Source organism: Pseudomonas sp. BF-RE-22, from assembly GCF_019956155.1.
Taxonomy (GTDB): Bacteria; Pseudomonadota; Gammaproteobacteria; order Pseudomonadales; family Pseudomonadaceae; genus Aquipseudomonas; species Aquipseudomonas migulae.
Genome location: NZ_JAHBDD010000011.1, coordinates 1 through 225,003, shown reverse-complemented (window position 1 = coordinate 225,003; position 225,003 = coordinate 1). Strand labels below are relative to the sequence as shown.

Genomic DNA, 225,003 nt, shown 5'->3' with positions numbered 1-225,003 from the left:
TTCTCGGCTTTCAGCGCTTCGGCCACCTTGCCGGCCACCAGGTCGGCGTTGATGTTGTAAGACTCGCCGTTGGCACCGACGCCGATTGGCGCGATCACCGGGATGAAGTCGCCTTTGACCAGCAGGTTCAGCAAGTCGGTATTGATACCGACCACTTCACCGACGTGGCCGATGTCGATGATTTCCGGTTGGGTCATCTCCGGCGTCTGGCGGGTGACGGTCAGCTTTTTCGCACGAATCAGCTCGGCGTCTTTACCGGTCAGGCCGATGGCGCTGCCGCCATGACGGTTGATCAGGTTGACGATGTCTTTGTTGACCTGGCCGCCCAGGACCATTTCCACCACGTCCATGGTTGCCGCGTCGGTGACGCGCATGCCATCGACAAAGTGGCTCTCGATCGACAGTCGCTTGAGCAGATCGCCAATTTGCGGGCCGCCACCGTGAACCACCACCGGGTTAATCCCGACGGCTTTCATCAGCACGATGTCGCGGGCGAAGCCGGTTTTCAGCTCCTCGCTTTCCATCGCGTTGCCGCCGTATTTGATCACCAGCGTCTTGCCGACATAGCGGCGGATGTAAGGCAGCGCTTCGGACAGGACCTTGGCGGTGTTGGCGGCGGCTTCGCGTTCGAGGGTCATTCAGGGCTCCGGGTGAATCAGAACGGTAGTTGGAGATCAGGTGCAACACGCTTCAACTGGACTTTGAAAACGTCCTTGATGCGTTGCAATTCAGCCTCGTCATCGGCCTCGAAGCGCAGCACCAGCACCGGTGTGGTGTTGGAGGCGCGCACCAGGCCCCAGCCTTTGGCATAGTCGACTCGCACGCCGTCGATGGTGGTCAGGTCGGCGCCTTCGCCCCACTTCGCGTCGTGCAATGCATCAATGATGCTGAATTTGCTCTCTTCGGTCACATGGATATTGATTTCCGGCGTAGAAATATCATTCGGGAAGGTCGCAAACAGCTCTTCCGCAGTGGATTTTTCCTTGCTGAGGATTTCCAGCAGCCGTGCGGCGCTGTAAATGCCATCGTCGAAACCGAACCAGCGTTCCTTGAAGAAAATGTGCCCACTCATTTCGCCGGCCAACAGGGCGCCGGTTTGTTTCATTTTCTTTTTGATCAACGAATGACCGGTCTTCCACATTAGCGGACGACCGCCGTATTCCTTGATCAGCGGCGTCAGGCGACGGGTGCATTTGACGTCGAAGATGATTTCCGCGTCCGGATTGCGCGCCACCACGTCGCGGGCGAACAGCATCAGCAGGCGGTCCGGGTAGACGATGCTGCCGGTGTTGGTCACTACGCCAACGCGGTCGCCGTCGCCGTCGAAGGCCAGGCCGATGTCGGCGTTGGTTTCCTTGACCTTGGCGATCAGGTCGACAAGGTTTTCAGGCTTGCCCGGATCCGGGTGGTGGTTCGGGAAGTTGCCGTCGACTTCGCAGAACAGCGGGATGACTTCGCAGTTCAGCGCTTCGATCAATTGCGGGGCGATCACGCCGGCTGCGCCGTTGCCGCAGTCGACCACGACTTTGAGGCGGCGGGACAGTTTGATGTCCTGGACGATTTCGGTGTTGTAGCGGTCGAGGATCTCGACCTTGGTGATGCTGCCCTTGCCGCTGCTCAGGTTGTTGGTCTTGAGGCGGTCGTGCAGGGCCTGGATCTGTTCGTTGGCCAAGGTGTCACCAGCGATGACGATCTTGAAGCCGTTGTAGTTCGACGGGTTGTGGCTGCCGGTGAGCATTACGCCGGATTTGCCGGCCAGTACGTTGGCGGCGTAGTACAGCGCCGGCGTTGGCACCAGGCCGACGTCACTGACGTGGCAACCGGCCTCGGCCAGGCCTTTGATCAGTTGCTCGACCAGTTCCGGGCCGGACAGGCGACCGTCGCGGCCAACGGACACGTTCGGTTCGTCCTGGGCCAGGCTTTGGGCGCCAATGGCGCGACCGAGCCAGTAAGCGGTTTCAGCGTTCAAGAATTCCGGGACGGTGCCGCGAATGTCGTACGCGCGGAAAATGCTGTCAGGGAACTTGGGTGCGACTTGGGCTGGGTTGCTCATCTGTGGGAATGCTCCATCTCGAAAGTGGCTGGACCTGCGCGCGAAGAACGCTTCGGCGGGTTCGAACTGAAGGGTATGACGGCGTTTTTCGCAGAGAGTTCGTGGTGCGAAAAGGCCATGCCACCAACGCCAACCAGGATTTGGCCAGCCAATGCCTTGTTTTCCAGTGTTAAACCTTCCAGATGACGGCTATGCAATTTTCATTCTGAAAATGCAGAGCACCCTTCAGGCCGGGCAGGGCGCCCAGCCTGAAAACCAGAAATCAATGCTTGCCGGAATGCCCGAAACCGCCCGCACCGCGCTCGGTTTCAACGAACTCTTCGACCATCTCGAAGTGCGCTTGAACCACCGGCACCAGAACCAGCTGGGCCAAACGCTCGCCAACCACCATGTTGAAATCGGTCTGGCCGCGGTTCCAGCACGAAACCATCAACGGACCCTGGTAATCGGAGTCGATCAGGCCGACCAGGTTGCCCAGCACGATGCCGTGCTTATGGCCCAGGCCGGAGCGCGGCAGAATCAGCGCCGCCAGGCCAGGATCGCCAATGTAGACGGACAGGCCGGTCGGGATCAGCACGGTTTCACCCGGTTTGATCACGATGTCTTTTTCCAGCATGGCGCGCAGGTCGAGGCCGGCGGAGCCTGGGGTGGCGTATTGCGGCAGCGGGAATTCGGTACCGATGCGTGGGTCGAGGATCTTGGCTTGCAAAGCGTGCATGTAAATTAAACCTGGTTCAGACGTTCGGCGATAAAAGTGATCAGCTGGCGAGCAATCTTGCTCTTGCTGGTCTGGGCGAAAAGTGTGGCGTGGAGCTCACGGTCGATCACGCTGCAGGCGTTTTCTTCGCTGTTGAAGCCAATGCTCGGGTTGGCGACGTCGTTGGCGACGATCAAATCGAGGTTCTTGTCTTTCAACTTGCGCGCAGCGTAATCGAGCAGGTGTTCGGTTTCAGCGGCGAAACCGACACTGAATGGGCGGTCGGGGCGCGTGGCGATGGTGGCCAGAATGTCTGGGTTGCGGACCATTTGTAGTAGCAAGCCGTCGCCGTTCGTAGGGTCTTTCTTGAGTTTCTGTGGGGCGACGACTTCGGGGCGGTAGTCCGCGACTGCTGCCGAGGCGATGAACAGGTCGCAAGGGATCGCGGCTTCGCAAGCGGCGAGCATGTCGCGGGCGCTGACCACGTCGATGCGGGTGACGCGATCCGGCGTCGGCAGGTGCACCGGGCCGGTGATCAGGGTCACGCGGGCGCCTGCTTCAACGGCGGCTTCGGCCAGGGCAAAACCCATTTTGCCGGAGCTGTGGTTGGTGATGTAGCGCACCGGGTCGATGTTTTCCTGGGTCGGGCCGGCGGTGATCAGCACGTGTTTGCCGGTCAGCGCCTGACGCTGGAAGCAGTCCGCCGCGCACTGGGCGAGTTCGACGGCTTCGAGCATGCGGCCCAGGCCAACGTCACCACAGGCCTGGCTACCGGAGGCAGGGCCGAAGGCCTTGATGCTGCGGCTTTCGAGGGTTTGCAGGTTGGCCTGGGTCGCCGGGTCGCGCCACATGGCCTGGTTCATCGCCGGAGCGACGGCGACCACGGCGTCGGTGGCCAGCACCAGCGTGGTCAGCAGGTCGTCGGCGATGCCTTGGGCCAGACGGGCGATCAGGTCCGCGGTCGCCGGAGCGATCAGCACCATGTCGGCCCACTTGGCGAGTTCGATGTGGCCCATCGCCGCTTCGGCCGCCGGGTCCAGCAGGTCCAGGTGAACCGGGTGCCCGGACAGGGCCTGCATGGTCAGCGGAGTGATGAACTCGGCACCGCCACGGGTCATGACCACGCGCACTTCGGCGCCCTGATCGATCAGGCGGCGAACCAGATCGGCGCTCTTGTAGGCAGCAATACCGCCGCCGACGCCCAGAACGATGCGTTTCCGATACAGCCGCTGCATAGGTCTGCCTTTCATTTCGTTGATGACTGCGTAGCGATACCCCCTCCCCAGGAGTGAAATCGCCCACAAAAAAGATGGGCTACGATATCACAGCGACCGCTACGGAACAGCGGCGCCCACAGACAGGGAGGTGCTATGAGTATTCGCGATTGGCCGGTGGCCGAGCGGCCGCGGGAGAGGTTACTGGAGTTGGGTTCGGCGAGTCTTTCGGACGCTGAGCTGTTGGCGATTTTTTTACGGACCGGCGTGTCGGGTAAAAGCGCAGTGGATCTGGCGCGACATTTGTTGAGTCAATTTGGCAGCCTGCGCGCCTTGCTGGAGGCCGATCTAAAGGCATTCAGCGGACAGTTGGGGCTCGGGCCGGCAAAGTTTGCGCAGTTGCAGGCAGTGTTGGAAATGGCCCGTCGGCATCTGGCTGAGCGCTTGCGCCACAGCTCCGTGTTGGAGAATCCGCTGATGGTGCGTGATTACCTCAAGTCGATGCTGCGACATGAGCCTCATGAAGTATTTGGTTGTCTGTTTCTCGATTCGAAACATCGAGTGCTGGCGTTTGAATCACTGTTTCGCGGCTCTATCGACTGCACCAGCGTTTATCCGCGTCAGGTGGTCAAGCGCGCTTTGGCTCACAACGCCGCAGCTTTGATCCTTTGCCACAACCATCCCTCAGGCAATCCCGACCCTAGTCATGCCGACCGAAAGCTGACAAAGCGCCTGCAAGAGGCGCTGGACTTGATCGATGTGCGGATACTCGACCATTTCATCATCGGCGACGGTGATCCGCTGTCGATGGCTGAGTATGGGTGGATGTAACGGGACTCTGTAGGAGCCGGCTTGCTGGCGATCCGGACAACGCGGTGTGGCTGATTGACCGCGGTGATGCCATCGTCGGAACGCCGCCCGCAGCAAGCCGGCTCCTACAAGGGTTTGTGGTGTTACTTCAGGTTGACCTTGGAGTAGTCCTGGCGGCCAAACGGGCTCACCGCATACCCCTCGACTTCCTTGCGCATCAGCGCGAAGGCGGTCGGGTGGGCCAGCGGCAACCACAGCGCCTGCTGCTGGATCTGCGCCTGAGCCTGCTCATAGAGCTTGGTGCGTACACCTTGCTCGGAGGTGGTCTTGCCGGCACTGATCAGCTTGTCCAGGTCCTGGTTGCAGTAACGGGCGAAGTTGGTGCCGGACTTGACCGCCGCGCAGGAGAACTGCGGCGTCAGGAAGTTGTCCGGGTCGCCGTTGTCGCCAGCCCAGCCCATGAACAGCAGGTCGTGTTCGCCGGCCTTGGCGCGGCGGATCACTTCGCCCCATTCGATCACGCGTATCTCGGCCTGAATGCCGATTTCCGCCAGGTCCGACTGGAGCAGTTGCGCGCCGAGGCTTGGGTTGGGGTTTAGCAGGCTTCCGGACGGGCGGGTCCAGATCGTCGTCTGGAAACCGTCTTTCAGGCCGGCCTTGGCCATCAATGTCTTGGCTTTTTCAACGTCATGCGCGTAGCCCGGCAAGCCTTTGGCGTAGCTCCAGGTATTTGGCGGATACGGGCCGTTGGCGGCTTCGGCGGTGTCTTCGAACACGGCTTTGACGTAGTTGGCCTTGTCGAACGCGAGGTTGATCGCCTGGCGCACTTCAGGCTTGTCCAGTGGCGGATGCTGGCTGTTGATGGCAACGAACGCGGTCATGAACGCATCAGTCTTTTCGACTTTCAGTGTCGGCTCTTTCAGCGCGGCTTGTACGTCCAGCGGTTTCGGCGAGAGGGCGATCTGGCACTCGTTACGACGCAGTTTCTGCAACCGCACGTTGGCGTCCGGAGTGATGGCGAAGATCAACGGGTCCACCGAAGGCTTGCCACGGAAGTAATCCGGGTTGGCTTTGTAGCGGATCGTTGCGTCCTTCTGAAAACGCGTGAACACGAACGGGCCGCTGCCGATCGGCTGGCTGTTGAGCTTCTCCGGGGTGCCGGCTTTCAGCAACTGGTCCGCGTATTCGGCGGAGTAGATCGAGGCGAAGCCCATGCTCAGGGTCGGTAGGAACGTCGATTCCGGATGATCGAGGGTGAAACGCACGGTCAGTGGGTCCAGCGCGTCGATCTTCTTGATCAGCGCCGGCAATTGCATCGATTGCGCGTGCGGGAAGCCGCTCTGCGCCACTTTGTGCCAAGGGTTGGCCGGGTCGAGCATGCGCTCGAAGCTGAATTTCACGTCTTCGGCGGTCAGTTCGCGGGTCGGGCTGAAGTATTCGGTGCGGTGGAATTTCACCTGCGGGTGCAACTTGAACACGTAGGTCAGGCCATCCGGGCTGACTTCCCAACTGTCCGCGAGGCCTGCGACCACTTTGCCGCTGGCGGTATCGAAGTCCACCAGACGGTTCATCAGCACGTCGGCCGAGGCGTTGGTGGTGGTCAGCGAGTTGTATTGCACCACGTCGAACCCTTCCGGGCTGGCCTCGGTGCAGACGCTCAGGGCGGCGGCGTGGGCCAGCGGGCTCAGTAGAAGCGGGGCGAGCAACAGCGGTAGGGCAGCGAGGCGCATGGTCGGATTCCTTTACAGATCGAAGGCCCATCTGCAAGTGCAGTCTGGAAAAGGCTTACCCTAGAGGGCTCTTTTGTAAATGACTATCCCCTTTTTCATTTTAAGGGGACTATGTGCGATCGTTTTCGGTGAATGCCGGCCGAGAAAACCCCTGGATTGGCCGGTTGGCCGATTTTCTGCGACGAGCGGTCTTTATCGACGATAGCCTTTACCCAAGGCGCTCGCAGCCTGAAAAATGGGGTTTTTATCAAGTCGGTGCGCACGGAATGTTGTTGCACCTCAGTCTTTCTGGTATAAAGCAGCGCTCTTTTCTAGGGGCCCGGTTCCTTCACTGTAGGTGTAGCCGGTAAGACCTCTAAAGAAACGCGGCGCCTGGCGCCAAATGACTGAGAGATTAAGCGGCCAACCCATGCCGGGTTGGGCATGTGGTTTTAGAGGGCTGAGGCATGTCGAGAGTATGTCAAGTTACCGGTAAGGGTCCGGTGACTGGGAATAACATTTCCCACGCAAACAACAAAACCCGTCGTCGTTTCCTGCCGAACCTGCAGCATCACCGCTTCTGGGTTGAAGAAGAGAAACGTTTCGTGCGTCTGCGCGTATCTGCCAAAGGCATGCGTATCATCGACAAGCGTGGCATCACTGTCGTGCTGGCCGAAATCCGCGCCGCTGGCAAGATCTAAGGGAGCTAATCATGCGTGAATTGATTCGTTTGATTTCGAGCGCCGGTACTGGTCACTTCTACACTACCGACAAGAACAAGCGCACTACTCCGGACAAAATCGAGATCAAGAAATTTGATCCGGTTGTTCGCAAGCACGTGATCTACAAAGAAGGCAAAATCAAGTAATTGATTTTTCCCTCTTACGAAAAAGGCCCGTATCGCGAGATACGGGCCTTTTTTGTTGCCTGAAGGTTTTACGTTTCCTGTTAGGGCCCCTTCGCGGGCAAGTCGAATCGTCGCACCGCTCGCTCCTACAGGGCGGACGCAATCCACTGTAGGAGCGAGGCTTGCCCGCGAAGGGGCCGGCCCGAACAACGCAAATCTTCAGGCCTTCTGTTCAAACGCCACATAAATCTTGCGGCACGGCTCCAGCACTTCCCAGGTGCCACGAAAGCCCGCCGGGATCACGAAGCGATCACCCACGCGCAGCGTCTTGGCATTGCCGTCGAGGTCACGCAGCACGGACACACCCTGAACGATTTCGCAGTATTCGTGTTCGGTGAAGTTCACCGTCCACTGGCCGACGGCGCCTTCCCACACACCGGCATTCAACTGGCCGCAAGGGCTGTTGTAGTGGTTGTAAACGACTTGCTCGGGGTCGCCCTTCAAGATTTTCGCCGGGTCCGGCCTGTAGCGCTCGGGCTCGGTAGTGGCTTGGCTAAAATCGACGATATTCTGGATGCTCATTATTGTTATCCCCCGTGATTGCGGCGCGAGTGGCTGGAAAGATGGCTGGAAAGCCCAAAGTCTATGTTTATTAAAATGAACACCGCAAGGCCGTTTACCGACCTTATGTCAAATATATTGAAACAACCCCGGCCACTGGTTTAGGGTGACGGTTGCCTTCGGCCGAATTGCAGGCTGGCTGGGCAGAATTCCTGGGGACGTCCGCGAAGAACGCGGGGCGCTCGTATTCAATAAGAGGAGGACACTCGAATGACCACCCTGACTCGTGCCGATTGGGAACAACGGGCTCGCGATCTGAAGATCGAAGGCCGTGCCTACATCAATGGCGAATACACCGATGCCGTCTCCAGCGAGACCTTCGAGTGCATCAGTCCGGTCGATGGCCGTCTGCTGGGCAAGATTGCCAGCTGTGACGCCGCCGACGCCCAGCGCGCTGTTGAAAACGCTCGCGCCACGTTCAATTCCGGCGCCTGGTCGCGTTTGGCCCCGACCAAACGCAAAGCCACCATGATCCGTTTCGCCGGCCTGCTGAAACAGCACGCCGAAGAGCTGGCCCTGCTTGAAACCCTGGACATGGGCAAGCCAATCAGCGATTCCCTGTACATCGACGTTCCCGGCGCGGCGCAAGCCCTGAGCTGGAGCGGTGAGGCTATCGACAAGATCTACGACGAAGTCGCCGCGACCCCGCACGATCAGTTGGGTCTGGTCACTCGCGAGCCGGTTGGCGTTGTCGGCGCCATCGTGCCGTGGAACTTCCCGCTGATGATGGCCTGCTGGAAACTCGGCCCGGCGCTGTCCACCGGTAACTCGGTGATCCTCAAGCCATCCGAAAAATCACCGCTGACCGCCATCCGCATCGCGGCGCTGGCCGTTGAAGCCGGCATCCCGAAAGGCGTACTGAACGTGCTGCCGGGCTACGGTCACACGGTCGGCAAGGCCCTGGCCCTGCACAACGATGTCGACACGCTGGTGTTCACCGGTTCGACCAAGATCGCCAAGCAACTGCTGATCTACTCGGGCGAATCGAACATGAAGCGTGTCTGGCTCGAAGCTGGCGGCAAGAGCCCGAACATCGTGTTCGCCGATGCCCCGAACCTGCAGGAAGCTGCGGAAGCGGCTGCGGGCGCCATCGCCTTCAACCAGGGCGAAGTCTGCACCGCCGGTTCGCGTCTGCTGGTCGAGCGTTCGATCAAGGACCAGTTCCTGCCGCTGGTAATCGAGGCCTTGAAGGCCTGGAAGCCGGGCAACCCGCTGGACCCGGCGACCAACGTCGGCGCGCTGGTGGACACTCAGCAGATGAACACCGTGCTGTCCTACATCGAATCCGGCCACACCGACGGCGCCAAACTGGTTGCTGGCGGCAAGCGTACGCTGCAGGAAACCGGTGGCACCTACGTTGAGCCGACGATTTTCGACGGCGTCAGCAACGCGATGAAAATCGCCCAGGAAGAAATCTTTGGCCCGGTGCTGTCGGTCATTGCTTTCGATACCGCCGAAGAAGCCGTCGCGATTGCCAACGACACGCCTTACGGCCTGGCCGCAGCCGTGTGGACCAAGGACATCTCGAAGGCACACCTGACCGCCCGGGCCTTGCGTGCCGGTAGCGTGTGGGTCAACCAGTACGACGGTGGCGACATGACCGCACCGTTTGGCGGCTTCAAGCAGTCGGGTAACGGCCGTGACAAATCGCTGCACGCGTTCGACAAGTACACCGAGCTGAAGGCGACCTGGATCAAGTTGTAAGCCGTTAAAGGGAGGCAGCTGCAGAGCAGGCCTCCCGATCGACGCAGATCCCCTGTGGGAGCGAGCCTGCTCGCGATAGCGGTGTAACAGTCGACGAAAATGTTGAATGTTGCTCCGTCATCGCGAGCAGGCTCGCTCCCACAGTGTTTTGTGTTGCACAAAAAATATCCACAGGAGCGTGGAACATGCGTTGGGCGACTTATTTCGCCGTGTTGGCGTCTGTCTTGAGTGTCGGCCTGGCCCTGGGTGTCAGCATGCCGCTGGTGTCGTTTCGTCTGGAGGGCTGGGGTTACGGTTCGTTCGCCATCGGCGTAATGGCCGCGATGCCGGCGATTGGCGTATTGCTGGGGGCGAAGATCTCCAGCCATCTGGCGGCGCGGCTCGGCACGGCCAATCTGATGCGCTTGTGCCTGTGGGCCGGGGCGGCGTCCATCGGTTTGCTGGCGCTGTTGCCGAGTTATCCGGTGTGGCTGGTGCTGCGGCTGATGATCGGGGTGATCCTGACCCTTGTCTTTATCCTGGGTGAAAGCTGGATCAACCAGTTGGTGGTCGAGCAATGGCGCGGCCGGTTGGTGGCGCTGTATGGCAGTAGCTATGCGCTGAGTCAGCTGGCCGGGCCTTTGTTGTTGGGTGTTCTGGGTACCGAACACGATTATGGATTCTGGGTCGGGGTCGGTTTGCTGACGGCGGCACCGTTCCTGCTGCTCGGCCGCAGCGGTGCGCCGACCAGCGAAGCCTGCAGCGTGACTTTCAGCGACTTGTGGGGCTTTTGCCGAGGTCTGCCGGCGATTGCTTGGGGCGTGGCGCTGTTCGCGGCGTTCGAGGCGATGATCCTGACCTTGCTGCCGGTCTATTGCCTGCGCCAGGGCTTTACCACGGAAATCGCGTTGGCGATGGTCAGCACTGTGGTGGTGGGCGATGCCTTGCTGCAATTGCCGATAGGCGCACTGGCGGATCGCTTGTCGCGACGCACGTTGTTCACCGGTTGCGCTGTGGTGCTGATGATCTCGAGCCTGGCGATTCCATTGCTGATCGACACGTTGCTGATCTGGCCATTGTGGGTGCTGTTCGGCGCCAGTGCCGGGGGCTTGTTCACCTTGTCGCTGATCCTGATTGGCGAGCGTTATCGCGATGATGCGCTGGTGCGGGCCAATGCGCATATTGCGCAGCTATGGGGCATTGGTTGCCTGGTCGGGCCATTGGCGGCTGGCGCCGGTAGTCAGTGGATTAGCGGGCACGCATTGCCGTTGTTGATGGCGGCCGGTGCGTTCGGCCTGGTGATTTTGCTGTCGCGCCAAGGTGCGTTCGGCACGGTTGCAGAGCCTGCCTGACCCCAAACTGTAGGAGCGAGCCTGCTCGCGCCTACAGGGGTGTTTATTGTGGGTTAGAGCATCTTCTCCAGTCCCACGGCGGTGCTCATCCACCCATTGAAATGGCGCCACCAGCTTCCCGGTTCATCGGTCAATGTGTGCATTTTTCCGTCGTCTTCGGTCACCCAGACGATCTGATTGTTTTCCAGTTTCACCTCATAACTCAGAGGCGGCGCCATACCTTCCAGCGCCGCCTTGCGCACATAGACAGCGAGTTCGGGGCTGTCTACCAGCACCCCGACCTCGGTGTTCCACAGCAGCGAGCGCGGGTCGAAGTTGAACGAGCCGATGAAGGATTTCTGCTGGTCGAAAATCATCGCTTTGCTGTGCAGGCTCGAATCGGAACCCCGGTATGGCTTGCTGTAGAAAATATGCGGCCCGCTGCCGCCGCCTTCGCCGGGCTGGCGACGCAATTCGTACAACTTCACTCCATGTTCCAGCAGCGCCCGGCGATAGGGCGCGTAACCGCCGTGCACCGCCGGTACATCGGTGGCTTCCAGCGAGTTGGTCAGCAGGCTGACAGAGACCCCGGCATCGGCGCGACCGGTCAGGTAAACCAGCCCTGGCTGACCCGGTACGAAGTAAGCCGAGATCATGATCAGCTCTTTGCTGACCCCGTTAAGCTCTGGCGCCAGTTGCGTGGTCAGCAGCAATTGAGGATCGGGCTCGCCGTCTGACAAAACCTTGCTCGGTGCGTCCCACAACGCCTGGTTCCAGGCCCAGATCAGCTCCCGGCGCCAGATGTCCATGCGCGGGTTTGTGGTGTAAGTCATCAGCCGCTGATACAACGCGTGATTCTGTTTGCGCGTCTCTTCCAGTGATTCTTCCAGGCGCGTGCGGGTGTTTTGCAGGTCCTTTTGCGTCGGTCGGCTCGACAGGAATTCATCGATCGGCTTGCTCAGCGCACTGTTCCAATACTGGTCGAAGCTGTGGCCAAGCTGCTCTGCCACCGGCCCGACGCCGAGCATGTCGATGTCGGTGAAATTCAGGTTGGGCTCGGCATCGAAATACTCGTCCCCCAGGTTACGGCCGCCAACGATGGCGGCGCTGTTGTCCGCCAGCCACAGCTTGTTGTGCATGCGCCGGTGTTGCAGCGACAGATTGAACAGCCGCCCCATGGTCCGCGTCACGCCGGTGCTGCGGCCCAGGTGCAGCGGGTTGAACAGGCGGATCTGGATCTGCGGGTGCGCCGCCAGCGTGGCGATGATCCAGTCGAGGCCATCGCTGGTGGTGTCGTCGAGCAGGATTCTCACGCGTACGCCACGGTCGGCAGCCTTGAGCAGTTCGTCCACCAGCATCCGTGTGCTGATGCCGTCATGGACGATGTAGTACTGCAGGTCGAGGCTGCTTTGGGCGTTGCGGATCAGCTCGGCACGGGCCATGAACGCTTCGCCGCTATTGGACAGCAGACGAAAGCCGGACTTGCCCTCGTGGGGCGCGGCCTGGGCCTGGATTGATCGACCGAATGCCGAGTCGCTGGCGGGCAGCGCCTGGCTCGGTTCGCGTTGAACATCGAGACTGGCGCAACCGCCCAGGAGCGAGGCGAGTAGCAGCAGAGCGAGTAGGGGCTGTCTGACTCTCACGTGGGATCGGTCCGATTGGCGGCAGTTGTCGACATATGGACGCTGGATCTCGGCTAAAGGTCAGTCAGTGAAGTTCTCATTTTCCGCCAGCAGTTTGATTGCCGCCGCGCCGACCTTGCGCACCGCGTCTTCGATCTGTGGTGTTGGCTTGGCAGCGTAGTTCATCCGCAGGCAATTGCGGTATTTGCCCGAGGGCGAAAAGATGCTGCCGACGGCAATCTGTACGCCTTGGTCATGCAGGGCGCGGTTCAGTTTCAGGGTGTCGAAGCCATCGGGCAGTTCGACCCAGAGCATGAAGCTGCCTTGCGGCCGACTGGCGCGGGTGCCGGCGGGAAAATAGCGGCTGACCCAGTCGATCATGATGTCGCGATTGCGCTGGTATTGTGTGCGCACCCGCCGCAAATGAGGCTCGAAGTGACCGGCCTTGAGGAATTCGGCGATGGCAATCTGCGGTTGCGGCGCTGTGCTGCCGGTGCTGATGTATTTCATGTGCAGCACCCGCTCCAGATAGCGGCCCGGTGCAACCCAGCCGATGCGCAGGCCGGGTGCCAGCGTTTTGGAGAAGGAACTGCAGAGCAGGACGCGGCCGTCTTCGTCGAAGGATTTGATCGTGCGCGGTCGCGGGTAGTTGTAGGCCAGTTCGCCATACACATCGTCCTCGATGATCGCCACGTCGAACCGCTGTGCAAGCGTCAACAACGCGCGTTTACGCGATTCCGGCATGATGTAGCCCAACGGGTTGTTGCAGTTGGGGGTCAACTGTATGGCCTTGATCGGCCATTGCTCCAGGGCCAGTTCCAGCGCATCGAGGCTGATTCCGGTCAGCGGGTCGGTGGGGATTTCCAGGGCTTTCATGTTCAAGCCCTTGAGCGTCTGCATGGCGCCATGAAAGCTCGGCGAATCCACCGCGACGATGTCGCCCGGTTCGCAGATGGAGCGGATGCTGGTGGACAGCGCTTCGTGGCAGCCGGTGGTGATCACCAGGTCGTTGGCCGTCAGTTGGCAGCCGGAGTCGAGCATCAAGCGGGCGATTTGCTCACGCAGTTCGAGGGTGCCGTGGATGTTGTCGTAATACAGGCCGGGCATGTCCTGCCGTCGGCTGATGCGCGCGAGGTTGCGCAGCAACGGTTTCATGGTTGGCGTGGTGATGTCCGGCATGCCGCGACCCAATTGCACCACGTCTTTGCGTGGCACCGCACGGATCAGTTCCAGCACCTGGTCCCACTGCGAGATATCCACAGGACGTTGCGCCGGACGGCCAATCGCCGGCAGTTCCGGCAGGTCGCGGCTGGCCGGGACGAAATAGCCGGACTTGGGTTTCGGCATCGCCAGGCCGCTGTCTTCCAGCACCCGATAGGCCTGCTGCACCGTGCTCAGGCTGACCCCGTGTTCGACGCTCAATGCCCGCACCGACGGCAGCCGGTCGCCGGGGCGATAGAAGCCCTGTTCGATCCGCGTGCCGAGCAATTCGGCGAGGTTGACGTAAAGGGTCATGGCGCAGTCTCGGTGTGAGTGATTCGGTTGACCAGTACAGATCAGGCAAAAAATTGTAATTCAGAGGTTAAAACGCCAAATCTGTATGGAATTAATACAGGCTGGTTGAATCTGTAATGCTTTTCGCCGTCCGCGCATCATGAAAGCTCTGGCTACCCAAGTAAACAGGAGCAATCAAAATGAACGGCTTGAGCGATGTGCGGCTGACGTTACGCAGTCAGGAACTGGCGGCAGGGCAAATCAACGGTACGCGCGAGGCGTTGATGCGCAACGCACCGTCAGGCCTGAGTCGCTGGGGTCTGTTCTGGCATCGTCTGCACACGCGCAAGGCGTTGCTGGAACTGACGCCGGAGCAATTGCGGGATGTCGGGTTGAGCCGGGAACAGGCGCGGGATGAGGGGCTCAAGCCTTTCTGGCGGATCTGAGGTTTGTGGTGTTCATTAGATCCATTCGCGGGCAAGCCTCGCTCCTACAAGGGATACGCGTTCAACTGTAGGAGCGAGGCTTGCCCGCGAAGGCGTCATCACTGACGCCACAAATCCCTCAGACCAACTCTTTAAGCCGATGCCACAACATCCCCAACGCCAACAACGGCGAACGCAAATGCTTCCCGCCGGGGAAAGTAATGTGCGGCACTTTGGCAAACAGATCGAACCCGCCACCCTGCTGACCGCTGATCGCCTCGGCCAGCAACTTGCCCGCCAGATGCGTGGCATTCACGCCGTGACCTGAATAAGCCTGGGCGTAATACACGTTCGGCTGGTCCTTGAGCCGGCCGATCTGCGGCAATCGATTAGCGCCAATGCCGATCATCCCGCCCCACTGATAATCAATCCTCGCGCCGGCCAGTTGCGGGAACACCTCAAGCATCTTCGGTCGCATGTACGCAGCGATGTCCTTGGGGTCGCGACCTGAATAGTGGCACGCACCGCCAAACAGCAAGCGACGATCCGCCGAGAGCCGGTAGTAATCCAGCGCCACCCGCTGATCACATACGGCCATGTTCTGCGGCAGCAGTTCATGTGCCTGTTCTTCGCTCAAGGGTTCGGTGGCGATGATGTAGCTGCCGGCGGGCAACACCTTGCCGCTGAGTTCGGGGTTGAGTTGGTTGAGGTAGGCGTTGCAGCCCAGCACCAGGGTTTTTGCGCGAACCGATCCTTGAGCCGTATGGACCTTCACCTCCGGGCCGTAATCAATGCGGGTCACTGCCGATTGCTCAAACAGTCTGGCGCCCAGTTGCTGCGCGGCGGCGGCTTCGCCCAATGCCAGATTCAGTGGGTGCAAATGGCCCGAACCCATGTCGATCAGGCCGCCGACGTAGCGATTGGAACCCACCACGCTGTGCATCTCATGCGCTTGCAGCAATCGGGTTTCGTAGCGGTAGCCGAGGTCGCGCAGTTCTTCGGCGTCTTCGGCGAAACCTTCCAGGTCGCGGGGTTTGTTGGCGAGATCGCAGTAACCCCAGGTCAGGTCGCAAGGGATCTGAAAACGCTCGATGCGCTGTCGGACGATTTCCACGGCTTCCAGGCCCATGAGCTTCATCTGACGCACGCCGTCCGTGCCGATCACGTTGGCGAACTGATCGAGCCCATGACCGACGCCACGAATCAGTTGCCCACCATTACGGCCGCTGGCGCCCCAGCCAATCTTGTGCGCTTCGAGCAGCACCACGCTCAGGCCACGCTCTGCCAGCTCAAGCGCGGTGTTCAGCCCGGAAAACCCGCCGCCGACCACGCACACATTGGCTACCAGCTCGCCTTTCAACACCGGGTGATCGGGCTGCGGCAGGCTGCTGGCGGCGTAATAAGAGGCGGTGTGCTGAGCACGGGCATTCATGCGCATCATCCTGATTTTTGTGTTTAGTAAATTTGACGGAGCATAAGCCGGACCTTCCGGCGCGGGCAACACTGGTCGGTTGTGGCTGTCTGGATCGGCGCGTTTGCGTCAGAATCGCGCTCCAGTCCGCTTTGGGTCACCGTTTCGATGAGCTGCAACAGTCAGAAAATCCGCACGTTACGACAGCAGATCCCCTCGTTCGAGTGCGTGCCCGGCTGCCATGACTGCTGCGGGCCGGTGACCACCTCGCCGGAAGAAATGTCGCGCCTGCCGCGCAAGACCCGCGCCGAGCAGGATGCGGCGATGGATGAGCTCAACTGTGTGCACTTGGGGCTCAACGGCTGCACGGTGTATGACGAGCGACCGCTGATTTGCCGGTTGTTCGGCACCACCAAGACATTGCCGTGCCCGAATGGGCGGGGGCCGGTGGAGCTGATTCATCCGCGGGTGGAGAAGCAGATTCATGAGTACATGGCTTCTACCCGGCAGGTGCTCGTCTAAGTCGAGACCGAGTCGCCTGTAATCGCCAGCAGGCTAGCTCCCACATTGGAATGCATTTCAACTGTGGGAGCTAGCCTGCTAGCGATGGGGGCTGAACAGGCACCACAAAGTCTCAATCCGGAATCGGCAGACTCAAACTCTCCTTCACCTCTTCCATCACGATATAGCTCTTCGATTCGCGCACATGCGGCAGCTTGAGCAGGATGTCGCCCAGCAGCTTGCGATAAGAAGCCATCTCCGAGATCCGCGCCTTCACCAGGTAGTCGAAATCCCCTGACACCAAATGGCACTCCAGCACATGGGGCAGTTTCAGCACCGCGCGTCGGAACTCTTCGAAAGTATCGCCGGATTTGTAGTCGAGGCTGATCTCGACGAACACCAGCAGACTACCCTTGAGGTGCTGCGGGTTCAGCCGGGCGTTGTAGCCCATGATGATCCCTTCGCGCTCCAGGCGCCGGACCCGCTCGGTGCAGGGCGTGGTCGAGAGCCCGACCTTTTCCCCAAGCTCCGTGAAGGAGATACGCCCGTCCGCTTGCAGGATCCGCAGGATGTTGCGGTCGATCTTGTCCAGCTCACGTTTGGTCTGAGTGTTGGTACGCATAGGGGATGCGCCTCCGTGAAAAGCGTTTTTGCCGAGAATTGTCGCCAAATATAGGTGCTTATATAGTGAAATGCACTGGCTAATCTTTTTTAAACTGCCCACATCTACGGTCTGTACTACAAACGTCAGCGGCACGCCGCGATGAGGGATATGAAAATGCGCGTTATGGTCTTGGGTAGCGGCGTCATCGGTACCACCAGTGCTTATTATCTGGCGCGTGCCGGGTTCGAAGTGGTGGTGGTGGACCGTCAGCCGGCTGCGGCCATGGAGACCAGTTTCGCCAACGCCGGGCAGGTTTCGCCGGGTTATGCCTCGCCGTGGGCCGCGCCGGGTGTGCCGCTCAAGGCCATCAAGTGGCTGTTGCAGCGCCACGCACCGCTGGCGATCAAGGCCACTGCCGACATCGACCAATACCTGTGGATGGCGCAGATGCTGCGCAACTGTACTGCCAGCCGTTATGCGGTGAACAAGGAGCGCATGGTCCGTCTGTCCGAGTACAGCCGTGACTGCCTCGACGAACTGCGCGCCGAAACCGGCATTGCCTACGAAGGCCGCAGCCTCGGTACTACTCAATTGTTCCGCACCCAGGCTCAACTCGACGGCGCCGCGAAAGACATCGCCGTGCTGAAAGAGTCCGGCGTGCCGTTCGAACTGCTCGACCGTGCCGGCATTGCTCGCGTTGAGCCGGCGCTGGCCAGCGTGACCGATATCCTTGCCGGTGCCCTGCGCCTGCCGAACGACCAGACCGGCGATTGCCAGATGTTCACCAGTCGCCTGGCCGAAATGGCTGTGAAACTGGGTGTGGAATTCCGCTTCGGCCAAGACATTCAAAAGCTCGACTACGCCGGTGATCGCATCAACGGTGTGTGGATCGACGGCAAGCTGGAAACCGCTGACCGCTACGTATTGGCACTCGGCAGCTACTCGCCGCAACTGCTCAAGCCGCTGGGCATCAAGGCGCCGGTTTACCCGCTCAAGGGTTACTCCCTGACCGTGCCGATCACCAACCCGGCGATGGCCCCGACGTCGACCATTCTCGACGAGACCTACAAGGTCGCGATCACCCGTTTCGACAACCGCATCCGCGTCGGTGGCATGGCTGAAATCGCCGGTTTTGACCTGTCGCTGAACCCGCGTCGGCGCGAAACCCTGGAGATGATCGTCAACGACCTTTATCCTCAGGGCGGCGATCTGGCCCAGGCAAGTTTCTGGACCGGTCTGCGTCCGACCACGCCGGATGGCACGCCGATTGTGGGTGCAACGCCGTTCAGCAACCTGTTCCTGAACACCGGTCACGGCACCCTCGGCTGGACCATGGCGTGCGGCTCCGGTCGCTTGCTGGCCGACCTGATGGCGAAGAAAACGCCGCAGATCAGTGCAGAAGGCCTCGATATTTCCCGTTATGGCAGCAAAGTCCAGGAGCCCGCAAAACATGGCAATCCAGCGCCAGCTCACCAATGAGCGCATGAGTCAGATCGTCGCTCACAACGGTACGGTGTATTTGGCAGGGCAGGTCGGCGACGACCTGAACGCCGGGATTGAACAGCAGACTCGCGAAACCCTCGCCAATATCGAGTGTTTGCTGGATATGGCGGGTACCGACAAGCACCATTTGCTGTCGGTGACGATTTACCTGAAAGACATCGACGCGCACTTCGAAGGCATGAACGCAGTGTGGGACAAGTGGCTGCCAAAAGGCGTCGCACCGGCCCGTGCAACGGTTGAGTCGAAGCTGTGCGAACCGGAAATCCTGATCGAGCTGTCGGTTGTAGCCGCTCTGCCGTAAGCCTGTCAGAAAGATCCCTCTCCCGGTGCTGTTGGCGGTTCACGCTGTCAGCCAGCGCCGGTTTTTATTCCCATGACCGCCTAGAAGCCCTGCCGCCATGCGTCCAGCCCGTGCCCTGATCGACCTTCAAGCCCTGCGTCACAACTACCGGATCGCCCGTGAACTCACCGGGGCCAAGGCCCTCGCAGTGATCAAGGCGGATGCCTATGGCCATGGCGCGGTGCGTTGCGCCCAGGCGCTGGAAGCCGAGGCGGACGGGTTTGCCGTGGCGTGCATCGAAGAAGCGCTGGAACTGCGCGCTGCCGGCATTCGCGCGCCGGTGTTGTTGCTGGAAGGTTTTTTCGAAGCCGACGAGCTGGCGCTGATCGTCGAGCATGATTTCTGGTGCGTGGTGCATTCGCTGTGGCAGCTTGAAGCCATCGAAAAAGCCGCGCTGAGCAAGCCGATCACTGTCTGGCTCAAGCTTGATTCGGGCATGCACCGGGTCGGTCTGCATCCAAAGGATTACCAATCGGCCTATCAACGGCTGCTGGCCAGCGGCAAGGTCGCGAAAGTGGTGCTGATGAGCCACTTCGCCCGCGCCGATGAGCTGCACAGTCAAGCCAGTGCCGAGCAAGTGGCGGTGTTTGAAGCCGCCCGTCAGGGCTTGGCGGCCGAGGTCAGCCTGCGTAACTCACCGGCAGTGCTCGGTTGGCCGCAGATTCCGAGCGACTGGGTGCGTCCGGGCATCATGCTCTACGGCGCCACGCCTTTCGAAGAAGCCAACGCCGTGGCCTCGCGCCTGCAACCGGTGATGACCCTGGAATCGAAAGTGATTTGCGTGCAAGAGCTGCCGGCCGGTGAGCCGATCGGTTACGGCGCCAAATTCATCACCCAGAAGCCGATGCGCGTTGGCGTGGTGGCGATGGGTTATGCCGATGGCTATCCGCGTCATGCACCGACCGGTACGCCGGTGATGGTCGCCGGGCAGCTCAGCCAGTTGATCGGCCGGGTGTCGATGGACATGCTGTGCATCGATCTGACCGATGTACCGCAAGCCGGCCTCGGTTCGACCGTCGAGTTGTGGGGCAAAAACGTGCTCGCCAGCACCGTGGCGGAAGCCGCAGACACGATTCCCTATCAGATCTTCTGCAACCTGCGCCGGGTTCCGCTGCTCTATTCCGGGGCTTGACCCGAACCGCACGGACCGGAAGTCGCTTCGCCGAACAGGATTCAGGCCAAAGTGTTGTAAATACTGAACGCTGTCGCCATGATAACGCTCATATTCCTACAACCTGAATCCTGGAGGCGCAAGCTTGGACGTCGGTGAACGACTGCAATCCATCCGTAAGCTCAAAGGTCTTTCGCAGCGTGAACTCGCCAAACGCGCGGGCGTCACCAACAGCACCATTTCGATGATCGAGAAGAACAGCGTCAGCCCCTCGATCAGTTCGCTGCGCAAGGTTCTGGGCGGGATTCCCATGTCGATGGTCGAGTTCTTTTCCGAAGAGATCCTGCAGGAAAAACCGACTCAGATCGTCTACAAGGCTAACGAGCTGATCGATATTTCCGATGGCGCAGTGACCATGAAACTGGTCGGCCGGGCTCACCCGAGCCGCGCCATTGCCTTCCTCAATGAAATCTACCCGCCAGGCGCCGACACCGGTGACGAGATGCTCACCCATGAGGGCGAGGAAACCGGGATTCTGGTGGAAGGGCGTCTGGAACTGGTGGTCGGGCTGGAAACTTTTGTGCTCGAAGCCGGTGATAGCTACTACTTTGAAAGTACCAAGCCGCACCGTTTCCGTAATCCGTTCGACGCGCCGGCGCGACTAATCAGCGCAGCCACGCCAGCGAATTTCTAAGAGAAGAGGCGTCCTGCCAGCACGGCAGCGGCACCCAAAGGGTTTTTCCGCGGCGCAACAAGACCCCTTCGACTTTGGGGTTGTTTCAGTGCGGCGGGCTTACCGCTATACTTGCGCCCGCCTGCGAACCGTGGCCGTAGGCGTGACTAGCCACCATTGAGGGTGAACGCGTGAACCTAATTATGAAAATGCTGGCTGCACCAGCAACCGTATTGGCCCTTTGGGCTGTCAGCGCTCAAGCTGCGACGAATGACGATATTGCAAAACGCCTTGATCCAGTTGGCCAAGTTTGTGTTCAGGGTCAAGAGTGCAAGGGGATGGAAGTCGCTGCTGCTTCTGGCGGCGGTGGCGGTGCCAAGGCACCTAAAGACGTTATTGCAAAACATTGCAACGCTTGCCACGGCACCGGCCTGTTGGGCGCGCCGAAAATCGGCGACAAGGCTGCCTGGAAAGAACGCGCCGATCACCAGGGCGGTCTCGACGGCATCCTGGCCAAAGCCATTACCGGTATCAATGCGATGCCGCCTAAAGGCACCTGCGCCGACTGCTCCGACGACGAGCTGAAAGGCGCCATCAAAGAGATGTCCGGCCTGTAACACGCCCGCATCGTCAGCGAAAAAGCCGCCTCCGGGCGGCTTTTTTGTGCCCGTTGTTCACGGACCTGTAGGAGCCGGCTTGCTGGCGATCCAGACGCCACGGTTAACCTGGTAAACCGTGTGATCGTTCATCGCCAGCAAGCCGGCTCCTACAGGTGGTGGGCATAAAGCGATTTACCGCCCGAGGCTGTTCATTACAGCAAAGACCCGGCAAGCTCGGTCCAACCCCAATTCATGGAATGTAAGGGAGGATCAGATGGTGCAGCTGTGTTCTATCGAGCAAGCGGTCGATGAGGTGCTGGCGCGGTTGCCGGCGCATATCCACATGGGCCTGCCCCTCGGTCTGGGCAAACCCAACCACTTCGTCAACGCGCTGTATCAACGCGTTGCGCAATTGCCCGAGCGCAAGCTGACGATCTACACCGCGCTGTGCCTGGGCCGTCCTGCATTGGGCGACGGCTTGCAGAAGCGCTTCCTCGAACCCTTCATCGAACGGGTATTCGGCGATTATCCGGAGCTGGATTTCCTCGCGGGCCTGCGCAAGGACAACCTGCCGCCCAACATCCATATTCAACAGTTTTTCATGCAGCCCGGCAGCCTGCTTCATAGCGAATCCGCCCAGCAGGACTACGTGAGCAGCAACTACAGCCACGCCGCGCGGGACATCAACGCGGCAGGTTTGAACCTGGTCGCGCAACTGGTGGCCAGCCACTCCGAACACCCGGATCGCCTGAGCCTGAGCTGCAACCCGGACATCACCCTCGACCTGTTTCCAATGATCGCCAAGCGCAGGGCGGCGGGGGAGACAGTCCTGCTCGTGGGCCAGGTACACAACGACTTGCCGTACATGCCCGGTGACGCGGAAATCGGCATCGACACTTTCGACCTGCTGGTCGACGAGAAAGACAACACCACGCTGTTCTCGACGCCGAACATGCCGGTGGGTTTCCAGGACCATTTCATCGGCCTGCACGCCAGCGCGCTGGTCCGCGATGGCGGCACCTTGCAAATCGGCATCGGCGCCATGGGCGACGCGCTGACGGCGGCGTTGCTGGCGCGGCAGGCGGATAACGACGGATACAAGGCGTTGTTGGTCGACGTAAATCTCAGCCAGTGGGCGCAGTTGATAGACCGCGAAGGGGGTTTGGAACCGTTCGCCAAAGGCCTTTACGGTTGCAGCGAAATGTTCGTCAACGGCCTGCTGGTGCTGGTCGATGCCGGGATCGTGCGGCGCAAGGTCTACCCCGATGTGCCCACCCAACAACAGGCGAATGCCGGCACGCTGGATGAAGCGGCGCAAACCGACGGCATTTCGGTGCACGGCGGGTTCTTCCTGGGGCCGCGCAGTTTCTACGAGCGTCTTCGAGAGCTGCCCCAGAGCAAGCGGCTCGAATTCAACATGACCCGCATCAGCTACATCAACGAGCTGTACGGTCAGGAGGAACTCAAACGCTTGCAGCGCCTGGATGCGCGCTTCATCAACACCGTGTTCACCATGACGTTGCTTGGCGCCGGCGTGGCCGATCAGCTTGAAGACGGGCGGGTGCTGAGCGGCGTCGGCGGGCAATACAACTTCGTCGCCCAGGGCCATGCGCTGGAGGGCGCGCGTTCGATTCTGCTGCTGCGAAGCTGGCGCGAGTCGGGCGGGGAGGTCAGTTCCAACATCGTCTGGGAGTACGGCCATTGCACGATCCCGCGGCATCTGCGGGACATCGTGGTCACTGAATACGGTATCGCCGATTTGCGTGGCAAGACCGATGCGGCGGTGATCGAGGCGTTGCTGAACATCAGCGATTCACGGTTCCAGCCCGGCTTGATCGAGCAGGCGCAGAGTGCCGGGAAACTGCCGAAGAGTTTTCGTCTCGATCCGCGTTTTGCCGACAACCGACCAGAACGTTTACAGGCGATTCAGGCGCGGCATCCGCAGTTGTTTCCGGAGTATCCGCTGGGGAGTGATTTCACCGCGCATGAGCGGGATTTGTTGCGGGCGCTGAACTGGTTGAAGAGCAAGTTCAAGCTGACGGAGATTCTGGAGTTGGGCAAGGCGGCGCTGGATGCGCCGGAGCCGGCAGCGTTTCCCGAGCATCTGGAGCGTATGCAACTGACCAACCCGGAAGGGCTGAAAGAGGACCTGTTTCAGCGGCTGCTGCTCACCGGCCTCAAGGCCACCGCGCAATAACAGCCAACCCAAAACAACTGTGGGAGCCAGCCTGCTGGCGATGACGGTCTGTCAGGCATGAAGATTTTGACTGACACGACGCCATCGCCAGCAGGCTGGCTCCCACAGGGGAAATGCGGTGCTGCTGGTTATTCGATAAAGGTCACGACGCCGCCAGCCAGCGACTTAACGCGAGCCAGCGATTCAACGCGATAACCCTGCGCATCCAGTTCCGCACGTCCACCCTGGAACGACTTCTCGATCACGATACCCAGACCGGCCACGGTCGCGCCGGCCTGTTTGATGATCGAGATCAGCGCCTGGGACGCCTTACCGTTGGCCAAAAAGTCATCGATGATCAGCACGCGGTCGCTGCTGGTCAGGTGGCGCGGGGAGATCGCCACGGTGCTTTCGGTCTGCTTGGTGAACGAGTAAACGGTCGCCGACAGCAGGTTTTCGGTCAGGGTCAGGGACTGATGCTTGCGCGCGAAAATCACCGGTACGCCCAGGTTCAGTCCGGTCATGATCGCCGGAGCGATGCCCGAGGCTTCGATGGTGACGATCTTGGTGATGCCCGAGTCCTTGAAAAGCGCAGCGAACTCGTCGCCGATCAGTTTCATCAGCGCCGGGTCGATCTGGTGGTTCAAAAAGGCGTCGACCTTCAGGACCTGATCGGAAAGCACGATGCCTTGTTCGCGAATTTTCTGGTGCAGTGCTTCCATGAAGCGTTCCTCTACTGGCGCCATGTGCGCCTAGTTTGTGAAAAAGTGTCGGTTAAAAAGTGCTCAATTCTAGCGCTTTAACATCGCCCGTATATCGGCCAATGCGGTATTGCCGCGAACGGCTTTGACTTCTACCGGCGTGTCGTCGGTGCCTTCCCAGGCCAGGTCGTCCGGCGGCAGTTCATCGAGGAAGCGGCTGGGCGCGCAGTCGATGATCTCGCCGTACTGCTTGCGCTTGGCCGCGAAGGTGAAGGCCAGGGTCTGGCGTGCGCGGGTAATGCCAACGTAGGCCAGGCGGCGTTCTTCTTCGATGGTGTCGGCTTCGATGCTGGAGCGGTGCGGGAGGATTTCCTCTTCCATGCCCATGATGAACACGTAAGGGAATTCCAGGCCCTTGGAGGCATGCAGGGTCATCATCTGCACGCCTTCGGCGCCGTCTTCCTCTTCCTGCTGACGTTCCAGCATGTCGCGCAGGACGAGTTTGCCGATGGCGTCCTCGACGGTCATCTCGCCTTCTTCGTCTTTCTCCAGGGTGTTTTTCAACGCCTCGATCAGGAACCAGACGTTACCCATGCGGTAGTCGGCGGCCTTGTCGCTGGAGCTGTTGGTGCGCAGCCAGTTCTCGTAGTCGATGTCCATGACCATGCTGCGCAACGCCGAAATCGGGTCTTCGCCGGCGCACTGCTCGCGGACCTTGTCCATGAAACGCTTGAAGCGCGACAGGCGATCGGTGAAACGCGCATCCAGATGCTCGCCCAGGCCGATTTCGTCGGTGGCGGCGTACATCGAGATTTTGCGTTCGGTGGCGTAGTTGCCGAGCTTCTCAAGCGTCGTCGAACCGATCTCCCGGCGTGGCACGTTGATCACCCGCAGGAAGGCGTTGTCGTCGTCCGGGTTCACGATCAGGCGGAAGTAGGCCATCAGGTCCTTCACTTCCTGGCGTCCGAAAAAGCTGTTGCCGCCGGACAACCGATACGGAATCTGGTGGTGTTGCAGCTTCAGCTCGATCAGCTTGGCCTGATAGTTACCGCGATACAGGATCGCGAAATCGCTGTAGGGCCGGTCGGTGCGCAAGTGCAGCGTCAGCAATTCCACGGCCACGCGCTCGGCTTCGGCGTCTTCGTTGCGGCAGCGGATCACGCGGATCTCGTCGCCGTGACCCATCTCGCTCCACAGTTGCTTTTCGAATTCGTGCGGGTTGTTCGAGATCAGCACGTTGGCGCAGCGCAGGATGCGGCTGGTGGAGCGATAGTTCTGCTCCAGCATCACCACTTTCAGGGACGGGTAGTCGTCCTTGAGCAGCATCAGGTTTTCCGGGCGCGCGCCGCGCCAGGCGTAGATCGACTGGTCGTCATCGCCGACCACGGTGAACTGGTTGCGCGTGCCGATCAGCAACTTCACCAGCAAATACTGGCTGGCGTTGGTGTCCTGGTATTCGTCCACCAGCAGGTAGCGGACTTTGTTCTGCCACTTTTCGAGGATGTCGGCGTGTTCCTGGAACAGTTTCACCGGCAGCAGGATCAGGTCGTCGAAGTCCACCGCGTTGAACGCCTTGAGCGTGCGCTGGTAGTGGGTGTAGACGATGGCGGCGGTCTGTTCCTTGGGATTGCGCGAGTTTTCCAGGGCTTCGGCGGGCAGGATCAGGTCGTTTTTCCACGAGCCGATCATGTTCTTGATCTCGTCGACGCCGTCGTCGCCCGCGTATTCCTTCTGCATGATGTCGGTCATCAGGGCTTTGACGTCGGTCTCGTCGAAGATCGAGAAGCCCGGTTTGTAGCCCAGCCGCACGTGTTCCTTGCGGATGATGTTGAGGCCCAGGTTGTGGAAGGTGCACACCGTCAGGCCACGGCCTTCGCCGCCCTTGAGCAGGGTGCCGACCCGTTCCTTCATCTCGCGCGCGGCCTTGTTGGTAAAGGTCATGGCGACGATGTACTGGGCGCGGATGCCGCAGTTCTGGATCAGGTGCGCGATTTTGCGCGTGATCACACTGGTCTTGCCGGAGCCTGCACCGGCGAGCACCAAAAGAGGGCCGCCGACGTAGCTCACGGCTTCTTGCTGCCGGGGATTGAGTCGGGACATACGTAAATTCAGGAGTCAGTACGAAATGGGCCGGCATTTTAACAGGCTCAGCGAATTGTGCTGCTCTCTCCGACTTGTGACGCAACACGCTATCTATATTTGCCGGTTTTGTTACTTTCACGCAGGATGCGCAACGAATTTGCGACTAATGTTCGTAATTCCGGATACAAAGGCCTCGTTTGATAACTGATGTCGTTGGTCATTGGTTATCGGCACGGCATAATGCCCGCCGCCTACATCATTGCAGAGTCTAGGGAGCTAGCTTGTCTACGCCTGTCGAACCCTTGCGTTTGCTGCTATTGGCCGAAGAGCCAGCGTGGGCAGCGTTGTTGCGCGAGTGTCTGGCTCCGATGGGGAGCTCGGCCGTGCTCATCAGCGCTCCGAGCTGGGAGTCGGTCAGCGCTCTGTTTGATGACAACCGCAGCGCGGTGTTGTTGACGATCCCGGCCCTTCAGCCGGCGCCCGGCCGTTGCAGTTTGCCAACGGTGTTGCTGCTCGAACAGGAGCCGCTGTTGCCGCCCGATGGCGTGAGCGACTGGCTGGTGCGCGATCATCTCGACCCAGGCATGTTGCGCCGTTGCCTGCGCCATGTGCGCGAGCGCGGCGTGCTGGAAAACACCCTGCAACGCCTGGCCGAGCAAGACCCGCTGACCGGCATCGCCAACCGCCAGGGCTTCCAGACCTTGCTGGCCGCGCGACTGGCGGAAAACGACGGCCGTGGCCTGGCCCTCGGGCACCTTGACCTCGACAACTTCCGCCACGCCAACGACGCCCTCGGCCATCAGGCCGGCGACCGCTTGATCCTGCAAGTGGTCGCGCGCCTGAAAAGCCAGCTCGAGGCCGGCGATCAACTGGCGCGGCTGGGCAGCGATGAGTTCGCCCTGCTGATCGACACCCGCCGCGCGCCGCAACGCGCCGAATGGATGGCCGAACGCATCACCGAAGCGTTGGCCGAGCCCTATTGGGTCGACGGCGAAAGCCTGTTGATCGGTTCCAGCCTGGGCATCGCCCATGCCCGCGCCCAGGCCGGCGCCGATCCGTTGATGTGGCACGCGCACATCGCCATGCAGCAGGCCAAGAGCACTCAAGGCTGCACCTTTCACATCTTCAACGAACGCATCAACCGCAATGCCCGCAGCATGGCCGACCTCGAAAGCGAGCTGCGCCGGGCGTTGCGTCGCGATGAGCTGGAACTTCATTACCAGCCACGCCTGAACCTTGAAGACGGGCAGATCGTCGGCCTCGAAGCCCTGGTGCGCTGGCGCCATGCCGAGCGTGGGTTGTTGCCGCCGAGCGAGTTCGTGCCACTGGCCGAGCAAAGCGGTTTGATCGTGCCACTCGGTTACTGGGTGATTTCCCGCGCGTTGCGCGACATGCAGGCGTTGCGCGAGCTCGGTCTGCCGGCGCTGCACATGGCGATCAACCTGTCGTTCCGGCAGTTTCAGGACAGTCAGTTGCTGTCGACCCTGAGCCGGCTGATTGCCGAACGTGGCGTCGAAGCGCAGTGGCTGGAATTCGAACTGACCGAAACGGCGGTCATGCGCCGCAGCGATCTGGTGAAACAGACCATGGATGCCCTCGGGCGCCTGGGCGTGCGCTTCTCGCTCGACGACTTCGGCACCGGGTTCTCGTCCTTCGTGCACCTCAACAGCCTGCCGATTGCCTTGTTGAAGGTCGACAAGAGCTTTGTCGGCGGGATGGAAGGGCGTGAAGAGAATCGCAAACTGGTGCACGCGATGATCAATCTCGCGCACAACCTTAATCTGGAAGTGGTCGCCGAGGGCGTGGAAACGCCGGAGCAGCTGGATCTGTTGCGCGGGTTTGGTTGCGATCAGGTGCAGGGTTATCTGATCAGCAAGCCGTTGCCGTTGACGGAGCTGATTGAGTATTTGAGTTTTGGCAGCAGTCAGCAGCCGATGCTAGAGATCGTGAGCTAAAGACGAATCCCTGTAGGAGCGAGGCTTGCCCGCGAAGGCGTCGAGTCAGTCGACATTGTTGTTACTGACACGACGCCTTCGCGGGCAAGCCTCGCTCCTACAGGGTTAGGCGATCTCGAAACGCTGAGCTGACGACGGCTCACGCCGAATCATCCGCTTCATCTTCCACTCGAACGCCAGCGTCAGGCTCACCGCCGCGCACGCCAGGCCCAGCGCCAAGCCCCACCAGACACCCGTCGGTCCCCAGTTCAAATGGAACGCCATCCACCACGCGGCGGGCGCGCCAATCAGCCAATAGCAACCCAACCCGACCAGGAACGTGGTCTTGGCGTCCTTGAGCCCGCGAATGCAGCCCATGGCGATGGTTTGCGTGCCGTCGAACAGCTCGAACCACGCCGCCACCGCCAGCAGGCTCACCGCCAGTTCGATGACCGGGCGGAAGGCCGGGTCGTTGTGGTCCAGAAACAGGCCGATCAACTGATTCGGCAACAGCCAGAAGACCATCGCAAAACCGAGCATCGCCGCTGCGCCAAAGGCGATCCCGACCCGCCCGGCAAGCCGCGCGTCCAGCAACTGCCCGGCGCCGTAATGCTGGCCGATGCGCATGGTGATCGCATAGGAAAGCCCCGCCGGAATCATGAACGCCACCGAGACGATCTGCAGCGCGATCTGGTGCGCGCCCAATTGCGTACTGCCCATGGTGCCCATGCACAACGCGGCAAAGGCAAACAGCCCGACTTCCACTGCGTAGGTGCCGCCAATCGGCAGACCCAGGCGCCACAACTCCTTCAGGTACTGCCGGTTTGGCCGCGACAAGCCCTGGCGCAATGGATAGGCGTCGTACGCCGGGTGCCGCCGAATGTGCAGCGCCAACGCCACGGCCATCAGGTTGGCAACAATTGCCGTGACCAGACCGATGCCCACCAGGCCCATTTTCGGCAGGCCGAACATCCCGGTGATCAACGCATAATTGAGCACGAAGTTGGCCACCGTGCCGCCGAGGCTGATGACCATCACCGGCGTCGCCCGGCCAATCGCGCTGGTGAAACCGCGCAGGGCCATGAAGCTCAGGTAGCCGGGCAAGGCGAACGGCAAAATCAACAGGAACTGCCCGGCTGACTGGACGTTGGTTTCGGTCTGGCCAAACATCAGCAACACCGGTTTGAGGTTCCACAGCAGCAACCCGGCGACCAAAGCCATCAACCACGCCAGCCACAACCCGGCCTGGGTCAGCCGTGCCGCGCCAACGATATCGCCCGCGCCCTGACGGATCGCCACCAACGTGCCGACCGCCGCAATCACGCCGATGCAAAAGATCGACACAAACGAATAGGTCGCCGCGCCGAGTCCGCCGCCGGCCAATGCCTCGGGGCTCAGGCGCGCCATCATCAAGGTGTCGGTGAGGACCATCAGCATGTGCGCCAACTGCGAGGCAATCAACGGCCCCGCCAGCCGCAGGATGGCCCAGAGTTCAATACGTGCTGGATGCTGCATGGTCATCACGCCCGATTATCAAAGAGAACAGGAAAGCGTCGATTCTCGGCGCTCTGCGGGGTTTGCACAAAGGGATAAAAAGGATGGATGGCATGATTAAAACTCATCCTGGGGAGTTTCTGATAAGTTGACGAAATTGCGCCATAGGAGCTTTCCGCATGTCTCGTCGTCTTCCTCCCTTGTATGCCCTTCGTGCATTTGAAGCGGCGGCGCGGCATAGCTCGTTTACCCGTGCCGCTGAAGAGTTGTCGATTACGCAGAGTGCGGTCAGTCGGCATATTCGTACGCTTGAAGAGCATTTTGCCTGTCGGCTGTTTCATCGCAGCGGGCGCAATTTGCAATTGACCGAGTCGGCGCGCCTGATCCTGCCGGGCATTCGCGAAGGCTTCACCGCTCTTGAGCGGGCCTGCAATACCTTGCGCGCCGAAGATGACATCCTGCGCATGAAAGCACCGTCGACCCTGACCATGCGCTGGCTGCTGGCGCGGCTCAGCCGTTTCCGCCACCTGCAACCGGGCAACGAAGTGCAACTGACCAGCGCCTGGATGGACGTCGATTCAGTGGACTTCAACCATGAGCCGTTCGACTGCGCCGTGATCCTCAGCAACGGGCATTTTCCGCCGGACTGGGAGGCGAGTCTGCTGTTCCCGGAGGAGCTGATTCCGGTCGGTGCACCGAATCTTCTGAAGGACCAACCGTGGGACGTCGCGCGCCTGGCCCATGCCGAACTGCTGCACCCGACGCCGGACCGGCGTGACTGGCGCAACTGGCTGGAACGCATGGGGCTGACGGATCAGGTGTCGCTCAAGGGCGGGCAGGTGTTCGATACGCTGGAGCTGGGCATGATCGCCGCCGCCCGGGGGTATGGCGTGTCGATGGGCGATCTGCTGATGGTGGCCGAGGATGTGGCGCAGGGCCGTCTGAGTTTGCCGTGGCCGACCGCCGTCGCCAGTGGTGAGAACTATTACCTCGTCTGGCCGAAAACCCGCCCAGGAGGTGAACGTTTGCGCCGCCTCAGCGATTTTCTGCAAGGCGAAGTGCGGGCGATGAAATTGCCGGACGTCGAACACTTGTGCTGAATCGATAGAGCCCTTGAAATAGCGGCCTTGAGCCATATCCCGGCTATTTACTCAAGTATTCAGGTTTGCCGCCGAAAATCTGCAGATGGAACCTTCGTGCAGGTTCGACGTAATTCCCCATTATTAGAAATTTTGCTGAGTAGCCGATCAAGGAGGATCAGATCGCTCGGCCAGGAGCTGTCATGTCTCAACCTCGTGCCCGGATTGCCTCACAGCTTGGCCTTGCGCTCGCCATTATCCTGGCGATTGTCATCAGCGGCAGTACCCTGTTTGCCCTGCGTTCACTGGACACGGCCAACCTCGCCACCCGCGAAGAGCACCTGGCCAGTGAGGCGCGGTTGCTGGCCGACCAGTTGAGTACGTTTCACGGCACGTTGCGTGAAAGTACCCTGCGCCTTGCGGGGTTGTTCGAAAAGCGTTTCAGTGGCGGGCTGAGCGTGCACCCGGATGCGCCGGTGAACGTGGCGGGCACCCAGACTCCGGGCCTGCAACTGGGCGGCGAAGTGCTCAATAACAACTTCAAGGAAGTGGACGAGTTCAAGCAGATGACCGCCGGCGTCGCCACGGTGTTCGTGCGCAGCGGCGAGGACTTCATTCGGGTCAGTACCAACGTCACCAAACAGGATGGTAGTCGTGCCATTGGCACTGTTCTCGATCATGCGAACCCGGCTTACGCCCGTTTGATGGCGGGGCAGAGTTTCGTCGGACGGTCTTTGCTTTTTGAACGTTACTACATGTCGCAGTACACCCCGGTACGCGACAGCGGCGGCAAGGTCATTGCCGTGCTGTATGTCGGTTTCGACTACACCGACGCGCAGAAAGCCCAGTTCGAAAACCTCAAGCGATTCCGCATCGGCAAGACCGGTTCCCTGGCGTTGCTCGACGAGCAGAACAAATGGCTGGTACCGATCGCCGGCGTGGAAGCGCTGGATAAAGCCGTTCCAGCCATCACCGCCCTGGCGAAAACCCCGAGCGAGGGCGGTTTCTGGAGCGACACGTCCGAAGACTTCTACAGTGTTTCCGTGCCGTTCCAGGACGGCCCGTGGTCGGTCGTGGCGAGCATGCCGCAAGACGAAATCAGCGCGGTGACCTGGAGTGTCGGCATTCAACTGGCGATTGGCAGCCTGCTGGCGATGTTGATCGCGGTCGGCTCGGCAGTCTGGCTGCTGCGCAGCAAACTCGCGCCGCTGGGTGATCTGGTGCGTCAGGCCGAAGCCCTGGGGGCCGGCGACCTGAGCGTGCGTCTGGACGTGTCGAGCAACGACGAGATCGGTCAGCTGGCCCGTGCCTTCAATCAGATGAGTCAGGCGTTGTCGACGATGGTCGAGCACATCCGCCGGGCCTCGCAAGAGGTCAACAGCCGTGCCCAGGCCTTGTCCGGTTTGTCTGGCGGTGCCTATGAAGGCATGGAGCAGCAGTCCGGCGAAATCACCAGCATGGCCGGTGCCGTGGAAGAGTTCAGCGCCACCTCGTTGAACATTGCCGACAACATGGGCAGCACTCAGCGTCTGGCGCAGGAAAACGCACAGCAAACCCAGATCGGTCGTACATCGATGGGTGAAGCGTCCTCGTCCCTGGAGCAAATCGCTGGCGCGCTGAACAGCACGGCCACGGTGATCAACACCTTGGGCCAGCGTTCTCAGGAAATCGGCGGCATTGTCGGGGTGATCACCTCGATTGCCGAGCAAACCAACCTGCTGGCGCTCAACGCGGCCATCGAAGCGGCGCGTGCCGGTGAGCAGGGCCGCGGTTTTGCGGTGGTGGCTGATGAAGTGCGCAACCTGGCCTCACGCACTCGCCAGGCCACCGACGAAATTTCCGGGATGATTCAGAGCATCCAGCAGGAAACCGGCAATGCCATCAGCACCATGGAACAGGGCAAAGTCCTGATGCAGGAAGGCTTGTCGCGCAACGCCAATGTCGCCTCGGCACTGGCGCGGATCGATGAGCAAAGCCGTTCCGCCGGTGAACAGTTCGCCGCGATCACTACAGCGACCCAGGAACAGAGCAGCACCGCGACGCTGCTCAGCAGCAACCTGCAAAGCATCGCGCTGGCGAACAGCGAGCAGCGGGAAGTGGTGTCGAACCTGGCGGTGACCGCCAAAGAGCTGGAGAGCCTGGCGGCGGAATTGCGTCAAGAGGTTGACCGGTTTCGTTGAGTCGCCTTTGAAATCGCCTTCGCGGGCAAGCCTCGCTCCTACAGGACGAGCGGCGTCTCACTGATTTGTGAACGACGCTGGACCTGTAGGAGCGAGGCTTGCCCGCGAAGGGGTCACCGCAAATTACGGATCTGCCAATCAATCACACTTGGCGTTGCTCGACACTTCCTTGGTTGCGAGTTTCAACTGCTTGGCCAGTTCCGCCGCGTTGGTGCTGTTGTAAACCCGGCCTCCGGTGTTTTCAGCAATGCAGCGTGACGGGCCACCGGCACCGATTTTCACCACGTTGACCCGCAGGCGTGGTTGTTCCCTGGCGATTTGGCGGGACACCGCGCAAGCGTCTTTCTGGCAACCGTCCTCACCGTCGACGAACATCACGATCACGGCATCGTTATTACGCCCGTCGACGGTGCTTGCCGCGTAAGCCAGGCTGTCGGCCAGCGGTGTGCCGTCGTTGGGAACCAGGCCTCGAATCCCGTTGATCAGCCGTGGCCGGTCGCCAAACTTGAACACGCCCTGGTCCGGTGTGCGTTCGCAGCCGGCGAAGGTAATGAGGCGCGTGTCGATCTTCGGGTCCAGCCCGTTGATCATGCCGGCCAGCGAGTCCTTGGCGACGTCCATGCGGCTGGGTTTGGCGAAGATCTGCATGGTGCGGTTCGGGTCCAGATACTTGTTCATCTCATTGCCGAAGAACCAGTCCTCGTCGGCTTTCACCGACCTGATGTTCAAATCCATTGAGCCCGAGGTGTCGAGCACCACCACGAATTGCGGGATCTCGGCGTTCGGCGCTTTTTTGCGGCACGCGAAGTTGTCCAGCGTCGGTGCCGGCGGCGGCGGTGGTGGCGGCGGCGGGGCGGCCACCACAGGTTTTGGCGGCGGGACCGGTTTGGGGGCGGGCACTGGTTCTGGCTCTGGAACCGGTACGGGTTCCGGTTTCGGTTCCACTACAGGCTCCGGCTCCACTACCGGCTCGGGAACAGGCTCAACCGGTTTCTCGATCGGTGTCACCACCGGGGCGACCGGTTCGACCGGGACAACTTTTTCCCGGTGCATAAACCACCAGTAAGCCCAGAGCGCCAGGAGCAACAACAGCAGCGCCAGCAGTGCCGCGGCGATCCACCATCCACGGCGCGAAGGCGCCACGGCGGCCACCGGAGCCAGCGGAACCACCGGCGGCACCACCGGTTTTGGCGGGCGCTGGTTCCAGCGCACCACCAACGGCTCACCGTTGAGGCTGTAGAGTTTGTCCAGCTCGGGCGCGCCGAGCAGGCTGCGCAGGTCATCCGCTTCCGTGGGCTGACCGCGTTTTTGCAGTTCGTCCGCCAACTGTCCAAGGGACGTCTGACGCACTTCATAGGTTTCCAGCAATCGCCGTTGAGCGTCCTCGTTGAGGTCGGCATAGGGCGTGGGTTGGCCACCCAGTTCGGTCCACCATTCCAGCACCTCGCCGCTGCCCATTCGCGGGATGGCGAAGAGGCTGGAGACGGTCGGCGGAAAGTGTTTCTGGATGAGGGCGACTTTGGCTTGCAGCGCACTCATCCCCTCTGGTGTGGCTTGCGCATCCCTGATGACCCGCTGCATGACGTCGATTCCTGAAAAGGCTGCAGGCCTCCGGCGGGAGGCCTGCGGGTGAAAAGTTACTCTTCGTAACCGAGGCTGAATTGCAGTTGATTGACCTTTTTCTGCAGCGCCTTCAGTTGTTCCTGCTTGGCGGCCAGGGCCGCCTTTGAAGGCTTGGCCACCGGTGCAGTCTGCGAGTCCTTGAGCTGCTGTTCGAGCCCGGCGATCTGCTTTTGCACCTGGCTTTCATTGCCATGGCGCGCCTTCAGTGAGGTCAGCAACTTGCCCAGCGACTGGTTCAGTTCAGCCTGGGATTTCTGCTGGCTGGCCAAATCGGTTTTGGTGCTGAGCTGCTGGGCCTGAATGTTCTCGTACACCTGACGGAACATCGCGTTTTGCTGGCGGGACTCGGCCAGGGCCTGTTCCTTTTGTTTGACCTGATCGCTGTAACCACCAGAGTAGTCGCAGTTCATCTTGGTCAGCATGCTGCTGTCGCGATTGGTCGCATCGCATTCGCCCGGCTGGGTCGCGCAACCGCTCAAGGCGAGGACGGCGGTCAGGACCGCCAGTTGTCGTAACGTCATGTGCTTAACCCAGAGTGATTGCGGAGCGCTGGCTGTAGAGACCGTCGACTTCCTTCTGCAAGGCAGCGACTTTCTCGTTCATTTTCAGAATGCTCACATCCACCTGCTTCATCTCGGCGCTGGAGCCTTGGGCGCGTTCGGCATCGGCCACTTTGCTGTACTCGGTGACTTTTTTGCGCATGTTGCTGAGGTCTTTGCGCAAGATTGCGATGTTGTTGTCGATCTCGGCGATTTGCGTCTGGGCTTTGGTCTTGTCGACCTTTTTGCTGGCGATGTCCTGTTTGATCCTGGCGATACGCGCCTGGTCATCCTTGATCACTTGCTGAGCGGTCTCGGTGCGGGCAATCACATTGCGCGTGTCTTGCTCGACTTCGCTGTTCATCTTCGCCAGACGGGTGGAGGTGTCGGCGTATTCGCTGCGACGTTGATCCAGATAATAGTTCGCGCCCATGGCCACGCCACACGCGGTAATACCGGCGGCGATGGCGCAGACCGCCTTGTTGCTGCTGTTGGACAGCGCGCAACCGAGGATGCCGACACCGGCGCCGACGGCGCAGGCCTGGTAACCGGACTTGCTGAAGAACTCCGCGTCATTGCCCTGGGTCAGACGCGGGTCTGCGCCGTCGCTGCCGCCGAGCATCGAACTGCCGGTGTTGGCGCAACCAGTCAGCAACAGGCTGCCGGCAACGACGAATGCGATCTGTAGTTTGAAGCGAGTCCAAAGGCTGCGCGACATGGTGAAACTCCTCGATGACGGTGTTGACGTGTTGTTATTGAGTGACGGTCTTGCAGCTGGTCAGCCAGGCCTCAGTGTCGATCTTCTGTTTTTGCAGGAAGGTCTTCTGATTCGCCCAGTGCGTGCGCAAGTAGGGTTTGAGGTCCTGAAGCTGTTTGTTGCGAGTAATGATTTCTTCCATCACCGGAACCTGTGCCTCGAGCAGCGGCTGACCGTACAACGTCGCCGACTCCACCAGGCTGCTGGCGTAGTAACGGCTGAGTTTGTGCAGGCGATCCTTCTGCTCGTCGAGCTTGCCCTTGCGCATGTCGCAACTGGCGTCTTTTTCGGCGGCTTCGCAATTGAGCTTGTAGTTTTTCTGCAGGAAATCCACGTACTGGCCGTCGTCGAGCATCTTGGTGCACAGGAACGCACCCAGATTGAGGCTGGCGCGAATCGCCTGGTCGCGGGTTTCTTCCTGCTGCTGGTTGCTGGCGCGCAGCTGGTTTTCCAGGGCCTGGAGCTTTTCCTTGAGCGCTTTGTCTTCAACACCCGAGGCCAGCGTGTTCAGCGACTGAACCGTGCCTTTGTCGGCGGATTCGGTTTCCTTGCTGCCGGTGCCGAGTTTCTTCCAGCTGTTTTCGATGCTGGCCACGCGTTCGCGAGAGGTCAGGGTCGGCGAGACCAATACCAGGCGCAGGCCGGTGGTCTTGTTTTTTACCTGGCCTTCGGCGTTGTAGTACGGCTCTTCCTTGCGCAACGCGGTGCGCAGGTCGGCCTGGGCGGTCAGGTAATTGCCGCCGCGCACGACGTAGCCACCGGCCTGGCCATGCTGGCGGTCGAGTTTGTTCAGGCGAAACGGCTCGAACATCATTTCGTCAACGTTGCCGAGCATGTCGTGAAGGCCCAGCGGATTGGGCTTTTGCAGGCCGGACAACTGCAATTTGCCGTTGGACGATTGCGCCCCGGCAAACCACTCGTAAGCGTTGATGCCGTCGGGCATCGGGTAGCGTGTATCGCGGAATTCCGCCGCACCGACTTCCAGGCCACCGCGCGCGGCGAACTCCCACTCGACTTCCGTCGGCAAACGCAGGAAGCCCAGGGCGCCGTCTTCTTTCGGCAGCTTGCCGGCGGCGTTCTTGCGCAGCCACAGGTTGTACTTGTCAGCCGCTTCGACGGCTTGCACCCAGCTCACGGCCACTTGCGGCAGGCGCATCTTGGTCGCTGCGGTGGGGCAGGTTTCATCGGTCAGGGCGGCGTACTGCAACTGACTCATCTCGTACTTGGCCATCAGGTAGTAGCGGGATTTGTCGTTCTTGGCGCCGGTGAAACTGCCGGCGATAAACGTCGGTCGAGTCTGTTCGACATAGCCGTATTCCGCGCCGTCCTGACCGATGTTGATCGGGTAGTCGTCGAGCGGTCCGGTGACCGGAATGAACACCTTGCGAAACACCATCGAGCCTTCGCACGGCATCGGCAACACGACGTCGCTGGCTTCGGGCATCGGGTTGTAATACTTCTCTTCCCAGCCCGCCGCCGAAGCGTCGAGCAAGTAGCCCAGGCTCAGGGGCAACAGCAAGCCAAAACGTTTATAGCTCACGCAGACTCTCCGCAGGTTGGATGCTGATGGCGCGCACGGCGCCGATCACGGCCACCAGTGTAGCGACCAGAAAGGTCAGAAGCAGGGCGGCGAGGCCATGCCAGAGTGTGATGTGGCAGACAAAGGTGCCGGTGGCCTGGCTGCTGCCGAGCAAGTAGTCGAACAGATGACTGCCGACAGCGTAAAACCCCAATCCGCCGAGGTAGCCGGCCAGGCTCAGCAACAGCGCTTGCACGACCACGAAACCGGCGACCGCCGTGCGCTTGAACCCCAACAGGCGCAGGACCGCGAGGCTTTTGCGCTTGCGGTCGATGTTGGCCAGGAACGCGCCGACCATCGACGCCACACAGCCAATCAATGCCGCCAGGGCAATAACACCGAAGATCAGCCCCAGCACATGGTTGATGGCTTTGACGTTGTCGATGTCGGCCAGTCGGCTCGACGTCTCGATGTGTTGTTCGTTGAGCCAGCGCTCCAGCGGCGCCACTTGGTCGATGTCGTGTGCATACACGCGAGCGCGGGCATACAGCGGTTGCAGATCACCCAGAGGCTTGCCGGTGGTGATGCCGAACGCACTGACCTGATAGCCATCGCGAAAGCGCTCCAGGTCCAGCAGCAACGGCGGGGCGACAAACCCGGCGGCGCGGCCGAAACGGGCACCATCGAGAATCGCCAGCACGCTCAGCGACATCTCGCCGCGCTCATTCACGCCTTCCAGACGGCGCAGCACGCGCAGTTGCACGCGATCGCCGACCTTGGCCTGCAAGCGTTGCGCGGCGCGGGCACTGAGGATCACTTGATCGCCGGTGGGGTTGAGTTCCGGCAGGTTCAGTTGCGGGTCGCCGGGTTCGGTGGCGATGATTTCTGCGCCTTCGACGAAGCGTTGCATGCCGATCAGCAAATCCGCCTGGGTGTTGAGCGAGCGTGTCTGGCCGAGGGCAAAACCGGTCTCGGGACGCTGGCGCAGACGCTCGATCCAGGCACTGTCGTAGTTGCCGTTGCTGAGCATCTTCACTTCGAGGTTACGCGGGTCGCGCAGCAGTTCGTCCTGCAACTGGCTGACCACCCCGTGCTTGAGGCCGAACAGCAACAGCAACGGCGCGATCACCGCCACCAATGACGCAGCGATGCACAGCGACACCTTGCGGTCGTGCCACAGGTCTTGCAGGGCCAGGGTGCCCAGCAGGCGCAGTCGGTCAGTCCATCGGTTCAAACAGAGTCTCTCCCTGGCGGCTGATAGCGCCGAGTCGCGGCAAGCCGAAATCCTTCAACAAGGCCCAGTCATGGGATACCACGAGCGCACTCAGGCCCATGCTCGACACCAGGCTCAGCAGCAATTCAAACAGGCGCCGGGCGCTGTGCGGGTCGAGCGCGGCGGTCGGTTCGTCCGCTAACAGCAGCAGCGGTTCATGGGCAATGGCGCGAACGCAGGCCACGCGCTGGCGTTCGCCGATCGACAGCGCCTGCGGCTTTTTATCCAGCAGTCCTTGCAGACGCAATACCTCAACCGCGTGGTCGATGTGCGCGCTGTGTGCCGACATGCCGAGCAAACGGCGCGGCAGGCTGATGTTGTCGCGCACGCTCAGAAACGGCAGCAGGCCGCCACTTTGCAAAATGAACCCCAGATGCCGCGAACGCACCGCCGCCAAAGCCGGTTGATCATCCGTGGCAAGCAGTCGGGCGATGTCCTGATCCTGCGTTGCGCCCAAGCGAAAGCGCTCAAGCTCGACCGGTGCCAGCAGCAGGCCGATGGCCTCAAGCAATGTGCTTTTGCCGCTGCCGCTCTCGCCGGTGATGGCGAGGATTTCCCCGCCGCCGATCTGCAAGTGCGGCAGGCGCACGTGATGGGCCAGCGCGCCTTCACCACGGCGCACCAGCAGGTTCCTGATATCGAGCATGGGCGTCTCGTTAAGGCATCATTTCCAGAGGCACCGGGTACACGTTGTCCCGCGCATCGCTGTCCTTGGCCAACGCCACCCAACGGTCGACGTCAGCGTTGTAACGCTGGTAGTGCCGCAGTTTGGTGTTGAGCGTACGGATGAATTTCTCCTGCGCCAGACCGTCCCAGCTCTTCCAGGTCTCTTCATCCAGGTTCAGCACTTCGCTCTGGTACGGCAGGTCTTCGATGTACTCGCCGAGCACGCCCATGTCCGCCAGTTTGGCGTTGTTGTTCTGCTTGAGCTGGTTCGGATCGGCGCCCATGGTCGCGGCCACCGAGCGCAGGCGGTCGAACATTTCCGTCGGCGAAATCAAGCCTTCGTTGGCAGCGTCGAGAATTTTCTTCATCACGTCGCTCAAGTCGCTGAGCTGTGACTTGGTCAGCAACACCCGCACGTCGGTGGTGGGGATGTTCTGCTTGATCAGGTCACGGTCGGTGATCCACGCCTTGAACACCGGCGGGGACTTGCTGTTGTTCTTCTCGCCCAGATAGGCCAGTTGCATGGCGTGGCCGATCAGTGCGGCGTCCTCGAGCATTTTCTTCTCGGCCGGGTCCTGCTTGGCGTTCGCCGCGCTGCCGATGGCGTCTTCGCCCATGTAGGCGGCTTTCACCTGTGTAGTGATCGCGGTGGCCAGTGCGTCGACCTTGCGCCCGAACTCCTGCACATCACCCGCATTCACCGGGTAGTACAGCGAGGTGTTGGTGCCTGGGTAAGTCGACAGGTTCTGGTACTGCGCCTCGGCCTTGGCGTGATCCTTGACCCCGGCCGGGGTTTTCAAGTGCAAGGTGTAAATCGCCACGCCCGGGTTGGCCGCTTCAATGCGCACCTGTGCAGCGCTCAAACCGGTCTTCGACAGTTTGTCGTCACCTTCGATGGCGCCCGCGTCGGTGATCAACACCACGTAGCGCGCACCGAATTGGCTCCAGTCGACCTTGTCGATACTCTCCATGACGCCGGCAAAGGCATCCTCATCGAAGCTGCTGCTCGACACTTTGGCCTGTTTGAGGTCGGCGATCTTGGCGAAAAAGTCGGCGCTGTCTTTCACCTTGGTAGGGTCGGCGTACATCTTGGTGGTGTATTCCAGGCCCGGCACCGCCTGGGTATTGGAACGGAAAGCCACCATGCCGAACTTGACCTGCTTGCCGAGGTTCTGCGATTCGATCTGCTGATAAACCTTGCGGATCGCTTCGCGGGTACGGTCGATGTACGGGTCCATCGAAATCGTCGAGTCGATGACAAACACCACCGCCGCGCTGAATTCCTTCAGTTGGCTGGCGGCCTTGTCTTCGGCCTCTTTGCCGCCGGACGCATTTTTGCCGGCCGCGCCCTTGGTGTCTTTTTCGTCGGGCTTGCTGACCGATGCGACATTGAGCAGGCGCGTGCGAAAGCCCGCTTCGGTCATGACTTCTTCGCCGCTGAGCACGGGCAACAGGTAGAACTGCTTTTGCAGGTCGACGAAGTATTCAGGTTCTTCGGCCAGCACGCCGGGTGCTTGCTTGCCCTTTTTCAACGTGGCGCGCAGCGGGGCGACTTTGCTCACCGGGTCCGGTGCATTGAGAATGCCTTCGACCGTGGTGCGTTCCTTGAAGAACAGCAGCCGGTCGCGGTTGGCCGGGTTGGTGAAGGCCAGGGTCAGCTGCATTTTCCAGTCGGTGGTGCAGCTTGCAGGCAGCCAGCCAATGGTTTTGCCATAACTGTCGGGGCCGACTTTCAGCCACTCGGCGTTCGCCGCCTGGGCACGTTCGTACACGTAGAAACGGCTGAACACGGGTTGCGCCTCGCCTGCGGCACCCCCCGCCGTCGGGCTGATCTTGCAGCCTGGGGTGGTCAGCACACGTTGGAACAAGGTCTTTTTACCGGCCTGGATCAGCGGTTTGTCATCAGCCTGGGACAACGGGCTGATGCACAGCGCCAACAACGCAGCGCTGCTCAGCAGGAAACGACTCACGGGTGAACGCATCACTTCTGCAACTCCTCGAAACGCTGCTTGGCTTCGGCGTTGTTCGGGTCCTGGGTGAGGATCGTTTCGTACCAGTAGGCCGCGGTGGCGTTATCCGCTACCGGGAAGCACTCGCTGGCCTTCAGGTATTTCGGGTCGTATTCGCGGGCATAGGCGTTGGCGATCAGTGCGTCACCGGCCTGGGCACGGTTGGCGTACAGGCGCTGGGCGACACCGCAGTGTTTGCCGGCCTTGGCTTCGTTGATGATTTCCAGCAGCTTGGCGCTGTCGGGTGCCGCCTTGATGCAGGTCTGGACGAAGGTCAGCTCGGGCAGGCTGTTCATGCTTTCCAGCGTGCAGGCTTGTGCGTCGGCACCGGCCGGTGCGGCGGCCGCGACCGTCGGGGCAGGCGCCGGCGTGCGTTTGTAGAACCAGAACCCGGCCGCTGCTGCCAGCAGCAATACCAACACAAGCGCGAGGCCGAGCAGGCCTTTGTTGCTCTTCTTCACCGGTGGCGGAGCAGGCGTGTATTCGCGTTCGTTGGGCACCGATTCCAGTTCGATTTCTGGCTCGGCGGTGGGCAAGATCAATTCCGGCAGTTCCGGGATTTCCGGAATCTCAGGTGCCGGTGCAGCTGGCGCGGTCAAATCTGCGCCGCCATACGTCGAGCGCGTCTGACCACCCGCCGTGGACGGCAACAGCCCGACGCCTGGCCGGACCACGCCTTTGTCGGCATGCCCCAGGCTCTGCTCGCGCAGTTCGATCTGGAATTGCGAGTTGGCGCTGCCTTCCAGCAACGGGTCGACCACTTCCGGGCCGACCTGGGCTTCAAGAGCTTCGCCACTGGCGGCGACAGTGAAGCGCGAAACCTTGAACCAGAAAGGGTTGTTGCTCCAGGCCTGTTGGTCCTGGAGGTAGAAACCGTCCTGGTTACGCTGAATGGAGAATTCCAGCTGTTCTTCGCCACCCTGCCATTTCTTCACAGTAAGGCAGGCCCGGCCAGGCACATTGGGCTCTAAGGCGAGCAGGTCGACACGAATTGGCATTGCTTATCTCGCTGCGAAGGCTGTGAGCACTTGGCCCAGCCGTTCGTTCTGTTCAGGGGTGATTTCGCGACCGGCACCATGGCCGGCATTGTCCTGCGTGATACAGGCCAGGCCCGAAAGCCAGTCGCCGAGATACCGTTGCGCCTGGTTCGCCGGTTGCGGCGGCAACTCCGGCACTTGTCCCGGACCGATGTCGGTATAGAACGAGAACAAGGGCGCTTTGGCACCGGTCCGGCTAGGTGGGCGTTCGCTCACGGGTTTCTGGAGGTAGCCGAACCAGGACACGAAATCGCGCAGCACGCGTTGTACTTCCAGTACCTGGCGCTCGACCAGTTGATCGCGACGCGCACCGCTCTGGGCACGCTTGAGGACGGCGCGGCTCAGTTGCCCCGGCAAATCCTGGCGATAACCGGCAGTGATCAGCTCGTCGACCACCGCTTCGAGCAAAGCCTTTTCCAGTCCCAGCAGGTTGAGCAGGCTTTGCCGGGTGGTCAGTTCGCGCAAGTGCGCGACCCAGGCCTTGAAGGCCGCTTTGGCAAAACGGTGTTCGTTGCTTTGCAGTTCCGGGACCGGCGTGTGGGGCTTGCTGCTGGCCGGTGTGCTGTCGGGGCTGGCGTCATCGCCGAAATCGAAATCGAAACCGGCGTCGTTGCCGTACAGGCTCTGGCTCGGTGTCAGGGCGACCGGCTCATCGCTGACCGCTGGCTCGTCATCGGTTTCGTACACGCCGCTGAGGTACAGGTCGCGCACCTCTTCGCTCGGCATGTCGAGTTGATCGATGAGTTCGCCCAGCACCGCCGGGCGACGGCCCAGGGTCGACAGAATCATCTGCGCCTGGGCTTTCTTGGCAGCGGCGGCACCGTCACCGTCGGCGTGATACCAGGTGCTCAGACCGTGCGTGGTCAGGCCTTCAAGGCATTCGTCCAGCTGCTCGCGGATGCGCTGCAGTTTGAATTCGATATTGGCCACGCCCTTGAAACTGCCGCTGAAGTGACTGATGCCACCGTCATCGTTGCGCAGCATTTCTTTCCAGGTGTTGGCAGGATTGTTGACGTGTTTGCACACCAGCGCGTTGCTCGCAAAGCTTTCGCCCAGCGCATCGACGCGTTCCTGGTAACTGGCGTTGATCCCGGTTTCGGCGCCGCTGGCGTCCTGGACGATGAATGCCGCGTCCATGCGCGGTTTACGCACCAGGAAGGTGTTCTGGAATGGCGTGCCGGCCCAGTCGTTCATCCAGCTCAGGCTGCCGAAGCGCTCCAGCATGGTCAGCTTGACCATGCCGTTCCAGCTCTCGTCGTACTGATCGGGTGTCAGGCTCAGGGAGTTGGTGATGCGCAGGTCGAGCATGGTCAACGCCCAGATCAGACCAGTGTCGCGTTTGCTGCGAGCGGCCGCGTCGGCGCCCTGGGTTTTTTCGATCCAGCGCGTCAGCACCGGGCCAACGTCGTTGACGTCGCTTTGTTTGGTCGAGCCGGTGCACACCACCAGCGCGTTCATTTCCTGATTGTCGGTGTAGCGCTCAAACAGGTACGCGACCTTGCCGCGCAGAATCAGCTGCGAGACGGAGTTGTCCTTGGTGGCGGATTCCGGGTCGCTGGAGTTGGCGATCTCGTGCAGCTTCTTGCGTCCGCGATAGCCGGGGAAGTCGAGCAGATCGACCTGGTTGACGATGTCGTCGGCCGGGGCTTCGATCAGGCAGAACGTCATTTCCGCCGTGAGTGCCGCTAGTTGCGCGACAGGAATGCCCTGGCTGTTTTGCAGGCGACCGTCGATGCGTGGCCGCACGTCGATCGGCAAGTCCCGCGGGCTGCCGAAGCGCTCGAGGATGTCGACGTTCATGATGCTGTCGCGCTGGCTGTAAGTGTCGTTTTCGAAACTCACCAAGGCCTTCAACGGCGCGAATACGGTCTCGGGCAGGCCCAGCTTGTGCAGCGCGCCGGCCAGTTGCTGATACACACGCGTCAGCTCGCTTTGCTCACCCCAAAGAATGGCGAACAGCTCGGCACGTTCCTGGAAGTTCAGGCGTGGCGCGAGCTGCAAGGCTTTCGGCCAATACAGGTGCTCGAGTTTTTTCACCGAGTTACGGAAGTTGTCGCGCAGGTAATCCCACAACGACACCAGATCGTCGGCGCTGACACCCGGCTGCATCGGCCCGGTCTCGCGACCTTCGAACGGCTTGAGGACTCGCTGGATGCGTTCTTCGTCAATCTCGTAGGAAATCCGTTCAAGGTCGAAATCCTTGAACCAGGAGTTGGCGAGAATCTTCGCCAGCTCGATTTCCCTGAACAGCGTCAGCTCCACCGGGAAATCCGGGTCCTGGCTCGGTGTGGCCCGCCGGCTGAAGCGCGTCACCAGGCCGGTGGCTTCCTTGCCGCCACCCACCGGGTTGATGTGCTTGATGAAGTCCAGGCGCTGGCCGCCGAAATCGGTTTCCAGTTTGCCGTTCTGCCCGGCCGCGAGGGCCGAGATCAGGTAGGACTTGCCCGCCTGGGACAAACCGAAAAAGCCGATGGTCATCGGCGTGCAGGCCACGCGACCGAGGCTGTGGGCCAGGTTGCGGGCGCGATGCAGGCGGATGTTCAGGTTGTCGGCTTCGCTGTCCAGACGTGGCGCGTTGACACGGGTCTGGCCAATCCATTCCAGCGCCTGACCGGCACCTTCATAAACAGCGGCCCAGCGGGTAGAGAGCTGATGTTGATCGGGGGTCAGGTCATTCATTTGCGTTTCACACTTCCACTGTCGAGCCAGTACTTGGTCTCGCTCAGGCCGGCGTCGAGCATGGTGTTGAGTTCCAGCTCGAGGTCGCTGCGCGGGTTGAAGTTGACGTTGCTGCAGTTGGATTCGATGTTGCGTACCGAGAGGCGGTCGCTGACCAGATCCTGCTTGCGTGTGTACTTGTCCGCCGGTTTGACCTCGAAGCGCACCTTGAGCAGCGGCGCGCTGCCGTTTTCACCGATCGCACGGGAGAACTTCTCCCGACCGGCCTTGGTGAAACGCAAGGTGTACAGCGGCGAAGCGGCCCAGCGGTCGGCGGCCAGCTGACGGAAACCGAGGCGCAGATCGCCGCGCATTTCCAGCTGAGGTGTGTCGGCGGCGTCGCCCGTGCCGATTTCCGGCAGCTTGATTTTGTAGTCTTCGGACTGAATGTCGCGGTACAGCACGTCGGCATCCTTGATCACGTTGTTCAGGTCGATAACGCCGATGTTTTTGACCGTCGAATACGGTTTGAGTGCCGAAGCGCGGAAGTAGAAGTTCGGCACACTGTGGTTGGCGCACAACAGGCACAGCATCGCGCCGACCGAAGCGGTGCTTTTCGGGTCGTCGATGAGGCCGTTCTTGTGGAACGGGTACCAGCCGCCGGTGCGGTAGTTCTGCAACGCCAGGATGCGCCCCGGTGGCAGCGGCAACACCTTGCGGATGAACGCCTGAATGCCGGGCAGGCGCGAAGGGCGGCCGGTCAGCAGCAGGACGTCGCACGGGTAATGCGCGACCACTTCACACAGCGCACCGAGGATCTTGGTGATGTTGATCTGATCGTTGAGGAATGCGGCATGGAGCTTTTGCAGGTCGAAGCTGATCAACGAATCGTAGAGGTCAAAGGCGCTTTGGCTGCCGACATCACGACGCACGGCGGCATTGACGTAATCGAGCACGGTCTGGCTGATTGCGTTGTCGCCCAGCAATTGGCGGTACGTCTGGGTGCTCACTTCCTGCTGGTCTTGCGGGTCGTAATGCTCGTAGGCCTTGAGCAGCGCCAGGCCCAGCGGGGCGAATACCTGCAGGTTCAGTTGCTGGCGCAGGATCATGTCCTGGGCGCTGACCGATTCATCGCCACACAGCCGCGACATCAGCGAGACGGGCGATTTGACGCCTGAGATCTGCAAGGCTTTTTCGAAGCTCGGCAGGACGAAGTCCTGAATCACGTCCAGCAGAATGTCGTCGCCGGCCACTTTGAAGCCATCGCGAAAACGCTGCTCGGGCACGATGTGCACGTTGCTGCCGCTGCCGGTGTTGCCGGCGCGGTCGAGGCGATAGTCGGTGATCACCAGGTCGGTGGTGCCACCGCCGATGTCGATGGTCGCCAGGGTGATGCGTTCACGGTCGGTTTTGTCCGGCCGGGCGAGGGTGTCGAAAAACTCTTCCGGGTGCCCGGCGAAGTTCTCGTTGACCTCGGTGTACAGGTACACCAACTGGCCGCAGGAGGCTTCGTCCCATTCGACGCGGATGCTCGGGATCGGCGTGCGCGGGCTGACGGCCTGGTCCTGATGCGGATCTTCCTCACCGGCATGCCAGCCGAGGCTTTTCCACACCAGGCCGATGGCCTGCTGCATGCGTTCGTTGAGGATGCTGCGCTCGGCCTGCGGCATGCCCGGCGGCACGGTCAGGGTGATGCTGTTGAGCTGGCGCGGCACACGGGTGTGACCCTGGCGCGAGCGCTGGGCCGGGCTGTTGATTTGCGACAGCGCCTGGGCCAGGACCTCGGCGAGCATGAACGTCATCAGCGAGCTGCGCGAATAACGCGGCATGAACACCGGCAGACGATCGTCTTCTTCAAGACTGTAAAGCGCCTCGCCGGTTTCATTGATCAGGTGCGAGAACGGCGCGGCAGTGGCGTACGGCTCGCTGTCGGTCTTGATGTACGAGCAGTTGAAGCGCCAGCCGTGGCCGTAGGCGTTTTCGTCCCACAGGTAGCGTTTCGGGCTGGACAGCCCGGTCGAGCCTTCGGTGCCGCGACGACGGCTGGCCAGACGGCTGGCCTCGTTGCCGACACGGGCAATCGTCGCCCACTGGAACGCATCATGCCGGCCGCTTTTGACCGAGCAGTGGTCCTTGCCGAAATACGCCTGGGCGAATTCCACACGGCTTTCGAATGGCAGGTTGTAAGTGTGTTCGGGGGTGATCAGGTCGCGCAGTTCCAGCACGTAGTTCTGTTTCAACCCGGAACCGGCCTGACCGTGGTTCTCGATCAGAATGCCGCAGGTGCGAGAGTTGCCGACGTCCAGCACCAGGTCCACCGGAATCGGTTTGACCAGGCCATTGCTGTCGTTGGCAACCACCTTCAATTCAGGGATTTCAACTTTCGGCCGGGCAGTCGACTGCTCTGCCGCCGATGGCTTGCTCAGAAGGCTCAGCAAGTTGAGGTAGTGCGCCAAGTGATAGTTGGCGCGGATGTCGGTGTCCAGTTCTGCGCGCGAGCGGTGGGCATTGCCCTCGTTGAATACTTCCAGCAGCCATTCGTTGACCCACGGCTGGGCCAGGAACCAGCGGGTTTCGCTGGCCTTGGTCGCCAGTTTGAAGGACACGCCGGAACTGATGTCTTCTTCGTTTGGCGCCAGGTAAGCGGTGCCGTCACGCTTGGGCATCACGCGGCTGTCGAAGGCCATCGTCAGGCGGTGGGTGTTGCCGTCGATGTCGGGCGTCGCCAGTTTGACCAGGCGCATGCGCGACCAGTTGGTCGGGCCTTCGTCGAAGCGGTGCGGCGGCATGAAGCGGAAAAACGGGGTCGGCAGCCAGACACCGTCGAGCAGCTCGAGGCTGCTTTTCATGTCGACACTGAACGCCGGTTTGGCTTTTTCGACCTTTTCCGGCTCCGGCTCGTAGAAAAAGAAGTCTTTCTCTTCGTTGTATGACAGGCGGCAGATCAACCCGCTGATCATCGGCGCGAACTCGCCCGCCGGTTCTTTGCGAGGGTCCAGGCGCAGGGCGAAATCCATGAACTGGATGCCGGTGTCGCTGACCAGCGTGACGGTGTCTTCGAATTGGGTGACTTCAGGCAACATGTCGGGTTATTCCGTTTTTATTCGGCCACGTGCCGCATGGACATGGGGAATTGTTCTTTGCCGTAACCGCCGGTGCAGTCTGCGACTGTGGTCGCCCCTTTGCGGCAGTTGACCTTGGGCATGTCGTAAGTGCTGCCATCGCCACACACGGCCTGGCCCTGACTGTCGATGGCCAAGCTGCCACCCTTCATAGTAGCGCTCACCGGCCCGGTGCATTTCGTGCCGTCGGCCTGGTGTACGGTGACTTCGCCCTTACCGTCCTTGAGCTGGTATTCCAGACGCAGCGGTTTGCCGGTCCGGCGGTCCTGAATACCGGCGCCGGCGCGGAACTGACCGTCGAGGAACTTGGCGGCACCGTCGGCGGCGTCCGGTGGAATGCTCAGGGGAGGGCCGGGTTTTGCGGCGGCGGATTTTTCGGCCTCGGGCGAAGTGATATCCGGCGGCGCGGTTTTGTTTTCGGGCGGGGTGGCGGGCGATTCGGCTGCCGGGTCTTTGGCTGGGTCTTTGGCCAGGTCGGCCGGCGCTGCATCTGCCTCGTTGCCCTCGACCGCCGGCGCTTCCACTCCTTGGGTTTCGGTCACGGCGGTACCGGTGCCGGTTCCAGTGGTAGAGCCTACAACGGTGCCCGTCACCGGAACGCCGTTCAGCGTCGTGGTATTGCCGGTCAGTTGCGGTTCTTCCAGCTGTTTTTCCACCGGCACGATGCCCTCAGGCAGCAGGTCTACCGCCACCAACGGAATCGGCACGCAACCACGCAGACCAAGCAACAGCCACAAAAGCAGTAGCAGGAACGGCAGCAGCAACAGCCACCACCAGCGACGCCACCACGGACGAGCAACCACCGGCACGACGGGCGCAACGACAGGCGCGGCTTCGACCACCGGGGGCAGCGTAAACGCGGGCGGAACCTGATAGAGGCAGTGCAGGGGATCGCGATTACCGGTACCGGCATGCTCGAAACCCCAAAAGGTCAGCACCGGCTTGCCTTGCACCAGGTAGACGAAATTCTCATCGGGGAAATGAATCACGCGCTTGAGCAGCTTGCCGAACACGGCTTTGTCGCCTTGCTGCTGTTCGCCGGATTCAGTGCCCAGGAAACGCTGGCTCAATTCCTCGAGCGCGGTTTTCAGCGCTTCAAGTTGGCGGCGGGCAGGGACGCGTTCTTCTTCGGTCGCACTGCTCCACGGGATCACATCGCCGTCGAGGCCGCTGTACCAATCGATCTGGTTACCGAGCTCATCGCTTTGAGGGATGGCCAGATGATCGACCATTTCGGGGTTCTTGCGGCGAATGGCTTCGCGCAATTGCAGGGCCGCCCGGTATACCGGTTGACCTGTTTCGCCCAAGGCTGTGAATGACCCGCTCTTACCGCTGCGTAATAGTGCCCCGCGCATTCAAACTCCATATGTTCTGTTGCGCAAAAATGACAGACAAAGTTGTCTGTTCTTGCTCCTGCAATTAGCTGGCGACCTTAATGTCATAATGATGTCGCCGTCAATCATCCGGAGGTCCAAAACCGTATGAGACTAGCGTAAGCGTGCAGAGGTTGCATGGGGTCAATTTAAATTGGCTTGGGAAGGCTTGGGTGTAAGCTTTTTAAGCTTGCTGAATCGTTTCATCAGCGCTATAAAAAATGCACAACTCCAAGAAAGGCCTCCCCATGACTCCGCTCAAATTCGTCGTTGCCTTTGGCGCTCTGTCCGCCTCCCACGCCATGGCTTGGGATTACGTCCTGCTCGACAGCGACAAGGCTGCTCAAAACTGGCAGATCACCAGCCAGCAACTCGGTGTGAAAACCGACAAACCCTTCTCCGTGACCCTTCGTAACTTGCACGGTGGTCGGCAGGAGGGTGTCAGCATCGTCGACATCGATAACGGCACGATGAAACTCTCGGTGGTGCCGACCCGTGGCATGAACGTCCTGCAGGCATCGGTCGGCAATGTGCGCATGGGCTGGGATTCGCCGGTCAAAGACGTGGTCAATCCGTCCTTCATTGAGCTCAACGGTCGCGGCGGACTCGGCTGGCTCGAAGGTTTCAATGAGCTGGTCACCCGTTGCGGCTACGAATGGGTCGGCCACCCCGGCGTCGACAACGGCGAACTGCTGACCCTGCATGGCCGTGCTGCCAACATTCCGGCCAGCACAGTCACGCTGCATATCGACGAAAAACCGCCTTATGCCATCAGCCTGCGTGGCGAACTGAAAGAACAGGCCTTCAAGAAAGTCGACTTCTCGGTGATTACCGAGCTGGTCACTGAGCCCGGCAGCGCAGCGTTCACGCTCAACGATACCCTGACCAACAACGGCGACTATCCGAAGGAATATCAGGCGCTGTACCACAGTAATTTCAGCACGCCATTCCTGGAGCAGGGCGCCCGTTTCGTTGCGCCGGTCAAACAGGTGTCGCCGTTCAACGACAAGGCCAAAGGCGATCTGCCGGACTGGCAGACTTACCGCGCGCCGACCAAGGACTACGACGAGACGGTTTACAACGTGGTGCCGTATGGCGACGCCAAGGGTGACACGTTGACGGTGTTGCATAACAAGGCAGGTAGCCTCGGCGTTTCGGTCGGCTTTAACACTAAAACGCTGCCCGTGTTTTCGCTGTGGAAAAACACCGATACCCAAGGCCAGGGCTATGTCACCGGTCTCGAACCGGGGACCAGCTTTTCCTATAACCGGCGCTATCAGCGGCCGCTGGGGCTGGTGCCGACGATTGCGCCGAAGGAGCACAAGCAGTTTCAGATCAGTTACAGCTTGTTGGCGGACAAGGGCGCTGTGGACCAGGCGCTGAAGCGGGTGAGTGACATTCAGGGCGGGCGGGAAACCGAGGTTCGGCAGACGCCGTTGGTGGATCTGACGAAGGAGTGATTTCATCAGCTGGAGGTTGGCCGGTATTGCAGCGCTTCAGCCAGATGACCACGGGTGATGCCATCGACCTGCTCAAGGTCTGCGAGGGTTCGTGCGACCTTGAGCAGTCGATGCGCAGACCTCAACGACAGGGTCAGTCGTTCGCACGCTGTTTCCAGCCAGGTTTCGTCGATTGTGGATAACGTGCAGTGTTTGCGCAGGCCCGGCAGATCAAGGAAAGCGTTCGCGCAGCCCTGGCGTTTGTGTTGACGCTCTCTGGCGTCGGCGACCAGCAACGCGGCAGTGGCGGTGTCATCGCCGGGTTTGAGTGCAGGATTCAGCGCCGTGGCTTCCCGGGCGACGGTCAGGTGCAGGTCGATACGGTCCAGCAATGGTCCTGACAGTTTGTTGCGGTAGCGCTGGACCATGTCCGGTGTACAACTGCATTTGCCACTCGGTTCGCCAAGATATCCACAGGGACACGGGTTCATCGCGGCCACCAATTGAAAGCGGGCCGGAAACCTCACGCGATCCTTGGCGCGGGAAATCACGATATGGCCGGACTCCAGCGGCTCTCGCAAAACCTCCAGCACCTTGCGATCGAATTCCGGCAGTTCGTCGAGGAATAGAACGCCATGATGGGCGAGGGTGATTTCGCCAGGTTGCGGCTTCGAACCGCCGCCCACCAGCGCCGGGCCGGAGGCGGAGTGATGGGGTTGGCGGAAGGGCCTTTGCGGCCAGTGGCTCAAGGGCACGCAACTGGTGACGGATTGAATGGCGGCGACTTCCAGCGCTTCATGTTCGGCCAGGGGTGGAAGCAGTCCTGGCAAACGACTCGCCAGAAGGGTTTTTCCGGTGCCAGGTGGTCCGCTGAACAGCAAGTTATGAGCGCCCGCCGCCGCGATCAGCAATGCGCGCTTGGCTGAAAGTTGGCCCTGTACTTCGTTCAAGTCTGGATAGGGTTTACTGGCGTAAAGCAAACCGTTGGACACGTAAGGCTCGACCGGTGTGTGCCCATTGAAGTGCGCGACCGCTTCCAGCAAATGATCCACCGCGATCACCTTCAACCCCGACGCCAGGCACGCCTCCTCGGCATTCGCCCGCGGCACCATCAGCGAGCGCCCGGCCTTGCGTGCCGCCAGTGCGGCCGGCAACACGCCCCGCACGGCACGTACCGCGCCTGACAACGCCAGTTCTCCGAGACATTCCACATCATCCAGTGTCAGCGTTGGCACCTGCACGCTGGCGGACAGAATCCCCAAGGCAATCGCCAGATCGAATCGTCCGCCGTCTTTTGGTAGGTCGGCGGGGGCGAGATTCAGCGTGATGCGCCGCGCCGGGAATTGCAGGCCTGAGTTGATGATCGCACTGCGCACCCGATCCTTGCTTTCCTTCACCGCTGCTTCGGGTAAACCGACCATGGTCAGGGACGGCAAGCCGTTGGCCAGATGGACTTCGACGGTGACGGCGGGCGCATCCACGCCGATTTGGGCGCGGCTGTGGACGATGGAGAGGGACATGGTCGTTCCTTGAGCGTTACGGGAAGCCGCTTCCTGCGGGTTTTTTAAGGTTAGTCGGGAGGGCGTGATTTCGCGTGGCAGGTCGGACGGTGAATTATCGCAGGGTGTTGCAAAGCATCAGCGGACGGGCTGGCAGACAAAAAAAACCGCCATTCAGGCGGTTTCATTGGTAGACAGATTCAGGCTCTTTTTCCGGCAAGCAGGCCCGGAGGCTCAAGTTCTTTGCCGTGAGTCGCGGCGACGTCAAGGAATCGTTGTTGATTAGCTGAAATATTGCCAGCTAGCCGAAGCGCTTCCGCATGATATTGAACAATGAGCAACAGCCTGGCTTTTCGCTTTTTGTGGATCATGGACACCTCCAGTGCCTGGTGGCTTAGCTCGATACTATTAATCGTCCAAGTAAATGACAAGGCGATTGGCCTGGTCGAATCTGAATCCAAGATTCTGGTAGTAGGGGACGACATTCGGGTCAGGGTCCTGAATCTCTATTTCGTTGTATCCAAGCATTCGTGCATAGGTATCTGTAGCCAGCAGCGCTATTGGTGCGATCAAGCCACGAAGAGGATGAAACCTGTCTGGGTGGCCCTGCAAAAGAACGATCTTTATGCAAATGGTGCTTTTACGCGGAGTGGCGTAACACAGACCACATAGTTTTTGTTCGTACCAGATGGCTAAATCCAGTCCCTTTGCATCTTTGCACTTCCAATCTGGCACGCTTTCCCAGGGGTAGAGCGCCGCTTCCATCCACGGGTGACAGGCAACAATCGCAGTCGGGGTGATTGGGTCGAACCGGACCGCCTCGGTGTTGAGTCTCATCGCCCGTGATTTACAGTCTTTGACGAAGATTTTATAGGCGAGCTTTCGTGCTTCGGATTTGTAAGTTTGGTTCCGAAGGTCGGTGCCTTTCCCTTTTCTTCTCATTGTAAGTGTCTTTTGAAGATCAGAGCAGAAAGCCTAAAAGGAGTTGGGGCACTGATAAATCAGGCTATGGAGCTGCTTTTTGTAGGACCGTGCCTAGATAGGTGAAGGACGTCAGTGAAAGCTCTCGGATGGTCTTGCCAGATGAAGGTTGCTGCTTATGATCACGGATAAATGAAGCCATAGGAGGCGTAAATGAACCGGATTGGAATGCGGCCGATTCATCCAGGTGAAGTTCTCAGCGAGGAGTTTCTGAAGCCGCTGGGCATTACAAGCGCGGCTTTAGCTCGCTCGTTGGGCGAGCCGGAGGCTGAATTGATCGACGTAGTAAAGCAGCAGAGCGATGTCAGCGCGGGTCTGGCAAAGAAGCTTTCCATGCTGTTGAACACCACGCCCGAATTCTGGCTGAATCTGCAATCGAGCTACGATCATCGCAGCGCCGAAATCGAGCGTGGATGAGCGCTTAAAGCGAGTGCAACGCTCGCGAAGCTTTTTTCCACCATGGCACGTTGACCGGGCGCTGCGTCTGCTCTGCGCTCGGCAACATTTGCGGAACATCCTGCAACCGAATCCACGGCTGGTTATTCCAGTGCAGCAAACTCAGCGACATTTCCGGCCAGTTCAGCAGGCTCAGGATGGGGCGTTCGGTTGAGGTGGGTTGTTCTGCGTCTCTGAGGGCTGGCACTACGTCGTGGGTCAGCCATTCGCGCAGGGCTCGGTGTTCGGGGCAGTAGTGGTAGATCAGTAGTGCGTAGACGCCGGATTCGCTGATCAATAGCGTGTTTTCGATTCTGCCGTGGATGAGCATTTGTGCGGACTGGCGTTGGTCGGGATCGAGTTTGCGGACGGCGCGGTCGTCGAGGTAGAGGCGCAGGAAGCGGCCGAGGTCGCGGGCGCTGAGCCAGGGTTGGTTTTGGAGGAGGAGGGCGTGGAGGTGGAGTTTGTGGCGGGTGAAGACGTGGGGGATCAGATAGTTTTCGTCCATCGTGCAGTTCTCGGGATCAAATGAAGAAAACTGCCTCTGATCGTCGCCAAACGAAAAGGGTGGCAGCCATGCGCGGGTTGGCGAACCGGTGACGCCCGAGAACCGGCAGACCCGAAGGTCTCCCACGCATAGCCGCCATAATTCGAGATGGGAATAAGTTCCTCGGTCGAATGTGGTCGCGGTGCGTCGGGGTCTTCCGGGTCGCCAAACCCAGAACTGAATATTCAGCTGGGGATGAGCTTAGAGGCCGGATACTTGGCGACGCAATCGGACGGCGGTGGTTTTGTTGTAGGAAGGTGCCGGGATTTTTGAGGGCTTGGGATCGCCCTTGGCACCATTTCCTACAGATGAATCTGAAGGTCGTTCCGACCTTCAATCGCGAGCAGGCTCGCTCCCACAGTGGATCGGGTTTCAAAGTGGGATTTGCGGGGTTACTCGGTTGGGGGATTGAGCTTTGCTTCCAGCTCGGCAACCTTCGCTTCCAGGCTTTCCAGGCGTGCCCGCGTGCGTGCCAGCACAACCATCTGGCTATCGAATTCTTCCCGGCTCACCAGGTCCAGTTTGCTGAAGCCGCTTTGCAGCAACGCCTTGAACTGGCTTTCGATTTCGCTTTTCGGCAGTGGGGTGTCGCCGCTGAAGAGGCGGGAGGCTGTGCCGGTCAAGGCGTCGAGGAAATCTTTGGGCGCGAGCATGGGAAAGGTCCTGGAAACAATGGCGGGCAGTGTATCACGCAGTGTCTATAGTCAATCCCGACCGCAGGGATGCACGCTTTTCGCGCATGCGGACGGACGGTGCCGCACCGTTGTTGTGCGTAACGCGTCCGGTGTTGCAGCGATGTGGTGGGTATCTACGGCCAAGAGCTTGAAAACTGAGGGTTTTGTGGAGATGGCAAGCTTTCTGCTTAGACGGTAGTGACCCATGCACTGATGCAGTCGATGTGACGAATGCAGTGCGCCAAGCGAAACGGGGGAAGAGTTTCGTGCGGAGCGGTTAGCTGGCGTCGGACGGGCAGGTAAGGCCGACGATGCGTTACAAAGCCAGGCACTGCGCTTAGACTTGAGCCGGGTTTGTTTTCCTGGGGCAAGTCCACCAATTCGGGAGAGAGTTTTCATGAAGCTAGTCACTGCCATCATCAAGCCGTTCAAGTTGGACGACGTGCGCGAATCGCTGTCCGAGATCGGCGTGCAGGGCATTACCGTTACCGAAGTCAAAGGCTTCGGGCGGCAGAAGGGTCACACCGAGCTGTATCGCGGCGCGGAATATGTGGTCGATTTCCTGCCCAAGGTGAAGATCGATGTCGCCATTGACGACAAGGATCTTGATCGGGTTATCGAGGCGATAACCAAGGCAGCCAACACCGGCAAGATCGGTGACGGCAAGATCTTCGTGGTCAATCTGGAACAGGCGATTCGCATCCGTACCGGCGAAACCGATACCGACGCGATTTAAGCCGCCACAAACCCCAACGCCCCAGGAGAAAACAATATGACTCTGCGTAAATTCGCAGGGCTAGGAGCCCTGTTGTCCCTCGTAATGCCCAGCCTGGCCATGGCGGCAGACGAAGTGGCGGCCCCAGTCCTCAATTCCGGCGACACCGCCTGGATGCTGACCTCGACAGCCCTCGTGCTGTTCATGACCATTCCCGGCCTCGCGCTGTTCTACGGCGGCATGGTTCGCTCCAAAAACATTCTTTCCGTGATGATGCAGTGCTTTGCCATTACCGGTCTGATCAGCGTCCTGTGGGTCATTTATGGCTACAGCATCGCGTTCGACACCACCGGCATGGAACAGGGCGTCGTCAACTTCAACTCCTTCTTCGGCGGCATGGGCAAGGCTTTCCTCGCCGGTGTCACCCCCGCCAGCCTGACGGGGCCTGCGGCGTTGTTCCCTGAGGCGGTGTTCATCACCTTCCAGATGACGTTCGCCATCATCACCCCGGCGCTGATCGTCGGTGCCTTCGCTGAGCGGATGAAGTTCTCCGCGATGCTGATCTTCATGGGCATCTGGTTCACTCTGGTTTATGCACCGATCGCGCACATGGTCTGGTCCGGCAACGGCGGCCTGATGTGGGACTGGGGCGTGCTCGATTTCGCTGGCGGCACCGTGGTGCACATCAACGCCGGTGTGGCCGGTCTGGTGGCGTGCATCGTGCTCGGCAAGCGCAAAGGCTTCCCGACCACCCCGATGGCACCGCACAACCTCGGTTACACCCTGATGGGCGCAGCCATGCTGTGGGTCGGCTGGTTCGGCTTCAACGCCGGTTCCGCCGCAGCGGCCAACGGCACTGCCGGCATGGCGATGCTCGTGACTCAGATCGCCACCGCCGCCGCCGCACTGGGCTGGATGTTTGCCGAGTGGGTCACCCACGGCAAGCCAAGTGCACTGGGTATCGCCTCTGGTGTGGTCGCCGGTCTGGTTGCAATCACCCCGGCCGCTGGCACCGTGGGCCCGATGGGCGCGCTGGTGATCGGTCTGGCAGCGGGCGTGGTGTGCTTCTTCTGCGCCACCACCCTGAAACGCAAACTCGGTTATGACGATTCCCTGGACGCCTTCGGCGTGCACGGTATCGGCGGTATCCTCGGCGCGATCCTGACCGGTGTGTTCGCCGCACCGTCGCTGGGTGGCTTCGGCACCGTCACCGACATCGCCGCACAAGTCTGGATTCAGTGCAAAGGCGTGGGCTTCACGGTGATCTACACCGCAATCGTCACCTACATCATTCTCAAGGTACTGGACGCTGTCATGGGTCTGCGTATCACCGAAGAAGAAGAGGCTGTCGGCATCGATCTGGCGCTTCACAACGAACGCGGCTACAACTTGTAAGACGCGCATAAAAAACTTGCCCGGCTTGCCGGGCATTTTTTTGTCTGGAGTTTGTCAGTGTGAGGACTGCTGAAAGGTTTTTTCGTACACGTTTAGTGGTGTTTACGGCGGGCGTTTTTCTGCGGCCAATGGCTTACATGATTGAAGGAATATTAGGGCCTTTGTTTTTTCCCAGAGCGCGCTAGAATGCGCCCCGAACGTGCGGAGAACTGTATGTGGCAACAGACTCTGATTACCCTGCGGGCGAGGCCCCGGGGCTTTCATCTGGTAACGGACGAGTTACTCGCCGGCCTGCCTGAACTCAAGGCGTGTCGGGTCGGTCTGTTGCATTTGTGGCTGCAGCATACCTCGGCGTCGTTGACCATCAACGAGAACGCCGATCCGGCGGTACGTCGCGACTTCGAACGATTTTTCAATCGTCTGATCCCACAAGGAACAGACGGCTATGAGCATAACGACGAAGGCCTGGACGACCTCCCGGCGCACTTCAAGGCCAGCGTGCTTGGCTGTCAGCTCAGTTTGCCGATTTCGGCGGGCCGACTGGCGTTAGGGACCTGGCAAGGCGTTTATCTGGGCGAGCACCGTGATTTTGGCGGTGCCCGTAAAGTCCTCGCCACCGTGCACGGTGAAGAGGCATGAACCGCTGGTCACCAGCGGTTATTGAATTTTTCCGGCAGCCTTCGACAGAGGGCAAAGCTGGGCTATAACTAATCTGCTTTTCGCAAGTCATGAGGTAGAACATGAGCGACGATGATCTGGAAAACGACGACCTCGAAGTAGGCGACGACGACGAAACCGAAGAAGGTCTGGAAGCAGCGGCGGAAGACGTCGCTGAAGACGACGGCGGTGATGCGCCCGTTCCGACCGCCAAAGGCAAAGCCAAGGCAGCGGTATCGGTCGATGAGCTGCCGAGCGTCGAAGCAAAAAACAAGGAACGCGATGCCTTGGCCAAGGCCATGGAAGAGTTCCTGGCCAAGGGCGGCAAGGTGCAGGAAGTGGAGGCCAATGTGGTCGCCGATCCTCCCAAGAAGCCTGACAACAAGTACGGCAGCCGGCCTATCTAAGCGTCTGCCCTTGCTTGCTGAAAAAGCCCGCCGTCGCTGCGGGCTTTTTCATGCCTGTAAAAAAGTTTGGAGACTTGTGCAGATCCCCTGTGGGAGCGAGCCTGCTCGCGATGGCGGTGTGTCAGTCAACATCAATTGTGAATGTTAAGGCCTCATCGCGAGCAGGCTCGCTCCCACAGGGTCGGTGGTGAATTCAAGGTCAGTGATGGACATTCCACCGCGCCAGCAACGCCGGCAATTCGGTCAGGCTGCGAATCTCGGCGTCCGGCGCTTTCTGCGCTTCCCACAATTTGCCTTGCGGGTTAAACCAGATCGCTCGCAACCCCGCCTGCTGTGCCCCGGCAATGTCATCGCCCGGATGGTCGCCGATATGCACCGCCGTCGCGGCCGTTGCGCCGCCACGCTTCAGCGCCTCATGAAACAGGCGTGCATCCGGTTTGGCGATGCCGATGTCTTCGGCGCACAGCGCAAATTTGAAGTAGTCGGCCAGCCCTAAACGGCGGACATCAGCATTGCCGTTGGTGACGACGCCGAGTGCATAGTGTTTGGCCAGCGTCTCCAGTGTCGGCTCGACTTCCGGGAAGATTTCCAGCTGATGCCGGGCATGCAGAAACACTTCAAAACTCTGATCGGCCAGGTCTGACGCCTGTTCATGGCCGTAACCGGCTTCTTCCAGGGCATGGAAAAGCACCCGGCGACGCAAGGCGCTGATTCGATGCTTGAGGCCCGGTTCGCTGCCCAGAATGCGCTCGCGAATCCCCCACAAATGCTCCACCGGCACCGCGCCCAGATTCGGTGCATGTTCGGTCAGCCATTCACGCAATACGGCTTCGGCGCTGACGATGACCGGGGCGGTATCCCACAAGGTGTCGTCGAGGTCGAAGGTGATCAATTGGATCGTCATGAATCATCGCCCTTAATGCGTTTGGCCCGTGGATGGGCGCTGTCGTAAACCGTCGCCAGATGCTGGAAGTCCAGGTGGGTGTAGATCTGGGTGGTCTTGATGTCCGAGTGGCCGAGTAACTCCTGCACCGCGCGCAGGTCCTGCGAGGACTCCAGCAGGTGGCTGGCGAAGGAGTGTCGCAACATGTGCGGATGCAGGTTTTGCCCCAGTTCACGCTCACCGGCGGCCTTGACTCGCACCTGAATCGCCCGAGGGCCGAGGCGCCGGCCTTGCTGGCTGACAAACACGGCGTCATCCGCCGGGTTGGTCATGCCGCGCAATGGCAGCCACAACTCCAGGGCTTCGCGGGCCTTTTTGCCGACCGGCAACAGGCGCGTCTTGCTGCCTTTACCAAGCACCTGGACCATGCCGTCGGCCAGGTCCAGTTGATCGAGATTGAGCCCGGTCAGCTCCGAAAGCCGCAAGCCCGAGGAATAGAACAGCTCCAGAATCGCCTGGTCCCGACGCGCCAGAAAGTCATCCTCCACCGCACCTTCAAGCAGTTGCAGGGCTCGGTCGGTGTCGAGGGTTTTCGGCAATCGCCGCTCGCCTTTCGGCGGCGCCAGGCCATTGGCCGGATCGTGATCGCAGAGACCTTCGCGGTTCAGATAGTGATAGAGCCCACGCACGGCCGAGAGCAGGCGCGCCAGGCTGCGCGACGATTGCCCCTGGGAATGCAGGCGGGCGATCAGGCTGCGCAGGCGCTGAATGTCCAGCGCGGCCCAGCTGCCGATGTTCTGTTTGACACAGAAGCCCAACACTTTGTCGAGGTCGCGGCGGTAGGCGTACAGCGTGTGGGGCGACACCTGTCGCTCACTGCGCAGGTGTTCGCAGTAAGCGTCCAGTTGCCGTTCCACGATCAGCGTACCGAGCGCAGAGAGCTGTTGACCCGTGGCAGCACGCGGCCCATGACTTCGGCGATGTAGCTGAGGAACAGCGTGCCGACCGAGCTTTTGTAGTGCTGCGGATCACGGCTGGCGATGGCCAGGACGCCGAGAATGCCTTGATGGCTGATGGCGACGACGGCGGTCGAGCCGATCTGCTTGCGCTGCTCTTCGCCGAACAGGAAGTCCAGTTCATGCTCGCGCAGGCTGCCGCTGACGCTTTTGTCTTCCGAAAGCAAACCACCAATGGCCGTTTGCGCGTCGGCGTGGGTCACCCAGCGGCCAACTGGCATCGGGTTGTCACCCAGCAGGATCAGGCTGACAAAAGGCACCTGAAAGTCCTGGCGCAGACTGTCTTCGACGCTGATCACCACATCTTCCAGGCTGGTGGCGTCCATCAGCGCGAGAATCAGGCGGCGGGTCTTGTCGAAGAGACGGTCGTTGTCGCGGGCCACGTCCATCAAGTGCGACAGGCGATGGCGCAGCTCGATATTGCGGTCGCGCAGGATGGTCATCTGGCGCTCGACCAGCGAAATGGTGTCGCCTCGCTGGTGCGGAATGCGCAGGGCCGGGAGCAGTTCTTCGTGCTCGACGAAGAAATCCGGATGAGCCTCCAGGTACGCGGCAATCGCCGCCGCCTCAAGGCTTTCGGAAGGGGATTCGTCGGGCTGTAGGGCGGGAACCTGGGGCTTGTCGGTCATGGGTTTGACTCACTCAAAGACGTACTTGTCCTTCATAAACACGGACTGCCGGGCCGGTCATCAACACCGGTTGGCCAGGGCCTGCCCATTCAATGGACAGACGCCCGCCGGGCAGGTCGATCAATAGCGGCGAATCCATCCACCCCTGGCTGATCGCGGCCACTGCAGCAGCGCAGGCGCCGGTGCCGCAGGCCTGGGTTTCCCCGGCGCCACGTTCCCAGACGCGCAGCTGTGCGCGGTTCCGGTCGATGACCTGGAGAAAACCGACATTGACCCGCGCCGGGAAGCGCGGGTGGTGTTCGATTTTCGGCCCCAGTTCATGCACCGGTGCGTTGTTGATATCGCTGACACGCAGCACGGCGTGCGGATTGCCCATCGACACAGCGGCGAGTTCCACCGTGGTGCCGTCGACGTCGAGCGAGTAGCTCGACGCCTGAGTGTCGGCAACGAACGGGATGTCGGCCGGCACCAGGCGCGGTGCGCCCATGTCGACGCTGATCTGGCCGTCACTGCGGATATCCAGCTCGATAATGCCACTTTTGGTTTCGACGCGAATCTGCCGTTTTGCGGTCAGGCGCTTGTCGAGTACGAAGCGGGCGAAACAGCGCGCACCGTTGCCGCACTGTTCCACTTCGGAACCGTCGGAGTTGAAGATCCGATAGCGGAAATCCACGTCCGGGTTACTCGGCGCTTCGACGATCAGCAACTGGTCGAAACCGATGCCGGTGTGCCGATCGCCCCATTGCTTGGCATGCTTGGGCAGGATGTGCGCGTGCTGGCTGACCAGGTCGAGGACCATGAAGTCATTGCCCAGGCCGTGCATCTTGGTAAAACGCAGCAGCATGGTTTTACTCCGGCAGCAGGCTTTCGCCAGCAAACAACTCGGCTACCGTCTCACGGCGACGCACTTCAAATGCCTGATCACCGTCCACCAACACTTCAGCGGCGCGGCCGCGGGTGTTGTAGTTGGAACTCATGACAAACCCGTAGGCGCCGGCCGAATGCACGGCCAACAGGTCGCCTTCTTCGAGGGCCAGCTGACGATCCTTGGCCAGGAAGTCGCCGGTCTCGCAGATCGGCCCGACGATGTCGTAGGCACGAGCGGCGGTGGCGCGAGGGCGCACGGCGGTGACGTCCATCCAGGCCTGGTACAGCGCCGGGCGGATCAGGTCGTTCATGGCCGCGTCGACGATGGCGAAGTCTTTGTGTTCGGTGTGCTTGAGGTATTCGACCTGAGTCAGCAGCACGCCGGCGTTGGCGACAATGAAGCGGCCCGGCTCGAACACCAGCGCCAGGTCACGACCGTCGAGACGCTCGCGCACGGCTTTGATGTAGTCGGCAGCCAGCGGCGGCTCTTCATCGCGATAACGCACGCCCAAGCCACCACCGAGATCGATGTGGCGCAGGTAGATGCCGCAATCGCCGAGGCGGTCGACCAGGCCCAGCAGGCGGTCGAGGGCGTCGATGAACGGCGGCAGGGTGGTCAGTTGGGAACCGATGTGGCAATCGACGCCGACCACTTCCAGGTTCGGCAGCTGCGCGGCACGCACGTACACGTCTTCGGCGTCGGCAATGGCGATGCCGAACTTGTTCTCTTTGAGACCGGTGGAAATGTACGGGTGCGTGCCGGCATCGACGTCCGGGTTCACACGCAGCGAGATCGGTGCGCGAACGCCCAGCTCGGCGGCGACGATTTGCAGGCGTTCCAGCTCATCGGTGGACTCGACGTTGAAGCAGTGCACGCCAACTTCAAGGGCGCGACGCATGTCGTCACGGGTCTTGCCGACACCGGAGAACACGATTTTGTCGGCGCTGCCGCCGGCGGCCAGTACGCGTTCCAGCTCGCCACGGGAGACGATGTCAAAACCGGCGCCCAATCGCGCCAGGACATTCAGCACACCCAGGTTGGAGTTGGCCTTGACCGCGAAGCAGACCAGGTGCGGCATGCCGGCCAGTGCATCGGCATACGCCAGGTACTGGGCTTCGATGTGGGCGCGGGAGTAGACGTAGGTCGGTGTGCCAAAGCGTTCGGCGATGGCGGACAGGGCAACACCTTCCGCGAACAGCTCGCCGTCACGGTAGTTAAAAGCGTCCATGGCGTTCCCTTATTGGTAGACGTCGTGCTTGTGTGCTTTCGACGGCTGCTTTTGCGAGGACTGGGCCTGCTCGGCAGGGTCCTGGGAATCGTCAGGCAGGTACAGCGGACCTTTTTGACCACAGGCCGACAATAAACAAGCAACCGCGACGAGCGCAGCAAAGGAAGAGATCAGGCGCTTCATGGCGAAATCCTTGAAAATGCGTTAATTGCGCCGGAGTATACCGGCCACCCGGCAGCTTGCCTATGCGACCAGGGTCCCGTCCGGCGGGGCTTCGCATGAAGCCGGCTAGCAAGGTGCAATCCCTGTGGGAGCGAGCCTGCTCGCGATGGCGGTGTGTCAGGTGACGATGATGTTGAATGTGCCGGCCTCTTCGCGAGCAAGCCCGCTCCCACAGGTGTACCTAAATCGGCCCTTGGTCGTTATCCTTTGCAATCACCGGGGCTCGCCCGTATCTTGCGGCGCTTGAGCCTGATCAGACACTTTTTGAGGTTGCCGTAATGAGTTTGTCCGAAGCGCGTTTCCACGATCTGGTCGATGCCACCCAGCAAACCCTGGAGGACATCTTTGACGACAGCGACCTGGATATCGATCTGGAGAGCTCGGCCGGTGTGCTCACCGTCAAGTTCGAAAACGGCACTCAGTTGATCTTCAGCCGCCAGGAACCCCTGCGTCAGCTGTGGCTGGCGGCGGTGTCGGGTGGGTTCCACTTCGACTACGACGAAGAGAGCGAGCGCTGGATGTGCGACAAGAGCGAAGAGCAGCTCGGCGAGATGCTTGAGCGCATCGTCCAGCAACAGGCCGGCGCTGAATTCGATTTCGAAGGTCTGTGAGATCGTGACCCAGCCGGCCCCTGTTCGACCGCCCAAGCCGCTTTACAGCAATGTCAGCCCGGCGGTGCCTTCGCCGTGCAGCGGTGTGTGTCGGCTGGATGAGCAGAAGGTCTGCCTGGGGTGTTTTCGCCATGTCGAAGACATCCGCGAATGGCGCTCGGCCGATGATGAGCGCCGGCGGGTCATCTGCGCGCAGGCTATACAACGCAAATCCTTGGCTTGATGCACAGACCTGTAGGAGCAGAGCTTGCTCGCGAAGGCGGCGCATCACTCGATACCCATGTTGGCTGACACGCCGCCTTCGCGAGCAAGCTCTGCTCCTACAGGTTTCATCGGCGTTACCGAAAAATAGGGTCCATCGCGCCCTGCTTGTATATTTTTTGAGCTGTGATAGTGTCCAGAAACGCCTCAACCCATCGAGGCTCGTGAAAACCCCGCCTTTTTCTGGCGGGGTTTTGCTTTTTCTGTGCAGAAGAAAGGAGTCTGCCTCTATCATGACCGCACCTTCCATCACCCTTACTCGTCTGGACGTTCAACGTCTGGAACGCCTGATCGACAGCCTGGACGACACGCTGCCGGGCGTTATCGCGCTGCAAACCGAACTGGATCGCGCCGATACCGTGGTCGGTCACGATGAAGTGCCCGCCGATGTCGTGACCATGAATTCCAGAGTGCATTGCCGCGAAGAAAGCAGCGGCAAGGACTATCACCTGACGTTGGTGTACCCCAAGGATGCCAACGCGGACGAAGGCAAGATCTCCATTCTGGCGCCTGTCGGTAGCGCACTGCTGGGCCTGAAGGTTGGCCAGCACATCGATTGGCCTGCTCCGGGCGGCAAAACCCTCAAGCTGACCCTGCTTGAAGTCGAATCGCAGCCAGCCAATGGCGGCCCCTTCCCGGAATAACTTGCCTCAGACCAGCTCGAGCGCGTCATTCAATGCGCGCTCCAGATCGGCCTTGTAGCGCAGGTACAAATTGCTTGAGCTCTGACCATCACCGAGCAGGCCCGACAGGTCCAGGTCGGTGATGTAGCAGCGATAGCGTTCGGTTTCACGACGCTGCTCGACGATTTCCCGGGCGACCACACTGAACAGTTGGTCGCCATGCTCCAGCTCTGAAAATTCCCGCTGATTGCAATACAACGTGACTTGCACCTTGCCCGGTGCGGCCTTGCCGACGATCGCCTGCACATCGTAGAACGGCTTGTTGACCGGAGTTTGCAGCGCGAGTCGGGCTTCGACCCGGCGCGCTCGTCCGGGACCCGACGGCAGCAGTTGGTAATACAGCGTGTCGAGGCTCAGTGGCTGGGCGGCGTCCATCGGCAGCAAGGCATCGCGCCGGTACTGGATCGATTGCAGGAAGCGTTGCAACGGCACCAGCAGGCTTTGTTCGTCGTGATAGGGCAAGCGCTGCTGCCACAAGGCATTGAATTCATCCAGCACGTACAGATCGGCCTGGTCATCCTGAATCCGGTAGAACACCTGAATGCACTCGGGCTGACCCATGGGCAGAATCAGTGCCAGGTCCTGATCCTCAAGCGCCATTGGGTCCAGGTGCAGCGGGCTGTAGCTCGCCAGCTCTTCGCCGAGGTAGTCGAACAGCGCCGGCAGGGTGGCGAGGGCGACGTGATTGACCTGCCCCGGCACCAATTCCAGCACGTGATAATGCTGCTGGACCTGAATCAGGTAGCGATGATTGAGTTTGCTCAGCAGCAGGTTCTGCGCGGTGTCGATCACTTCCTCGACCCGTTGCGCAATGAACTGCGCGCGGTTGTGGCAGAAGCAACGCACCCGCAACTTGGGTTGCTGTGGGCCGTTCGGCAGGTTGTTGAGGTAATCGCGCAGGCAGTCGAGCAGGGCGTGAGGGCCATCGAAGCGATTGACCGAGACCTCGTTCCAGCTGTTGAGCGTGACCTGATCCAGGGTCAACACCAGGTTCTCGCGGACCCCGGCGTAACTCAGAGAGTCAGTGCGCTCGGTGGTCATGAGAATGTTCAGGTCGCGGTGATGCTTGAGCGGATCGACGCCGACGTTCACCAGAATCAGCACCTCGCTCGGCACACTGGCGCGCAGCAGCGGTTCTTCGGCGACCGTGGGCAGGGGCAGGGCGATGCTCTGTTGCAGGCTGCCGAGCAGGTTGAACAGTTCGAATTCGCTCAGGTCACTGTCGCCGGGATGCAGCGCCAGGCGCGTGCTGCTATCGATCACGCCGTTGCGATGGCACCAGGTCAGCAGTTCCAATAGTTGGCGGCTGCGCTTGATCGGTGCGAAATGCTCCCACTCGAGGGCGGTCAGGCTGCCGTTGTACAAGCCCCACTGGGTTTGCCCCGATTCTTTCTTGTCTGGCGCATGTACCAGGGTCAGGGTGTCTTCGGCCAGGTCCGGGGCGATGCCCGGGTTGATGAACTCGACTTTGTCGGCCTTGCGCTCGAACGCTGCGTACAGACGTCGGCCCAGTACGTTGAGGTCGCGCTTGTTGATCAGGCTGACGGTCTGTTCGCTGCGGGCGAACTCGGTCAGGAAGCGGTAGCTGTAATTCAGTTCGTTGACCAACGCCCGGCGCTCGGAACTGACCTGACGGACTTTCCATTGGCTACGGCTATCAAGCAGCGCCAGTTGACGCTGGTCCCAATGCCATTCGTGGGCCAGGCGTTCAAGCAACGAGCGCTGCCAGCTCTGGGTACGGCTGCTGCCAGTGAGTTTACGATTGACCTTCAGGTACAGCGCGCGCCGCACCAGCTCCAGGCGCTCCGATTCGCCACGGGCGGTGAGGTATTCCTCGATTCGCCGGTAAACCACGACGTACGGGTCCAGCTCATCGAGATCAAGCTGGTTGGCGAACACCGCTTGCTTGAAACGCAGACTCAGGCATTGAACCCTGGGGTGTTCGCTGGCGTAGACCTCGGTCAGCAACAGCTTGAGCACCGACTTGTAGGGTGACTCGATCCCTTTGAACAACTGCCAGAGCCCGGCACCAATGAATTCGCCGGGCGGGATGTACGCCAGATGCCCGAGGTCCAGGGTTTCGTCGGCACGGATAAAGCGTTTGGACAGCAGCGTGTGGGTGTAGCGGTCGTACGCGGCCTCTTCGTACACCGGCACCAGCCACCAGATGGGCGTGCGGCCGGCTAGCCAGATTGCTGTGCGGTAGAACTCGTCCAGCAGCAGGTAATGCTGGGTGGTGCCGCAGTCTTCCGAACTCAGTTGATTGTCCCGCTCGCCGAGCACGAAGCGGGCCGGGTCGATCAGGAAAAAATGCGCCTCGGCGCCCTGGCTTGCGGCCCAGGTTTCGAGCAACTGGCACTTTTTACGCAGCTCGTTGAGTTCGCTTTCGCTCAAGTCCGGTGCGTGACAGACCCATACGTCCATGTCGCTTTGATCGGCCTGCGCCAGGGTGCCGAGGCTGCCCATCAGGAACAGACCGTGAATCGGTCGCGGTGGATTGCTGCCGTGGCGCGGCTTGTATGAAAACGAGCGGGTCAGGCGCTGGGCTTCGGCCAGGGCGTTGGCGTCAGGCTCGAAGTTCGACAGCCCGGCGGGGGTGCTTCCGGAAACGTAACCCGGCAACAGCGGATGATTGACGTGGAAAAACAGCGGCAGCAGGGTCAACACCCCTTGCTGGCGGGTCGACAGCCCTTCCATGGCCCGCGCCATGCGGCCCTCGTTGAGCTTTAGAAAACGTGCGCGCAACTGACCGAGAACCTTGCGGTCGATTCCCTCGTCCAGATCGGGGCGGATTTCATGGGTGCGGGTCATGTCAGCTCAAACCGGCTCGCAGGGCTCGGACGTGGAGGATCTCAGGATGAGGGGCAGTTTAGCGCCTCGGCCCCGGGATATTCAGGCTGATTTTGTTTTTTTGGCGTCAGATTTCTATCGTTGGGCGACAGTTCGTATCGAAGAGTGCCCGCGGAAATCCCGTAGCGGGGGTTTCCGTGGGCGATACGGTGGGTCAGGCTGTTTCCTGGACGCTCAGAATGGTGAGAACGGTTTGCACACTTTGCGCGGCATCACGACCCAGGCTGGTCAGATAACCGCCATCGGGTTGGTCAATCAGTTCTTTTTCGAACAGGCGTTGAGCGGCAGCTATGGCTTTCGGGGCAGCGGTCTGATGAATTTTCAAACCTTCCTGGGAACTGTCCAGGTTGAAGAGTGCGAGGATTTCCAGTTCGGCAACCAACTCAGGGGTAAGCGACATAAGGACTCCAGACTTTCTAGGAATTGGACGACAGCGCCCCTAAGGTGATCCCACTCGCGCGGCATGTCCAGTGCTCACGACAGGGTTTTTTCTCTTCGGGAAGCATTCCCCGGCAGCGGGGTGCGTACCAGTGTAGTCAGGGTCTGGGGGAAAGGCCTGGGGATTGTTTGTAGGAGCGAGGCTCGCCCGCGAAGAACGGTAACGCGGTGTTTCAGAGGGACCGCGGTGGAGCTTTCGCGGGCAAGCCTCGCTCCTACACTAAGCGGGGGATTACTTCTTTTCCGGCGGCAATTCCGGCAAGGCACGCAGTGCCGCTTCGTACCATTCGGTGTTGAACGCGCGGTCTTCTTCGAGGATCGCGTCGATTTCTACCGCTAAAACGTGAGCCATCAGGTTGAGGATTTCCTCACGCTCGTAACCCACCAGGGTCAACTTGTTGAAGGTCGCCTTGGCGGCTGGCGGGTTGTCGCTCTCGATCTGGTTTTCGATCGCTTCGATCAGGGTGTTTTCGGTGAATTCTTCTTCGTCGCTATCGATGTCGGTTGGCTCGCTCATGGCAGGCTCCTCAAGGTAAGGCGGGCAGTTTACCTGCATTCAGCGCTGTGATGCTGCTGGCGAGAAACCCCCGGGCGTTCTATAAACAGGCACTGCCAACCCCGCACGGCCTGGAGGCTTCGTGATGCTCAAGCTTTATGGATTTTCCGTCAGTAACTACTACAACATGGTGAAACTGGCGCTGCTGGAGAAAGGACTGCCGTTCGAGGAAGTGCCGTTTTATGCGGGGCAGAGCCCTGAGGCGCTGGCCATCAGCCCCCGTGGCAAGGTGCCGGTGCTGCGCGTCGAGCAAGGGTTTGTCAACGAAACCTCGGTGATTCTCGAGTACATCGAGCAGAGCCAGAAAGGCACGCCGCTGCTGCCGAGCGATCCCTTCGAGCGCGCACAGGTCCTGGCGCTGGCCAAGGAAATCGAGCTGTACATCGAGCTGCCGGCTCGTGCCTGTTATGGCGAAGCATTTTTCGGCTCGCCTTTACCCGACGCCATCAAGGACAAGACCAAAACCGAATTGCTGCTGGGTTTTGCCTCGCTTGAACGGCACGGCAAGTTTGCCCCTTATGTTGCAGGCGACAGCCTGAGCATTGCGGATTTGTACTTCCTGTACAGCGTGCCGCTGGCCTGTGCGGTGGGCCACAAGCTGTTTGGTGTTGACCTGTTGGCAGACATGCCAGCGGCCAAGGCATTGCTCGAGCGCCTGGAGCAGAACCCGAACGTGCAGCGGGTTGCGGCGGACAAGGAAGCGGCGATGCCCGCGTTCCTGGCGATGGTGGCGTCCAAGAAATAAAGAAGTGGCGGCCATTATGTGTGTCAGAAGATTCGCAATCTTTTGTCCCATATGGCCGTCGCCCTTGTCCGACGGGCCGTTCAGGCATTTGCGTCTTACGCGGTAATAACCGGGTTCTTCCACGGCCCCGGGTATTGGTTACTTTGAGCGTCGATCGCTTCCGATCAGGAAACTTCCACGGTCAAGGAGACCCGACGATGCTCAAACTGTATGGCTTTGCGGCCAGCAATTATTTCAACATGGTCAAACTGGCACTCCTGGAGAAAGGCGTGCCGTTTGAAACGGTTCCGTTTCATGGATGCCAGAACCCGGACATCCTGGCGGTCAGCCCACGCGGGAAAGTGCCGGTACTGGAAACCGAACAAGGGTTCTTGAGCGAAACGGACGCGATCCTCGATTTCATCGAAGAGACTCAACCGGGCATTTCACTGTTGCCGCAAACGCCGTTTGAAAGGGCAGGCGTTCGAGCCATGGCCAAGGAGATCGAGTTGTACATCGAACTGCCGGCGCGGGTCTGTTATGTCGAGGTGTTCTTTGGTGGCAGGCCGACCCCCGAGGCGCTGAAGGCCAAATCCGAGCGAGACCTGATCAAGGGATTTGCCGCCCTGAAACACCGGGCGCGGTTTGCACCGTACGTGGCGGGTGAACAGTTCACCCTGGCCGATTTGTACTTTCTTTACAGCGTCGATCTGGCTGTGGACGTCGGAAAGCGTTTGTTCAACGTCGATTTCCTCGACGACATGCCCGGCGCCAAAGCCTTGCTGGAGCGCCTGGCGGATAACCCGAATGTACAAAAAGTCGCCGCTGACCGGCTGGCCGAAGCGCCTGCCTTTTTGCAGCGGGTGGGAGCCGTTGGGCGCGCGACAGCCTGAGCATAAAAAAGCTCGATGGCCGTTCAGCCATCGAGCTCAGGTGTTACAGAGACCGTTTAACGGCTGGCGAGCAGCGCCTGGCCGCGAGCCACCGCCTGCTTGACCTGCGCCGGAGCGGTCCCGCCAATGTGGTTACGGGCGTTCACCGAACCTTCGAGGGTCAGCACGGCGAACACGTCCTGATCGATCTGGTCGCTGAACTTGCGCAGCTCTTCCAGGCTCATTTCCGCCAGGTCTTTACCGCTTTCCACGCCGTACTTCACGGCATGGCCAACGATTTCGTGGCAGTCACGGAATGGCAGGCCACGACGCACCAGATAGTCGGCCAGGTCGGTGGCGGTGGAGAAACCGCGCAGCGCCGCTTCGCGCATCATCGCGTGCTTGGGTTTGATCGCCGGGATCATGTCGGCAAAGGCCCGCAGCGAGTCGCGCAGGGTGTCGGCGGCGTCGAACAGCGGTTCCTTGTCTTCCTGGTTGTCCTTGTTGTAGGCCAAAGGCTGGCCTTTCATCAGGGTCAACAGGCCCATCAGTGCGCCGAAGACGCGACCGGTCTTGCCGCGAACCAGCTCCGGCACGTCCGGGTTTTTCTTTTGCGGCATGATCGAGCTGCCGGTGCAGAAGCGGTCCGGCAGATCGATGAACTGGAACTGGGCGCTGGTCCACAGCACCAGCTCTTCGGAGAAACGCGACAAGTGCATCATCGCGATGCTCGCGGCCGAGCAGAACTCGATGGCGAAGTCACGATCGGACACGTTGTCCAGCGAGTTGCCGCCCACCGCGTCGAAGCCCAGCAGTTGCGCGGTGTATTCGCGGTCGATCGGGTACGTGGTGCCCGCCAGCGCGGCACTGCCCAACGGCATGCGGTTGGTGCGCTTGCGGCAGTCGACCAGACGCTCGTAGTCGCGGCTGAGCATTTCGAACCAGGCCAGCATGTGGTGCCCGAAGGTCACCGGCTGCGCGGTTTGCAGGTGAGTGAAGCCCGGCATGATGCTGCCGGCTTCGCGCTCGGCCTGTTCCAGCAGGCCTTTTTGCAGGCGGGTGATTTCGCCCAGGATCAGGTCGATCTCGTCACGCAGCCACAGGCGAATGTCGGTGGCGACCTGGTCGTTACGGCTGCGGCCGGTGTGCAGCTTTTTACCGGTCACGCCGATGCGGTCGGTCAGACGCGCCTCGATGTTCATGTGCACGTCTTCGAGGTCGATGCGCCAGTCGAACTGGCCGGCCTCGATTTCACCCTGGATGGTCTTCAGGCCATCGGTGATGCTGTCGCGCTCGGCATCAGTCAGCACGCCGACCTTGGCCAGCATGGTGGCGTGGGCGATCGAGCCCATGATGTCGTGGCGATACAGGCGCTGGTCGAAAGTGACGGAGGCGGTGAAGCGGGCGACGAAGGCGTCGACGGGTTCACTGAAGCGGCCGCCCCAGGACTGATTGGTCTTGTCAGTGCTCATGAATTCGCTCGTATCGGCTGAAGAAAGATGGCGTTGAAAGCTGCGGCGGATAATAACAGGGTTGCCAATCCTGTCGCTGACACTGGTCGATACGTTTTTTTCTCATGCGTCGACCCATACTCAAGGCAGGCATTGTGGAAATTGCGCAACGATATTTTTCAATTGAGCAATAACGTGCCGGCAACCGTCTACAGTTGGACAGTAGGATCAGCGCACTTCCTGGCGCTGCAGCGGACGATAAGAAGAGGGGGTGTTCATATTGTGTATCAGCAAACCCTACGGCGATGCCTCGCCAACCGCCAATTGCCCGGCAAATAAAAATTTAGCAGTCGGACGGGCGGCACTTTTTGGCCCTCGCGCTAGTCTTAGCGTGGATCGCGGTGACAGACGTCACTTCACCTGTCTACGCTATCCTTGTGCGAGACTCACGCAGGAATCCAGCGCAATATGAATGTCCTGATCGTTGATGACGAACCCCTTGCCCGCGAGCGCCTGAGCCGAATGGTCGGCGAACTCGAGGGATACAGTGTCCTGGAGCCGAGCGCCACGAACGGCGAAGAAGCGTTGGCACTGATCGACAGCCACAAACCGGATATCGTGCTGCTCGATATCCGCATGCCGGGCCTCGATGGCCTGCAAGTGGCTGCACGATTGTGCGAACGCGAAACCCCGCCCGCCGTGGTGTTTTGCACAGGTCCCGATGAATTTGCCGTGGAAGCCTTACAGGCCAGCGCCGTAGGCTATCTGGTGAAACCTGTGCGTACAGAACAATTGCATGACGCGTTGAAAAAAGCCGAACGCCCCAATCGCGTCCAGCTCGCGGCTTTGACCCGTCCCGCCGCCGAAACCGGCAGCGGCCCGCGCAGCCATATCAGCGCCCGTACCCGTAAAGGTATTGAACTGATCCCGTTGGGGCAGGTGGTCTACTTCATTGCGGATCACAAATACGTGACCTTGCGCCATGAAGGCGGCGAAGTGCTGCTGGATGAGCCGCTCAAGGCCCTTGAAGATGAATTCGGCGACCGTTTCGTGCGGATCCACCGCAACGCTCTGGTCGCCCGCGAACGCATTGAGCGCCTGCAACGCACGCCACTGGGGCATTTTCAGCTGTTCCTCAAAGGCCTGAACGGTGACGCCCTGATCGTCAGCCGACGCCATGTGGCCGGTGTGCGCAAAATGATGCAACAGCTTTAATTCGCCACCCGCAGGCGAATTTCTCACCCGATTGCCGGACGTCCGGGGCCAGGGAGGCCAGGCAATTCCTGATTCAAGTCAAAGCGGATTTGGTTGAGCTGTTATTATCTGCCGTATCTATTCAGTACGGATTGATCCATGTCCTCTCGCGAAATCCGCATCGCCACCCGCAAAAGTGCTCTCGCCCTGTGGCAGGCCGAATACGTCAAAGCCCGTCTGGAAGAGGCCCATCCGGGTCTGCTCGTGACGTTGGTGCCCATGGTCAGTCGTGGCGACAAGCTGCTCGACTCGCCGCTGTCGAAAATCGGCGGCAAGGGCCTGTTCGTCAAGGAGCTGGAAACCGCGCTGCTGGAAAATGAAGCCGACATCGCCGTGCATTCCATGAAAGACGTCCCGATGGACTTCCCGGAAGGCCTCGGTCTGTTCTGCATCTGCGAGCGAGAAGACCCGCGCGATGCCTTCGTCTCCAATACCTATGCCAGCCTGGACGAATTGCCGTCAGGCAGCATCGTCGGCACCTCCAGCCTGCGCCGTCAGGCTCAGTTGCTGACCCGTCGCCCGGACCTGGAAATCCGCTTCCTGCGCGGTAACGTCAACACGCGCCTGGCCAAGCTCGATGCCGGCGAATACGACGCCATCATCCTCGCGGCGGCTGGCCTGATTCGACTGGGCTTCGAGGATCGCATCACCTCGGCGATCAGCGTCGATGACAGCCTGCCGGCCGGTGGCCAGGGTGCCGTAGGCATTGAATGTCGCTCTGCCGACCGCGAAATTCACGCCTTGCTCGCGCCGCTGCACCATCAGGACACCGCCACCCGTGTCACCGCCGAACGTGCCCTCAACAAACATCTGAATGGCGGTTGCCAGGTGCCGATCGCCTGCTACGCCGTGCTGGAAGGCGAGCAGATCTGGTTGCGTGGCCTGGTGGGCGATCCGAGCGGCGGTCTGCTGCTCAGCGCCGAAGCCCGTGCACCGCGCGCCGATGCCGAAGCACTGGGTGTGCGAGTGGCCGAAGACCTTCTGAGCCAGGGTGCCAACGACATTCTGAAAGCGGTCTACGGTGAGGCAGGTCACGAGTGACGGGCTGGCGCCTGCTGCTGACGCGTCCGGCGGATGAGTCGGCGGCGCTGAGCGCTGTGTTGGCCGAAGCGGGGATTTTCAGCAGCAGTTTGCCGCTTTTGGAAATTGAACCGATTCCGGCCTCTGCCACAATGCGCCAGGTGATTCAGGATCTGGATCGTTATTGCGCCGTGATCGTGGTCAGCAAACCCGCCGCCAGAATCGCGGTGGACCTGGTCGACCAGTACTGGCCGCAAGCACCTCGCCTGAAGTGGTTCAGCGTAGGCGCGGCGACGGCGCAGATCCTTGATGAACACGGGTTGGACGTGAGTTTCCCGGCCGAGGGTGATGACAGCGAAGCCTTGCTGGAGCTTGCGTCGTTGCGCGAGGCTGTCGAGCAGCCTGATCCACGGGTGCTGATCCTGCGTGGGGAGGGTGGCCGCGAGTTGCTCGCTGAGCGTTTGCGCGAGCTTGGTGCTAGTGTCGAGTATCTGGAGTTGTATCGCCGCAAGCTTCCACAGTATCCGCCGGCAACACTGCCTGAGCGGATCAAGGCGGAACGCTTGAACGGGCTGGTGGTCAGCAGTGGACAGGGTTTTGAGCATCTGTATCAATTGGCCGGCGATGCCTGGCCACAGTTGGCGCAGTTGCCGTTGTTTGTACCAAGCCCCAGGGTCGCCGAGCTGGCACGTGCCGCCGGGGCCCAAACAGTTGTGGATTGTCGTGGCGCGAGTGCCACGGCTTTGCTGACGGTGTTACGGGAGCATCCCGAACCCGTTCTCTAATGCAAAGGATGGATACGTGAGCGAAACAGCCTTGCCTAAAGATGACTCCCGGCCATTGATCGATGCGCCGGTAGATGCACCGGTAGAAAGTGCGCCACCTGCTGCAGAGCAGCGCCGAGGCAATGGGCTGGCAATCGTCGCGCTGTTGCTGGGCGCCGCCGGTGTGGCGGTGGGCGGTTGGGGTGTCTGGCAGGTGCGTCACCTGCAAGCCAATACGCAGGAGCAGTTGAGTCAGGTGCAGGCGTTGAACGATCAGGCGCAAAGCCTGAAGCTCAACGAACAGCGCCTTAGCGCACGCCTTGAGCAAATGCCTGCCGCCGAAGAACTGGACGCTCGCAGCCGCTTGGTGATCCAGCTGCAAGGCGATCAGCAGCGCTTGAATCAACGCCTGGAAACCGTCCTCGGCGCCAGCCGCAAGGACTGGCGCCTGGCTGAGGCCGAACACTTGCTGCGCCTGGCCAGCCTGCGTCTTTCGGCGTTGCAGGACATCAACAGCGCTCAGGCCCTGGTGCAAGGCGCCGACGAAATTCTTCGCGAACAGAACGATCCGGGTTCCTTTGCCGCTCGCGAGCAAGTGGCGAAAACCCTGGTCGCCTTGCGCAGTACCGAACAGCCGGATCGCACCGGCCTGTTCCTGCGACTGGGTGCGCTGCGTGATCAGGTGGTCAGCCTCACCGAGCTGGCTCCTGAGTACAAGGACCGGGGCGATTCGCTGCTGGGTCTGACCGCCGATGGTGACGGCGCCAGTCGTTGGGCGCAGTGGTGGGATCAGATCTCGCGTTACATCCGTATCGATTTCAATGCCGATAAAAATGTCCGTCCGCTGCTGGCAGGGCAAAGCCTGAGCCAGGTGCGCCTGGCCTTGAGCCTGGCGCTGGAGCAGGCGCAGTGGGCAGCGCTCAATGGTCAGGCTGCGGTCTACACCCAGGCGCTGGCCGAGGCGCGGGACGTGCTCAAGGGTAATTTCAACCCGGACAACCCGCAGAGCAAAGTGATGCTCGAGCAGGTGGGCGAACTGAGCAAGCAGCCGGTCACCGTGGTCACGCCTGACCTGACCGGTACGCTGAGCGCGGTTCAGGGCTATCTCGAGCGACGTAATGTCAACGCCGAGGACTCGATCAAACCCATGGCCAAACCTGCCGCAAGCACCGCGCAGGAGGCCACGCCATGAAACGCCTCTATGTGATCGTGTTTCTGGCCATCGCCGTTGCCGCCGCGTTGGGGCTGGCGATCGCCGAGCATGCCGGCTACGTGCTGATCGCCTACAAGAGCTTCCGTTACGAATCGAGCCTGTGGGCCACCCTGGCGCTGGTGGCGGTGCTGTGGCTGGTGTTCTGGGGCATCAAGGCGTTGATCGAATTGGTGACGACCTCCAGCGGCGTGGTCAACCCATGGTCGCGGCGCAATCGCAGTCGTCGGGTGCAAGTGGCGATCGAGCACGGTCAGCTGGATTTGGCTGAGGGTCGCTGGGCCAGCGCGCAGCGTCATCTGCATCGCGCCGCCGAAGCCGAGCGTCAGCCGCTGCTTTACTACCTCGGCGCTGCCCGCGCGGCGAACGAACAAGGTCATTACGAAGAAAGCGACAACCTGCTGGAGCGCGCACTGGAGCGACAGCCTCAGGCCGAGTTGGCGATTGCCCTGAGTCACGCCCAATTGCAGACCGACCGTGGCGACACCGACGGCGCCCTCTCGACGTTGCAGGCGATGCATGAGCGTCACCCTCACAACGTACAGACCTTGCGCCAGTTGCAACGCTTGCATCAGCAGCGCGGCGACTGGTCAGCGGTGATTCGCCTGCTGCCGGAGCTGCGCAAGGACAAGGTCCTGCCGGCGGCCGAGCTGGCCGAACTTGAGCGCCGGGCCTGGGGCGAAAACCTGTCCCTGGCTGCGCGTCAGGAAGAAGACGGGACGGTGGGTTTGCAGTCGCTCAACCGCGCCTGGCAACAACTCACCTCGGCTCAGCGCCAGGAACCGCAACTGGTATTGGCGTATGCCGAGCAACTTCGGCAACTGGGCGCGCAGGTTGAGGCCGAAGAGGTCCTGCGAACGGCGCTCAAGCGCAACTACGACAGCCATCTGGCACGCCTTTACGGGCTGGTTCGCGGCAGTGACTCTGCGCGTCAATTGCAGACCGCCGAGGGCTGGCTCAAGGATCATCCTGCTGACCCGAGCCTGTTGCTGACCCTTGGTCGTCTGTGTCTGCAAAACAGTTTGTGGGGCAAGGCCCGGGACTATCTGGAAAGCAGCCTGCGCGTGCAGCGCAACCCGGAAGCCTGTGCCGAGCTGGCTCGGCTGCTGGCGCAACTGGGCGACACCGAGCGCAGCAACCAGCTGTTTCAGGAAGGCCTTGGTTTGCTGGACGAACGCTTGCTGGCCGCGCCGCTACCGGCGCCGGTTCATGCCTGATTGTGTGGCGAGGGGGGCAAGCTCCCTCGCCACGCAGTAGGTGTTGCAGCGACGTTTTCTTACATTCGTAGAGCCTCGACGGCAAAGTCCTACAGAGGACTACACCTGATCCTCTCGCTTCTGTCGGGAATTCCCTACACTTCTGCTGAAGTGTCCTTGCTGGCTTGCCTTGAAAGGCTGCTGCGCTTTCCTCTACCGTAACCACTTGTCTCTACTGGTACGGAAAAGCCATGACGTTGGCCTGCTCACGCTCCTTGTTTTTCATGGTTTTCATTGCCGGCGCGCTGGCGTTGGGCGTTTCCTACTACCTGGAATATGCAGTCGGCCTCAAGCCCTGCGGGCTGTGCCTTTTACAGCGGATTTGCCTGGCGGTGCTCACGGGTGTCTGCCTGATGGCTTCGGTTCATGGCCCCGGACGCTTCGGTTCGTTCCTGTACTGGCTGCTCGGTTTGCTGTGCAGTCTGGCGGGTACGGTGACGGCGTGGCGTCAGGTGTTGTTGCAAGGCGATCCGGTGCAACAGCTGTCAGCGTGCTCGCTCAGCCTGGCGGACCCGTTCGCAAGCACCCCCTTGGTTTATGTGGTGCAGCAGATGTTCAAGGGCGCGGCCGAATGCGCACAGATTTCCTGGACGCTGTTCGACTTGAGCCTGCCCGAGTGGAGTCTGCTCTTCTTCATCGCCATGACGATCCTGAGTGTCTACCAGTTGCTGCGCGTGGTCTGGATCGCTTGTCAGCGACCGCTCAGCGGCACGTCGTCGCACCGGGCGCTGGTCGGCGATTAAACACTTGTATGAACTTTATCTGCTGCGTACCTTGAAGCCACAGTCGCGCGGGCATAATCTGGCCCGCACGTGTCATTGGAATTATGTTGCTCGAATGACGCTCTGCCTGGCCGACTCTTGATCTTCAAGTGTGCGACAGGTGTAGAGCAGCATGACCCACAAGGGAAGAGAGACCGCCATGCTCGAAAGTTGTCAGAATGCTCAGGAACGCTGGGGTGGAGTGCATCTGCTGATCGATCGCTGGTTGCAGGAACGTCACGAACTGGTTCGGGCCTATGATGATCTCGGCGCCAAGCCTGAGGCGCTGGGTGAGAACCGCAAGCCATTGCAGGAATTCTGCGGCGTGCTGGTCGATTACGTGTCTGCCGGGCACTTCGAGATCTACGAACAGCTGACGGGGGAGGCCAAGGCTTTCAACGACAAGCGTGGTCTGGAACTCGCCGAGACCATCTACCCGCGCATCGACGTCATCACCGAGAAGCTGCTCGCGTTCAACGACCTGTGTGACGCAGGCAAATGCGTAGCAGAGAAATTCAAAGAGCTGGGTGGCCTGTTGCACGAACGCTTCGAACTGGAAGACTGCCTGATCGAAGTGCTGCACACCGCTCACAAGGAAGTGGATTCGGTTCAGGCCTGAACCCCTTCCTGCCACACCTCAAAACGGTGCGCTTTGCGCGCCGTTTTTCGTTTCCGCTGTTTAGCTGGTGGCGCCGCGCAATTCGACTTCGAATACCAGCGGCGTGAACGGCTCGATCAAGTCGCCGGCACCGTCGGCGCCATAGGCTTGGGCCGATGGAATCACCAGTCGCCACTTCGCACCGACCGGCATGTTCTGCAGTGCGCTGCGCCATCCGCTGATCACGCTGTCGAGACTGAACCATTGCGGTTGAGTGTTCTGATCGAACACGGTGCCGTCGGGAAGACGACCGACGTACAGCACCTGAACCTTGCCATTCGGACCGGCTTTCGCGCCGGTGCCGGGTGTCAGCTCCGTCAGCAATATTCCATCGGCCAGTTCGCGAACGCCGGGTCTGGTTTTTTCTTCGGCGAGAAATCGATGCTCTTTTTCGAGAGAGGCTTCGCTCTGTGGCGGGGTCGGCTGCAAGGCTGCCTGCGCTTCGTGCTCGGTCAGAATCTGTTCGATCTGCTCATCTTTCAGGGCCAGGGGTTTGCCTTGATAGGCTTGCTGCAAACCTTCGACCAGCGCCTGCAGTTGCAGGTCGGGAACCTCCAGGCGCAAGCGTTCGCCGAGGCTCGCGCCCAGGCTGTAAGCGAGATCGTGAGCTTCATTTTCCTTGGTTTTTTCGGCGGCTTGGGCGATGGAAAAAAACACGCACAGCGATAAAAAAAGGTAGCGCGACATGGGCACTCTCCGACCTGAGATGCGGCAGATTATGCCAGTGTGAATGCGTTCGACAGTGAACTTGTTTTGCGTAAGCGCAGAAGATTTTCGATCCGTTGCAACGCGACGCTTTCGATACTGTCAACATGCCCTAGCGGCGGTAGCAGCAGAGGTCTAGTATGAGCCGCACCCACGTCAGCCAGGAGGTAAACCATGTCGGCCACCAAGAAGCCTGTAAATACCCCGTTGCACTTACTCCAACAACTGTCGGGCAGCTTGCTCGAGCATTTGGAAACCGCTTGTTCCCAAGCCTTGGCTGATGCTGAAAAACTGCTCGCCAAACTGGAAAAACAGCGCGGAAAAGCACAAGAGAAATTGCACAAATCCCGCACCAAATTGCAGGACGCTGCGGCGGCCGGCAAAGCCAAGGCACAAGCCAAGGCGAAGGACGGCGTGCAGCAACTCGAAGACGTGCTCGATGCCCTCAAGGATCGTCAGTCCGACACCCGCGCCTACATTCTGCAACTCAAGCGCGATGCCCAGGAAAGCCTGAAACTGGCCCAGGGCGTCGGTCGTGTACAAGAGGCTGTCGCCAAGGCGTTGTCCTTGCGTGCGGCCAAGCCTGCTGCGGCCCCTGCGAAGAAAGCCGCTGCCAAACCGGCTGCTGCAAAAGCACCGGCCAAACCTGCCGCCAAGGCACCTGTGAAAGCGGCGGCTAAACCTGCAGCTAAACCTGCGGCGAAAAAACCAGTCGCTGCCAGCGCTGCTAAACCGGCTGCAAAACCAGCCGCTAAAACTGCTGCTGCCAAACCTGCTGCCAAGCCAGCCGCTGCCAAAACAGCTGCCGCAAAACCGGCTGCAAAAACCACTGCTGCCAAACCGGCCGTAGCGAAAACTGCAGCGGCCAAACCCGCCGCAAAACCGGCCGCTAAAACAGCTGCAAAACCAGCCGCTAAAACTGCCGCTAAAACTGCCGCTGCGAAGCCTGCTGCCAAGCCAGTCGCCGCTAAAACCGCTGCCAAGCCAGCTGCAAAACCAGTGGCTAAAACTGCTGCTGCGAAACCTGCTGCCAAACCGGCCGCTACCAGGACTGCTGCTGCAAAACCTGCGACTGCAAAACCTGCCGCCGCTGCCAAGCCAGCCACCGCGGCAAAACCTGCCGCAGCGAAACCAGCAGCCAAACCTGCCACTGCCAAGCCTGCTGCAAAACCAGCTGCCAAGCCAGCAACTAAACCAGCCGTGAAAAAACCGGCCGCTGTTGCCAAGCCGACCCCGGTAATTGCTGCCAAGCCAGCGACACCGGCGCCATCCGCTTCGGCCGCGCCTGCACCAGCAGCCTCCACCTCGACAGTCACCACGGCGCCAACGCCTGTCGCACCGTCGAGCACCAGCTCCACCCCAACCAGCGCTTCCTAAGTGCCGGTTGCCGCGACGCGCAGCTGATGCAGCGCGTCGCGGTCCAGGTGGGCGGCACCCGCCGCCACACCCTCCAGCCAGGCCGATAAATCGGTCGCCTCACACTGCGGCCAATTCAACGCCGCTCGCTCCAGCCGCATCAGCAAATGCCGCTCGGCTTCCAGCTCCAGCGTTTTTACCTGTTCGCGTAACGCATTCAGTTCGGCGTCCTCAGTCGCGACGACTTTCCAGCGCATGCGCAAGGCGCGCAGCGGTTGAACGACATCCGCGTCCCAAGGCTGCGCCACGTTGCGAAGCTGCTGCAGTCGATGCTCGTTGCAGGCGACTCCCCGCTGGTCCAGCCACAACCCGCACAGCAACAGGCACACATTCACCCCCGTCGATTGCAGGGTCAGGCACGCGGCTTCAACGCCGGGACGGGCGTAAGTGCCAAGGGAAAAGCTCCACAGGTCAGAGGACATAGTGCTACTCGCGCCAGTTGCGAGCGAAGCTGGTAGACTCCGCCGCCATTATGATTCGACTTCAGAACCTGACTTTACAGCGTGGCCCGCAACGTCTGCTAGAAGACGCCGAGCTGACCCTGCACGCCGGCCACAAAGCCGGCCTCATCGGTGCCAACGGCGCCGGCAAATCGAGCCTGTTCGCCTTGATCCGGGGCGAACTGCACCCGGACTCGGGTGACTGCTTCCTGCCGGCCGACTGGCGCATCGCCCACATGCGCCAGGAGATCGAGACGCTCGAACGCCTGGCGGTCGACTACGTGCTCGATGGCGACCTGCGCCTGCGCGAGGTACAACGTGACCTCGCCGCGGCCGAAGCCGCCCATGACGGCACCGCTCTGGCTCGCCTGCACTCGGAGCTCGACAGCGCCGACGGCTACACCGCCGATGCTCGTGCCCGCAAGCTGCTGGCCGGGCTTGGGTTCACCAATGAGCAGATGGATCGCCAGGTCGGCGATTTCTCCGGTGGCTGGCGGATGCGCCTGAACCTGGCGCAGGCATTGATGTGCCCCTCGGACTTGCTGCTGCTCGACGAACCGACCAACCACTTGGACCTCGACGCCATCATCTGGCTCGAAGAATGGCTGAAAAGCTATCCCGGCACCTTGCTGCTGATTTCCCACGACCGGGATTTTCTCGACGCCGTGGTCGATCACGTGGCCCACGTCGACCAACGCAAGATCACTCTGTATCGCGGTGGTTACAGCGCTTTCGAACGTGCCCGCGCCGAACGTCTGGCCCAGCAACAGCAAGCCTACGAGAAGCAGCAGGCGCAGCGTGCGCACATGGAAAGCTACATCGCCCGCTTCAAGGCCCAGGCCACCAAGGCCCGCCAGGCCCAGAGCCGGATCAAGGCGCTGGAGCGGATGGAAGAATTGTCCGCCGCCCACGTCGATTCGCCATTCGACTTCGTCTTCCGCGAGTCGACGAAGATTTCCAGCCCGCTGATCGATCTGTCCGATGCCCGTCTGGGCTACGGCGACAAAACCGTGCTGGAGAAGGTCAAGCTGCAACTGACCCCCGGCGCGCGCATCGGTTTGCTCGGCCCCAACGGCGCCGGTAAATCGACCCTGATCAAAAACCTCGCCGGTGAGCTTTCGCCGCTGGCCGGTCGGCTGACCCGTGGCGAGAACACCGTCGTCGGCTACTTCGCCCAGCATCAGCTCGATTCCCTCGACTCTAAGGCCAGCCCGTTGCTGCACTTGCAGCGTCTGGCGCCAACCGAGCGTGAACAGACGTTGCGCGACTTCCTCGGTGGTTTCGACTTCCGCGGCGCGCGCATCGACGAGCCAGTGCTGAACTTCTCCGGTGGCGAGAAGGCGCGTCTGGCCCTGGCGTTGATCGCCTGGGAGCGGCCGAACCTGTTGCTGCTCGACGAACCGACCAACCACCTGGACCTGGAAATGCGCCTGGCGCTGACCATGGCCCTGCAGGAATTCAGCGGTGCGGTACTGGTGGTCTCCCACGATCGTCATTTGCTCAAAAGCACCACCGACAATTTCTATCTGGTGGCGGACGGCAAGGTCGAGGAGTTTGATGGCGACCTGGAAGACTACGCCCGTTGGCTGGTCGACTACCGTCAGCGCAACGCCCCGGTCAGCTCCACGCCGGTCAATCCGGACAAGACTGACAAGAAGGCCCAGCGTCAGGCCGCCGCTGCGTTGCGTCAGCAACTGGCACCGCACAAGCGCGAGGCTGACAAGCTCGAAGCCGAGCTCGGCAAGCTCCACGAGAAGCTGGCGAAGATCGATACCAGCCTCGGCGACAGCGACATTTACGAGCCGGCGCGCAAGAACGACCTGCGTGATCTGCTGGCCGAGCAAGCCAAGCTGAAAGTGCGTGAAGCCGAACTGGAAGAAGCCTGGATGGAAGCCCTGGAATTGCTGGAAAGCATGCAGGCGGAGCTGGAGGCGCTGTCCTGATGGAGGCGTTCAAGCTGCCGCTGCCGGCGGTGTGGGTCGAGCCGATCTGGCTCGTCGTGCAAATCCTGCTGATTCTGTTGGCCGGTTACTTCACCCAGCGCTTTGTCGCGAAATGCCTGACACGCCTGGGCGAGCGCTACCCGTTTCCGCCGCAGTTGCTGATGCCGCTGCGGGGCGGCCTGCGCTGGCTGATCATGGGCAGTGCGCTGATTTTCGTGCTGGAACGCCTCGGGGTGTCGGCGACGGTGCTCTGGACCGCACTGTCCGGCTTCGTCGCGGTCGCGGCGGTGGCGTTTTTCGCCATGTGGAGCGTGCTCTCCAATCTGCTCTGCGCGATCCTGATCTTCACCGTCGGCCCGTTTCGCCTCGGCGATGTGGTCGAGTTGGTGGACACCACTGACAAGCCTGGCGTCAAAGGTCGGGTGGTGGCGATCAATCTGCTTTACACCACGTTGATCGAAGCTGAAGAGCTTGGGACCGGCAGTGCGATGGTTCAGGTGCCTAACAGCCTGTTCTTCCAGCGCTCGGTTCGACGCTGGCGCGGTACGGATGTATTCCCTTCCAGCGGGTTTGAAAAGTAAGCCCTCAAAGCTGCAAACGCTGGTCGGTCGCCGCAATATCCTGCAAAAAAAACGATGGTCATCGGCCCAAAGCCGCATTAGCTTAGACATCTGTTTACGAGTCCGAGTCGAGGTGTGCGATGGAGCTTCAAACATGGCTGGCGTTTTTTGCCGCCTGCTGGGTGATCAGCCTGTCCCCCGGCGCCGGCGCCATTGCGTCGATGTCCAGCGGTCTGCAATACGGTTTCTGGCGCGGTTACTGGAATGCCCTGGGCCTGCAATTGGGCCTGGCGGTGCAGATCGCGATTGTCGGCGCCGGTGTCGGCGCGATCCTCACGGCGTCGGCCAGCGCTTTTTATGCGATCAAATGGTTCGGCGTGGCGTACCTGGTTTATCTCGCGATCAAGCAATGGCGCGCGTTGCCCAGCGACATGAGCGATGACGCGGCGGTGCGTCAGATCGGCAAGCCGATGGCCCTGGTGTTCCGCGGTTTCCTGGTCAACATCAGCAACCCCAAGGCCCTGGTGTTCATGCTGGCGGTGTTGCCGCAGTTTATCGATCCGCATGCCCCATTACTGGTTCAATACCTGATCATCGGCGTAACCATGGTCTGCGTTGACCTGATCGTCATGGCCGGTTACACCGGGCTGGCGTCCAAAGTGCTGCGCATGTTGCGCACGCCCAAGCAGCAAAGACGCATGAACCGCACGTTTGCCGGGCTGTTCATTGGCGCTGCGGCGTTTATGGCGACGCTGCGCAAAGCGGCGGTGTAAAACCGCCAGGCACAAAAAAGGCGACCCTTGAGGTCGCCTTTTTCGTTCAAGGGATCAGCGCAAAATGACCGGCTCTGTATCCTCTGGCAGGTTATTGCTCAACGGCGCCTGCTCTTGCTGCTCATTCCCGCTGCCACCCAGTTGTTCGCTCAACTGACGAGCCACATCTTCCCCCAGTGACTTGGACACCTCACGTACCAACCGTGGGCGACTCTGTGAGATCTTCGCGTCCCGATGGTTCGTCAACTTGGTGTCCTGGCCTTCGCCCATCGCCGTGAAGGCCGAGGTGATTTCGAAGGTTTTGGTGTCGATCAGGCTGAAATCCGCCACCAGGGTCAGTGCCAGCACCGAGGAATAGCTGTTGGTGTTGGGTATCTCGTTGACATCACTGTTGAAGTCTACGTCCGACAAGGTGCCGAACAGTACATAGTCGGCGCCCTCGAAGTTGCCGGCCTTGATCCGCTCGATCACGTCATAGATATCGACTTTGGATTCGGCGGTGTGCGGCTTGCCTTGCACCAGCTGGAACATTCCGGAGCGCAGCATCTGGCCCTTGATGTCGCCGGTGAATTTGCGCAGCTCGGTTTGCTCGATGTAACTGGTTTTGGATTCGAACGAGTCGTAGCTCGAAGAACCGCTGGCGCTGTACTCACCCTCGCGGTAATTGTTCTTGGACGAAACGGTGTGGATGTACTGCTCCACGCGCTCCTCGTACGCCAGGTCGGTTACTGCGACTTTCGGGGCCGCCTGCACGCTGAACGTGCAAGCCAGGGCCATCATCCCAATCCATGCGTGCATTGATTAATGCTCCGTAGTTTTTCGGATCTCTTTTTCGTCCATCCACTCGGCCAGACCGCTTTCAACGTCGATCAATTGCAGGCTGAATTTGTAGAAGACGTCCTTGTACTCGCTGCTGCGCTTGACGATCGAGCTGATCGAACCTTCAAGGCGGTATTTGGCGGCGATCATGTTGCCGATCTTGGACACGGTGGCTTTCTTGTACAGACCGCTCTGGTTTTGCAGCTGGATCTGATCAACCTGGCTCTGCATGTCGGCGTTGTCGCTGGAGAAGCGTGCCGTGCCCGATTTCATCAGTTGGGTCTTGATGGTGGTGGTGATTTCACGGGTGTCGATGTATTCGCTGGTCTTGTTCTTCACGTCGTAGACCTGGACCACCGGGCGTCCACGCAGAATGCCGGACTGGGCGAGAGAGCGGGTCATGGACTCGGCGATGATCTGCAGGTCGGTGGAGCTGAACTCGTTGGTGATGGTTTCCACAGCCTTGGTGTCGCCATAGCTGGTGTTCTTGCTGCCCAGGGTCGGTGGGTGGTTGCTGGCGCAACCACTGGCCAGGAGGGCGATAGCGGCAATCATCGAAAAGCGTACAAACATGGGAATGCTCTCTGAAGCTGAACGAATAGGGTGTTAAGGCGTATTGATTTCCAGGCGGAAATCCACGGCCTTGGGGGTGGGCGCTATGGCCTGAATGAAGCGGGTCTGCTCGCCGTACATCATCTGGCTCTTCCAGGTTTCTTCTTCGGCAACCGGGAAGCCATCAGGGTCGAGCCAGGCAAAGCGGTAGTAGAAGGTCTTGTTGTCGGAGCTGGTGTTGCTCAGCTGTGTATTGACCGTAATGAAGCCGTTTTCCCGGGCGACACGCATGGCGTCGACCTCAATGTCCCTTAGCTTGCCCAAGGCCACGACCTTGCTGGCGGCTGTTGTGGCGCAACCGGCCAACAAGGCCAGGATGACGACAGCGATGAGTTTGAAGCGCATGGGAAGACTCCGTAATTAAAGTTGTTTGAAGCTGGCCACGGCTGTCGGGCTGGCGCTCGGGGTCGCGTGAACGGCCAGGCCGCTGGCGAAGACCTGGTTGCCCACGGCGCGCAGGCTGATGACTTGATAGCGCTGGTCAACGGTGATCTTGAGCACTGTCGTTCCAACCGCGACCTGGTGCTCGCCTTTCTTCAGGCGCAGGCGCACGACATGGGTGTTGTCCGGCAGGGTGCGCCACGTACGGGTATCGGCACCTTCGAACACGGTTGAAGTGAAACCGACTGCTATGCCCGCCAGCTGGCTGACTTGTTTGATCTTTTCCTGCGCCACGCCACGGGTAGCTGCACGAACAGTGGTGCGCACAATGATGCCCGGCATGTCGTCACGCAGTGCGCGGCGGGACATGGTGGTAATGCTGTTGAGTTGCGTCAGGGTGAGTTGCTGACCGTCCACGCCAATCTGGGTGAGCGGGGCGGTGGAGGTATCTGGCTTGATGACCGGGAAGGACAGCGGAGCGATCACCACGCCGGCGCTGATCGGCAGAGTCAGTGGCAAGCGGATCGAACCCCGGGCCGGCGCCAGCCCGCTTTGCACGACGATCAGGATGTCGCTGTCTTCGTCCTTGGCACTTTTCTGGTCCAGATCCTTCAATGCCTGCTCCAGCAGCGGAGTGTTCGGGCGCAGTTCGGCTGCTGTGCGGTAACCCGGTGCGGCCAGGCCTTTTTCGCCCAGGGCTTCGTAGACGAAGCCGGCCAGGTAATGGCTGAAGGCACTCTGGTAGCTGTTTTTCAGCCCAACCACTTCAGGTGCGTCGAGGCTGGCGACGGGATAGCCATGCAAGTCTTTCAACTCGGTCTTGATGCCTTCCTTATCGGCTTCCTCTTCGCTCTTGAGGTATTCCTTGTCGCGCAGGTCGGCGATCACCGCTTCACGTTCGTGGGTTTTCTTGATCGCGATACGTGCGCCGTCGAAGTCGTTGACGGCCAGCAGATTCAGGGCCATTTGCGTGGTCAGCATGACTTTTTCGTAGTCGTAGCCTTCGTAGCGGCGGACCTTGTCGTTCACCAGGAAGCTGCCGAACTGAGCGAGGTACTTGCCGGCATCGAGTTTGACCGACTCTTCCCATTGACCGACCACGACATCGGCGCTGCTCCAGGCGTTCTGGCTGCCGGACAGATCGCCCTTGGCGCGCAGCAGTTCACCCTTCTCGAAGTAGTAGAGGAGGTCCTTGTCTGCACCGAAGTTGTTCTTTTCCAGCAGGGTCAGCGCTGCATCGATATTGCCGGTAGCCAGCTGCAGGTTGGTTTGTGCGAGCTCCGAGTCGTAGTTGCGAAATACCGAACAGCCGGAGAGGAGCGTGACAGCGCTGACCGCAATCACTGCAAGGGCGCGGGAGGCCATAGGTACTTCTTCCGTGAATGGTAGTCAGCCGCGCTTGCTGGTCGGGCTTTTTGGACCTATCGGCGCAGACGGGCGTCCTGCCAATTCCTCATGAGCAGAGGAGCTTTGAGTGCCATATCGATCAATTGAAGGCTCTGCATTATAGACAGGGATGGTGGCGCAGTAATGGCTTTTTGGTTGCTGAAAAACAGGAAGTGCCATCATCTGGAAAAAGCACCAATCGAGGTCTGCGACGGCGTTTCAGACAACAAAGCTTGAGCGAAACTCATTCGAAGTGAACAATGTGTTACTTCGTATTTCCAATTGAGATTCATTCATGACTGCCCCGTCCCGTTTCTTGGCCTGGCTGGTATTGCCGCTGTTTGCCTTGTGCAGTTCCAATCTGCTGGCCGACACCGTAGAAGGTGCGCCGCAAGCGCTGCATTTGCTTGATTACATCGGCGCCGATTACCCGGAGTCGGTCGAGTCCGGCAAAGTCATCAATGAGTCTGAATACCGCGAGCAGCTGGAATTCAGCCAGGTGCTGCAAGGCCTGATCGCTGCCCTGCCGGCCAAGCCGGAAAAAGCGGTGCTGGAGCAGGGTGTCAGCACACTGCGCAAATCCATTGCTGCGCGGCAGGATGGTTCGGACGTTTCCCGTCAGGCACGGCAGCTCGGTGCGAAGCTGGCGGTGGCCTATGAGGTCAGTCAGGCGCCAATCATTACACCGGATCCAGCCCGTGGTGCGTCGATGTACACCCAGCATTGCTCGGTCTGTCATGGCGATGCGGGGGCCGGTGATGGCCCAGCCGGTGTCGGCCTGACGCCGCCGCCAGCCAATCTGCGCGATGCCGCGCGGTTGGATCGCCTGAGCCTGTACGCGATCTACAACACCTTGGGGATGGGTGTCGAAGGCACTGACATGCCGGCCTTCGCCGATCAACTGGACGATCGTCAGCGCTGGGACCTGGCGACCTACATCGCCGGTTTCAGTGCCGATCCGGCCGCAGCCGCATCTGAAAAGACCTACAACATCGCCGACCTGGCCCGTCAGACCCCAGCCGAAGTGCTGGCTGCCGAAGGCCCGCAAGCGGCAGCGACTTTCCGTGCGCAGCGTGCGCTACCGCCGCAGGTCAAGCGTGGCCCGGCGCAGTTGCTCGACTACACCGCTGCAACGCTGGACAAAAGTATCGCGGCCTATCGTGCCGGCGATCACGACCAAGCCTATGACCTGTCGGTGGCGGCGTACCTGGAAGGTTTCGAACTGGTCGAAAGCTCACTGGACAACGTCGACGCCAACGTGCGCAAGGACACCGAAAAATCGCTGATGGCGTACCGTCAGTCTTTGCAGGACGGTTTGCCGGTGGCACAGGCCCAAGAGCGTCTGGAGGCGGCCAAAGCCAAGTTGAAAGAGTCTGCCGGCCTGCTGGGCAGTGATGGCCTGAGTTGGTCCTTGAGTTACATCTCCGGTCTGCTGATTCTGCTGCGCGAAGGTCTGGAAGCGATTTTGGTGCTGGCGGCGATCCTTGCCTTCCTGCGCAACACCGGCCAGCAATCGGCGGTGCGCAGCGTCAACGTTGGTTGGGGCCTGGCGTTGCTGGCCGGTCTGGCGACCTGGGCACTGGCGGCGTACGTGATTGATGTCAGCGGCTCGCAGCGTGAATTGCTGGAAGGTGCGACGGCGTTGTTCGCCGCGGTCATGGTGCTCTGGCTCGGCGTGTGGATGCACGACCGTCGCCACGCGGCGGCCTGGCAGGATTACATCAAGAGCAGCCTGGTGGGCGGCGGTGGCCGTTTCGGTTTTGCGACACTGGCGTTCTTTTCGGTGTACCGCGAACTGTTCGAAGTGATTCTGTTCTACGAAACCCTGTGGCTGCAGGCGGGGCCGGCGGGGCATAACGCGGTGTTGGCGGGCGGGGCGACGGCGCTGGTGTTGTTGGTTGGCCTGGCGTGGGTGATCCTGCGGGGCTCGGCGAAACTGCCGCTGTCGCTGTTCTTCAGTATCAACGCCGGGTTGTTGTGCGCGTTGTCGGTGGTGTTTGCCGGTCATGGCGTGAAGGCGTTGCAGGAAGCCGGGATCTTCGGCACACGGCCGGTGCCGTTCTTTGACTTCGACTGGCTGGGTATTCACGCGGATGCGTATTCGTTGAGTGCGCAGGCGGTGGCGATCATTGCGATCATTGTGCTGTATGGGCGTAGCTGGATGGCGGAGAAGCGGCGGGTACCGGTTTCCTGACAGCATTCGCTGCGCTCACATTCGCGGGCAAGTCGGGTCGCCGCACCGCTCGCTCCTACAGGATTCGCGCGTTTTTTGTGGGCGTGTATAACCTGTAGGAGCGAGGCTTGCCCGCGAAGCTTTTAAAGGGGAAAAACTCTATGCGTGTGTGGATCGATGCCGACGCTTGCCCCCGGGCAGCGAAGGATCTGGTGGTGAAGTTCGCCCTCAAGCGTCAGTTCGAGGTGGTGCTGGTGGCCGGGCAGCCGCAGATCAAACCGGGGCTGGCGCTGGTGAAGTTGATCGTGGTGCCGAGCGGGCCGGATGCGGCGGACGACTATCTGGTGGAACACGCGGTGCCTGGTGAGCTGGTGATCTGCAGCGATGTGCCGCTGGCCGACCGGCTGGTGAAGAAAGGCGTGGCGGCGCTGGACCCGCGAGGCAAGGAGTTCGACTCGCAGAACATGGGTGATCGGTTGGCGGTGCGCAACCTGTTCACCGACTTGCGTGAACAGGGGCAGATGAGCGGCGGGCCGGCGCCGTTTGGCGAGCGCGAGAAGCAGGCGTTTGCCAATGCGCTGGACCGGATCCTCACGCGGCTAAGCCGAAAATCCTGAACCCTGCTCTGAACCCCTGTGGGAGCGAGCCTGCTCGCGATGGGGCCGGCACATTCAACATTTATGTCGACGATTAGACCGTAATCGCCGGCAAGCCGGTCTCGCTCCTACAGTTGGACGGTGTCAGGCGTCGTTTTCGTGGGTCAGTTCGAGCACGCGGTCGACCAGTTTGTTGATGCCGGACGCTGCTTCGCTGATCGATTGCGCCAGCATGTACGCCGGTGTGCTCACCAACTTGCGTGCTTTGTCTTCAACGATGTCAGTCACTGCGCAATCCTTGTGAGTGGCGCCCATCTTGTTCATCGCGGCGGCGGTATCGGCGTCATTGCCGATGGTGCAGGTCACGCCCGGTCCATAAATCTTCGCGGCCAGCGCCGGCGAGATGCAGATCAGCCCGACCGGTTTGCCCGCTTCGGCAAACGCCTCGGTCAGGGCGAGAACATCGGGTTGCACGGTGCAGCCAGCGCCTTCGATGGCGAAGTTCGACAGGTTCTTCGCCGCGCCAAAACCACCCGGCACGATCAGCGCATCGAACTCTTCGACGTCAGCTTCGCGAATATCCTTGATGTTGCCCCGGGCGATCCGCGCCGACTCCACCAGCACATTGCGCGACTCGGGCATTTCTTCGCCGGTCAGGTGGTTGATCACGTGCAACTGCGCGATGTTGGGGGCGAAGCACTGCACCTGCGCGCCGCGCTGATCCAGTCGCAGCAAGGTAATCACGCTTTCGTGGATCTCGGCGCCGTCGTAGACGCCACAGCCGGAAAGGATCACTGCAATTTTTTTGCTCATGGGCTTTTCTCCAGATTCATGGCGTTAAATGTCCACTAATTTGTCACTCGTTGCCATAGGTTCAATTCGCGGCTACACCTAGCATCTGTCCTCAAGATTCCGATCAGGGCGCGTCATGGACTTCATTCTGTATGCGGTGCCGTTCTTCTTTGTGCTGATTGCCGTCGAGCTGCTGGCCGACCGTTGGCGCGGGGTCAGCAACTATCGGGTGGCCGACGCGATCAACAGCATCAGCACCGGCGTGCTGTCGACCACCACGGGCCTGTTGACCAAGGGCGTGGGGCTGGTGACCTATGCCTTTGCGCTCAAGCATCTGGCGCTGTTCGAACTCTCTGCCGACAGCGTCTGGGTCTGGGTGTTCGCCTTCGTTCTCTACGACTTCTGCTACTACTGGCTGCATCGCATGGGCCACGAACGCAACATCCTCTGGGCCGCACATTCGGTGCATCACCAAAGCGAGGACTACAACCTCTCCACGGCGTTGCGCCAGACCAGTACCGGTTTCCTGTTGAGCTGGATTTTCTACCTGCCGATGGCGGTACTCGGCGTGCCGCTGCTGGTGTTTGTCAGCGTCGCCGCGCTGAACCTGCTGTATCAATTCTGGGTGCACACCCGGCACATTCCCAAGCTCGGGTGGTTCGAGTGGTTTTTCGTCACGCCATCCAATCATCGGGCCCACCATGCACAGAACGCTCTCTACATGGATCGCAACTACGGCGGGGTGTTCATTATCTGGGACCGTCTATTTGGCTCGTTCCAGGAAGAAGACGACAACGAACCGGTGATTTTCGGCGTGACCACGCCGCTGGCGAGCTGGAATCCGTTGTGGGCGAACGTGCAGTTCTACGCGCAGCTGTGGGATGACGCGCGACGGGCTGAAAGCACGTGGGACAAGCTGCGGATCTGGTTCATGCGCACCGGTTGGCGGCCAGCGGACGTGGCGGCGAAATACCCGATGAGCAAGCCGGACTTGAGCCAGTTCCGTAAATTCGAAGTGCCGCTGGACGGGCGTCAGCAGATTTATGTGCTGTTGCAGTTCTGCGTCTACATCGCGCTGGGCAGTTACTTGATGAACTTTGAGCCGCACCTGCCGACCGCCGCGCTGGTGCTCGGCTGGAGCGCTGTGGCGCTGGGATTGTTTACGTTGGGCGTGGCCCTGGAAAATCGCCCGTGGGCGTTGAAGCTGGAGCTGCTGCGGCTGGCGTCGAACGTGCCGCTGGTATGGCTGGCGCCGCTGGTCGGGCTGTGGCCGGCCAGCGCGGTGGGCTGGGTCGACCTGCTGAGTTACAGCCTGCTCAGCGGAATCGGTCTCTACTGTTGCAGAAACCGTTTCACTCGCTTGGCGTCTTGACCTCGGCGGCCTTGGCCTGTTCGGCTTTCAAGGCCTGCTCTTCGGCATAGACCTGCTTGGCCAGGCGCGCATTCTTGAAGCGGCGACGCAGCCACAAGGCAAAGCCCAGCACCAGCAGGGCGCCGAGTACCCATAGCTCATACTTCTTGACGCTGCCCAGCATGCCTTCGAGCACAGCGCCGAAGTGATAGGCCGCAGCCGCCAGTGCGGCCGCCCAGATCGCGGCGCCGATCCCGTTCAGCAACAAGTAACGTCCCGGCGGATAACCCGACAGGCCGATCGCCACCGGCATCACCGTGCGCAAACCGTAGACAAAACGGAAGCTCAGCACCCAGATGTCCGGGTGCCTGCGAATGTGTTCCAGTGCCCGGTCGCCCATCATCTGCCAGCGAGGCTTGCGCGCCAGCAACTTGCGGCCGTGCTTGCGTCCCAGGAAGTACCACAGCTGGTCGCCGGCATAACTGCCGAAAAACGCCACGACCACCACGATATTGATGTCCATGTATCCACGGAACGCGAGGAAGCCTGCGAGCACCAGGATGGTTTCGCCTTCGAAGAACGTGCCGAGAAAAAGGGCAAAGTAGCCGAAGTCATGCAGAAATTGTTGGAGCATTGTCTGGGTGCTGGCGAAATGAACGCGCAGCCTAACCCTTCGTGCACATTCATGAAAGTGTCCAAATGTGTCTCGACGTGAACATTTCCTACAAGGACAATGGAATGCGACTACGTGTCGCGGGGGTGCACACAACTGTAATACCACGGTCATAATGGCCGCTTATAACTGTCACGCTCGCCCGCCAGCGCGGGCTCAGGAGTCTGCCGTGAGCTTTACCCCCGCCAATCGCTTGTTTCCAGCCACCCGCCTGCGCCGCAACCGCCGTGATGATTTCTCGCGCCGACTGGTTCGTGAAAACGTCCTGACCGTCGATGATCTGATCCTGCCGGTGTTTGTGCTGGACGGTGAAAACCGTCGCGAAGCGGTGGCCTCGATGCCCGGCGTTGAACGCCTGACCATCGACCTGTTGCTGGAAGAAGCGGCCAAGTGGGTCGAACTGGGGATTCCAGCCGTAGCGCTGTTCCCGGTCACGCCACCGGAACTCAAGTCGCTGGACGCCGCCGAAGCGTGGAACCCGAACGGCATTGCCCAGCGCGCCACTCGCGCCCTGCGTGCGCAGTTCCCTGAACTGGGCGTGATCACCGACGTCGCGCTGGACCCGTTCACCACTCACGGTCAGGACGGTATCCTCGACGAAGAAGGCTATGTGCAGAACGACATTACCGTCGACGCACTGGTCAAGCAGGCCCTGTCCCACGCCGAAGCCGGTGCTCAAGTGGTGGCCCCGTCGGACATGATGGACGGTCGCATTCAGGCGATCCGCGAAGCCCTCGAGCTGGCCGATCACGTCAACGTGCGGATCATGGCCTATTCGGCGAAGTACGCCAGCGCCTATTACGGCCCGTTCCGCGATGCGGTGGGTTCGGCGCTGAACCTGGGCAAGGCCAACAAGGCCTCCTATCAGATGGACCCGGCCAACAGCAACGAAGCCCTGCACGAAGTGGCGGCGGACTTGTCAGAAGGCGCAGACATGGTCATGGTCAAGCCAGGCATGCCATATCTGGACATCCTTTACCGGGTCAAAGAAGAATTCAAAGTGCCGACTTTTGTTTATCAGGTCAGCGGTGAATACGCCATGCACATGGCGGCGATCCAGAATGGCTGGTTGAGCGAAGGGGTTATCCTCGAATCCCTGACCGCTTTTAAACGTGCAGGCGCTGATGGCATCCTGACTTACTTTGCCGTACGTGCTGCTCAATTGTTACGAGAGCAAAAATAGCCCTCCCAGGAACATTCGATGAATACCGAAGGACTCACTGAAGTTGCAGTACAAGAGGCTCAACCCGTGGTGGAGCCGATCGCCGAAACCCCGCCGGAGCTGGAGCCTGCTCCGCCCGCGGTAGTGGTCGAAACCGCACCGGCGGCGCCAGCGATTGTCATTCCGGGCCTGGATGACAGCAGCCTGTACATCCACCGCGAGCTCTCGCAACTGCAGTTCAACATCCGCGTGCTGGAGCAGGCGCTGGACGAGTCCTATCCGTTGCTGGAACGGCTGAAGTTCCTGCTGATTTTCTCCAGCAACCTGGATGAGTTCTTCGAAATTCGTGTGGCCGGTCTCAAGAAGCAGATCACCTTCGCCCGTGAACAGGCTGGCGCCGATGGTCTGCAACCGCACCAGGCCCTGGCCCGGATCAGTGAGCTGGTGCACGGTTACGTTGACCGCCAGTACGCCATCCTCAACGACATTCTGTTGCCGGAACTGGAGAAACATCAGGTCCGCTTCATCCGTCGCCGTTACTGGACCACCAAGCTCAAAACCTGGGTCCGCCGTTATTTCCGCGACGAGATCGCGCCGATCATCACCCCGATCGGCCTCGACCCGACGCACCCGTTCCCGTTGCTGGTGAACAAGAGCCTGAACTTCATCGTCGAGCTCGAAGGCATCGACGCCTTCGGTCGCGACTCCGGTCTGGCGATCATCCCGGCCCCGCGTCTGCTGCCGCGAGTGATCAAGGTGCCGGAAGAAGTCGGCGGCCCTGGTGACAACTACGTCTTCCTGTCGTCGATGATCCACGCGCACGCCGATGACCTGTTCCAGGGCATGAAGGTCAAGGGCTGCTACCAGTTCCGCCTGACCCGAAACGCCGACCTTGCCGTCGACACCGAAGACGTGGAAGACCTGGCCCGCGCCCTGCGCGGCGAGCTGTTCTCCCGTCGCTACGGTGACGCGGTGCGTCTGGAAGTGGCCGACACGTGCCCGAAACACCTGTCCGACTACCTGCTCAAGCAGTTCAACCTGCACGAGACCGAGCTGTATCAGGTCAACGGTCCGGTCAACCTGACCCGCCTGTTCAGCATCACCGGCCTCGACAGTCAGCGCGAGCTGCAATACCTGCCGTTCACGCCGCAGATCCCGAAACTGCTGCAGAACAGCGAGAACATTTTCAGCGTGATCAGCAAGCAGGACATTCTGCTGCTGCACCCGTTCGAGTCGTTTACGCCTGTGGTCGATTTGCTGCGTCAGGCGGCGAAAGATCCGCACGTATTGGCGGTGCGTCAGACGCTGTACCGCTCTGGCGCCAACTCGGAAATCGTCGATGCGCTGGTGGATGCGGCGCGTAACGGCAAGGAAGTCACCGCGGTGATCGAATTGCGCGCGCGGTTCGACGAAGAGTCCAACCTGCAACTGGCCAGCCGTCTGCAAGCGGCCGGTGCGGTGGTGATCTACGGCGTGGTCGGCTTCAAGACCCACGCCAAGATGATGCTGATCCTGCGTCGCGAAGCTGGCGAGATTGTGCGTTACGCCCACTTGGGTACCGGCAACTACCACGCGGCCAACGCCCGTCTGTACACCGACTACAGCCTGCTGACCTCCGACGACGCCTTGTGCGAAGACGTCGGCAAATTGTTCAGCCAGCTGATCGGCATGGGTAAAACCTTGCGCATGAAGAAGCTGTTGCACGCGCCGTTCACCCTGAAGAAGGGCATGCTCGACATGATTGCCCGGGAGACTCAGTTCGCCCTCGACGGCAAACCGGCGCACATCATCGCCAAGTTCAACTCGCTGACCGATCCGAAGATCATCCGCGCGCTGTACAAGGCCAGCCAGTCCGGCGTGCGCATTGATCTGGTGGTGCGTGGCATGTGCTGCCTGCGTCCGGGCATCGCCGGGGTTTCGCACAACATCCACGTGCGCTCGATCATCGGCCGCTTCCTGGAACACACCCGGGTCTTCTACTTCCTTAACGGTGGCGAGGAGCAGATGTTCCTCTCCAGTGCCGACTGGATGGAACGCAACCTCGACAAGCGCGTCGAGACTTGCTTCCCGGTGGAGGGCAAGAAGCTGATCATGCGGGTCAAGAAAGAGCTGGAGCTTTATCTCACCGATAACACTCACAGCTGGAGCCTGCAGGCGGACGGTCGCTACATCCGCAACACGCCGACCGGTAACCAAAACCCGCGCAGTGCCCAGGCCACGTTGCTGGAGCGGTTGGGCAGCCCGATTCTGGCGGTGCGTTAACCTTCACGCGGCATAAAAAATGGCGATCCCTGCGGATCGCCATTTTTGTTTGTACTACCACCATCCCTTGTAGGAGCCGGCTTGCCGGCGATAGCGCCCTTGAAATCGCCATCGTCGGAACGCCGCCCGCAGCAAGCTGGCTCCTACAGGTGTCGCCTGAGCGCGCAGACCCGTAGGAGCGAGGCTTGCCCGCGAAGGCGTCCTCGAAATCGCCTTCGCCGGCAAGCCGTGCTCCTACAGAACCGTGTACGGCGAGCGCTTTTCGGTGGTTTACCGGACGTTGAGCACGAAACCCACACGCGTCAGCCATTCAGCTTCCAGCGCAAAGTCAGCCTGAGTCAGCTGGTTGTCGTCCAGCCAGTTTTCCGGGAACAACACCTCCAGGCTGTCACCATTGGCGTGCAGCGCCACTTGAGGCATTTCCTGGGTGCCGCGGATGTGATGGAACAGGATCGCAAAGCGCAGCAGCACGCACAGGCGAATCAGCTTGATGCCTTCGTCGCCAAAATCGGCAAACCGGTCCCGGGGAATATTGCGGCGGTGGCCACGCACCAGGAGCGCGAGCATCAGTTGGTCTTCGCGGGAGAACCCGGCGAGGTCCGAGTGCTCGATCAGGTACGAGCCGTGCTTGTGATACTGATAGTGAGCGATGTCCAGGCCCACTTCATGGACCTTGGCAGCCCAGCCGAGCAGTTCGCGCCAGACGCCGTCGTCCAGCTCCCAATCCTCCGCCACCTGATCGAACGCATGCAGTGCCTTGCGCTCGACCCGTGCCGCTTGCTCCAGATCGACGTGATAGCGCTCCATCAGCGAGCTGAGCGTGCGCTCACGGACGTCTTCATGATGGTGACGGCCCAACAGGTCATAGAGCACGCCTTCGCGCAGTGCGCCTTCGCAGTGGTCCATGCGTTGCAGTTCGAGGGCGTCGAAGATCGCTTCGAGAATCGCCAGGCCCGCCGGGAAAATCGCCCGACGGTCAGGCTTGATGCCTTCGAAGTCGATTTTCTCGACATCACCGAGCTTGATCAGCTTGCGCTTGAGCCAGGCCAGGCCTTGGGCGTTGACCTCGCCCGTACCGTGACCGCCGGCTTTCAGCGCCAGGCCGATCGCACGGATGGTGCCCGAGGAGCCGATGGCTTCATCCCAGGTCAGGCGGTGCAGGGCGTGTTCGATGCTCATGATCTCCAGCCGCGCCGCCGTGTACGCCTGGGCGTAGCGGGCCGGGGTGATCTTGCCGTCCTTGAAATAACGCTGGGTGTAGCTGACGCAGCCCATTTGCAGGCTTTCGCGCAGCAGCGGCTCGAAGCGCTGGCCGATGATGAATTCGGTACTGCCGCCGCCAATGTCGGCCACCAGGCGTTTGCCCGGCGTATCGGCGAGGGTGTGCGACACTCCGAGGTAGATCAGGCGCGCTTCTTCACGACCGGAGATGACTTCCACCGGGTGGCCGAGAATTTCTTCGGCGCGGCGGATGAATTCGACGCGGTTACGAGCTTCGCGCAAGGCGTTGGTGCCCACGATCCGCACGGCGCCGGGCGGCATACCGCTGATCAGTTGGGCAAAACGCTTCAGGCAATCGAGGCCGCGCTGCATGGATTCTTCGTTGAGGTGGCGCTCTTCGTCGATGCCGGCGGCCAGCTGAACCTTCTCCCCGAGACGCTCGAGAATACGGATTTCGCCGTTCTGGGCCTTGGCCACGACCATGTGAAAGCTGTTGGAGCCCAGGTCGATTGCGGCGATCAGGGACAGATTCTTGGCTTGGGATTGCGGCATGGTCAGGGGGTCTCGGTCGATAACCTCGACATCGTGCCACGATCAAACGCTGACGCCAACGCGTAGCGTTCAAAGCCTTGATCCTGAGCAGGAAAGAGTAGTGATCTCGCAGACGCCTTCGCGGGCAAGCCTCGCTCCTACAGGTTGGCGGTGGGTGAATGTTCCGCGAACAGCCTGAATCTGTAGGCGCGAGGCTTGCCCGCGAAGACGGCCTCACAGGCACCGAAGATACTTCAGACCGCCGCTTCGACCGTCCCGATAAAATTCGCCAACTCCGCCGTCTGCGGGTTCGCGAACAGAATCTTCGGATCCCCCACCTCATGCACCTTCCCCTGATGCATGAACACCAACTTATCCCCAACCTCCCGGGCAAAGCGCATTTCATGGGTGACCATGATCAACGTCATACCTTCCCTGGCCAGTTGCCGAACCACGCTCAGCACCTCATTGACCAGTTCCGGGTCCAGCGCCGAAGTAATCTCGTCGCACAGCAACACCTTCGGCGACATCGCCAGCGCCCGGGCAATTGCCACGCGCTGTTGCTGCCCGCCGGACAGCCGATCCGGGAACGCATCAAACTTCTCGCCCAACCCGACCCGTTCCAGCATCTCCCGCGCCAACTCCACGGCTCTGGCCTTGGGCACTTTTTGCACCACTTGCGGCGCGAGCATCACGTTTTCGCCCACCGTCAGGTGCGGGAACAGGTTGAACTGCTGAAACACCATCCCGACTTTCTGCCGCAGGCTGCGCAAATCGGCACGCGCGGCATCGAGGTATTCGCCGTCGACTTCGATCACGCCGTCGTTGATCGACTCCAGGCCGTTCAGCGTGCGCAACAAGGTCGATTTGCCCGAGCCGCTGCGGCCGATGATCGCCACCACCTGGCCTTCCTCGATGCTGAGGTCGATGCCTTTGAGTACATGGTGGTCGCCGTAATATTTATGCAGGGCGGAAATTCTAAGCAGAGGCATGCAGTCTCCTTTCCAGGTAGCGCGCACTGAGGGACAAGGGGTAGCAGAGCAGGAAGTAGCCGAGGGCGACGAGGCCGTAGACCATGAACGGTTCGAAGGTCGCGTTGGCGAGCATCCCGCCGGTCTTGGTCAGTTCGGTGAAGCCGATGATCGAGGTCACGGCGGTGCCTTTGACCACTTGCACCGAGAAACCCACGGTCGGCGCCACGGCGATGCGCAACGCTTGCGGCAGGATCACGTAGCGCAGTTGCTCCAGCGGGTTGAGCGCCAGGCTCGACGAAGCTTCCCACTGACCGTTGGGAATCGAATCCACGCAACCACGCCAGATCTCCGCCAGGTAAGCGCTGGTAAACAGGGTCAGGGCAATCGCCGCCGCCATCCACGCCGAGATTTCCACCCCGGCCAGCGCCACCCCGAAAAACACCAGGAACAGCTGCATCAACAGCGGCGTGCCCTGGAACAGCTCGATGTAGGTGCGTGCAACGTTGCGCGGCAGGGCATTTTTCGAAATGCGCATGACCATGATCAGCAACCCGATCAACCCGCCGCCGATAAACGCCACCAGCGACAGCGCCAGCGTCCATTGCAGGCCTGTGAGCAAGTTGCGCACGATGTCCCAGAACGTGAAATCGCTCATTGGCTGCTCCTTGCTATGTAACGACGACCGATCCAGTTCAGCAACTGACGGATCAATAAAGCCATGCACAGATAAAGCAGCGTGGTCAGGGCGTAGGTTTCGAAGGCGCGGAAGTTGCGCGACTGAATGAAGTTGGCGGCAAAGCTCAGCTCTTCGGTGGCGATCTGCGAACAGACCGCCGAGCCGAGCATCACGATGATGATCTGGCTGCTCAGCGCCGGCCACACCTTGCCCAGCGCTGGTAGCAGGACCACATGGCGGAAGGCTTCGAACCGGGTCATCGCCAACGCTGCTGCGGCTTCCAGTTGTCCGCGAGGGATCGCTTGAATGCCGGCGCGGATGATCTCGGTCGAATAAGCGCCGAGGTTGATCACCATCGCCAGCACCGCCGCCTGCCATTCGGAAATCTGCACGCCCAGCGATGGCAAACCGAAGAAGATGAAAAACAACTGCACCAGGAACGGTGTGTTGCGAATCAACTCGACGTAAACCCCGAAGATCGCCGAGAACGGGCGGATATTCCACGCCCGCACCAGCGCGCCGACAATGCCCAGACCGACGCCGAGCACCGCACCGATGGCCGTCAGTTCCAGGGTGAACAGCGCACCGCGCACGAGCAGGTCGGTGTTTTGCACCACCGGCAGAAAGTCGAACTGATAGGCCATATCAAATCTCCCGAGGGACGATCAGAGATCGGCCGGCAGCGGCTCTTTCAGCCAGGTCTGTGAGTTTTTTTCCAGCGCGCCGTCAGTCTTGGCGGTGGCGAGGATCTGGTTGACCTTGCCCAGCAACGCCGGCTCGTTCTTGTTTACGCCGACGTAGACCGGCGAATCCTTGAGCTTCACTTTCAGCGCGGGTACGCGTTTCGGGCTTTTCTCGCTGATCGCGACCATCACCACGTTGCCGCTGGCGATCAGGTCAACCTGTCCGGCGAGGTAGGCTGCGATGGTTGAGTTGTTGTCTTCGAAGCGCTTGATGGTGACGCCTTCGGGGGCGACTTTGGTCAGCTCGATGTCTTCGATGGCGCCACGGGTGACGCTGATGGTTTTGCCCTTGAGGTCGTCCAGGCCTTTGATGGCGGCATCCGGCGGGCCGAACACCGCGAGGTAGAACGGCGCGTAGGCGCTGGAGAAGTCGATGACTTTCTCGCGCTCGGGGTTCTTGCCGAGGCTGGAGATCACCAGGTCGACCTTGCCGGTGGTCAGGAACGGGATGCGGTTGGTGCTGTTGACTGGCGTCAGTTCAAGCTTGACCTTGAGTTGGTCGGCCAGCAGTTTGGCGGTGTCGATATCGAGGCCGCGGGGTTTCATGTCCGGGCCGACCGAGCCGAATGGCGGGAAGTCCTGAGGCACGGCAACCTTGAGGACGCCGCGTTTGACCACATCCTCCAGACCGTCGGCGTGGGCGGGCACCTGGCTCAGCAGCAGGCTGGCGAACAGGGAGGCGAGGAGGGCGCTGTAACGCAGGGTCATGGCAAATCTCCGGATCGGCGAGGAATGATTTCTGCGGATCGACAGAGCACGGGCCATGCCAACATTGGGTTTTTGCCGTGCCAAGCCACGGTTTTACTGGTGTTGTTCGGTCTTACTGGTCTGAACAGTCGGTCTGTGTTTCGCACTCTGATAGCGCATCGTCGGTCATTACCGAACCCCGGTGGGGCACGACTTGCCGGGCGCCGCGAATAGCTTTAAAACTAGCCGCTCATTCGCCTGGTTCGTCCGAAAACCATGAATTCGATTTCCCGAGCTGTACCTGAAGTGGCGCTGCAAGCCATCCGCAAACTGATCGCCGAACAAGGTTTCGGGCCGGGGGATGCCTTGCCTTCGCAGCGGGATCTGGCGGTGCAATTGGGGGTCAGTCGGGCGTCGTTGCGCGAGGCGTTGTCGTCGCTGAGTGCCTTGGGCGTGATCAGCATTCAGCCGGGCAAAGGCGTTTTCGTGCAGGCGCCGGTGGACTTGCCTCGCCAGGATGCGGCGCTGAGCTGGCCGTTCGCGGCACAGGCATCGCCGCTGGATATCTTCCAGTTGCGCTATGCCCTGGAAGGTTTTGCCGCCGGGTTGGCCGCCGTGACGTTGAGCACCGATGAGCTCGATGCTTTGGAGGACAACGTCGCTGCGATGCGCAATGAACTGAAGGTGGGTGACTTCGAGGCGGCGGCGCGCCTGGACTTCGAGTTTCACCGGCGCATCCTGCTGGCCAGCGGTAATCAGGCGATGCTGAGCATCCTGACGGCCAGCGCGGACATTTTCCTGGAGAGCCAGAAGCTACCGTTCATCCGGGCCGAACGGGCCATGGAAACCTGGCACGAGCACCGCAAAATCCTCCGTGCACTGGCCCGGCGTTCGTCCGGCGCGGCGCAGAAGGCCATGCACGAACATGTGCGCAACGCTGCCCTGCGCACCGGAATTGCCTTCGTCGCTCCCGCCACATCCTGACTTGAGCTATACCCAAACTCATGCACCACCATAGTGAGACTCAATCATCTGCACCTTCCTGAACGAGGGAAGGGCGGCTATGATGGGCCACGTTTTTTTGCTTACAACCTGGAGACTTCCATGAGCAGCGATCTTATCAAACACGTTAGCGACGCTAGCTTCGAGGCCGACGTACTCAAGGCCGAAGGCGCTGTACTGGTCGACTACTGGGCTGAGTGGTGCGGCCCTTGCAAAATGATCGCTCCTGTTCTGGACGAGATTGCTGAAACCTACAAAGGCAAGCTGACCGTTGCCAAACTGAACATCGACGAAAACCAGGAAACCCCGGCCAAGCATGGCGTGCGTGGTATCCCGACCCTGATGCTGTTCAAGAACGGCAACGTTGAAGCGACCAAGGTCGGCGCACTGTCGAAGTCGCAACTGGCTGCTTTCCTCGACGCCAACATCTAAGCGTCGTTTGTAAAGTGTCCGAAAAAGGCCCCGCATATTGCGGGGCTTTTTCGTTATTGAGGGCTAGACGCTCCGAAACTCAGGTGTTACATTCGGCCCCGCACTGGTTTCTCCACTGCCCCCTGCTAGCCGTCGCCGACGCACTCCTTTTCGAATAAGTACGCGATCCTGTCGCCTTCTCCGCGGCGCGGCCTCATTAAGCCAAAAGCTTAATTTCCCCCCCTCCATAAATGATTACGTCATTCCTATATGAATCTGACTGAACTCAAGCAAAAGCCGATTACCGAACTGCTCGAATTGGCCGAACAGATGGGCATAGAAAATATGGCCCGTTCGCGCAAGCAGGACGTGATTTTCTCCCTGCTCAAGAAGCACGCTAAAAGCGGCGAGGAAATCTCCGGTGATGGCGTGCTGGAGATTCTCCAGGACGGCTTCGGCTTCCTGCGCTCCGCTGACGCTTCCTATCTCGCCGGCCCGGACGATATCTACGTCTCGCCGAGCCAGATCCGCCGTTTCAACTTGCGCACCGGTGACACCATCGTTGGCAAGATCCGCCCTCCAAAGGAAGGCGAGCGTTATTTCGCGCTGCTCAAGGTCGACACGATCAACTACGATCGTCCCGAGAACGCGAAAAACAAGATTCTCTTCGAGAACCTGACCCCGCTGTTCCCGACTGTGCGCATGAAGATGGAAGCCGGCAACGGTTCCACCGAAGACTTGACCGGTCGTGTCATCGACCTGTGCGCCCCGATCGGTAAAGGCCAGCGCGGTCTGATCGTTGCACCGCCGAAAGCCGGTAAAACGATCATGCTGCAGAACATTGCGGCGAACATCGCACGTAACAACCCTGAAGTTCATCTGATCGTATTGCTGATCGACGAACGTCCGGAAGAAGTAACCGAAATGCAGCGCACCGTGCGCGGCGAAGTGGTTGCCTCGACGTTCGACGAGCCGCCAACCCGCCACGTGCAGGTTGCCGAAATGGTGATCGAGAAGGCCAAGCGCCTGGTCGAACACAAGAAAGACGTGGTGATCCTGCTCGACTCCATCACCCGTCTGGCTCGCGCCTACAACACCGTGATCCCGAGCTCCGGCAAAGTGCTCACCGGTGGTGTCGATGCTCACGCCCTGGAGAAACCGAAACGTTTCTTCGGCGCCGCGCGGAACATCGAAGAAGGCGGTTCGCTGACCATCATCGCCACCGCGCTGGTTGAAACCGGCTCGAAGATGGACGAAGTGATCTACGAGGAATTCAAAGGCACGGGCAACATGGAACTGCCGCTGGATCGCCGTATCGCTGAAAAACGCGTCTTCCCGGCCATCAACATCAACCGTTCCGGCACCCGCCGCGAAGAGTTGCTGACGGCCGACGACGAGTTGCAGCGCATGTGGATCCTGCGCAAGTTGCTGCACCCGATGGACGAGATCGCTGCCATCGAGTTCCTGGTCGACAAGCTGAAAACGACCAAGACCAACGATGAGTTCTTCCTGTCGATGAAACGCAAGTAAGTCGATAGACCAGCAAAAGCCGGGGAAACCCGGCTTTTTGCTATCTGATTTTTGATGAACGGCGTTTCGTTGTTCTGAACAGAGGGGTTCGGCGCTAAACTGCCAGCCCCCGAACGCCACGGCCAACACGAGGCTCACGCATGCAGTATCGCGACTTGCGCGACTTTATCAGCGGCCTGGAACAGCGCGGCGAACTCAAGCGCATCCAGGTTCCGGTGTCCCCGGTGCTCGAAATGACCGAGGTCTGTGACCGCACCTTGCGTGCCAAAGGTCCGGCCCTGCTTTTCGAGAACCCGACGGGCTATGACATTCCCGTCCTCGGCAATCTGTTCGGCACCCCCGAGCGTGTTGCGCTGGGCATGGGCGCAGAAGCGGTGAGCGAACTGCGCGAGATCGGCAAGCTGCTGGCGTTCCTCAAGGAACCCGAGCCGCCGAAAGGCTTGAAGGACGCCTGGTCGAAGCTGCCGATCTTCCGCAAGATCATCGCCATGGCGCCCAAAGTCGTCAAAGACGCGGTGTGCCAGGAAGTGGTCATCGAGGGCGACGACGTCGACCTCGCGATGCTGCCGGTGCAGACTTGTTGGCCGGGCGACGTCGGCCCGCTGATCACCTGGGGCCTGACCGTCACCAAAGGCCCGAACAAGGACCGGCAGAACCTCGGCATCTACCGTCAGCAAGTGATCGGTCGCAACAAGGTCATCATGCGTTGGCTCAGCCACCGTGGCGGCGCGCTGGATTACCGCGAGTGGTGCGAGAAGCATCCGGGCCAGCCGTTCCCGGTGTCCGTGGCGCTCGGCGCTGACCCGGCGACCATCCTCGGCGCTGTGACGCCGGTACCGGACAGCCTTTCCGAATACGCTTTCGCCGGTTTGCTGCGCGGTAATCGCACCGAACTGGTGAAGTGCCGCGGCAACGACCTGCAAGTGCCGGCCACCGCCGAGATCATCCTTGAAGGCGTGATCCATCCAGGCGAAATGGCCGACGAAGGTCCGTACGGCGACCACACCGGTTATTACAACGAAGTCGACAGCTTCCCGGTGTTCACCGTCGAGCGCATTACCCACCGGATCAAACCGATCTACCACAGCACCTACACCGGTCGTCCGCCGGATGAGCCGGCGATTCTCGGTGTCGCGCTGAACGAAGTGTTCGTGCCGATCCTGCAGAAGCAGTTCCCGGAGATCACCGACTTCTACCTGCCGCCTGAAGGCTGCTCGTACCGCATGGCCATCGTGACCATGAAGAAGTCGTATCCCGGCCATGCCAAGCGGGTAATGCTCGGTGTCTGGTCGTTTTTGCGACAGTTCATGTACACCAAGTTCGTTATCGTCACTGACGACGATATCAACGCACGGGACTGGAACGACGTGATCTGGGCCATCACCACGCGCATGGACCCCAAGCGCGACACGGTGATGATCGACAACACGCCGATCGACTACCTCGATTTCGCCTCGCCGGTGTCCGGCCTGGGTTCGAAAATGGGGCTCGATGCCACGCATAAATGGCCCGGCGAAACCACACGCGAGTGGGGCCGGGTAATCGTCAAGGATGAAGCCGTCACCCAACGGATCGATGCCATCTGGAATCAGTTAGGAATAGATTGATGCGTGTAACTTTGCAGCCCTCCGGAGCAGTGCTAGAGATACTGCCCGGCGAGCGGATTCTCGATGGCGCGCGCCGTCTGGGCTATGAATGCCCGCAAAGCTGTCGCAACGGCAATTGCCATGTGTGCGCCGCGCTGCTGGTGGAAGGACGAGTCGAGCAGGCCGGTGGTGTGCGCGACCATGGCGAGTTCTACACTTGCATAGCAGAGCCGCTGGAAGACTGCATTGTGCTGTGGGATGGCGTGCTCGCGCTGGGAGAATTGCCGGTGCGCAGCGTCTCGTGTCAGGTCATTGAGTGCAAGGATGTCGGCGGCGATACCTGGCGCGTGAGTTTTCGCGCGCCAGCCGGCAAGCCGCCGCGTTATCACGCTGGTCAGTATTTGATGATCGAGCGTGAGAACGGCGAAAAATCCGCATTTTCCCTGGCCTCGGCACCGCATGCGGGGCGTGATCTGCAAATTCACGTACTGGCGCGCGAAAGCAGTGCGCTGAGCCTGATCGAGCAACTGCAACGCAATCCGATGGTGCGGATCGAAATGCCCTTCGGCGATACCCATCTGGCAGAGTTGCCGGACGGCCCGCTGGTGCTGATCGCTGCGGGCACCGGCATGGGCCAGATCCATAGCCTGATCGAACATTGCCGGGCGTCGGGTTTCAAGCATCCGGTACACCTGTACTGGGGCGTGCGTCGCCCTGAAGACTTTTATGAGATCGAGCATTGGGACGAATGGCAGAAACTGCCGAATCTGTTCCTGCATAAAGTCGTCAGCGATCAATGTGGCTGGAAGGGGCGCTGCGGGATGTTGCATGAGGCGGTGTGCGAGGATTTTCCGGATCTGAAAGCGCTGCATGTATACGCCAGCGGCTCACCGGCGATGGTCTACGGGACACTGGACGCGTTGGTCAACGCCGGGATGGATGCTCATCAGATGCGCGCCGATGTGTTTGCGTACGCACCCAGAGGATGACGCTTCCCCTGTAGGAGCGAGCCTGCTCGCGATGGCGGTCAACGATAACGCGCTGCAGCAGCATTGCAGCAGCATGAACGCGTTGTCCCTGCCTCCATCGCGAGCAGGCTCGCTCCTACATATAACTTCATATATAGCCGATCGGTATTTATAAAATTAATTAAATGCCGGTAGGTTATAACTCAATCAGGCAATTAATTAAGAACTGTGCCGTGGCACTTAAATTGCCTTAAAACATATGTGCCTTATTGTTACAGCGGTGCGTTCTATTAAGTAATTCATTACCCGCGGGGAGCTGAACGCTATTCGCCATGAGCGCCATTGAATCTGCTTTTATGAATCTGGCTTACCCTCCGCGGCTCGATCTGGGGCCGCAGCTGACGCACGAACAATTGCTCAGCTCGATGCAGTCGACCATGGCGCGCCACAAGGGTGGGCCGGTCTGGCTGTTCGCTTACGGCTCGCTGATCTGGCGCCCTGAGTGCGCGGCGGTTGAACGGGTTCGCGGCCGGGTGCATGGCTACCATCGCGGTTTGTACCTGTGGTCCCACGAACATCGCGGCACGCCGGAAGTACCGGGGCTGGTATTTGGCCTGGATCGCGGCGGCTCTTGCAGCGGCTTCGCTTATCGCTTGCCCGAAGAACAACTCGAAGCGTCGCTGTATGCCTTGTGGCAGCGCGAAATGCCATTCCCTTCTTATCGCCCACACTGGTTGAACTGCCGTCTCGAAGATGGCAATCAGGTTCAGGCATTGGGATTCGTGTTGGAGCGACACCTGCCCAGCTATGCCGGCAACCTGCCGGATCACGTGCTGAGCCACGTGTTCGAAAACGCTTGCGGGCGTTACGGCACCACTCGCGATTATGTCGAGCAGACCGCCAACGCCCTGCGTAGCCACGCCATGCCAGACCGGAATCTGGAGGCGCGGCTCAAGCGCTGCAAATCAAAGGTCGATCAGGCGATCGCTTCGCGGGTCTGACTGGCGACCTGCTTGTGCCACAAGGTTGGCGCAAGGAAGGCCATTGCCAGCAGGCACGCGCCGATCAGCAAGACGAAACCGCCGTCCCAGCCGAAATGGTCCACGGTGTAGCCCATGGCTGCACTGGCCGCGACTGAACCACCCAGGTAACCGAACAGACCTGTGAAGCCCGCTGCCGTACCGGCGGCTTTCTTCGGCGCCAGTTCCAGCGCTTGCAAACCGATCAGCATCACCGGGCCGTAGATCAGGAAACCAATCGAGATCAGCGCGATCATGTCGACCGTCGGGTTGCCGGCCGGGTTGAGCCAGTAAACCAGCGTCGCTACAGTCACCAACGCCATGAACACCATGCCGGTCAGGCCACGGTTGCCACGGAAGATCTTGTCCGACATCCAGCCGCACAGAAGCGTCCCGGGAATACCTGCCCACTCGTAAAGGAAATAGGCCCACGAGGTTTTATCCACGCTGAAACCTTTGGCTTCCTTGAGGTAGGTCGGTGCCCAGTCCAGCACGCCGTAACGCAGCAGGTAGACAAAGACGTTAGCCATGGCGATGTACCAGAGCATTTTGTTGCGCAGCACGTATTTGACGAAGATTTCCTTGGCGCTGAATTCTTCTTCGTGACTGGCGTCGTAGCCTTCCGGGTAGTCGTTCTTGTACTTCTCGATCGGCGGCAGGCCAACCGATTGTGGCGTGTCGCGCATGGTGGCGAAGGCAAACACCGCCACGGCCATGGCCACTGCCGCCGGCACGTAAAACGCCGCGTGCCAGTCATTGAACAGGCCCATGCCGAGCAGGAACAGCGGGCCGATCAAACCACCACCGACGTTGTGCGCCACGTTCCACAAGGACACCACGCCCCCGCGTTCCTTCTGCGACCACCAGTGGACCATGGTCCGGCCACTCGGCGGCCACCCCATGCCCTGTGCCCATCCGTTGATAAACAGCAGGATGAACATGATGGTCACGCTGGACGTGGCCCAGGGCGCAAAACCGAAAATGAACATTACGCCAGCCGAAACCAGCAAGCCGAACGGCAGGAAGAAGCGTGGGTTGGAACGGTCGGAAACAATGCCCATCAGGAACTTGGACAAGCCGTAGGCGATAGCAATCGCCGACAACGCCAGGCCCAGCTCACCGCGGGTATAGCCCTCTTCGATCAGATAGGGCATGGCCAGGGAGAAGTTTTTGCGCAGCAGGTAGTAACCCGCGTAGCCGATGAATATGCCGGCGAAGATCTGCCAGCGATGCCGTCGGTAGGCGCTGTCTATTTTTTCTTCAGGCAATGGAGCCTGATGTGCGGCAGGACGAAAGAAAGCAAACATTCAAGAGCTCCAGATTTCTTGTTTTGACTGCGGATGCGAATGTTACAGTTTCGTTACCGAAAATAGCACTGGTTCACATCGACCAAACAGCGGAAATGTTGGAGATTGCATGTTCTTTTACGAACATGTCGCTCAGGTATAAGTGAAGGGCGCTGTGGGAATTGTTACCTCGCAACCTTTTATGACGCAGCGATGCCCGGCGTAGGGCGGGGCTTTGGGAAATGTCCTGCGCTTGAACAGGAAGTCATGGCGTTATGTGAACAATCACCGAGCCTTAACCTTTGTGCTGTTGCCAGGTTTGGCTTTTCAGTGGTGAAGGGGTGGGGGTTATGCGGTGTTTTGTGTGTTTGTTTTTTCTGGTTTTGTCCATCGAGGTCAGGGCCGGTGAGGTGTTTCTGATTCCGGAGAACAATCCCAAGCCGGTTTATCCGGTGGCGCTTTATCGGGCCGGTATTACCGGAATGGTGCGTGTCAATTTCACCGCCCATGCCGATGGATCGGTCAGCAAGGTCGAGGCTTCAAAGGACGCTCATCCTGAACTTGTCGAAGCCTCCCGAGCGGCGGTGAGCCAATGGCGATACAAACCCTGGGACATTTCCCGCGAGCGGCCTGCGGAAATCCAGGTGGTCGCGCCAATGGTTTTCAGGTTGGACGACGAGCTGCCGATTCACGCTAATGAGGAGTTGAAAAAGTTGAGTTGTGGAGACGTTGCCAAGGCAGCACTGCAGCTAGCGGATTTTTCGTGGGTGGACATGCCGGTGTTCAACTGGACCCGCAGCTATCTGACCCACTCCCTTTCGCCGACGCAGTTGCCTGAGGAGACGCGTCTGGCGCTCATCGCCAAGCTCAACAAGAGCGTGCCTTCTATTGTGAGGCGTTGTAATACGCATCAAGCGACGCGGTACGTGCATTTTCTTCCGAAGGAAATTCGCGAGTTGCTTTGACGAAAAGTATGGAGCGCTGTCTTTTTGCTAGTTATGTAATCGAAAAGGCCAGAACAACCTCATCAGTTGTTCTGGCCTTTTTGTATCCTGCTGCGATTCAGCGAACCTGCACCACCACTTTCCCGACCGCCTTGCGCTGGCCAAGATCATTGATCGCCTGCGCCGCGTTGCTCAGCGGGTACACCTGCGACACCAGCGGCTTCAACTTGCCCTCGGCGAACCAGCCAAACAATTGCTGGAAGTTCGCCGCGTTGTCTTGCGGTTGGCGCTGGGCGAAGGAGCCCCAGAACACGCCGACCACCGCTGCACCCTTGAGCAGTGCGAGGTTGACCGGCAATTCCGGAATGCGGCCGCTGGCAAAACCGACCACCAGCAAACGGCCGTTCCAGGCGATGGCGCGGATGGCCTGGTCGAACAGGTCGCCGCCGACCGGGTCGTAGATCACGTCTGCACCCTGGCCATCGGTCAGGCGTTTGATTTCGTCCTTGAGGCTGGTTTCGGTGTAGTTGATCAGTTCATCGGCACCGGCAGCCTTGGCCACGGCCAGTTTTTCGGCACTGCTGGCGGCAGCAATCACGCGGGCGCCCATGGCTTTGCCGATTTCCACGGCGGCCAGGCCGACACCGCCGGAAGCACCGAGCACCAGCAGGGTTTCACCCGGTTGCAGGTTGCCGCGTTGCTTGAGCGCGTGCATTGAAGTGCCGTAAGTCATGCTGAATGCGGCAGCGGTGTTGAAGTCCATGGAGGTCGGGATCGGCAGCACGTTGTAGCCTGGCACCGCGACCTGTTCGGCGAAGCTGCCCCAACCGGTGAGGGCCATGACCCGATCGCCGACTTTCAGGTGGCTGACTTTTTCGCCCACTGCGCTGACCACGCCAGCCGCTTCGCCGCCCGGCGAAAACGGGAAGGGCGGCTTGAACTGGTATTTGCCCTCGATGATCAGCGTGTCCGGGAAATTCACCCCGGCGGCGTGCACGTCCAGCAGGATTTCATTCTTCTTCGCGACAGGACTGGCGACGTCTTCCAGCACCAGCGATTCGGCAGGGCCGAAGGCTTTGCACAGCACGGCTTTCATCAGGGCTATTCCTTTGGGAGTGATGGCCGATAAGTGTAGGTGTGTGAATCGACGGGTCAACGAGCATGCCCCGCCCTGATAGTCAGCCATAAGCTTGTGCTTGCGCGGCGGGTCGTTATGCTAGGCCGCAAACCGGATAAGGAGCGAATTGTGAAAGCGTGGATCATGTTGTTGCTGGCCCTGTCTCTGCCTGTGGCAGCAGTGGCTGAAGAAGCCGCCAAAGAAGGTGAAGCCCCGAAAGTCAGTTACCTCACCCTGAGTCCGCCATTCGTGGGCAACTACGGGTTGGATGGCACGGCGAAGTTGAAGGTCTTCAAGGCTGATGTGGCGTTGCGGGTCACTGGTGATGAGGCGGCCAAACAGGTGAAGGCCAATGAACCGTTGATTCGCAATCAACTGGTGGCGTTGTTCACCCAGCAAACCACCGAGGCGATGAACAGCATCGAGGGGAAGGAAAAGCTGCGTCAGGAAGCGTTGAAGCAGACCCAACAGATCATGAGCGACGAAACCGGCAAGCCGGTGGTTGAGGATTTGTTGTTCAACAACCTGATTATCCAGTAATGCTGGATTTGTAGGAGCCGGCTTGCTGGCGATAGCGGTTTAACATTCAACATCCATATTGATTGTTACATCGCTATCGCCAGCAAGCCGGCTCCTACAAAAAGCGTGTCAGCGCAGTGCAATCACCGCCGCCCATTGTTCAGCGGTAACAGGCATCACCGACAACCGCGAACCCTTCTGCACCAACGGCATCTCCGCCAACGCCGTCTGCTGCTTCAAATAATCCAGCTTCAACACCCTGGAAAACGTCTCCACATGCGCGACATCAATCGCACTCCAGGCGTTTTTCTCGGCGCTGGCCTTCGGGTCGTAATAATGACTCTCCGGCTCCAGCGCCGTCGGGTCCGGATACGCCGCTTCGACAATCTTCCCGATCCCGGCAATCCCGGGCTCCGGGCAGCTGGAGTGATAGAAGAAGAACTCGTCGCCGACCGCCATCGCACGCAAAAAGTTACGCGCCTGATAGTTGCGAACCCCATCCCAGCGCGCTTTGCCGAGCTTCTCCAGACCTTTGATCGAGAGCTCGTCGGGCTCGGATTTCATCAGCCAATAGGCCATGGTTTTTGCTCCTTGCGAGTCAGGTGGACAAGTTGTCGGGCGATTTTATGACAAACCGACGGTCGGTTGACGCCAGCGTTTGCGTGTCGGTTCACGTTGTCGCAAAATGCCGGCCTTCTAAGCTTGACGCTGCTGCACGGCCTACACCTACAACGGAAACCGCTGCTGTCATCGTATTGATGTGCCTTTGGGGGGCAATCGATGAAACGCAAACCGGATTTACTATGGATTTTGGTTATTTTGTTCGGCCTTGGCGTCGTGACCACTGGCTATGCCCAAAGCTTGTGGAGCAACAAGACCGATGCGCCGATTGAAATCGCGCAGCAACAACAGCCGTCAGCCTTCAAGCGCTGAACCTGTCTTTTCGACGCCGCTGATTCGAGTGGCGTCTAGTCTGCGAAATACCACGCCTTGTCTGTAACCGTTCCTTGCAACGGCACATCCCAGCTCGCCTGAGCCAGTCTTCCGACCTTCTGACATTCATGGGCCAGCCCCAATAGCGTCGGCTTGCGCCAGCTTTTCCGCCGCGCCAGATACGCCAGGCTCCGGTCGTAGAAGCCACCACCCATGCCGAGTCGGCCACCGACATCGTCGAACCCCACGAGCGGCAACAGCACCAGATCAAGCGCCCAGACTTTGCGTTGTCGGGCGAGGTTGTGCCTGGGTTCGAGAATACGGAAGCGATTGGGTTGGAGCTTTTCGCCGGGGCGAATCCGCTGGAACACCATTTTGGTTCGCGGCCAGGCGCTGAGCACCGGCAGGTAAGTCGCCTTGCCCCGACGTTGCGCGGCGCGCAGCAACAGGCGCGGATCGATTTCACCGTCGGTGGGTAAATAGAGCGAGATATGTTTGGCGCGGCGAAACAACGGCTGCTGGGCCAATTGCTTGTACAGCCCGCGAGCGGCCTGGCGCTGCTGACTGGCTGTCAGTGCGCGGCGGGCCTTGCGCAGCATGCGTCGAAGTTGCGGGCGGGGCAGCAGCGCAGGTTCGGTCATGGATTCGGGCTTCGGCAGTGCGGGTACACAAAGCGTACCCGTAAAAAAGCCGATGCCGGTATTTAAACCGGCATCGGACTGGAATCAGGCTCCCCGGATGAACCGCTGCTGACTTAGCCCTTGAACCCGAAAGTTCAAGGTGGAAGATGCAGTAGGCTTTAAGGCTTTCCGTCTAGCGGACATGCACACCAGCCCAACGTGCAGCCTCCAGGGTAGTGCGAATCGGCTCAGGGACGTGGTCAACTGGCAAGCACCCCAGGGAGTGTTGCGAGTATAACCCAAGCGGTCGGACGAATCAGCCCTTGGTGACGTCTGGATCGGTGGCGAGCACCAGATCGACGCGGTCCAGCAGGTCGCGCACCTGCTCGCGGGTCGAGCCGCTGACCTGTACATCCGGCCGTTCTTCCTTGTGCAGAAGGTCGTGCGTGATGTTCAGCGCGGCCATCACGGCGATGCGATCGGCGCCGATGACTTTGCCGCTACTGCGGATCTCGCGCATCTTGCCGTCCAGGTAACGGGCGGCGCTCACCAGGTTGCTGCGCTCTTCCTGGGGGCAAATGATCGAATATTCTTTGTCGAGGATCTGCACGGTGACGCTATTGCTTGAACTCATGAGTCTTGCTCCAGGGCCTTGAGGCGCGAAATCATCGATTCGACCTTACGCCGGGCGATTTCGTTCTTTTCAATGAGGTGAGCGCGTTCCTCGCGCCAGGTTTTTTCCTGAGCTAGTAGGAGTCCATTTTGACTCTTAAGTTGCTCGACTCGATCAATTAGCAGTTCGAGTCTGGCCATCAGCGCTTGCAGGTCGGTGTCTTCCATTGTGTCCACTGAAATGTCTGATGGGTGTTGAACCGTAGGAGCGGGCTTGCTCGCGATGGTCGCCAACGATAACGCTGGGTCCCTGACACCCAGCGGCGTTCTCGGGTTCATCGCGAGCAAGCTCGCTCCTACAGGGGTAGTCGATGTAGGATACAAGGCCTTCATTCTAGACATAGCGCCGTCTGGCGCCTAGCTGCCCATGCCCATTCAGAATTCTCCGTACCAAGCCTTCGCCACCCTGCTGACTTCCAGCGGTCACAACGTCTCGCCTGCCGAACTGCATGGCCTGCTGCTCGGTCGCAGTTGCGCCGGTGCCGGTTTCAATGCAGAAGAGTGGCTGATCGATGCCGCCGAGCTGCTCGAAGGCGAGCCGCAAGACAACGTTCGCAATGCCTTGATCGGCTTGCAAGAGATGGTCAAGGGCGAACTCACCGGCGACGACGTGACCGTCGTTCTGCTGCTGCCGACCGATGACGCGCCGCTGGCTGACCGTGCCGCCGCACTGGGCCAATGGTGCCAGGGCTTCCTCAGCGGTTTCGGCCTGAACTGCCGCGACAGCAGCATGCTCAGCACCGAGGCCACCGAAGTGTTGCAGGATCTGGCGGCGATTTCCCAGGTGCAAGACGCGCTGGAAGAGTCCGACGACGGCGAAAGCGACTACATGGAAGTCATGGAGTACCTGCGTGTCGCGCCGCTGCTGCTGTTCTCCGAAACCCGTAAGCCAGACGCGCCGGCTGCCGCCAAACCGTCGTTGCATTAATCGCGAGCCAGGAAAAGCCATCTGCCCATGATTCATATCCCGAAATCGGAATACAGCCGTCGCCGCAAGGCCTTGATGGCGCAGATGGAACCCAACAGCATCGCGATTCTGCCCGCCGCCGCGGTCGCCATCCGCAACCGCGACGTCGAGCATGTTTACCGCCAGGACAGCGACTTCCAGTACCTCAGCGGTTTCCCCGAGCCTCAAGCCGTTATCGTGCTGATGCCGGGTCGTGAGCATGGCGAATACCTGCTGTTTTGCCGTGAGCGCAACGCCGAGCGAGAACTCTGGGACGGCCTGCGCGCCGGTCAGGAAGGCGCGATCCGCGACTTCGGTGCCGACGACGCTTTCCCCATCACTGACATCGACGACATCCTGCCGGGCCTGATCGAAGGACGCGACCGGGTGTATTCGGCCATGGGCAGTAACCCGGAATTCGACCGCCACCTGATGGAATGGATCAACGTGATCCGCTCCAAGGCGCACCTCGGCGCGCAGCCGCCGAACGAATACGTTGCGCTGGATCATCTGCTGCACGACATGCGCCTGTATAAATCGGCGGCAGAAGTGAAGGTGATGCGCGAAGCCGCGCGGATTTCCGCTCAGGCGCATATTCGTGCGATGCAGGCCAGCCGGGCCGGGTTGCATGAGTACAGCCTTGAAGCCGAGCTTGATTACGAGTTCCGCAAGGGCGGGGCGAAGATGCCGGCGTATGGTTCGATCGTCGCGGCGGGGCGCAACAGCTGCATCCTGCATTACCAGCAGAATGACGCGGTGCTCAAGGACGGCGATCTGGTGCTGATCGACGCCGGTTGCGAGATCGACTGCTACGCCAGCGACATCACGCGCACCTGGCCGGTCAACGGCAAGTATTCAGCGGAACAGAAGGCGATCTATGAGTTGGTGCTGGCTTCACAAGAAGCAGCCTTTGCCGAAATCGCCCCGAACAAACACTGGAATCAGGCGCACGAAGCCACGGTCCGGGTGATTACCACCGGTCTTGTGAAGTTGGGCCTGTTGCAGGGCAACGTCGACGAACTGATCGCCAGCGAAGCCTATAAAGCGTTTTACATGCACCGCGCCGGCCACTGGCTGGGCATGGATGTGCATGACGTCGGCGAGTACAAGGTCGGCGGCGAATGGCGCGTGCTGGAAGTCGGCATGGCGCTGACCGTGGAACCGGGGATCTACATCGCCCCGGACAACCAGAACGTAGCGAAGAAATGGCGCGGCATTGGCGTGCGCATCGAGGATGACGTCGTGGTCACCAAAACCGGCTGTGAAATCCTGACCAATGGCGTACCGAAAACGGTCGCCGAGATTGAAGCCTTGATGGCGCAAGCGCGGACAAAAGCAGCATGAGTCGAGTCAATCTGGCAATTATCGGTGGCGGCCTGGTCGGTGCCAGCCTGGCGTTGGCCTTGCAGGCCGGGGCCAAGGCGCGCGGCTGGAAGATCGTGCTGATCGAACCGTTTGCCCCCGGCCACACCTATCAGCCGAGCTACGACGCCCGTTCTTCGGCGTTGTCCTACGGTGCCAAACAGATTTATCAACGGTTGGGCGTGTGGCAGGAAATCTCCCGCCGTGCCGAGCCGATCAAGCAGATTCACGTTTCCGACCGTGGCCGTTTCTCCACCGCGCGCTTGTCGGCGATGGAAGAGGGCGTGCCGGCGCTGGGGTATGTGGTGGAAAACGCCTGGCTCGGCCAATGCCTCTGGCAAGGTCTGGACAAGGACGTGGTCACCTGGCGCTGCCCGGCGGAAGTCACGCGCATGGAACCGCTGACCGACGGCTATCGCCTGACCCTCAGCGACGAAACAATGCTGGAGTGCGACCTCGCAGTGCTCGCTGATGGCGGCCGTTCCGGTCTGCGCGAGCAACTGGGGATCGGCATCAAAAAGCGCCCGTACAACCAGAGCGCGCTGATCGCCAACATTACTCCGAGCGAAGCGCACAACGGCATGGCGTTCGAGCGTTTCACCGACGACGGTCCGATGGCGTTGTTGCCGTTGCCGGAAAATCGTTGCGCATTGGTCTGGACCCGTCTGGGCATGGACGCGCAACGGCTTGCGGCCCTGGATGAACGCAGTTTCCTCAACGAATTGCAGGGCGTGTTCGGTTACCGCCTCGGCACGTTGAAACAGGTCGGCGCACGGCATCTTTATCCGTTGACGCTGATCGAAGCCGAAGAGCAGGTGCGTCCGCATCTGGCGATCCTCGGCAACGCCGCCCACAGCCTGCACCCCATTGCCGGCCAGGGTTTCAACCTGTCGCTGCGTGATGCGCAAGCGTTGGCGGATGCGCTGCTGGCGAGCGAGACTTCGCTCGGCGATTTCGCGACCTTGCAGGCTTACCGCGAACGCCAGCGGATGGATCAGAACCTGACCGTGGGCTTCTCCGATCAGGTCACGCGGTTGTTCGGCAGCACTCAACCGCTGGTTTCGCTGGGCCGTAACATCGGCCTGCTCGGCCTCGATCTGCTGCCGCCGGCCAAGCGCTGGTTCGCCCGACAGGCCATGGGCCTGGGTACGCGTCCCGATGCGTAAGTGGCTGACGAGCAGGTTCGGCAAAGCGCGGTTGATGCGTTGGATCATGACCTTCTACCCGCCGTACCTGGGCGCCGGGGTTCGCGTGCGGCACATCAGCGATGACTTTCGGGACATCACGGTGTCCATGGGCCTGGGCAGGTACAACCGCAATTACGTCGGCACGCAGTTCGGTGGCAGCCTGTATTCGATGGTCGATCCGTTCTACATGCTGATGCTGATGGAAAACCTCGGACGCAATTACATCGTCTGGGACAAAACGGCAGACATCGATTTCATCTCGCCGGGCAAAGGCCCGGTGTTCGCCAACTTCAGGGTCGACGAGACCTTGCTCGACGAGGTCCGCCGGCAAACGGCGAACGGCGAAAAATACCTGCCGCAATTGCAGGTCGATATCCACGACGGCGCCGGCACCTTGGTGGCGCGGGTCCAGAAAACCCTTTACGTGCGGCTCAAGCCGCAAGCGAGACAGGCTTAAAGCATGGACATGCGCGCAGATCTGCTGATTGTCGGGGCCGGAATGGTCGGCAGCGCCCTGGCGCTGGCGTTACAGGACAGCGGGCTGGAAGTCCTGCTGCTGGACGGCAGCCCGATGAGCGTCAAACCCTTCGACGGGCAAGCGCCGTTCGAACCGCGCGTGAGCGCGTTGTCGGCGGCCAGCCAGCGGATTCTTGAACGCCTCGGCGTGTGGGACGGCATTGCCAGCCGGCGCAGCAGCCCGTACACCGACATGCATGTCTGGGACGGCAGCGGCACCGGGCAGATCCACTTTTCCGCCGCCAGCGTGCATGCCGAGGTGCTTGGGCATATCGTCGAGAACCGCGTGGTTCAGGACGCCTTGCTCGACCGTTTGCACGACTGCGACCTCGGGATGCTGGCCAATGCGCGCCTGGAGCAGATGCGCCGCTCCGGCGATGACTGGCTGCTGACGCTCGCCGATGGCCGCACCTTGCGTGCGCCGCTGGTGATTGCGGCGGATGGTGCCAACTCGGCGGTTCGGCGCTTGGCCGGGGTGGCCACGCGCGAGTGGGATTATCTGCACCACGCGATCGTCACCAGTGTGCGCAGCACCAGGCCTCATCAAATGACGGCCTGGCAGCGCTTCACCGACAACGGTCCCTTGGCGTTTCTGCCACTGGAACGCGACGGTCAGCAGGATTGGTGTTCGATCGTCTGGTCGACCACGCCGAGCGAAGCCGAACGGCTGATGGCGCTGGACGACACAGCGTTTTGCCTCGAACTGGAACGCGCCTTTGAAGGCCGGCTCGGCACGGTGCTGAGCGCCGACCCGCGTCTGTGCGTGCCGCTGCGTCAGCGTCACGCCAAGCGGTATGTGGCCGAAGGTCTGGCGCTGATCGGCGACGCGGCGCACACCATTCACCCGTTGGCTGGGCAGGGGGTGAACCTCGGTTTCCTGGATGCCGCGGTCCTGGCTGAAGTGCTGCTGCAAGCCGCCGAGCGGGGCGAGCGGCTGGCAGACGCGAAAGTGCTGAGCCGTTACGAGCGTCGGCGCATGCCGCATAACCTGGCGTTGATGGCAGCGATGGAAGGCTTCGAGCGCTTGTTCCAGGCGGATCCGCTGCCGGTGCGCTGGTTGCGTAATACCGGGTTGAAGATCGTCGAGCAGATGCCGGAGGCCAAGGCGTTGTTTGTGCGTGAGGCGTTGGGGTTGACCGGGGATCTGCCGGCTCTGGCCAAGGCCTGACTTTCGCTGGAGCTGATGGCCCCTTCGCGGGCAAGCCTCGCTCCTACAGGTTTCGAGTTGATCGCGACATTGGCGTACAACACAAAACCTGTAGGAGCGAGGCTTGCCCGCGAAGGCGTCGACACATCCGCTACACATCCCTAGCCATGCAACATCTGGTAACTCCTCCGCAAACTGTTCGATTGAGAAGGTAAATGTGAGTCCTTATCATTTGGTCTCACTTTTCGAATCGAGAGATCGCTCCCATGTTGGCACCGAAGCGTCTACTGACAGCACTCGCCCTGACCCTGATCGGCAGCACCGTTGCCCAGGCCGCTGACGAGGTGGTGGTTTACTCCTCGCGTATCGACGAGCTGATCAAACCGGTGTTCGACGCCTACACCGCGAAAACCGGCGTACAGGTGAAGTTCATCACCGACAAGGAAGCGCCGCTGATGCAGCGCATCAAGGCCGAGGGCGAGAACGCCACCGCCGACCTGCTGCTGACCGTCGATGCCGGCAACCTGTGGCAAGCCGAGCAGATGGGCATCCTGCAACCTTTCACTTCGAAAACCATCGACGCCAACATCCCGCTGCAATACCGTGCGGCTTCTCATGCCTGGACCGGCCTGAGCCTGCGGGCGCGGACCATCGCGTACTCCACCGACCGGGTGAAACCGGGCGAGTTGAGCACTTACGAAGGTCTGGCCGACAAGAACTGGGAAGGCCGCCTGTGCCTGCGTACGGCGAAGAAGGTCTACAACCAGTCACTGACCGCCACCATGATCGAAGTGAATGGCGCCGAGAAAACCGAGAAGATCCTCAAAGGCTGGGTCAACAACCTGTCCACCGACGTGTTCTCCGATGATGTCGCGGTATTGGAAGCAATCAACGCCGGCCAGTGCGACGTCGGCATCGTCAACACTTACTACTACGGCCGTCTGCACAAGCAGAAGCCTGACCTGGCGGTGAAGCTGTTCTGGCCGAATCAGGCTGATCGAGGCGTACACGTCAATCTTTCGGGCATTGGCCTGACCAAGCACGCGCCGCACCCGGAAGCGGCCAAGGCGTTGGTGGAGTGGATGACCACGCCTGAGGCGCAGAAGATCTTCGCTGATGTGAACCAGGAGTTCCCGGCAAACCCTACGGTGGCGCCGTCCGCGGAAGTCGCCGCCTGGGGCAAGTTCGTCGCCGATACCTTGCCGGTGGAAGTCGCTGGCAAACGTCAGGCTGAAGCGATTCGCATGATGGATCGGGCTGGCTGGAACTGAGTCTGTCGATATACTGCGCCCCGCCTGTGTGCAGACACCGCTGACCCTGTAGGAGCGAGCCTGCTCGCGATGAATGTTAACGATAACGCGGGGTGCCTGACGGTCCGCGGTGTCGTGACGTTCATCGCGAGCAAGCTCGCTCCTACAATGGCCTCTGTGTATCGTCCATCCGCTCGAGAGTTTGTCCTTGGCCCACCCCGCCCAACGCCGCTGGTATCCCCTGGTCTTCGCCATCGCTGCGCTGGTCTTGCTGCCCCTCAGCGTTCTGTTGCTCTCCTGGCAAACCATCGATCATCAAATCTGGTCCCACCTCTGGGACACGCAGATGCCGCGGTTGCTGGGCAACACGCTGACCCTGGTGCTTGGCGTCGGTGCCGGCGTAACGCTGCTGGGTGTCAGCCTCGCCTGGCTTACCAGCCTCTGCGAATTCCCCGGTCGGCGCTGGCTGGATTGGGCGTTGATGCTGCCGTTCGCGATTCCCGCCTACGTGTTGGCGTTCGTCTTCGTCGGATTGCTGGATTTTGCCGGTCCCGTTCAAACGTTGATGCGCGAATGGTTCGGCACGGGCCTGCGACTGCCGCGAGTCCGCTCGACCGGCGGCGTCATCCTTGTTCTGGTATTGGTCTTCTATCCCTACGTTTACCTGCTGGCGCGCACGGCGTTTCTCGCTCAAGGCAAAGGCCTGATGGAAGCGGCGCGAGTCCTGGGGCAATCGCCGTGGCAGGCGTTCTGGCGCGTCGCGTTGCCGATGGCACGCCCGGCCATCGGTGCGGGTGTGGCGTTGGCGCTGATGGAAACCCTGGCAGATTTCGGTGCGGTGTCGGTGTTCAACTTCGACACGTTCACGACGGCGATCTACAAAACCTGGTACGGCTTCTTCAGCCTTTCGACGGCCGCACAACTGGCCAGCCTGTTGCTGTTGGTGGTGATGGTCGTGCTGTACGGCGAGCGCCGCGCACGCGGGGCCAACCGCGCAAGCAATGAACGACCGCGGGTCAAAGCGTTGTATCACCTGCGCGGCTTCAAAGCGCTGGCAGCGATGAGCTGGTGCGGTCTGGTGTTTGCCTGCGCCTTCGTGATCCCGGTGCTGCAATTGGTGGTGTGGTTCTGGCAGCGGGGGCGTTTCGACCTGGATGAGCGTTACACCGGCCTGATCGTCCACACCTTGTATCTGGGCGGCATGGCGGCGCTGATTACCGTCAGCGTTGCATTGGTGCTGGCGTTTGCCCGGCGTCTGGCGCCGACCCGGGCGATCCGCTCCGGTGTCAGCCTGGCCAACCTCGGCTATGCGTTGCCGGGTTCGGTGCTGGCGGTATCGATCATGTTGGCGTTCAGTTATCTGGATCGCGAGCTGGTGATTCCGCTGTCGGGATGGTTGGGTGGTGCCGGCAAGCCGTTGCTGTTGGGCAGCCTGTCGGCCTTGCTGCTGGCCTATTTGGTGCGATTCATCGCGGTGGCTTACGGGCCGCTGGAAAACAGCCTGGCGCGAATACGGCCATCTTTGCCCGAAGCGGCACGTAGCCTTGGAGTCGGTGGTCCGCGACTGTTTTTCAAAGTGTATCTGCCGTTATTGCTGCCCGGCACATTGAGCGCTGCGTTGCTGGTGTTCGTCGACGTACTCAAAGAAATGCCCGCAACCCTGCTGATGCGCCCGTTTGGCTGGGATACGCTGGCGGTGCGCATCTTCGAAATGACCAGCGAGGGCGAGTGGGCGAGGGCGTCATTGCCGGCGCTGACCCTGGTTTTGGTCGGGCTGTTACCGGTCATCGGATTGATTCGACGTTCAGCGCATCGAAACACCTAGGTGTCAGTCCTACACCTTGAGGCTACAATGCGCGGCATTCGGTGCGGTCCGTCCTACAGACCCGGTTGCTGAAATCGGCTGAAAGCCTTCTATTTCAAGGCGTTCACTCCGTGCAGCACCGGCCCGCACCTTCGCCACGCCCGGAAGGAGAAACCCATGGGACAGCGTACGCCTCTGTATGACCTTCATCTCGCCCTCGGCGCGAAGATGGTCGATTTTGGCGGTTGGGATATGCCTCTGCATTACGGCTCGCAGGTCGAGGAACACCATCAGGTGCGCCGCGATTGCGGGGTTTTCGATGTATCCCACATGACCGTGATCGATGTCAGCGGCGGGCAGGCCAAGGCCTGGCTCCAGCATTTGCTGGCCAACGACGTCGAACGCCTGCACAGCCCCGGCCGTGCCTTGTACAGCACCATGCTCAATGAACGTGGCGGCATCGTCGACGACATGATCGTCTATCGCCTCGAGGACGGTTATCGCCTGGTGGTCAACGCCTCCACCCGCGATCAAGACCTGGCGTGGATGCAGGCGCACCTCGACGGCTTCGATGTGCAGCTCAACGAGCGCTCCGAGCTGGCGATGCTGGCCATTCAAGGCCCGCATGCCCGACACAAAATCTCCGAACTGGTCACCCAGTCTCGCGGCAACCTGATCCAGTTGCTCAAGCCGTTCGAAGGCCAGCCTGACGGTGACTGGTTCATCGCACGTACCGGCTACACCGGCGAAGACGGTCTGGAAATCATTTTGCCGGCCAGTCAGGCACCGGGTTTCTTCAACGATCTGGTGGGTGCAGGCATCTCGCCGATTGGCCTTGGCGCACGGGATACGCTGCGTGTCGAAGCTGGCATGAACCTGTACGGTCAGGACATTCATCAAGATGTTTCGCCGCTGGCCTCGAACATGGCCTGGAGCATTGCCTGGGAGCCGGCCTCTCGCCAGTTCATCGGCCGCGTCGCTCTGGAAGCTGAACGGGCAGGCGGCGTACAGCACAAACTGGTGGGGCTGGTCCTTGAGGAGCGTGGGGTTTTGCGCGCTCATCAAGTGGTCCGCATCGCCAATGTTGGCGAAGGAGAGATCACCAGTGGTAGTTTCTCTCCTACGCTTAGCAAGTCGATTGCACTGGCGCGCGTGCCAATGGCGACTGCCGACCGCGCAGAAGTGGAAATCCGTGGCAAGTGGTACCCGGTCCGAGTGGTCAAACCGACCTTCGTACGCCATGGCAAAACCTTGATTTAACCTTTTCTGGCGGGCAACGACCGCTGACAATTTTCTTGAGGACACAGAATATGAGCGATATCCCTGCCGACCTGCGTTTTGCCGAAAGTCACGAATGGGCCCGTCTGGAAGCCGATGGCACCGTCACTGTGGGCATCAGCGATCACGCTCAGGAAGCCTTGGGCGATGTGGTGTTCGTTGAGCTGACTGAAGTAGGAAACGTCTTTGCAGCTGGTGATCAATCCGGCGTGGTTGAGTCGGTCAAAGCTGCGTCCGACATCTACTCCCCGGTTGCCGGTGAAGTGATTGCGATCAACGAAGAGCTGAGCGCCAATCCGGAACTGCTCAACTCCGACCCGTACGGTGCCTGGATCTTCAAGCTCAAGCCAAGCAACACCGCCGATCTGGACAAGCTGCTTGATGCGGCTGGCTACAAGGCCGCCATCGGCGAGTAAACATCGCCAAAAGCGGATCCGCTACAAGAGCGCCGCGTTTTCCTTGCCTGGAGAACGCGGCGTTTTTGTTTAATGCCGTGCGGTGAAGTCTTGCTGTGACGGTTTGCTGACCAATCATGCCGCCATTGCTACCGCTTTGTTTACCCTGGCATGAAGTGCCGTTATCTGGTCGTCTGTCAGACGTGTTGCCGGTTCGCCCGGAACCCAAACACCGCTGTCGTTGTAAGTGATTGTTTTGGTCTCTCCGTCATTGACCGTGACGACGTAAGAGTTAGATACATTTCCGGCGATTAAAGACCCCGCCGCCTGGGCTGTGCCGAACCATAGTTGGAACTGGTTTTTTGGTGTCATGGTGGTTGCACCGATGCTCATGCCGCCTGAACAGTTCACCCAAATACTGTTACCTTTGGAGTCCAGCAATATTTCGCTTGGATTGGCCAGTAGTTGGTTGTTGATTAAAATATCTCCAGAGACACCGCCATTTGTGGCAGGGCTAAATACGCCATATTCATCGAGTGTCGTTTTTTGTCCCGTATTGATAGGAAGGTTTTTGCCTCCCGAGGTAAATGTAATATCGCCTTGTTGTATTGGGGAGTTTGTAAAATTGACCATAAAAGAGTTGCTGGATATGTCGAATGTGTTTTTGTATTGATAGCTGGGCTGGCCTGTTGTGGCTTTGGCGGGCTTTGCTAACCATATGGCGGTAAAGCTGTTATTTACCATTTTTGCAAGGTAGAGGCTGTAATTGTTGGTTTTCTGGGCGATCAGTTGTGCCTCTTCGATATAAACAATAATTTGCTGTTCGCTCATGGCTGTTTTCCATTCGGTCCGGTATTTCTACCGCGTTGCTAGTGTCAATAAAAAACCCTGTAGATCCAGGATTTACAGGGTTTTTTGAACATGTCTGCGCGTTCAAGACTGTCAACGGTAAAACGAAAGGCTTTCAGTCCATTGTGCAAACGGTGCTCGATCCACCCTCCATACTATGCCGCTACTTTGATCCCCACCCGGGCATGCAGCGCCGCGACTTCCTTGTCGCTGAGGCGGTTGGCCGGCTCGCCAGTCACCCAGTCGCCACTGTCGTTATAGGTGAGGGTGATGCTGCCTCCATTCTGCAAGGTTGCCACATAGGCATTGGATAGGTTTTGGGCAATCAGTGAGCCAGTTTCTTGAAGGTTTCCGAACCACAGTTGGTATTGGTCTTTGGGTGTCAGCGTTGCGGTGCCGATGTTCATGCCGCTCTGGCGATTGACCCAGATATTATTGCCATCGGAATCCAGCAGTATCTGGTGGGGATTGCCTTGGAGTTTATTGTTGATAAGAATATCTGACTTCACGCCGCCGTTTTGGGCCGGTGAAAAAACACCGTTTTGATCCAGTGTTGTAATCTGGCCGGTACTGATGGGCAGGTTTTTTCCGCCGGAAGTGAAGGTGACATCGCCTTGTTGAACCGGATCGTTCGTGAAGTTGACATTGAAGGATGGTGTCGTGATATCGAATGTGTTGCGGTATTGATAGCTAGGATTGCGAACGGTGGCCACAGCACCTTTTGATTGCCAGATAACAGTAAAATCATTATTTACCTTTTTGGCCAGATAAAGACTGTAGTTGTTTTCTTTTTGTGCAATCAGTTGCTGTTCTTCAATATACAAAATTATTTGTTGGCTGCTCATTTTTGAACTCCATTTCGAATAAAGCGTAGCTTGGTTTGTTTGTAACTGGGTAGTGGCTTTTTGGTTCCGTTGCCCAGTCCTCAACAAACATAGCATGCGGATTATTGTGCTATAGATCTATTGGCTATGGTTTGATTCTATCTATCGCGATTGGTTTTTTAAGAATTTGACTGTTTTAATAAGTGTCGGCTTTTCACCTATTTGCAAGCGCCGTTGCGCGGGTACTTATGAAGAGTTTTATTTTTGGCGAGTAAGAATAACTATATATAACTATCGGCGATGCATATATCGCTGGAATGAAAGAGTCTGAAGAGACTTGGCGTGTTTTGAATGCATCAGGGACGGGCCGCGTCCAAAGACGCCATGCCTAGCACAGGGGAGCTATGCTGTTTTGACCGTGTTGCATCGACGTTGAGCGCCAGTCAAGAGAGAGCCCGTCATGTCCCAGTTGCCGTCCTTGAGTCAGTTACGCGACCCCAATGCCTTCCTCCGCCGTCACCTCGGGCCCGATGCCGCCGAGCAGCAGGCGATGCTCGACAGCCTCGGTGTTGGTAGCCGTGTCGAGCTGATCGAGCAGACGGTGCCGCCGGGAATCCGCCTTAACCGGGCGCTAGACCTGCCACCCGCCCTCGACGAACAGGCCGCGTTGGCCAAGCTGCGTGGCTACGCCGAGCAGAACCAGGTCTGGACCAGCCTGATCGGCATGGGCTACCACGGCACGCTGACGCCGACCGTCATTTTGCGCAATGTCCTGGAAAACCCCGGTTGGTACACCGCCTACACGCCGTATCAACCGGAGATCGCCCAGGGTCGGCTCGAAGCGCTGCTGAACTTCCAGCAATTGACCATCGACCTCACGGGGCTGGAACTGGCCAATGCCTCGCTACTGGACGAAGCCACCGCGGCGGCGGAAGCCATGGCCCTGGCCAAGCGTGTCGCCAAGTCCAGGAGCAATCTGTTCTTCGTCGATGAAAACTGTCATCCGCAGACCATCTCCGTGGTGCAGACCCGGGCCGCAGGTTTCGGTTTCGAGCTGATCATCGACGCTGTGGATAACTTGAAACAGCACCAGGTGTTCGGCGCGCTGTTGCAGTATCCCGACACCCACGGCGAGATTCGCGATCTGCGTCCGTGGATTGATCACCTGCACGCCCAGCAAGCCCTGGCCTGCGTCGCCACCGATCTGCTGAGCCTGCTGTTGCTGACGCCGCCGGGAGAATTGGGCGCCGACGTGGTGTTCGGCTCGTCCCAGCGGTTTGGCGTGCCCATGGGTTACGGCGGCCCCCACGCAGCGTTTTTTGCCAGTCGCGATGAATACAAACGTGCGATTCCGGGGCGAATCATCGGCGTCTCGAAAGACGCGCGCGGCAACATTGCGTTGCGCATGGCCCTGCAAACCCGTGAGCAACACATCCGCCGGGAGAAGGCCAACTCGAACATCTGCACTGCCCAAGTGCTGCTGGCCAATATCGCCAGTTTCTATGCGGTCTACCACGGTCCGGAGGGGCTGAAACAGATCGCCCAGCGTGTTCACCGGCTGACCTGCATCCTCGCCGCTGGTCTGGAGCGTCGCGGCATTAGCCGCCTGAACAAACACTTCTTCGACACGTTGACGCTGGAAGTCGGTGGCACTCAAACCGCGATCATCGAAAGCGCGCAGGCCGCGCAGATCAACCTGCGGATTCTGGGGCGCGGGCAATTGGGCCTCAGCCTCGACGAAACCTCTGACGAAAGCACCGTGGCGAAGTTGTTCGATGTCTTCCTGGGGGCCGATCATGGGCTCAACGTCGACGAACTGGACGCTGAAACCCTGCCTTCCGGCATTCCTGACGGGCTGCTGCGCACTTCGCCTTACTTGCGTCACCCAGTGTTCAGCGCCCATCACAGCGAAACCGAGATGCTGCGTTACCTCAAGCAATTGGAGAACAAGGACCTGGCGCTCAATCAATCGATGATTCCGCTCGGCTCTTGCACCATGAAGCTCAACGCCACCAGCGAAATGATCCCCATCACCTGGCCGCAATTCGCCAACTTGCACCCCTTTGTGCCGAAAGAGCAGGCGGTCGGTTATACGCTGATGATCGAAGAGCTGGAGCGCTGGCTCTGCGCGATCACCGGTTTCGATGCGATCTGCATGCAGCCCAACTCGGGTGCCCAGGGCGAGTACGCGGGGTTGCTGGCGATTCGCAAATACCACGAGAGTCGGCATCAAGGCGGGCGGGATATCTGCCTGATCCCGTCCTCGGCCCACGGCACCAACCCCGCTTCGGCGCAGATGGCCGGAATGCGCGTGGTGATCGTCGAATGTGACGAGGCGGGCAACGTCGATCTGGAAGATCTGAAAGGCAAGGCTGCCGAAGCGGGCGACAAACTCGCCTGCCTGATGGCGACGTACCCTTCGACCCACGGCGTGTACGAAGAAGGCATCAGCGAGATCTGTGAAGTTATCCACAGTCACGGCGGTCAGGTGTACATGGATGGTGCCAACCTCAATGCGCAAGTCGGGTTGGCGCGGCCGGCGGACATTGGTGCCGACGTTTCCCATATGAATTTGCACAAGACCTTCTGCATTCCCCATGGCGGTGGCGGGCCCGGCATGGGACCGATTGGCGTGCGGGCGCACTTGGCGCCGTTCGTGGCCAACCACCCGGTAGTGGCGATTGACGGCCCGCTGCCGGAGAACGGCGCAGTCAGCGCAGCGCCCTGGGGCAGCGCGAGCATTCTGCCGATCAGCTGGATGTACATCGCGATGATGGGGCCGCAACTGGCGGACGCCAGTGAAGTGGCGATCCTCGCCGCGAATTACCTGGCGCAGCATTTGTCGGGGGCGTTCCCGGTGCTCTACACCGGGCGTAACGAGCGTGTGGCCCACGAATGCATCCTTGATCTGCGGCCGCTCAAAGTGCTGACCGGCATCAGCGAAGAGGACGTCGCCAAGCGCCTGATGGACTACGGCTTCCATGCGCCGACCATGTCCTTTCCTGTGCCGGGTACCTTGATGGTCGAGCCGACCGAAAGTGAATCGAAGGCGGAGCTGGACCGCTTTATCGGGGCGATGCTGAGTATCCGCGCGGAAATCACCGAGGTGCAAAACGGCAATTGGCCGGCGGAAGACAATCCGCTGAAACGGGCGCCGCACACCTTGGCCGACATCACTGGGGTTTGGGAGCGGCCCTATACCATCGAACAGGGCGTCACGCCGGACGCGCACACCAAGGCGCATAAGTATTGGCCGGTGGTGAATCGTGTCGATAACGTCTACGGCGACCGGAACCTGTTTTGCGCGTGTGTCCCGGTGGACGACTATCGCTGAAACACACACGGCCCTGTAGGAGCGAGGCTTGCCCGCGAAAGCGTCTTAACATCCAACATTTATGTTGACTGACATGACGCTTTCGCGGGCAAGCCTCGCTCCTACAGGATGGTTGTGTCGGGCACAAAAAATGCCGCTCATGTGAGCGGCATTTTTGTTCAGCCGTAAATCTTACTTCGACGCGACGGCATTCTTCGCCAGGATCGCATTCGCCAGTTCCATATCCGTGGCCTGCAGGCCCGGGTTGTCGGCGCGGACTTTCTGCATTGCGGCTTCCAGATAGGGGCCGCGAATAGCGCCGTCACTGGCGACAAAGCTGCCGGCGTCGTCCTGGGCGGCGACGATCAGCTTTTGATCCCTGGAGGTCAGGTAGGACGAACCGGTGGTGGCACCGGAAGTAAGGACGTTACGCCAAAAGCTGTCATCAGCCATCGCCGAACCGACAGGAAGGGACAACACGGCGAGGGTAGCAACAGCAAGTTTGAAACGCATGATGGGTGACTCCACTGGGTTAACTACGCGGGGTTGGATTGCCAATGACCCTGCCGAGTTCCATCACGGTCGCAGCTACTTTTGTTCACTCTGCGGCGTCACCCGCAGCACCTCCTCGATCGTCGTCAAACCCGCCGCCACCTTCTGTGCGCCCGACAGTCGCAAGCTGCGCATGCCTTCCTTGAACGCCTGGCGCCGTATCGCCAGCAAGTCGGTGTCGGGGTTGATCAGCGCTTTGAGGCCATCCGTCAGTTGCATGATTTCGTACACCCCGGCGCGGCCGCGATAGCCGGTGTCGCGGCATTCCAGGCAACCGATGGCGCGTTGCGCATTGCCGGGCAACGGCGCTTGCCAGGGTTTGGTCAGGGTTTGCCAGTCTTCTTCACTCAGGGTCAGCGGGGCCTTGCAGTGCGGGCACAACGTACGGACCAGCCGCTGCGCCATGACGCCGAGCACCGTGGCCTTGATCAGGTAATGCGGCACGCCCAGTTCCAGCAGGCGGCTGATGGCGCTGGGCGCGTCATTGGTGTGCAGCGTCGATAGCACCAGGTGGCCGGTGAGCGCGGCTTGAATCGCCATTTCGGCCGTCTCCAGGTCCCGGATCTCGCCGATCATGATGATGTCCGGGTCTTGTCGCATCAGGGCGCGCACACCGGCAGCGAAAGTCAGGTCGATGTTGTGCTGGACCTGCATCTGGTTGAAGGCCGGCTCGACCATCTCGATCGGGTCTTCGATGGTGCAGAGGTTGACCTCCGGCGTCGCCAGTTTTTTCAGTGTGGTGTAAAGCGTGGTGGTCTTGCCCGAACCGGTCGGGCCGGTCACGAGGATGATGCCGTTGGGCTGGCTCGTCATGTCCTGCCAGCGGCGCAGGTCTTCGGCGGAAAACCCAAGCTGATCGAAGTCCTTGAGCAGCACTTCCGGGTCGAAAATCCGCATGACCATTTTTTCGCCGAATGCCGTCGGCAACGTCGACAGCCGCAGTTCGACTTCGCCGCCATCCGGGGTCTTGGTTTTGACCCGGCCGTCCTGGGGTTTGCGTTTTTCCGCGACGTTCATCCGCCCCAGGCTCTTCAGGCGACTGACAATCGCCATGGTCACCTGCGGCGGGAATTGATAGACGTTGTGCAACACGCCGTCGATGCGAAAACGCACCGTGCCTTGCTCGCGTCGGGGCTCGATGTGGATATCGCTGGCGCGTTGCTGGAAAGCGTACTGGAACAGCCAGTCGACGATATTGACGATGTGCGCGTCGTTGGCGTCCGGCTCCTGATCGCTGGCACCGAGGTTGAGCAGTTGTTCGAAATTGCCCAGGGTGCTGGTTTGATGATCGTTGTTGGTTGCGCCGCTGACCGATTTGGCCAGGCGAAAGAACTCCACGCTGAAGCGCTGGATATCCACCGGGTTGGCCACCACCCGCTTGATCGGCAGCTTCAACACATGGGTCAGGTCGGCTTCCCAACCCTTGACGAAAGGCTGGGCGCTGGCCACGGTCACAGCGTCGCGATCGATGGACACCGCGAGAATCTTGTGGCGCTGGGCGAAGGCGTAGGACATCAGTGGCGTAACGGCCGCGACGTTTATTTTCAGCGGATCGATGCGCAGATAAGGCTGACCGGCCTGCTGCGACAGCCACAGGGTCAGGCTTTCCAGATCGAGGTGTTTACCGGGACGGCTGAGGTCATCCAGCTGTTGGCTGGCGATGAACTCCAGCGGGTGCATCTGGCCATTGGCGGCGTGACGGCGGCGGGCATTCAGTGCGTGCTCGGCCGAATCCTGGCTGATAAAGCCCTGGGCGACCAACTCGCGCAGCAAATCATTGAGATCCAGCCAGCGGTCCTGAAAGGCAAGTTGAACGGACATGCGGGCTCCTCGTGAACAACAGTTCGCAAAGGATAGTCGTGGACCCACCGACCGTTGGGCCACTACCCGACGAATCCGTATCGGGTTTTTTCAGCCCGTCGCCTGAGCGGCTTCAGCCCACGCAGAATCAGACGTTTGCAGGTCCACCGAGCAGACGCTGATCAGGTTACGTAGTTTTTCCGCGATCACTTGAGCGCGGTGCCAGCTCAGTCCGTCCATGACGATGTCGATCGCCAGCAGGTCGTCCGTGCGCTGCACGTTGACCTGTTGCGGCGTCAGGAACTGCAGTGCGAACAGGTTGAGCGCCCGGCACAGCAGGTCCGGTTCGGCTTCGGCCAGCAGTTGGTAGTGCACACGACACTGGGCGTTGCTGGTGTTCCAGACATCGGCGCGAGTGGGCGGGGTGTTCACGGCTTCAAGATGCGGCATGGTCGGTCTCCAAAATCACTGGAGGAATTTTTACATTCGATGCCGGGCATTTCTTATCTATGATGGGGCTAATTAACGATTTATCGAATCGTGTGATTCAACAAGACATCGATTACGGGTTTTTCTATGCAAAGCGAACTGGATGGCTACGACCGCAAGATTCTCGCGTTGCTGCAAGAGGACGCTTCGCTCTCCAGCGCGCAGATCGCCGAGCAGGTGGGGCTTTCGCAGTCGCCGTGCTGGCGGCGGATCCAGCGGATGAAGGAGGAGGGGATCATTCGTGGTCAAGTGACGCTGCTGGACCGCAAGAAAATCGGGCTCAACACGCAGATTTTTGCCGAGGTCAAACTCAACGCGCACGGGCGTTCGAACTTCACTGAGTTCACCGAGGCGATTCGCGGTTTTCCCGAAGTGCTGGAGTGTTATGTGCTGATGGGGTCGGTGGATTTCTTGTTGCGGATTGTCACGGCGGACATCGAGGCGTATGAGCGGTTTTTCTTTGAGAAGCTGTCGATGGTGCCGGGAATTCAGGAGGTGAACTCGATTGTGGCGTTGTCGGAGATCAAGTCGACGACGAGTTTGCCGGTCTGAGATTTAGCGGTGAATGCACGGGCCTCTTCGCGGGCAAGCCTCGCTCCTACAGGATCTGCACAGTACCTGTAGGAGCGAGGCTTGCCCGCGAAGACGGTTTTACATACGCAGCAGCATTTTCCAGGCACGATTCTGATAAACGGCAATCGCCTGCTGCTTGCGCGCATCCAGCAATTCATCGGTGATCGGCTCGTTAGCCAGCAACGCCAACTGTTTCAGCTCGCCGTACAGTCGATCCATTTCCGGGACCTCCAGCACGTTGCGCGCATGGTGCAACCAGGACTGGATGCGCTCGATGCGCGGCAGTTGCTCGGCCAGATCTTCCGGCTGCTGCTGGTAACGCTGCAATTGCAGGGACGTCGCTTCTTCACCGAGCAAGCGCGGCAACCAGCTACCCAGTTGCGCAGCGCCCTGGCGATTGCCGCGAACATTACGATCGGCCGCCCAGGTGCGGGCCAGCAACCAGCGCGAGGTGTTCAGCGAGAACAGGCCCCAGCGCGGGTCTTCGAGTTCTTCGAGGAACTGCTCCGGCGCGGCTTTGCGCACGTCTTCGTCGTCCAGGCCGGCTTGAACCAGCGGACGCCAGTCTTCAAGCAACACATCCAGCGCGAGACGCAGATCGTGCGTCGACTGACGCGGCGCGGCCTGGCCAAGGCTGCTCAGCAGGGCGCGCAATTCAGCAAGGTTTTCGACCCAGTCCTGCAACAGACGCCAGTGGCCATTGAAGCGATATTGCTCGGCCAGACGCTGGCTGCTGCTCAGCAAGTGCCAGCTCAACGCGGCGAACGCGTCGTCCAGCGGCATTTCGGCGCTGATCTGCGGGGCCGGCAGGCTCAACGAATAGCTGTTGGCGTCGTACAAGCGATAACCGCGTTCGGCCTTGCTGATGTCACACGGCATCAGGGCGAGGGTCGCGGCCAGTTCGGCGGCCAGTTCCAGCAATGCAGCCGGTTCACCTTCGCGCAGTTCCAGTTCCAGCTCGCAGATTTCTTCTTTCTGCTTGCCGACCACCACGTGGCCCAGGTCCAGCGCGGCTTCGATGACCACTTTGGTCTTGCCACGGCCCCAGGCGATTTCAGCACGTTCGCGGACGAAATCGGTGGTGAAGATCGGCTTCAGGGTTTTCTTGTCCAGCTCGGCCAGCTCTTCAGGCCAGCATTCGCCGTCGAGTTTCTTCACGTCGAGCTTGGCTTTGGGCAGGTTCCAGTCGTATTCGTTACGCTCGGACAAACCGGCGACGCTCTGGCCACGGGTCTTGAGGGTCTGAATGACTTCTTCGCCGTCCTTGCGCAGGCGCAGGGCAACCTTGGCGCGGGCCAGGTCGCGCTCAGGCGTGTCGAAGTACTGGTTCATCAGTTCACGGCGTTCCCAGCCACTTTTGTTGCGTTTTTTCAGGAGCGGGTGCTCGCGCAGTGCGGCGAGGGTTTCGCGGCTGACGCGGAGTTTGATTTCAGTTTCTTTCTGCATGGCCGGAAAATCCAGGATCGGGAGCGCAGCCGGGGGAATGTGTGGCTGCCAAGGTCGTGCAGTGTACAGCACTGCTCAGGCCTACGCGCCGCGACGGTTTATTCCTGTCACCGGATGGTTCTATGATGGACTTCAATTCGGGAGTTGGAGTCAGCGATGCCGTTGCCGTCGATGAAAGATCAGTTCGCTGCGCTGATTGCCGCACCATCGGTCAGTTGCACTCAGGCCAGCCTCGATCAGACCAACCGTCCGGTGATCGATTTGCTGGCGACGTGGCTCGGTGATCTGGGTTTTTCCTGCGATATCCAGCAGGTCAGCCCCGGCAAATTCAACCTGCTGGCCAGTTTTGGTTCCGGCCCCGGCGGTCTGGTGCTCGCCGGGCATAGCGACACGGTGCCGTTCGATGGCGCGTTGTGGCAGACCGATCCGCTGAAGCTGACCGAAGTCGATGGCCGCTGGGTCGGGCTGGGCAGTTGCGACATGAAAGGCTTTTTTGCCCTCGCCATCGAAGCCGTCCTGCCGTTGCTCGACCAGCCGTTCAAACAGCCGTTGCTGATTCTCGCCACCTGCGACGAAGAAAGCTCGATGTCCGGCGCGCGTGCCTTGGCCGCAGCAGGACGCCCGTTGGGCCGAGCGGCGGTGATCGGCGAGCCGACCGGGCTCAAGCCGATCCGCATGCACAAAGGCATCATGATGGAGCGCATCGACATTCTCGGTCAGAGCGGCCATTCCTCCGATCCGCGCCTGGGCCATAGCGCCCTCGAAGCCATGCATGATGCGATTGGCGAATTGCGCGGCCTGCGCCTGCTGTGGCAACGTGAATTCCGCAATCCACAGTTTGGCGTGCCGACTCCGACCATGAACTTCGGCTGTATCCATGGCGGGGATAACCCCAACCGGATTTGCGGTCAGTGCTCACTGGAATTCGACCTGCGTCCGTTGCCGGGCATGGACCCCAAGGTGTTGCGCGCGGAGATTCTGCAGAAACTCCAGCCGGTTGCCGAGCGCCACCAAGTGAAGATCGATTACGCGCCGCTGTTCCCTGAAGTGCCGCCCTTCGAGCAGGCTGAGGACGCTGAATTGGTCCGCATCGCGGAGCAGCTCACCGGTCATCGCGCCGAAGCAGTGGCGTTCGGGACGGAAGCGCCTTATCTTCAACGCCTTGGCTGCGAAACGCTGGTGCTGGGCCCGGGTGACATCGCGTGTGCGCACCAACCGGGGGAATACCTCGAAATGTCACGTTTGCAGCCTACCGTGCATCTATTACGGCAGTTGATTGAACATTACTGCCTGACACCGGCCCAATCGCCGATGTCGGTTGGTTGAGCACCATCCATGTGGGAGCGAGCCTGCTCGCGATAGCGATCTTTCATTCAACATCCATGTTGACTGGTCTGGCCTCATCGCGAGCAGGCTCGCTCCCACAGGGTCTGTGTCATGACCGACAAAGTGTATAAATTGCCGATGTTTAAACCCGTATTCATGAGGAGAGCGCGCGTGTCGCCAAGCCTGTTCCGACGATAACCATCAGCCCGCTGTGCGTTTTCTGTTTCGCCCATTTTTTGGCTGCTATTTATTACAGGCCCAGGTTCATGCCCGAATACGTTAATTGGCTTCGTCACGCTTCGCCTTACATCAATGCCCACCGCGATTGCACCTTCGTCGTCATGCTGCCCGGCGACGGCGTGGAGCACCCCAACTTCGGCAACATCGTCCACGACCTGGTGCTGCTGCACAGCCTTGGCGTGCGACTGGTGCTGGTTCACGGTTCCCGTCCACAAATTGAAACCCGTCTCGCGGCACGCGGCCTGACCCCGCATTACCACCACGGCATGCGCATCACCGATGCCGCGACCCTTGAGTGTGTGATCGACGCGGTCGGCCAGTTGCGTATCGCCATCGAAGCGCGCCTGTCCATGGACATGGCCTCGTCGCCGATGCAGGGCTCGCGCCTGCGGGTGGCCAGCGGCAACCTGGTGACCGCCCGGCCGATCGGCGTGCTCGAAGGTGTCGATTATCACCACACCGGCGAAGTGCGCCGGGTTGACCGCAAAGGCATCAATCGCCTGCTGGACGAGCGCTCCATCGTGCTGCTGTCGCCGCTGGGCTACTCGCCGACCGGGGAGATTTTCAACCTCGCTTGCGAAGACGTCGCCACCCGCGCAGCCATCGACCTGGGGGCCGATAAACTGTTGCTGTTCGGTGCGGACCTGGGCTTGATCGATGAAAACGGTCGTCTGGTGCGCGAACTGCGCCCGCAACAAGTGCCGGCGCATTTGCAGCGTCTGGGCAGCAACTATCAGGCGGAACTGCTGGATGCGGCGGCTGAAGCCTGCCGTGGCGGCGTGGCGCGCAGCCATATCGTCAGTTACGCCGAAGACGGCGCGCTGCTGACCGAACTGTTCACCCGTGACGGCGGCGGTACGCTGGTGGCACAGGAGCAATTCGAGGTCGTGCGCGAGGCCGCAATTGAAGACGTTGGTGGTTTGCTGGATTTGATCAGCCCGCTGGAAGAGCAGGGCATTCTGGTGCGGCGTTCCCGCGAAGTGCTGGAGCGTGAGATCGAGCAGTTCAGCGTGGTTGAGCGCGAAGGCATGATCATCGCTTGCGCGGCGCTGTATCAGATTGCCGATTCGGATGCCGGGGAGTTGGCGTGTCTGGCGGTGAACCCGGAGTACCGTCATGGCGGTCGCGGGGATGAGCTGCTGGAGCGCATTGAAACCCGTGCCCGTGCTCAGGGTTTGAAAACCTTGTTTGTCCTGACTACCCGTACGGCTCACTGGTTCCGCGAGCGCGGGTTTGTGCCAAGCAGCGTCGAGCGCCTGCCGTCGGCGCGGGCGTCGCTGTACAACTATCAGCGTAACTCGAAGATCTTCGAAAAAACCTTGTAACCCGGACCCTGTGGGAGCGAGGCTTGCCCGCGAAGGCGGCCTCAAATTCAACATATGTGTCGGCAGGTATGGCCTCTTCGCGGGCAAGCCTCGCTCCTACGGGGAACGGTGTGTTACTCGGTGACGAATTTCGCGCTGACATACGGCGAATAGTCCGGCAGCACCGTCTCAACCTTGCCTTGTTCCTTCAAGAACTTCGCCGTCTCACCAATCGCCTTCGCCGTGCCGCCCTCCAGCAGCGCGGTAGTTTGTTGCGCCTTGGCGTCCGGGAATGCAGAACCGGCCAGCAATTCCGGTACATCGGCGGCATTGGCACCGGTCAGTTTGGCGATTTTCTGTACCGGCACCGAATCGGCGGTCCAGCTGTCTTTATGTGCCGCATAGTCGGCGAACGAGTCCAGCGTCACCTTGGCGAACTTGGCTACGACGTCCGGATGTTTCTCGGCGTAATCCTTGCGCGCTACCCACACTTCAAAAGTCGGCGCGCCCCACTGACCGACCTGTGCAGCGTCAGTCAACGTCTTGCCAGTCTTGCGAATTTCCCCCAGGGCGGGCGACCAGACGAACGCACCGTCGATGTCCCCACGCTTCCAGGCGGCAGCGATTTCCGCCGGTTGCAGGTTCACCACTTTGACTTTCGAGGCGTCCAGGCCCCAGTGCTTCAAGGCGCCGAGCAAGCTGTAGTGAGAGGTTGAAACGAACGGTGTGGCGATGGTCTTGCCGATCAGATCTTCCGGTTTATCGATGCCGCTGCCGTTGCGCACCACCAACGCTTCGGCGGCGTTGATCTGGGCAGAAACGATAAACGCGACGATCGGCAAATTGCGCGAGGCGGCCGCGGCCAGTGGGCTTGAGCCGAGGTTGCCAATCTGTACGTCACCCGAGGCGATGGCGGTTACTACTTCCGGCCCACTGTTGAAACGACGCCAGTCAATTTTTTGGCCGATGGTTTTCTCGTAGAGTCCATCCGCCTGGGGGACTTTGCTGGGGTCTATTCCGGTTTGATAGCCGACGGTGAGGTTCGCGGCATGGGCGGAAAAAGAAAATAATACCGATACACAAACTGTAACAATTGGGTTGGATAGTGCGCGCTTGGTCGTCATGGCGTAGGCCTTATCGATAGGAATTGTTGCGGAATTGCTTCCAAACCTAATCGATCTAAAAAACGCCTAATAAATACCATTTAGGAATTAGCTTATGAGCTGGCCGCTCTAGTCCGCGGGGCAGCAAACGGTGAGCAAAATTCCTAAACGGTATTAGAAAAGAATCCATTCATTCTTTTCAGGTTTATGACGAAATCATGACCCTGCACGGACCAAAAAACGGGGATTAGACCATGGTCGTAGACACACATGGTTACGATTGACTTGTGGGTCACGCTCTGGCGCTAATCGCGCATCTTAGGACTTGGGACATTGATTCCGGGCCAGGAATACAAGAATTAGAGACGAGAGGAGTTTAACAATGAACAAGTCCACCTTGGCGCTGGCCGTGGCCCTAGGGGTTATGGCGCAGCAGGCAGGCGCCGCCGGTTTCATCGAAGACAGCAAGGCTTCCGTCAGTTCGCGTACCTATTATTTCGACGCCGATGTCCGTGAAGGCGCCAAGACCCCAGCTAACCGTCAGCGCGAAGCCGCTGAAGGCCTCAAATTCGATTACCAGTCGGGCTTCACCCAAGGTGTCGTAGGTTTCGGTATCGATGCCCAGGCATTGGTCGGTATCCATCTGGACGGCGGCAAGGGCCATCACCCGGACAATAACTCCTTCAGCCCTAGCGATACCGACGGTTCGGCAGAGAGTTCGTGGAGCCGCGTGGCGGGCAACGTCAAGGCACGCTTCTCGAAGACAGAGGCCCACTACGGTGGTGCCCTGCAGCCAAACATGCCGATCCTGATCGCGAACGACAGTCGCGTACTGCCACAAACCTTTGAAGGTGGCACCATCACCTCGAAGGAAATCGACAACGTGACCTTCAACGTAGGTCAGCTGGAGCACGCGACGGGTCGCGCGTCCAGCAACAGCACCGGCCTGTCTGTGGCTGGCGCTACTCAGGACAGCAATCAGTTCCGTTATGCCGGTGCTGACTGGAAAGTCACCAAAGACCTGATGCTGCAGTACTACCACGCGAACCTGGAAGACTTCTACAAGCAGGACTTCCTCGGCCTGGTGCACGTCTACCCGATCGCACCCAACCAGTCGTTCAAGACCGACCTCCGTTATTTCGACAGCAGCTCCGACGGCAAGAACGGTCAGGCTGGCTACCAATTCAACAACAACGGTGGTTTCGCCAAGAACAAGGGCGAGGTCGATAACAAGACCTGGAGCGCCACGTTCACCTACACCCTGGGCGGCAACGCGTTCCTGCTCGGGCATCAGCGTGTCAACGATGACGGCGGCTTCGTCTTCTTGAACCAGGGCAACGTTGTCGATGGCAACGGTCGCAACGAAGGTGGTGGCGGCGCCAGCTTCTACTCGTTCACCGATGCCACCGTGGGCAGCTTTATCCGTGCCGGTGAAAACACCACGTACGGTCAGTACACCTATGACTTCGCGTCTTTGGGTGTACCAGGCTTGAAAGCTTCGGCTGCTTACTTGTATGGCCGGGATATCAAGACCGTCAGCGGCGCGGGTGAAGACCTCAACGAGCGGGAAACCGACCTGCGCGTAGACTATGTGATTCAGACCGGTCCACTTAAAGGGTTTGGCACGACGGTGCGTCACGGTGCTTATCGTGGCAACACCAACGCTGACCAAGACCAGACCCGTCTGATCTTCAACTACACCTACAGCTTCCTGTAAGAGATTGCGCAAAAGAGCCTCGCCGTTTGGCGGGGCTTTTTTGTGTTTTTTTCACATATGCCAATTAGGCATTACTTAGGAATTTATTATTCTTTTTGGCTTTTAAAATAAAGCCCTAAAGTGCATCCCGCCGGGGCCGATATCGAGTGTCCCGTAGCGATTAAAATGCCGCTTTTTATTCCCGCACGGCATGAAAAAGAATGAAATAAATGTATTTACGTTTACCATGCCGGCCCATTCGCCGCGCTTAGACCCTTGACTTAGACACATCAGTTGAGTGGCGCGCGGATTGCGGTTGGCGGTATCCGCACATTTCAGGATCCAGGGCATTCGACTCAGGACCGAAAAAATTAGAAACGAGAGGAGCGAAACAATGAACAAGTCCACCTTGGCCCTGGCTGTGGCCGTAGGGGTTTTGGCGCAGCAGGCAGGCGCCGCCGGTTTCATCGAAGACAGCAAAGCTACTTTGGGGCTGCGTAACTTCTACATCAACACTGATAACCGTGACCACGATGCCGCCACCGCTTCTGGTGTGCAGAGCAAAAACGAAGAATGGGGCCAAGGCTTCGATCTGCGCTTCACCTCCGGTTACACCCAAGGCACCGTCGGTTTCGGTATCGATGCTATCGGCCTGCTGGGCGTGCGTCTGGATTCGGGCGGCGGTACTAACGGCGCCACTTCGACTTCGTACGGCGGCACTGTTTTCCCAAGCAAATCCAACGGCGAAGCGGTTGATAACTTCTCCAGCCTGGGCCTGACTGCCAAAGCCAAGATCTCCCAGACCGAACTGAAACTGGGCACCCTGCAGCCAAAACTGCCGGTTATCGTGACCAACGACGGTCGTCTGCTGCCACAAACCTTCCAAGGTGGCCAGATCACTACGAACGAGATCAAAGACCTGACACTGGTCGGTGGTCAGATCGAGCACGCCAAAGGTCGTAACTCCAGCAACAACGAAGAGTTGTCGATCGCTGGTGCCAACGCCCACACGGCTGCCGGTCGCGACAGCAACAAATTCATTTACGGTGGCGGTGACTACAAAATCACCAAAGACCTGACTGCCCAGTACTACTACGGCAACCTGGAAGACTTCTACAAGCAGCACTTCCTGGGTCTGGTTCACAACTGGGCCATCGGTCCGGGCGTGTTGAAGTCGGACTTCCGTTACTTCAACAGCCGTGACGATGGCGCTAATGGCCACAACTCGAGCTACTTCACTACCGGTAATGACACCGGTTTCGCCAACGGTCGAGGCAAAGTCGACAACAATCTGTACAGCGGCCTGTTCCTGTACTCCGTTGCCGGTCACACCTTCGGTGGCGGTTACCAAGCCAGCAACGGCAACAGCGACTTCCCTTGGTTGAACCAGGGCGACGGCTCGTCGGCTTACCTGACTACCGACAGTCAGATTGCCAAGTTTGCCCGCGCCGGTGAGCGCACCTGGCAAGCTCGCTACTCGTATGACTTCGCCAAAGTCGGCGTACCTGGTCTGACCGCCGGTGTGGTTTACCTGCGTGGCGACAATATCGACACCGTGGGTGCCAACGGTCGCGAAAACGGCTCTGACGGTTCCGAGTGGGAACGCGACCTGACCGTCGGCTACGTCGTACAAGAAGGCTCGCTGAAGAACCTGGGCGTGATGTGGAAAAACGCTACCTGGCGCAACGACATCCCTGGTCAGCGCGACCAGGACGAAAACCGCCTGATCGTCAGCTACTCGATCCCGCTGTTGTAATAGCGCTCGCGTAACCGCTGAAAAAAAGCCCCGCCCGGCATCACGCCGGGCGGGGCTTTTGCGTTTTCGGGGCGGGGTCACCCCCGTAATCCCGTCCCGAAACGTTCCCTCTTTTGCAGCGACTCAAGGCCTTCTCGAACCTTGGAAGCGATAGTCGTCGCGATGACTTTGCAGGTCCAGTGAACAGATTTTTAATATTCTATTTAGGCCTAAGAATGGCTTTATTTATTCTTTTTCTAAACTCCCCAACACGAGCTACAGTTGAGTTCTACACCTACTCATCAGGAGCCCACCATGAGCATCAGACTCGGCGACATCGCACCCGACTTCGAACAGGATTCCAGCGCCGGCACCATCCGTTTCCATGAATGGCTGGGCGATAGCTGGGGCGTGCTGTTTTCCCACCCGGCGGATTTCACCCCGGTGTGCACCACCGAGCTGGGCTTCACCGCCAAGCTCAAGGATGAATTTACCCAGCGCGGGGTCAAGGCCATCGCGTTGTCGGTAGACCCGGTGGACTCGCACCACAAGTGGATCGAGGACATCAACGAAACCCAGAACACGATCGTCAACTTCCCGATCCTGGCCGACGCTGATCGCAAGGTATCGGACCTGTACGACCTGATTCACCCAAACGCCAACGACACCCTGACCGTGCGTTCGCTGTTCGTGATCGACCCGAACAAAAAGGTTCGCCTGACCATCACCTACCCGGCGAGCACCGGCCGCAACTTCCATGAAATCCTGCGGGTGATCGACTCGCTGCAACTCACCGACAACTACAAGGTGGCCACCCCGGCCAACTGGAAGGACGGTGAAGAAGTGGTGATCGTGCCGTCGCTTCAGGATCCAGAGGAAATCAAGAAGCGCTTTCCAAAGGGCTATCGCGCGGTGAAACCGTACCTGCGCCTGACACCGCAGCCCAATCGTTGAGCTGAAAACCAATCCCCGTAGGAGCGAGGCTTGCCCGCGAAGGCGTCGTCAAAGCCAACATCAATGTTGGACGTCATGGCCTCTTCGCGGGCAAGCCTCGCTCCTACAAGGGCTGTGCAAATCCATATAGCAGGGGAATTTCGGGCCGTTTATACGGCCCATTTTTTTGCCCGGACAAAGCGGCTCAGCATAGAACTACAACGCATAACCAAATGAATAAATATGATTTAAAGATATATAAATCACCTGTTAAGGTCTCTCCATCGAAGCGAGATCGCCCACTGCGAATCGCCTGCACCGTTCAAGGAATCGTCTGAATGCTGGTCGTCTCACTCGGTGGCAGTCCCAGCCAACGCTCCCGTTCCGGGGTGCTGCTGGAGCGCTCTCAACGCTGGTTGCAAGAGCAAGGTGTGGAAGTGGTGAGTTATCAGGTACGGGACTTCCCGGCCGAAGACTTGCTGCACGCACGGTTCGACAGCCCCAAGGTGATCGACCTGTTGCAACAGATTGAAAACGCCGATGGCCTGCTGATCGCCACCCCGGTGTACAAAGCGTCGTTTTCCGGCGCTCTGAAAACCGTGCTGGACCTGCTGCCCGAACGCGCCCTGGCGCACAAAGTGGTTTTGCCCATGGCCACCGGCGGCAGCATCGCTCACATGCTGGCGGTGGATTACGCACTCAAGCCAGTGCTGTCGGCATTGAAAGCCCAGGAAATGCTCCACGGGATTTTCGCTGTGGACAGCCAGATCGCTTACGGCGAAGGCAGCGCCCAGGCGCAGCTGGCGCCGGAGCTGGAACAACGACTGAATGAATCGCTGGAGCTGTTCTTCAGCGCCATGGCCCGACGGCCCAAGCCGATCGATCCGAATCTGCTGAATGATCGTTTGTTGAGTGCTCGCTGGAGCATTTAAGCCTCACCCTGACTTGATGTACTCACCTTACTCAGCCGTCAACGGTTTAGCAGGTGCAGCCAAAACCCAACTGCAAAAAGGAGAGCGCTATGCGCACTGTCATTTTGCGTCGTGGTCTGGTCGCTCTGTTTGCTGCGGCTGTAACCTTCGGCGCCATTACTCAAGCACAAGCTGAAACCCTGCGTATCGGCTATCAGAAATACGGCACCCTGGTGCTGCTCAAAGCCAAAGGCACTCTGGAAAAACGCCTCGCCGCCCAAGGTGTCGATGTGCAATGGACTGAATTCCCCGGCGGCCCGCAGCTGCTTGAAGGCCTGAACGTCGGCTCCATCGACTTCGGTGTCACCGGCGAAACGCCTCCGGTATTTGCTCAAGCGGCGGGCGCCGATCTGCTCTACGTCGCCTACGAACCGCCTGCGCCGCACAGCGAAGCGATCCTGGTGCCGAAGGACTCGCCGATCAAATCGGTGAAGGACCTCAAGGGCAAGAAAGTCGTGCTCAACAAAGGCTCCAACGTTCACTACCTGCTGGTCCGCGCGCTTGAAGACGCCGGCCTCAAATACACCGACATCCAGACCGTCTTCCTGCCGCCGGCCGATGCCCGCGCCGCGTTCGAGCGTGGCAGTGTCGATGCCTGGGTCATCTGGGACCCGTACCAGGCCGCCGCCGAGAAGCAGCTGCAAGCGCACACCCTGCGCGATGGCAAGGGCATCGTCGACAACCATCAGTTCTACCTGGCGACCAAGCCTTACGCACAGAAAAATCCTGAGGTGATCAAGACCCTCGTGGAAGAAGTGCGCGCCGTCGGCGAATGGTCCAAGGCCAATCCTGAAGACGTGACCAAACAGGTCTCGCCACTGCTCGGCTTGCCGGAAGACATCACCCTGACCTCGGTAAAACGCCAGGGCTACGGCGCGTTGTTCCTGACCCCGGAAGTGGTCGCTGCGCAACAGAAAATAGCCGACAGCTTCTACCAGCTCAAGCTGATTCCGAAGCCGCTGAGCATCAAAGACGTGATCTGGACGCCACCGGCAGCCGTTGCCAAAGCGCAGTAATTCGATTCCCCAAGGAGACCACTCCATGAGCCTCAATATCTTCTGGTTCCTGCCTACCCACGGCGACGGCCATTACCTTGGCACCGCCGAAGGCGCTCGCGCCGTTGACCACGGTTACCTGCAACAAGTCGCGCAAGCGGCGGATCGCCTGGGCTTCGGCGGGGTGCTGATTCCCACTGGCCGCTCGTGCGAAGACTCGTGGCTGGTGGCCGCGTCGCTGATCCCGGTGACCCAGCGTCTGAAATTCCTTGTCGCCCTGCGCCCCGGGATCATTTCCCCGACGGTGGCTGCGCGTCAGGCCGCGACACTGGATCGTCTGTCCGGCGGTCGTGCGCTGTTCAACCTGGTGACCGGCGGTGATCCGGAAGAATTGGCCGGCGATGGTTTGTTCCTGACCCACGAAGAGCGCTATCAGGCTTCGGTGGAATTCACCCGCATCTGGCGTCGCGTGCTGGAAGGCGAAACCGTCGATTACGACGGTCAGCACATCAGCGTGAAAGGCGCCAAGTTGCTCTATCCGCCGATCCAGCAACCGCGTCCGCCGCTGTACTTCGGCGGCTCGTCGGAAGCCGCGCAAGACCTGGCCGCCGAGCAAGTGGAAATGGTCCTTACCTGGGGCGAACCGCCGGCCGCCGTGGCCGAGAAGATCGAACAGGTTCGCGCCAAAGCCGCGAAGCTTGGCCGCACGGTACGCTTCGGTATTCGTTTGCACGTGATCGTCCGTGAAACCAATGCCGAAGCCTGGCAAGCAGCGGACCGACTGATCTCGCACCTGGACGACGACACCATTGCCCGTGCCCAGGCTTCCCTGGCGCGCTTCGATTCCGTGGGCCAGCAACGCATGGCGGCGCTGCATGGCGGTAGTCGCGACAATCTTGAAGTCAGCCCTAACCTGTGGGCCGGCGTCGGCCTGGTGCGTGGCGGTGCCGGTACTGCACTGGTCGGCGACGGTCCGACCGTGGCCGCCCGCGTGAAGGAATACGCGGACCTGGGCATCGACACCTTCATCTTCTCCGGTTATCCACACCTGGAAGAGTCGTACCGCGTCGCCGAGTTGCTGTTCCCGCATCTGGACATCGAGCGTCCGGAATTGCCGAAAAGCGCCGGTTACGTCAGCCCGTTCGGCGAGATGGTCGCCAACGACATTCTTCCCAAAGCTGCGTCCCAGAGCTGAGGCGCGCCATGAAGAGAATCATCCACAACCTGGCGCCCTGGGCGTTGCCGATTTTGCTGTTGGCGGTGTGGCAGTTGTCGGTGTCGGCGGGCTGGTTGTCGACACGGATTCTGCCAGCGCCGATTGCCGTGATCGAAGCCGGGGTGAGCCTGGTGCGCAGCGGTGAAATCTGGACGCACCTGGCCATCAGCGGCTGGCGTGCGGCGCTGGGCTTCACCATCGGTGGCGGCATCGGCCTGGCGCTGGGCTTCATTACCGGCCTGTCGAAATGGGGCGAGCGCCTGCTCGACAGTTCGGTGCAGATGATCCGTAACGTGCCGCATCTGGCGCTGATTCCGCTGGTGATCCTGTGGTTCGGCATCGATGAGTCGGCGAAGATTTTTCTGGTGGCGTTGGGCACCTTGTTCCCGATCTACCTCAACACCTATCACGGTATCCGCAACGTCGACCCGGCGCTGGTGGAGATGGCGCGCAGCTACGGCTTGTCCGGTTTCAGTCTGTTCCGTCAGGTCATTTTGCCGGGCGCGTTGCCTTCGATTCTGGTCGGCGTGCGTTTTGCGCTGGGCTTCATGTGGCTGACCTTGATCGTTGCTGAAACCATTTCCGCGAGCTCCGGCATTGGCTACCTGGCAATGAACGCCCGGGAGTTTTTGCAGACCGACGTGGTGGTGCTCGCGATCCTGATGTACGCGGTGCTCGGCAAACTGGCCGACCTCGCGGCCCGTGGACTTGAACGTGTGTGGCTGCGCTGGCATCCGGCGTATCAGGTTGCCAAAGGAGGTGCCGCATGACCGCTCAACAACCTCCACGCCTGCTGCGCGGGATTCCGCTGGTGGTGCGCAAGCTGCAAAAAACCTTCGGTTCGCGGCAGGTGCTGCGCGAGATCGATCTGCACATTCCGGCCGGCCAATTCGTCGCCGTGGTGGGGCGCAGTGGTTGCGGTAAAAGCACCTTGCTGCGATTGCTCGCCGGTCTCGACAAACCCACGGGCGGCGAGTTGCTCGCCGGTTCCGCACCGCTGAGTGACGCGCGGGAAGACACCCGGCTGATGTTCCAGGAAGCCCGTCTGCTGCCGTGGAAAAAGGTCATCGACAACGTCGGCCTCGGGCTCTCGGGCAACTGGCGGCCACAGGCGCTGGAAGCGTTGGAGTCGGTGGGTCTGGCGGACCGCGCCAATGAATGGCCGGCGGCCTTGTCCGGCGGGCAGAAGCAGCGTGTGGCCCTGGCCCGCGCGCTGATTCATCAACCGCGCCTGCTGTTGCTGGACGAACCGCTGGGCGCGCTGGATGCCCTGACCCGGATCGAAATGCAGCAACTGATCGAACGGCTCTGGCAGAAGCACGGTTTCACCGTGTTGCTGGTGACCCACGATGTCAGTGAGGCGGTGGCGATTGCCGATCGGGTGATCCTGATCGAAGAGGGCGAAGTCGGCCTCGACCTGCACGTGGAACTGCCGCGTCCTCGGGTTCGGGGTTCGCATCGGCTGGCGGCGCTGGAAACCGAAGTCCTCAATCGCGTCCTCGCACTGCCCGGCCAGCCGCCGGAACCGGAACCTGTTTCACCCTTGCCTACGCAACTGCGCTGGGCTCAATAACTCAAGCCTCATTCAACGACAGGAATCAACATCATGACTATCAAAGCCATCAACGTTCGTAACCAGTTCAAAGGCTCGATCAAGGAAATCGTACTGGGTGACGTGCTGTCGGAAATCGACGTGCAAACCGCTTCCGGCATCGTCACGTCGGTGATCACCACCCGCTCAGTGAAGGAGCTGGAGCTGGTGGTCGGCAGCGAAGTGATCGCGTTTGTGAAATCCACCGAGGTGTCGATCGCCAAGTTGTAAGGGCGTGCACTGCACCCGACCCCGGAGGGCGTGAGCCCTTCGGGGTTTTTTGTGCATGTCTTGAACTCAGCTGTGTGGCCATCGTCGGAACGCCGCCCGGAGCCGGCTCACTCCCACATTTGGAATGCATTCCCCTGTGGGAGCGAGCCTGCTCGCGATGAGGCCGGTGCAGCTGAAAAATAATCAGGCAGGAATAGCACGCTTGGGCAAATACGGCGGCAAATACAGCCCCAGATACGCATCAAACACCCGCATCCCTTCCTCGGCCATACGCGACGTAATCTGCCCATGCTGCTGTACTGAACGGGCATAAACGCGATCACCCAGCTCCATGGCCAGCGCAAACACATCAACGTCAGTCGGCAATTTGGGCAGTTCAAAATGATGATCGAACAGCTTGTGCATCAGGTCGCCCAGTTCAATGTCGTGCTGACGGTCTGCCTGGGTGACTTCGGTCAATCCGTGCTGCGCGAGGATCAATTGGCGGGCGGCGGCGTCTTCGTCGTAGATGTCGAGCATGCGTTGTTCTACCAACCGCGACAGGTCCCGCCAGCCGTTGAGCGCATCGTGGTCGATGGGCGCTTGCAGGCAGGCGCGGAAAGCGGCATGGACGTCGGCGGTCAGCGCTTCGAGCAGGGCCGGGACGCTGGCGAAAAAGTGGTAGACCGAGGAGGGCGGGATTTCCGCGCGTTCGGCAACGCTGTAGATCGACAGACTGGCCACGCCCTCGGCGGCCAGCAGCGTGCGGGCGGCATCGAGTATCGAATCGATCCGGGCCTGGCTGCGGGCGCGGGGTTTGCGTGGGGTGGCGAGTCGGGTCATTGAAGTCTCCTGCGGGGCAGCGGGCATTGTACGAGCAGGGTTTGATGTTGTCTTGTCGGCCGCCTTCGCGGGCAAGCCTCGCTCCTACGGGATCACGTTGTTTCGCGGATTTTTGACCGGCACAAAACCTGTAGGAGCGAGGCTTGCCCGCGAACCGCCGAAGGCGGCCATAAAAAAACGCCGCAAGCCTTGTCAGCCTGCGGCGTTCCTTTTTCACTGCAACCGCTTAAACGGTATGCAGATACCAGTTGTACTCAAGGTCGGAGATGGAGTGTTCAAACTCCTCCAGCTCACTTTCCTTGCAGGCCACGAAGATATCGATGTATTTCGGATCGATGTACTTGGCCATGACTTCGCTGTCGTCCAGCTCGCGCAGTGCATCGCGCAGGTTGTTCGGCAGGCTTTGCTCGTTCTGCTCGTAGGAGTTGCCTTCCACGGGTGCGCCCGGCTCGATCTTGTTGGTCAGGCCGTGGTGCACGCCCGCCAGGACCGAAGCCATCAGCAGGTACGGGTTGGCGTCGGCGCCGGCTACACGGTGTTCGATGCGCACGGCATCGGCGGCGCCGGTGGGTACGCGAATCGCTACGGTGCGGTTGTCCAGGCCCCAGCACGGCGAGTTCGGCACATAGAACTGCGCGCCGAAACGACGGTAGGAGTTGACGTTCGGGCAGAGGAAAGCCATCTGCGCCGGTAGGGTCTCGAGCACACCGCCGATCGCGTGTCGCAGCGCGGCGTTCTGCTCGGGATCCTCGCTGGCAAAAATGTTTTTGCCGTCTTTATCAAGAATCGAAATGTGGACGTGTAGACCGTTGCCCGCCTGGCCCGGGTAAGGCTTGGCCATGAAGGTGGTGTCCATCTCATGGTCGTAGGCGATGTTCTTGATCAGGCGCTTGAGCAGGACCGCGTAGTCGCAGGCCTTGATCGGGTCGGCCACGTGGTGCAGGTTCACTTCGAACTGCGCCGGGGCACTTTCCTTGACGATGGCGTCGGCCGGGATGCCTTGCTCTTTTGCACCTTCCAGAATGTCCTGGAGGCAGTCGACGTATTCGTCGAGGTCGTCGATCAGGTAGACCTGTGTCGAGTGCGGGCGTTTACCGGAAACCGGCGAGCGAGGTGGTTGCGGACGGCCGTTCACGTTCTCCTGGTCGATCAGGTAGAACTCCAGTTCGAACGCGGCGCAGATGGTCAGGCCCATTTCGTCGAACTTGCGCACCACGTTGGCCAGCACTTCGCGCGGGTCGGCGAAGAATGGCTCGCCTTCGAGTTCGTGCATGGTCATCAGCAATTGCGCGGTAGGGCGCTTCTGCCAGGGCTCATTGCACAGGGTGTCGGGGATTGGATAGCAGATTCGGTCAGCATCGCCGATGTCCAGGCCCAGGCCGGTGCTTTCCACCGTCGAGCCGTTGATATCCAGAGCAAATAGAGAGGCCGGCAGGTTGATGCCTTTCTCGTAAACCTTGTGGAGGCTGGTGCGTTCAATGCGCTTGCCGCGCACCACACCATTCATATCCGCAATCAGAAGGTCAACGTACAGAACCTCAGGATGTTCCTTAAGGAACGCGTTCGCTTCGTTAAGCTGAACGGCACGCGGGGGTACCGACATGATGCAACACCTTTGTTGTTAAAAATATCAATCATTGATCTCTTCGGATTCCAGTCAACCCGAACGGCATGCCGAAGTCAAGCGAGGCCTTTTTTGCCCTAAAAAAGCGCCCATGAGGCTTTTTTGAGGCACTTTGGGGCGTTTTTATGCCTTTGAATGCTTTGCCGTCCGCGGGCTTGAGCGGGCCGTGTTGTATTTTTTACGGGGGTGTTGTGTAAAAAAATGAACAAGGCTAAGCTCGATTCAAACCCATAACAGCAATAATACCGGGGTGCTTCATGTCTCGCCTGCCGTTAATCGGCGTCGCCGTCTGCTCTACGCAGATCGGTCTGCATGCTTATCACATCAGTGGCGATCGTTACGCTCACGCCAGGGCCCGTGTTGCCAAAGGCGTGCCGTCGACTCTTCCTTCCCCGGCAAACCGGCTGGTTCCGTCCGATATTCTGGACGGTCTGCGCGACATTCTCTTTACGGGTTGTCCTTCCAATATAGAACCGTTTTACCTGGCTGGCCCGACCAACGTGTCGGTCATCGCTCATGATTCTGCACGCCTTGCATTGTTCCCGTTCACTCATGCCGTCGTCGAGGCAGGTATTTGTGCGCGGCAATTGCAGTGGCAATCTGTACCAAGCGACGCCCGTGCGTCAAACAACGCCTGACTTATAAGAGTCAGGAAACTCAGCCTAAGAGGCATTTATGAGTAACAACCTCGACCAGCTCACCGATTGGTTGAAAGACCACAAGATCACAGAAGTCGAATGCATGATCGCCGACTTGACCGGGATCACCCGGGGCAAGATTTCGCCGACCAACAAGTTCATTGCTGAAAAAGGCATGCGCCTGCCCGAGAGCGTTCTGTTGCAGACCGTGACCGGCGACTATGTCGAAGACGACATCTATTACGAACTGCTCGACCCGGCCGACATCGACATGATCTGCCGTCCCGACTCGAATGCAGTGTTCCTGGTGCCATGGGCCATCGAGCCGACCGCCCAGGTGATCCACGACACTTATGACAAGCAAGGCAACCCGATCGAGCTGTCGCCGCGCAACGTGCTTAAAAAGGTTCTGAAGCTCTATTCCGACAAGGGCTGGCAGCCAATCGTGGCGCCGGAAATGGAGTTTTACCTGACCAAGCGTAGCGACGACCCCGACTACCCGCTGCAACCGCCAATCGGTCGCTCGGGGCGCCCGGAAATCGGTCGCCAGTCGTTCTCCATCGAAGCGGCGAACGAATTCGATCCGCTGTTCGAAGACGTCTACGACTGGTGCGAACTGCAGGAGCTGGACCTCGACACGCTGATCCACGAGGACGGCACGGCGCAGATGGAAATCAACTTCCGTCACGGCGATGCCCTGTCCCTGGCCGACCAGATCCTGGTGTTCAAACGCACCATGCGCGAAGCCGCGCTCAAGCACGACGTGGCCGCCACTTTCATGGCCAAGCCGATGACCGGCGAGCCGGGCAGCGCGATGCACCTGCACCAGAGCATCATCGACATCGAGACCGGCAAGAACGTCTTCTCCAATGAAGACGGGACCATGAGCCAGTTGTTCCTGCATCACATCGGTGGCTTGCAGAAACTGATCCCCGAGCTGTTGCCGCTGTTCGCCCCGAACGTCAACTCGTTCCGCCGCTTCCTGCCGGATACGTCGGCGCCGGTGAACGTGGAGTGGGGCGAAGAGAACCGCACCGTGGGCCTGCGGGTGCCGGATGCCGGGCCGCAAAACCGTCGGGTGGAAAACCGCCTGCCGGGGGCTGATGCCAACCCGTACCTGGCGATTGCCGCGAGCCTGCTCTGCGGTTACATCGGCATGGTCGAAGGCTTGAACCCAAGTGCGCCGGTGGTGGGGCGCGGCTATGAACGCCGCAACCTGCGCCTGCCACTGACCATCGAGGACGCGCTGGATCGCATGGAAAACAGCGCGACCATCGAGAAATACCTGGGCAAGAAATTCATCACTGGCTACGTCGCGGTCAAGCGGGCCGAGCATGAAAACTTCAAGCGCGTGATCAGCTCCTGGGAGCGGGAATTCCTGCTCTTCGCCGTCTGATGCGCCGGGCGCCGCTGCTTTTGGCGGCGCCTTTCACCGAAATCTTAGGAGAGTTCGCATGACCAGCAACAACCCGCAAACCCGTGAATGGCAAACCCTGAGCAACGATCACCACCTGGCCCCGTTCAGCGACTTCAAGCAGCTGAAAGAGAAAGGCCCGCGGATCATCACCAACGCCAAGGGCGTTTACCTCTGGGACAGCGAAGGCAACAAGATCCTCGACGGCATGGCCGGCCTGTGGTGCGTAGCGATCGGCTACGGTCGCGATGAACTGGCTGATGCCGCCAGCAAGCAAATGCGCGAGTTGCCTTACTACAACCTGTTCTTCCAGACCGCTCACCCGCCGGTGCTCGAGCTGGCCAAGGCCATTGCCGACATCGCGCCAGAAGGCATGAACCATGTGTTCTTCACCGGTTCCGGCTCCGAAGGCAACGACACCATGCTGCGTATGGTCCGCCACTATTGGGCGATCAAGGGCCAGCCGAAAAAGAAAGTCATCATCAGCCGCAAGAACGGTTATCACGGTTCCACCGTGGCCGGCGCGAGCCTGGGTGGCATGACGTACATGCACGAACAAGGCGACTTGCCGATCCCGGGCATCGTCCACATCGCCCAGCCTTACTGGTTCAGTGAAGGCGGCGACATGACACCGGAAGAGTTCGGTGTGTGGGCGGCCAATCAGCTGGAAGAGAAGATTCTGGAAATCGGCGTGGATAACGTCGGTGCCTTTATTGCCGAGCCGATCCAGGGTGCCGGTGGCGTGATCATTCCGCCAGACACCTACTGGCCGCGCATCAAGGAAATCCTCGCCAAGTACGACATCCTGTTCGTGGCGGACGAAGTGATCTGTGGTTTCGGCCGCACCGGTGAGTGGTTCGGTACCGATTTCTACGGCCTCAAACCCGACATGATGACCATCGCCAAAGGCCTGACGTCCGGCTACATCCCGATGGGTGGCCTGATCGTGCGTGACGAAGTGGTGGCGGTGCTCAACGAGGGCGGCGATTTCAACCACGGTTTCACCTACTCCGGGCACCCGGTGGCGGCGGCGGTGGCGCTGGAAAACATCCGCATCTTGCGCGAAGAAAAAATTATCGAGCGCGTTCATGCAGAAACGGCACCTTACTTGCAGAAACGTTTGCGGGAACTGAGCGATCACCCGTTGGTGGGGGAAGTGCGCGGGGTGGGGCTGTTGGGGGCCATCGAACTGGTTCAGGACAAGGCCACGCGCAAGCGTTACGAAGGCAAGGGCGTCGGCATGATCTGCCGCACATTCTGCTTCGACAACGGCCTGATCATGCGTGCCGTCGGCGACACCATGATCATTGCTCCACCACTGGTGATCACCAAGGCTGAAATCGATGAGCTGGTGACCAAGGCACGCAAGTGCCTGGACCTGACCCTGAGTGCGTTGCAGGGCTAAGTGCTAGGCTCTGAGCGGGAGACATGAAACTTTCGCTCAGGGCAGTCGCAAACGGCGGCCTTTCCTTGAAAGACCGCCACCGATCTTGCCAGACTAGCCGCGGTTCCAGTTGCCCGGGTTTGGCCGCTGAACAAAGTGGTTCAAAAAAGAAAAAATTTGGAGCATTACGCATGAAGGCATTAGGAAAAAAGCTTGCTGGCAAGACACTTCTCGCCATGTCCCTGATGGGCATTATGGCGGGTGCGGTTCAGGCGGACGACAAGGTGTTGCACGTCTATAACTGGTCCGATTACATCGCTCCGGACACCATCAAGAAGTTCGAAACCGAGTCCGGCATCAAAGTCGTCTACGACGTATTCGACAGTAACGAAACCCTGGAAGCCAAGTTGCTGGCAGGCAAGTCCGGTTACGACATCGTCGTACCGTCGAACAACTTCCTGGCCAAGCAGATCAAGGCCGGCGTTTACCAGAAGCTGGACAAGTCCAAGCTGCCTAACTGGAAGAACCTGAACACTGACCTGCTCAAAGCGGTATCGGTGAGCGACCCGGGCAACGAACATGCCTTCCCGTACATGTGGGGTTCGATCGGTATCGGCTTCAACGCCGAGAAGGTCAAGGCTGCACTGGGCGCCGATGCACCGACCAACTCCTGGGACCTGTTGTTCAAACCTGAAAACATCGCCAAGTTGAAATCGTGTGGCGTCAGTTTCCTCGATTCGCCAACCGAGATGATTCCGGTGGCGTTGCACTACCTGGGCTATCCAACCGACAGCCAGGACAAAAAACAACTGGCCGAAGCCGAAGCGCTGTTCCTGAAGATTCGTCCTTCGGTTGGCTACTTCCACTCGTCCAAGTACATCTCCGACCTGGCCAACGGCAACATCTGCGTAGCCGTGGGTTACTCGGGTGACATCTACCAGGCCAAAGCGCGCGCCGCCGAAGCCGGTGACAAGGTGAAAGTCAGCTACAACATTCCGAAAGAAGGTGCCGGCAGCTTCTACGACATGGTCGCCATCCCTAAAGATGCCGAAAACGTCGAAGGTGCCTACAAGTTCATGACCTTCCTGCAAAAGCCGGAAATCATGGCTGAAATCACCAACGCGGTACGTTTCCCGAACGGTAACGCGGCGGCCACCCCTCTGGTCGAAAAAGAAATCACCGAAGATCCGGGCGTCTACCCGCCTGCCGATGTGCTGGCCAAGCTGTACGCGATTGCCGATTTGCCGGCCGCGACCCAGCGGATCCTGACTCGCAGCTGGACCAAGATCAAATCCGGTAAGTAAGTAGCAAAACCCTTGTAGGAGCGAGCCTGCTCGCGATGAACCTGAGAGCACCGCTGGGTGTCAGGCACCCAGCGTCATCGTTGACGACCATCGCGAGCAGGCTCGCTCCTACAGGTATCCGCATAAAAGTTTTGCTGGAACGGTTTTTCGAGGGTAAGTTGCGCGCCGGTTTTGTTGCTGGGCAGCTACGACTGTCATGTAACGCGGGGCAACTTGGGCCCAACTAATTTTAGAGGACCTCCACTTGCCTATTTTTTCTTTGTTGCGCAATGCATTGCTGGCCGGTGCCGGACTGACGATGGCTGTCAGTGTCCAGGCTGCCGGCACGGTGCATATTTATAACTGGTCGGACTACATCGGCGAGACCACCCTGGCCGACTTCCAGAAAGAGACCGGTATCAAACCGGTATATGACGTCTTTGACTCCAACGAAACCCTGGAGGGCAAGTTGCTCGCCGGGCGTACCGGCTATGACGTGGTCGTGCCGTCGAACCACTTCCTCGGCAAGCAGATCAAGGCCGGTGCTTTCCAGAAACTCGACAAGTCGAAGTTACCGAACTACTCGAACCTCGACCCCGTATTGCTCAAGCGTCTGGAGCAAAACGATCCAGGCAACTTGTACGCCGTCCCTTACCTGTGGGGCACCAACGGCATCGGTTACAACGTCGACAAGATCAAGGCTGTGCTGGGCGTCGACAAGATCGATTCCTGGAGCGCGGTGTTCGAGCCGGAGAACATCAAGAAGCTGCAGAGTTGCGGCGTGGCGTTCCTCGACTCCGCCGATGAAATGATGCCGACGGTCCTCAACTACATGGGCCTGAACGCCAACAGCACCAACCCCGAAGATTACAAAAAGGCTGAAGCCAAGTTGCTGGCGGTGCGGCCTTACGTGACTTACTTCCACTCCTCCAAATACATCGCGGATCTGGCCAACGGCGATATCTGCATCGCGATCGGTTTTTCCGGCGACATGTTCCAGGCTCGCAACCGTGCGGCTGAAGCGAAGAAAGGCGTGAACATCGCCTACACCATTCCCAAAGAGGGCGGTGCGCTGTGGTTCGACATGCTCGCGATTCCGAAGGATTCGGGCAACGTCAAAGAGGCCCACGCCTTCATCAACTATTTGTTGAAACCCGAGGTGATCGCACAGGTCAGTGATTCTGTTGGCTATGCGAACCCCAACCCTGGCTCGGACAAATTGATGGAGCAGTCCATCCGCACCGACGAGTCGGTTTATCCACCGCAAGCAGTCCTCGACAAGACCTACGTGTCGGTCGAGTTACCACCAAACATTCAACGTTTGATGACCCGCAGCTGGACCAAGGTCAAGTCGGGCAAATAGCTTCAGGGCTCAAACTATCCAGGTTGGCTCACCTTGAGCGAACTGCACTCTTTTTTTTGGGAGTTTCGTAAATGGCAGTTGCCTCCGGCGCCTATAAGAAAGCCCTCGAGGGCGACCAGTCACCTAAACAGGTGCTGGTCAAAATCGACCGGGTCACGAAGAAGTTCGACGAGACGATTGCCGTGGACGATGTGTCCCTGGAAATCAAGAAAGGCGAGATTTTCGCCCTGCTCGGCGGTTCGGGATCGGGCAAGTCCACGTTGCTGCGCATGCTCGCAGGCTTCGAACGGCCCACGGAGGGGCGCATTTTCCTCGATGGCGTAGACATCACCGACATGCCGCCCTACGAGCGGCCGATCAACATGATGTTCCAGTCGTACGCCCTGTTCCCGCACATGACCGTGGCGCAGAACATCGCCTTCGGCCTCAAGCAGGACAAACTGCCTGCGGCTGAAATCGATGCCCGCGTGGCCGACATGCTCAAGCTGGTTCAGATGACCCAGTACGCCAAGCGCAAGCCGCATCAGTTGTCCGGTGGTCAGCGTCAGCGCGTGGCCCTGGCGCGTTCGCTGGCCAAGCGACCGAAGCTGCTGCTGCTCGACGAACCGATGGGTGCGCTGGACAAGAAGCTGCGCTCGCAGATGCAGCTTGAGCTGGTCGAGATCATCGAGCGCGTCGGCGTAACCTGCGTCATGGTGACCCACGACCAGGAAGAGGCCATGACCATGGCCGAGCGCATCGCGATCATGCACCTGGGCTGGATCGCCCAGATCGGCAGCCCGATCGACATCTACGAAACCCCGACCAGCCGCCTGGTCTGCGAGTTCATCGGCAACGTCAACATCTTCGACGGTGAAGTGATCGACGACGCCGAAGGCCATGCGACCATCACCTGCAAAGACCTGGATCGCCAGATCTACGTGGGCCACGGCATCAGCACCTCGGTGCAGGACAAATCCGTGACCTACGCGATCCGTCCGGAAAAACTGCTGGTGACGCCGGACATGCCGACCTGCGAATACAACTGGTCCAGCGGCAAGGTGCACGACATCGCCTACCTCGGTGGTCACTCGGTGTTCTACGTCGAGCTGCCGAGCGGCAAGATCGTCCAGTCGTTCGTCGCCAACGCCGAACGCCGTGGTCAGCGCCCAACCTGGGGTGACCAGGTTTACGTGTGGTGGGAAGACGACAGCGGCGTGGTACTCCGCTCATGAACATGCGCAAATTCAAACGCCGCCTCAATCGAATAATTCCCGGTGGCCGTCAGCTGGTCATCGGGGTTCCGTTCCTCTGGCTGTTCATGTTCTTCATGCTGCCGTTCTTCATCGTGTTGAAGATCAGCTTCGCTGAAGCCGACGTGGCCATTCCGCCGTACACCGAGATCTACAACTTCGTAGACCAGAAGCTGCAGGTGCTGCTCAACCTCGGCAACTACGCGATGCTCGGCGACGATGAGTTGTACATTGCCGCTTACCTCGGTTCGTTGAAGATGGCGCTGATCAGCACCATCCTCTGCCTGCTGATCGGTTATCCGATGGCCTACGCCATCGCCAGTGCCCGCAAAGAGCTGCAAACGGTGCTGGTGCTGCTGATCATGATGCCGACCTGGACCGCGATCCTGATCCGCGTTTACGCGTGGATGGGCATCCTCAGCAATAACGGTCTGCTCAACGGTTTTCTGATGAGCATGGGCTGGATCGACGAACCGCTGCAGATCCTCAACACCAACCTGGCGGTGTACATCGGCGTGGTTTATTCGTACCTGCCGTTCATGATCCTGCCGCTCTACGCCAACCTGGTGAAGCACGACAACAGCCTGTTGGAAGCCGCATCCGACCTCGGTTCGAGTACGTTCAACAGCTTCTGGAAGATCACCATTCCGCTGTCCAAGAACGGCATCGTCGCCGGTTGCATGCTGGTGTTCATTCCAGTGGTGGGCGAGTTCGTGATCCCGGAACTGCTGGGCGGTCCGGAAACCCTGATGATCGGTAAAGTGCTCTGGCAAGAGTTCTTCAACAACCGTGACTGGCCGGTGGCGTCTGCCCTGGCGGTGGTGATGCTGTTGATCCTGATTGTGCCGATCATCCTGTTCAACCGCAGTCAGGCCAAAGAAATGGAGGGTAAAGAATGAAGCGCTTCCGTTTCTCGAGTTTCATGCTGATCGCGGGTTTGCTGTTTATCTACGCGCCGATGCTGATCCTGGTGATCTACTCGTTCAACGCCTCGAAACTGGTGACGGTGTGGGGCGGCTGGTCGATCAAGTGGTACGTCGGCCTGATGGACAACACCCAACTGATGGGCTCGGTGGTGCGTTCGCTGGAAATCGCCTGCTACACGGCGATTGCCGCTGTGGCGCTGGGCACGTTGGCCGCATTCGTCCTGACCCGCATTACCCGCTTCAAGGGCCGCACGCTGTTCGGTGGCCTGGTCACCGCGCCGCTGGTGATGCCCGAAGTGATCACCGGTCTGTCGCTGTTGCTGCTGTTCGTGGCCATGGCGCAGATGATCGGTTGGCCGCAAGAGCGTGGCATCGTCACCATCTGGATCGCCCACACCACGTTCTGTGCGGCGTATGTGGCGGTGGTGGTGTCGGCGCGCTTGCGTGAGCTGGACCTGTCCATCGAAGAGGCCGCCATGGATCTCGGGGCGAAGCCGTGGAAGGTGTTCTTCCTGATCACCATCCCGATGATTGCGCCATCCCTGGGGGCGGGCGGCATGATGTCGTTCGCGCTGTCGCTGGATGACCTGGTGTTGGCCAGCTTCGTGTCGGGGCCGGGGTCGACGACCTTGCCGATGGAAGTGTTCTCGGCGGTGCGTCTGGGCGTGAAGCCTGAGATCAACGCCGTGGCCAGTCTGATTCTGCTGGCGGTGTCGTTGATGACCTTCCTGGTCTGGTTCTTCAGCCGCCGCGCCGAAGAAAGCCGCAAGCGTGCGATTCAGCAGGCCATCGAAGAAAGCGCTGCCGATTCGTGGAAGCAACCGGACGTGCGTCGCGCGCAGCAGGCGCCGGAAGCCGCCTGAGTGTTGGCCACAATCGCGTGGCCAACCCCGATCTACTGTAGGAGCCAGCTTGCTGGCGATGGTATGTCAGCCACATTGATGTCGACTGACACACCATCGTCGGAACGCCGCCCGCAGCAAGCTGGCTCCTACAAGGTTTTATGCAATCCAGGGGGACTTGCGGATGATCTCGACGAAGTTCATCGGCTTGAACCCTGGCTCGCTGTCCACCAGCACATCCGCGTTCACCGTACCGAACGTGGTGTCCGGCTTGTGCTTGAAGCCGTTGGCGAACGCACACAGGATGCACTCCTTGAACCCCTCGCCCCGTGGATGCGCGTGCACCACCGCCTCACGCTGCGCCGTGGGAAATGCCGCGTAGTCGATCCCCAGCACATCCATTTCAACGCCCGCCGTCACCAATGCCACGTTGGGGCGCAGGTGATGCACTACGTTCGGCGTGGTGTGCAGGGCAATCGACAACCACACCTGTTCGATGTCGTCATCGCTCAGGCCATAAGGCTTGAGAAACGCTTTGGCGGCGTTGGCGCTATCGACTTCGAAGCGTTCATCGTCGCTGCGATGACCTTCCACCAGACCCAGGTCATGGAACATCGCGCCGACGTACAACAGCTCCGGGTTGTAGGCCAGTTGCTTGCGTTCACCGCTCAAAGCGCCGAACAGAAACACCCGGCGCGAGTGGTGATAAAGCAGGTCGGATTCGACGTCGCGAATGTATTCCGTGGTGGCCCGGGCCAAAGCGCTGTCGGGGATTTTGATGCCGGCGATGGTGCTGCTCATGGTGCTGTCCTCGTGGGGAACGCCGTGGCGGCGCTGATGGGACAAGTCTGTTCCCGACCCCAAAACCGGACAATCGATCCATGGCTGCGATCCTTGCCAATGAGCATGCATATCGCGCCAACCTCGCTTGTTGGGCGCGGATTGGCTACGGTTGAGGTCCTGCGCATGGATTTACGTCATGCGCACACCTTGTAGGAGCCGGCTTGCTGGCGATGGTATGTCAGCAACATTGATGTCGACTGACACTCCATCGCCAGCAAGCCGGCTCCTACAAAGTCTGCGTGCATTGAGGGTGTTCCTGTCATGAGTAAAACCGTTGCCATCGTGGTGTTCGCCGGCGTTCAGTCCCTAGACGTCACCGGCCCCATGGATGTGTTTTCCGAGGCCAATCGTTTCCTCGCGCCGCAGGATCACTATCAACTGGAGGTGATCGGCGTCGAGCGCGGTGTGATGCCGTGCTCCAACGGTTTATCCCTCAATGCCCATCGGCATTTCAGCGAGGCGCTGGGGGCGTACGACTTGTTGCTGGTGGCCGGTGGGCCGCAGTTGCCGTTCATGGATTTCGGCGCGGCCTTCGATGCCTGGCTGCGCGATGCCAGCGCGCTGGCGCAACGGTTCGGCTCGATCTGCAACGGTGCGTTCATGCTCGCCCGGGCAGGCTTGCTCGAAGGGCGAACAGTGACGACTCATTGGGGCGATGCCGCTGCGCTTGCGGCGTTGTGCCCTTCGACGCAGGTCGAGGCTGATCGCTTGTACGTGCAGGACGGCGAGCTCTATACCTCGGCCGGGGTCACGGCGGGGATCGATCTGTCGTTGTACTTGTTGGCCCGGGATCATGGGCCGGAAGTGGCGCTCAGCGTGGCCAAGCGGCTGGTGGTGTTCACGCAGCGCTCGGGCGGGCAATCGCAGTTCAGTCCATTCCTCACGCCCCACGCCGAGCCGACGTCGGCGGTGGCGATGGTTCAGCATTATGTGCTGGCCAACCTGACCGGCGATCTGACCATTGCTGACCTGGCCAACGCCGCCAACATGAGCGCCCGCAACTTTTCCAGGGTGTTTGCCAAAGAAGCGAAGGTCACCCCGGCAGAGTTTGTCGAACGGGCGAGGGTGGATGCGGCGCGGGTGATGCTCGAAAGCACCGTCGCGCCGTTGAAGACGGTGGCGTATCAGTGCGGGTTTCGCGATGCGCAGCATATGCGCAGCGTGTTCAATCGCCGGTTGGGGGTAACGCCGCAGCAGTTCAGGTTGAATTTTGCGGCGATGGTTTGAGCTGACATTTGTGTGGTCAGTCAAGGCCTCTTCGCGGGCAAGCCTCGCTCCTACAAGTGACCTATTCCTGTAGGAGCGAGGCTTGCCCGCGAAGGCGCCAGCCCGGCCAACACAAATCTATGGCACAGCCCGCGCCGGCAACAGCTTCAACGTACTCCGCGTATTCGCCGTCACCTCTTCATCATTGAGATGCGCCTGGAAGTACACCCCTTCGACGTACGCCTCAGCCTGATCATCAAAATGCCGGTCAAATGGCACGCCACTCTGGCCCACCGGGTTGACGGTCAGGCTGTGCGCCGGGTCGGCGAAGTCGATCAGGCGTCGGGTCGATGGCCCATAAGTCACCGGCCACGGCGCCGGGCCGATCTTGGCCGAGAGGTTGTTTGGCACCTCGTGAGTGCCCGGTGCCGCGAACGGCCCGACATTGAAAATCCGGTCCAGCGGCTTCTGTTGCCCCAGTGGATGACCATGGGTCAGCGTGTGCGCCTTGCCCCACTGCCATTGCGTGAAATCCGCACCCAGCGTGCTCTTGAGGTGCGCGAGGCTCGCTTGCCACGCCACCTTGACCGTGTCGGCGCGGGTTTCCTTGCCGAGGGTGTTGCGGTTGTCCCACCACGGTGAGTCGGCGTTCGCCGCCAGGCGCGGCAGCGCAGCGTCGATCACCCGGGTCGAGAGCAGCGTCTCGAAGAAGTCGTTGCCCAGCTCATCGTGCATCGTCGCGTCAGCGAGGTTGAACAGGAACTGGTTGAACAGCGTGGCACTGGTGGAATCCAGCGGGTAGTCGCCTGTCCACTGGGCCAGTTGTTCCACCAGTTTCAGTTCGGCGGGATCGCTCACCACCTCATGCAGCACTGGTAACAACGGCGCGAGCAAACGCGGGCCGTAGGCGGTGGTGGTGCCCAGTTGCAGTTTCTGGCTGGCCTCCAGATCCCACTTCACGGCTTTATCACTGAGCTGACGATTGAGCTGCTGCCCACGATCGGCGAGGTTGTAGTAACCAGGGATCTCCATGCCGGTCGGCGACACGGGCTGGAAGTTGGCCGAGACAATGTAGCCCCGCGCAGGGTTCTCTTCCTGCGGGTTGGCGCTGAACGGGTAGAAGCCGTCCTTGTCCGCTTCGGCGCTGCTGCCGTCGAGGATGAACCACGGCCGCACACCCGCCGGACGCTTAGGCAGTTGCGCCGCCGCCCACCAGCCGATGTCGCCCTTGGCGTTGGCCCAGACGATGTTCAGGCCCGGCGCCTGGACCTTGGCGGCGGCACTGCGCGCCTTGGCCAGGGTGTCGGCACGGTTGAGCTGGTAGAAACCTTCGAGGATCGGGTTCTGGCTTTCGAGAAAACCCCACCACATGGCGATGGGCGTTTTGCCGACGCTGTTGCCCAGCGCATCGTTGACGATCGGCCCGTGTGGCGACTGGCGCAGCAGCAACTTCACTGGCGGCTGCCCCTTGACCGCGATCTGCTGTTCGCTGGTGACCATGTCCACCCACTTGCCGCGATACCAGACCTGGTTGGCGTTGTCCGGGTTGACCTTCTCGGCGATCAGGTCGAGGTCGTCGTTCTGGAACATGGTGATGCTCCAGCCGAAGTCGCGGTTCATCCCCAGCGAGGCGAATGGCATCAACGCCTGATAGTGACCGTAGAGCTCGAAGCCCGGCGCCGAGAGCTGCGCTTCGTACCACACCGACGGCGCAGAAAAGCGGATATGCGGATCGCCCGCCAGCAACGGCTTGCCGCTTTTGGTTCGATTGCCCGCGACCACCCAGGCGTTACTGCCCTCGAACTGCGGCAAACCGTTGTCGGCCAGCGCCTGCTCGCTCAGGCGGGCGAGGGCGTTGAGGTCTTTCCAGTCGGCGCTGGCGAGAGGCGGCGGGGTGCTGCTGTGGTTGTTCGCCAGCACGCCTTTGGACTGCCAGTCGAGATCGAAGACGTTCAGGTACTCGGCGCCCAGTTGATCGCGCACGTAGGTCAGCAAGGGTTCGGTGCGAAACGCCGCGGCAAAACTGTAGGCCATGTAACCGGCGATGCTGATGGTGTCCTGCGCGGTGAACGGGCGTTTTGGAATGCCCAGTACATCGAACTCCGCAGGTTTTGCATGGCCGTCCTGATACTGGTTGATGCCGTCCAGATAAGCTTGCATGGCGATGAAGGCCGGCGACTGCTTATCCATGTTCGCCAGGTAGGTTTCGGCGCGTTCGCGAATGCGCAGGCTGCGCATCAGCTTGTCGGTGTCGAGCAGTTTCGGGCCCAGCACTTCGGCCAGTTCACCACGGGCCAGGCGGCGCAGGACTTCCATCTGAAACAGCCGGTCCTGGGCGTGCACATAGCCGAGGGCGCGGTACAGGTCGGTTTCGTTTTCGGCGCGGATGTGCGGGATGCCGCGTTCGTCGTAACGGACGGTGACGGAGCCTTGCAGGTGTTGCAGCTCGACCATGCCCTGGCGCGTCGGTTGCTTGCTGTAGATGTACCCGCCGGCACCTGCGGCGAGCGCGACTATCAGCAGTGCGAGAACGGTCAGGCTACGTTTCATGGTGACTCCTTGTTGTTATTAGTGGCAGCAGTTCCCTGGCGCCACTGTTTAACACGGCTTGCCGAATCGGCCCATCGCCCTTAGGAGGGATTCGCGTCTGCGCGGTCTTACTGCTTTGTGTCGGCGGGCCACGGGCAGTAACACCCGACGGCCAGTGTGTGCGTGGCATTGACTGTGCGGCCCGCGTTTAACGCTTGTAGGATCGGTTCAATGAAGCTGTTGCTCGAATTACAGGTCAGGCCTTCGCTGTAAGGGCCGAAGTAGGCCAGTTTGCCGCTGCGGTCCCAGATCGCCACGGCCGGGCTGGCCGGGACCTGTTCAGAGCCCGGGAGGACGGTGATGGTTTTCAGGCTGCTCAGCGTGCTCGGCAACTGGCCGTGGCTGCCGGGTTTTTGTACCGCATAAAACTCGACGCCTTGCGGCACATACTGCTCGACCAGTTCGCTCAGGTGTTGTTGATTGCCGACGTTGCACGGGCAGGCCGGGTCCCAGAAGTGCACCAGGCGAATGGCGCCGGGGCCGGCGAGGTTGTCGGGCAGGTGCAACGGGTCACCGGAAAACACCGCCGTGTGTTCACTGAACGCCCGCAAGTAGCGTCCTTGAAACCAGTCGTACGCCGCCCATAAAACACCGGCGCACACGAGGGCGAGCAGGCAGGCAAGCAGTGGGGTGCGGTAGGGCGAACGCATGGGTGTCGATCCTCGAAGGTCGCCCAGCTTGCCATGCTTGCCGCGACAGATGAATATCGCAGGCTTATAAAGTCCGCTTCGTGCTCTGGAATCGCCCATGTCCGCCACTTTCGCCCCCGATCATTTGCGTGCCAGCCTGCGGCCCCTGGCCGAGTGGCAGCCGCTGTCCGAGGAGGCGCAGGCGTACCAGCGGTTCTACGGGCTGGATTTTCCGGGGCGTCAGTTGCGCAGGGGCCTGGGGCGTTTTGAGGTGGATGCTTATGACGTGGTCGGCCAGGTGTGGTGGCCGGAGCGGGCGAAGGCGACGCTGTTTGTATTCCACGGTTTCTACGATCACACCGGGCTCTACCGGCACGTGATCGAGTGGGCGCTGAATCAGGATTTCGCGGTGATTGCCTGCGACTTGCCAGGGCATGGCCTGTCCAGCGGCGAGCGTGCGAGCATCAACGATTTCGCCGAGTATCAGGACACGCTGCAAGGGCTGTTCGCCGAGGCGAAATCCCTCGATCTGCCGCAGCCGTGGCACCTGTGCGGTCAAAGTACCGGTGGTGCCATCGTGATCGACCATGTGCTCAACGAAGGGGCGGGCAGTCCGGCCCAGGGCCAGGTGATCCTGTTGTCGCCGCTGGTGAGGCCGCGCGCCTGGGGCTGGTCGCAGCTGAGTTATTACCTGCTCAAGCCGTTCGTCAAAGCCATCGCCCGACGCTTCAGCGAGAACTCCAACGACCCGGATTTCCTGCCGTTCCTGCAAGCCGACCCGCTGCAACCGCTGCGCTTGCCGACGGCCTGGGTCGGCGCGCTGGCGCGCTGGATCAAACGCATCGAAGCTGCGCCGGACAGCACTCGGCGGCCGCTGATCGTGCAGGGGCAGGCGGACATGACGGTGGATTGGCAGCACAATCTTGAGGTGTTGAAGGCCAAGTTCGATCGGCCTCAGGTGTTGATGCTGCCTGAGGCGCGGCATCATTTGGCGAATGAGACGGTGGCGTTGCGCGGGGAGTATTTCGGGTTTTTGACGAAGCGGATCAAGGGGCGGAATCTTTAGCGGTTGTTCTGGCCTCTTCGCGGGCAAGTCGGATCGCCGCCCGCTCGCTCCTACAGGATTCACGCATGATCTGTAGGAGCGAGGCTTGCCCGCGAAGGCGTCCTGTCAGACACCGGAGATTACTGGCTCAGGTTCGAAGGGGTTTGCCCCACCGCCAACCCTGCCCGAATCGCTGCCAACGCCGCCTGGTAATACGCCTTGCCTTCCGCCGACTCGGCAAACGTGGCGAACTCTTCCAGCTCGTCATCCGACAGATCGCGATAGACATACAGCAACGTGTTGTTGAGGTCGCTGCCGATCTGGTCCATCAAGCGCTGACGCTGACCGTTCAACAGCCCCTGCGCCTGTCCGCCACCGAGCAGGCCGGGGATCATCGAACTCAGGCTGTCGGCCGCGACGCCGGCAATCGCCAGGCTGACTTCCGCACCGGCCTCCCGCGCGGGCAAGGCCTGGGCGAGGTGACCGATGATCAGCGTGCGGCTGTCGCTGGCCTGAATCTTCGGCAGGCCTTTGGCGTTCTTCGCCAGTTGATCGCGACGGGTCGCCAGCAACTCGGCGGCGACGATCTTCTTGCCCAGCGGCGACTGGAAAAAAGCCAGTGCAGGTTTAGGATCGGCCAGGGTTTTGCGCAATTGCGCTTCGGCGCGCTGGTCTACGGCCTGCGGGGCAAAGCGCTGATTGCTGTTGTTCACCAGCGCCTGAAACACGGCGGGCGGCAGGCTGTTCTGGTAACGCTGCTGAGCGGCTGAAAGGGCATCACTGAAATGCGCGCGTTGTTCTGGCCAGCCGGCGACCTTGTACAACTGGTCGTGGCCGTCTGCCCAAGCGGGCAAAACGCAGAACATCATCAGTGAGAAAAGCAAACGGCGCATAGGGACTCCTGTCAGCAGGCGACTATTCTCCGTGTGGCATAGGGACTTGTCGAGAATTCGTATCAAGCCGCCGCGCGGCTCTGTCGGATTTTCCGGCACAGGAATACTATGCGCGCCATGCCAATACCCTCTGATCACCCGCTGCTGTTACGTATCGTCGACGACCTGGCCGAGCGCGGCTGGTCGCAGCAGAACATTTTCCTGCCTTTGGGTCTGACCCAAGAACTGGCGGCTGAGTGCCGTAAACGTGCCGCCGAGGGTGAATTGGCCCCGGCCGCCGTGGGCCGCGGGCCGACATCGGAGATTCGCGAGGGAATTCGCGGCGACCGAATCCAGTGGATCGAGCCGGGTCAGGCCCTGGCTTGCGACAGCTATCTGCAGTTGATGGACAGCCTGCGCGAGGCATTGAATCGCGGGTTGTATCTGGGCCTCGAAGACTTTGAAAGCCATTTCGCGATGTACCCGCCCGGCGCTTTCTACCTCAAGCATGTCGACCGCTTTCGCGACGATGATCGGCGCATGGTCTCGGCGGTGGTCTACCTCAACGACGCCTGGTTGCCGGAGCACGGTGGTCAGTTGCGCATGTACCTCAAGGAAGGCGTCGAATACGATGTGGTGCCCACCGGCGGATGCCTGGTGGTGTTCCTGTCGGGCGAAGTGCCCCACGAAGTTCTGCCCGCGACCCGCGATCGCCTGTCGTTGACCGGCTGGTTCCGGCGTCGTGGCAGCGAGCCGTTCTGATCATGCAGAAAATTCTGGTAAGTCGCTGTCTGCTTGGCCACCGCGTGCGTTACGACGGCGGTGCCAGCGGGCCGTTCGATCAGCTTCAACAGTGGATCGACGAAGGTCGCGTCGTGCCGTTGTGTCCGGAAGTTGCCGGTGGCTTGCCGACGCCACGGGCGGCGGCGGAGATTCCGGGCGGGCAGGGCGGTGACGTGCTGGCGGGGCAGGCGGCGGTGATTACCACCGAGGGCGAGGATGTCAGCGCGCAGTTTCTGAGCGGTGCCTACCAGGCGCTGGAGCTGGTACAGAAACACAACATCCGCATCGCTGTGCTCAAGGCCAACAGCCCATCCTGCGGCAACCTGTTGACCTATGACGGCACATTCAGCGGCGTGAAAGTCAGCGGCGAAGGCGTGACGGCGGCGTTGCTCAAGCGCCATGGCGTGCAGGTCTTCAGCGAGTTGGAACTGGCTGAAGCCGCCGCTGCACTGCAACTCTGAACGCAAATCCCTTGTAGGAGCCGGCTTGCTGGCGATAGCGGTGTAACAGTCAGCGCAATTGTTGAATGTTAAACCGCTATCGCCAGCAAGCCGGCTCCTACAGGGGGATCGCGGTGATCAATATGATTGTCCGTGGTCTTAGGGTTTCGGTATCTCGGCGGCATCCGCCCCAAACCATTTTTTCTCCAGTGCCTCCAGTCGCCCATCCGCCTTTATCCGCTGCAACGCATTTTCCAGGCTGGCATGAAACGCCGGGTTCCCTTTCTGAAACGGAATGGCCAGGTTCTCGGCCGGGGCGGCTTTCGGCTTTTCTTGCGTCAGCGACTGCACCAACAGGATTGAACGCGGCTCTTCTTTCTGCGCGATCAAATGCGCATCGGTGTGAATGTAAGGTTCGCTGAAGTCGAAACGATCCTTGAGCGCCGGAGTCTCTGTTATGTGATTGATGGCGATGTCGTACTTGCCGCTTTCAACGCCGGTCAACAGATCGCTGGAATCGGTGACGACGAAGTCGGCCCTTACATCCAGTTCATTGGCCAGCAGTTGGCCCAATTCGACTTCGAAGCCCGAGAGTTGGCCATCGTCCTTGAAATTGAAAGGTGGTGTATTAGCCTCAAGGGCAATACGCAATTCACCGCGGTCGTTTACATCGTCAATCAGTTCGGCATGAGCCAAAGGGCTCAAAAGGGGTAGCAGGCAGATCAGGCCAGGCAAAAAGCGCATGGTCACTCCTTTGAATACATTTATCGCGATGCGCTGGTTCAGGCTCGCTTTGCTATGGTTGTCGAGTGCCTTCGACAACGAATGGCCATGAAGTTGTCATGGTCACATGGATTTTACGAAAAAACTGGAGAAGAGAATGAAAACCTTTATGTCACGTGCTGCGCTGGCTGGCCTGCTGATGGGTGTTTCGGTGCTGGCCAGTGCGGCTACGCCGGCACCCAAGGGTGCTGAAGTGTCCATCGTTTCTCCTGAAGACGGTGCGACGGTCCCGCAGACTGTCGTCGTCAAGTTCGCTGTCGAGAACATTGCGCTGGCCCCGGCGGGTGATCCCACCAAGAACACCGGTCATCACCACTTGTTGATTGATGTCGATGAGTTGCCAGCCGCCGGTGCGCCGATCCCCAAAGATGCCAACCACCAGCATTTCGGCAACGCGCAGACTCAGGCTGAAGTAACGCTGACGCCCGGCAAGCACACCTTGCAACTCGAACTTGGCGATAGCAACCACATGCCGTTCGATCCGCCGATCCTCTCCGAGAAAATCACCGTCAACGTTAAGTAACGTTAGTCGCGCCCAAGAAAAAGGAGACCCGAAGGTCTCCTTTTTTGTCGCTCAAGTCGCTATCAGAACAACACACGGCTACGGATGGTGCCGTTGACGTGTTGCAGCTTCTGTTGCGCCAGGTCCGAGTACTCGGCGTCTACGTCGATCACCACGTAGCCGACTTTCTCGTTGGTCTGCAGGAACTGACCGGAGATGTTGATGCCGTTTTCGGCGAAGACCTTGTTGATCTCGCTCATCACACCCGGAATGTTCTCGTGGATGTGCAGCAGACGGTGCTTGCCAGGGTGAGCCGGCAGGGCCACTTCCGGGAAGTTCACGGACGATACCGACGTACCGTTGTCGCTGTACTTGACCAGTTTCTCGGCCACTTCCAGGCCGATGTTGGCTTGCGCTTCAGCGGTGGAACCACCGATGTGCGGGGTCAGGATCACGTTGTCCAGGCCACGCAGCGGGCTTTCGAACTCTTCGTCGTTGGAGCGTGGCTCCACCGGGAATACGTCGATGGCCGCGCCGATCAGGTGCTTGTCCTTGATCGCGTCCGCCAGGGCTTGCAGTTCGACCACGGTGCCGCGAGCGGCGTTGATCAGGATGCCGCCCTTCTTGATGGCGCGGATTTCCTGCTCGCCGATCATCCACTGGGTCGCAGCGGTTTCCGGAACGTGCAGGGTGACGATGTCGGACATGCCCAGCAGCTCGTGCAGGTTGCCGACCTGGGTCGCGTTACCCAGAGGCAGCTTGGTCACGGTGTCGTAGAAGTACACCTGCATGCCCAGGCCTTCAGCCAGGACCGACAGTTGCGTACCGATCGAGCCATAACCGACGATGCCGAGCTTCTTGCCACGGATTTCGAAGGAGTTGGCCGCGCTTTTGATCCAGCCGCCACGGTGGCAGGAAGCGTTCTTCTCAGGGATGCCGCGCAGCAACAGGATCGCTTCGGCCAGCACCAGCTCGGCAACGGAGCGAGTGTTGGAGTACGGAGCGTTGAACACTGCGATGCCGCGTTCGCGGGCAGCGTTCAGGTCAACCTGGTTGGTGCCGATGCAGAAACAACCTACAGCGACGAGCTTCTTCGCGTGATCGAAGATCTCTTCGGTCAGTTGAGTGCGGGAGCGAATGCCGATGAAGTGAGCATCAGCGATCTTTTCCTTCAGCTGGGCTTCCGGCAGAGAACCCGTGAGGTACTCGATGCTGGTGTAGCCCGCCGACTTGAGAACGTCGACAGCCGATTGGTGGACGCCTTCGAGAAGAAGGAACTTGATCTTGCTCTTATCGAGAGAAGTCTTGCTCATCTGCGTAAACCTGTATCCCGGAGAAAAATGGCAGGAAATGGTCAACAGACGCTGACCCCGACGGCACGACAGCCGTCGCCGCAGAACAGCCGTTGGGCACTATCCTGCGGGGTCGGTATGCTAGCATAAGCGCCCCGCAAACACTCATTCCTGCGACGTGAAGCGTTCTCAGGATGACCATGAATTGTTCGAGAGTTCTGTCGATGACCAATCCTGCCCTGATTGATGAACTGAAGACCCTGGTCGAGCCTGGCAAGGTACTGACCGATGCCGACTCCCTGAACGCTTACGGCAAGGATTGGACCAAGCATTTCGCCCCGGCCCCGACCGCCATCGTGTTCCCGAAGACTACCGAACAGGTCCAGGCCATCGTTTTGTGGGCCAATAAACACAAGGTGGCGCTGGTGCCGTCCGGCGGGCGCACCGGGCTTTCTGCCGCTGCGGTGGCCGCCAATGGCGAAGTGGTCGTGTCCTTCGACTATATGAACCAGATCCTCGACGTGAACCTCACCGACCGCACCGCCGTGTGTCAGCCGGGCGTCGTGACCGAGCATTTGCAGAACGTCGCCGAAGAAAAAGGCCTGTACTACCCGGTGGACTTTGCTTCCGCAGGATCGAGTCAGATTGGCGGCAATATCGGCACCAATGCCGGCGGGATCAAGGTGATTCGCTACGGCATGACCCGCAACTGGGTCGCCGGCATGAAAGTGGTCACCGGCAAGGGTGACGTGCTGGAACTGAACCGCGACCTGATCAAGAACGCCACCGGCTACGACATGCGTCAGCTGTTCATCGGCGCTGAAGGCACCCTCGGTTTTGTGGTCGAAGCGACCATGCGTCTGGACCGGGCGCCGAAAAACCTCACCGCGATGGTGCTTGGTACTGCCGATTTCGACTCGATCATGCCGGTATTGCACGCGTTCCAGAGCAAACTTGACCTGACCGCGTTCGAATTCTTCTCCGACAAAGCCCTGGCCAAGGTCATGGGGCGCGGTGACGTGCCGGCGCCGTTTGAAACCGACTGCCCGTTCTACGCGCTGCTGGAATTCGAAGCGACCACTGAAGAAGTGGCCAACCACGCGCTGGAAACCTTCGAGCATTGCGTGGAGCAGGGCTGGGTGCTGGATGGCGTGATGAGCCAGAGCGAAACCCAGCTGCAAAACCTCTGGAAACTGCGCGAATACATTTCCGAAACCATCTCCCACTGGACGCCGTACAAGAACGACATTTCGGTCACTGTGTCGAAAGTCCCGGCGTTCCTGAAGGAAATCGATGCGATCGTCGGCGAACACTACCCGGACTTCGAAATCGTCTGGTTCGGCCACATCGGCGACGGCAACCTGCACTTGAACATCCTCAAGCCGGATGACCTGAGCAAGGACGAGTTTTTCGCCAAGTGCGCGACCGTGAACAAGTGGGTGTTCGAAACCGTCGAGAAGTACAACGGCTCGATTTCCGCCGAACACGGCGTGGGCATGACCAAGCGTGACTACTTGACCTACAGCCGCTCCCCGGTTGAGATCGAGTACATGAAAGCGGTCAAGGCGGTGTTCGATCCGAACGGCATCATGAACCCGGGCAAGATTTTCGCTGTTTGATTTTCGAACTTAAGCGCTACGAACCAGGAGTCGGTCAATGAGCTATCAGCACCAGTATGTCGACGGTACACGCATCCACTTCCCATTGGGCAAAGTGGTATGCATCGGCCGCAACTACGCCGAACACGCCAAGGAACTGGACAACCCGGTGCCAACGGAGCCCCTGCTGTTCATCAAGCCAGGCAGCTGCGTCGTGCCGCTGGAAGGCGGTTTCAGCATTCCGACCGAGCGCGGCTCAGTGCACTACGAGGCCGAAATCGCGGTGTTGATCGGCAAGCCTTTGTCGACCAAGCCAAGCCGTGAAGAAGTCCTTGATGCTATTTCCGGTTTCGCTCCAGCGCTGGACCTGACCCTGCGTGACAAGCAGGCAGAGCTGAAGTCCAAAGGCCTGCCGTGGGAAATCGCCAAGTCCTTCGACGGTGCGGCAGTGATTGCCCCGTTCGTATCCGGCAGCACCTTTGCCGACCTGACCGACATCGGCATCCGCCTGACCATCAACGGCGAAGTGCGCCAGGACGGCAACAGCAGCGCGATGCTCAACCCGATCGTGCCAATGATCCAGCACATGGCCGGCTGCTTTTCGCTGCAGGCTGGCGACGTGATCCTGACTGGCACGCCGGTCGGTGTCGGCCCGCTGAATGTGGGTGACGAAATCGTTCTGGAACTGCCAGGCGCGAGCAGCTTCACCAGCAGCGTCCGCTAACACAAACCCCCTGTAGGAGCCGGCTTGCCGGCGATGAGGCCGTCACATTCAACATTTATGCTGAATGTTCCACCGCCATCGCCGGCAAGCCGGTTCCTACAGGGGGTATTTAGTTGCCCGTAAAGGGCAATCCCGCCATTTCCCGTTTTTTTCACATCTTGTCTGGATAATTCCCGGGTTTCTGGCGTCTGAGCCGGTCCCAATTGTGCTATTACCCTTAGCCTGAATTTCTGGAACGCATCCCCCGATGGCCATCCAATCGCTGCCCACGCTTAAAACTGCCCGTCGCCCGCGCTTTTTCATGCGTTGGTATGCCTGGCTTTTGCTGGTCGCGGCCGCTGCGTATGGCCTCGCCTTTGCCATGCATTGGGATGACCGCGGTGTGCTCTGGGTGCTGGAGCGTTTCGAAAGCCCGGCTGAACGCCAGGAAAGTATCTGGCTCCCGGATTACCGGGCGGTGATCGATGCCAAGTCACTGCCGGGGATGGAAAAGGACGAAGCGTCCGACCTGGCCTACAACCCGCAAACCAAAACCCTGTTCTCGGTGATGGGCAAAAACCCGTTCCTGGTCGAACTGGACCTGCAGGGTGAAGTGCTGCGCAAAATGCCCTTGGTGGGCTGGAGCAACCCGGAAGGCGTGACGATCATGGGCAACGGTCTGCTGGCCATTGTCGATGAGCGTGAGCATTTGCTGAGCATCGTCAAGGTCGACGCCGATACCCGCGAGCTGAACATCGCCAACTTCCCCAAGTACGACCTCGGTCCGTCGAAGGACCAGAACAAAGCGTTCGAAGCGGTCGTCTGGGATGCGCGCAATCAACACATGCTGCTGGGTGAGGAACGTCCACCGGCGCTGTTCACCTGGAAAAGCGCCGACGGCCTGACACTCACCGGCGACAAGCAGAAGCTGGCCAGTGACGCGCTGGACATCCGCAACCTGTCGGCCTTGGCCATCGACCCGCGCACCGGCCATACGCTGGTGTTGTCCGCCGATTCCCACTTGCTGCTGGAGCTGGACGAGAAGGGCGAGCAGGTCAGTTTCATGACCTTGCTGGGTGGTTTCAATGGCCTGAAGAAGACCATTCCCCGCGCCGAAGGCGTGACCATGGACGAGGCGGGCACGCTGTACATGGTGAGCGAGCCGAACCTGTTCTACCGATTCGAAAAGCAGCGCTGATTCGCGAGTTTGATCTGCGAATGTGTAGGAAACGCGACGCTCAGTTGTAGGGTCAACCCAACGGCCTTTAAGCTTCAATTCAGACTGCCGTGGTATTTCATCCGCCCGTCCTGATTCCGAGCTTGCCTGAATGCGCCGACTTGCCCGCCCCAAACCCCTGATCCTGATTCTCTCGGTGATCGCGCTGACCGTGCTGGTTGCGTTCGGCCAACACCTGCGGCTGTTCGAGCGGGCCTGGTTCAATCTGCATACGCTTTGGCAGGCCGAGAGTGCCCGGTCGATCGGGCTGGATCACTATCAGGTTGTCATTGAGGGCCGGGTCATCGAAGGCCTGGACGACGATGTGTCAGCGCTGACCTTCGATCCGGTCCGCAAAAGCCTGTTCACCGTCACCAATAAAAACTCCGAGCTGATCGAGCTGTCGCTGGAAGGCCAGATCCTTCAGCGCATCGCGCTGGTCGGCTTCGGTGATCCGGAAGCGGTGGAGTTCATCAGCGCCGACACTTACGTCATCACCGACGAGCGTCAGCAGCGGCTGATCAAGATTCATCTGGAGAAGGACACGACGTTCCTCGATGCGGCGGATGCCGAGCAGATAACCCTCGGCGTGCACATGAGTAGCAACAAGGGTTTTGAAGGCCTGGCCTACGATTCGGTGGGTAAACGGCTGTTTGTCGCCAAGGAGCGCGACCCGATGCTGATCTACGAAGTGCAGGGCTTTCCGCATTACAACCCGGAAAAATCCTATGCGGTGCACGTGGTCAACAACCCCAAGCGCGATGCCGGGATGTTTGTGCGAGACCTGTCGAGCCTGCAATACGACGAGCGCAGCGGTCACCTGTTGGCGCTGTCCGACGAGTCGCGACTGATTCTGGAACTGGATGTGGACGGGCGTCCGCTGAGCACCATGTCACTGAGCAAGGGGCGTCAGGGGTTGCAGAAGACGGTGCCGCAAGCGGAAGGGATCGCCATGGATGACGACGGCACGATGTACCTGGTGAGCGAGCCGAACCTGTTCTACGTCTTCAAGAAACCGCCACAACCCTAATCAACACCCCGGAACCAATGTGGGAGCGAGCCTGCTCGCGATGAGGTCGTGTCAGTCGATAGAGATGTTGACTGAAAGACCGCTATCGCGAGCAGGCTCGCTCCCACAGGTTTATCGGCGTGTCTGATTATTGGGCGCGCAGAGTTTTGACGCCTTCGCTGGTGCCCAGCAACAGCAGGTCCGCAGGACGCGCCGCGAACAAACCGTTGGTCACCACGCCGACGATCGCATTGATCTGCGTCTCCAGCTCCACCGGGTTGGTGATCTGCATGTTGAACACATCCAGAATGATGTTGCCGTTGTCAGTCAGCACGCCTTCACGGTAAACCGGGTCGCCGCCGAGCTTCACCAGCTCGCGGGCCACGTGGCTGCGGGCCATCGGGATCACTTCGACCGGCAGCGGGAACGCGCCGAGCACCGGCACCAGTTTGCTGCCATCGGCGATGCAGATGAAGGTCTTGGCCACGGCCGCAACGATCTTCTCGCGGGTCAGGGCTGCGCCGCCGCCCTTGATCAGGTTCAGGTGCTCGTCGCTTTCGTCGGCGCCGTCGACGTAGAACTCCAGGTCGCTGACGGTATTCAGCTCATACACCGGAATACCGTGGCCCTTGAGGCGTGCGGCGGTGGCTTCGGAACTGGCGACTGCGCCGTCGAAGGCGCCTTTGTGTTGCGCCAGTGCATCGATGAAGCAGTTGGCGGTGGAGCCGGTGCCGACCCCGACGATGCTCTTGTCGTCGAGTTTCGGGAGGATGAAGTCGACGGCGGCCTGGGCCACTGCCTGTTTGAGTTGATCCTGGGTCATGCGGGCTCCGAAGTGCCGAAGAGGGGGAACGAAAGCCCGGCATTATAGGCCCCGGGACGGGGAAGGTCATTGTCCGATTGGCAGACCGCCACCGTGACCTGTAGGAGCGAGGCTTGCCCGCGAAAGCGTTCTTACTGCCAACATTTATTCTGGATGTGCCGGCCTCTTCGCGGGCAAGCCTCGCTCCTACAGGTCCTTGATCCCTTCCGGGGAGGGTAAAACCACCTGTTTAGTGTGGTCGCACGCCCGAAAGCCGGGTTAGACTCCTTGGCCCTGCCCAACCCGCTCAGTGATGCTTTCCGATGCTCGAACAGTACGTCAAAAAGATCCTCACCTCGCGCGTTTATGACGTTGCCGTAGAAACCCCATTGCAGACTGCCCGCCAGCTCTCCGAGCGGCTGGGCAACAGTATTTTGCTCAAGCGTGAAGACTTGCAGCCGGTGTTCTCGTTCAAGATTCGCGGGGCCTACAACAAGCTCACGCAGTTGAGCGATGAAGAACGCGCGCGCGGCGTCGTGACGGCTTCGGCCGGTAATCACGCGCAGGGCCTGGCCCTGGCGGCGAAAGTGCTCGGCGTGAAAGCCACCATCGTCATGCCCAAGACCACCCCGGAAATCAAAGTCGAAGGCGTGCGTTCCCGTGGTGGCAAAGTGGTGCTGCACGGGGATTCGTTCCCGGAAGCCCTGGCTTACTCGCTGAAACTGGTCGACGAAAAAGGCTACGTCTACATTCACCCGTACGACGATCCCCACACCATTGCCGGGCAGGGCACGGTGGCCATGGAGATTCTGCGCCAGCACCCTGGGCGTCTGGATGCGATCTTCGTTCCGGTCGGCGGTGGCGGGCTGATCGCCGGTATCGCGGCGTACGTGAAATACCTGCGCCCGGAAATCAAGATCATCGGCGTCGAGCCGGACGACTCCAATTGCCTGCAAGCCGCCATGGCCGCCGGCGAGCGCGTGGTGCTGCCGACCGTGGGTCTCTTCGCCGACGGCGTCGCGGTCGCTCAGATTGGTCAGTACACGTTCGACATCTGCAAAGACTATGTCGATGAAGTGATCACCGTCAGCACCGACGAGATCTGCGCGGCGATCAAGGATATCTACGACGATACCCGCTCGATCACTGAACCTGCCGGCGCCCTGGGCGTTGCCGGGATCAAGAAATACGTCGAGCAGCACGCTGTCACCGGGCACACCTTTGTGGCCATCGATTCCGGCGCCAACGTCAACTTCGACCGCTTGCGCCACGTCGCCGAACGCGCCGAGTTGGGCGAGGGCCGCGAAGCCATCATCGCCGTGACCATCCCCGAGAAGCCGGGCAGCTTCAAGGCGTTCTGCGAAGCCATCGGCAAGCGCCAGATCACCGAATTCAACTACCGCTACAACACCGGCAGCGAAGCGCACATCTTCGTTGGCGTGCAGACGCACCCGGAAAACGATCCACGCAGCGCGCTGCTTGCCAGTCTGACCGAGCAGGGTTTCCCAGTGCTGGACCTGACCGACAACGAACTGGCCAAGTTGCACATCCGGCACATGGTCGGTGGTCGCGCGGCCCAGGTGGTGGATGAAGTGGTGCTGCGCTTCGAATTTCCGGAGCGACCGGGCGCGCTGTTCAACTTCCTCAGCAAGCTCGGCGGGCGCTGGAACATCTCGATGTTCCACTACCGCAACCACGGCGCGGCGGACGGTCGTGTGGTCGCAGGGCTGCAAGTGCCTCACGAAGAGCGTCATCTGGTGCCGGCGGCGCTGGAAGAAATCGGCTACCCGTACTGGGACGAAAGCGACAATCCGGCCTATCAGCTGTTTCTTGGCTGAGCGGCTACGCTGATGGGCAGGTCATAAGGAAGTCGAACAATGGAAACGTTAACCGCCCTGAAAGTGGCGCACATGGTGGCGACGGTTTTGCTGCTGGTCTGTGCGCTGGGCCTGGGGATCTGGGTCTGGCGAACTCGGCGTAATGGCGACGCGACGGCGGGCAGCCGCACGTTGCAAAGGCCTCGGGTATTCATCTGGCTGTTGATGGGCCTGGCACTGCTGAGCATGCCGTTCACCGGCTGGTGGATGGTGCATCTGGTGGGCTGGCCGTTGGGGCAGACGTGGTTGCTGGCGTCGAGTGTGCTTTACACCGTTGCGGCGTTGGCGTGGTTCTGGTTGTTGGTGCGACTTAACAAGTTGCGCAAGGCGCCGGCGGGGAACGGCAAGTTTACCTTCGCCCTGGCGTTGTTCAGCTTCGTCTGCTTTATCGCCATTGCCGGGTTGATGGGTGCCAAGCCTGTTTAACGCTTGAAACCGAGTTGACCCAATCGCGGGCGAGCCTCGCTCCTACGGGATTTGCGTCATTTTCATAATTGACGCATGACCTGTAGGAGCGAGGCTTGCCCGCGAAGGCGATATCAGTCGCGCAGACTGATTACCGGCCAACCACGTTTCTCGGCCTCGGCACGCAAATTCGGGTCCGGATCAACCGCTACCGGATTCGCCACCTGTTCCAGCAACGGAAAATCATTCATCGAGTCGCTGTAGAAGTAACTGTCTTCCAGCGAATGCCCGCTTTCTTCCAGCCAACGATTAAGCCGCGTCACCTTGCCTTCGCGGAAGCACGGCACGTCGGTGCTGCGCCCGGTGTAGCGGCCATCGACCATCTCGCACTCGGTGGCGATCAGGGTTTCAACGCCCAGGCGCTCGGCAATCGGACCTGTGACGAAGCGGTTGGTCGCCGTGATGATCACCAGTTTGTCGCCGGCATCGCGGTGCTTCTTCAGCAGCTCAAGTCCCTTGGGCAGCACGATCGGTTCGATGCAGTCGCGCATGTAATCGCTGTGCCACTGATCCAGCGTGGCCATTTCGGTGCGGCCGAGCACTTCCAGGCAAAAGTTCAGGTAGGCGGCGTTATCCAGCTTGCCGGCCAGGTAATCCTGATAGAACTCGTCGTTGCGTGTCTTGTAGGCGACGGCGTCGAGGAAGCCGCGTTCGCACAGGTAATCACCCCAGGCGTGGTCACTGTCGCCGCCCAAAAGGGTGTTGTCCAAGTCGAATAAAGCCAGGCGCATTGCAGTTACTCGCTGAAAAGTCTGTAGAAAGGCGCCCAGAATACGGACTTTTCACAAGAGTGCACATAAGGTTGGCCGGCTCGTTGCTGCCTTCACAACCTTTGTGGAACAATGCGGCGACATGCGTTTGCGAGGTTGTTGCCGTGATCGACCCCGATGGTTTCCGCCCCAATGTCGGGATCATTCTCACGAATGATGCCGGACAGGTGCTATGGGCTCGCCGTATCAATCAAGATGCCTGGCAGTTTCCACAGGGTGGTATCAACCCCCAGGAGACGCCGGAAGACGCCTTGTACCGCGAGTTGAACGAAGAAGTGGGTCTGGAGCGTGAAGATGTTGAAATTCTCGCCTGCACCCGGGGCTGGTTGCGCTATCGTTTGCCGCAACGTCTGGTCCGTACCCACAGCCAACCGCTGTGCATCGGCCAGAAACAGAAATGGTTTCTCCTGCGCCTGATCTCCAACGAGCAGCGGGTGCGGATGGATTTGACCGGTAAACCGGAATTCGATGGCTGGCGCTGGGTCAGTTATTGGTATCCGTTGGGCCAGGTGGTGACATTCAAGCGCGAGGTGTATCGACGCGCTCTCAAAGAGCTTGCCCCGCGCCTTTTAGCGCGCGACTGACGACGGAGTTCGACCCCGAGCCATGCTCAATACGCTGCGCAAGATCGTCCAGGAAGTTAACTCCGCCAAGGATCTCAAGGCGGCGTTGGGGATTATTGTGTTGCGCGTCAAAGAGGCCATGGGCAGCCAGGTCTGCTCGGTCTACCTGCTTGACCCCGAGACCAACCGCTTCGTGCTGATGGCGACCGAGGGCTTGAACAAGCGCTCGATCGGCAAAGTCAGCATGGCACCCAACGAAGGTCTGGTCGGCCTGGTCGGCACGCGTGAAGAACCCCTGAACCTCGAAAACGCCGCGGATCACCCGCGCTACCGCTACTTCGCCGAGACCGGTGAAGAGCGCTACGCCTCATTCCTCGGGGCGCCGATCATCCACCACCGCCGCGTTGTCGGCGTGTTGGTCATTCAGCAAAAAGAACGCCGCCAGTTCGATGAAGGTGAAGAAGCCTTCCTCGTGACCATGAGCGCGCAGCTTGCCGGGGTTATCGCCCACGCCGAGGCCACCGGTTCGATCCGTGGCCTGGGCCGTCAGGGCAAAGGCATCCAGGAAGCCAAGTTCATCGGCGTGCCGGGCTCGCCGGGCGCGGCGGTCGGTACGGCGGTGGTCATGCTGCCACCGGCCGATCTGGACGTGGTGCCGGACAAGACCATCAGCGACATCGACGCCGAACTGGCGTTGTTCAAGACCGCCATCGAAGGCGTACGCGCCGACATGCGTGCGTTGTCGGCCAAACTGGCCTCGCAGTTGCGCCCCGAAGAGCGCGCCTTGTTCGACGTCTACCTGATGATGCTCGCCGACGAGGCGCTCGGCAGCGAAGTCACCACGGTGATCAAGACCGGTCAGTGGGCCCAGGGCGCGCTGCGCCAGGTGGTCACTGAGCACGTCAACCGTTTCGAATTGATGGACGACGCCTACCTGCGTGAGCGTGCATCGGACGTCAAGGACCTTGGTCGCCGTCTGCTCGCCTACTTGCAGGAAGAGCGCCAGCAGAACCTGGTCTACCCGGAAAAAACCATTCTGGTCAGCGAAGAGCTGACGCCGGCGATGCTCGGCGAGGTGCCGGAAGGCACGCTGGTCGGTCTGGTTTCGGTCCTCGGTTCAGGTAACTCCCACGTCGCGATCCTCGCCCGGGCGATGGGCATCCCGACGGTGATGGGCCTGGTCGACCTGCCTTATGCCAAGGTCGACGGCATCGAATTGATCGTCGACGGCAATCGCGGCGAGGTCTACACCAACCCCAGCGATGTGCTGCGCAAGCAGTTCGCCGAGGTGGTGGAAGAAGAGAAACAACTGGCGCTCGGTCTCGATTCCCTGCGCGACCTGCCGTGCGTGACCCTCGATGGTCACCGCATGCCGCTGTGGGTCAACACCGGCCTGCTGGCGGACGTGGCGCGGGCGCAAAAGCGCGGCGCCGAAGGTGTCGGTCTGTACCGCACCGAAGTGCCGTTCATGATCAACCAGCGCTTCCCGAGCGAAAAAGAGCAGCTGGCGATCTATCGCGAGCAACTCGCCGCGTTCCACCCGCAACCGGTGACCATGCGCAGCCTGGACATCGGCGGCGACAAGTCGCTGTCGTACTTCCCGATCAAGGAAGACAACCCGTTCCTCGGTTGGCGCGGCATTCGCGTCACCCTCGACCACCCGGAAATCTTCCTGGTGCAGACCCGCGCCATGCTCAAGGCCAGCGAAGGCTTGAACAACCTGCGGATTCTGCTGCCGATGATCTCCGGTACCCATGAACTGGAAGAAGCCTTGCACCTGATTCACCGGGCGTGGGGCGAAGTCCGCGACGAAGGCACCGACGTGCCGATGCCGCCGATTGGCGTGATGATCGAGATTCCGGCGGCGGTGTATCAGACCAAGGAACTGGCGCGGCAAGTGGACTTCCTGTCGGTCGGTTCCAACGACCTGACCCAGTACCTGCTGGCCGTGGACCGCAACAACCCGCGAGTGGCCGACCTCTACGACTACCTGCACCCGGCGGTGCTTCAGGCGTTGCAGACCGTGGTGCGTGACGCCCATGCCGAAGGCAAGCCTGTGAGCATCTGCGGCGAGATGGCGGGTGACCCGGCGGCGGCGGTGCTGCTGATGGCGATGGGCTTCGACAGTTTGTCGATGAACGCCACCAACCTGCCGAAGGTGAAGTGGATGCTGCGTCAGATCAACCTGAGCAAGGCCAAGGAATTGCTCGCGGAGTTGATGACCATCGACAACCCGCAAGTTATCCACAGCTCGCTGCAACTGGCGCTGAAGAATCTTGGGTTGGCGAAGATGGTCAGCCCGGCTGCGGTCAAAGCCCTCTAAAACGCTGATGGCCTCATCGCCAGCAGGCTGGCTCCCACATTGGATTTGTGTTTGACGCAAATCCCCTGTGGGAGCCAGCCTGCTGGCGATGAGGCCGGATCAGACAATGCTAAGTTCTGATCTCCACTTCCCCAAGATGCCCGCCATACGGCCCGAAACTCCGTTCGACCATCAGCCGCGTCCCATCCGCCTGAACAATCAACGCCGTACTCGCCCGCGTCCCATAACTCTGGCTGGCAATAAACACACTCGATAACAACGACTCGGTCGCCAGACCCACCCCGGTATCCGGCAGCTCGGCAAAAGGCGCTGTCTGCGAATTACTGAGCAACGCCAATAACGCCTCAGGCTGCGGATCCTCCAGAACAGCCTCCAACGCCGCTCGCGCCTTGAGCAACTTCGGCCACGGCGTATCCAGACCAGCATTCGATAACCCATACACCCCGGCCGGCAGCAGCACCGCTTCAGACTCCCGGGCATTGAAGTGCCACAGTTCATTGGCATTGCCGATCAGCAGGTTAAAACCGGCATATTCGAGCGAACGTCCGACAACGTCGTCCAAATAATCATCTATCGGCATGTCGCCGCTGAGAAATCGCGCAACCAGTTCGCCTCGGGATTTTCGAGCGGCCGGTTGATGGGGATCGCGAATATTGGTCAGCGCCGCAAAGCGCCCGTTGGCGCCGACACCGAGCCAGGTGCCGCCAGCCTCCAGGTCGCGACCGGCGTAGACGTGCGGTGCTTCGGGCCATTGCGCCAGGGGCAGGCTGGGCCGGGCATAGAATTCGTCGCGGTTGGCGGCGACGATCAGCGGTTGGGCGTGGCCCGGGCGCCAGGCAAAGACAATCAGGCACATAAGGTGGTCCTTGTGTGTTTTTGCCCACTCTACGCAGTCATTGTGCGGGTATCCATCGCCATCCAGTGGAGCCGAAGGCCATGCATCCGTTACCATGCCGCTCTTCTTTGGGGGTCGTACATGGAATTTCTGCTCTATCTGGCGCTCGGCGCCTGTGCAGGCGTGCTGGCCGGCCTGTTTGGCGTCGGCGGCGGAATTATCATCGTGCCGGTGCTGGTGTTCAGTTTCACCTTGCAGGGTTTCGACGCCTCGATCCTGACGCATCTGGCGGTCGGCACATCCCTGGCTACGATCATCTTTACCTCGGTCAATGCTGTGCGCGAGCATCATCGCCGCGGTGCCGTGCGTTGGCCGATTTTTGCCTGGATGACCGTCGGCATCCTGCTCGGCGCCGGGTTCGGCGCGCTGACAGCCGAAGCGATCTCCGGGCCAAACCTGCAGAAAATCATCGGCGTGTTTGCCCTTGTCATCGCCGTGCAGTTGATGCTGGACGTCAAGCCCAAGGCCAGCCGAACGGTGCCGGGTAAAGTCGGTCTGACCGTGGCCGGCAGTGTGATTGGCTGGGCGTCGGCGATTTTCGGGATTGGCGGCGGTTCGCTGACCGTGCCGTTCCTGACCTGGCGCAGCGTGCCGATGCAGCAAGCGGTGGCCACGTCCTCGGCGTGCGGTCTGCCCATCGCGCTGGCCAGTGCATTAAGTTTCATGATTCTGGGCTGGCACGATCCGTTGCTGCCGGCTCATAGTCTCGGTTTTATTTATTTGCCGGCGCTGCTGGGGATCGCCCTGACCAGCATGGTCTTCGCCCGCCTCGGTGCGCGACTGGCCCACAGCCTGTCGCCGAAGTTGCTGAAAAGACTGTTCGCCGCTTTGCTGTTCTGCGTGGGTTTGAATTTTCTGATCTGACGCACCGCACAATCCTGGCTTAATCCTGAGGTGGCAGCGTCGCCCGGGAATTTTGAAGCTTTCAACTCTAACGAGGAGTCGCAATGCTGCCTTACCCGCAGATCGACCCGGTGGCCCTGGCCATCGGTCCGCTGAAAATCCACTGGTACGGCTTGATGTACCTGATCGGCATCGGCGGTGCGTGGCTGCTGGCGTCGCGCCGGCTCAACCGTTTCGACCCGACCTGGACCAAGGAGAAGCTCTCCGACATGGTTTTCTGGATGTCGATGGGCGTTATCGTCGGCGGTCGCCTGGGCTATGTGCTGTTCTACGATCTGCACGCTTACCTGGCCAACCCGACGCTGATTTTCGAAGTGTGGAAGGGTGGCATGTCGTTCCACGGCGGCTTCATCGGCGTGATGCTGGCGGCGTTGTGGTTTGGTAAAAAGAACAACAAGTCGTTCTTCCAGCTGATGGACTTCGTCGCACCGATGGTGCCGATCGGCCTGGGCGCCGGGCGTATCGGCAACTTCATCAACGCCGAATTGTGGGGCAAGGCGACCGACGTGCCGTGGGCGATGATCTTCCCGCCGTTCAGCGATCCGGCGCAGTTGCCGCGTCACCCGTCGCAGCTGTATCAGTTCGCGCTGGAAGGCGTCGCGCTGTTCCTGATCCTGTGGCTGTTCTCGCGCAAGCCACGGCCGACCATGGCGGTGTCCGGGATGTTCGCGCTGTTCTATGGCATCTTCCGTTTCATCGTCGAATTCGTCCGCGTACCGGACGCGCAACTGGGCTATCTGGCCTGGAACTGGCTGACCATGGGCCAGGTGCTTTGCGTGCCGATGATCGTCGGCGGGCTGTTCCTGATCTGGCTGGCGTATCACCGCGCCCCGGCGACTCCAGCGGCAGCCGTATAAATTCGAATCCCGGGGGCGATGGCCTCCGGGTTCAAGGACACAGGTAACTCATGAAGCAATATCTCGAACTGGTCGCCCACGTCATCAAGAACGGCACCAAACAGGCCAACCGCACCGGCGTGAACACCATCAGCTTTCCGGGCGCGATGCTGCGTTACGACCTGCAAGAAGGTTTCCCGGCGATCACCACGCGCAAGATGGCCTTCAAATCGGCCATCGGCGAGATGTGCGGTTTTCTGCGTGGGGTGAACAACGCCGCCGAATTCCGTGCGCTGGGCTGCAAGGTCTGGGACCAGAACGCCAACGAAAACGCGCAATGGCTGGCCAACCCGTTCCGCCAGGGCGAAGACGACCTCGGCGAGATCTACGGCGTGCAATGGCGCAAATGGCCGGCGTACAAGCAGATCCCGGTCAGCAACCAGGCCGCCATCGAGCAGACCCTGAAGCAAGGCTACCGCCAGATCGCTGAAGGCGAAGAAGACGGCCAGGCTTACGTGGTGCTGTACAAGGCGATCGACCAGATCCGCCAGTGCGTCGACACCATCATCAAGGACCCGGGCAGCCGCCGCATCCTGTTCCACGGCTGGAACGTTGCGCAGCTTGATGAAATGGCCCTGCCGCCGTGCCACTTGCTGTACCAGTTCCACCCGAATGTCGAGACCAAGGAAATTTCCCTGACGCTCTACATCCGCTCCAACGACCTGGGCCTGGGCACGCCGTTCAACCTCACCGAAGGCGCCGCGCTGCTGAGCCTGATCGGTCGCCTGACCGGTTATACGCCGCGCTGGTTCACCTATTTCATCGGTGACGCGCACGTTTACGAAAACCATCTGGACATGCTGAATGAACAGCTCAAGCGCGAGCCGTTCCCGATGCCGAAGCTGGTGATCAGTGATCGTGTGCCGGAGTTTGCCAAGACGGGCGTGTATCAGCCGGAGTGGCTGGAGTTGATCGAGCCGGGTGATTTTTCGCTTGAGGGTTATCAGCACCATGCGCCGATGACCGCGCCGATGGCTGTCTGAGACGGGCACCGCTTCGCGGTGTTCGCGGGCAAGCCTCGCTCCTACGGGTTAGTGTAAATCTGTAGGAGCGAGGCTTGCCCGCGAAGAGGCCCTCAATGCCCATGACTGCGGCCCACATGCGAATGCTCAACCTCCGTCGCCACAACCCCGCCGCTCACTTCCAACCGCTGCAAAATCCCGCATTGATCGATATCCGGCCCTTCGCCACAGCGTTGGCGCAGGTCGAGCAGTTGTGCCTGTAACGCCAGCAACCCGTCGATCCGCGCTTTCACGTGATGAATGTGCTCGTCGATCAGCGCATTCACGCTTTCACACTGATCCTGCGGACTGTCGCGCAAGGCCAGCAGGCTGCGGATTTCCTCGAGCGTCATGTCGAGGGTGCGGCAGTTGCGGATGAAGGTCAGGCGCTCGGCGTGGGCCTGGGTGTAGACGCGGTAGTTGCCGTCGCTGCGGGCCGGTTCCGGCAGCAGGTTTTCGCGCTCGTAGTAGCGAATGGTTTCCACGGCGCAGTCCGTGAGCCTGGCCAGTTCTCCGATCTTCATGACGGCAATCTCCAAAAGGGTGCTTGACCCTATAGTGGCTACAGGGTCTTTACTTGGCAACAGGCACCTTATGGACGCGACCTGATGAGCGATTCCCGACACGATCACACACACGAGGCTGGTCACAGCCACAAACTGCAGCCTGTACAGAAACATGACCATGGCGGTCACGGGGATTCCTGCTGTTCTTCCAAAGCGGCGGCGCCGTCGCTGATCAAGCTCAGCGAAACGTCCACCGCCAACGCGCGGTTGAGCAGTTTCCGCATCGACGCGATGGACTGCCCGACCGAGCAGACGCTGATCCAGAACAAACTGGGCAAGCTCGCCGGTGTGCAGCAGCTGGAATTCAACCTGATCAACCGCGTGCTGGGCGTCACTCATGACTTGCCGAGCACCGCGCCGATCATCGACGCGATCAAGTCGCTGGGCATGGTTGCCGAGCCGTTGGAGCAGGGCGTCGAAGCACCCGCCCCGGCACCTGAGAAAAAACCGTGGTGGCCACTGGCGTTGTCCGGCGTGACCGCGCTCGCCGCCGAAGTGATCCACTTCACCGACGCAGCGCCCAACTGGGTCGTAGCGGTTATCGCGCTGGTCTCGATCCTCAGCGGCGGCCTCAGCACTTACAAAAAGGGCTGGATCGCCCTGAAAAACCTCAACCTCAACATCAACGCGTTGATGAGCATCGCGGTGACCGGCGCGATCCTGATCGGGCAGTGGCCGGAAGCGGCGATGGTGATGTTCCTGTTCACCGTGGCCGAGTTGATCGAGGCCAAGTCCCTGGACCGTGCGCGCAATGCTATCAGCGGTTTGATGCAGATGACCCCGGAACAGGCCACGGTGTTGCAGGCCGACGGCAGCTGGGTTTTGCAGGACGTCAAAACCATCGAGCTGGGCGCGCGGGTGCGGGTGCGGCCCGGCGAGCGGATTGGCCTGGACGGTGAAGTGGTATCGGGCAGTTCGACCATCGATCAGGCACCGATCACGGGTGAAAGCCTGCCGGTCGAGAAGACGCTTGGCGACAAAGTGTTTGCTGGCACGATCAATCAGGCGGGTTCTCTGGAGTATTCCGTCACCGCCGCCGCCAACAATTCGACCCTGGCGCGGATCATCCACGCCGTCGAACAGGCGCAAGGCGCACGGGCACCGACTCAGCGTTTCGTTGACCAGTTTTCAAAAATCTACACCCCGGCGGTGTTCGCCCTGGCCCTGGCCGTCGCAGTGATTCCGCCGCTGTTCATGGGCGCGGTCTGGTTCGACTGGATCTATCGCGCGTTGGTATTGCTGGTGGTCGCTTGTCCGTGTGCGCTGGTGATCTCGACGCCAGTGACCATCGTCAGCGGCCTCGCGGCGGCGGCGCGCAAAGGGATTCTGGTCAAGGGCGGCGTTTATCTGGAGGGCGGGTACAAGCTCGATTACCTGGCGCTGGATAAAACCGGCACGATCACCCACGGCAAACCGGTGCAGACCGATTACCTGTCGCTTGACCCAACCGCTGATGCCTCGGCACCGGGAATTGCGGCGGCATTGGCTGGGCGTTCGGACCACCCGGTGTCGCTGGCCATTGCCAGCGCCGCTGTGGATAAAACCTTTGCGCCGCTCGTTGTGGATAACTTCGAAGCCCTGGCCGGTCGCGGGGTGCGCGGTGAAATCAACGGTCAGGTCTACCACTTGGGCAACCACCGTTTGGTCGAAGAGCTGAACCTGTGCTCGCCCGCCCTGGAAGAAAAGCTGTTTGCGCTGGAAAAACAGGGCAAGTCGGTGGTGCTGCTGCTCGACAAATCCGGCCCGTTGGCGCTGTTCGCCGTGGCCGATACGGTCAAGGAGTCCAGTCGCGAGGCGATCCAGCAATTACACGACCTGGGCATCAAAACTCTGATGCTCACTGGCGACAACGTTCACACCGCGCAGGCGATTGCCGCACAGGTCGGCATCGACGAAGCCAAGGGCGATCTGCTGCCGACCGATAAACTGCAAGCCATCGAAGCCCTTTATGCACAGGGCCATAGCGTCGGCATGGTCGGTGATGGCATCAACGATGCCCCGGCACTGGCCCGGGCCGAGATCGGTTTTGCGATGGCCGCCGCCGGCACCGATACCGCCATCGAAACCGCCGATGTCGCCCTGATGGACGACGATCTGCGCAAAATCCCCACGTTCATCCGCCTGTCGAGGCAGACGTCGAGCATCCTCAAACAGAACATCGCCCTCGCTTTGGTCATCAAGGCTATCTTTCTTGGGGTAACCTTCGCCGGGATCGCCACCATGTGGATGGCGGTATTCGCTGACATGGGCGTGAGCCTGTTGGTGGTGTTCAACGGTTTGCGCCTGTTGCGCAAGTAAGTGATGAGGAGCGGGTGTGCTGAGTGCCGAGCTGAAGGCGTTTTACATGGTGGCCCGTCTGGGCAGCATTACCCTGGCGGCGAAAAAGCTCGGCCTGAGCCAGCCCACCGTGACCACGCAGATCCGCAATCTGGAAAGCCAGTACTCGGTTGAACTGTTCTACCGTGGCGGTCGCCGCCTCAGCGTCAGTGATGAAGGTGCGCGGCTGCTGCCGATGGTCAAGACGCTGTTGCAGCAGGAAGCCGACATCGAGTTTTTCCTGCGTAACAGCGGCCAGGTCCAGGGCACTTTGCGCATCGCCGCCACGGCGCCGTATTACATCCTCGATCTGGTGAAGACCTTCCGCGAGCGTTTGCCGCATGTGGAAGTGTCGGTGGAGATCGGCAACTCGCAGCAGGTGCTGGAAGCGTTGGAGGATTACCGGGTGGATGTCGCCGCGTCCTCGCAACTGCTCGACGATGCGCGACTGATTCGGCGGGTGCTCGGCAGCGATCCGCTGGTGTTGGCGGTGCATCGCAATCATCCGCTGGCGGTGCACGATCATGTGCCGCTCAGCGCGTTGGCCGGTCATACCTTGTTGATGCGCGAGTCAGGCTCGACCACTCGGCGTCTGACCGAAGAATTGCTGGCCAGCGCCGGGGTGAGTTTCGGGCCGTTGCTGGAGATCGGCAGCCGTGAATCGATCCGCGAAGCGGTGCTGCGCAACATCGGGATCAGCATCATTGCCCGGCAGGAAGTGCCGCACGATCCGCAATTGCGCGTGCTGACCATCGAGAATGCGCCGCAGATTCCGGAGTATTTGTACTGCCTCAAGGAACGCAAAGGCGCGCGGTTGCCGGCGGCGTTTCTGGGGTTGGCGCAGGAAATGGCTGGTTGTTGAGAACAACCTTGTTACTAACTTACGGTGCGACGTTTCGATCAACTACTGTTAGCTGAAAATCACCGGCTTCATAGTCGCCATTGTTGTCGGTAAAAGCAGCAGGTGCGCCGGGAATACCGTAGTTGCGGATGGAGCGCCTTCCGCCCGCAAGTATAATAATATCCAGTTGGTCGGCAATTAAATCATCTAATGTGATGTTGTCTCGGCCTCTTCCAAAAAGAGTAACAGCATAGCCTGTTGCATCAGTGCCGGAATAGGCCGACCAGGTCCGATGAGGTCCTTCCATGCTCAGTAAATGGTTTGTGTAGCGGCCAGGACCGCGTGTGCGGATCAGATAACGATCACCATCCTTTTGAAAGTAAAGTAGTTCGGGTTCTACATTGTCAGCTGTTGTTATGTGTTCTGGAATTCGTTCCAGTTGTTTTCTGTATTCTTCACGTTTCGTTGGGGTTGTTTCTTTATCCAGAATTAATTGAGTCAATCTGTTGTAGTTGGTAGTAATGGGTTTGCCGTCGAAGGTTAATGTTCCGGTAAATGAATGAAGTTGCTCGTTTGGACTCATGATGTATCTCGATAAATAGTGTGGTTGGTTGAGGTTGGTTTGAAGTGTATTTGTAGTAATTGAAATTTTGTAGTGATGAAATGCTCGGTATCGTTAGTTTTTATTTCGGTTGAAAGTTGATTGGCTAACGGCTCGCAGAGCGCTGATTGTTTTTATAGTAAGTTTTGTTCGAGTTGAAAAAGCCGTTCTGGCCTTATTTCAGAGGGCAGCTCCAAAATTTACGAATACCACTATCAGCCGTTTTGGCCTCACTGCCACATGACGGACGCATTACATCCCTAGGATGGCCTTCATCTGCTTGATGAGGCCCGTCCATGAACCACTCGATCGCAACTGCCCTGACCAACCCCGGCGCCCCGATGAAGGTGCGCGGCGTGCAGAAACGCTTCGGCGCTTTCACTGCGCTGGATAACGTTTCCCTCGACGTGGCGGCCGGTGAACTGGTGTGCCTGCTGGGGCCGTCGGGCTGTGGCAAGACCACCTTGCTGCGTTGCATCGCCGGTCTGGAGAAACAGGACAGCGGCGAGTTGTTCCTCGGTGATCGCGACGTTTCGCACCTCGCGCCCCAGGCGCGGGACTACGGCATTCTGTTCCAGTCCTACGCGTTGTTCCCCAATCTCACCGTCGAAGCGAACATTGCCTACGGCCTCGCCGGCAGCGGTCGCGATGAAGTGCGCAAGCGCGTCGGTCAGATGCTGGAACTGGTCGGCCTGACCGGCAGTGAGAAAAAGTACCCCGGCCAATTGTCCGGCGGTCAGCAGCAACGTGTTGCACTGGCCCGCGCCCTGGCGCCGGCGCCTTCGTTGTTGTTGCTGGACGAGCCGATGTCCGCCCTCGATGCCCGGGTCCGCGAGCACCTGTGCACCGAATTGCGCCAACTGCAGCGCAGCCTCGGCATCACCACGCTGATGGTCACCCACAATCAGGACGAGGCCATGCTGATGGCCGACCGCATCGCCGTGATGAACAACGGCAAGGTCGAGCAATACGCCACGCCGCAGGAAATCTACGACCGCCCGGCCACGCCGTTCGTGGCGGAGTTTGTCGGCCAGGGCAACTGGCTGCCCTTCCAGCGCAGCAGCGACAGTCATGCCCAGGTCGGCGGGATGAACATGCGCCTGGCGGATGGCAGCGCGAAAACCGCGTCGGGTCGTTTGTTCTGCCGGCCCGAGGCGATCAACGTCAACCCGCTGGTGCATGAAGAAAACCTGTTCCCGGCCAAGGTTCGTGAAATCACCTTTCTCGGCAACCGCTGCCGCATGAGCTTCGAACTCGATCAACTGCCGGGCCACGCGTTGCTGGCAGAACTGGCGCCGGAAGCCATGCCGCGCCTCGGCGCACAGCAGATCATGGTCGCCTTGCCGCCGCGCAGCCTGCAGGTGTTTGCCTGATGAGCGCGAACATCGCGCTGCCGATACCGCACAAGCAGGTTCGGCAGACCTCCCGTGCCGAGATCGGCGACCGGGTGTTCGTGGTCGGCGGCAAAGTCCTTTTGCTGGTGTTGCTCGGCGTCGCGGTGTTGATGCCGTTGCTGGCGATCTTCTGGCGTGGCTTCAGTTCGGAGGCCGGGCAGGGCGGTGGTCTGGTGGCTGCGCGTGAACTGGTCACCAGTGCGAATTTCCACTGGTTGCTCGGCAATAGCCTGAAAGTGTCCCTCAGCGTCGCGGCGATTGTCGTACCGCTGGCCTACCTGTTTGCCTACGCGCTGCAACGCACCCTGATACCGGGCAAAGCTATCTGGCGTGGCATGTCGCTGTTGCCATTGATGGCGCCGTCGATGCTGCCAGGCATTGCGCTGGTTTATCTGTTCGGTAACCAAGGCATGTTGCGCGGTTTGCTCTCGGACAATATCTACGGCTTCTGGGGCATTGTTCTGGGCGAGGTCATCTACACCTTCCCACACGCCTTGATGATTCTGCTGTCAGCCCTGTCCCTGGCGGATGCGCGACTGTTCGATGCCGCCTCCAGCATGGGCGCCAGTCCGGCGAAAGCCTTCCGCAGCATCACCTGGCCGGCGACGCGTCAGGCGGTGTTCGCCGCGTTCTGTCTTGTTTTCACCCTGACCATCACTGACTTCGGCGTGCCCGTGGTGGTCGGCGGCGACTATCAGGTGTTGGCGCTGGAAGCCTACAAAGCCGTGGTTGGTCAGCAACAATTCGGTCGCGGTGCATTGATCGGCATGGTCCTGCTGCTGCCGGCGCTGTTCAGCTTCGGGGTCGATGCGTGGTTGCGCCGGCGTCACGGTGATTCCATGAGCGGTCGGGCGCAGGTCTTTCAACCGGCACCGTCGAAACTACGCGACGGCTGCTACCTGGCCATCGTGCTGCTGATCTGCGCGGTGTTGCTGCTGGTGTTTGGCATGGCGGTGTTCTCGTCGCTGGTGAAGTTCTGGCCGTACAACCTGTCGCTGTCGCTCAACCATTACCAGTTCAACGATACGGCGGGCGGCGGTTGGCTGGCCTACGGCAACAGCGTGAAGATGGCCCTGTGCACGGCGTTGATCGGCAGCGTGCTGATCTTCACCGGTGCCTACCTGATGGAAAAAACCAAGGGCCAGCGCGGACTGAATCTGACATTGCGCATGCTCAGTTTCGTACCGATGGCGGTGCCGGGTCTGGTGCTGGGCCTGGGTTATGTCTTCTTCTTCAACCTCAGCGACAACCCGCTGCATGTGCTCTACGGGACCATGACCCTGCTGGTGGTCTGCACCATTGCTCACTATTTGACCACCGCGCAAATGACCGCGACCACGGCGCTGCGCCAACTCGACGCCGAGTTCGAAGCTGCGGCGCTGTCGCTCAAGGCGCCGCTGTACCGGCATTACCTGCGCGTCACCGTGCCGATCTGCCTGCCGGCGCTGCTGGACATCGTGCGCTACCTGTTCGTCTCGGCCATGACCACCGTTTCGGCGGCGATCTTCCTCTACAGCCCAGACACCATCCTCGCGGCGGTGGCGGTGCTGAACATGGACGACGCCGGCAACGTCGGCGGCGCGGCGGCGATGTCGACCCTGATTCTGTTCACCTCGGCGGGCGTGTCCCTGCTGCTGGCCTGGGCCTCGCGTGGTTTGCTGCGCCGCTCCCAAGCCTGGCGGCAGACCGCGCCCGGTCACTGATTTCCACTCCCGCAACCTCAACTCAAAACAGGAAAAGATCATGTTCAAGCCCCTGGCCCTGGCCGCTGCTGTCCTCACCGCTTTCAGCCTGAACGCCTTCGCGGCGAAAACCGAGTTGACGGTGTACACCGCCCTCGAAGCCGAACAACTGAAGACCTACAAAGAAGCCTTCGAAAAGGCCAACCCGGACGTCGAGATCAAGTGGGTGCGCGATTCCACCGGCATCATCACCGCGAAACTGCTGGCCGAAAAAGCCCGCCCGCAGGCTGATGCCGTCTGGGGCCTGGCGGCGTCGAGCCTGGCGATTCTCGATCAGCAAGGCATGCTGCAAAGCTACGCGCCGAAGGACCTCGGCAAGATCGGCGGCAACTACCGCGACGCCGCCAACCCTCCGGCGTGGGTTGGCATGGACGTGTGGGCCGCGACCATTTGCTTCAATACCGTCGAAGCCGAGAAGCAGGGTTTGACCAAGCCCGTGAGCTGGCAGGACCTGACCAAGCCTGAGTACAAAGGCAAGATCGTGATGCCGAACCCGGCCTCGTCCGGCACCGGTTTCCTCGACGTCAGCGCCTGGCTGCAAACCTTCGGCGAGAAGCAGGGCTGGCAGTACATGGACGACCTGCACCAGAACATCGGCCAGTACGTTCACTCCGGTTCCAAGCCTTGCAAACTGGCAGCGGCGGGTGAATTTCCGATTGGTATTTCCTTTGAATACCCGGCCGTTCAGTTGAAGCGCCAGGGCGCACCGCTGGACATCATCCTGCCGAAAGAAGGCCTGGGTTGGGAGATCGAAGCGACGGCGGTGATCAAGGGCACACCGCATGAGGACGCGGCGAAGAAACTGGCTGACTTCTCGGCCAGCCCTGCAGCGATGGAGCTGTACAAAGAGAACTTCGCCGTCCTCGCTCAGCCGGGTATAGCCAAGCCGCAGACTGAATTGCCGGCGGATTACGAGCAGCGCCTGATCAAGAATGACTTCGCCTGGGCGTCGAAGAATCGCGACGAAATCCTGACCGAGTGGCGCAAGCGCTATGACGGCAAGTCCGAGAAAGTGGCTGCCAAGTAAGATTTTCATCGGCTGACGGGCCCCTTCGCGGGCAAGTCGGATCGCCGCACCGCTCGCTCCTACAGGTGATCGCGTCCCCCCTGTAGGAGCGAGGCTTGCCCGCGAAGGCGGCTTCAAATTCAGGACATCTCTTGATGACACAACACAACGACCTGCTGATCGTAGGCGCCGGCATCCTCGGCTTGTCCCACGCCTACGCCGCCGCCAGGCGCGGTCTCAAAGTCACCGTTTTCGAACGCAGCGAAACGCCCTTGGGCGCCTCGGTGCGCAACTTTGGCCAGGCCCTCGTCACCGGCCAACCGCCAGGCCCGATGCTCGAACTGGCCAAGGCCAGCCGCGAGATCTGGGGCCAATGGGCGCAACTGGCCGGCCTGCAACTCAAGCGCAACGGCTCGTACCTTTTTGCCCGCACCGAAGCCGAAGAACACCTGCTGGAAGTATTTTGCGCCGGCCGCGCCGTGGAACACGGTTACCGTGTCGAGCTGCTGCGCGGCGCCGCATTGCGCGATCTGTACGGCGGCCAGTTCCGCCATCACCGCGCTGCGCTGCACGGGATGGACGATCAGCAACTGTATTCCCGCGAAGCGATCCCGGCGTTGATCGATTACCTGCGCCGCGAAATGAACGTCGAGTTTCACTTCTCCACCCTCGTGCGCGACATCGAACCGGGCCGCCTGCACAGCACCGCCGGCACTTTCAGCGCCGAGCACATCATCGTCTGCTCCGGTCACGATTATCAGACCTTGCTGGCCGAGCCGATTGCCGCGCTCAACCCGCAAATCTGCCGCCTGCAAATGCTCCGCGCCCGCCCGCAGATCAACCTCAACCTGCAACATGCGCTGCTCACCGGTTTGAGTTGTGTGCATTACGGCGCCTTCGCCGATCTGCCGGAAGCAGCGGCAGTGCAGGCGCAAATCCTGCGCGAGCAACCGCACTTGCATGAAAACGGCATTCACTTGCTGATCAGTCCGACGCCTCACGGCGAGTTGATCATCGGCGATTCCCACCACTACGGCAGTGATCCGTCACCGTTCAATGCCGAGCAAGTGGATAACTGGATGATCGAACTGGCCGAGCAGACGCTGGGCTGCAAAGTGCAAGTGGTCGAGCGCTGGCAGGGAGTCTATGGTTCCCGAGGGCCAGGGCCGTTTTCGTTCCTGCGGCCGATGCCGGGCGTGAGCGTGGCACTGATGCACACCGGCGTCGGCATGAGTGTCGGGCCGGCAATGGCCGAATGTAATGTCGCGACGTTATTGGGAGAGCGTTGATGGACCGCAAGGCGCAAGTGATCGACGAGGTGTTTGGGCTGTATGAGCGCTTCGGCGACAGTGATTACATCGGCGAACCGGTGTCGCAGATCGAGCACATGTCCCAGGCTGCACAACTGGCCATGGCGGAAGGCTTCGATGATGAAGTGGTGCTGGCGGCGTTCTTCCACGACATCGGCCATATCTGTGCCGACAGCGCCGAAAACATGGGCGGCTTCGGCGTGGTCAGCCACGAGCGGCTGGGCGCCGATTACCTGCGGCGCGCAGGTTTCAGTGAACGCATGGCGCGGCTGGTGGAGTATCACGTTCAGGCCAAGCGTTATCTGACACTCAAGGAACCCGGCTACTACGAGCGACTGAGTGAAGCTAGCCGTCGGACCCTGGAGTATCAGGGCGGGGTGATGACCGAGGCTGAGGCTGAGGCTTTCGAACAGGATCCGTTGTGCGCCGTCAGTTTGCGCATGCGGCACTGGGATGAGTTGGCCAAGGAGATGTGGGTACCGGTGATTGATCTCGACTTGTTGAGGGAGAAGGCGTTGCGGCTGTTGGCGGCGTAGGCACCTGGAACCGAGTTGCGCCCATCGCGAGCAGGCTCGCTCCCACAGGGGAACGCGTACTCCTTGTGGGAGTGAGCCTGCTCGCGATGGGGTCAGAGCCGACGCCGCAAATTCAGAGCTGCTGCGCCAACACCTCGATCTGCTCCTGCCGCTCCGCCTGATTCAACTTCGCGTGCGGATTCAGCGACGACCATTGCGGATGTGCCCGAGCCTTGTTCAAGGCTTCGGGCAGTTTGCCTTCGCGCCAGCTCTTATCCTGTGGCGTGGCGACCTGGATGCTGTCCATCGCCGCATGCCCACGCGCATTCAGCGCTTGCAGCAACTGCCGCTGCCGCAATGCCAACAACCGCAACACGCTGTCATCGACCGTCAATTCACGCTGACCTTTGATCTTGCCCAGCAACCGGCTGCCGTAGCTACGCGCGGTTTGCAGGGCGCCGCCGGCAATCGCGCCGGCCAGCGCCGCTGCGCCGAGGGTCAAGCCGCCGACCAGCAGATCCACCCCGGCCCCGGCGGCCGCACCTGCCGCGATGCCGCCGCCGACGCGCACGCCCAGTTGCTTGAGGGTTTCCGGGTTGAACAGGTCATCGCCCCAGCGGCCGTCGAGCAGCGGCAGATCACTGGCCGCCGCGTCTTGCGGGCGGAAGGCGTAGAGCTTGAGCAGCGCCTCGACACAGCGCTGTTCCCGTTGGCGAACGGCTTTGCGCAGTTCGCTGATCGCCTGTTGTTCCTGCTCGGCGTCGCTGACCACGCTGCGCCGACACGCCGCACAATCGATCAACAATTCGGCAATCAACCGCGCCGCGCTTTGTTGCCGGGCCAGACGCTGGGCCTGCTGATCGGCGATCAAACGTTCCAGTTGCTCGCGAGAATTTTCCAGCAACAGCGCGAGGCTTTCATAAAGCCGCCGCTCGCCATCCTCCGGCGGCGCCACGCTGTCGAAACGCACCAGGGCATGCAAGCCCAGACGCGCCAACGCTTCACGCCAATCCGGCTCGCGGTGGTTGGCGCTGCTGACGAAATTCAGCACCGGCAGCAGCGGTTTGCCGCAGCTGGCCAGCACTTCAAGTTCGTCGCGGTACTTGGAAAGCACCGGTTCGCGGGCGTCGATCACATAGAGGCCGGCGTCGCAGGTGAGCAGTTGCCGCAGCACCTTGGCTTCCTGTTCGAACCGCTGCCGCGCTTCGCTGCCTTCAAGAAAACGCGCCAGTCGCGCCGGACCGTCGAGGCGTTCACCGGGGCGTTCCAGGCGTTCGAGGTAGTCGAGCAGGGCGATGGCGTCTTCCAGGCCCGGCGTGTCGAACAGGTCGAGCAAGGGCTCGCCGTCCACCGACAACCGCGCGCCTTCGACGTGCCGCGTGGTGCTGGGGCGATGGGAGACTTCGCCGAAACCGACATCACGGGTCAATGTGCGAAGCAACGAGGTTTTGCCGACGTTGGTGTGACCGACCACGGCGAGCTTCAACGGCGCTTTCCACGGATTAGTCATGACCGGTCTCCAGCCAGTTCAGCGGCGCGCAATCGGCGAAGGGCAGTTCCAACTGTTGCAGCGCCACGTGCCAGTCGCCGAGGCGTTCGGCATCCAGCGCTTCGCCGGGCGGCGCTTGCAGCAACCAGACGCGGGTGGCGCTGGCGTTGCGGGCCAGTTCGGCGATCAGCGCGAGGCTGCCGCGGTCCGGCGAACGCCGTGGATCGCAGGCGATGAGCAGGCGGGCCGGGGGGAAACGGCTGAGTTGTTCCAGGAGTTTGTGGCGCGATTCGCGACTGTCGAGGATGCCTGCGTCGTTCACGGTTTTCGGCAGCGGTGGCGGCCATGGCCGTTGATCGTCCAGCTCGATGGCCACCAGCAACGCGCCGTCGCTTTGCAGCTCGCTGACGCCGCTTTCCACGTGATGAAGTTGCGCAGGTGCCGCATCGCTGATGCCCAGACGTTCGCTGGTCGGCATCAGGCGTTCGCGCAGTTGCGCGTAGCCGGGCAGGTTCAGGTCCAGACGCAACATGGCGCGACCTCTTTTCCAGCGCCACAGGCACAACAGCGCCAACAACAACCTCGGCAAAACCCCGTAGACCAGCAACACGCCCACCAGCCACGCGGCCCAGGCCTGACGAGCGCTTTCAATGTTCAGTGCGGCATCGCCGCTGGCGCGGATCATTTCCACGGTGGGCACGCTGAAACCCAACAGAGCCGGCAGGGCGCCCAGAGCCTGAGTCATGACCACGAAGGTGTCGCCGCCAAGGATGGTGGTTTCCCAGACGAAGCCGTAGCGCCGGGTCGCCATCAGCATCAGCAGAATCACCAACGCGCTGAGCATCACCAGCAACCACAAGCCATTGACCAGCACACCGAGCGCCCAGCGATTGAGTTTCTGTCGTTGCAGCAGCAACAGCAGGGCGGGCGCCAGTTGCGCGGCTTTGGCGTCGCGGGCGAGTTTTTCGCTGAGCCACAACCACAAGCGTCCCAGCGTCGCGCCGTGCTCACCGGCAAACACCAGGCCCAGCGCCCAGCTCAACAGCAGAATCAGGTTCAGCCCGAGCAAGCTGCCCAAGGCCCAGAACACATTGACCGGCGTTTGTCCGTCGCCCAGCGCGGCAAACGCCAGACCGGCGCCGCTGACCACGGCCAGCGCGGCCAACACCAACAGCGCCAGTCGCGCACCTTGCAGCCAATGCCTGAGGGCTTCGGTCAGCCCATCACGCTCGGCCAGCCATAAGGCGCGGCGCGAAATCCGTGTCGGCAGATCGCCGCCCGCCGTGCGAGCCAGTCGGTTGGCTTCCAGATCATCCAGTGGGCCGGCGTGTTCTTCGCGCAGGCGAATGGTTTCCGTCAGCCAGAGGGTATTCAGTTCAGTCACGCGGCATCCCGTCGCTCAATTGAGTTGTGAGCATAACCGCTGTCGCGCTTGTCGGGGGGCTACGTTGCGAGAAGCCGAGCCTCTGGTATCCTCGCCGGCATGACTAAATCACTCCCCCTCAGCCTGATCGCAGCCCTCGGTGAAAACCGTGTGATCGGCGTCGACAACAGCATGCCCTGGCACTTGCCGGGGGACTTCAAATACTTCAAGGCCACCACCCTGGGCAAGCCGATCATCATGGGTCGCAAGACCTGGGATTCCCTCGGTCGCCCGCTGCCGGGCCGGTTGAACATCGTGGTCAGCCGCCAGGCGGATCTGGTGCTGGAAGGCGCGGAGGTTTATCCGTCGCTGGAGGCTGCTGTGATTCGCGCAGAGGAATGGGCGAAAGAGCAGGGCGTCGATGAGTTGATGCTGATTGGTGGCGCGCAGTTGTATGCGCAGGGGTTGGCGCAGGCTGATCGGTTGTATTTGACGCGCGTGGCGCTGAGCCCGGAAGGGGATGCGTGGTTTCCGGAGTTTGATTTGAAGCAGTGGAAGCTGGTGTCGAATGTGCCGAATCCGGCTGAAGGCGACAAACCGGCGTACAACTTCGAAGTCTGGGAAAAAGTCTAAAAGCATCGCCAGCAGGCTGGCTCCCACAGTGGGTTTGAGGTGAAACACAGATTGTGTGAACACCCAAAATCCCTGTGGGAGCTAGCCTGCTGGCGATGAGGCCAGATCAGGCGCTAAAGAACTTATGCGTGAGCCAACTCCGCATGCTCATCCGCATCCAGCAGCGCTTTATCGGTCTGCTGCATGATCTGGCTGGTAATCGCCCCGGCCGTGATCGAACCACTCACGTTCAACGCCGTACGCCCCATATCAATCAGCGGCTCAACCGAAATCAGCAACGCCACCAGTGAAACCGGCAAGCCCATCGCCGGCAGCACGATCAGCGCCGCGAACGTCGCACCACCGCCCACGCCGGCCACACCGGCCGAACTCAAGGTCACAATCGCCACCAGCGTCGCGATCCACAGCGGGTCGAGCGGGTTGATGCCCACGGTCGGCGCAACCATCACTGCCAACATCGCCGGATACAATCCCGCACAGCCGTTCTGGCCAATGGTCGCGCCGAACGAAGCGGCGAAACTGGCGATGGATTGCGGAATGCCCAGACGGCTGGTCTGAGCTTCGATGCTCAGCGGAATCGTCGCCGCACTGGAGCGGCTGGTGAAAGCAAACGTCAGCACCGGCCAGATCTTGCGGAAGAACCGCAGCGGGTTGATCCCGGCCACCGACACCAGCACGCCATGGACTACAAACATCAGGCCCAGGCCGATGTAGGACACCACGACAAAACTGCCGAGCTTGATGATGTCTTGCAGGTTGGAACCGGCGACCACTTTGGTCATCAGCGCCAGTACGCCGTACGGAGTCAGCTTCATCACCAGACGCACCAGACGCATCACCCAGGCTTGCAGGGTGTCGATGGCGTTGATCACTTTCTGACCTTTTTCGACGTCATCCTTCAGCAGTTGCAGCGCGGCGACCCCGAGGAACGCGGCGAATATCACCACGCTGATGATCGATGTCGGCTTGGCGCGCGCCAGATCGGCGAACGGGTTTTGCGGGATGAACGACAGCAGCAGCTGCGGCACATTCAGGTCTGCGACCTTGCCTGCGTAGTCGGTCTGAATGGTTTGCAGGCGGGCCATTTCCTGTGTGCCGGCGACCAGGCCTTCGGCGGTCAGGCCGAACAGGTTGGTCAAACCGATACCGATCAGCGCCGCGATAGCGGTGGTGAACAGCAGCGTGCCGATGGTCAGGAAACTGATTTTGCCCAGCGACGAAGCGTTGTGCAGACGGGCCACGGCGCTGAGGATCGAGGCGAACACCAGCGGGATCACGATCATTTGCAGCAACTGCACGTAACCGTTGCCCACCAGATCGAACCAGCCGATCGAGGCTTTCAGCACCGGGTTGCCGGCACCGTAAACGGTGTGCAAGGCGACACCGAACACCACGCCCAACACCAGGGCGAGCAGGACTTTTTTCGCCAGGCTCCACGTCGTGTGACGGGTTTGCGCCAGTGCGACGAGCAGGGCGAGGAACACCAGCAGATTGAGAATCAGCGGCAGATTCATTGGAACTCCCATTAGACATGTGCCAACTGCCTTCCGGGGCAGCTGCGAACCGGCAAGCCTAACAGCTTGATTTTCAATGAATTAATATCAAAAAAGTCTGATGACTGTCGTTTTTGGAATAAGCGGGTGTCGCTTACAGGAATGCAGCTGGCGCGATAGGTGCGTTGGCCGTCGCTGACAGACGGGGACTGTCACACTTATTTGTTAGCGTCGATGTCTTTAAATCAGGGAGATCTATCGATGAAGTTCGCACCGAAATTTCTGCTCGCTGCACTGTGCATTGGCCTCGCCGGCCAGGCCTTCGCTACGGATTTGAAGCACTGGCCAGCCGATCAGGCCAAGGCACTGGATGCGATGATCGCGGCCAACGCCAACAAAGGTAACTACGCGGTGTTCGACATGGACAACACCAGTTACCGCTATGACCTCGAAGAATCGCTGCTGCCGTTCATGGAAAACAAGGGCCTGATCACCCGCGAGAAACTCGATCCCTCCCTGAAACTGATTCCGTTCAAGGACACCGCCGACCATAAGGAAAGCCTGTTCAGCTACTACTACCGCCTCTGCGAACTCGACGACATGGTTTGCTACCCATGGGTCGCCCAAGTGTTCTCCGGTTTCACCCTGCAAGAGCTCAAAGGTTATGTCGACGAATTGATGGCGTCCGGCAAACCGGTGCCGGCCACTTATTACGAAGGCGATGTGGTCAAGAAGCTCGACGTCAACCCGCCGAAAGTCTTCACCGGTCAAACCGAGCTGTACAACAAGCTGATGGAGAACGGCATCGAGGTCTACGTGATGACCGCTGCTTCTGAAGAGCTGGTGCGCATGGTCGCCTCCGATCCGAAGTACGGCTACAACGTCAAACCGCAAAACGTGATCGGCGTGAGCCTGCTGCTCAAGGATCAAAAGTCCGGCGAGTTGACCACGGCCCGCAAGCAGATCACCGCTGGCAAGTATGACGAGAAGGCCAACCTGGGCCTGGAACTGACCCCGTACCTGTGGACCCCGGCGACCTGGATGGCCGGTAAACACGCGGCGATCCTGACCTACATCGATGAATGGAAAAAACCGGTACTGGTCGGCGGCGACACCCCGAGCAGCGACGGTTACATGCTGTTCCACGATGTTGACGTGGCCAAGGGCGGCATCCACTTGTGGGTCAACCGCAAGGACAAATACATGACCCAGATTAACGGCATGATGGCCAAGCACGCTGCGGCCCAAGCCAAGGAAGGGTTGCCGGTGACGGCGGACAAGAACTGGGTGATCGTGACGCCGGCGGAAATTCAGTAACCGCAACACCGATCAACTGTAGGAGCCGGCTTGCTGGCGATGGCGGTTTTTCAGACGAAAAATTGGTCGGCTGACACACCGCTATCGCCAGCAAGCCGGCTCCTACAGGGATTTGCGTATAACGCAGATCAAACGATTGGCAAAAAAATGCCCCGCACTTGGCGGGGCATTTTTATTTCTGCGACTGACGCTTACAGCCCGTCAAGCATCGCCTTGTTACGCACAGCACCCTTGTCGGCGCTGGTCGCCAGCAGGGCGTAGGCTTTCAGTGCGGTGGTCACTTTACGTGGACGTTTCTCCACCGGCTTCCAGCCTTTCTGATCCTGCTCGGCACGGCGGCCGGCCAGTTCTTCATCGCTGACCAACAGGTTGATCGAGCGGTTCGGAATGTCGATCAGCACTTTGTCGCCGTCCTGCACCAGACCAATCGCGCCACCGGCAGCGGCTTCCGGCGAAGCGTGGCCGATGGACAGGCCCGAAGTGCCGCCGGAGAAACGGCCGTCGGTGAGCAGGGCGCAGGCTTTGCCCAGGCCTTTGGATTTCAGGTACGACGTCGGGTACAGCATTTCCTGCATGCCCGGGCCGCCTTTCGGGCCTTCGTAACGGATGATCACGATGTCGCCGGCCTTCACTTCGTCCGCGAGGATGCCGCGCACGGCGCTGTCCTGGCTTTCGAAGATTTTTGCGTTGCCTTCGAACACGTGGATCGACTCGTCGACGCCCGCGGTTTTCACTACGCAGCCGTCCAGCGCGATGTTGCCGTAGAGAACGGCCAGGCCGCCTTCTTTCGAGTAGGCGTGTTCGACACTGCGGATGCAGCCGTTTTCACGGTCGTCGTCCAGGGTTTCCCAACGGGTCGACTGGCTGAACGCGGTTTGCGTCGGGATGCCCGCTGGACCGGCCTTGAAGAAGTGATGTACCGCTTCGTCGTCGGTCTGGGTGATGTCCCACTTGGCAATGCCTTCGGCCAGGGTCTTGCTGTGCACGGTCGGCAGGTCGGTGTGCAGCAGGCCGCCACGGGCCAGCGAACCGAGGATGCTGAAGATCCCGCCGGCGCGGTGCACGTCTTCCATGTGGTACTTCTGGATGTTCGGCGCGACTTTGCACAGTTGCGGCACGTGACGGGAAAGACGGTCGATGTCGCGCAGGTCGAAATCGATCTCGGCTTCCTGGGCGGCGGCCAGCAAGTGCAGGATGGTGTTGGTGGAACCGCCCATGGCGATGTCCAGGGTCATGGCGTTTTCGAACGCCTTGAAGTTGGCGATGTTGCGCGGCAATACCGACTCGTCGTTCTCGCCGTAGTAACGCTTGCACAGCTCGACGATGGTGCGGCCGGCCTGCAGGAACAGTTGCTCGCGGTCGCTGTGGGTGGCCAGGGTCGAACCGTTGCCCGGCAAGGCCAGCCCCAACGCTTCAACCAGGCAGTTCATCGAGTTGGCGGTGAACATGCCGGAGCACGAACCGCAAGTCGGGCAGGCGCTGCGCTCGTACTCGGCAACCTTCTCGTCAGAAGCGCTGGAGTCGGCGGCGATCACCATGGCGTCGACGAGGTCGAGACCGTGGCTGGCCAGTTTGGTCTTGCCGGCTTCCATCGGGCCGCCGGAGACGAAGATCACCGGGATGTTCAGGCGCAGGGCGGCCATCAGCATGCCTGGGGTGATCTTGTCGCAGTTCGAGATGCAGACGATGGCGTCGGCGCAGTGGGCGTTGACCATGTACTCGACGGAGTCGGCGATGATCTCGCGGCTCGGCAGCGAATACAGCATGCCGTCGTGGCCCATGGCGATGCCGTCATCCACGGCGATGGTATTGAATTCTTTCGCTACACCGCCGGCGCGTTCGATTTCGCGGGCGACCAGTTGGCCCAGGTCCTTGAGGTGGACGTGGCCCGGTACGAACTGGGTGAACGAGTTGGCAATGGCGATGATCGGCTTTTTGAAGTCGTCATCTTTCATCCCCGTGGCGCGCCACAATGCGCGGGCACCGGCCATGTTGCGGCCGTGGGTGGATGTTTTCGAGCGGTAATCAGGCATGAAGCACTCCGGGCGGCTAATCAGGTATCAAAAGGGAAGTGAGCTTCTATTGACGTCTGGAACACTCAGAAATGGCCGTGTGTCCGGAAGTTGCCGATAACTTTGCGGGATCGCCGCGCGCTTCAGCTTGAGCTCATAAACCCGCCGGGGGATGACTGGCGATGAATGTCGCGATTCTACACGGCTGGCGGCTGGAGGGAATGCCGGGAAGCGCTGATCCGGCGCCGGTGGCGTGCGCCGGATGACGACCGGCGTAAATCAACTCGCGTTCAGTGCCAGATTGCGCTGCATGATCAGCGCGTTCAAACCCAGGCCCGCGACGCTAAGGATCAGGAAACACAAGGCGAGCGCCGTGGTGAGGTCTTCGGACGCGAGATTGATCATCACGCTGATCACGCCGCCGCACATGAAGATCATCACGCCGCCGACCGAGGAGGACGTACCGGCATCCTGTGGATAGAGGGTCATGGCTTTGGAATTGGCGATAGGCCGGGCAATGGTGGTGCCGGCCGTGCAGATGAGCATGGGGATCAGCACCGCAGCGGCCGTCAGCCCGAACTGATTTGCCAGCCACAGCATGACCAGCCCCGACAATGCGATCAGGCCGAGGCCGATCACTATCTGTGAATTGGCCGGCAGACGCCGATGCAATGCGCTGGCGACTATCCCGCCGAACACATAAGCCACGCCATACAGCAACAATGTCCAGGCGAATTCGTAGGGTGTGAGTGCCAGGCGCTCCATGAAAATGATCGGCGACATGACGATGAATGAAAAATGGCAGGCGAAGGCCAGGGCCGAAATCAACCAGTAACCCATGAAGCGAAAATCCGCGCATAGCCGCCAGTAGGCACTGAAAAAGTGACCGGGCGCGGCATTGCGACTGCGCGGGGTTTCCTTGAGGAGCACGCCAGCCCTTATCCAGACGAAGACCGCCAGCGCGATAAAGACATAGAAGCTGCCCTGCCAGTCCAGATGCATCTGCAACCAGGTGCCAAGCAGCGGCGATATGGAAATGAACACGCCGCCGCCGGTGGTCATCCAGATCCTCATCCGTTCCTGTTCCTTGCCGACGAACAGATCCTGAATCAGTGCCTGTGACAGCACAAAGGACCCGCAACCCACAGCCTGAATGACACGAAACACCAGGAACCAGCCGTATTCGCTGGAAACCAGGCAACCCGTTGCACCGACGATCGAGATGGCGATGCCAGTCAGCAAAAGGGTTTTGCGCCCCCACAAGTCCGACAGCGGTCCGACCAGCACCACGGATAGCCCAAGGCCAATGGCGAACAGGCTGACGGATAACACTATGTCGGACGCTGAGGTCAGGAAGTAATCAGAGAGCGCGGGAAAGGACGGGAGCACGACGTCCAGCGGGAAAACACCCAGTAGCGTCATCGTCATCAAAAGCAGGACGAGCGGCGATTTTTTCGCGGTATGCGGGGAAGGGTTCATCAACAACGCTCTCGATCCGTGAGGGGTAGCCGAGAGTCGACTTGATGAATAGGGAAGTCAATGCAGGAGGTGTGGGACTGTTCTCAGACCGTTGTAGGAGCGAGCCTGCTCGCGAAAAACGAACAGGCTACGCGGGGTGTCAGGCAGCCAGCATCATCGTTGACGACCATCGCGAGCAGGGCTCGCTCCTACTGTGGTTCTCTGGTGTTAGCTGTTTGGCAGCAACCGGCAGGTGATGCTCTTGATGTAGCGGGTTTCAGCAATCGCCGGGTGTACCGGATGATCCGGACCCTGACCGCCACGTTCCAGCATCTGGATGTTGCGATCCAGGTGACGGGCGCTGGTCAGCAGGATGTTCTGCAGGTCATCTTCCGGCAGGTGCATCGAGCACGAAGCGCTGACCAGGATGCCGTCCTTGCTGAGCAGGCGCATGGCTTGCTCGTTCAGGCGACGGTAAGCGCCTTCGCCGTTTTTCATGTCTTTCTTGCGCTTGATGAACGCCGGCGGGTCGGCCACGATCACGTCGAAGCGTTCTTCGCTGGCTTTCAGTTCTTTCAGCGCTTCGAAGACGTCGCCTTCGAGGCAGGTTATTTTTTCAGCGAAACCGTTCAGCGCGGCGTTGCGCTCGACGCCGTCGAGGGCGAAGGCCGACGCGTCGACGCAGAACACTTCACTGGCGCCGAATGCTGCGGCTTGCACGCCCCAACCGCCGATGTAGCTGTACAGGTCGAGGACGCGTTTGCCTTTGGCGTACGGGGCCAGGCGTGCGCGGTTCATGCGGTGGTCGTAGAACCAGCCGGTTTTCTGGCCCTGGATGACCGGCGCTTCGAACTTCACGCCGTTCTCTTCCAGCGCAACCCACTCCGGCACCAGGCCGAACACGGTTTCGACGTAGCGGTTGAGGCCTTCGGCGTCGCGGGCGGCGGAGTCGTTCTTGAACAGAATGCCGCTTGGCTTGAGCACTTGGGTCAACGCCGCGATCACGTCGTCTTTATGCGCTTCCATGGTTGCCGAAGCGATCTGCACCACGAGGATGTCGCCGAAACGGTCGACTACCAGGCCTGGCAGCAGGTCGGAATCGCCGTAGACCAGACGATAGAACGGCTTGTCGAACAGGCGATCGCGCAGGGACAGAGCGACGTTCAAGCGATGCACCAGCAGCGACTTGTCCAGCGGCAACTTGACGTCGCGCGATAGCAGACGGGCGCAGATCAGGTTGTTCGGGCTCATGGCAACGATGCCCAGCAGCTTGCCGCCGGCAGCTTCGAGGATCGCCTGGTCGCCGGCCTTGAAGCCGTGCAACGGGGTGGCGGCCACGTCGATTTCGTTGCTGTAGACCCACAAGTGGCCGTTTCGCAGGCGACGGTCGGCGTTGGCTTTGAGGCGCAGGCTAGGCAGGGACATGACGTCGCTCCGGAAAAAAGAGCGGGAGTATAGCGTGTTGAGGGTGGTGGCGGGCCGGGTGGGCGATGAAACGCTGGTGACGCCTTCGCGGGCAAGCCTCGCTCCTACAGGGGGACGCATTCCAAATGTAGGAGCGAGGCTTGCCCGCGAAGGCGATCTCAAATGCTCCACGGAAATGAAACTTTGGCCGATGTTGCCCGCCGGTGTGTCGGATCCAACTTTATAAAGGTTAGAATCGGCGCCTGTCCCAGAGTGTGTACTTATGTCCCAAGAGCTGACCACCGAACAGATCCAACAGTCCCTGCAAGGCATCAGCGTGCCGGCCCAGCCGCAGATCATGGTGGATCTGCAGATGGAACAGTACATGCCCGACCCGGATCTGGAAGTGATCGCCAAGCTGATCTCCCAGGACCCGGGCCTCTCTGGTGCCCTCCTGAAAATCGTCAACTCGCCGTATTACGGCTTGAGCAACAAGATCGCCTCGATCCAGCGCGCGGTGAACCTGCTGGGCAGCCGTTCGATCATCAACCTGATCAACGCGCAGTCGATCAAGGGGGAAATGAACGATGACACCATCGTTACCCTGAATCGTTTCTGGGACACCGCTCAAGATGTGGCGATGACCTGCCTGACCCTGGCCAAGCGCATCGGCGTCCAGGCCGGCGATGAAGCGTACGCCCTGGGCCTGTTCCACGACTGCGGCGTGCCGCTGATGCTGCAACGCTTCCCGGACTACATGACCACGCTGGAAGAAGCCTACGCCAGCGCCAGTGCCGAATGCCGCGTGGTGGACACGGAAAATAGGGTGTTCAATACCAACCATGCGGTGGTGGGTTATTACACGGCCAAATCCTGGCGCCTGCCGGAGCATGTGAGCACGGCGATCGCCAATCACCACAATGCGCTGGCGATTTTCAGCGATGAGTCTTCGCGCAACAGCCAGCTGAAAAACCTGTTGGCGATCCTGAAAATGGCCGAGCACATTTGTGCGTCTTACCGGGTACTGGGCAACCAGAACGAGGACCATGAATGGAACACCATCGCGCCGCTGGTACTCGATTACGTGGGCCTCTCGGACTACGACTTCGAAACCCTCAAACAAACGATTCGCGACCTCGGCACTCACCGCTGAGTGCCGTCAGAGCCTGATTCGAGAGCACCATGCCTGAACTGCCGGAAGTCGAAACCACCCGCCGCGGTATTGCGCCGTACCTGGAAGGCCAGCGCGTCAGCCGGGTGATCGTGCGTGACCGTCGCCTGCGCTGGCCGATCCCTGAAGACCTGGATGTGCGGCTCTCCGGCCAGCGTATCGTGCTGGTTGAGCGGCGCGCCAAGTACCTGCTGATCAACGCCGAAGTCGGCACGCTGATCAGCCACTTGGGCATGTCGGGCAATCTGCGCCTGGTGGAAGTCGGCCTGCCGGCCGCCAAGCATGAGCATGTGGATATCGAGCTGGAATCGGGCCTGGCCCTGCGCTACACGGACCCGCGACGGTTCGGCGCGATGCTCTGGAGCCTCGATCCGCTCAACCATGAATTGCTGATTCGCCTGGGGCCGGAACCGTTGACCGACCTGTTCGACGGCGAGCGCTTGTTCCAGCAGTCTCGCGGGCGTTCGATGGCGGTCAAACCGTTCATCATGGACAACGCCGTGGTGGTCGGCGTGGGCAATATCTACGCGACCGAAGCGCTGTTTGCGGCCGGTATCGACCCACGCCGTGAGGCCAAGAGCATTTCCCGGGCGCGCTATTTGAAATTGGCGATCGAGATCAAACGCATCCTGGCCGCTGCCATCGAGCGCGGCGGTACGACGTTGCGCGACTTTATCGGCGGCGACGGTCAGCCCGGTTATTTCCAGCAGGAATTGTTCGTGTACGGCCGTGGCAGTCAGCCGTGCAAGGTCTGCGGAACAGAGCTGCGGGAAGTCAAACTCGGGCAGCGCGCCAGCGTCTTTTGCCCGCGCTGCCAGAGCTGATATTCCTGCGGTCTATAGTCAGTGTTCTCACTGCCTAGTCGAAGGACCGTGCCATGAACCTGTTCCGAACCCTTGCCGTCGTATGGCTGCTGAGTGCCGGTGCACCAGCACTGGCAGCAAATACCGGCAGCGGTGACCCGCGCTACACCATCCAGAATCCCCCGGCGTACGCCATGCTCGGCGACTTGCTGATTGCCCGACCCTTGCTGGTCGTGGCAACGGTGATTGGCGCGGGGGCGTTTGTGGTGTCGTTGCCGTTTACCGCGCTGGGCGGCAATGTCGGCGACGCGGGACAGGCGTTGGTGGTCGACCCGGCGAAAGCGGCGTTCGTGAGGTGTCTGGGATGTATTGGGGAGGGGTTTGAGCAGCGGGAGTGAAGCCTAAAAGCTTCGCGGGCAAGCCTCGCTCCTACAAGGATCGTGTAAATCCTGTAGGAGCGAGGCTTGCCCGCGAAGGCGTCCTCACAGACGCCTCATGGCTCACGCCTTACCGGTAATCTTCCGGTACTTCTCCATCAACTGCTCTTCAGTCTCCGGATGCGCTTCGTCCAGTGGAATGCAATCCACCGGGCACACCTGCTGGCACTGAGGTTCGTCGTAGTGGCCGACACACTGGGTGCACAGGTTCGGGTCGATCACGTAGATCTCTTCGCCCTGGGAAATGGCGGCGTTCGGGCACTCGGGTTCGCAGACGTCGCAGTTGATGCAATCGTCGGTGATGATCAGGGACATGCTAACTCCAGCCGGGGCGGCAGGCCCGGGCGCTAAAAACCAATGCGCAATTGTGCCGCATTGGAGAGCGCAGTGCACGCGGGCGCGACGTTCTGTAGGAGCCGGCTTGCTGGCGATAGCAACACCGCGGTCAGTCTGAGACATCGCAGCGGTCCTATCGCCAGCAAGCCGGCTCCTACAGGTCTGGCGTTATTTTTTAAATCGAAGTGTCAGGGCATCCGCCACCGCGGGGTGGACGAACTTGGTGATATCGCCGCCCAACGCCGCGATTTCACGGACCAGCGTCGAGGAAATGAACGAATAGCGCTCGGACGGTGTAAGAAACAGACTTTCCACATCCGGCGCCAACTGACGGTTCATGTTGGCCAGCTGAAATTCGTATTCGAAGTCCGAGACCGCGCGCAAACCACGCAGGAACACGTTGGCATTCTTCTCTTTGGCGAAATGCGCCAACAGCGTCGAAAAGCCGACGACTTCAACGTTCGGCAGATGTTTAGTGACCTCGCGGGCCAGCTCCACACGCTGTTCCAGGGGAAACAACGGGTTTTTTTTCGGGCTGGCGGCGACGGCGATGATCACATGATCGAACAGGCGCGCGGCGCGTTCGACCAGATCGCCATGGCCCTTGGTAATAGGGTCGAAGGTACCTGGGTACAACACTCGGTTCATCGCGTCGTCCTGGCGGGAGTCCGTTGGGGAGTCGGATGGTATCGCAGCCTTCCCGGTCGGCCAAGTCGCCTGTTGGGTAAGAAAGCACTATAGACGATAGGAATATTCGCTCTTTTCATGGGTTTTTCAAACGTTCGGCCAACGAAGTCGCCAGTTGCGCCGTCAGCCCGTAGACCGACAATTGCGGGTTTGCGCCAATGCTGGTGGGGAACAGCGAGCCGTCGTGGATCGACAGGTTGCTGAGCTGATGATGCCGGCCGAGGCTGTCGGTCACGGCGTTTTTCGGGTCTTCGCCCATGGCGCAACCGCCCATCACATGGGCACTGCCCAAGCGTGTGCGATACAACTCAAGGCTCAGGCCGTCGATCAGCGTGCGCGCCTCGGCCAGGGTTTTCACATAGCGCGCATCGGCGTGCATCGGCATCACGGCGTTGGCGCCGCCGGCGAACTGGATCTCGGCCATGCTGTGGAAGGCGCGGCGCAAACCGTCCCAGGCGTAGGGTGAAACCTGATAATCGAGCACTGGCGTGTTGTCGCCGCGCAATTCGACGCTGCCACCGGGACTGTCCGGGTGAAAGCCATCGCGCAGCAACGCCAGCATGGCGTGGGTATGCGGCAGGTTTTCCATGTGTCGGGCGCTTTCCTGGCCAAAACCGCCGAGCAATGTGGCCGCCAGCGCCGGGTGCAGGGGCGGCACTTCGAGTTTGTAGGCCATCGGGCCGGTGGTGCCGTCCTTCCATTGGAAATGGTCGGAATAGATCGACTGCGGCGCGCCGTAGAACGGGTTGATCACCTCGTCGAACAGCCCGGCGGACATGTTCACTAAATGCAGGAAGGTGCGCTTGCCCAGACGTTTGTGCGGATCGGGCGCGTCGGAACGCAACAGCAACGCGGGGCTGTTGATGCCGCCGCCGGCCAGCACGTAATGTCGCGCCATGACCGTGATTGTCTTGCCCGTGGGCGCGACGCAGCGATCATCCATCGCCACGCATTGCAGGCCGGTGACCTTGCCGTCCTTGATCATCAGTTTCTCGGCGCGGGCCAGGTAAAGCAGCTCGCCACCCTTTTCCAGGGTCGCCGGAATCGTTGTGACCATCATCGATTGCTTGGCGTTGGTCGGGCAGCCCATGCCGCAGTAGCCAAGGTTCCAGCAGCCGCGCACGTTGCGCGGGATCACGTGCCAGCTGTAGCCGAGCTGCTCGCAGCCTTTGCGAATCACGTCGTTGTTGGCGTTCGGCGGGACCATCCAGGGTGCGACGCCCAGACGTTGCTCCATTTTCTCGAACCATGGCGCCATCTCGGCCGGGCTGTGGCCTTTGACGTTGTGCTCCCTGGCCCAGTGTTCGAGCGTCGGCTCCGGCGTGCGGAAACTCGAGGTCCAGTTGATCAGCGTGGTGCCGCCCACCGCACGGCCTTGAAGGATGGTGATTGCGCCGTCCTTGCTCATGCGGCCGATGCCTTCTTGATAGAGGCTGGTGTAGGCCTGGTCTTCAAGCATCTTGAAGTCGCTGCTGGTCTTGAGCGGACCTTCTTCGATCAACAGCACCTTGTAGCCGGCGGCGCTGAGGATTTCAGCGGTGGTGCCGCCGCCCGCGCCGCTGCCGATGATCGCCACGTCCGCTTCGAGGGTCAGGTCCTGGGTCAGTTGCGAGCCGTTGTGGGTTTTCCAGCCACGGGCCATGCCTTCGCGGAACGGATCGGGTACGGGCATATTCGGGTCTCTTGTTTTTATATTGAGAAATGTGTCGTTCATCAGGCCGCCTTCGCGGGCAAGCCTCGCTCCTACAGGGGGCGCGCGATCCCTGTAGGAGCGAGGCTTGCCCGCGAAGGGGCCAACTCGGTCTTAAACGGTTGGCGGTCCGGGATACCCGCAATGCGCCCACGACTCAGCCCGGCTGTACCACGCCATCATCACCAGTTGCAGCAACGAGCTATGCCCCATGCGCAACAGGCTCAACGAGCTGTTTTCCCAGCGATCAAGAAAGTGCCGGATCTCATCGGCACTGGCGTTTTCCCAACTGCCCCAGATCCCGGTCAGCGGCCCGCGAGTCACGGCCATCCCCAGCACATCGAACAACTGCTGAGTGAGCTTGAGCATTTCCGGCGACAGGTGATTGAGGCCGTTATCCAGGCAGTGCAAGGTCTGGTCGAGTGCCATCGGCATTTTCCCGGCGACCACGGCGCCATCGAGCATCACCGGAATCAGCGCCCGCAAAAACAACAGATCGCCGCTGCGCAGGATCGCGAAACCGCTGGCCGGGATGCTCGACGAACACCCGCTGAGGCTCGCGCCGAGTCCGGCGGTGGCAAGAAATGCGCTCGCGCCAAGGCTGAATTTAAGCAGGCCGCGCCGTGACAGCGCGGGTGTATCGGACAGGCTTGGGCTCATTATTGTTATTACCCGGCGGTGAAGGTCGTTAGCGGATAAACAGCTTCTGGATCAGTTTCTGAATGGTTTTTCCGTACGGCGGGTAGATCAGTTTCGCCGCGTTGAAACGCTGTTTGATCAGCACACCTTTGGCCTTGCTGAACGTCAGGAAGCCTTCGTGGCCGTGGTAATGGCCCATGCCCGAGGGGCCGATGCCGCCGAAGGGCATGTCGTCCTGCGCGACGTGCAGCAACGTGTCGTTCAGGCACACGCCTCCGGAATGGGTTTCATGCAGGACACGGTTTTGTTCGCGCTTGTCGTAGCCGAAGTAATACAGCGCCAGCGGACGAGGTCGCTGGTTAATGTAGGCAAACGCTTCATCCAGATCCTTGTACGGAACGATCGGCAGCAGCGGACCGAAGATTTCGTCCTGCATCACCATCATCTCGTCGGTGACGTTCAGCAGCAGGCTATGGCTCATGCGCCGGCCCTGGCCCTGGTCGAACAGCGGAATCAGCAGCGCGCCCTTGCTGGTGGCGTCGCTGATGTAGCCGTTGAGCCGGGCCAGTTGTCGGTCATTGATGATCGCGGTGTAGTCCGGGTTGTCAGCCAGTGTCGGATAAAACCCGCGAACCGCCTGACGGTAGGCTTCGACGAAAGAACCCACGCGGTCTTCCGGCACCATTACGTAGTCCGGGGCGACGCAGGTTTGCCCGGCGTTGAGCGTCTTGCCGAACGCAATACGTTCGGCGGCGTCCTTCAACGGCACATCACGAGAGACGATGGCCGGGGACTTGCCGCCCAGTTCCAGCGTTACCGGCGTCAGGTTCTCGGCCGCCGCGCGCATCACGTGTTTGCCGATGCTGGTGGCGCCGGTGAACAGCAAGTGATCGAAACGCAGGCGGGAGAACGCCACGCCGATATCGGCCTCACCGAGCACCACGCAAACCAGGTCTTCGGGGAAGATCCGGCCCAGCAATTCCTTGAGCAGCAGACCGGTGGCGGGGGTCGATTCGCTGAGTTTGAGCATCACCCGATTGCCCGCCGACAACGCGCCAACCAAAGGGCCGATGGCCAGAAACAGCGGGTAGTTCCACGGCACGATCACCCCGACCACGCCCAGCGGCTGGTAAACGACTTTCGCCGAGGCCGGCTGAAAGGCCACGCCGACCTTGCGTCGCGAGGGTTTCATCCAGCCTTTGAGGTGCTGACTGGCATAGTGAATGCCGTGCAGGCTGGGCATCAGTTCGGCGAGCAGGGTTTCATCGGCGCTGCGGTGGCTGAAGTCCTGGCTGATCGCATCGATCAGTGCCTGACGTTCATTGCTCAACAAATCGCGCAGGGCTTTGAGCCATTGAAGTCGCTGGGCGGCGGGCGGCATCGGGTTGGCGGCATAGGCTGCGCGCTGATCGTCGAAGCGGTTTTGAAGTTCCTCCAGGGGCTGCTGCAGCTTCTGCAGGTAGGCGATGTCAGCAGTCATGGTCGGCTCCGGATTTATTGTAGTGAGGAACTTTTTAGAGTCTATGCTCTAGAAAGTCAAATGAGATCCTGACATCGCGTTGTTTTATCCGCTCGCGGTTAGGTCGTAAGATGCCCCTCAACGCACTCTGAATTAAAGCTCAAGCCATGGCCCCTCGGATCAAAACCAGCGAGCGCATCGTGCAGAACAGCCTGGAGCTGTTCAACCAGCAAGGTGAGCGCAGCATCAGCACCAACCACATTGCTGCCCACATGGACATTTCTCCGGGCAACCTCTACTACCACTTCCCCAACAAACAGGCGATCATCGCCGTGCTGTTCAGTGAGTACGAAAGCCTGGTGGACAGCTTCCTGCGCCCGCCCCAGGGGCGCGCCGCGACGGTTGAAGACAAGCGCTTCTACCTTCAGGAGTTGCTGGCGGCGATGTGGCGCTACCGGTTTTTACATCGTGATCTCGAGCACTTGCTCGACAGCGATCCGGAACTCGCCGCCCGTTATCGGCGCTTTTCCCAGCGCTGCCTGATCTATGGCACGCACATCTACGCGGGATTCGTCGAGGCCGGCATCCTGTCCATGGATAAGGTGCAGATTGAATCCCTGACGCTCAATGCGTGGATCATCCTCACGTCCTGGGTGCGTTTCCTGTGCACCACGCGGGAAAATTCCAATCACCTGAGCGAGCAGGCGATCAAACGCGGTGTGTATCAGGTGCTGGTGCTGGAGGCCGGTTTTGTCACCGATCAGTCTCGCGATGCGGTGAACGCGCTGTACGAGGAGTTTTACGTGCCGCTGGCCCAGGCGCTGGAAGAAGTGCAGTAGGATTCAAAATCGACCATCTCACAGGAGCCCGTTATGCCCATTGCGCAACTGATCAGCCCGCAAGCACTGGACCTGAAAAAGGACCAGCCGGGGTTGGTGATTCTTGATTGTCGTTTTGCCCTCGAAGACCCGGACTACGGCCAGCGCAGCTATGCCGAAGGGCATATCGCCGGGTCGAGCTTCGCCGATCTTGAGCGTGATTTGAGCGGGGCGGTGGTCAAGGGCGTGACCGGGCGTCATCCGTTGCCGCAACCTGCGGACTTGATCGAACGCCTGCAAGCCTGGGGCGTCAATGCCGACAGCGATGTGGTTTTGTACGACGACGGCCCCGGTGCCTACGCGGCGCGGGCGTGGTGGTTGCTGGCCTGGCTGGGCAAGCGTGACGGCGTGTTTATCCTCGATGGCGGGCTCAAGGCCTGGCACGCGGCGGGTTTGCCCTTGAGCCTTGATGCGCCCGGTATTGAACGTGGCACCTTCGCGGGAACGCCGGACAATACGCTGCTGTTGAACGCCGAACAGCTTCAGCACCGTCTCGGCCAGCCCGATTTGACCTTGCTCGATGCCCGCGCCTTGCCGCGCTTCAAGGGGGAAGTGGAGCCGATCGACCCGATTGCCGGGCACATTCCCGGCGCGCAATGTGCGGCATTCACCGACAACCTGGGCAGCGACGGGCGTTTTCTGCCGGCCGATCAGCTCAAGCAGCGCTTTGCCGCGAAACTCGGTCAACGTTCGCCAACCGATCTGGTGGCGTATTGCGGTTCCGGCGTGACGGCGTGCCATAACCTGTTCGCCTTGTGCCTCGCGGGATATCCCTTGGGTTCGTTGTATGCCGGCTCGTGGAGCGAATGGATCAACGACCCCGCGCGTGGAATCGCCACCGGCGAATAAACACAAATCCCCTGTAGGAGCCGGCTTGCCGGCGATAAGGACGCCACGGTGTTTCAGACAGACCGCGTTGCCCCAATCGCCAGCAAGCCGGCTCCTACAGTAACGCTCTGCGATACGCCCCCGGCCCCACCCCGTAAACCTGCTTGAACTGTCGGCTCAGATGACTCTGGTCGGCAAACCCCAATTGTGTCGCCACTTCCAACGGCAAACAGCCGCCCTGCAACAACGCCCGCGCCCGAGCGATGCGTTGCTGCATCAACCAGGTGTGCGGTGGCATGCCGGTGGCGCTGCGGAATACCCGGGCGAAATGAAAGGGCGACAGATTGACCGCTGCCGCGAGTTCTTCCAGCGACGGCGGCGCCGCCAATTGCGCTTGCAGCAGTTCCTTGGCCTGCGTCACTGCCCGGTGTTCCTTGCCGGGTTTGCCGGCATCCGGAACGGCGGCGTGACGTTGCAACAGCGACAACATCATCTCTCGCCAGGCGGTCTGCTGTTGCAGGGCAGTGGAGGGCGTTTCGAGCAGGCGATGCAGTTGGCAGAAGCCCTTCACCAGGTCCGGATCGCGATACAGCGTGGCGCCAAATGCCGGCAGGTTATGGGTCGGCAGTTCCAGCTCATCGAGCAACGACAGAATCTGCCCGCTGTCGGGATAAAACGCCCGGTACAACCAACCGTCTTCCGTGCCTTTGTGGCCGGTGTGCAACTCGTCGGGGTTGATCAAAACAAGCGTGCCGCTGCCCGCCAGGTGTTCGGCGCCGCGATAGCGGTAACGCTGGGCGCCGGCCATGATCATGCCGATCACGTAACCGTCATGCACATGCGGGGCAAAACGGTGTTCGATGTAGCGTGCGGACAACAACTCGACCCCGGCCAAAGGCGCCGTTTGCCAGAAACGGATCGACTCGCCCTGATCGATGTCCATCGGTTTACCCGCGACCTGCAGCGGCCAGCCACTGCGGGATGCGCCGTTCCAGGTAATAACCCGGCTGCCGGAACGAGCCATCGACGAAGCCGACATGCCCACCCTTGGCTTGCAGTTCGAATTGAGTGCTGGCGGACAGTTCCTCGGCCTGCGGCAGGCTGTGCGGAAATACAAACGGGTCGTCGGCGGCCTGAATGATCAGCGTCGGCGTGCGGATTTCGCCCAGAAAGTAGCGGCTAGAGGCGCGGCGATAGTAATCCTGTGCATCGGTGAAACCGTGCAGTGGCGCGGTCACCCGGCCATCGAAATCCCAGAACGTGCGCATGTTTTCCAGCGAACCCAGCGCGGCCAATTCCGCCAGACCATCCTCGCGCCCGTCATGCTGGAACTGCCGTTGCTTGTTCTTGATGTAGGCGACCATCTCGCGCATGAAGTGCGCCTGATACACCTTCGAAAAACCCTGGCCGATACGATCGGCGCACTGATCGAGCCGAAACGGCACCGACACCGCCACGGCACCGAGCACGCCGCTGTCGCTGCCGGTCTCGCCCAAGTGTTTGAGCAAAACATTGCCGCCGAGGGAATAACCGACCGCATACAGCGGCGCGAGCGGTCGCTTGGCCCGCAGGTGCTTGATGGTTTCGGCCAAATCTTCGCTGGCGCCGGAATGGTAGCTGCGCGGCAACAGATTCGGTTCGCCGGAGCAGCCGCGCCAGTTCAGCGCGACGCTGGCCCAGCCTTGGTCGCCCAAGGCTTTTTGCACGCCGGCCACGTAAGGCGAATTGGAAGACCCGGTCAGGCCATGCAACACCAGCACCAGCGGTGCATCGGCGCTGTGCGGGCCGTGCCAGTCCAGGTCAAGAAAGTCGCTATCTTCGAGCCACAAGCGTTCGCGTTCGCGCTCGATGTGCGTGGTTTTGCGCCAAAGCGGTCCCCACAAGGTCTGCAAGTGCGGGTTGCCGAGGCCAAAGGCAGGGGTGAAGCGTTCTGACGGAAAAGACACGATTGCTCTCGATGCAGCGGTGCGCAACCTGTGCGCACCTTTTCAGGCCGGTCGGTTAACCGGCGATCTCTGCCATACGTTGCCACAACGAATAGTAGACGCGCCCGGATTTCTGCTCGCGGTGCAGGCGCCAGTTGGCCGGCAGGCCGAGCGTCGAGGGGGCGGTTTCGCTTTCGGTGTACACCCATGCGTCGTCCGCCAGCCATTGGCGCTCTTCGAGCAGGGTGCATACGGTCGGCAACAGGTTCTGGTTGAACGGCGGGTCGAGGAACACCAGGTCGTAAGCCACTGCTGGCTGGGTTTCCAGATAGCGCAAGGCGTCGGCAGTCTGAACCTGGCCGGTGGTGCAACGTAGCGTGCCCAGATGTTCCTTCAGGCTGGACACCGCGATATTGCTCGCATCCAGCGCCTGGCCCATGGCCGCGCCACGGGACAAGGCTTCAAGAAACAGCGCGCCGCTGCCGGCGAACGGGTCGAGTACCTTGGCCCCGGCCACGTACGGCGCGAGCCAGTTGAACAGGGTTTCACGCACCCGGTCCGGGGTCGGACGCAGGCCCGGCGCGTCAGGGAAGCTCAACTTTCGGCTGCGCCATTCGCCGCCGATGATGCGCAGTTGGTTCACGCCGTTGTGCACGTTATGAACAGGTTTTTTTGGACGGGAAGTGGCCATTAATGCTCCGGAACCCCGAGCGGCTGCTCGGCAGGTTTATCAGTAGGGGCCGGTAACGGCTTTTGCGGCACGGTCGGGCCAGCGCTGACGATGACCATTTTGTCCGTGCTCAAGTGTTTGTTCAGTGCGGCTTTGACTTGTTCGACTGTCAGGCTCTGGGACTGCTGCATGAAGTCCTCCAGATAGCTCAACGGCAGATTGTAGAAACCCATCGCGCCGAGCTGGCCGACGATATCGGCGTTGCTGGCGGTGGACAGCGGGAAGCTGCCGGCCAGTTCACGCTTGGCGTCGTCGAGTTCTTTTTCGGTCGGGCCGGTTTTAAGGTAGTCGGCGAGCACGTCCTGCACCAGTTTCAGCGTGCCTTCGCTCATCTCTGCGCGGGTTTGCAGGTTGATCATGAACGGGCCGCGCGCCTGCATCGGGGTGAAACCCGAATACACGCCGTACGTCAGGCCACGCTTCTCGCGCACTTCACTCATCAAACGGGTGCCGAAGCCACCGCCGCCGAGGATCTGGTTGCCCATGGACAGCGCGGCGTAATCCGGATCGTCACGGTCGATGCCCAGTTGCGCGAGCATCAGGTTGGTCTGCTTGGACGGGAACTCGATGTGGCCGATGCTGGCTTTCGGTTCTTCAGGCTGCGGCAGTTTCGCCAGCGCCGGGCCTTTTGGCAGCGCACTGGAGACTTGCGCAGCAATCGCCTCGGCTTCGGCGCGGGACAGATCGCCCACCAGCGCTATCACCACGTTGCCGGCGGCGTAGGCTTTTTCATGGAACGTCTTCAACTGAGCCAGGGTGATGGCTGGTACGGTTTTCGCCGTGCCATCGCTGGAATGCGCGTACGGGTGATCGCCGTACAAGCGGTTCATCAGCTCGATACTGGCCAGTTTGCCGGGGTTCTGTTTCTGGTATTCGAAGCCGGCGAGCATCTGGTTCTTGATGCGCGCAAACGAATCGGCGGGGAAGGTCGGTTTGCCGACAACTTCGGAGAACAACTTCAACGCAGGCTCGCGTTTGTCGGTGGCACTGAGGCTGCGCAGCGACGCCAGCGCCATGTCCTTGAACGCACCGTTGCCAAAGTCAGCGCCCAGGCCTTCGAAGCCCTGAGCGATAGCGCCGACATCTTTGCCGGCCACACCTTCGTTGAGCATCGCATTGGTCAGTACCGCCAGGCCCGGCGCATCGCCGTCCTGGCTGCTGCCGGCGGCGAAGATCAGGCGCATGTCGAACATCGGCAACTCGCGGGCTTCAACGAACAACACCTTGGCGCCTTCGGCGGTGTTCCAGGTTTGCACGTTGAGCGAGCGGCGGCTCGGTGCCTTGCCGTCGAGTTCGGCCAGCGATTGCAGTTTCTGGCTGGACTTGGCCTTGTCGAGGGCTTCGCTGGCGTTGGAGTGGTCGGTCTTCAGGAAATAGAAGGCAGCGGAGCCAATCAATGCGACAGCGACCAGGCCGATCAGGGCCAGACGTGGTTTTTTATGCTCACTCATGAGTCGTCTCCAGTGGCAGGACATGGGCGACGCTGAGACGTTCGCGGGTGAAATACAGCTTGGCGGCTTTCTGGATGTCTTCTGGCGTGACGCTTTCCAGTTCAGCCAGTTCGGTGTCCATCAGCTTCCAGGACAGGCCGACGGTTTCCAGTTGGCCGATAGCGGTGGCCTGGCTGGTAATCGAATCACGCTCGTAAACCAGTCCGGCAATCACTTGAGCCCGCACGCGCTCCAGCTCTTCGGCGGACGGTGCGGTGGTTTTCAGCTGTTCGAGCAGCTTCCACAAACCGGCTTCGGCCTGGGCCATGGTTTTGTTTTTCTGGGTGTTCGGCGATGCCGACAGGGTGAACAGGCTGTCGCCGCGGGTGTAGGCGTCGTAGCTCGACGAACCACCGGACACCAGCTCTTCGCCGCGCTCCAGTTGTGTCGGGATGCGTCCGCTGTAGCCGCCGTCTAGCAGGGCCGAGATCAGGCGCAAGGCGTTGACCGAACGCTTGTCTTCGGCGGTGGCGATGCTTGGCACGTTGAAGCCCAGCATCAGGCTCGGCAGTTGGGTCTGCACGTGCAGCGTAATCTGCCGTTCGCCGGGCTCGGCCAGTTCGACCGGTTTTTTCGCCGGTGGCACGTCGCGTTTGGCGATCGGGCCGAAGTAGCGCTGGGCCAGGGTTTTCACTTCGTCCGGCGTCACGTCACCGACCACCACCAGCGTGGCGTTGTTCGGCACGTACCAGGATTGGTACCAGTGGCGCAGCTCTTCGACTTTCATGCGGTCCAGGTCAGCCATCCAGCCGATGGTCGGCGTGTGGTAACCGCTGGCCGGGTAGGCCATGGCCTTGAAGCGTTCGTAGGCCTTGGACATCGGCTTGTCGTCGGTGCGCAGGCGACGTTCTTCTTTAATGACTTCGATCTCGCGGGCGAACTCGTCGGCCGGCAGGCGCAGGCTGGCCATGCGGTCGGCTTCGAGTTCGAAGGCCACGCCCAGACGGTCGCGGGCCAGCACCTGGTAATAAGCGGTGAAGTCGTCGCTGGTGAACGCATTCTCTTCGGCACCGAGGTCCCGCAGGATCAGCGAGGCTTCGCCGGGACCGACTTTTTCGCTGCCCTTGAACATCATGTGTTCCAGGGCGTGGGACAAACCGGTCTGCCCCGGCGTCTCGTAGCTGGACCCGACCTTGTACCAGACCTGGGAAACCACCACCGGCGCGCGATGGTCTTCGCGCACGATGACCTTCAGGCCATTGTCGAGGGTGAATTCGTGGGTGGGTTGCGGATCGGCAGCAAAGACTGAAAGTGGCAGACAAACTGTGCTGAGCAGCAGGCCTGCAGCGCGGCGGGCTAGAGCATTCATTCGTTTTTAAACCTGTTGAGCTGCCCGCTTGGTCTTAGCGTCGGCGGGCGAGAGGGTGCTAGGATACTGATCCGTTTTACTGGCGGCCACGCCTATCAGGCCTTTGCGTTTGATCAGGTTGTATGGGTTTGCGGCAGAAGGTTGGAATTTATCAACTAAACTCTGCTTTTTCGCCGATTTTGCCGCGTTAGTCCTTCGTGAAATCGTTTCCGTGAGGTGCCACTTGCACCTCTACAAAATGTTGCGCGTGAACAAGCTGGGTCAATCGCAGTCTGTTCTGCATCGAATATTTATTTGCCGAGGCGCCCTTTGGCGCGTCGCTACCGTGAGATAGCCGTCCTCCATGTTTGGTTCCAACGACGACAAGAAAGCCCCAGCTGCGGCTGGCGAGAAGAAAAGCCTGTTCGGATGGCTGCGCAAAAAGCCGCAGGAAACCGTCGTCGAACAGCCACAGCCCATTCCTGAGCCAGTACCTGCGCCGGTAATAGATGAAGCGCCGGCGCCGGTTGTCCTGCCGATCTCCGAGCCGGTGCTGCAACCGGTGGCTGAGGCGCAACCTGATGTCGTGGCTGAGCAGCCGCTGACGCCTGCCGCCGAGCCGTGGCTGACCTTGCCGGTAGCGGAAGAGCCGGTATCGTTGGTCGAAGACGAGCTGGCGCCGCACATTACGCCGCCGATTCCTGCGCCGAGTGCGTTTTCTCCTGCGCCCGTTCAGGTGCCAGTGATTGAGCCAGTTGTTGTGGCCGAACCTGCGCCTGTTATTCCTGAGCCTGTGATTCCAGCCTTTGTTGCGCCGGCTGCTCCAGTTGTTCAAGCACCAGTGCCTGCGCCGGTCGTTGCACCCGTTGCCGCCGCGCCTGTCGTGCCGGTCGAAACACCCGCCGAGCCTGTGCGTACCGAAGAAACCAAAGCCGGTTTCTTCGCCCGCCTCAAGCAAGGCCTGTCCAAGACCAGTGCCAGCATCGGCGAAGGCATGGCGAGCCTGTTCCTTGGCAAGAAAATCATCGATGACGAGCTGCTTGAAGACATCGAAACCCGTCTGCTGACCGCCGACGTGGGCGTTGAAGCGACTTCGGTGATCATCCAGCGCCTGACCCAAAAGGTTGCCCGCAAAGAGCTGGCCGACGCCGACGCGCTGTACAAGTCCCTGCAGGCTGAACTGGCGGCGATGCTCAAGCCGGTCGAGCAACCCCTGAAAATCACCTCGCAGAACAAGCCGTTCGTGATCCTGGTCGTTGGCGTCAATGGCGCCGGCAAGACCACCACCATCGGCAAACTGGCGAAGAAGCTGCAACTCGAAGGCAAGAAAGTCATGCTGGCGGCGGGCGACACCTTCCGCGCCGCCGCAGTCGAGCAATTGCAGGTCTGGGGCGAGCGCAACAAGATTCCGGTGATCGCCCAGCACACCGGTGCCGACTCGGCTTCGGTGATCTTCGACGCTGTGCAAGCCGCCAAGGCCCGTGGCATTGACGTGTTGATCGCCGACACCGCCGGTCGCCTGCACACCAAAGACAATTTGATGGAAGAGTTGAAGAAGGTTCGCCGGGTCATCGGCAAACTCGACGCCGACGCGCCGCACGAAGTGCTGCTGGTGCTCGACGCCGGCACCGGGCAGAACGCCATCAACCAGGCCAAGCAATTCAACCAGACCGTCGAACTGACCGGCCTGGCGCTGACCAAGCTCGACGGCACCGCCAAGGGCGGGGTGATTTTCGCCCTGGCCAAGCAGTTCGGCTTGCCGATTCGCTACATCGGCGTCGGTGAAGGCATCGATGACTTGCGTACCTTTGAAGCAGAACCCTTTGTCCAGGCACTGTTTGCCGAGCGGGAGCGTTCATGATTCGTTTCGAACAGGTCGGTAAACGCTACCCGAACGGTCACGTCGGCTTGCATGAGCTGAGCTTTCGAGTCCGTCGGGGCGAATTCTTGTTTGTAACCGGCCATTCCGGCGCCGGTAAAAGCACCTTGTTGCGCCTGCTGCTGGCCATGGAGCGTCCGACCACCGGCAAATTGCTGCTGGCCGGTCAGGACCTCGGCACCATCAGCAACGCGCAGATTCCTTACCTGCGTCGGCAGATCGGCGTGGTGTTCCAGAACCACCAGTTGCTGTTCGATCGCACGGTGTTCAATAACGTGGCCCTGCCGTTGCAGATTCTTGGTTTGTCCAAGGCCGAAATCGCCAAGCGTGTGGATTCGGCACTGGAACGCGTGGCGCTGTCGGACAAGACCGATCTGTACCCCGGCGACCTGTCCACCGGCCAGCAGCAGCGCGTCGGCATCGCCCGCGCCATCGTTCACCGCCCGGCCTTGCTGCTGGCGGATGAACCGACCGGTAACCTCGACCCGCGCCTCGCGGCCGAGATCATGGGCGTGTTCGAAGACATCAACCGTCTGGGCACCAGCGTGCTGATCGCCAGTCACGACCTGGCCCTGATCGCGCGCATGCGTCACCGCATGCTGACTCTGCAACGCGGCCGACTGATCGGTGACGGGGAGGCTGGGGAATGAGTGCGACACGCAGCCCTAAAGTCTCCGAGCGCGTGGCGCCGAAAGCCGCCGATCCGCAACCGCAGAAGAAAAAACACGACGATGACGACGGTCCGGACTTCGCCACGCTGTTCCGCGCCTGGATTGAAAGCCATCGCGCCAGTCTGCTGGACAGTCTGCGGCGCCTGGGCAAGCATCCCATCGGCAGTTTCTTCACCTGCATGGTGATGGCGGTTGCCCTGAGTTTGCCGATGGGCCTGTCACTTTTGCTAAGTAACGTCGAACGTCTCGGCGGTTCCTGGCAGCGCGCGGCACAGATTTCCCTGTACCTGCAACTTGAGGTCAGCCCGGCTGAAGGCGAATCGTTGCGCGATCAGATCAAAGGCATTCGGGGCGTAGCTGATGCCGAATATGTCGGTCGTGATCAGGCGCTGGAAGAGTTTCAGCAGCAGTCCGGCCTGGGCGAAGCGTTGAAGGAACTGCCGGAAAACCCGCTGCCAGGCGTGGTGCTGGTGACCCCGAACGAGGTCGACAAGCCTGCTCTTGAAGCATTACGACAAAAACTTTCCGAGCTGCCGAAGGTACAACAGGCGCAACTTGATCTAGTCTGGGTCGAGCGTCTGGCAGCCATCCTCAAGCTGGGTGACCGTTTTGTCTTCGGTCTGACCGTGCTTCTGATTTCTGCATTACTTTTGGTGATAGGCAATACCATTCGTCTTCATATTGAAAACCGCCGCACAGAGATAGAAGTGATTAAACTCGTCGGCGGCACTGACAGCTATGTGCGCAGGCCCTTTCTATATATGGGCGCGTTGTATGGCTTCGGTGCGGGGATACTTTCCTGGGGCGTATTGGCGTTTGGCCTGAACTGGCTGAACGAGGCAGTGGTTGGACTGGCCGGTTTGTATGGCAGTAATTTTGCGCTGGCCGGAGTGCCAGTTGCCGACGGTCTGTCTCTCTTGCTTGGCGCGGTGCTGTTAGGGTATATCGGTGCATGGATTGCAGTCGCACGCCACCTGAGGGAGCTTGCGCCTAAGTAGTATCATTTTGCTCGTATTGACCTTTCAGCGTTTATGGGAACTTGTCTTTTGGTTTCCGGTCAATTTTCGCAGTGCTGAACTGCACGAGTTTGTAAGACGGAGGTTTTTTCGTATGACCAATTCTTTGCAACCTGCATATGCTCTGGTCCCGGGTGCGAACCTGGAGGCCTACGTGCACACCGTGAACAGCATTCCATTGCTGACGCCGGAGCAGGAGCGTGAACTGGCCGAGAGTCTCTACTATGAGCAGGATTTGGGGGCGGCTCGGCAGATGGTGCTCGCCCACCTGCGTTTTGTCGTACATATCGCCCGTAGCTATTCCGGCTACGGTCTGGCTCAGGCTGACCTGATCCAGGAAGGTAACGTCGGTCTGATGAAGGCCGTGAAGCGCTTCAACCCGGAAATGGGTGTGCGTCTGGTTTCGTTCGCTGTGCACTGGATCAAGGCGGAAATTCACGAGTTCATCCTGCGCAACTGGCGCATTGTGAAAGTCGCGACCACCAAGGCCCAGCGCAAGCTGTTCTTCAACCTGCGCAGCCAGAAGAAACGTCTGGCGTGGCTGAACAACGAGGAAGTCCATCGCGTGGCGGAAAGCCTCGGCGTAGAGCCGCGGGAAGTGCGCGAGATGGAAAGTCGACTGACCGGCCATGACATGGCCTTCGACCCGGCCGCAGAAGCGGACGACGACAGCGCTTTCCAGTCGCCGGCCAACTATCTGGAAGACCACCGGTACGACCCGGCCCGTCAACTGGAAGACGCTGACTGGAGCGACAACTCCAATCACAACCTGCACGAAGCGCTGGAAGTACTGGACGACCGCAGCCGTGACATCCTTTATCAGCGCTGGTTGGCTGAAGAGAAAGCCACGCTGCACGACCTGGCGCAGAAGTACAACGTGTCGGCCGAGCGTATTCGTCAGCTTGAGAAAAGCGCGATGAACAAGCTCAAGTTGTCGATCGCCGCCTAAGCTGCGCGAAGGCAATAAAAAACGCCCCGATCATTGATCGGGGCGTTTTTGTTTGTATCGAGTACGCATAACCCCCTGTAGGAGCGAGGCTTGCCCGCGAAGGCGGCGTGTCAGTCGAGGAGGATGGCGACTGACACACCGCCTT

The 225,003-nt window shown here is 60.3% G+C and carries 208 protein-coding genes, 1 other RNA gene and 3 pseudogenes (1 of these 212 only partly in view); 117 read left to right on the top strand and 95 right to left on the bottom strand.

Annotation, left to right across the window (positions count from 1 at the left end; genetic code table 11):
* The 4 genes and pseudogenes from argB to coaBC form a co-directional block, all read right to left on the bottom strand.
* Positions 1–638, bottom strand: partial view of an acetylglutamate kinase gene (gene argB / locus KGA82_RS07610; protein ID WP_008030582.1) — the 5' portion only. The gene continues 268 nt to the left of window position 1, outside the view; the window shows 638 of its 906 coding nt (coding positions 1–638); its start codon is at positions 636–638; the stop codon falls past the left edge of the window.
* Between the two features lie 17 nt (positions 639–655).
* A pseudogene (locus tag KGA82_RS07605) lies at positions 656–2,032 on the bottom strand (phosphomannomutase/phosphoglucomutase); the annotation flags it as partial.
* Positions 2,033–2,315: 283 nt separating this feature from the next.
* Entirely contained in the window at positions 2,316–2,771 is a 456-nt protein-coding gene (gene dut, locus KGA82_RS07600) for a dUTP diphosphatase (RefSeq protein ID WP_008030580.1), read from the bottom strand.
* A 5-nt stretch (positions 2,772–2,776) separates the two neighbouring features.
* On the bottom strand, positions 2,777–3,985 hold the full coding sequence (gene coaBC / locus KGA82_RS07595) for a bifunctional phosphopantothenoylcysteine decarboxylase/phosphopantothenate--cysteine ligase CoaBC (RefSeq protein WP_008030577.1): 1,209 nt from the start codon (positions 3,983–3,985) through the stop codon (positions 2,777–2,779).
* Positions 3,986–4,120: 135 nt separating this feature from the next.
* Between coaBC and radC the strand changes: the two genes are divergently transcribed.
* On the top strand, positions 4,121–4,795 hold the full coding sequence (gene radC / locus KGA82_RS07590; RefSeq protein WP_008038019.1) for a RadC family protein: 675 nt from the start codon (positions 4,121–4,123) through the stop codon (positions 4,793–4,795).
* Between the two features lie 122 nt (positions 4,796–4,917).
* On the opposite strand, the gene KGA82_RS07585 is transcribed toward radC, so the two are convergent.
* Complete coding sequence (locus tag KGA82_RS07585) at positions 4,918–6,504, bottom strand: ABC transporter substrate-binding protein (protein WP_223450053.1); 1,587 nt, start codon at positions 6,502–6,504, stop codon at positions 4,918–4,920.
* Positions 6,505–6,950: 446 nt separating this feature from the next.
* Here KGA82_RS07585 and rpmB point away from each other — a divergent pair, with 446 nt between their 5' ends.
* Together rpmB and rpmG are read left to right on the top strand one after the other, a co-directional pair.
* Positions 6,951–7,184: a 50S ribosomal protein L28 gene (gene rpmB / locus KGA82_RS07580; RefSeq protein WP_003176907.1), complete on the top strand. Its 234-nt coding sequence runs from the start codon at positions 6,951–6,953 to the stop codon at positions 7,182–7,184.
* A gap of 11 nt (positions 7,185–7,195) precedes the next feature.
* Positions 7,196–7,351 carry a 50S ribosomal protein L33 gene (rpmG, locus tag KGA82_RS07575; RefSeq protein ID WP_007894709.1) on the top strand — a complete coding sequence of 52 codons (156 nt, stop codon included), beginning with the start codon at positions 7,196–7,198 and terminating at the stop codon, positions 7,349–7,351.
* A 198-nt stretch (positions 7,352–7,549) separates the two neighbouring features.
* On the opposite strand, the gene KGA82_RS07570 is transcribed toward rpmG, so the two are convergent.
* The gene (locus KGA82_RS07570; RefSeq protein ID WP_008030568.1) at positions 7,550–7,912 is read right to left on the bottom strand and encodes a cupin domain-containing protein; all 363 of its coding nucleotides are present in this window, start codon (positions 7,910–7,912) and stop codon (positions 7,550–7,552) included.
* Between the two features lie 249 nt (positions 7,913–8,161).
* On the opposite strand from KGA82_RS07570, the gene KGA82_RS07565 reads away from it, so the two are divergent.
* Positions 8,162–9,655, top strand: coding sequence for an aldehyde dehydrogenase (locus tag KGA82_RS07565; RefSeq protein ID WP_008038003.1), 1,494 nt, complete (start codon positions 8,162–8,164; stop codon positions 9,653–9,655).
* A gap of 185 nt (positions 9,656–9,840) precedes the next feature.
* Positions 9,841–10,986, top strand: coding sequence for an MFS transporter (locus tag KGA82_RS07560; protein WP_223450052.1), 1,146 nt, complete (start codon positions 9,841–9,843; stop codon positions 10,984–10,986).
* A gap of 53 nt (positions 10,987–11,039) precedes the next feature.
* Here the strand turns inward: KGA82_RS07560 and KGA82_RS07555 are convergent, their stop codons facing one another.
* Entirely contained in the window at positions 11,040–12,608 is a 1,569-nt protein-coding gene (locus KGA82_RS07555; RefSeq protein ID WP_008038001.1) for a phospholipase D family protein, read from the bottom strand.
* 60 nt (positions 12,609–12,668) lie between these two features.
* Complete coding sequence (locus tag KGA82_RS07550) at positions 12,669–14,102, bottom strand: PLP-dependent aminotransferase family protein (protein WP_192228205.1); 1,434 nt, start codon at positions 14,100–14,102, stop codon at positions 12,669–12,671.
* A 179-nt stretch (positions 14,103–14,281) separates the two neighbouring features.
* On the opposite strand from KGA82_RS07550, the gene KGA82_RS07545 reads away from it, so the two are divergent.
* Complete coding sequence (locus KGA82_RS07545; RefSeq protein WP_008037999.1) at positions 14,282–14,527, top strand: DUF1127 domain-containing protein; 246 nt, start codon at positions 14,282–14,284, stop codon at positions 14,525–14,527.
* Between the two features lie 118 nt (positions 14,528–14,645).
* Here the strand turns inward: KGA82_RS07545 and KGA82_RS07540 are convergent, their stop codons facing one another.
* Positions 14,646–15,938 carry an NAD(P)/FAD-dependent oxidoreductase gene (locus KGA82_RS07540; protein ID WP_223450051.1) on the bottom strand — a complete coding sequence of 431 codons (1,293 nt, stop codon included), beginning with the start codon at positions 15,936–15,938 and terminating at the stop codon, positions 14,646–14,648.
* A gap of 147 nt (positions 15,939–16,085) precedes the next feature.
* Between KGA82_RS07540 and KGA82_RS07535 the strand changes: the two genes are divergently transcribed.
* Positions 16,086–16,439 (top strand): YkgJ family cysteine cluster protein, encoded by a 354-nt coding sequence (locus KGA82_RS07535; protein WP_223450050.1) that lies wholly within the window; start codon positions 16,086–16,088, stop codon positions 16,437–16,439.
* Between the two features lie 112 nt (positions 16,440–16,551).
* Here the strand turns inward: KGA82_RS07535 and KGA82_RS07530 are convergent, their stop codons facing one another.
* The gene (locus KGA82_RS07530; RefSeq protein WP_003177284.1) at positions 16,552–17,040 is read right to left on the bottom strand and encodes an Lrp/AsnC ligand binding domain-containing protein; all 489 of its coding nucleotides are present in this window, start codon (positions 17,038–17,040) and stop codon (positions 16,552–16,554) included.
* A gap of 156 nt (positions 17,041–17,196) precedes the next feature.
* On the opposite strand from KGA82_RS07530, the gene dadA reads away from it, so the two are divergent.
* The 6 genes from dadA to KGA82_RS07500 all read left to right on the top strand — a co-directional run bounded on the left by dadA (position 17,197) and on the right by KGA82_RS07500 (position 23,445).
* Positions 17,197–18,501 carry a D-amino acid dehydrogenase gene (gene dadA / locus KGA82_RS07525; protein ID WP_008030556.1) on the top strand — a complete coding sequence of 435 codons (1,305 nt, stop codon included), beginning with the start codon at positions 17,197–17,199 and terminating at the stop codon, positions 18,499–18,501.
* Complete coding sequence (locus KGA82_RS07520) at positions 18,473–18,826, top strand: RidA family protein (RefSeq protein WP_223450049.1); 354 nt, start codon at positions 18,473–18,475, stop codon at positions 18,824–18,826. The genes dadA and KGA82_RS07520 overlap by 29 nt, the downstream gene beginning before the upstream one ends.
* A 97-nt stretch (positions 18,827–18,923) precedes the next feature.
* Positions 18,924–19,997: an alanine racemase gene (alr, locus tag KGA82_RS07515; RefSeq protein WP_223450048.1), complete on the top strand. Its 1,074-nt coding sequence runs from the start codon at positions 18,924–18,926 to the stop codon at positions 19,995–19,997.
* 124 nt (positions 19,998–20,121) lie between these two features.
* On the top strand, positions 20,122–20,670 hold the full coding sequence (locus tag KGA82_RS07510) for a cupin domain-containing protein (protein ID WP_007947433.1): 549 nt from the start codon (positions 20,122–20,124) through the stop codon (positions 20,668–20,670).
* A gap of 182 nt (positions 20,671–20,852) precedes the next feature.
* Positions 20,853–21,266: a c-type cytochrome gene (locus KGA82_RS07505; protein WP_032828815.1), complete on the top strand. Its 414-nt coding sequence runs from the start codon at positions 20,853–20,855 to the stop codon at positions 21,264–21,266.
* A 256-nt stretch (positions 21,267–21,522) separates the two neighbouring features.
* The gene (locus tag KGA82_RS07500; protein WP_223450047.1) at positions 21,523–23,445 is read left to right on the top strand and encodes an acetyl-CoA hydrolase/transferase C-terminal domain-containing protein; all 1,923 of its coding nucleotides are present in this window, start codon (positions 21,523–21,525) and stop codon (positions 23,443–23,445) included.
* 128 nt (positions 23,446–23,573) lie between these two features.
* Here KGA82_RS07500 and KGA82_RS07495 read toward each other — a convergent pair whose 3' ends face one another.
* Positions 23,574–24,146, bottom strand: a complete 573-nt coding sequence (locus tag KGA82_RS07495; RefSeq protein WP_008030547.1) for a xanthine phosphoribosyltransferase — start codon at positions 24,144–24,146, stop codon at positions 23,574–23,576.
* Between the two features lie 69 nt (positions 24,147–24,215).
* Positions 24,216–26,225, bottom strand: coding sequence for a DNA helicase Rep (rep, locus tag KGA82_RS07490; RefSeq protein ID WP_008030544.1), 2,010 nt, complete (start codon positions 26,223–26,225; stop codon positions 24,216–24,218).
* Positions 26,226–26,488: 263 nt separating this feature from the next.
* Between rep and KGA82_RS07485 the strand changes: the two genes are divergently transcribed.
* The gene (locus KGA82_RS07485; protein WP_008037990.1) at positions 26,489–28,162 is read left to right on the top strand and encodes a putative bifunctional diguanylate cyclase/phosphodiesterase; all 1,674 of its coding nucleotides are present in this window, start codon (positions 26,489–26,491) and stop codon (positions 28,160–28,162) included.
* A 105-nt stretch (positions 28,163–28,267) separates the two neighbouring features.
* Here the strand turns inward: KGA82_RS07485 and KGA82_RS07480 are convergent, their stop codons facing one another.
* A complete protein-coding gene (locus tag KGA82_RS07480) occupies positions 28,268–29,656 on the bottom strand; it encodes a NorM family multidrug efflux MATE transporter (protein ID WP_223450046.1) in 1,389 nt (462 codons plus the stop codon).
* 158 nt (positions 29,657–29,814) lie between these two features.
* On the opposite strand from KGA82_RS07480, the gene KGA82_RS07475 reads away from it, so the two are divergent.
* Both KGA82_RS07475 and KGA82_RS07470 read left to right on the top strand, forming a co-directional pair.
* Complete coding sequence (locus KGA82_RS07475; protein ID WP_008030538.1) at positions 29,815–30,735, top strand: LysR substrate-binding domain-containing protein; 921 nt, start codon at positions 29,815–29,817, stop codon at positions 30,733–30,735.
* A 182-nt stretch (positions 30,736–30,917) separates the two neighbouring features.
* Positions 30,918–32,894 (top strand): methyl-accepting chemotaxis protein, encoded by a 1,977-nt coding sequence (locus KGA82_RS07470; protein ID WP_008030537.1) that lies wholly within the window; start codon positions 30,918–30,920, stop codon positions 32,892–32,894.
* Between the two features lie 138 nt (positions 32,895–33,032).
* Here the strand turns inward: KGA82_RS07470 and KGA82_RS07465 are convergent, their stop codons facing one another.
* The 11 genes from KGA82_RS07465 to KGA82_RS07415 are packed head-to-tail and all read right to left on the bottom strand — an operon-like array spanning position 33,033 to position 49,452.
* A complete protein-coding gene (locus KGA82_RS07465) occupies positions 33,033–34,475 on the bottom strand; it encodes a vWA domain-containing protein (RefSeq protein WP_223450045.1) in 1,443 nt (480 codons plus the stop codon).
* Between the two features lie 56 nt (positions 34,476–34,531).
* The gene (locus tag KGA82_RS07460) at positions 34,532–35,038 is read right to left on the bottom strand and encodes a hypothetical protein (RefSeq protein WP_008030533.1); all 507 of its coding nucleotides are present in this window, start codon (positions 35,036–35,038) and stop codon (positions 34,532–34,534) included.
* A gap of 4 nt (positions 35,039–35,042) precedes the next feature.
* Entirely contained in the window at positions 35,043–35,774 is a 732-nt protein-coding gene (locus tag KGA82_RS07455; RefSeq protein ID WP_207284938.1) for a hypothetical protein, read from the bottom strand.
* A gap of 34 nt (positions 35,775–35,808) precedes the next feature.
* Positions 35,809–37,353 (bottom strand): SUMF1/EgtB/PvdO family nonheme iron enzyme, encoded by a 1,545-nt coding sequence (locus KGA82_RS07450; RefSeq protein WP_008030530.1) that lies wholly within the window; start codon positions 37,351–37,353, stop codon positions 35,809–35,811.
* Positions 37,343–38,566, bottom strand: a complete 1,224-nt coding sequence (locus tag KGA82_RS07445) for an ABC transporter permease (RefSeq protein WP_008030528.1) — start codon at positions 38,564–38,566, stop codon at positions 37,343–37,345. Before KGA82_RS07445 ends, KGA82_RS07450 begins: the two co-directional genes overlap by 11 nt.
* Positions 38,550–39,251 carry an ABC transporter ATP-binding protein gene (locus KGA82_RS07440; protein ID WP_008030527.1) on the bottom strand — a complete coding sequence of 234 codons (702 nt, stop codon included), beginning with the start codon at positions 39,249–39,251 and terminating at the stop codon, positions 38,550–38,552. The genes KGA82_RS07445 and KGA82_RS07440 overlap by 17 nt, the downstream gene beginning before the upstream one ends.
* Positions 39,252–39,261: 10 nt before the next feature.
* On the bottom strand, positions 39,262–41,253 hold the full coding sequence (locus KGA82_RS07435) for a vWA domain-containing protein (RefSeq protein ID WP_223450135.1): 1,992 nt from the start codon (positions 41,251–41,253) through the stop codon (positions 39,262–39,264).
* Positions 41,253–42,278, bottom strand: coding sequence for a hypothetical protein (locus tag KGA82_RS07430; RefSeq protein ID WP_223434001.1), 1,026 nt, complete (start codon positions 42,276–42,278; stop codon positions 41,253–41,255). Before KGA82_RS07430 ends, KGA82_RS07435 begins: the two co-directional genes overlap by 1 nt.
* Positions 42,279–42,281: 3 nt before the next feature.
* Positions 42,282–44,996, bottom strand: coding sequence for a putative virulence factor (locus KGA82_RS07425; RefSeq protein WP_223450044.1), 2,715 nt, complete (start codon positions 44,994–44,996; stop codon positions 42,282–42,284).
* The gene (locus tag KGA82_RS07420; protein WP_008037957.1) at positions 44,993–48,058 is read right to left on the bottom strand and encodes a virulence factor SrfB; all 3,066 of its coding nucleotides are present in this window, start codon (positions 48,056–48,058) and stop codon (positions 44,993–44,995) included. The genes KGA82_RS07425 and KGA82_RS07420 overlap by 4 nt, the downstream gene beginning before the upstream one ends.
* A gap of 17 nt (positions 48,059–48,075) precedes the next feature.
* The gene (locus KGA82_RS07415; protein ID WP_223450043.1) at positions 48,076–49,452 is read right to left on the bottom strand and encodes an SrfA family protein; all 1,377 of its coding nucleotides are present in this window, start codon (positions 49,450–49,452) and stop codon (positions 48,076–48,078) included.
* 266 nt (positions 49,453–49,718) lie between these two features.
* Here KGA82_RS07415 and KGA82_RS07410 point away from each other — a divergent pair, with 266 nt between their 5' ends.
* Positions 49,719–50,930 (top strand): aldose 1-epimerase family protein, encoded by a 1,212-nt coding sequence (locus KGA82_RS07410; RefSeq protein ID WP_223450042.1) that lies wholly within the window; start codon positions 49,719–49,721, stop codon positions 50,928–50,930.
* Between the two features lie 5 nt (positions 50,931–50,935).
* Here the strand turns inward: KGA82_RS07410 and KGA82_RS07405 are convergent, their stop codons facing one another.
* From KGA82_RS07405 to KGA82_RS07395, 3 genes are all read right to left on the bottom strand, one after another.
* On the bottom strand, positions 50,936–52,429 hold the full coding sequence (locus tag KGA82_RS07405; protein ID WP_008037951.1) for a YifB family Mg chelatase-like AAA ATPase: 1,494 nt from the start codon (positions 52,427–52,429) through the stop codon (positions 50,936–50,938).
* Positions 52,430–52,608: 179 nt separating this feature from the next.
* Positions 52,609–52,779 carry a hypothetical protein gene (locus KGA82_RS07400; RefSeq protein ID WP_177318887.1) on the bottom strand — a complete coding sequence of 57 codons (171 nt, stop codon included), beginning with the start codon at positions 52,777–52,779 and terminating at the stop codon, positions 52,609–52,611.
* Between the two features lie 37 nt (positions 52,780–52,816).
* Positions 52,817–53,350, bottom strand: coding sequence for a hypothetical protein (locus KGA82_RS07395; RefSeq protein ID WP_008030511.1), 534 nt, complete (start codon positions 53,348–53,350; stop codon positions 52,817–52,819).
* Positions 53,351–53,542: 192 nt separating this feature from the next.
* Between KGA82_RS07395 and KGA82_RS07390 the strand changes: the two genes are divergently transcribed.
* Complete coding sequence (locus tag KGA82_RS07390) at positions 53,543–53,806, top strand: HigA family addiction module antitoxin (protein ID WP_207284931.1); 264 nt, start codon at positions 53,543–53,545, stop codon at positions 53,804–53,806.
* Positions 53,807–53,810: 4 nt separating this feature from the next.
* Here KGA82_RS07390 and KGA82_RS07385 read toward each other — a convergent pair whose 3' ends face one another.
* On the bottom strand, positions 53,811–54,332 hold the full coding sequence (locus KGA82_RS07385; RefSeq protein WP_223450041.1) for a Bro-N domain-containing protein: 522 nt from the start codon (positions 54,330–54,332) through the stop codon (positions 53,811–53,813).
* Between the two features lie 431 nt (positions 54,333–54,763).
* Positions 54,764–55,024 (bottom strand): accessory factor UbiK family protein, encoded by a 261-nt coding sequence (locus KGA82_RS07380; RefSeq protein ID WP_008030504.1) that lies wholly within the window; start codon positions 55,022–55,024, stop codon positions 54,764–54,766.
* 418 nt (positions 55,025–55,442) lie between these two features.
* Between KGA82_RS07380 and glnK the strand changes: the two genes are divergently transcribed.
* The 4 genes from glnK (at position 55,443) to sutA (ending at position 58,219) form a co-directional block, all read left to right on the top strand.
* Complete coding sequence (gene glnK, locus KGA82_RS07375) at positions 55,443–55,781, top strand: P-II family nitrogen regulator (protein WP_002555808.1); 339 nt, start codon at positions 55,443–55,445, stop codon at positions 55,779–55,781.
* A gap of 36 nt (positions 55,782–55,817) precedes the next feature.
* Positions 55,818–57,155, top strand: coding sequence for an ammonium transporter (locus tag KGA82_RS07370; protein WP_008030500.1), 1,338 nt, complete (start codon positions 55,818–55,820; stop codon positions 57,153–57,155).
* A gap of 213 nt (positions 57,156–57,368) precedes the next feature.
* Entirely contained in the window at positions 57,369–57,794 is a 426-nt protein-coding gene (locus KGA82_RS07365) for a secondary thiamine-phosphate synthase enzyme YjbQ (RefSeq protein ID WP_008030499.1), read from the top strand.
* Between the two features lie 101 nt (positions 57,795–57,895).
* Positions 57,896–58,219 (top strand): transcriptional regulator SutA, encoded by a 324-nt coding sequence (gene sutA, locus KGA82_RS07360; RefSeq protein WP_008030496.1) that lies wholly within the window; start codon positions 57,896–57,898, stop codon positions 58,217–58,219.
* Between the two features lie 199 nt (positions 58,220–58,418).
* Here the strand turns inward: sutA and KGA82_RS07355 are convergent, their stop codons facing one another.
* Genes KGA82_RS07355 through lptM form a run of 6 tightly spaced genes read right to left on the bottom strand, consistent with a single transcriptional unit; the run spans position 58,419 to position 63,026 of the window.
* Positions 58,419–59,123 (bottom strand): HAD family hydrolase, encoded by a 705-nt coding sequence (locus tag KGA82_RS07355; RefSeq protein WP_207284929.1) that lies wholly within the window; start codon positions 59,121–59,123, stop codon positions 58,419–58,421.
* The gene (xerC, locus tag KGA82_RS07350; protein ID WP_223450040.1) at positions 59,120–60,019 is read right to left on the bottom strand and encodes a tyrosine recombinase XerC; all 900 of its coding nucleotides are present in this window, start codon (positions 60,017–60,019) and stop codon (positions 59,120–59,122) included. Before xerC ends, KGA82_RS07355 begins: the two co-directional genes overlap by 4 nt.
* Before the next feature lie 2 nt (positions 60,020–60,021).
* Complete coding sequence (locus KGA82_RS07345; RefSeq protein WP_008024376.1) at positions 60,022–60,747, bottom strand: DUF484 family protein; 726 nt, start codon at positions 60,745–60,747, stop codon at positions 60,022–60,024.
* Between the two features lie 13 nt (positions 60,748–60,760).
* On the bottom strand, positions 60,761–61,591 hold the full coding sequence (gene dapF / locus KGA82_RS07340; RefSeq protein WP_223415412.1) for a diaminopimelate epimerase: 831 nt from the start codon (positions 61,589–61,591) through the stop codon (positions 60,761–60,763).
* A 4-nt stretch (positions 61,592–61,595) separates the two neighbouring features.
* Positions 61,596–62,843, bottom strand: coding sequence for a diaminopimelate decarboxylase (lysA, locus tag KGA82_RS07335; RefSeq protein ID WP_008040631.1), 1,248 nt, complete (start codon positions 62,841–62,843; stop codon positions 61,596–61,598).
* Between the two features lie 9 nt (positions 62,844–62,852).
* Entirely contained in the window at positions 62,853–63,026 is a 174-nt protein-coding gene (gene lptM, locus KGA82_RS07330) for an LPS translocon maturation chaperone LptM (protein WP_008040632.1), read from the bottom strand.
* A gap of 317 nt (positions 63,027–63,343) precedes the next feature.
* Here lptM and cyaY point away from each other — a divergent pair, with 317 nt between their 5' ends.
* The 3 genes from cyaY (at position 63,344) to rnk (ending at position 64,581) form a co-directional block, all read left to right on the top strand.
* On the top strand, positions 63,344–63,676 hold the full coding sequence (cyaY, locus tag KGA82_RS07325; protein WP_008024366.1) for an iron donor protein CyaY: 333 nt from the start codon (positions 63,344–63,346) through the stop codon (positions 63,674–63,676).
* Positions 63,677–63,680: 4 nt separating this feature from the next.
* Positions 63,681–63,899, top strand: a complete 219-nt coding sequence (locus KGA82_RS07320) for a DUF1289 domain-containing protein (protein WP_081500210.1) — start codon at positions 63,681–63,683, stop codon at positions 63,897–63,899.
* 271 nt (positions 63,900–64,170) lie between these two features.
* Positions 64,171–64,581, top strand: a complete 411-nt coding sequence (gene rnk / locus KGA82_RS07315) for a nucleoside diphosphate kinase regulator (protein WP_008024364.1) — start codon at positions 64,171–64,173, stop codon at positions 64,579–64,581.
* A 6-nt stretch (positions 64,582–64,587) separates the two neighbouring features.
* On the opposite strand, the gene KGA82_RS07310 is transcribed toward rnk, so the two are convergent.
* From KGA82_RS07310 to KGA82_RS07300, 3 genes are all read right to left on the bottom strand, one after another.
* Positions 64,588–67,431 carry a class I adenylate cyclase gene (locus tag KGA82_RS07310; protein WP_223450039.1) on the bottom strand — a complete coding sequence of 948 codons (2,844 nt, stop codon included), beginning with the start codon at positions 67,429–67,431 and terminating at the stop codon, positions 64,588–64,590.
* A gap of 193 nt (positions 67,432–67,624) precedes the next feature.
* Positions 67,625–67,870, bottom strand: coding sequence for a TIGR02647 family protein (locus KGA82_RS07305; RefSeq protein WP_008024358.1), 246 nt, complete (start codon positions 67,868–67,870; stop codon positions 67,625–67,627).
* Positions 67,871–68,140: 270 nt separating this feature from the next.
* Positions 68,141–68,425: a hypothetical protein gene (locus KGA82_RS07300; RefSeq protein ID WP_008024357.1), complete on the bottom strand. Its 285-nt coding sequence runs from the start codon at positions 68,423–68,425 to the stop codon at positions 68,141–68,143.
* 124 nt (positions 68,426–68,549) lie between these two features.
* Here KGA82_RS07300 and KGA82_RS07295 point away from each other — a divergent pair, with 124 nt between their 5' ends.
* Entirely contained in the window at positions 68,550–69,209 is a 660-nt protein-coding gene (locus tag KGA82_RS07295; RefSeq protein ID WP_223450038.1) for a glutathione S-transferase family protein, read from the top strand.
* Positions 69,210–69,406: 197 nt separating this feature from the next.
* Positions 69,407–70,081, top strand: a complete 675-nt coding sequence (locus KGA82_RS07290) for a glutathione S-transferase family protein (RefSeq protein ID WP_223450037.1) — start codon at positions 69,407–69,409, stop codon at positions 70,079–70,081.
* Positions 70,082–70,137: 56 nt separating this feature from the next.
* Here KGA82_RS07290 and argH read toward each other — a convergent pair whose 3' ends face one another.
* Positions 70,138–71,532, bottom strand: coding sequence for an argininosuccinate lyase (gene argH, locus KGA82_RS07285; RefSeq protein WP_008024352.1), 1,395 nt, complete (start codon positions 71,530–71,532; stop codon positions 70,138–70,140).
* 241 nt (positions 71,533–71,773) lie between these two features.
* Here argH and KGA82_RS29450 point away from each other — a divergent pair.
* The 8 genes and pseudogenes from KGA82_RS29450 to KGA82_RS07250 all read left to right on the top strand — a co-directional run.
* Positions 71,774–71,983: pseudogene (locus KGA82_RS29450) on the top strand (sensor histidine kinase); the annotation flags it as partial.
* Positions 71,980–72,726, top strand: coding sequence for a LytR/AlgR family response regulator transcription factor (locus KGA82_RS07280; protein ID WP_008024350.1), 747 nt, complete (start codon positions 71,980–71,982; stop codon positions 72,724–72,726). The pseudogene KGA82_RS29450 and the gene KGA82_RS07280, both read left to right, overlap by 4 nt.
* 138 nt (positions 72,727–72,864) lie before the next feature.
* Complete coding sequence (hemC, locus tag KGA82_RS07275; RefSeq protein WP_008040638.1) at positions 72,865–73,806, top strand: hydroxymethylbilane synthase; 942 nt, start codon at positions 72,865–72,867, stop codon at positions 73,804–73,806.
* Positions 73,803–74,570 carry a uroporphyrinogen-III synthase gene (locus KGA82_RS07270; RefSeq protein ID WP_223450036.1) on the top strand — a complete coding sequence of 256 codons (768 nt, stop codon included), beginning with the start codon at positions 73,803–73,805 and terminating at the stop codon, positions 74,568–74,570. Before hemC ends, KGA82_RS07270 begins: the two co-directional genes overlap by 4 nt.
* A gap of 16 nt (positions 74,571–74,586) precedes the next feature.
* Complete coding sequence (locus KGA82_RS07265; RefSeq protein ID WP_192227479.1) at positions 74,587–75,741, top strand: uroporphyrinogen-III C-methyltransferase; 1,155 nt, start codon at positions 74,587–74,589, stop codon at positions 75,739–75,741.
* Positions 75,738–76,976 (top strand): heme biosynthesis protein HemY, encoded by a 1,239-nt coding sequence (locus KGA82_RS07260; RefSeq protein ID WP_223450035.1) that lies wholly within the window; start codon positions 75,738–75,740, stop codon positions 76,974–76,976. The genes KGA82_RS07265 and KGA82_RS07260 overlap by 4 nt, the downstream gene beginning before the upstream one ends.
* A gap of 230 nt (positions 76,977–77,206) precedes the next feature.
* Entirely contained in the window at positions 77,207–77,758 is a 552-nt protein-coding gene (locus KGA82_RS07255; protein ID WP_223434011.1) for a disulfide bond formation protein B, read from the top strand.
* Between the two features lie 178 nt (positions 77,759–77,936).
* A complete protein-coding gene (locus KGA82_RS07250) occupies positions 77,937–78,395 on the top strand; it encodes an Rsd/AlgQ family anti-sigma factor (protein ID WP_032828552.1) in 459 nt (152 codons plus the stop codon).
* A gap of 60 nt (positions 78,396–78,455) precedes the next feature.
* Here the strand turns inward: KGA82_RS07250 and KGA82_RS07245 are convergent, their stop codons facing one another.
* Entirely contained in the window at positions 78,456–79,121 is a 666-nt protein-coding gene (locus KGA82_RS07245) for an FKBP-type peptidyl-prolyl cis-trans isomerase (protein ID WP_008040643.1), read from the bottom strand.
* Between the two features lie 192 nt (positions 79,122–79,313).
* Between KGA82_RS07245 and KGA82_RS07240 the strand changes: the two genes are divergently transcribed.
* Entirely contained in the window at positions 79,314–80,516 is a 1,203-nt protein-coding gene (locus KGA82_RS07240) for an AlgP family protein (protein WP_223450034.1), read from the top strand.
* On the opposite strand, the gene KGA82_RS07235 is transcribed toward KGA82_RS07240, so the two are convergent.
* Entirely contained in the window at positions 80,513–80,977 is a 465-nt protein-coding gene (locus tag KGA82_RS07235; protein ID WP_223450033.1) for a TIGR02444 family protein, read from the bottom strand. The two genes, KGA82_RS07240 and KGA82_RS07235, sit on opposite strands and share 4 nt — an antisense overlap.
* 50 nt (positions 80,978–81,027) lie before the next feature.
* Here KGA82_RS07235 and KGA82_RS07230 point away from each other — a divergent pair, with 50 nt between their 5' ends.
* From KGA82_RS07230 to KGA82_RS07220, 3 genes are all read left to right on the top strand, one after another.
* Positions 81,028–82,938 (top strand): ATP-binding cassette domain-containing protein, encoded by a 1,911-nt coding sequence (locus KGA82_RS07230; protein ID WP_223434014.1) that lies wholly within the window; start codon positions 81,028–81,030, stop codon positions 82,936–82,938.
* Complete coding sequence (locus tag KGA82_RS07225) at positions 82,938–83,519, top strand: mechanosensitive ion channel family protein (protein WP_192227486.1); 582 nt, start codon at positions 82,938–82,940, stop codon at positions 83,517–83,519. Before KGA82_RS07230 ends, KGA82_RS07225 begins: the two co-directional genes overlap by 1 nt.
* Before the next feature lie 119 nt (positions 83,520–83,638).
* Entirely contained in the window at positions 83,639–84,271 is a 633-nt protein-coding gene (locus KGA82_RS07220; RefSeq protein ID WP_008024319.1) for a LysE family transporter, read from the top strand.
* A gap of 54 nt (positions 84,272–84,325) precedes the next feature.
* Here KGA82_RS07220 and KGA82_RS07215 read toward each other — a convergent pair whose 3' ends face one another.
* The 4 genes from KGA82_RS07215 to KGA82_RS07200 are packed head-to-tail and all read right to left on the bottom strand — an operon-like array spanning position 84,326 to position 87,448.
* On the bottom strand, positions 84,326–85,069 hold the full coding sequence (locus KGA82_RS07215; RefSeq protein WP_223450032.1) for a penicillin-binding protein activator LpoB: 744 nt from the start codon (positions 85,067–85,069) through the stop codon (positions 84,326–84,328).
* Between the two features lie 3 nt (positions 85,070–85,072).
* On the bottom strand, positions 85,073–85,663 hold the full coding sequence (gene lpoB / locus KGA82_RS07210) for a penicillin-binding protein activator LpoB (RefSeq protein ID WP_223450031.1): 591 nt from the start codon (positions 85,661–85,663) through the stop codon (positions 85,073–85,075).
* Positions 85,664–85,696: 33 nt separating this feature from the next.
* On the bottom strand, positions 85,697–86,047 hold the full coding sequence (locus tag KGA82_RS07205) for a YcfL family protein (protein WP_192416648.1): 351 nt from the start codon (positions 86,045–86,047) through the stop codon (positions 85,697–85,699).
* Between the two features lie 15 nt (positions 86,048–86,062).
* Positions 86,063–87,448 (bottom strand): COG3014 family protein, encoded by a 1,386-nt coding sequence (locus KGA82_RS07200; protein ID WP_223450030.1) that lies wholly within the window; start codon positions 87,446–87,448, stop codon positions 86,063–86,065.
* Positions 87,449–87,764: 316 nt separating this feature from the next.
* Between KGA82_RS07200 and KGA82_RS07195 the strand changes: the two genes are divergently transcribed.
* The gene (locus tag KGA82_RS07195; RefSeq protein ID WP_223450029.1) at positions 87,765–89,663 is read left to right on the top strand and encodes a cytochrome c/FTR1 family iron permease; all 1,899 of its coding nucleotides are present in this window, start codon (positions 87,765–87,767) and stop codon (positions 89,661–89,663) included.
* 140 nt (positions 89,664–89,803) lie between these two features.
* The gene (locus KGA82_RS07190) at positions 89,804–90,259 is read left to right on the top strand and encodes a YaiI/YqxD family protein (RefSeq protein ID WP_223450028.1); all 456 of its coding nucleotides are present in this window, start codon (positions 89,804–89,806) and stop codon (positions 90,257–90,259) included.
* Between the two features lie 123 nt (positions 90,260–90,382).
* Here KGA82_RS07190 and elbB read toward each other — a convergent pair whose 3' ends face one another.
* Positions 90,383–91,051 carry an isoprenoid biosynthesis glyoxalase ElbB gene (gene elbB / locus KGA82_RS07185; RefSeq protein WP_008024305.1) on the bottom strand — a complete coding sequence of 223 codons (669 nt, stop codon included), beginning with the start codon at positions 91,049–91,051 and terminating at the stop codon, positions 90,383–90,385.
* 115 nt (positions 91,052–91,166) lie between these two features.
* On the opposite strand from elbB, the gene KGA82_RS07180 reads away from it, so the two are divergent.
* On the top strand, positions 91,167–92,402 hold the full coding sequence (locus tag KGA82_RS07180) for a sterol desaturase family protein (RefSeq protein WP_223450027.1): 1,236 nt from the start codon (positions 91,167–91,169) through the stop codon (positions 92,400–92,402).
* On the opposite strand, the gene KGA82_RS07175 is transcribed toward KGA82_RS07180, so the two are convergent.
* Positions 92,383–93,015: a DedA family protein gene (locus KGA82_RS07175; protein ID WP_008040674.1), complete on the bottom strand. Its 633-nt coding sequence runs from the start codon at positions 93,013–93,015 to the stop codon at positions 92,383–92,385. The two genes, KGA82_RS07180 and KGA82_RS07175, sit on opposite strands and share 20 nt — an antisense overlap.
* A gap of 208 nt (positions 93,016–93,223) precedes the next feature.
* Between KGA82_RS07175 and hemB the strand changes: the two genes are divergently transcribed.
* Positions 93,224–94,237: a porphobilinogen synthase gene (gene hemB / locus KGA82_RS07170; protein ID WP_010465043.1), complete on the top strand. Its 1,014-nt coding sequence runs from the start codon at positions 93,224–93,226 to the stop codon at positions 94,235–94,237.
* Positions 94,238–94,255: 18 nt separating this feature from the next.
* Positions 94,256–96,478: a polyphosphate kinase 1 gene (gene ppk1, locus KGA82_RS07165; RefSeq protein ID WP_192227494.1), complete on the top strand. Its 2,223-nt coding sequence runs from the start codon at positions 94,256–94,258 to the stop codon at positions 96,476–96,478.
* A 270-nt stretch (positions 96,479–96,748) separates the two neighbouring features.
* Here ppk1 and ppx read toward each other — a convergent pair whose 3' ends face one another.
* The 5 genes from ppx to KGA82_RS07140 all read right to left on the bottom strand — a co-directional run bounded on the left by ppx (position 96,749) and on the right by KGA82_RS07140 (position 101,331).
* Entirely contained in the window at positions 96,749–98,251 is a 1,503-nt protein-coding gene (ppx, locus tag KGA82_RS07160) for an exopolyphosphatase (RefSeq protein ID WP_008024297.1), read from the bottom strand.
* Between the two features lie 233 nt (positions 98,252–98,484).
* Positions 98,485–99,222 carry an amino acid ABC transporter ATP-binding protein gene (locus KGA82_RS07155; protein ID WP_223450026.1) on the bottom strand — a complete coding sequence of 246 codons (738 nt, stop codon included), beginning with the start codon at positions 99,220–99,222 and terminating at the stop codon, positions 98,485–98,487.
* Positions 99,209–99,859: an amino acid ABC transporter permease gene (locus tag KGA82_RS07150; protein WP_008024293.1), complete on the bottom strand. Its 651-nt coding sequence runs from the start codon at positions 99,857–99,859 to the stop codon at positions 99,209–99,211. Before KGA82_RS07150 ends, KGA82_RS07155 begins: the two co-directional genes overlap by 14 nt.
* Complete coding sequence (locus tag KGA82_RS07145) at positions 99,856–100,524, bottom strand: amino acid ABC transporter permease (protein WP_207284914.1); 669 nt, start codon at positions 100,522–100,524, stop codon at positions 99,856–99,858. The genes KGA82_RS07150 and KGA82_RS07145 overlap by 4 nt, the downstream gene beginning before the upstream one ends.
* A gap of 21 nt (positions 100,525–100,545) precedes the next feature.
* On the bottom strand, positions 100,546–101,331 hold the full coding sequence (locus KGA82_RS07140; RefSeq protein WP_008024289.1) for a transporter substrate-binding domain-containing protein: 786 nt from the start codon (positions 101,329–101,331) through the stop codon (positions 100,546–100,548).
* 255 nt (positions 101,332–101,586) lie between these two features.
* Here KGA82_RS07140 and KGA82_RS07135 point away from each other — a divergent pair, with 255 nt between their 5' ends.
* The 6 genes from KGA82_RS07135 (at position 101,587) to KGA82_RS07110 (ending at position 107,808) form a co-directional block, all read left to right on the top strand.
* On the top strand, positions 101,587–102,294 hold the full coding sequence (locus tag KGA82_RS07135) for a FadR/GntR family transcriptional regulator (RefSeq protein ID WP_008024287.1): 708 nt from the start codon (positions 101,587–101,589) through the stop codon (positions 102,292–102,294).
* Positions 102,295–102,414: 120 nt separating this feature from the next.
* Positions 102,415–102,744 carry a thioredoxin TrxA gene (gene trxA / locus KGA82_RS07130; protein WP_003206727.1) on the top strand — a complete coding sequence of 110 codons (330 nt, stop codon included), beginning with the start codon at positions 102,415–102,417 and terminating at the stop codon, positions 102,742–102,744.
* A gap of 249 nt (positions 102,745–102,993) precedes the next feature.
* Entirely contained in the window at positions 102,994–104,253 is a 1,260-nt protein-coding gene (gene rho, locus KGA82_RS07125) for a transcription termination factor Rho (RefSeq protein WP_007942421.1), read from the top strand.
* 140 nt (positions 104,254–104,393) lie between these two features.
* Complete coding sequence (gene ubiD / locus KGA82_RS07120) at positions 104,394–105,860, top strand: 4-hydroxy-3-polyprenylbenzoate decarboxylase (RefSeq protein WP_008024285.1); 1,467 nt, start codon at positions 104,394–104,396, stop codon at positions 105,858–105,860.
* On the top strand, positions 105,860–106,828 hold the full coding sequence (locus tag KGA82_RS07115) for a CDP-6-deoxy-delta-3,4-glucoseen reductase (protein WP_008040685.1): 969 nt from the start codon (positions 105,860–105,862) through the stop codon (positions 106,826–106,828). The genes ubiD and KGA82_RS07115 overlap by 1 nt, the downstream gene beginning before the upstream one ends.
* A 311-nt stretch (positions 106,829–107,139) precedes the next feature.
* Positions 107,140–107,808 carry a gamma-glutamylcyclotransferase gene (locus KGA82_RS07110; RefSeq protein ID WP_008024281.1) on the top strand — a complete coding sequence of 223 codons (669 nt, stop codon included), beginning with the start codon at positions 107,140–107,142 and terminating at the stop codon, positions 107,806–107,808.
* Here KGA82_RS07110 and glpT read toward each other — a convergent pair.
* The gene (glpT, locus tag KGA82_RS07105; RefSeq protein WP_008024279.1) at positions 107,784–109,133 is read right to left on the bottom strand and encodes a glycerol-3-phosphate transporter; all 1,350 of its coding nucleotides are present in this window, start codon (positions 109,131–109,133) and stop codon (positions 107,784–107,786) included. The genes KGA82_RS07110 and glpT overlap by 25 nt on opposite strands.
* Positions 109,134–109,474: 341 nt before the next feature.
* Here glpT and KGA82_RS07100 point away from each other — a divergent pair, with 341 nt between their 5' ends.
* Positions 109,475–110,077, top strand: a complete 603-nt coding sequence (locus KGA82_RS07100; RefSeq protein ID WP_411737471.1) for an energy transducer TonB — start codon at positions 109,475–109,477, stop codon at positions 110,075–110,077.
* A 97-nt stretch (positions 110,078–110,174) separates the two neighbouring features.
* Here KGA82_RS07100 and KGA82_RS07095 read toward each other — a convergent pair whose 3' ends face one another.
* On the bottom strand, positions 110,175–111,152 hold the full coding sequence (locus KGA82_RS07095; RefSeq protein ID WP_008024273.1) for an NADPH:quinone oxidoreductase family protein: 978 nt from the start codon (positions 111,150–111,152) through the stop codon (positions 110,175–110,177).
* Between the two features lie 150 nt (positions 111,153–111,302).
* On the opposite strand from KGA82_RS07095, the gene KGA82_RS07090 reads away from it, so the two are divergent.
* Positions 111,303–111,713 (top strand): flagellar basal body-associated protein FliL, encoded by a 411-nt coding sequence (locus KGA82_RS07090; protein ID WP_192227498.1) that lies wholly within the window; start codon positions 111,303–111,305, stop codon positions 111,711–111,713.
* A gap of 108 nt (positions 111,714–111,821) precedes the next feature.
* On the opposite strand, the gene KGA82_RS07085 is transcribed toward KGA82_RS07090, so the two are convergent.
* On the bottom strand, positions 111,822–112,271 hold the full coding sequence (locus KGA82_RS07085; protein ID WP_008024269.1) for an EVE domain-containing protein: 450 nt from the start codon (positions 112,269–112,271) through the stop codon (positions 111,822–111,824).
* Positions 112,272–112,472: 201 nt separating this feature from the next.
* Between KGA82_RS07085 and KGA82_RS07080 the strand changes: the two genes are divergently transcribed.
* The gene (locus KGA82_RS07080; RefSeq protein WP_008024268.1) at positions 112,473–112,625 is read left to right on the top strand and encodes a hypothetical protein; all 153 of its coding nucleotides are present in this window, start codon (positions 112,473–112,475) and stop codon (positions 112,623–112,625) included.
* A 35-nt stretch (positions 112,626–112,660) separates the two neighbouring features.
* On the opposite strand, the gene KGA82_RS07075 is transcribed toward KGA82_RS07080, so the two are convergent.
* The 4 genes from KGA82_RS07075 to KGA82_RS07060 all read right to left on the bottom strand — a co-directional run bounded on the left by KGA82_RS07075 (position 112,661) and on the right by KGA82_RS07060 (position 114,085).
* Entirely contained in the window at positions 112,661–113,266 is a 606-nt protein-coding gene (locus KGA82_RS07075) for a 5-formyltetrahydrofolate cyclo-ligase (RefSeq protein WP_223434018.1), read from the bottom strand.
* A gap of 86 nt (positions 113,267–113,352) precedes the next feature.
* Positions 113,353–113,531: non-coding RNA, 6S RNA (gene ssrS, locus KGA82_RS07070), on the bottom strand.
* A 30-nt stretch (positions 113,532–113,561) separates the two neighbouring features.
* Entirely contained in the window at positions 113,562–113,879 is a 318-nt protein-coding gene (locus KGA82_RS07065; RefSeq protein WP_008024266.1) for a cell division protein ZapA, read from the bottom strand.
* Positions 113,876–114,085 carry a TIGR02449 family protein gene (locus KGA82_RS07060; RefSeq protein ID WP_003177365.1) on the bottom strand — a complete coding sequence of 70 codons (210 nt, stop codon included), beginning with the start codon at positions 114,083–114,085 and terminating at the stop codon, positions 113,876–113,878. Before KGA82_RS07060 ends, KGA82_RS07065 begins: the two co-directional genes overlap by 4 nt.
* 199 nt (positions 114,086–114,284) lie before the next feature.
* Here KGA82_RS07060 and KGA82_RS07055 point away from each other — a divergent pair, with 199 nt between their 5' ends.
* The 9 genes from KGA82_RS07055 (at position 114,285) to gcvH (ending at position 123,823) form a co-directional block, all read left to right on the top strand.
* Positions 114,285–114,845, top strand: a complete 561-nt coding sequence (locus tag KGA82_RS07055) for a YecA family protein (protein WP_008024262.1) — start codon at positions 114,285–114,287, stop codon at positions 114,843–114,845.
* 27 nt (positions 114,846–114,872) lie between these two features.
* Complete coding sequence (gene pepP, locus KGA82_RS07050) at positions 114,873–116,207, top strand: Xaa-Pro aminopeptidase (protein ID WP_008040694.1); 1,335 nt, start codon at positions 114,873–114,875, stop codon at positions 116,205–116,207.
* Complete coding sequence (ubiH, locus tag KGA82_RS07045) at positions 116,204–117,391, top strand: 2-octaprenyl-6-methoxyphenyl hydroxylase (protein ID WP_223450024.1); 1,188 nt, start codon at positions 116,204–116,206, stop codon at positions 117,389–117,391. The genes pepP and ubiH overlap by 4 nt, the downstream gene beginning before the upstream one ends.
* On the top strand, positions 117,384–117,869 hold the full coding sequence (locus KGA82_RS07040) for a DUF4442 domain-containing protein (protein ID WP_008040698.1): 486 nt from the start codon (positions 117,384–117,386) through the stop codon (positions 117,867–117,869). The genes ubiH and KGA82_RS07040 overlap by 8 nt, the downstream gene beginning before the upstream one ends.
* Before the next feature lie 9 nt (positions 117,870–117,878).
* Positions 117,879–119,096 (top strand): 2-octaprenyl-3-methyl-6-methoxy-1,4-benzoquinol hydroxylase, encoded by a 1,218-nt coding sequence (locus KGA82_RS07035; RefSeq protein WP_177318868.1) that lies wholly within the window; start codon positions 117,879–117,881, stop codon positions 119,094–119,096.
* Positions 119,097–119,341: 245 nt separating this feature from the next.
* Positions 119,342–120,346 (top strand): extracellular solute-binding protein, encoded by a 1,005-nt coding sequence (locus KGA82_RS07030; RefSeq protein WP_223450023.1) that lies wholly within the window; start codon positions 119,342–119,344, stop codon positions 120,344–120,346.
* Between the two features lie 187 nt (positions 120,347–120,533).
* Complete coding sequence (locus tag KGA82_RS07025) at positions 120,534–122,150, top strand: ABC transporter permease (protein WP_008024249.1); 1,617 nt, start codon at positions 120,534–120,536, stop codon at positions 122,148–122,150.
* A gap of 156 nt (positions 122,151–122,306) precedes the next feature.
* Complete coding sequence (gene gcvT / locus KGA82_RS07020; protein WP_192227502.1) at positions 122,307–123,389, top strand: glycine cleavage system aminomethyltransferase GcvT; 1,083 nt, start codon at positions 122,307–122,309, stop codon at positions 123,387–123,389.
* A 50-nt stretch (positions 123,390–123,439) separates the two neighbouring features.
* Complete coding sequence (gcvH, locus tag KGA82_RS07015; RefSeq protein WP_008040704.1) at positions 123,440–123,823, top strand: glycine cleavage system protein GcvH; 384 nt, start codon at positions 123,440–123,442, stop codon at positions 123,821–123,823.
* 114 nt (positions 123,824–123,937) lie between these two features.
* On the opposite strand, the gene KGA82_RS07010 is transcribed toward gcvH, so the two are convergent.
* A complete protein-coding gene (locus KGA82_RS07010; protein WP_008040705.1) occupies positions 123,938–124,633 on the bottom strand; it encodes a hypothetical protein in 696 nt (231 codons plus the stop codon).
* A gap of 173 nt (positions 124,634–124,806) precedes the next feature.
* Positions 124,807–125,496, bottom strand: a complete 690-nt coding sequence (locus KGA82_RS07005) for a hypothetical protein (protein ID WP_008040706.1) — start codon at positions 125,494–125,496, stop codon at positions 124,807–124,809.
* A 439-nt stretch (positions 125,497–125,935) separates the two neighbouring features.
* Between KGA82_RS07005 and gcvP the strand changes: the two genes are divergently transcribed.
* Positions 125,936–128,809, top strand: coding sequence for an aminomethyl-transferring glycine dehydrogenase (gene gcvP, locus KGA82_RS07000; RefSeq protein WP_223450022.1), 2,874 nt, complete (start codon positions 125,936–125,938; stop codon positions 128,807–128,809).
* A gap of 171 nt (positions 128,810–128,980) precedes the next feature.
* Here gcvP and KGA82_RS06995 read toward each other — a convergent pair whose 3' ends face one another.
* The 3 genes from KGA82_RS06995 to KGA82_RS06985 all read right to left on the bottom strand — a co-directional run bounded on the left by KGA82_RS06995 (position 128,981) and on the right by KGA82_RS06985 (position 131,590).
* On the bottom strand, positions 128,981–129,301 hold the full coding sequence (locus tag KGA82_RS06995) for a DUF2388 domain-containing protein (protein ID WP_008024239.1): 321 nt from the start codon (positions 129,299–129,301) through the stop codon (positions 128,981–128,983).
* A gap of 75 nt (positions 129,302–129,376) precedes the next feature.
* Entirely contained in the window at positions 129,377–131,161 is a 1,785-nt protein-coding gene (locus KGA82_RS06990; RefSeq protein WP_223450021.1) for a GspE/PulE family protein, read from the bottom strand.
* Between the two features lie 90 nt (positions 131,162–131,251).
* Positions 131,252–131,590: a hypothetical protein gene (locus tag KGA82_RS06985; protein WP_223450020.1), complete on the bottom strand. Its 339-nt coding sequence runs from the start codon at positions 131,588–131,590 to the stop codon at positions 131,252–131,254.
* A 126-nt stretch (positions 131,591–131,716) separates the two neighbouring features.
* On the opposite strand from KGA82_RS06985, the gene KGA82_RS06980 reads away from it, so the two are divergent.
* Positions 131,717–132,181 (top strand): Lrp/AsnC family transcriptional regulator, encoded by a 465-nt coding sequence (locus KGA82_RS06980; RefSeq protein WP_008024235.1) that lies wholly within the window; start codon positions 131,717–131,719, stop codon positions 132,179–132,181.
* A gap of 99 nt (positions 132,182–132,280) precedes the next feature.
* On the opposite strand, the gene KGA82_RS06975 is transcribed toward KGA82_RS06980, so the two are convergent.
* The gene (locus tag KGA82_RS06975; RefSeq protein ID WP_223450019.1) at positions 132,281–133,648 is read right to left on the bottom strand and encodes an inorganic triphosphatase; all 1,368 of its coding nucleotides are present in this window, start codon (positions 133,646–133,648) and stop codon (positions 132,281–132,283) included.
* Positions 133,649–133,804: 156 nt separating this feature from the next.
* Between KGA82_RS06975 and argE the strand changes: the two genes are divergently transcribed.
* The gene (gene argE, locus KGA82_RS06970) at positions 133,805–134,974 is read left to right on the top strand and encodes an acetylornithine deacetylase (protein ID WP_223450018.1); all 1,170 of its coding nucleotides are present in this window, start codon (positions 133,805–133,807) and stop codon (positions 134,972–134,974) included.
* Between the two features lie 266 nt (positions 134,975–135,240).
* Positions 135,241–136,539, top strand: a complete 1,299-nt coding sequence (argA, locus tag KGA82_RS06965) for an amino-acid N-acetyltransferase (protein WP_008026003.1) — start codon at positions 135,241–135,243, stop codon at positions 136,537–136,539.
* Positions 136,540–136,652: 113 nt separating this feature from the next.
* On the opposite strand, the gene tauA is transcribed toward argA, so the two are convergent.
* Entirely contained in the window at positions 136,653–137,642 is a 990-nt protein-coding gene (gene tauA / locus KGA82_RS06960) for a taurine ABC transporter substrate-binding protein (RefSeq protein WP_008026005.1), read from the bottom strand.
* Between the two features lie 361 nt (positions 137,643–138,003).
* Between tauA and KGA82_RS06955 the strand changes: the two genes are divergently transcribed.
* From KGA82_RS06955 to KGA82_RS06915, 9 genes are all read left to right on the top strand, one after another.
* Complete coding sequence (locus KGA82_RS06955; protein WP_008040737.1) at positions 138,004–139,338, top strand: OprD family outer membrane porin; 1,335 nt, start codon at positions 138,004–138,006, stop codon at positions 139,336–139,338.
* 373 nt (positions 139,339–139,711) lie between these two features.
* Positions 139,712–141,073, top strand: coding sequence for an OprD family porin (locus tag KGA82_RS06950; RefSeq protein WP_223450017.1), 1,362 nt, complete (start codon positions 139,712–139,714; stop codon positions 141,071–141,073).
* A gap of 294 nt (positions 141,074–141,367) precedes the next feature.
* Positions 141,368–142,006, top strand: a complete 639-nt coding sequence (locus KGA82_RS06945; RefSeq protein WP_008026010.1) for a peroxiredoxin — start codon at positions 141,368–141,370, stop codon at positions 142,004–142,006.
* A gap of 317 nt (positions 142,007–142,323) precedes the next feature.
* A complete protein-coding gene (gene ssuE, locus KGA82_RS06940; RefSeq protein ID WP_008026012.1) occupies positions 142,324–142,917 on the top strand; it encodes an NADPH-dependent FMN reductase in 594 nt (197 codons plus the stop codon).
* An 89-nt stretch (positions 142,918–143,006) separates the two neighbouring features.
* Complete coding sequence (locus tag KGA82_RS06935) at positions 143,007–143,972, top strand: sulfonate ABC transporter substrate-binding protein (protein ID WP_008026015.1); 966 nt, start codon at positions 143,007–143,009, stop codon at positions 143,970–143,972.
* 25 nt (positions 143,973–143,997) lie between these two features.
* The gene (gene ssuD / locus KGA82_RS06930; protein ID WP_008026018.1) at positions 143,998–145,146 is read left to right on the top strand and encodes an FMNH2-dependent alkanesulfonate monooxygenase; all 1,149 of its coding nucleotides are present in this window, start codon (positions 143,998–144,000) and stop codon (positions 145,144–145,146) included.
* 8 nt (positions 145,147–145,154) lie between these two features.
* On the top strand, positions 145,155–145,937 hold the full coding sequence (gene ssuC, locus KGA82_RS06925) for an aliphatic sulfonate ABC transporter permease SsuC (protein WP_192227512.1): 783 nt from the start codon (positions 145,155–145,157) through the stop codon (positions 145,935–145,937).
* The gene (ssuB, locus tag KGA82_RS06920) at positions 145,934–146,740 is read left to right on the top strand and encodes an aliphatic sulfonates ABC transporter ATP-binding protein (RefSeq protein ID WP_008040746.1); all 807 of its coding nucleotides are present in this window, start codon (positions 145,934–145,936) and stop codon (positions 146,738–146,740) included. The genes ssuC and ssuB overlap by 4 nt, the downstream gene beginning before the upstream one ends.
* Positions 146,741–146,773: 33 nt before the next feature.
* Entirely contained in the window at positions 146,774–146,989 is a 216-nt protein-coding gene (locus KGA82_RS06915; protein ID WP_003229256.1) for a molybdopterin-binding protein, read from the top strand.
* 183 nt (positions 146,990–147,172) lie between these two features.
* Here the strand turns inward: KGA82_RS06915 and KGA82_RS06910 are convergent, their stop codons facing one another.
* Positions 147,173–147,811 carry a TetR/AcrR family transcriptional regulator gene (locus KGA82_RS06910; protein ID WP_223413748.1) on the bottom strand — a complete coding sequence of 213 codons (639 nt, stop codon included), beginning with the start codon at positions 147,809–147,811 and terminating at the stop codon, positions 147,173–147,175.
* A 226-nt stretch (positions 147,812–148,037) separates the two neighbouring features.
* Positions 148,038–149,414 carry a glutamine synthetase family protein gene (locus KGA82_RS06905; RefSeq protein WP_008026026.1) on the bottom strand — a complete coding sequence of 459 codons (1,377 nt, stop codon included), beginning with the start codon at positions 149,412–149,414 and terminating at the stop codon, positions 148,038–148,040.
* Positions 149,415–149,692: 278 nt separating this feature from the next.
* Between KGA82_RS06905 and KGA82_RS06900 the strand changes: the two are divergent.
* The 8 genes and pseudogenes from KGA82_RS06900 to KGA82_RS06865 all read left to right on the top strand — a co-directional run.
* A pseudogene (locus tag KGA82_RS06900) lies at positions 149,693–150,010 on the top strand (gamma-glutamyl-gamma-aminobutyrate hydrolase family protein); the annotation flags it as partial.
* A 100-nt stretch (positions 150,011–150,110) separates the two neighbouring features.
* On the top strand, positions 150,111–151,469 hold the full coding sequence (locus tag KGA82_RS06895; protein ID WP_008026030.1) for a glutamine synthetase family protein: 1,359 nt from the start codon (positions 150,111–150,113) through the stop codon (positions 151,467–151,469).
* A 58-nt stretch (positions 151,470–151,527) separates the two neighbouring features.
* Complete coding sequence (locus KGA82_RS06890; protein WP_008026032.1) at positions 151,528–152,892, top strand: aspartate aminotransferase family protein; 1,365 nt, start codon at positions 151,528–151,530, stop codon at positions 152,890–152,892.
* Positions 152,893–153,062: 170 nt separating this feature from the next.
* Positions 153,063–154,175: a polyamine ABC transporter substrate-binding protein gene (locus tag KGA82_RS06885; RefSeq protein WP_008026034.1), complete on the top strand. Its 1,113-nt coding sequence runs from the start codon at positions 153,063–153,065 to the stop codon at positions 154,173–154,175.
* Positions 154,176–154,419: 244 nt separating this feature from the next.
* A complete protein-coding gene (locus tag KGA82_RS06880; RefSeq protein ID WP_008026036.1) occupies positions 154,420–155,517 on the top strand; it encodes a polyamine ABC transporter substrate-binding protein in 1,098 nt (365 codons plus the stop codon).
* 71 nt (positions 155,518–155,588) lie between these two features.
* A complete protein-coding gene (locus tag KGA82_RS06875) occupies positions 155,589–156,731 on the top strand; it encodes an ABC transporter ATP-binding protein (protein ID WP_008026038.1) in 1,143 nt (380 codons plus the stop codon).
* Positions 156,732–156,766: 35 nt separating this feature from the next.
* Positions 156,767–157,648 (top strand): ABC transporter permease subunit, encoded by an 882-nt coding sequence (locus KGA82_RS06870; protein ID WP_177318183.1) that lies wholly within the window; start codon positions 156,767–156,769, stop codon positions 157,646–157,648.
* A complete protein-coding gene (locus KGA82_RS06865) occupies positions 157,645–158,538 on the top strand; it encodes an ABC transporter permease subunit (RefSeq protein WP_008026042.1) in 894 nt (297 codons plus the stop codon). Before KGA82_RS06870 ends, KGA82_RS06865 begins: the two co-directional genes overlap by 4 nt.
* 138 nt (positions 158,539–158,676) lie before the next feature.
* Here KGA82_RS06865 and KGA82_RS06860 read toward each other — a convergent pair whose 3' ends face one another.
* Entirely contained in the window at positions 158,677–159,318 is a 642-nt protein-coding gene (locus KGA82_RS06860; RefSeq protein ID WP_192227514.1) for an HD domain-containing protein, read from the bottom strand.
* Positions 159,319–159,621: 303 nt separating this feature from the next.
* Between KGA82_RS06860 and KGA82_RS06855 the strand changes: the two genes are divergently transcribed.
* A complete protein-coding gene (locus tag KGA82_RS06855) occupies positions 159,622–160,587 on the top strand; it encodes a GlxA family transcriptional regulator (RefSeq protein WP_008040757.1) in 966 nt (321 codons plus the stop codon).
* A gap of 117 nt (positions 160,588–160,704) precedes the next feature.
* Here KGA82_RS06855 and KGA82_RS06850 read toward each other — a convergent pair whose 3' ends face one another.
* Complete coding sequence (locus KGA82_RS06850; RefSeq protein ID WP_223450016.1) at positions 160,705–163,116, bottom strand: penicillin acylase family protein; 2,412 nt, start codon at positions 163,114–163,116, stop codon at positions 160,705–160,707.
* Between the two features lie 107 nt (positions 163,117–163,223).
* Entirely contained in the window at positions 163,224–163,805 is a 582-nt protein-coding gene (locus KGA82_RS06845; RefSeq protein WP_223450015.1) for a DUF6436 domain-containing protein, read from the bottom strand.
* 97 nt (positions 163,806–163,902) lie between these two features.
* Here KGA82_RS06845 and KGA82_RS06840 point away from each other — a divergent pair, with 97 nt between their 5' ends.
* Positions 163,903–164,850 carry an alpha/beta hydrolase gene (locus KGA82_RS06840; RefSeq protein ID WP_008026053.1) on the top strand — a complete coding sequence of 316 codons (948 nt, stop codon included), beginning with the start codon at positions 163,903–163,905 and terminating at the stop codon, positions 164,848–164,850.
* Between the two features lie 119 nt (positions 164,851–164,969).
* Here the strand turns inward: KGA82_RS06840 and KGA82_RS06835 are convergent, their stop codons facing one another.
* Positions 164,970–165,722 (bottom strand): DUF2059 domain-containing protein, encoded by a 753-nt coding sequence (locus tag KGA82_RS06835; protein ID WP_192227517.1) that lies wholly within the window; start codon positions 165,720–165,722, stop codon positions 164,970–164,972.
* A gap of 108 nt (positions 165,723–165,830) precedes the next feature.
* Here KGA82_RS06835 and KGA82_RS06830 point away from each other — a divergent pair, with 108 nt between their 5' ends.
* Both KGA82_RS06830 and KGA82_RS06825 read left to right on the top strand, forming a co-directional pair.
* Positions 165,831–166,463: a 2OG-Fe(II) oxygenase gene (locus KGA82_RS06830; protein ID WP_223450014.1), complete on the top strand. Its 633-nt coding sequence runs from the start codon at positions 165,831–165,833 to the stop codon at positions 166,461–166,463.
* Positions 166,464–166,465: 2 nt separating this feature from the next.
* Positions 166,466–166,945 (top strand): DUF523 domain-containing protein, encoded by a 480-nt coding sequence (locus tag KGA82_RS06825; RefSeq protein ID WP_223450013.1) that lies wholly within the window; start codon positions 166,466–166,468, stop codon positions 166,943–166,945.
* A 138-nt stretch (positions 166,946–167,083) separates the two neighbouring features.
* Here the strand turns inward: KGA82_RS06825 and KGA82_RS06820 are convergent, their stop codons facing one another.
* Entirely contained in the window at positions 167,084–167,668 is a 585-nt protein-coding gene (locus tag KGA82_RS06820; RefSeq protein WP_008040763.1) for a transporter substrate-binding domain-containing protein, read from the bottom strand.
* Positions 167,669–167,804: 136 nt separating this feature from the next.
* Between KGA82_RS06820 and KGA82_RS06815 the strand changes: the two genes are divergently transcribed.
* On the top strand, positions 167,805–168,230 hold the full coding sequence (locus tag KGA82_RS06815; RefSeq protein ID WP_008026064.1) for a DUF4399 domain-containing protein: 426 nt from the start codon (positions 167,805–167,807) through the stop codon (positions 168,228–168,230).
* Positions 168,231–168,292: 62 nt separating this feature from the next.
* Here KGA82_RS06815 and serA read toward each other — a convergent pair whose 3' ends face one another.
* Complete coding sequence (serA, locus tag KGA82_RS06810; RefSeq protein ID WP_008040764.1) at positions 168,293–169,522, bottom strand: phosphoglycerate dehydrogenase; 1,230 nt, start codon at positions 169,520–169,522, stop codon at positions 168,293–168,295.
* Between the two features lie 203 nt (positions 169,523–169,725).
* Between serA and KGA82_RS06805 the strand changes: the two genes are divergently transcribed.
* From KGA82_RS06805 to KGA82_RS06790, 4 genes are all read left to right on the top strand, one after another.
* The gene (locus KGA82_RS06805; RefSeq protein ID WP_032828611.1) at positions 169,726–171,120 is read left to right on the top strand and encodes an FAD-binding oxidoreductase; all 1,395 of its coding nucleotides are present in this window, start codon (positions 169,726–169,728) and stop codon (positions 171,118–171,120) included.
* A 37-nt stretch (positions 171,121–171,157) separates the two neighbouring features.
* Complete coding sequence (locus KGA82_RS06800; RefSeq protein ID WP_008026071.1) at positions 171,158–171,823, top strand: fumarylacetoacetate hydrolase family protein; 666 nt, start codon at positions 171,158–171,160, stop codon at positions 171,821–171,823.
* 247 nt (positions 171,824–172,070) lie between these two features.
* A complete protein-coding gene (locus KGA82_RS06795; protein ID WP_223450012.1) occupies positions 172,071–173,000 on the top strand; it encodes an SdiA-regulated domain-containing protein in 930 nt (309 codons plus the stop codon).
* A gap of 130 nt (positions 173,001–173,130) precedes the next feature.
* The gene (locus tag KGA82_RS06790) at positions 173,131–174,048 is read left to right on the top strand and encodes an SdiA-regulated domain-containing protein (protein WP_223450011.1); all 918 of its coding nucleotides are present in this window, start codon (positions 173,131–173,133) and stop codon (positions 174,046–174,048) included.
* Between the two features lie 127 nt (positions 174,049–174,175).
* Here KGA82_RS06790 and rpiA read toward each other — a convergent pair whose 3' ends face one another.
* Complete coding sequence (gene rpiA / locus KGA82_RS06785) at positions 174,176–174,850, bottom strand: ribose-5-phosphate isomerase RpiA (protein ID WP_008026076.1); 675 nt, start codon at positions 174,848–174,850, stop codon at positions 174,176–174,178.
* Positions 174,851–175,152: 302 nt separating this feature from the next.
* On the opposite strand from rpiA, the gene ilvA reads away from it, so the two are divergent.
* Complete coding sequence (gene ilvA, locus KGA82_RS06780) at positions 175,153–176,667, top strand: threonine ammonia-lyase, biosynthetic (RefSeq protein WP_008026079.1); 1,515 nt, start codon at positions 175,153–175,155, stop codon at positions 176,665–176,667.
* 39 nt (positions 176,668–176,706) lie between these two features.
* Positions 176,707–177,132: a DUF2269 domain-containing protein gene (locus KGA82_RS06775; protein WP_223450004.1), complete on the top strand. Its 426-nt coding sequence runs from the start codon at positions 176,707–176,709 to the stop codon at positions 177,130–177,132.
* Positions 177,133–177,245: 113 nt separating this feature from the next.
* On the opposite strand, the gene KGA82_RS06770 is transcribed toward KGA82_RS06775, so the two are convergent.
* Complete coding sequence (locus tag KGA82_RS06770) at positions 177,246–177,902, bottom strand: HAD family hydrolase (RefSeq protein WP_008026084.1); 657 nt, start codon at positions 177,900–177,902, stop codon at positions 177,246–177,248.
* Between the two features lie 143 nt (positions 177,903–178,045).
* Here KGA82_RS06770 and KGA82_RS06765 point away from each other — a divergent pair, with 143 nt between their 5' ends.
* Both KGA82_RS06765 and ptsP read left to right on the top strand, forming a co-directional pair.
* Entirely contained in the window at positions 178,046–178,525 is a 480-nt protein-coding gene (locus KGA82_RS06765; RefSeq protein ID WP_007897732.1) for an RNA pyrophosphohydrolase, read from the top strand.
* A gap of 22 nt (positions 178,526–178,547) precedes the next feature.
* On the top strand, positions 178,548–180,827 hold the full coding sequence (gene ptsP, locus KGA82_RS06760) for a phosphoenolpyruvate--protein phosphotransferase (protein ID WP_008026086.1): 2,280 nt from the start codon (positions 178,548–178,550) through the stop codon (positions 180,825–180,827).
* A gap of 109 nt (positions 180,828–180,936) precedes the next feature.
* Here ptsP and KGA82_RS06755 read toward each other — a convergent pair whose 3' ends face one another.
* Entirely contained in the window at positions 180,937–181,683 is a 747-nt protein-coding gene (locus KGA82_RS06755; protein WP_223450002.1) for an NRDE family protein, read from the bottom strand.
* 120 nt (positions 181,684–181,803) lie between these two features.
* Here KGA82_RS06755 and KGA82_RS06750 point away from each other — a divergent pair, with 120 nt between their 5' ends.
* The 3 genes from KGA82_RS06750 (at position 181,804) to KGA82_RS06740 (ending at position 184,504) form a co-directional block, all read left to right on the top strand.
* On the top strand, positions 181,804–182,586 hold the full coding sequence (locus KGA82_RS06750; RefSeq protein WP_008026089.1) for a sulfite exporter TauE/SafE family protein: 783 nt from the start codon (positions 181,804–181,806) through the stop codon (positions 182,584–182,586).
* Between the two features lie 83 nt (positions 182,587–182,669).
* Positions 182,670–183,482 (top strand): prolipoprotein diacylglyceryl transferase, encoded by an 813-nt coding sequence (gene lgt / locus KGA82_RS06745; RefSeq protein ID WP_008026090.1) that lies wholly within the window; start codon positions 182,670–182,672, stop codon positions 183,480–183,482.
* 50 nt (positions 183,483–183,532) lie between these two features.
* Entirely contained in the window at positions 183,533–184,504 is a 972-nt protein-coding gene (locus KGA82_RS06740; RefSeq protein ID WP_008026091.1) for a thymidylate synthase, read from the top strand.
* Positions 184,505–184,596: 92 nt separating this feature from the next.
* On the opposite strand, the gene cadR is transcribed toward KGA82_RS06740, so the two are convergent.
* Positions 184,597–185,046 (bottom strand): Cd(II)/Pb(II)-responsive transcriptional regulator, encoded by a 450-nt coding sequence (cadR, locus tag KGA82_RS06735; RefSeq protein WP_008040770.1) that lies wholly within the window; start codon positions 185,044–185,046, stop codon positions 184,597–184,599.
* Positions 185,047–185,130: 84 nt separating this feature from the next.
* On the opposite strand from cadR, the gene KGA82_RS06730 reads away from it, so the two are divergent.
* Entirely contained in the window at positions 185,131–187,386 is a 2,256-nt protein-coding gene (locus KGA82_RS06730; protein ID WP_223450000.1) for a heavy metal translocating P-type ATPase, read from the top strand.
* A 16-nt stretch (positions 187,387–187,402) separates the two neighbouring features.
* Positions 187,403–188,266: a LysR family transcriptional regulator gene (locus KGA82_RS06725; RefSeq protein ID WP_223449999.1), complete on the top strand. Its 864-nt coding sequence runs from the start codon at positions 187,403–187,405 to the stop codon at positions 188,264–188,266.
* 19 nt (positions 188,267–188,285) lie between these two features.
* On the opposite strand, the gene KGA82_RS06720 is transcribed toward KGA82_RS06725, so the two are convergent.
* On the bottom strand, positions 188,286–188,828 hold the full coding sequence (locus KGA82_RS06720) for a hypothetical protein (RefSeq protein ID WP_223449998.1): 543 nt from the start codon (positions 188,826–188,828) through the stop codon (positions 188,286–188,288).
* Positions 188,829–189,142: 314 nt separating this feature from the next.
* Here KGA82_RS06720 and KGA82_RS06715 point away from each other — a divergent pair, with 314 nt between their 5' ends.
* The 5 genes from KGA82_RS06715 (at position 189,143) to KGA82_RS06695 (ending at position 194,834) form a co-directional block, all read left to right on the top strand.
* Positions 189,143–190,219, top strand: a complete 1,077-nt coding sequence (locus KGA82_RS06715; protein WP_223449997.1) for a putative 2-aminoethylphosphonate ABC transporter ATP-binding protein — start codon at positions 189,143–189,145, stop codon at positions 190,217–190,219.
* Positions 190,219–191,943 (top strand): putative 2-aminoethylphosphonate ABC transporter permease subunit, encoded by a 1,725-nt coding sequence (locus KGA82_RS06710; protein WP_008040772.1) that lies wholly within the window; start codon positions 190,219–190,221, stop codon positions 191,941–191,943. Before KGA82_RS06715 ends, KGA82_RS06710 begins: the two co-directional genes overlap by 1 nt.
* A 40-nt stretch (positions 191,944–191,983) precedes the next feature.
* Complete coding sequence (locus KGA82_RS06705) at positions 191,984–193,009, top strand: putative 2-aminoethylphosphonate ABC transporter substrate-binding protein (RefSeq protein WP_008040773.1); 1,026 nt, start codon at positions 191,984–191,986, stop codon at positions 193,007–193,009.
* Between the two features lie 134 nt (positions 193,010–193,143).
* Positions 193,144–194,277, top strand: a complete 1,134-nt coding sequence (locus KGA82_RS06700) for a TIGR03364 family FAD-dependent oxidoreductase (RefSeq protein ID WP_223449996.1) — start codon at positions 193,144–193,146, stop codon at positions 194,275–194,277.
* Positions 194,277–194,834, top strand: coding sequence for a phosphonate degradation HD-domain oxygenase (locus KGA82_RS06695; protein WP_223449995.1), 558 nt, complete (start codon positions 194,277–194,279; stop codon positions 194,832–194,834). The genes KGA82_RS06700 and KGA82_RS06695 overlap by 1 nt, the downstream gene beginning before the upstream one ends.
* Positions 194,835–194,946: 112 nt before the next feature.
* Here the strand turns inward: KGA82_RS06695 and KGA82_RS06690 are convergent, their stop codons facing one another.
* The gene (locus tag KGA82_RS06690; RefSeq protein ID WP_223449994.1) at positions 194,947–196,323 is read right to left on the bottom strand and encodes a GTPase/DUF3482 domain-containing protein; all 1,377 of its coding nucleotides are present in this window, start codon (positions 196,321–196,323) and stop codon (positions 194,947–194,949) included.
* Entirely contained in the window at positions 196,316–197,686 is a 1,371-nt protein-coding gene (locus KGA82_RS06685) for a DUF2868 domain-containing protein (RefSeq protein ID WP_223449993.1), read from the bottom strand. Before KGA82_RS06685 ends, KGA82_RS06690 begins: the two co-directional genes overlap by 8 nt.
* A gap of 99 nt (positions 197,687–197,785) precedes the next feature.
* Here KGA82_RS06685 and KGA82_RS06680 point away from each other — a divergent pair, with 99 nt between their 5' ends.
* Positions 197,786–198,298 carry a dihydrofolate reductase gene (locus tag KGA82_RS06680; RefSeq protein WP_223449992.1) on the top strand — a complete coding sequence of 171 codons (513 nt, stop codon included), beginning with the start codon at positions 197,786–197,788 and terminating at the stop codon, positions 198,296–198,298.
* 122 nt (positions 198,299–198,420) lie between these two features.
* On the opposite strand, the gene KGA82_RS06675 is transcribed toward KGA82_RS06680, so the two are convergent.
* On the bottom strand, positions 198,421–199,812 hold the full coding sequence (locus tag KGA82_RS06675) for an L-cystine transporter (RefSeq protein ID WP_223449991.1): 1,392 nt from the start codon (positions 199,810–199,812) through the stop codon (positions 198,421–198,423).
* 240 nt (positions 199,813–200,052) lie between these two features.
* Here KGA82_RS06675 and KGA82_RS06670 point away from each other — a divergent pair, with 240 nt between their 5' ends.
* The gene (locus tag KGA82_RS06670; protein ID WP_008026105.1) at positions 200,053–201,108 is read left to right on the top strand and encodes a hypothetical protein; all 1,056 of its coding nucleotides are present in this window, start codon (positions 200,053–200,055) and stop codon (positions 201,106–201,108) included.
* A 191-nt stretch (positions 201,109–201,299) separates the two neighbouring features.
* Here KGA82_RS06670 and ilvD read toward each other — a convergent pair whose 3' ends face one another.
* The 3 genes from ilvD to KGA82_RS06650 form a co-directional block, all read right to left on the bottom strand.
* Entirely contained in the window at positions 201,300–203,141 is a 1,842-nt protein-coding gene (gene ilvD, locus KGA82_RS06665) for a dihydroxy-acid dehydratase (protein WP_008040782.1), read from the bottom strand.
* A gap of 258 nt (positions 203,142–203,399) precedes the next feature.
* Positions 203,400–204,599, bottom strand: coding sequence for an MFS transporter (locus tag KGA82_RS06660; RefSeq protein WP_223449990.1), 1,200 nt, complete (start codon positions 204,597–204,599; stop codon positions 203,400–203,402).
* Between the two features lie 207 nt (positions 204,600–204,806).
* Positions 204,807–206,003 (bottom strand): class I SAM-dependent rRNA methyltransferase, encoded by a 1,197-nt coding sequence (locus KGA82_RS06650; RefSeq protein WP_008026111.1) that lies wholly within the window; start codon positions 206,001–206,003, stop codon positions 204,807–204,809.
* Between the two features lie 316 nt (positions 206,004–206,319).
* Between KGA82_RS06650 and KGA82_RS06645 the strand changes: the two genes are divergently transcribed.
* The 3 genes from KGA82_RS06645 to KGA82_RS06635 are packed head-to-tail and all read left to right on the top strand — an operon-like array spanning position 206,320 to position 208,354.
* Positions 206,320–207,135, top strand: a complete 816-nt coding sequence (locus KGA82_RS06645; RefSeq protein WP_192227639.1) for an HDOD domain-containing protein — start codon at positions 206,320–206,322, stop codon at positions 207,133–207,135.
* A gap of 29 nt (positions 207,136–207,164) precedes the next feature.
* Complete coding sequence (gene mutM / locus KGA82_RS06640; protein ID WP_008026119.1) at positions 207,165–207,977, top strand: bifunctional DNA-formamidopyrimidine glycosylase/DNA-(apurinic or apyrimidinic site) lyase; 813 nt, start codon at positions 207,165–207,167, stop codon at positions 207,975–207,977.
* A gap of 53 nt (positions 207,978–208,030) precedes the next feature.
* Positions 208,031–208,354, top strand: coding sequence for a hypothetical protein (locus KGA82_RS06635; protein WP_008026125.1), 324 nt, complete (start codon positions 208,031–208,033; stop codon positions 208,352–208,354).
* Between the two features lie 102 nt (positions 208,355–208,456).
* On the opposite strand, the gene KGA82_RS06630 is transcribed toward KGA82_RS06635, so the two are convergent.
* From KGA82_RS06630 to KGA82_RS06610, 5 genes are all read right to left on the bottom strand, one after another.
* Positions 208,457–208,708 (bottom strand): YfhL family 4Fe-4S dicluster ferredoxin, encoded by a 252-nt coding sequence (locus tag KGA82_RS06630; protein WP_003195146.1) that lies wholly within the window; start codon positions 208,706–208,708, stop codon positions 208,457–208,459.
* A 189-nt stretch (positions 208,709–208,897) separates the two neighbouring features.
* Positions 208,898–209,377, bottom strand: coding sequence for a pantetheine-phosphate adenylyltransferase (coaD, locus tag KGA82_RS06625; RefSeq protein WP_003177462.1), 480 nt, complete (start codon positions 209,375–209,377; stop codon positions 208,898–208,900).
* Between the two features lie 115 nt (positions 209,378–209,492).
* Positions 209,493–211,088, bottom strand: coding sequence for a GMC family oxidoreductase (locus KGA82_RS06620; RefSeq protein ID WP_223449989.1), 1,596 nt, complete (start codon positions 211,086–211,088; stop codon positions 209,493–209,495).
* Between the two features lie 132 nt (positions 211,089–211,220).
* A complete protein-coding gene (locus KGA82_RS06615) occupies positions 211,221–211,766 on the bottom strand; it encodes a twin-arginine translocation pathway signal protein (RefSeq protein WP_192227538.1) in 546 nt (181 codons plus the stop codon).
* Between the two features lie 28 nt (positions 211,767–211,794).
* Complete coding sequence (locus KGA82_RS06610) at positions 211,795–213,225, bottom strand: coniferyl aldehyde dehydrogenase (protein WP_008040788.1); 1,431 nt, start codon at positions 213,223–213,225, stop codon at positions 211,795–211,797.
* A gap of 146 nt (positions 213,226–213,371) precedes the next feature.
* Between KGA82_RS06610 and KGA82_RS06605 the strand changes: the two genes are divergently transcribed.
* Together KGA82_RS06605 and KGA82_RS06600 are read left to right on the top strand one after the other, a co-directional pair.
* Positions 213,372–214,043 (top strand): TetR/AcrR family transcriptional regulator, encoded by a 672-nt coding sequence (locus tag KGA82_RS06605; RefSeq protein WP_008026133.1) that lies wholly within the window; start codon positions 213,372–213,374, stop codon positions 214,041–214,043.
* A 33-nt stretch (positions 214,044–214,076) separates the two neighbouring features.
* Positions 214,077–214,931, top strand: coding sequence for a sulfurtransferase (locus KGA82_RS06600; RefSeq protein WP_223449988.1), 855 nt, complete (start codon positions 214,077–214,079; stop codon positions 214,929–214,931).
* A 94-nt stretch (positions 214,932–215,025) separates the two neighbouring features.
* Here KGA82_RS06600 and KGA82_RS06595 read toward each other — a convergent pair whose 3' ends face one another.
* The 5 genes from KGA82_RS06595 to KGA82_RS06575 are packed head-to-tail and all read right to left on the bottom strand — an operon-like array spanning position 215,026 to position 220,364.
* Positions 215,026–215,853: an AraC family transcriptional regulator gene (locus KGA82_RS06595; RefSeq protein WP_192416707.1), complete on the bottom strand. Its 828-nt coding sequence runs from the start codon at positions 215,851–215,853 to the stop codon at positions 215,026–215,028.
* Positions 215,854–215,857: 4 nt separating this feature from the next.
* Positions 215,858–216,856, bottom strand: a complete 999-nt coding sequence (locus tag KGA82_RS06590; protein ID WP_223449987.1) for a hydrolase — start codon at positions 216,854–216,856, stop codon at positions 215,858–215,860.
* Between the two features lie 55 nt (positions 216,857–216,911).
* Complete coding sequence (rsmD, locus tag KGA82_RS06585; RefSeq protein WP_008026142.1) at positions 216,912–217,526, bottom strand: 16S rRNA (guanine(966)-N(2))-methyltransferase RsmD; 615 nt, start codon at positions 217,524–217,526, stop codon at positions 216,912–216,914.
* Positions 217,526–219,016, bottom strand: a complete 1,491-nt coding sequence (locus KGA82_RS06580; RefSeq protein WP_223449986.1) for a M16 family metallopeptidase — start codon at positions 219,014–219,016, stop codon at positions 217,526–217,528. The genes rsmD and KGA82_RS06580 overlap by 1 nt, the downstream gene beginning before the upstream one ends.
* The gene (locus KGA82_RS06575) at positions 219,009–220,364 is read right to left on the bottom strand and encodes a M16 family metallopeptidase (RefSeq protein ID WP_008040793.1); all 1,356 of its coding nucleotides are present in this window, start codon (positions 220,362–220,364) and stop codon (positions 219,009–219,011) included. The genes KGA82_RS06580 and KGA82_RS06575 overlap by 8 nt, the downstream gene beginning before the upstream one ends.
* 343 nt (positions 220,365–220,707) lie before the next feature.
* On the opposite strand from KGA82_RS06575, the gene ftsY reads away from it, so the two are divergent.
* The 4 genes from ftsY (at position 220,708) to rpoH (ending at position 224,858) form a co-directional block, all read left to right on the top strand.
* Positions 220,708–222,204, top strand: coding sequence for a signal recognition particle-docking protein FtsY (gene ftsY / locus KGA82_RS06570; protein WP_223449985.1), 1,497 nt, complete (start codon positions 220,708–220,710; stop codon positions 222,202–222,204).
* The gene (gene ftsE / locus KGA82_RS06565; RefSeq protein WP_008026149.1) at positions 222,201–222,872 is read left to right on the top strand and encodes a cell division ATP-binding protein FtsE; all 672 of its coding nucleotides are present in this window, start codon (positions 222,201–222,203) and stop codon (positions 222,870–222,872) included. Before ftsY ends, ftsE begins: the two co-directional genes overlap by 4 nt.
* Positions 222,869–223,891 carry a permease-like cell division protein FtsX gene (gene ftsX, locus KGA82_RS06560; protein ID WP_008026150.1) on the top strand — a complete coding sequence of 341 codons (1,023 nt, stop codon included), beginning with the start codon at positions 222,869–222,871 and terminating at the stop codon, positions 223,889–223,891. Before ftsE ends, ftsX begins: the two co-directional genes overlap by 4 nt.
* Before the next feature lie 112 nt (positions 223,892–224,003).
* The gene (gene rpoH / locus KGA82_RS06555; protein ID WP_007897890.1) at positions 224,004–224,858 is read left to right on the top strand and encodes an RNA polymerase sigma factor RpoH; all 855 of its coding nucleotides are present in this window, start codon (positions 224,004–224,006) and stop codon (positions 224,856–224,858) included.
* Positions 224,859–225,003 lie beyond the last annotated feature (145 nt).

Coding starts and splice junctions, on each gene's coding strand:
- KGA82_RS06715 (WP_223449997.1), top strand. CDS start 189,143: ATGAACCACTCGATCGCAACTGCCCTGACCAACCCCGGCGCCCCGATG.
- argA (WP_008026003.1), top strand. CDS start 135,241: ATGCCCGAATACGTTAATTGGCTTCGTCACGCTTCGCCTTACATCAAT.
- hemC (WP_008040638.1), top strand. CDS start 72,865: ATGTCCTCTCGCGAAATCCGCATCGCCACCCGCAAAAGTGCTCTCGCC.
- KGA82_RS06845 (WP_223450015.1), bottom strand. CDS start 163,805: ATGCGTTCGCCCTACCGCACCCCACTGCTTGCCTGCCTGCTCGCCCTC.
- KGA82_RS07225 (WP_192227486.1), top strand. CDS start 82,938: ATGGAGGCGTTCAAGCTGCCGCTGCCGGCGGTGTGGGTCGAGCCGATC.
- ssuB (WP_008040746.1), top strand. CDS start 145,934: ATGACCGCTCAACAACCTCCACGCCTGCTGCGCGGGATTCCGCTGGTG.
- KGA82_RS06595 (WP_192416707.1), bottom strand. CDS start 215,853: ATGGACATCGATCAGGGCGAGTCGATCCGTTTCTGGCAAACGGCGCCT.
- ftsY (WP_223449985.1), top strand. CDS start 220,708: ATGTTTGGTTCCAACGACGACAAGAAAGCCCCAGCTGCGGCTGGCGAG.
- KGA82_RS07060 (WP_003177365.1), bottom strand. CDS start 114,085: ATGGAAGACACCGACCTGCAAGCGCTGATGGCCAGACTCGAACTGCTA.
- KGA82_RS07280 (WP_008024350.1), top strand. CDS start 71,980: ATGAATGTCCTGATCGTTGATGACGAACCCCTTGCCCGCGAGCGCCTG.
- KGA82_RS06905 (WP_008026026.1), bottom strand. CDS start 149,414: ATGTCGGTACCCCCGCGTGCCGTTCAGCTTAACGAAGCGAACGCGTTC.
- KGA82_RS07005 (WP_008040706.1), bottom strand. CDS start 125,496: ATGAGCAGCCAACAAATAATTTTGTATATTGAAGAACAGCAACTGATT.
- KGA82_RS06740 (WP_008026091.1), top strand. CDS start 183,533: ATGAAGCAATATCTCGAACTGGTCGCCCACGTCATCAAGAACGGCACC.
- KGA82_RS07085 (WP_008024269.1), bottom strand. CDS start 112,271: ATGGCCTATTGGCTGATGAAATCCGAGCCCGACGAGCTCTCGATCAAA.
- ssuD (WP_008026018.1), top strand. CDS start 143,998: ATGAGCCTCAATATCTTCTGGTTCCTGCCTACCCACGGCGACGGCCAT.
- KGA82_RS06860 (WP_192227514.1), bottom strand. CDS start 159,318: ATGAGCAGCACCATCGCCGGCATCAAAATCCCCGACAGCGCTTTGGCC.
- KGA82_RS07190 (WP_223450028.1), top strand. CDS start 89,804: ATGCGTGTGTGGATCGATGCCGACGCTTGCCCCCGGGCAGCGAAGGAT.
- ilvA (WP_008026079.1), top strand. CDS start 175,153: ATGCTCGAACAGTACGTCAAAAAGATCCTCACCTCGCGCGTTTATGAC.
- KGA82_RS06660 (WP_223449990.1), bottom strand. CDS start 204,599: ATGAACCCTTCCCCGCATACCGCGAAAAAATCGCCGCTCGTCCTGCTT.
- rpmG (WP_007894709.1), top strand. CDS start 7,196: ATGCGTGAATTGATTCGTTTGATTTCGAGCGCCGGTACTGGTCACTTC.
- KGA82_RS07215 (WP_223450032.1), bottom strand. CDS start 85,069: ATGCACGCATGGATTGGGATGATGGCCCTGGCTTGCACGTTCAGCGTG.
- tauA (WP_008026005.1), bottom strand. CDS start 137,642: ATGACGACCAAGCGCGCACTATCCAACCCAATTGTTACAGTTTGTGTA.
- rnk (WP_008024364.1), top strand. CDS start 64,171: ATGACCGCACCTTCCATCACCCTTACTCGTCTGGACGTTCAACGTCTG.
- gcvT (WP_192227502.1), top strand. CDS start 122,307: ATGGGACAGCGTACGCCTCTGTATGACCTTCATCTCGCCCTCGGCGCG.
- KGA82_RS06850 (WP_223450016.1), bottom strand. CDS start 163,116: ATGAAACGTAGCCTGACCGTTCTCGCACTGCTGATAGTCGCGCTCGCC.
- KGA82_RS06775 (WP_223450004.1), top strand. CDS start 176,707: ATGGAAACGTTAACCGCCCTGAAAGTGGCGCACATGGTGGCGACGGTT.
- rho (WP_007942421.1), top strand. CDS start 102,994: ATGAATCTGACTGAACTCAAGCAAAAGCCGATTACCGAACTGCTCGAA.
- KGA82_RS07115 (WP_008040685.1), top strand. CDS start 105,860: ATGCGTGTAACTTTGCAGCCCTCCGGAGCAGTGCTAGAGATACTGCCC.
- KGA82_RS07035 (WP_177318868.1), top strand. CDS start 117,879: ATGCGCGCAGATCTGCTGATTGTCGGGGCCGGAATGGTCGGCAGCGCC.
- KGA82_RS07080 (WP_008024268.1), top strand. CDS start 112,473: ATGAAACGCAAACCGGATTTACTATGGATTTTGGTTATTTTGTTCGGC.
- KGA82_RS07500 (WP_223450047.1), top strand. CDS start 21,523: ATGGTGCAGCTGTGTTCTATCGAGCAAGCGGTCGATGAGGTGCTGGCG.
- KGA82_RS07235 (WP_223450033.1), bottom strand. CDS start 80,977: ATGTCCTCTGACCTGTGGAGCTTTTCCCTTGGCACTTACGCCCGTCCC.
- KGA82_RS07180 (WP_223450027.1), top strand. CDS start 91,167: ATGGACTTCATTCTGTATGCGGTGCCGTTCTTCTTTGTGCTGATTGCC.
- ilvD (WP_008040782.1), bottom strand. CDS start 203,141: ATGCCTGATTACCGCTCGAAAACATCCACCCACGGCCGCAACATGGCC.
- rsmD (WP_008026142.1), bottom strand. CDS start 217,526: ATGGCCACTTCCCGTCCAAAAAAACCTGTTCATAACGTGCACAACGGC.
- KGA82_RS06975 (WP_223450019.1), bottom strand. CDS start 133,648: ATGCAGAAAGAAACTGAAATCAAACTCCGCGTCAGCCGCGAAACCCTC.
- KGA82_RS06910 (WP_223413748.1), bottom strand. CDS start 147,811: ATGACCCGACTCGCCACCCCACGCAAACCCCGCGCCCGCAGCCAGGCC.
- serA (WP_008040764.1), bottom strand. CDS start 169,522: ATGAGCAAGACTTCTCTCGATAAGAGCAAGATCAAGTTCCTTCTTCTC.
- KGA82_RS06865 (WP_008026042.1), top strand. CDS start 157,645: ATGAAGCGCTTCCGTTTCTCGAGTTTCATGCTGATCGCGGGTTTGCTG.
- KGA82_RS07475 (WP_008030538.1), top strand. CDS start 29,815: ATGTCTCGTCGTCTTCCTCCCTTGTATGCCCTTCGTGCATTTGAAGCG.
- KGA82_RS06805 (WP_032828611.1), top strand. CDS start 169,726: ATGACCAATCCTGCCCTGATTGATGAACTGAAGACCCTGGTCGAGCCT.
- KGA82_RS07300 (WP_008024357.1), bottom strand. CDS start 68,425: ATGAGCGAGCCAACCGACATCGATAGCGACGAAGAAGAATTCACCGAA.
- KGA82_RS06950 (WP_223450017.1), top strand. CDS start 139,712: ATGAACAAGTCCACCTTGGCCCTGGCTGTGGCCGTAGGGGTTTTGGCG.
- KGA82_RS06690 (WP_223449994.1), bottom strand. CDS start 196,323: ATGACTAATCCGTGGAAAGCGCCGTTGAAGCTCGCCGTGGTCGGTCAC.
- KGA82_RS07395 (WP_008030511.1), bottom strand. CDS start 53,350: ATGAGAAGAAAAGGGAAAGGCACCGACCTTCGGAACCAAACTTACAAA.
- cadR (WP_008040770.1), bottom strand. CDS start 185,046: ATGAAGATCGGAGAACTGGCCAGGCTCACGGACTGCGCCGTGGAAACC.
- elbB (WP_008024305.1), bottom strand. CDS start 91,051: ATGAGCAAAAAAATTGCAGTGATCCTTTCCGGCTGTGGCGTCTACGAC.
- gcvH (WP_008040704.1), top strand. CDS start 123,440: ATGAGCGATATCCCTGCCGACCTGCGTTTTGCCGAAAGTCACGAATGG.
- KGA82_RS07150 (WP_008024293.1), bottom strand. CDS start 99,859: ATGAGCGATTTCACGTTCTGGGACATCGTGCGCAACTTGCTCACAGGC.
- KGA82_RS06935 (WP_008026015.1), top strand. CDS start 143,007: ATGCGCACTGTCATTTTGCGTCGTGGTCTGGTCGCTCTGTTTGCTGCG.
- KGA82_RS07250 (WP_032828552.1), top strand. CDS start 77,937: ATGCTCGAAAGTTGTCAGAATGCTCAGGAACGCTGGGGTGGAGTGCAT.
- KGA82_RS07380 (WP_008030504.1), bottom strand. CDS start 55,024: ATGCTCGCGCCCAAAGATTTCCTCGACGCCTTGACCGGCACAGCCTCC.
- KGA82_RS06755 (WP_223450002.1), bottom strand. CDS start 181,683: ATGTGCCTGATTGTCTTTGCCTGGCGCCCGGGCCACGCCCAACCGCTG.
- KGA82_RS07040 (WP_008040698.1), top strand. CDS start 117,384: ATGCGTAAGTGGCTGACGAGCAGGTTCGGCAAAGCGCGGTTGATGCGT.
- KGA82_RS06720 (WP_223449998.1), bottom strand. CDS start 188,828: ATGAGTCCAAACGAGCAACTTCATTCATTTACCGGAACATTAACCTTC.
- KGA82_RS07585 (WP_223450053.1), bottom strand. CDS start 6,504: ATGCGCCTCGCTGCCCTACCGCTGTTGCTCGCCCCGCTTCTACTGAGC.
- rpmB (WP_003176907.1), top strand. CDS start 6,951: ATGTCGAGAGTATGTCAAGTTACCGGTAAGGGTCCGGTGACTGGGAAT.
- ppk1 (WP_192227494.1), top strand. CDS start 94,256: ATGAATACCGAAGGACTCACTGAAGTTGCAGTACAAGAGGCTCAACCC.
- KGA82_RS07030 (WP_223450023.1), top strand. CDS start 119,342: ATGTTGGCACCGAAGCGTCTACTGACAGCACTCGCCCTGACCCTGATC.
- KGA82_RS07560 (WP_223450052.1), top strand. CDS start 9,841: ATGCGTTGGGCGACTTATTTCGCCGTGTTGGCGTCTGTCTTGAGTGTC.
- KGA82_RS07530 (WP_003177284.1), bottom strand. CDS start 17,040: ATGCGTACCAACACTCAGACCAAACGTGAGCTGGACAAGATCGACCGC.
- ubiH (WP_223450024.1), top strand. CDS start 116,204: ATGAGTCGAGTCAATCTGGCAATTATCGGTGGCGGCCTGGTCGGTGCC.
- KGA82_RS06630 (WP_003195146.1), bottom strand. CDS start 208,708: ATGTCCCTGATCATCACCGACGATTGCATCAACTGCGACGTCTGCGAA.
- KGA82_RS06945 (WP_008026010.1), top strand. CDS start 141,368: ATGAGCATCAGACTCGGCGACATCGCACCCGACTTCGAACAGGATTCC.
- KGA82_RS06890 (WP_008026032.1), top strand. CDS start 151,528: ATGACCAGCAACAACCCGCAAACCCGTGAATGGCAAACCCTGAGCAAC.
- KGA82_RS07430 (WP_223434001.1), bottom strand. CDS start 42,278: ATGCCAATTCGTGTCGACCTGCTCGCCTTAGAGCCCAATGTGCCTGGC.
- ftsX (WP_008026150.1), top strand. CDS start 222,869: ATGAGTGCGACACGCAGCCCTAAAGTCTCCGAGCGCGTGGCGCCGAAA.
- KGA82_RS06885 (WP_008026034.1), top strand. CDS start 153,063: ATGAAGGCATTAGGAAAAAAGCTTGCTGGCAAGACACTTCTCGCCATG.
- rep (WP_008030544.1), bottom strand. CDS start 26,225: ATGTCCCGACTCAATCCCCGGCAGCAAGAAGCCGTGAGCTACGTCGGC.
- KGA82_RS06915 (WP_003229256.1), top strand. CDS start 146,774: ATGACTATCAAAGCCATCAACGTTCGTAACCAGTTCAAAGGCTCGATC.
- glnK (WP_002555808.1), top strand. CDS start 55,443: ATGAAGCTAGTCACTGCCATCATCAAGCCGTTCAAGTTGGACGACGTG.
- KGA82_RS06990 (WP_223450021.1), bottom strand. CDS start 131,161: ATGTCCGTTCAACTTGCCTTTCAGGACCGCTGGCTGGATCTCAATGAT.
- KGA82_RS07420 (WP_008037957.1), bottom strand. CDS start 48,058: ATGTTGCCTGAAGTCACCCAATTCGAAGACACCGTCACGCTGGTCAGC.
- KGA82_RS07400 (WP_177318887.1), bottom strand. CDS start 52,779: ATGATCCACAAAAAGCGAAAAGCCAGGCTGTTGCTCATTGTTCAATAT.
- KGA82_RS07355 (WP_207284929.1), bottom strand. CDS start 59,123: ATGACGATCCAATTGATCACCTTCGACCTCGACGACACCTTGTGGGAT.
- KGA82_RS07195 (WP_223450029.1), top strand. CDS start 87,765: ATGACTGCCCCGTCCCGTTTCTTGGCCTGGCTGGTATTGCCGCTGTTT.
- KGA82_RS07455 (WP_207284938.1), bottom strand. CDS start 35,774: ATGTCGCGCAGCCTTTGGACTCGCTTCAAACTACAGATCGCATTCGTC.
- KGA82_RS07305 (WP_008024358.1), bottom strand. CDS start 67,870: ATGTCGCTTACCCCTGAGTTGGTTGCCGAACTGGAAATCCTCGCACTC.
- KGA82_RS06830 (WP_223450014.1), top strand. CDS start 165,831: ATGCGCGCCATGCCAATACCCTCTGATCACCCGCTGCTGTTACGTATC.
- dut (WP_008030580.1), bottom strand. CDS start 2,771: ATGCACGCTTTGCAAGCCAAGATCCTCGACCCACGCATCGGTACCGAA.
- KGA82_RS07405 (WP_008037951.1), bottom strand. CDS start 52,429: ATGTCCCTCTCCATCGTCCACAGCCGCGCCCAAATCGGCGTGGATGCG.
- rpiA (WP_008026076.1), bottom strand. CDS start 174,850: ATGACCCAGGATCAACTCAAACAGGCAGTGGCCCAGGCCGCCGTCGAC.
- glpT (WP_008024279.1), bottom strand. CDS start 109,133: ATGTTTGCTTTCTTTCGTCCTGCCGCACATCAGGCTCCATTGCCTGAA.
- KGA82_RS07065 (WP_008024266.1), bottom strand. CDS start 113,879: ATGAGTTCAAGCAATAGCGTCACCGTGCAGATCCTCGACAAAGAATAT.
- KGA82_RS06750 (WP_008026089.1), top strand. CDS start 181,804: ATGGAATTTCTGCTCTATCTGGCGCTCGGCGCCTGTGCAGGCGTGCTG.
- KGA82_RS07140 (WP_008024289.1), bottom strand. CDS start 101,331: ATGACCCTGCGTTACAGCGCCCTCCTCGCCTCCCTGTTCGCCAGCCTG.
- KGA82_RS06820 (WP_008040763.1), bottom strand. CDS start 167,668: ATGCGCTTTTTGCCTGGCCTGATCTGCCTGCTACCCCTTTTGAGCCCT.
- ssuC (WP_192227512.1), top strand. CDS start 145,155: ATGAAGAGAATCATCCACAACCTGGCGCCCTGGGCGTTGCCGATTTTG.
- KGA82_RS07230 (WP_223434014.1), top strand. CDS start 81,028: ATGATTCGACTTCAGAACCTGACTTTACAGCGTGGCCCGCAACGTCTG.
- KGA82_RS06680 (WP_223449992.1), top strand. CDS start 197,786: ATGACTAAATCACTCCCCCTCAGCCTGATCGCAGCCCTCGGTGAAAAC.
- KGA82_RS06620 (WP_223449989.1), bottom strand. CDS start 211,088: ATGCCCGTACCCGATCCGTTCCGCGAAGGCATGGCCCGTGGCTGGAAA.
- KGA82_RS07550 (WP_192228205.1), bottom strand. CDS start 14,102: ATGACCCTTTACGTCAACCTCGCCGAATTGCTCGGCACGCGGATCGAA.
- radC (WP_008038019.1), top strand. CDS start 4,121: ATGAGTATTCGCGATTGGCCGGTGGCCGAGCGGCCGCGGGAGAGGTTA.
- KGA82_RS07495 (WP_008030547.1), bottom strand. CDS start 24,146: ATGGAAGCACTGCACCAGAAAATTCGCGAACAAGGCATCGTGCTTTCC.
- KGA82_RS07110 (WP_008024281.1), top strand. CDS start 107,140: ATGAGCGCCATTGAATCTGCTTTTATGAATCTGGCTTACCCTCCGCGG.
- cyaY (WP_008024366.1), top strand. CDS start 63,344: ATGAGTTTGTCCGAAGCGCGTTTCCACGATCTGGTCGATGCCACCCAG.
- KGA82_RS06795 (WP_223450012.1), top strand. CDS start 172,071: ATGGCCATCCAATCGCTGCCCACGCTTAAAACTGCCCGTCGCCCGCGC.
- KGA82_RS06580 (WP_223449986.1), bottom strand. CDS start 219,016: ATGAGTGAGCATAAAAAACCACGTCTGGCCCTGATCGGCCTGGTCGCT.
- KGA82_RS07255 (WP_223434011.1), top strand. CDS start 77,207: ATGACGTTGGCCTGCTCACGCTCCTTGTTTTTCATGGTTTTCATTGCC.
- KGA82_RS07260 (WP_223450035.1), top strand. CDS start 75,738: ATGAAACGCCTCTATGTGATCGTGTTTCTGGCCATCGCCGTTGCCGCC.
- KGA82_RS06955 (WP_008040737.1), top strand. CDS start 138,004: ATGAACAAGTCCACCTTGGCGCTGGCCGTGGCCCTAGGGGTTATGGCG.
- pepP (WP_008040694.1), top strand. CDS start 114,873: ATGATTCATATCCCGAAATCGGAATACAGCCGTCGCCGCAAGGCCTTG.
- ppx (WP_008024297.1), bottom strand. CDS start 98,251: ATGCCGCAATCCCAAGCCAAGAATCTGTCCCTGATCGCCGCAATCGAC.
- KGA82_RS07435 (WP_223450135.1), bottom strand. CDS start 41,253: ATGCGTTCACCCGTGAGTCGTTTCCTGCTGAGCAGCGCTGCGTTGTTG.
- coaBC (WP_008030577.1), bottom strand. CDS start 3,985: ATGCAGCGGCTGTATCGGAAACGCATCGTTCTGGGCGTCGGCGGCGGT.
- KGA82_RS06835 (WP_192227517.1), bottom strand. CDS start 165,722: ATGCGCCGTTTGCTTTTCTCACTGATGATGTTCTGCGTTTTGCCCGCT.
- rpoH (WP_007897890.1), top strand. CDS start 224,004: ATGACCAATTCTTTGCAACCTGCATATGCTCTGGTCCCGGGTGCGAAC.
- KGA82_RS06790 (WP_223450011.1), top strand. CDS start 173,131: ATGCGCCGACTTGCCCGCCCCAAACCCCTGATCCTGATTCTCTCGGTG.
- KGA82_RS06600 (WP_223449988.1), top strand. CDS start 214,077: ATGCCCATTGCGCAACTGATCAGCCCGCAAGCACTGGACCTGAAAAAG.
- KGA82_RS07365 (WP_008030499.1), top strand. CDS start 57,369: ATGTGGCAACAGACTCTGATTACCCTGCGGGCGAGGCCCCGGGGCTTT.
- KGA82_RS07055 (WP_008024262.1), top strand. CDS start 114,285: ATGCCCATTCAGAATTCTCCGTACCAAGCCTTCGCCACCCTGCTGACT.
- KGA82_RS07425 (WP_223450044.1), bottom strand. CDS start 44,996: ATGAATGACCTGACCCCCGATCAACATCAGCTCTCTACCCGCTGGGCC.
- alr (WP_223450048.1), top strand. CDS start 18,924: ATGCGTCCAGCCCGTGCCCTGATCGACCTTCAAGCCCTGCGTCACAAC.
- KGA82_RS06855 (WP_008040757.1), top strand. CDS start 159,622: ATGAGTAAAACCGTTGCCATCGTGGTGTTCGCCGGCGTTCAGTCCCTA.
- ptsP (WP_008026086.1), top strand. CDS start 178,548: ATGCTCAATACGCTGCGCAAGATCGTCCAGGAAGTTAACTCCGCCAAG.
- KGA82_RS07390 (WP_207284931.1), top strand. CDS start 53,543: ATGAACCGGATTGGAATGCGGCCGATTCATCCAGGTGAAGTTCTCAGC.
- trxA (WP_003206727.1), top strand. CDS start 102,415: ATGAGCAGCGATCTTATCAAACACGTTAGCGACGCTAGCTTCGAGGCC.
- KGA82_RS07370 (WP_008030500.1), top strand. CDS start 55,818: ATGACTCTGCGTAAATTCGCAGGGCTAGGAGCCCTGTTGTCCCTCGTA.
- gcvP (WP_223450022.1), top strand. CDS start 125,936: ATGTCCCAGTTGCCGTCCTTGAGTCAGTTACGCGACCCCAATGCCTTC.
- KGA82_RS06825 (WP_223450013.1), top strand. CDS start 166,466: ATGCAGAAAATTCTGGTAAGTCGCTGTCTGCTTGGCCACCGCGTGCGT.
- KGA82_RS06650 (WP_008026111.1), bottom strand. CDS start 206,003: ATGTCCCTGCCTAGCCTGCGCCTCAAAGCCAACGCCGACCGTCGCCTG.
- KGA82_RS06985 (WP_223450020.1), bottom strand. CDS start 131,590: ATGCCGCATCTTGAAGCCGTGAACACCCCGCCCACTCGCGCCGATGTC.
- KGA82_RS06800 (WP_008026071.1), top strand. CDS start 171,158: ATGAGCTATCAGCACCAGTATGTCGACGGTACACGCATCCACTTCCCA.
- KGA82_RS07295 (WP_223450038.1), top strand. CDS start 68,550: ATGCTCAAGCTTTATGGATTTTCCGTCAGTAACTACTACAACATGGTG.
- KGA82_RS07520 (WP_223450049.1), top strand. CDS start 18,473: ATGGCAATCCAGCGCCAGCTCACCAATGAGCGCATGAGTCAGATCGTC.
- KGA82_RS07095 (WP_008024273.1), bottom strand. CDS start 111,152: ATGAAAGCCGTGCTGTGCAAAGCCTTCGGCCCTGCCGAATCGCTGGTG.
- KGA82_RS07175 (WP_008040674.1), bottom strand. CDS start 93,015: ATGCTCCAACAATTTCTGCATGACTTCGGCTACTTTGCCCTTTTTCTC.
- KGA82_RS07460 (WP_008030533.1), bottom strand. CDS start 35,038: ATGACGTTACGACAACTGGCGGTCCTGACCGCCGTCCTCGCCTTGAGC.
- KGA82_RS07245 (WP_008040643.1), bottom strand. CDS start 79,121: ATGTCGCGCTACCTTTTTTTATCGCTGTGCGTGTTTTTTTCCATCGCC.
- lysA (WP_008040631.1), bottom strand. CDS start 62,843: ATGGACGCTTTTAACTACCGTGACGGCGAGCTGTTCGCGGAAGGTGTT.
- KGA82_RS07145 (WP_207284914.1), bottom strand. CDS start 100,524: ATGGCCTATCAGTTCGACTTTCTGCCGGTGGTGCAAAACACCGACCTG.
- KGA82_RS07010 (WP_008040705.1), bottom strand. CDS start 124,633: ATGAGCGAACAGCAAATTATTGTTTATATCGAAGAGGCACAACTGATC.
- argE (WP_223450018.1), top strand. CDS start 133,805: ATGCCGTTGCCGTCGATGAAAGATCAGTTCGCTGCGCTGATTGCCGCA.
- KGA82_RS07470 (WP_008030537.1), top strand. CDS start 30,918: ATGTCTCAACCTCGTGCCCGGATTGCCTCACAGCTTGGCCTTGCGCTC.
- KGA82_RS07480 (WP_223450046.1), bottom strand. CDS start 29,656: ATGCAGCATCCAGCACGTATTGAACTCTGGGCCATCCTGCGGCTGGCG.
- KGA82_RS06615 (WP_192227538.1), bottom strand. CDS start 211,766: ATGAGCCCAAGCCTGTCCGATACACCCGCGCTGTCACGGCGCGGCCTG.
- KGA82_RS07505 (WP_032828815.1), top strand. CDS start 20,853: ATGAAAATGCTGGCTGCACCAGCAACCGTATTGGCCCTTTGGGCTGTC.
- sutA (WP_008030496.1), top strand. CDS start 57,896: ATGAGCGACGATGATCTGGAAAACGACGACCTCGAAGTAGGCGACGAC.
- KGA82_RS06995 (WP_008024239.1), bottom strand. CDS start 129,301: ATGCGTTTCAAACTTGCTGTTGCTACCCTCGCCGTGTTGTCCCTTCCT.
- KGA82_RS07545 (WP_008037999.1), top strand. CDS start 14,282: ATGAACGGCTTGAGCGATGTGCGGCTGACGTTACGCAGTCAGGAACTG.
- KGA82_RS06610 (WP_008040788.1), bottom strand. CDS start 213,225: ATGACTGCTGACATCGCCTACCTGCAGAAGCTGCAGCAGCCCCTGGAG.
- KGA82_RS07205 (WP_192416648.1), bottom strand. CDS start 86,047: ATGCGCTTCAAACTCATCGCTGTCGTCATCCTGGCCTTGTTGGCCGGT.
- KGA82_RS07155 (WP_223450026.1), bottom strand. CDS start 99,222: ATGCCTCTGCTTAGAATTTCCGCCCTGCATAAATATTACGGCGACCAC.
- KGA82_RS07540 (WP_223450051.1), bottom strand. CDS start 15,938: ATGAATGCCCGTGCTCAGCACACCGCCTCTTATTACGCCGCCAGCAGC.
- KGA82_RS07135 (WP_008024287.1), top strand. CDS start 101,587: ATGAATTCGATTTCCCGAGCTGTACCTGAAGTGGCGCTGCAAGCCATC.
- KGA82_RS07415 (WP_223450043.1), bottom strand. CDS start 49,452: ATGCGCGGGGCACTATTACGCAGCGGTAAGAGCGGGTCATTCACAGCC.
- dapF (WP_223415412.1), bottom strand. CDS start 61,591: ATGCTGCTGCGTTTTACCAAGATGCACGGCCTGGGCAATGACTTCATG.
- KGA82_RS07565 (WP_008038003.1), top strand. CDS start 8,162: ATGACCACCCTGACTCGTGCCGATTGGGAACAACGGGCTCGCGATCTG.
- ftsE (WP_008026149.1), top strand. CDS start 222,201: ATGATTCGTTTCGAACAGGTCGGTAAACGCTACCCGAACGGTCACGTC.
- KGA82_RS07200 (WP_223450030.1), bottom strand. CDS start 87,448: ATGGCCTCCCGCGCCCTTGCAGTGATTGCGGTCAGCGCTGTCACGCTC.
- KGA82_RS07290 (WP_223450037.1), top strand. CDS start 69,407: ATGCTCAAACTGTATGGCTTTGCGGCCAGCAATTATTTCAACATGGTC.
- KGA82_RS07535 (WP_223450050.1), top strand. CDS start 16,086: ATGAGCTGCAACAGTCAGAAAATCCGCACGTTACGACAGCAGATCCCC.
- KGA82_RS06840 (WP_008026053.1), top strand. CDS start 163,903: ATGTCCGCCACTTTCGCCCCCGATCATTTGCGTGCCAGCCTGCGGCCC.
- KGA82_RS06770 (WP_008026084.1), bottom strand. CDS start 177,902: ATGCGCCTGGCTTTATTCGACTTGGACAACACCCTTTTGGGCGGCGAC.
- KGA82_RS07075 (WP_223434018.1), bottom strand. CDS start 113,266: ATGACCGAACCTGCGCTGCTGCCCCGCCCGCAACTTCGACGCATGCTG.
- coaD (WP_003177462.1), bottom strand. CDS start 209,377: ATGAACCGAGTGTTGTACCCAGGTACCTTCGACCCTATTACCAAGGGC.
- ubiD (WP_008024285.1), top strand. CDS start 104,394: ATGCAGTATCGCGACTTGCGCGACTTTATCAGCGGCCTGGAACAGCGC.
- KGA82_RS06635 (WP_008026125.1), top strand. CDS start 208,031: ATGAACCTGTTCCGAACCCTTGCCGTCGTATGGCTGCTGAGTGCCGGT.
- KGA82_RS06710 (WP_008040772.1), top strand. CDS start 190,219: ATGAGCGCGAACATCGCGCTGCCGATACCGCACAAGCAGGTTCGGCAG.
- KGA82_RS06605 (WP_008026133.1), top strand. CDS start 213,372: ATGGCCCCTCGGATCAAAACCAGCGAGCGCATCGTGCAGAACAGCCTG.
- KGA82_RS06815 (WP_008026064.1), top strand. CDS start 167,805: ATGAAAACCTTTATGTCACGTGCTGCGCTGGCTGGCCTGCTGATGGGT.
- KGA82_RS06695 (WP_223449995.1), top strand. CDS start 194,277: ATGGACCGCAAGGCGCAAGTGATCGACGAGGTGTTTGGGCTGTATGAG.
- argH (WP_008024352.1), bottom strand. CDS start 71,532: ATGAGCACTGACAAGACCAATCAGTCCTGGGGCGGCCGCTTCAGTGAA.
- KGA82_RS06700 (WP_223449996.1), top strand. CDS start 193,144: ATGACACAACACAACGACCTGCTGATCGTAGGCGCCGGCATCCTCGGC.
- lptM (WP_008040632.1), bottom strand. CDS start 63,026: ATGAAGCGCCTGATCTCTTCCTTTGCTGCGCTCGTCGCGGTTGCTTGT.
- KGA82_RS07465 (WP_223450045.1), bottom strand. CDS start 34,475: ATGCAGCGGGTCATCAGGGATGCGCAAGCCACACCAGAGGGGATGAGT.
- KGA82_RS07220 (WP_008024319.1), top strand. CDS start 83,639: ATGGAGCTTCAAACATGGCTGGCGTTTTTTGCCGCCTGCTGGGTGATC.
- lpoB (WP_223450031.1), bottom strand. CDS start 85,663: ATGTTTGTACGCTTTTCGATGATTGCCGCTATCGCCCTCCTGGCCAGT.
- KGA82_RS07410 (WP_223450042.1), top strand. CDS start 49,719: ATGACTCCGCTCAAATTCGTCGTTGCCTTTGGCGCTCTGTCCGCCTCC.
- KGA82_RS06980 (WP_008024235.1), top strand. CDS start 131,717: ATGCAAAGCGAACTGGATGGCTACGACCGCAAGATTCTCGCGTTGCTG.
- KGA82_RS07310 (WP_223450039.1), bottom strand. CDS start 67,431: ATGACCCGCACCCATGAAATCCGCCCCGATCTGGACGAGGGAATCGAC.
- KGA82_RS07440 (WP_008030527.1), bottom strand. CDS start 39,251: ATGCTCGATATCAGGAACCTGCTGGTGCGCCGTGGTGAAGGCGCGCTG.
- mutM (WP_008026119.1), top strand. CDS start 207,165: ATGCCTGAACTGCCGGAAGTCGAAACCACCCGCCGCGGTATTGCGCCG.
- lgt (WP_008026090.1), top strand. CDS start 182,670: ATGCTGCCTTACCCGCAGATCGACCCGGTGGCCCTGGCCATCGGTCCG.
- KGA82_RS06875 (WP_008026038.1), top strand. CDS start 155,589: ATGGCAGTTGCCTCCGGCGCCTATAAGAAAGCCCTCGAGGGCGACCAG.
- KGA82_RS06730 (WP_223450000.1), top strand. CDS start 185,131: ATGAGCGATTCCCGACACGATCACACACACGAGGCTGGTCACAGCCAC.
- KGA82_RS07385 (WP_223450041.1), bottom strand. CDS start 54,332: ATGGACGAAAACTATCTGATCCCCCACGTCTTCACCCGCCACAAACTC.
- KGA82_RS06575 (WP_008040793.1), bottom strand. CDS start 220,364: ATGAATGCTCTAGCCCGCCGCGCTGCAGGCCTGCTGCTCAGCACAGTT.
- dadA (WP_008030556.1), top strand. CDS start 17,197: ATGCGCGTTATGGTCTTGGGTAGCGGCGTCATCGGTACCACCAGTGCT.
- KGA82_RS07345 (WP_008024376.1), bottom strand. CDS start 60,747: ATGACCGACAAGCCCCAGGTTCCCGCCCTACAGCCCGACGAATCCCCT.
- KGA82_RS06705 (WP_008040773.1), top strand. CDS start 191,984: ATGTTCAAGCCCCTGGCCCTGGCCGCTGCTGTCCTCACCGCTTTCAGC.
- KGA82_RS06895 (WP_008026030.1), top strand. CDS start 150,111: ATGAGTAACAACCTCGACCAGCTCACCGATTGGTTGAAAGACCACAAG.
- KGA82_RS07570 (WP_008030568.1), bottom strand. CDS start 7,912: ATGAGCATCCAGAATATCGTCGATTTTAGCCAAGCCACTACCGAGCCC.
- KGA82_RS06675 (WP_223449991.1), bottom strand. CDS start 199,812: ATGAATCTGCCGCTGATTCTCAATCTGCTGGTGTTCCTCGCCCTGCTC.
- ssuE (WP_008026012.1), top strand. CDS start 142,324: ATGCTGGTCGTCTCACTCGGTGGCAGTCCCAGCCAACGCTCCCGTTCC.
- KGA82_RS07240 (WP_223450034.1), top strand. CDS start 79,314: ATGTCGGCCACCAAGAAGCCTGTAAATACCCCGTTGCACTTACTCCAA.
- KGA82_RS06670 (WP_008026105.1), top strand. CDS start 200,053: ATGAAGTTCGCACCGAAATTTCTGCTCGCTGCACTGTGCATTGGCCTC.